This window comes from Sphingobacteriales bacterium (assembly GCA_016706405.1).
GTDB lineage: Bacteria > Bacteroidota > Bacteroidia > Chitinophagales > UBA2359 > BJ6.
The window spans coordinates 461,373-692,058 of sequence record JADJJT010000002.1 but is presented as its reverse complement, the minus strand read 5'-3'; the positions used below and the strand labels follow the sequence as shown (position 1 = coordinate 692,058).

172 protein-coding genes, 1 tRNA gene and 5 pseudogenes (2 of these 178 only partly in view) are annotated in these 230,686 nt (G+C 40.3%); 99 read left to right on the top strand and 79 right to left on the bottom strand.

All coding sequences use genetic code 11. The features are described from left to right. The 5 genes from IPI59_09040 to IPI59_09020 form a co-directional block, all read right to left on the bottom strand. Positions 1–126, bottom strand: the 5' portion of a protein-coding gene (locus tag IPI59_09040; protein ID MBK7527678.1) for a DUF5011 domain-containing protein. The gene continues 516 nt to the left of window position 1, outside the view; only the first 126 of its 642 coding nucleotides appear in the window; the start codon lies at positions 124–126; its stop codon lies beyond the left edge, outside the window. A 48-nt stretch (positions 127–174) separates the two neighbouring features. Continuing rightward, positions 175–1,662: a SusD/RagB family nutrient-binding outer membrane lipoprotein gene (locus IPI59_09035; GenBank protein MBK7527677.1), complete on the bottom strand. Its 1,488-nt coding sequence runs from the start codon at positions 1,660–1,662 to the stop codon at positions 175–177. 11 nt (positions 1,663–1,673) lie between these two features. Then, positions 1,674–4,841 carry a SusC/RagA family TonB-linked outer membrane protein gene (locus IPI59_09030; protein MBK7527676.1) on the bottom strand — a complete coding sequence of 1,056 codons (3,168 nt, stop codon included), beginning with the start codon at positions 4,839–4,841 and terminating at the stop codon, positions 1,674–1,676. Positions 4,842–5,067: 226 nt separating this feature from the next. Next, complete coding sequence (locus IPI59_09025; protein MBK7527675.1) at positions 5,068–5,784, bottom strand: pyridoxine 5'-phosphate synthase; 717 nt, start codon at positions 5,782–5,784, stop codon at positions 5,068–5,070. Positions 5,785–5,915: 131 nt separating this feature from the next. Continuing rightward, the gene (locus tag IPI59_09020; GenBank protein ID MBK7527674.1) at positions 5,916–6,944 is read right to left on the bottom strand and encodes a hypothetical protein; all 1,029 of its coding nucleotides are present in this window, start codon (positions 6,942–6,944) and stop codon (positions 5,916–5,918) included. 468 nt (positions 6,945–7,412) lie between these two features. Here IPI59_09020 and IPI59_09015 point away from each other — a divergent pair, with 468 nt between their 5' ends. Next, positions 7,413–7,781: a hypothetical protein gene (locus tag IPI59_09015; GenBank protein ID MBK7527673.1), complete on the top strand. Its 369-nt coding sequence runs from the start codon at positions 7,413–7,415 to the stop codon at positions 7,779–7,781. 237 nt (positions 7,782–8,018) lie between these two features. On the opposite strand, the gene IPI59_09010 is transcribed toward IPI59_09015, so the two are convergent. Continuing rightward, positions 8,019–9,245 carry an aspartate aminotransferase family protein gene (locus IPI59_09010; GenBank protein ID MBK7527672.1) on the bottom strand — a complete coding sequence of 409 codons (1,227 nt, stop codon included), beginning with the start codon at positions 9,243–9,245 and terminating at the stop codon, positions 8,019–8,021. A gap of 326 nt (positions 9,246–9,571) precedes the next feature. Between IPI59_09010 and IPI59_09005 the strand changes: the two genes are divergently transcribed. From IPI59_09005 to IPI59_08970, 8 genes are all read left to right on the top strand, one after another. Beyond that, positions 9,572–12,499 carry a glycoside hydrolase family 9 protein gene (locus IPI59_09005; GenBank protein MBK7527671.1) on the top strand — a complete coding sequence of 976 codons (2,928 nt, stop codon included), beginning with the start codon at positions 9,572–9,574 and terminating at the stop codon, positions 12,497–12,499. A gap of 670 nt (positions 12,500–13,169) precedes the next feature. Then, a complete protein-coding gene (locus tag IPI59_09000; protein ID MBK7527670.1) occupies positions 13,170–13,379 on the top strand; it encodes a hypothetical protein in 210 nt (69 codons plus the stop codon). Positions 13,380–13,381: 2 nt separating this feature from the next. Continuing rightward, complete coding sequence (locus IPI59_08995; GenBank protein ID MBK7527669.1) at positions 13,382–14,065, top strand: hypothetical protein; 684 nt, start codon at positions 13,382–13,384, stop codon at positions 14,063–14,065. 1,111 nt (positions 14,066–15,176) lie between these two features. Then, positions 15,177–17,807, top strand: coding sequence for a T9SS type A sorting domain-containing protein (locus tag IPI59_08990; GenBank protein ID MBK7527668.1), 2,631 nt, complete (start codon positions 15,177–15,179; stop codon positions 17,805–17,807). Between the two features lie 59 nt (positions 17,808–17,866). Continuing rightward, complete coding sequence (locus tag IPI59_08985; protein MBK7527667.1) at positions 17,867–19,099, top strand: gliding motility-associated C-terminal domain-containing protein; 1,233 nt, start codon at positions 17,867–17,869, stop codon at positions 19,097–19,099. A gap of 99 nt (positions 19,100–19,198) precedes the next feature. Beyond that, complete coding sequence (locus IPI59_08980; protein MBK7527666.1) at positions 19,199–19,444, top strand: hypothetical protein; 246 nt, start codon at positions 19,199–19,201, stop codon at positions 19,442–19,444. A gap of 2 nt (positions 19,445–19,446) precedes the next feature. Next, positions 19,447–19,791, top strand: coding sequence for an IS66 family transposase zinc-finger binding domain-containing protein (locus IPI59_08975; protein MBK7527665.1), 345 nt, complete (start codon positions 19,447–19,449; stop codon positions 19,789–19,791). Continuing rightward, a complete protein-coding gene (locus tag IPI59_08970) occupies positions 19,683–20,561 on the top strand; it encodes an IS66 family transposase (protein ID MBK7527664.1) in 879 nt (292 codons plus the stop codon). The genes IPI59_08975 and IPI59_08970 overlap by 109 nt, the downstream gene beginning before the upstream one ends. Before the next feature lie 12 nt (positions 20,562–20,573). Here IPI59_08970 and IPI59_08965 read toward each other — a convergent pair whose 3' ends face one another. Further along, positions 20,574–22,655, bottom strand: a complete 2,082-nt coding sequence (locus IPI59_08965; GenBank protein MBK7527663.1) for a transglycosylase SLT domain-containing protein — start codon at positions 22,653–22,655, stop codon at positions 20,574–20,576. A 426-nt stretch (positions 22,656–23,081) separates the two neighbouring features. Here IPI59_08965 and IPI59_08960 point away from each other — a divergent pair, with 426 nt between their 5' ends. Then, entirely contained in the window at positions 23,082–23,849 is a 768-nt protein-coding gene (locus IPI59_08960; GenBank protein MBK7527662.1) for a rhomboid family intramembrane serine protease, read from the top strand. 88 nt (positions 23,850–23,937) lie between these two features. Here IPI59_08960 and IPI59_08955 read toward each other — a convergent pair whose 3' ends face one another. Then, positions 23,938–27,156, bottom strand: coding sequence for a PD-(D/E)XK nuclease family protein (locus IPI59_08955; GenBank protein MBK7527661.1), 3,219 nt, complete (start codon positions 27,154–27,156; stop codon positions 23,938–23,940). Positions 27,157–27,275: 119 nt separating this feature from the next. Further along, complete coding sequence (locus IPI59_08950; GenBank protein MBK7527660.1) at positions 27,276–27,467, bottom strand: hypothetical protein; 192 nt, start codon at positions 27,465–27,467, stop codon at positions 27,276–27,278. 258 nt (positions 27,468–27,725) lie between these two features. On the opposite strand from IPI59_08950, the gene IPI59_08945 reads away from it, so the two are divergent. The 8 genes from IPI59_08945 (at position 27,726) to IPI59_08910 (ending at position 43,983) form a co-directional block, all read left to right on the top strand. Beyond that, complete coding sequence (locus IPI59_08945; protein ID MBK7527659.1) at positions 27,726–28,637, top strand: bifunctional hydroxymethylpyrimidine kinase/phosphomethylpyrimidine kinase; 912 nt, start codon at positions 27,726–27,728, stop codon at positions 28,635–28,637. A 153-nt stretch (positions 28,638–28,790) separates the two neighbouring features. Beyond that, positions 28,791–29,282 carry a sigma-70 family RNA polymerase sigma factor gene (locus IPI59_08940; GenBank protein ID MBK7527658.1) on the top strand — a complete coding sequence of 164 codons (492 nt, stop codon included), beginning with the start codon at positions 28,791–28,793 and terminating at the stop codon, positions 29,280–29,282. 238 nt (positions 29,283–29,520) lie between these two features. Beyond that, positions 29,521–30,804 carry a hypothetical protein gene (locus IPI59_08935; GenBank protein MBK7527657.1) on the top strand — a complete coding sequence of 428 codons (1,284 nt, stop codon included), beginning with the start codon at positions 29,521–29,523 and terminating at the stop codon, positions 30,802–30,804. A gap of 76 nt (positions 30,805–30,880) precedes the next feature. Beyond that, on the top strand, positions 30,881–31,984 hold the full coding sequence (locus IPI59_08930) for a PorT family protein (protein ID MBK7527656.1): 1,104 nt from the start codon (positions 30,881–30,883) through the stop codon (positions 31,982–31,984). A 370-nt stretch (positions 31,985–32,354) separates the two neighbouring features. Then, on the top strand, positions 32,355–32,897 hold the full coding sequence (locus IPI59_08925; GenBank protein ID MBK7527655.1) for a hypothetical protein: 543 nt from the start codon (positions 32,355–32,357) through the stop codon (positions 32,895–32,897). Between the two features lie 109 nt (positions 32,898–33,006). Then, complete coding sequence (locus tag IPI59_08920) at positions 33,007–36,498, top strand: hypothetical protein (protein ID MBK7527654.1); 3,492 nt, start codon at positions 33,007–33,009, stop codon at positions 36,496–36,498. Between the two features lie 99 nt (positions 36,499–36,597). Next, on the top strand, positions 36,598–37,365 hold the full coding sequence (locus IPI59_08915; protein ID MBK7527653.1) for an IS5 family transposase: 768 nt from the start codon (positions 36,598–36,600) through the stop codon (positions 37,363–37,365). A 192-nt stretch (positions 37,366–37,557) separates the two neighbouring features. Next, complete coding sequence (locus IPI59_08910) at positions 37,558–43,983, top strand: gliding motility-associated C-terminal domain-containing protein (protein ID MBK7527652.1); 6,426 nt, start codon at positions 37,558–37,560, stop codon at positions 43,981–43,983. Positions 43,984–44,101: 118 nt separating this feature from the next. On the opposite strand, the gene IPI59_08905 is transcribed toward IPI59_08910, so the two are convergent. Further along, positions 44,102–47,041 (bottom strand): TonB-dependent receptor, encoded by a 2,940-nt coding sequence (locus IPI59_08905; protein ID MBK7527651.1) that lies wholly within the window; start codon positions 47,039–47,041, stop codon positions 44,102–44,104. 250 nt (positions 47,042–47,291) lie between these two features. Then, positions 47,292–48,569, bottom strand: a complete 1,278-nt coding sequence (locus IPI59_08900; protein MBK7527650.1) for a chitinase — start codon at positions 48,567–48,569, stop codon at positions 47,292–47,294. Positions 48,570–48,936: 367 nt separating this feature from the next. Here IPI59_08900 and IPI59_08895 point away from each other — a divergent pair, with 367 nt between their 5' ends. Both IPI59_08895 and IPI59_08890 read left to right on the top strand, forming a co-directional pair. Then, a complete protein-coding gene (locus tag IPI59_08895) occupies positions 48,937–49,773 on the top strand; it encodes a hypothetical protein (protein ID MBK7527649.1) in 837 nt (278 codons plus the stop codon). A gap of 21 nt (positions 49,774–49,794) precedes the next feature. After that, positions 49,795–50,481, top strand: a complete 687-nt coding sequence (locus IPI59_08890) for a PQQ-like beta-propeller repeat protein (GenBank protein MBK7527648.1) — start codon at positions 49,795–49,797, stop codon at positions 50,479–50,481. Positions 50,482–50,672: 191 nt separating this feature from the next. Here the strand turns inward: IPI59_08890 and IPI59_08885 are convergent, their stop codons facing one another. Next, positions 50,673–52,199: a hypothetical protein gene (locus tag IPI59_08885; GenBank protein ID MBK7527647.1), complete on the bottom strand. Its 1,527-nt coding sequence runs from the start codon at positions 52,197–52,199 to the stop codon at positions 50,673–50,675. Between the two features lie 390 nt (positions 52,200–52,589). Between IPI59_08885 and IPI59_08880 the strand changes: the two genes are divergently transcribed. Continuing rightward, positions 52,590–54,059, top strand: coding sequence for a right-handed parallel beta-helix repeat-containing protein (locus tag IPI59_08880; GenBank protein ID MBK7527646.1), 1,470 nt, complete (start codon positions 52,590–52,592; stop codon positions 54,057–54,059). Between the two features lie 211 nt (positions 54,060–54,270). On the opposite strand, the gene ftcD is transcribed toward IPI59_08880, so the two are convergent. Then, on the bottom strand, positions 54,271–55,974 hold the full coding sequence (gene ftcD / locus IPI59_08875; GenBank protein ID MBK7527645.1) for a glutamate formimidoyltransferase: 1,704 nt from the start codon (positions 55,972–55,974) through the stop codon (positions 54,271–54,273). A gap of 227 nt (positions 55,975–56,201) precedes the next feature. On the opposite strand from ftcD, the pseudogene IPI59_08870 reads away from it, so the two are divergent. Then, a pseudogene (locus tag IPI59_08870) lies at positions 56,202–57,481 on the top strand (asparagine synthetase B). 268 nt (positions 57,482–57,749) lie between these two features. Here IPI59_08870 and IPI59_08865 read toward each other — a convergent pair. The 4 genes from IPI59_08865 to IPI59_08850 all read right to left on the bottom strand — a co-directional run bounded on the left by IPI59_08865 (position 57,750) and on the right by IPI59_08850 (position 62,015). Beyond that, positions 57,750–58,409, bottom strand: coding sequence for a DUF4340 domain-containing protein (locus tag IPI59_08865; protein ID MBK7527644.1), 660 nt, complete (start codon positions 58,407–58,409; stop codon positions 57,750–57,752). A gap of 226 nt (positions 58,410–58,635) precedes the next feature. Beyond that, the gene (locus tag IPI59_08860) at positions 58,636–60,180 is read right to left on the bottom strand and encodes a GldG family protein (protein ID MBK7527643.1); all 1,545 of its coding nucleotides are present in this window, start codon (positions 60,178–60,180) and stop codon (positions 58,636–58,638) included. Positions 60,181–60,256: 76 nt separating this feature from the next. After that, positions 60,257–60,985, bottom strand: coding sequence for an ABC transporter permease subunit (locus IPI59_08855; GenBank protein ID MBK7527642.1), 729 nt, complete (start codon positions 60,983–60,985; stop codon positions 60,257–60,259). A gap of 103 nt (positions 60,986–61,088) precedes the next feature. After that, positions 61,089–62,015, bottom strand: coding sequence for an ATP-binding cassette domain-containing protein (locus IPI59_08850; GenBank protein ID MBK7527641.1), 927 nt, complete (start codon positions 62,013–62,015; stop codon positions 61,089–61,091). Between the two features lie 1,125 nt (positions 62,016–63,140). On the opposite strand from IPI59_08850, the gene IPI59_08845 reads away from it, so the two are divergent. From IPI59_08845 to IPI59_08810, 8 genes are all read left to right on the top strand, one after another. After that, positions 63,141–66,302, top strand: a complete 3,162-nt coding sequence (locus IPI59_08845; GenBank protein MBK7527640.1) for an N-6 DNA methylase — start codon at positions 63,141–63,143, stop codon at positions 66,300–66,302. A 489-nt stretch (positions 66,303–66,791) separates the two neighbouring features. Next, the gene (locus IPI59_08840; GenBank protein ID MBK7527639.1) at positions 66,792–67,184 is read left to right on the top strand and encodes a nuclear transport factor 2 family protein; all 393 of its coding nucleotides are present in this window, start codon (positions 66,792–66,794) and stop codon (positions 67,182–67,184) included. A gap of 154 nt (positions 67,185–67,338) precedes the next feature. After that, positions 67,339–67,512: a hypothetical protein gene (locus IPI59_08835; protein MBK7527638.1), complete on the top strand. Its 174-nt coding sequence runs from the start codon at positions 67,339–67,341 to the stop codon at positions 67,510–67,512. 90 nt (positions 67,513–67,602) lie between these two features. Continuing rightward, the gene (locus IPI59_08830; GenBank protein ID MBK7527637.1) at positions 67,603–68,733 is read left to right on the top strand and encodes a proline iminopeptidase-family hydrolase; all 1,131 of its coding nucleotides are present in this window, start codon (positions 67,603–67,605) and stop codon (positions 68,731–68,733) included. Between the two features lie 289 nt (positions 68,734–69,022). Further along, positions 69,023–69,568 carry an ester cyclase gene (locus IPI59_08825; protein ID MBK7527636.1) on the top strand — a complete coding sequence of 182 codons (546 nt, stop codon included), beginning with the start codon at positions 69,023–69,025 and terminating at the stop codon, positions 69,566–69,568. A 406-nt stretch (positions 69,569–69,974) separates the two neighbouring features. Beyond that, complete coding sequence (locus IPI59_08820) at positions 69,975–70,370, top strand: hypothetical protein (protein MBK7527635.1); 396 nt, start codon at positions 69,975–69,977, stop codon at positions 70,368–70,370. Between the two features lie 4 nt (positions 70,371–70,374). Beyond that, on the top strand, positions 70,375–70,569 hold the full coding sequence (locus IPI59_08815; GenBank protein ID MBK7527634.1) for a hypothetical protein: 195 nt from the start codon (positions 70,375–70,377) through the stop codon (positions 70,567–70,569). 215 nt (positions 70,570–70,784) lie between these two features. Next, positions 70,785–71,543 (top strand): NADAR family protein, encoded by a 759-nt coding sequence (locus IPI59_08810; protein ID MBK7527633.1) that lies wholly within the window; start codon positions 70,785–70,787, stop codon positions 71,541–71,543. A 41-nt stretch (positions 71,544–71,584) separates the two neighbouring features. Here the strand turns inward: IPI59_08810 and IPI59_08805 are convergent, their stop codons facing one another. Further along, on the bottom strand, positions 71,585–71,782 hold the full coding sequence (locus IPI59_08805; GenBank protein MBK7527632.1) for a hypothetical protein: 198 nt from the start codon (positions 71,780–71,782) through the stop codon (positions 71,585–71,587). A 127-nt stretch (positions 71,783–71,909) separates the two neighbouring features. Between IPI59_08805 and IPI59_08800 the strand changes: the two genes are divergently transcribed. From IPI59_08800 to IPI59_08785, 4 genes are all read left to right on the top strand, one after another. Then, positions 71,910–72,725 (top strand): GIY-YIG nuclease family protein, encoded by an 816-nt coding sequence (locus IPI59_08800; protein MBK7527631.1) that lies wholly within the window; start codon positions 71,910–71,912, stop codon positions 72,723–72,725. 250 nt (positions 72,726–72,975) lie between these two features. Beyond that, the gene (locus IPI59_08795; protein MBK7527630.1) at positions 72,976–74,619 is read left to right on the top strand and encodes a hypothetical protein; all 1,644 of its coding nucleotides are present in this window, start codon (positions 72,976–72,978) and stop codon (positions 74,617–74,619) included. A 145-nt stretch (positions 74,620–74,764) separates the two neighbouring features. Continuing rightward, positions 74,765–75,058, top strand: a complete 294-nt coding sequence (locus IPI59_08790; GenBank protein ID MBK7527629.1) for a type II toxin-antitoxin system HigB family toxin — start codon at positions 74,765–74,767, stop codon at positions 75,056–75,058. A 6-nt stretch (positions 75,059–75,064) separates the two neighbouring features. After that, positions 75,065–75,421, top strand: a complete 357-nt coding sequence (locus tag IPI59_08785) for a helix-turn-helix domain-containing protein (protein ID MBK7527628.1) — start codon at positions 75,065–75,067, stop codon at positions 75,419–75,421. Between the two features lie 92 nt (positions 75,422–75,513). Here IPI59_08785 and IPI59_08780 read toward each other — a convergent pair whose 3' ends face one another. Continuing rightward, the gene (locus IPI59_08780; GenBank protein ID MBK7527627.1) at positions 75,514–75,657 is read right to left on the bottom strand and encodes a hypothetical protein; all 144 of its coding nucleotides are present in this window, start codon (positions 75,655–75,657) and stop codon (positions 75,514–75,516) included. 184 nt (positions 75,658–75,841) lie between these two features. Between IPI59_08780 and IPI59_08775 the strand changes: the two genes are divergently transcribed. The 4 genes from IPI59_08775 (at position 75,842) to IPI59_08760 (ending at position 80,437) form a co-directional block, all read left to right on the top strand. After that, positions 75,842–76,048, top strand: a complete 207-nt coding sequence (locus tag IPI59_08775) for a hypothetical protein (GenBank protein ID MBK7527626.1) — start codon at positions 75,842–75,844, stop codon at positions 76,046–76,048. Positions 76,049–76,197: 149 nt separating this feature from the next. Continuing rightward, complete coding sequence (locus IPI59_08770) at positions 76,198–76,590, top strand: DUF4296 domain-containing protein (protein MBK7527625.1); 393 nt, start codon at positions 76,198–76,200, stop codon at positions 76,588–76,590. A gap of 137 nt (positions 76,591–76,727) precedes the next feature. Beyond that, complete coding sequence (locus tag IPI59_08765) at positions 76,728–77,867, top strand: glycosyltransferase (GenBank protein ID MBK7527624.1); 1,140 nt, start codon at positions 76,728–76,730, stop codon at positions 77,865–77,867. Between the two features lie 275 nt (positions 77,868–78,142). Continuing rightward, complete coding sequence (locus IPI59_08760) at positions 78,143–80,437, top strand: sodium-translocating pyrophosphatase (protein ID MBK7527623.1); 2,295 nt, start codon at positions 78,143–78,145, stop codon at positions 80,435–80,437. Positions 80,438–80,574: 137 nt separating this feature from the next. On the opposite strand, the gene IPI59_08755 is transcribed toward IPI59_08760, so the two are convergent. From IPI59_08755 to IPI59_08740, 4 genes are all read right to left on the bottom strand, one after another. Continuing rightward, a complete protein-coding gene (locus tag IPI59_08755) occupies positions 80,575–82,074 on the bottom strand; it encodes a hypothetical protein (GenBank protein ID MBK7527622.1) in 1,500 nt (499 codons plus the stop codon). Continuing rightward, complete coding sequence (locus tag IPI59_08750) at positions 82,064–84,151, bottom strand: AAA family ATPase (GenBank protein ID MBK7527621.1); 2,088 nt, start codon at positions 84,149–84,151, stop codon at positions 82,064–82,066. Before IPI59_08750 ends, IPI59_08755 begins: the two co-directional genes overlap by 11 nt. A gap of 386 nt (positions 84,152–84,537) precedes the next feature. Beyond that, the gene (locus tag IPI59_08745) at positions 84,538–86,337 is read right to left on the bottom strand and encodes a response regulator (protein ID MBK7527620.1); all 1,800 of its coding nucleotides are present in this window, start codon (positions 86,335–86,337) and stop codon (positions 84,538–84,540) included. Next, complete coding sequence (locus IPI59_08740; protein MBK7527619.1) at positions 86,334–86,699, bottom strand: hypothetical protein; 366 nt, start codon at positions 86,697–86,699, stop codon at positions 86,334–86,336. The genes IPI59_08745 and IPI59_08740 overlap by 4 nt, the downstream gene beginning before the upstream one ends. Before the next feature lie 183 nt (positions 86,700–86,882). On the opposite strand from IPI59_08740, the pseudogene IPI59_08735 reads away from it, so the two are divergent. Next, positions 86,883–87,658, top strand: a pseudogene (locus tag IPI59_08735) (hypothetical protein). Between the two features lie 229 nt (positions 87,659–87,887). On the opposite strand, the gene IPI59_08730 reads toward IPI59_08735, so the two are convergent. Continuing rightward, positions 87,888–88,085 carry a hypothetical protein gene (locus IPI59_08730; protein ID MBK7527618.1) on the bottom strand — a complete coding sequence of 66 codons (198 nt, stop codon included), beginning with the start codon at positions 88,083–88,085 and terminating at the stop codon, positions 87,888–87,890. Positions 88,086–88,088: 3 nt separating this feature from the next. Continuing rightward, complete coding sequence (locus IPI59_08725; protein ID MBK7527617.1) at positions 88,089–90,623, bottom strand: RNA-directed DNA polymerase; 2,535 nt, start codon at positions 90,621–90,623, stop codon at positions 88,089–88,091. A gap of 336 nt (positions 90,624–90,959) precedes the next feature. On the opposite strand from IPI59_08725, the gene IPI59_08720 reads away from it, so the two are divergent. The 8 genes from IPI59_08720 to IPI59_08685 all read left to right on the top strand — a co-directional run bounded on the left by IPI59_08720 (position 90,960) and on the right by IPI59_08685 (position 101,170). Continuing rightward, positions 90,960–91,106, top strand: coding sequence for a hypothetical protein (locus IPI59_08720; protein MBK7527616.1), 147 nt, complete (start codon positions 90,960–90,962; stop codon positions 91,104–91,106). Between the two features lie 14 nt (positions 91,107–91,120). Next, entirely contained in the window at positions 91,121–92,131 is a 1,011-nt protein-coding gene (locus tag IPI59_08715; protein ID MBK7527615.1) for a WYL domain-containing protein, read from the top strand. A 248-nt stretch (positions 92,132–92,379) separates the two neighbouring features. Beyond that, complete coding sequence (locus IPI59_08710) at positions 92,380–94,371, top strand: S9 family peptidase (protein ID MBK7527614.1); 1,992 nt, start codon at positions 92,380–92,382, stop codon at positions 94,369–94,371. A gap of 107 nt (positions 94,372–94,478) precedes the next feature. Then, positions 94,479–95,702 (top strand): phosphoglycerate kinase, encoded by a 1,224-nt coding sequence (locus IPI59_08705; GenBank protein MBK7527613.1) that lies wholly within the window; start codon positions 94,479–94,481, stop codon positions 95,700–95,702. An 84-nt stretch (positions 95,703–95,786) separates the two neighbouring features. Continuing rightward, the gene (locus IPI59_08700) at positions 95,787–97,076 is read left to right on the top strand and encodes an aminopeptidase P N-terminal domain-containing protein (GenBank protein MBK7527612.1); all 1,290 of its coding nucleotides are present in this window, start codon (positions 95,787–95,789) and stop codon (positions 97,074–97,076) included. A gap of 37 nt (positions 97,077–97,113) precedes the next feature. Beyond that, positions 97,114–97,824 (top strand): CDP-alcohol phosphatidyltransferase family protein, encoded by a 711-nt coding sequence (locus IPI59_08695; GenBank protein MBK7527611.1) that lies wholly within the window; start codon positions 97,114–97,116, stop codon positions 97,822–97,824. Positions 97,825–98,020: 196 nt separating this feature from the next. Continuing rightward, positions 98,021–100,198, top strand: a complete 2,178-nt coding sequence (locus IPI59_08690) for a choice-of-anchor J domain-containing protein (GenBank protein ID MBK7527610.1) — start codon at positions 98,021–98,023, stop codon at positions 100,196–100,198. A 279-nt stretch (positions 100,199–100,477) separates the two neighbouring features. Continuing rightward, positions 100,478–101,170: a (d)CMP kinase gene (locus IPI59_08685; protein MBK7527609.1), complete on the top strand. Its 693-nt coding sequence runs from the start codon at positions 100,478–100,480 to the stop codon at positions 101,168–101,170. 35 nt (positions 101,171–101,205) lie between these two features. Here the strand turns inward: IPI59_08685 and IPI59_08680 are convergent, their stop codons facing one another. Both IPI59_08680 and IPI59_08675 read right to left on the bottom strand, forming a co-directional pair. After that, on the bottom strand, positions 101,206–101,565 hold the full coding sequence (locus IPI59_08680; protein MBK7527608.1) for a cupin domain-containing protein: 360 nt from the start codon (positions 101,563–101,565) through the stop codon (positions 101,206–101,208). 43 nt (positions 101,566–101,608) lie between these two features. Next, positions 101,609–102,292: a transglycosylase SLT domain-containing protein gene (locus tag IPI59_08675; GenBank protein MBK7527607.1), complete on the bottom strand. Its 684-nt coding sequence runs from the start codon at positions 102,290–102,292 to the stop codon at positions 101,609–101,611. 513 nt (positions 102,293–102,805) lie between these two features. Between IPI59_08675 and lepB the strand changes: the two genes are divergently transcribed. The 9 genes from lepB (at position 102,806) to IPI59_08630 (ending at position 112,089) form a co-directional block, all read left to right on the top strand. After that, positions 102,806–103,978, top strand: a complete 1,173-nt coding sequence (lepB, locus tag IPI59_08670; GenBank protein ID MBK7527606.1) for a signal peptidase I — start codon at positions 102,806–102,808, stop codon at positions 103,976–103,978. A gap of 84 nt (positions 103,979–104,062) precedes the next feature. Beyond that, on the top strand, positions 104,063–105,130 hold the full coding sequence (gene rfbB, locus IPI59_08665; GenBank protein MBK7527605.1) for a dTDP-glucose 4,6-dehydratase: 1,068 nt from the start codon (positions 104,063–104,065) through the stop codon (positions 105,128–105,130). Between the two features lie 142 nt (positions 105,131–105,272). Beyond that, positions 105,273–106,394 (top strand): tetratricopeptide repeat protein, encoded by a 1,122-nt coding sequence (locus IPI59_08660; GenBank protein MBK7527604.1) that lies wholly within the window; start codon positions 105,273–105,275, stop codon positions 106,392–106,394. An 85-nt stretch (positions 106,395–106,479) separates the two neighbouring features. Continuing rightward, the gene (locus IPI59_08655; protein ID MBK7527603.1) at positions 106,480–106,935 is read left to right on the top strand and encodes a hypothetical protein; all 456 of its coding nucleotides are present in this window, start codon (positions 106,480–106,482) and stop codon (positions 106,933–106,935) included. Positions 106,936–106,977: 42 nt separating this feature from the next. Continuing rightward, on the top strand, positions 106,978–107,538 hold the full coding sequence (locus IPI59_08650; protein MBK7527602.1) for a hypoxanthine phosphoribosyltransferase: 561 nt from the start codon (positions 106,978–106,980) through the stop codon (positions 107,536–107,538). 299 nt (positions 107,539–107,837) lie between these two features. Beyond that, complete coding sequence (locus IPI59_08645) at positions 107,838–108,233, top strand: hypothetical protein (protein ID MBK7527601.1); 396 nt, start codon at positions 107,838–107,840, stop codon at positions 108,231–108,233. 29 nt (positions 108,234–108,262) lie between these two features. Continuing rightward, positions 108,263–110,587 carry a CotH kinase family protein gene (locus IPI59_08640; protein ID MBK7527600.1) on the top strand — a complete coding sequence of 775 codons (2,325 nt, stop codon included), beginning with the start codon at positions 108,263–108,265 and terminating at the stop codon, positions 110,585–110,587. Positions 110,588–110,660: 73 nt separating this feature from the next. After that, positions 110,661–111,494: a polyphosphate polymerase domain-containing protein gene (locus IPI59_08635; GenBank protein MBK7527599.1), complete on the top strand. Its 834-nt coding sequence runs from the start codon at positions 110,661–110,663 to the stop codon at positions 111,492–111,494. Continuing rightward, positions 111,466–112,089: a DUF4956 domain-containing protein gene (locus IPI59_08630; GenBank protein MBK7527598.1), complete on the top strand. Its 624-nt coding sequence runs from the start codon at positions 111,466–111,468 to the stop codon at positions 112,087–112,089. The genes IPI59_08635 and IPI59_08630 overlap by 29 nt, the downstream gene beginning before the upstream one ends. 13 nt (positions 112,090–112,102) lie before the next feature. On the opposite strand, the gene IPI59_08625 is transcribed toward IPI59_08630, so the two are convergent. The 4 genes from IPI59_08625 to IPI59_08610 all read right to left on the bottom strand — a co-directional run bounded on the left by IPI59_08625 (position 112,103) and on the right by IPI59_08610 (position 115,743). Next, positions 112,103–112,537: a hypothetical protein gene (locus IPI59_08625; protein ID MBK7527597.1), complete on the bottom strand. Its 435-nt coding sequence runs from the start codon at positions 112,535–112,537 to the stop codon at positions 112,103–112,105. A gap of 57 nt (positions 112,538–112,594) precedes the next feature. Continuing rightward, positions 112,595–113,545, bottom strand: a complete 951-nt coding sequence (locus tag IPI59_08620) for a class I SAM-dependent methyltransferase (GenBank protein MBK7527596.1) — start codon at positions 113,543–113,545, stop codon at positions 112,595–112,597. Positions 113,546–113,589: 44 nt separating this feature from the next. Further along, complete coding sequence (locus IPI59_08615) at positions 113,590–114,243, bottom strand: VTT domain-containing protein (GenBank protein MBK7527595.1); 654 nt, start codon at positions 114,241–114,243, stop codon at positions 113,590–113,592. Positions 114,244–114,483: 240 nt separating this feature from the next. Next, positions 114,484–115,743 (bottom strand): aspartyl protease family protein, encoded by a 1,260-nt coding sequence (locus IPI59_08610; GenBank protein ID MBK7527594.1) that lies wholly within the window; start codon positions 115,741–115,743, stop codon positions 114,484–114,486. Positions 115,744–115,959: 216 nt separating this feature from the next. Here IPI59_08610 and IPI59_08605 point away from each other — a divergent pair, with 216 nt between their 5' ends. Then, complete coding sequence (locus tag IPI59_08605) at positions 115,960–116,148, top strand: CcmD family protein (GenBank protein ID MBK7527593.1); 189 nt, start codon at positions 115,960–115,962, stop codon at positions 116,146–116,148. Positions 116,149–116,294: 146 nt separating this feature from the next. Beyond that, positions 116,295–117,725, top strand: coding sequence for a Glu/Leu/Phe/Val dehydrogenase (locus IPI59_08600; protein ID MBK7527592.1), 1,431 nt, complete (start codon positions 116,295–116,297; stop codon positions 117,723–117,725). Positions 117,726–117,843: 118 nt separating this feature from the next. Here the strand turns inward: IPI59_08600 and IPI59_08595 are convergent, their stop codons facing one another. The 4 genes from IPI59_08595 to IPI59_08580 all read right to left on the bottom strand — a co-directional run bounded on the left by IPI59_08595 (position 117,844) and on the right by IPI59_08580 (position 118,924). After that, the gene (locus IPI59_08595; GenBank protein MBK7527591.1) at positions 117,844–118,059 is read right to left on the bottom strand and encodes a transposase; all 216 of its coding nucleotides are present in this window, start codon (positions 118,057–118,059) and stop codon (positions 117,844–117,846) included. A 22-nt stretch (positions 118,060–118,081) separates the two neighbouring features. After that, the gene (locus tag IPI59_08590; GenBank protein MBK7527590.1) at positions 118,082–118,336 is read right to left on the bottom strand and encodes a hypothetical protein; all 255 of its coding nucleotides are present in this window, start codon (positions 118,334–118,336) and stop codon (positions 118,082–118,084) included. 211 nt (positions 118,337–118,547) lie between these two features. Beyond that, positions 118,548–118,751 (bottom strand): transposase family protein, encoded by a 204-nt coding sequence (locus IPI59_08585; GenBank protein ID MBK7527589.1) that lies wholly within the window; start codon positions 118,749–118,751, stop codon positions 118,548–118,550. An 8-nt stretch (positions 118,752–118,759) separates the two neighbouring features. Further along, positions 118,760–118,924, bottom strand: coding sequence for a transposase family protein (locus tag IPI59_08580; protein MBK7527588.1), 165 nt, complete (start codon positions 118,922–118,924; stop codon positions 118,760–118,762). A gap of 288 nt (positions 118,925–119,212) precedes the next feature. Between IPI59_08580 and IPI59_08575 the strand changes: the two are divergent. Beyond that, a pseudogene (locus IPI59_08575) lies at positions 119,213–119,957 on the top strand (hypothetical protein). 467 nt (positions 119,958–120,424) lie between these two features. On the opposite strand, the gene IPI59_08570 reads toward IPI59_08575, so the two are convergent. The 7 genes from IPI59_08570 to IPI59_08540 all read right to left on the bottom strand — a co-directional run bounded on the left by IPI59_08570 (position 120,425) and on the right by IPI59_08540 (position 126,232). After that, positions 120,425–121,303 carry a nucleoside phosphorylase gene (locus IPI59_08570; GenBank protein MBK7527587.1) on the bottom strand — a complete coding sequence of 293 codons (879 nt, stop codon included), beginning with the start codon at positions 121,301–121,303 and terminating at the stop codon, positions 120,425–120,427. Positions 121,304–121,333: 30 nt separating this feature from the next. Further along, positions 121,334–122,377 (bottom strand): TonB family protein, encoded by a 1,044-nt coding sequence (locus IPI59_08565; GenBank protein ID MBK7527586.1) that lies wholly within the window; start codon positions 122,375–122,377, stop codon positions 121,334–121,336. 224 nt (positions 122,378–122,601) lie between these two features. Further along, positions 122,602–122,982, bottom strand: a complete 381-nt coding sequence (gcvH, locus tag IPI59_08560; GenBank protein MBK7527585.1) for a glycine cleavage system protein GcvH — start codon at positions 122,980–122,982, stop codon at positions 122,602–122,604. A 215-nt stretch (positions 122,983–123,197) separates the two neighbouring features. Continuing rightward, positions 123,198–124,400, bottom strand: a complete 1,203-nt coding sequence (locus IPI59_08555; GenBank protein ID MBK7527584.1) for an amidohydrolase — start codon at positions 124,398–124,400, stop codon at positions 123,198–123,200. A 36-nt stretch (positions 124,401–124,436) separates the two neighbouring features. Continuing rightward, positions 124,437–124,793 carry an SPOR domain-containing protein gene (locus tag IPI59_08550; GenBank protein ID MBK7527583.1) on the bottom strand — a complete coding sequence of 119 codons (357 nt, stop codon included), beginning with the start codon at positions 124,791–124,793 and terminating at the stop codon, positions 124,437–124,439. Between the two features lie 177 nt (positions 124,794–124,970). Continuing rightward, the gene (locus IPI59_08545; GenBank protein MBK7527582.1) at positions 124,971–125,276 is read right to left on the bottom strand and encodes a hypothetical protein; all 306 of its coding nucleotides are present in this window, start codon (positions 125,274–125,276) and stop codon (positions 124,971–124,973) included. Positions 125,277–125,389: 113 nt separating this feature from the next. Continuing rightward, positions 125,390–126,232 carry a hypothetical protein gene (locus IPI59_08540; GenBank protein MBK7527581.1) on the bottom strand — a complete coding sequence of 281 codons (843 nt, stop codon included), beginning with the start codon at positions 126,230–126,232 and terminating at the stop codon, positions 125,390–125,392. Between the two features lie 178 nt (positions 126,233–126,410). Between IPI59_08540 and IPI59_08535 the strand changes: the two genes are divergently transcribed. Then, on the top strand, positions 126,411–127,796 hold the full coding sequence (locus IPI59_08535) for a rod shape-determining protein RodA (GenBank protein ID MBK7527580.1): 1,386 nt from the start codon (positions 126,411–126,413) through the stop codon (positions 127,794–127,796). Between the two features lie 32 nt (positions 127,797–127,828). On the opposite strand, the gene IPI59_08530 is transcribed toward IPI59_08535, so the two are convergent. Then, on the bottom strand, positions 127,829–128,869 hold the full coding sequence (locus IPI59_08530) for a hypothetical protein (protein MBK7527579.1): 1,041 nt from the start codon (positions 128,867–128,869) through the stop codon (positions 127,829–127,831). A gap of 188 nt (positions 128,870–129,057) precedes the next feature. Here IPI59_08530 and IPI59_08525 point away from each other — a divergent pair, with 188 nt between their 5' ends. Beyond that, complete coding sequence (locus tag IPI59_08525) at positions 129,058–129,567, top strand: 6,7-dimethyl-8-ribityllumazine synthase (GenBank protein MBK7527578.1); 510 nt, start codon at positions 129,058–129,060, stop codon at positions 129,565–129,567. 86 nt (positions 129,568–129,653) lie between these two features. After that, positions 129,654–131,084 carry a hypothetical protein gene (locus tag IPI59_08520; protein ID MBK7527577.1) on the top strand — a complete coding sequence of 477 codons (1,431 nt, stop codon included), beginning with the start codon at positions 129,654–129,656 and terminating at the stop codon, positions 131,082–131,084. Between the two features lie 20 nt (positions 131,085–131,104). On the opposite strand, the gene rffA is transcribed toward IPI59_08520, so the two are convergent. From rffA to IPI59_08505, 3 genes are all read right to left on the bottom strand, one after another. Then, positions 131,105–132,247: a dTDP-4-amino-4,6-dideoxygalactose transaminase gene (gene rffA, locus IPI59_08515; GenBank protein ID MBK7527576.1), complete on the bottom strand. Its 1,143-nt coding sequence runs from the start codon at positions 132,245–132,247 to the stop codon at positions 131,105–131,107. Positions 132,248–132,343: 96 nt separating this feature from the next. Beyond that, positions 132,344–133,111 carry a hypothetical protein gene (locus IPI59_08510; GenBank protein ID MBK7527575.1) on the bottom strand — a complete coding sequence of 256 codons (768 nt, stop codon included), beginning with the start codon at positions 133,109–133,111 and terminating at the stop codon, positions 132,344–132,346. A 220-nt stretch (positions 133,112–133,331) separates the two neighbouring features. Continuing rightward, positions 133,332–135,971, bottom strand: coding sequence for a zinc-dependent metalloprotease (locus IPI59_08505; protein ID MBK7527574.1), 2,640 nt, complete (start codon positions 135,969–135,971; stop codon positions 133,332–133,334). 211 nt (positions 135,972–136,182) lie between these two features. On the opposite strand from IPI59_08505, the gene IPI59_08500 reads away from it, so the two are divergent. The 4 genes from IPI59_08500 (at position 136,183) to IPI59_08485 (ending at position 143,288) form a co-directional block, all read left to right on the top strand. Next, positions 136,183–136,782 (top strand): hypothetical protein, encoded by a 600-nt coding sequence (locus IPI59_08500; GenBank protein ID MBK7527573.1) that lies wholly within the window; start codon positions 136,183–136,185, stop codon positions 136,780–136,782. Then, complete coding sequence (locus IPI59_08495; GenBank protein ID MBK7527572.1) at positions 136,752–137,846, top strand: peptidoglycan DD-metalloendopeptidase family protein; 1,095 nt, start codon at positions 136,752–136,754, stop codon at positions 137,844–137,846. The genes IPI59_08500 and IPI59_08495 overlap by 31 nt, the downstream gene beginning before the upstream one ends. Positions 137,847–137,910: 64 nt before the next feature. After that, entirely contained in the window at positions 137,911–138,900 is a 990-nt protein-coding gene (locus IPI59_08490) for a hypothetical protein (protein MBK7527571.1), read from the top strand. A 245-nt stretch (positions 138,901–139,145) separates the two neighbouring features. After that, a complete protein-coding gene (locus IPI59_08485) occupies positions 139,146–143,288 on the top strand; it encodes a PKD domain-containing protein (GenBank protein ID MBK7527570.1) in 4,143 nt (1,380 codons plus the stop codon). An 8-nt stretch (positions 143,289–143,296) separates the two neighbouring features. Here IPI59_08485 and IPI59_08480 read toward each other — a convergent pair whose 3' ends face one another. Continuing rightward, positions 143,297–143,584, bottom strand: coding sequence for a hypothetical protein (locus tag IPI59_08480; GenBank protein ID MBK7527569.1), 288 nt, complete (start codon positions 143,582–143,584; stop codon positions 143,297–143,299). Positions 143,585–143,661: 77 nt separating this feature from the next. On the opposite strand from IPI59_08480, the gene radC reads away from it, so the two are divergent. Then, positions 143,662–144,375 (top strand): DNA repair protein RadC, encoded by a 714-nt coding sequence (gene radC / locus IPI59_08475; protein ID MBK7527568.1) that lies wholly within the window; start codon positions 143,662–143,664, stop codon positions 144,373–144,375. 274 nt (positions 144,376–144,649) lie between these two features. On the opposite strand, the gene IPI59_08470 is transcribed toward radC, so the two are convergent. After that, entirely contained in the window at positions 144,650–146,338 is a 1,689-nt protein-coding gene (locus IPI59_08470) for a cadherin-like domain-containing protein (protein ID MBK7527567.1), read from the bottom strand. Between the two features lie 140 nt (positions 146,339–146,478). Further along, positions 146,479–158,511, bottom strand: a complete 12,033-nt coding sequence (locus IPI59_08465) for a DUF11 domain-containing protein (protein MBK7527566.1) — start codon at positions 158,509–158,511, stop codon at positions 146,479–146,481. A 28-nt stretch (positions 158,512–158,539) separates the two neighbouring features. On the opposite strand from IPI59_08465, the gene IPI59_08460 reads away from it, so the two are divergent. Next, on the top strand, positions 158,540–158,782 hold the full coding sequence (locus IPI59_08460) for a hypothetical protein (GenBank protein ID MBK7527565.1): 243 nt from the start codon (positions 158,540–158,542) through the stop codon (positions 158,780–158,782). A 28-nt stretch (positions 158,783–158,810) separates the two neighbouring features. Here IPI59_08460 and IPI59_08455 read toward each other — a convergent pair whose 3' ends face one another. The 3 genes from IPI59_08455 to IPI59_08445 form a co-directional block, all read right to left on the bottom strand. After that, a complete protein-coding gene (locus IPI59_08455; protein ID MBK7527564.1) occupies positions 158,811–159,698 on the bottom strand; it encodes a DUF11 domain-containing protein in 888 nt (295 codons plus the stop codon). 16 nt (positions 159,699–159,714) lie between these two features. Further along, complete coding sequence (locus IPI59_08450) at positions 159,715–159,903, bottom strand: DUF11 domain-containing protein (GenBank protein ID MBK7527563.1); 189 nt, start codon at positions 159,901–159,903, stop codon at positions 159,715–159,717. A gap of 138 nt (positions 159,904–160,041) precedes the next feature. After that, on the bottom strand, positions 160,042–160,386 hold the full coding sequence (locus IPI59_08445) for a DUF11 domain-containing protein (GenBank protein ID MBK7527562.1): 345 nt from the start codon (positions 160,384–160,386) through the stop codon (positions 160,042–160,044). Positions 160,387–160,461: 75 nt separating this feature from the next. Between IPI59_08445 and IPI59_08440 the strand changes: the two genes are divergently transcribed. Then, the gene (locus IPI59_08440) at positions 160,462–160,602 is read left to right on the top strand and encodes a hypothetical protein (protein ID MBK7527561.1); all 141 of its coding nucleotides are present in this window, start codon (positions 160,462–160,464) and stop codon (positions 160,600–160,602) included. On the opposite strand, the pseudogene IPI59_08435 reads toward IPI59_08440, so the two are convergent. The 5 genes and pseudogenes from IPI59_08435 to IPI59_08415 all read right to left on the bottom strand — a co-directional run bounded on the left by IPI59_08435 (position 160,585) and on the right by IPI59_08415 (position 167,219). Next, positions 160,585–160,734: pseudogene (locus IPI59_08435) on the bottom strand (hypothetical protein). The gene IPI59_08440 and the pseudogene IPI59_08435 sit on opposite strands and share 18 nt — an antisense overlap. Continuing rightward, a complete protein-coding gene (locus IPI59_08430; protein ID MBK7527560.1) occupies positions 160,734–161,141 on the bottom strand; it encodes a hypothetical protein in 408 nt (135 codons plus the stop codon). The pseudogene IPI59_08435 and the gene IPI59_08430 overlap by 1 nt, the downstream one beginning before the upstream one ends. Beyond that, positions 161,048–161,428, bottom strand: coding sequence for a DUF11 domain-containing protein (locus IPI59_08425; protein MBK7527559.1), 381 nt, complete (start codon positions 161,426–161,428; stop codon positions 161,048–161,050). The genes IPI59_08430 and IPI59_08425 overlap by 94 nt, the downstream gene beginning before the upstream one ends. Next, on the bottom strand, positions 161,382–162,968 hold the full coding sequence (locus tag IPI59_08420) for a DUF11 domain-containing protein (protein MBK7527558.1): 1,587 nt from the start codon (positions 162,966–162,968) through the stop codon (positions 161,382–161,384). The genes IPI59_08425 and IPI59_08420 overlap by 47 nt, the downstream gene beginning before the upstream one ends. 492 nt (positions 162,969–163,460) lie before the next feature. Continuing rightward, entirely contained in the window at positions 163,461–167,219 is a 3,759-nt protein-coding gene (locus tag IPI59_08415; GenBank protein MBK7527557.1) for a tandem-95 repeat protein, read from the bottom strand. 428 nt (positions 167,220–167,647) lie between these two features. On the opposite strand from IPI59_08415, the gene IPI59_08410 reads away from it, so the two are divergent. Both IPI59_08410 and IPI59_08405 read left to right on the top strand, forming a co-directional pair. Further along, on the top strand, positions 167,648–169,078 hold the full coding sequence (locus tag IPI59_08410) for a TolC family protein (GenBank protein ID MBK7527556.1): 1,431 nt from the start codon (positions 167,648–167,650) through the stop codon (positions 169,076–169,078). 108 nt (positions 169,079–169,186) lie between these two features. Continuing rightward, positions 169,187–169,904 (top strand): annotated as a pseudogene (locus IPI59_08405) (YebC/PmpR family DNA-binding transcriptional regulator). 272 nt (positions 169,905–170,176) lie between these two features. On the opposite strand, the gene secDF reads toward IPI59_08405, so the two are convergent. From secDF to IPI59_08375, 6 genes are all read right to left on the bottom strand, one after another. After that, positions 170,177–173,272: a protein translocase subunit SecDF gene (secDF, locus tag IPI59_08400; GenBank protein ID MBK7527555.1), complete on the bottom strand. Its 3,096-nt coding sequence runs from the start codon at positions 173,270–173,272 to the stop codon at positions 170,177–170,179. A 251-nt stretch (positions 173,273–173,523) separates the two neighbouring features. Then, positions 173,524–174,144 carry a methyltransferase domain-containing protein gene (locus IPI59_08395; protein ID MBK7527554.1) on the bottom strand — a complete coding sequence of 207 codons (621 nt, stop codon included), beginning with the start codon at positions 174,142–174,144 and terminating at the stop codon, positions 173,524–173,526. Between the two features lie 41 nt (positions 174,145–174,185). Next, on the bottom strand, positions 174,186–174,515 hold the full coding sequence (locus IPI59_08390) for a rhodanese-like domain-containing protein (protein ID MBK7527553.1): 330 nt from the start codon (positions 174,513–174,515) through the stop codon (positions 174,186–174,188). Between the two features lie 374 nt (positions 174,516–174,889). Further along, positions 174,890–174,963 (bottom strand) — tRNA-Asn (locus IPI59_08385). Positions 174,964–175,066: 103 nt separating this feature from the next. After that, positions 175,067–176,080 carry a zinc-binding dehydrogenase gene (locus IPI59_08380; GenBank protein ID MBK7527552.1) on the bottom strand — a complete coding sequence of 338 codons (1,014 nt, stop codon included), beginning with the start codon at positions 176,078–176,080 and terminating at the stop codon, positions 175,067–175,069. A 7-nt stretch (positions 176,081–176,087) separates the two neighbouring features. Beyond that, entirely contained in the window at positions 176,088–178,367 is a 2,280-nt protein-coding gene (locus IPI59_08375; GenBank protein MBK7527551.1) for a hypothetical protein, read from the bottom strand. A 388-nt stretch (positions 178,368–178,755) separates the two neighbouring features. On the opposite strand from IPI59_08375, the gene IPI59_08370 reads away from it, so the two are divergent. Beyond that, positions 178,756–179,193 (top strand): HIT family protein, encoded by a 438-nt coding sequence (locus tag IPI59_08370; protein MBK7527550.1) that lies wholly within the window; start codon positions 178,756–178,758, stop codon positions 179,191–179,193. Here IPI59_08370 and ruvC read toward each other — a convergent pair. Then, positions 179,159–179,812, bottom strand: coding sequence for a crossover junction endodeoxyribonuclease RuvC (gene ruvC, locus IPI59_08365; GenBank protein ID MBK7527549.1), 654 nt, complete (start codon positions 179,810–179,812; stop codon positions 179,159–179,161). The two genes, IPI59_08370 and ruvC, sit on opposite strands and share 35 nt — an antisense overlap. Positions 179,813–180,187: 375 nt before the next feature. On the opposite strand from ruvC, the gene IPI59_08360 reads away from it, so the two are divergent. Beyond that, positions 180,188–180,811, top strand: a complete 624-nt coding sequence (locus IPI59_08360; GenBank protein ID MBK7527548.1) for a hypothetical protein — start codon at positions 180,188–180,190, stop codon at positions 180,809–180,811. Positions 180,812–180,977: 166 nt separating this feature from the next. On the opposite strand, the gene IPI59_08355 is transcribed toward IPI59_08360, so the two are convergent. From IPI59_08355 to IPI59_08330, 6 genes are all read right to left on the bottom strand, one after another. After that, positions 180,978–181,787 (bottom strand): T9SS type A sorting domain-containing protein, encoded by an 810-nt coding sequence (locus IPI59_08355; GenBank protein ID MBK7527547.1) that lies wholly within the window; start codon positions 181,785–181,787, stop codon positions 180,978–180,980. Between the two features lie 913 nt (positions 181,788–182,700). Then, a complete protein-coding gene (locus IPI59_08350; protein MBK7527546.1) occupies positions 182,701–184,188 on the bottom strand; it encodes a polysaccharide biosynthesis C-terminal domain-containing protein in 1,488 nt (495 codons plus the stop codon). Positions 184,189–184,228: 40 nt separating this feature from the next. Further along, positions 184,229–184,531 carry a diacylglycerol kinase family protein gene (locus tag IPI59_08345; protein ID MBK7527545.1) on the bottom strand — a complete coding sequence of 101 codons (303 nt, stop codon included), beginning with the start codon at positions 184,529–184,531 and terminating at the stop codon, positions 184,229–184,231. A 144-nt stretch (positions 184,532–184,675) separates the two neighbouring features. Continuing rightward, positions 184,676–185,002 (bottom strand): transcriptional regulator, encoded by a 327-nt coding sequence (locus tag IPI59_08340; GenBank protein ID MBK7527544.1) that lies wholly within the window; start codon positions 185,000–185,002, stop codon positions 184,676–184,678. A 91-nt stretch (positions 185,003–185,093) separates the two neighbouring features. Continuing rightward, entirely contained in the window at positions 185,094–185,453 is a 360-nt protein-coding gene (gene vanZ / locus IPI59_08335) for a VanZ family protein (GenBank protein MBK7527543.1), read from the bottom strand. A gap of 59 nt (positions 185,454–185,512) precedes the next feature. Then, positions 185,513–185,800: an antibiotic biosynthesis monooxygenase gene (locus IPI59_08330; protein MBK7527542.1), complete on the bottom strand. Its 288-nt coding sequence runs from the start codon at positions 185,798–185,800 to the stop codon at positions 185,513–185,515. A gap of 250 nt (positions 185,801–186,050) precedes the next feature. Here IPI59_08330 and IPI59_08325 point away from each other — a divergent pair, with 250 nt between their 5' ends. The 4 genes from IPI59_08325 (at position 186,051) to IPI59_08310 (ending at position 191,397) form a co-directional block, all read left to right on the top strand. After that, positions 186,051–187,544 carry an SLC13/DASS family transporter gene (locus IPI59_08325; GenBank protein MBK7527541.1) on the top strand — a complete coding sequence of 498 codons (1,494 nt, stop codon included), beginning with the start codon at positions 186,051–186,053 and terminating at the stop codon, positions 187,542–187,544. 1,226 nt (positions 187,545–188,770) lie between these two features. After that, positions 188,771–190,225, top strand: a complete 1,455-nt coding sequence (locus tag IPI59_08320) for an AAA family ATPase (GenBank protein ID MBK7527540.1) — start codon at positions 188,771–188,773, stop codon at positions 190,223–190,225. 38 nt (positions 190,226–190,263) lie between these two features. Then, complete coding sequence (locus IPI59_08315; GenBank protein ID MBK7527539.1) at positions 190,264–190,701, top strand: DUF423 domain-containing protein; 438 nt, start codon at positions 190,264–190,266, stop codon at positions 190,699–190,701. A 15-nt stretch (positions 190,702–190,716) separates the two neighbouring features. Then, entirely contained in the window at positions 190,717–191,397 is a 681-nt protein-coding gene (locus IPI59_08310) for a fused MFS/spermidine synthase (GenBank protein ID MBK7527538.1), read from the top strand. 100 nt (positions 191,398–191,497) lie between these two features. Here IPI59_08310 and IPI59_08305 read toward each other — a convergent pair whose 3' ends face one another. Continuing rightward, entirely contained in the window at positions 191,498–192,475 is a 978-nt protein-coding gene (locus IPI59_08305; protein ID MBK7527537.1) for a hypothetical protein, read from the bottom strand. Positions 192,476–192,636: 161 nt separating this feature from the next. After that, entirely contained in the window at positions 192,637–193,218 is a 582-nt protein-coding gene (locus tag IPI59_08300) for a radical SAM protein (protein ID MBK7527536.1), read from the bottom strand. Positions 193,219–193,623: 405 nt separating this feature from the next. Here IPI59_08300 and IPI59_08295 point away from each other — a divergent pair, with 405 nt between their 5' ends. Further along, positions 193,624–196,260 (top strand): AAA family ATPase, encoded by a 2,637-nt coding sequence (locus IPI59_08295; protein ID MBK7527535.1) that lies wholly within the window; start codon positions 193,624–193,626, stop codon positions 196,258–196,260. Between the two features lie 23 nt (positions 196,261–196,283). Here the strand turns inward: IPI59_08295 and IPI59_08290 are convergent, their stop codons facing one another. After that, positions 196,284–197,687 (bottom strand): hypothetical protein, encoded by a 1,404-nt coding sequence (locus IPI59_08290; GenBank protein MBK7527534.1) that lies wholly within the window; start codon positions 197,685–197,687, stop codon positions 196,284–196,286. Positions 197,688–197,908: 221 nt separating this feature from the next. On the opposite strand from IPI59_08290, the gene IPI59_08285 reads away from it, so the two are divergent. From IPI59_08285 to xseB, 8 genes are all read left to right on the top strand, one after another. Next, entirely contained in the window at positions 197,909–199,273 is a 1,365-nt protein-coding gene (locus tag IPI59_08285; protein ID MBK7527533.1) for an NAD-dependent succinate-semialdehyde dehydrogenase, read from the top strand. A 287-nt stretch (positions 199,274–199,560) separates the two neighbouring features. Next, positions 199,561–200,223: an NUDIX domain-containing protein gene (locus IPI59_08280; GenBank protein MBK7527532.1), complete on the top strand. Its 663-nt coding sequence runs from the start codon at positions 199,561–199,563 to the stop codon at positions 200,221–200,223. Between the two features lie 93 nt (positions 200,224–200,316). After that, a complete protein-coding gene (locus tag IPI59_08275; GenBank protein ID MBK7527531.1) occupies positions 200,317–200,673 on the top strand; it encodes a hypothetical protein in 357 nt (118 codons plus the stop codon). Between the two features lie 48 nt (positions 200,674–200,721). Continuing rightward, positions 200,722–201,396: a metal-dependent transcriptional regulator gene (locus tag IPI59_08270; protein ID MBK7527530.1), complete on the top strand. Its 675-nt coding sequence runs from the start codon at positions 200,722–200,724 to the stop codon at positions 201,394–201,396. A 78-nt stretch (positions 201,397–201,474) separates the two neighbouring features. Continuing rightward, the gene (locus IPI59_08265) at positions 201,475–202,119 is read left to right on the top strand and encodes a deoxynucleoside kinase (GenBank protein ID MBK7527529.1); all 645 of its coding nucleotides are present in this window, start codon (positions 201,475–201,477) and stop codon (positions 202,117–202,119) included. 186 nt (positions 202,120–202,305) lie between these two features. Further along, positions 202,306–203,475, top strand: a complete 1,170-nt coding sequence (bshA, locus tag IPI59_08260) for an N-acetyl-alpha-D-glucosaminyl L-malate synthase BshA (GenBank protein ID MBK7527528.1) — start codon at positions 202,306–202,308, stop codon at positions 203,473–203,475. A gap of 3 nt (positions 203,476–203,478) precedes the next feature. Continuing rightward, positions 203,479–204,201 (top strand): ComF family protein, encoded by a 723-nt coding sequence (locus IPI59_08255; protein ID MBK7527527.1) that lies wholly within the window; start codon positions 203,479–203,481, stop codon positions 204,199–204,201. A 61-nt stretch (positions 204,202–204,262) separates the two neighbouring features. After that, complete coding sequence (gene xseB, locus IPI59_08250) at positions 204,263–204,469, top strand: exodeoxyribonuclease VII small subunit (protein MBK7527526.1); 207 nt, start codon at positions 204,263–204,265, stop codon at positions 204,467–204,469. Positions 204,470–204,506: 37 nt separating this feature from the next. On the opposite strand, the gene IPI59_08245 is transcribed toward xseB, so the two are convergent. Beyond that, the gene (locus IPI59_08245) at positions 204,507–205,622 is read right to left on the bottom strand and encodes an isoaspartyl peptidase/L-asparaginase (protein MBK7527525.1); all 1,116 of its coding nucleotides are present in this window, start codon (positions 205,620–205,622) and stop codon (positions 204,507–204,509) included. Between the two features lie 461 nt (positions 205,623–206,083). Here IPI59_08245 and IPI59_08240 point away from each other — a divergent pair, with 461 nt between their 5' ends. The 3 genes from IPI59_08240 to IPI59_08230 all read left to right on the top strand — a co-directional run bounded on the left by IPI59_08240 (position 206,084) and on the right by IPI59_08230 (position 210,970). Next, positions 206,084–208,759, top strand: coding sequence for an outer membrane protein assembly factor BamA (locus IPI59_08240; GenBank protein MBK7527524.1), 2,676 nt, complete (start codon positions 206,084–206,086; stop codon positions 208,757–208,759). Between the two features lie 346 nt (positions 208,760–209,105). Continuing rightward, positions 209,106–210,179, top strand: coding sequence for a T9SS type A sorting domain-containing protein (locus IPI59_08235; GenBank protein MBK7527523.1), 1,074 nt, complete (start codon positions 209,106–209,108; stop codon positions 210,177–210,179). A gap of 140 nt (positions 210,180–210,319) precedes the next feature. Next, a complete protein-coding gene (locus IPI59_08230; protein ID MBK7527522.1) occupies positions 210,320–210,970 on the top strand; it encodes a TetR/AcrR family transcriptional regulator in 651 nt (216 codons plus the stop codon). A gap of 341 nt (positions 210,971–211,311) precedes the next feature. Here the strand turns inward: IPI59_08230 and IPI59_08225 are convergent, their stop codons facing one another. Next, the gene (locus IPI59_08225) at positions 211,312–211,731 is read right to left on the bottom strand and encodes a hypothetical protein (GenBank protein MBK7527521.1); all 420 of its coding nucleotides are present in this window, start codon (positions 211,729–211,731) and stop codon (positions 211,312–211,314) included. A gap of 512 nt (positions 211,732–212,243) precedes the next feature. Here IPI59_08225 and IPI59_08220 point away from each other — a divergent pair. Continuing rightward, positions 212,244–212,909, top strand: a complete 666-nt coding sequence (locus IPI59_08220; protein MBK7527520.1) for an aminopeptidase P family protein — start codon at positions 212,244–212,246, stop codon at positions 212,907–212,909. Positions 212,910–213,086: 177 nt separating this feature from the next. Then, a complete protein-coding gene (gene porQ, locus IPI59_08215; protein MBK7527519.1) occupies positions 213,087–214,217 on the top strand; it encodes a type IX secretion system protein PorQ in 1,131 nt (376 codons plus the stop codon). Positions 214,218–214,229: 12 nt separating this feature from the next. Here the strand turns inward: porQ and IPI59_08210 are convergent, their stop codons facing one another. Continuing rightward, positions 214,230–215,189, bottom strand: a complete 960-nt coding sequence (locus IPI59_08210; protein ID MBK7527518.1) for a nitronate monooxygenase — start codon at positions 215,187–215,189, stop codon at positions 214,230–214,232. A 223-nt stretch (positions 215,190–215,412) separates the two neighbouring features. Between IPI59_08210 and IPI59_08205 the strand changes: the two genes are divergently transcribed. From IPI59_08205 to IPI59_08190, 4 genes are all read left to right on the top strand, one after another. After that, positions 215,413–215,760, top strand: coding sequence for a translation initiation factor (locus tag IPI59_08205; GenBank protein MBK7527517.1), 348 nt, complete (start codon positions 215,413–215,415; stop codon positions 215,758–215,760). 31 nt (positions 215,761–215,791) lie between these two features. Beyond that, positions 215,792–216,466, top strand: coding sequence for an SRPBCC family protein (locus IPI59_08200; GenBank protein ID MBK7527516.1), 675 nt, complete (start codon positions 215,792–215,794; stop codon positions 216,464–216,466). Between the two features lie 32 nt (positions 216,467–216,498). Next, complete coding sequence (locus tag IPI59_08195) at positions 216,499–217,131, top strand: hypothetical protein (protein MBK7527515.1); 633 nt, start codon at positions 216,499–216,501, stop codon at positions 217,129–217,131. Between the two features lie 331 nt (positions 217,132–217,462). After that, on the top strand, positions 217,463–220,612 hold the full coding sequence (locus tag IPI59_08190) for a T9SS type A sorting domain-containing protein (GenBank protein ID MBK7527514.1): 3,150 nt from the start codon (positions 217,463–217,465) through the stop codon (positions 220,610–220,612). Between the two features lie 115 nt (positions 220,613–220,727). Here IPI59_08190 and IPI59_08185 read toward each other — a convergent pair whose 3' ends face one another. Then, complete coding sequence (locus tag IPI59_08185) at positions 220,728–221,423, bottom strand: outer membrane lipoprotein carrier protein LolA (protein MBK7527513.1); 696 nt, start codon at positions 221,421–221,423, stop codon at positions 220,728–220,730. A gap of 185 nt (positions 221,424–221,608) precedes the next feature. After that, positions 221,609–224,239, bottom strand: a complete 2,631-nt coding sequence (locus IPI59_08180; GenBank protein MBK7527512.1) for a DNA translocase FtsK — start codon at positions 224,237–224,239, stop codon at positions 221,609–221,611. Between the two features lie 660 nt (positions 224,240–224,899). Here IPI59_08180 and pcaF point away from each other — a divergent pair. Then, positions 224,900–226,108: a 3-oxoadipyl-CoA thiolase gene (pcaF, locus tag IPI59_08175; GenBank protein MBK7527511.1), complete on the top strand. Its 1,209-nt coding sequence runs from the start codon at positions 224,900–224,902 to the stop codon at positions 226,106–226,108. On the opposite strand, the gene IPI59_08170 is transcribed toward pcaF, so the two are convergent. Further along, complete coding sequence (locus IPI59_08170) at positions 226,101–226,895, bottom strand: M48 family metalloprotease (protein MBK7527510.1); 795 nt, start codon at positions 226,893–226,895, stop codon at positions 226,101–226,103. The two genes, pcaF and IPI59_08170, sit on opposite strands and share 8 nt — an antisense overlap. Positions 226,896–227,177: 282 nt before the next feature. On the opposite strand from IPI59_08170, the gene IPI59_08165 reads away from it, so the two are divergent. From IPI59_08165 to IPI59_08155, 3 genes are all read left to right on the top strand, one after another. Further along, entirely contained in the window at positions 227,178–228,893 is a 1,716-nt protein-coding gene (locus IPI59_08165) for a T9SS type A sorting domain-containing protein (GenBank protein MBK7527509.1), read from the top strand. A 672-nt stretch (positions 228,894–229,565) separates the two neighbouring features. Next, a complete protein-coding gene (locus tag IPI59_08160; protein ID MBK7527508.1) occupies positions 229,566–230,273 on the top strand; it encodes a lipoprotein signal peptidase in 708 nt (235 codons plus the stop codon). Positions 230,274–230,657: 384 nt separating this feature from the next. Further along, on the top strand, positions 230,658–230,686 hold the beginning of the coding sequence (locus tag IPI59_08155; protein ID MBK7527507.1) for a DUF1343 domain-containing protein. Its footprint extends 1,288 nt past the window's final position; only the first 29 of its 1,317 coding nucleotides appear in the window; its start codon is at positions 230,658–230,660; its stop codon lies beyond the right edge, outside the window.

Here is a 230,686-nt window from a genome sequence, read left to right as displayed (position 1 = left end):
AAGGGTAATTACCGGATAATAAGTAATGGTTGAAAGATTGGCCGTAGTTTTTTCCTTTTCGCAGCTCGATAAAAAAACGAGTGCAAATGCCAAAACCACGCCAAAACTAAATTTGATATTTTTCATTATGTTAAATTTAATTTAGTTTAGTTTAATTAATAAAACAAAAATTGGTTAAGGCATCCACCATACTTTATCAGTAATAGTTTCGCCGGTGGGTGTATTGGTATTAACATCACTTGAAGCCGATGGATACAACAAACGTTTAGGGAATTTACCACCTGTTACGCCATTTTTAGCATATACAAGTTCGCCAGGAACATAAGCGGGGTCGGTTGCTGATACAGGCGAGATTTTGGGGTAGCCTGTGCGTGCTTGGTCGAAGAAAGCTTCCCAGCCTTGTTTAAACATACCCACCCATTTTTGGGTCATAAGGGCTTTTAGCTTATCAGCATCCGAGCCACCCGAAGGGTAAGCATAAGCGCCACCTGCATCTAAGATGCCAGCTGGAGGAGCAATACCAAATTTAGCATAGGCCGCAGTAACAGCCTCATTATAAAGTGAGCTAATATCTTGGCCCATACGCAAACGGGCTTCGGCTTGTAAAAATAACGACTCGTCGTAGCTAATAAAATAAAAAGCATCGGTTGGGCTTAAAATAACGGTGCTTACCCTAGCGCCGGGTGTTGTAGTTGTTGGGGCTTCGTAATCGCCTTGCTCTAAACCATATTGTCCGGCATTACCAGGCGCAAAGTAAGCATCCATTCGGCCAAAATCACCGTTTGCACTTAAAAACGACTCAATAGTACGGCTCATTCTAAGATTAGTTGCAACGTTAAGTTGGCGTATATTGTTTTCGTACAAAAAATTACTGCGGCTTGCCTCGTCAATAAATTGAGTTATGGCAGCGTGGGTATCTAAAAATTGTGTTCCATTGGTCATCATTGCCGAGATGGCACTCATGGCAGCAGCTTTATTAGCACTTTCTGCTTGACGCAAGTACATTTTAAGTTTTAAGGTATTGGCAAACTTTTTCCAGTTGTCAATTTGCGAGCCAAGGTCGCCAGTTCCAAACACTAAATCGGTTTTAACATAGGCGTTGCTTGTTGCATCAAAATCTTTGCCTAATGCTTCGTCAATTGCGGCAATTAAACCAGCATAGACGTTTTGGCCGTCGTCAAATTTTGGTTGTATATTGTCAAGGCCTTTAAGGGCTTCGCTATAAGGAATTTTATCGAAAAAGTCAGCCAGTATTTGAAAGCCGTAGGTTTGTACTACAACAGCTTGCAGGTAAAGATTCCAGTTGCCTTTTTCGGCAGCACCTTTTTTTACTAATTCAAGGTCATTAAGACCTCCGGCATATAGTTCGTTCCAAGCAGAGTTATAGTCGGCAGGCACTAAACTATAGGCATCTAATGTTTTGTATTGCGAGCTAACATTCGATTGTGTCCAGTGCTGCGACCATAAGCCGGCAACAATAGCAAAATCGGCCCCTATAGTACCTCCAACAGATGTTTGTGCTACGGGCAAAATATTTTCGGGCTCCATAGTGGCGGGGTTATTGGGGTCGGTATTAACATCCAACCATTCCGAGCACGATGTAGCCGTAAAGATAAATAGTAATGCTATTAGGTATTTATTAAATAAAAATAGTTTTTTCATCGTTTTTTGGTTTAGAATGTTACGTTAAGTTGTATACCATAAGTGTAAGAAGATGGGCCAGTAGAGAATTCGCCGTACATGCTACTTAGGTCGGTACCAAATGTATTCGATTCCGGATCAACAAAGTGATTGCCAGATGGGGTCCACAAAATAAGGTTACGTCCAAAAACACCTATAGTAGCTTTTTCAATATTTGCTTTGCGCACAAAGGCGGTAGGTAGTTGGTAGTTTAAATACAAGTTACGCAATTTAAAGAAAGTTTTGGGTAAAACGTGTTTATTTTGCCACGAGTCGGTTGCACCGTAGTAAGTAAATACGTCAGCTCTTGAAACTGGTGTAGTATTTTCAACAAAGGTACCATCTCCTGCATCAACTACCGAGTTAGGAATTATCCATGGTTCGCGGTCGTTGTACTGTGTTTCCCATGCGTTACCTACAAAATAATTTAAGCGTGCAGTATAAGAATAAAATACACCACCCTGGCGATAGTCGCCATCGGCACCAAGGGTAAGGCCAAAAGCGCTAAGTGCAGTGCCAAAGCCCATAGTAAAGTCGGGGTTAATGCTTCCCATATATTCTTTATCGTCAGCAAGCTGGGGCAATCCGGTTACGGGATTTACAATAACGTTGCCATTGGGGTCAGTAGCTTCTTGAGGTGCATAGATTGCGCCAAGGGGTTTACCTACTTCAGCGCGCAAATCAATATCGTAGCTTGAGTTCAGTAGAATCGAGGTTTTATCGCTATGACCTAATTCTAACACTTCGTTGTCAATTTTGGTATAGTTCCAGTTTAAATCCCATGTAAAATTACGGGTACGAACCGGAGTTCCTGAAAGAGCGATTTCCCATCCTTTGTTTTGTACTTTACCCAAATTAGTTGTCTGGTTGGTGTATCCGGATGCAGCCTCAACTAACAAATTGATGATTTGGTCAGAAGTGTTGCGGTTGAAATAGGTTAGGTCTAAGCCTAAACGGTTCATAAACAGTTTAGTTTCCACACCAAATTCAACTTCCGAGGTCAATTCGGGGCGCAAATTTTTGTTGCCTGCATTGTTTGACAATTCGTAGGCATTAACACCACCAAATGGGAATAAAACACTACCAAAGCCCCCAGCGCGCGATTGACCTGCTATAAATACAGGTAGTACTTGATAGGGGTCGGCATCGTTACCAGTACGGGCATAGCCCGCGCGTAGTTTGAGGTAATTAATTTTACTTGGCATTGTAAACGCGTCAGATAAAACAGCACTTACACTTGCACTTGGGTAAAAATACGAGTTGTTTTCGATAGGCAATGTACTTGAACGGTCGTTACGGCCACCAAGCGATAGGTATAACCAACGGTCAAAACCAAGTGATACCGAGCCATAAACACCTACTAACCGGCGTTGCGATATAACCCTTCTTGTTACCGGTGTTACCGTAGTATTACTTAGACTAAAATAGTCCGGAATTACTAAATTAGTTACTTGTGACACAAAGAGATTGGCGTTTCGAGCATTGATATTATGCCCAACTGTGGCGCTTAAATCAAGTTTGTCGCTAAGTTGGCGTTTCCAAGTTAAAAATAAATCGCTGTTAAACTGTTGGTTTTTACGGCTTATTTCGGCAACAGCACCTACAACATCATTAGCTGATGAGTTTGGTGTACCATCGTTAATAATACCTAAATTACCCCAATCTTTTTGGAAAGCATTTGATACGTCTGCACCGCCGCGCCACATCAATTTTAAGTCAGTTAAAATATCGTAGCCTAATTCAATGTTTCCGTAAACGCGGTCTTCGTCATATTGGTTACCTTGGTTGTATAGTGTCCAATATGGGTTTTGCGCATAAGGGGTAAAAAAGTTATCTAAGTTATAAAAATCACGTGCGGGGTCTGTTGGGTCGTTGTATTTTTCGTAGTCCACAATTGAGTGGTCGCGTGGCATTTGAATAATTTCTTGCCAAACTACATTGCCAGCACCTGAATCATCTCCTTGTCCGGTAGCTACGGCACTTTGGTTTTTGTTTACGTAGTTAATAGACGAGCCTATAGACAGTTTATTGTAACGGGTTCCGCCGTTAAAACCAAAGGTATGACGTTTATAGGTGTCGCCATCTGAAGGCACTACACCATCGGCATTTGCAAACGAGTAAGAGAAGCGATAATTGCTGTTTTCGTTTCCGCTACCTAATGACAAACCAGTATTAAAACCGCGCCCAATTTCAAAAAATTCGCGCAAATTGTCTTCCTGTATAACAAAAGGTTTTAATTGTTGCGAGTTGTTAACAACATTACCCCAAAGGCGAACTTTGCCGTCTGCTTTAGGGCCCCAGCTTCCATTTTCTTCGTAGGCAGATAAGCCGCTCCATCCTTGTCCGTAGGTATTTTGTAAGAATGGCACACGCAAAACCTCCGATTGAGTGTAAGAGGTGTTAAAATCAACTTTTATACGGTTGGCATTGCCTTTTTTGGTGGTAATAAGCACAACGCCGTTGGCAGCACGGCTACCGTATAAAGCCGAGGCAGCACTACCTTTTAATACGTCTATGCTTTCGATGTCGGCGGGGTTAATATCGTTCATTTGGTTACCAAAATCGGTTGAACGATTAAAATCATCGCTTGAGTTTAAGGCCGAGGTAGAACCACCGTTGCCGCGGTTGTTAAGCGGCACGCCATCAACAATAAACAAGGGTTGGTTGTTGCCTGTAACTGAGTTAAAACCGCGAATGTTTAAAACGGTCGAGGCACCGGGTGCCCCTGATGCGGTTGAAACTACAAGTCCGGGAACTTTAGCATTTAGCGCATCTAATGCACTATTGTTTTTGGTGGCATTAATAGCATCGCCATCAACTTTGGCAGTGCTATAACCCAAGGTTTTCGAGTCGCGGCTAATACCTAAGGCAGTAACAACAACTTCGCCCATTAACGTGCGGTCTTCGTTCATTTGCACGTCAATGGTATTCGATGTACCAAGGTCAATTACTTGTCGGCTGTAGCCAACATAGGTAAATTGCAAGGCACTACCACTTGAAGGAACATTAATTAAGTACTTACCATCTAAATCGGTAACTGTACCAACGCCTGTTGACCCAACTACTACAATGTTTACGCCTACTAAGGCCTCGTCAGTTGTAGCATCTGTAACTGTACCAGTAACCACTCGTACAGTAGCTCCTTTTGCTTGGCCATACATTGCCTGATAAGGCAGTAGTAAGGCAAACAGTAACGCCATAATAGCGTATAGCTTCTTCATAAGTTACTTAGTTTTATTGTTTAAAAAATAAGAAATTTCAACGCGCAATTTTACGAAGTTTAAACGAGTTATTAAAATTTTATTTAGAAAAATGTATGTGAATAGATAAAAACTTGTAAAAAATAGCCAAAACATTTTAGTTTTAAGATAGTTTACCAACTCAAAATCAATCCAGCGCACGTTTATATAATTGTATCGTATTTTGTAAACCATAATATAAAGCGTCGCAAATGAGTGCATGGCCAATTGATACTTCTAATAACTTTGTCACCATTTTGGCAAATTGGGGTAAGTTTTGCAAGTTAAGGTCATGGCCAGCATTTAGGCCTAAGCCGCACCTTTGTGCCCATTTAGCTGCTTGTATATAGGGGGTTAGGGCTTTTTCGGGATGGAGTAAAAATTGTTCGGCATACGGGCCTGTGTATAGTTCAACTCTGTCGGCACCTGTTTGGGCGGCAGCCACAATTTGCCTTTCATCGGTTTCTATAAACAAACTAACTCTAATACCATGTGTTTTTAATTTGGCGATAATATCGCACAGAAACTGCTGATGTTTAAGCACGTCCCATCCGGCATTCGAAGTTAATACGCCCGGAGGATCCGGAACCAAGGTGCACTGGGTTGGCTTAACATCGCATACCATTTGCATAAATCGCGTATCCGGATATCCTTCAATATTAAATTCGGTGGTTATTACTTCTTTTAAGGCATATACATCGGTGTATTTTATATGGCGTTCATCATGTCGGGGGTGAACTGTAATTCCATCTGCGCCAAATTGTTCAATATCAAGGGCTACTTGCACCACATTGGGTATATTGCCTCCACGTGCGTTTCGCAAAGTGGCAATTTTATTTACATTTACACTTAAGCAGGTACTCATGATTTAATTGTATTAGCCTTAAACAAAGAGGCAAAATTACACAATTAGGTTGTTAAACAAACAAGCGATGTTGGGCGGTACCAAACATCGCTTGTTAATAAGAGCTAAATTCCGGAATCCGGATAAAAATATTAAAAGTCAAATAAATCTGAATATTGATTTTTGCGCCCTTCTTTTGTTGGTGCTTGCACTGGTGCATCTAAATCAATGGGGGTGCCTGAATCACTGCTGTTCGACGAGTTAATGATACTTTGTTTTTCGGCGCCCAATAAAAACGAAGAGCCTTCTTTCTCCCATTTTTCTAACATTTTAAGGCCTTCTTCTTCAAAAACGCCATTTTGCAGGTCTATGCTTTCCATAAAATTCGATGATATTTCCATGAAACGCTCCATTTCACCCACTTTATTACCTATATCATCGGCTATGGCCTCCATTGCTTGATCAAACATAGCGCGGCGGTCTTTATCTCCTGAAATAATATTCATTGCCGACTGCATTGCCGAGTGGCTTGCACGGATAGCCTCGCGTTCGCGTTTTCGTACTGACACTTCGTCTTGTATGTCTTCGAGTAGCACTTCTGAATTTTCATACATTTTGCAGAGCACTTTATAAAGCACCTCCATTTTTTTATAAAGGTCGGTTAATTTTAAATTCGACTCTTGAAGGCGGCCTGCTTTACGAGCTTTTAGCACCATAATATTGTCTTTGCCCTTTTCTTTGGCTTTACTTGCTAAAGCCATATCGCTTTGCATTTGGCGCTCGTTTTTGGTAATTTCGTCGCTAAGGCGGCGCATTTGTCCGCGCAACATCGAAATTTGTTCACCCATTTTTTTAAGGTTATTGCGCAAGTCGTCCACATAACTTTCAATGATACCTATTGGATCAATTTTTACAAATAATCCGGTTATAAATCGCATAATGCTTTTATAAATATACCAAATTAAATTGCGGAATTTAGGGTCGAGGACAACATAAACAACTGCTGCCAACACCGATAGCATAATTACTAAGTAAAGCGTATTTGCTGCTAAAGCAATTAAGGCAGGTAAAAAAGTATAAAGTAAAAAAGCACCGCCGCCTAATAATAAAAGGCCAAAAAAGGCACCTGTTTTACCTTCGGGGCGTTTCCAAAATGTTTTGGTAGGAGTTATTTCTTGCATAACTTAAGAACGTCAAATAAATTTATGTGCTGTAATTAAGGGCTAATTAATGGCGCAAAATTAACAAAACGAATTGAAATGAAATAATTTATTGCGCCCCGATATCGGTAATTATTTATTTGACCGACAAAAATCCGGAAGATTAAGGCATTAAATCTCTATTTTAGCTTACAAAATTACTTATGCGTGACAGGTAAATGCCGGTTTGTTTTATCAAATCAGGCTATTTATTCTATCAAAGTAAGCACTAACTATTTTTATCCTTATGATTTTAGTACCTACTTAGCATGTAAAAACTTACGTTACAAGAGGTAATAAAACCATAAATTAAGTTCTATTTATGTTTTTTTTTAGAAAAATTTAACAACTGGAGTTTGGTATTATAAATTGCCTTAACTTTGTAGCTTGGATTTTACATCCATTAAAAATTTTAATTTCTATTTTCACTATTTCCTTATTTTTAACACAATGAAAAAAGTACTATTAATTGCTTTAGTTGCTACTATGGCTTTAGTTGCATGCGGCGGCGAGAAAAAAGAACCCGCTAAACAGCCTGAAACTACAACCCAAACTACTCCCCCCGCTACCACCACTAACCCTGCTGATGCTGCTGCAAATGCTGCTACTAACGCTGCTACTGCTGCTGGTGATGCTGCTAGCAATGCCGCTGCTGCTGCTGGTGACGCTGCTAAAAATGCCGCTACTGCTACTGGCGACGCTGCTAAAAATGCTGCTACTGCCGCTGGCGACGCTGCCCAAAAAGCCGGCGATGCCGCTAAAAAAGCTGGTGATGCCGCTAAAAATGCTGCCAAAGATGCTGCTGGCGCTAAAAAATAAGCACCACCAAGTTTTGATGGCGTAATTAATTTACTTTAATTACAAAGTAATGTAAATTAATTTTAATTTAAACACAACTACCCCCGAGCGAAGAAAAAGGTTTCGGGGGTTTTTATTTGTACCTAATTAGTTCGTTTGCTTTTTACCGAGCAAATTTGAACTGTTTATCGTCAAATATTGGGGGTATAAAAATAAAACATAGATACACCGTAACTAATTTGTTGATTTGTAAGGTGCCTAAAACTCAGCATTGATGCTTTCGATAATAAGTTGGCAAATTGCCCGAATTTGCTCAGTAGTAATAGTTAATGGTGGGGCTAAACGCAGGCAATTAGGAGCAAATAAAAACCAATCGGTTAAAAGGCCGCGCTGTAAACAATGGGTAATAACCTGTTGATTAAATTGTTCGGATTCAAATTCTATGGCCATTAATAGGCCAGCACGGCGTAAATTTATTATTTTAGGGTGTTTTAATAGCTGGCCAAACAAGGCCGACTTTTGTTCTACCTCATTTATATAATTTGTACTTAACAAGACTTGTAATCCGGCCAAACCTGCCGCACAGCAAACAGGATGTCCGCCAAATGTGGTAATATGCCCAAGTACCGGATTAGTTTTTAAAACCTCCATAATTTGCTGCGATGTAATAAATGCGCCTATAGGCATTCCGGCACCAAGGGCTTTGGCTAATAATAAGATATCCGGAATTACGCTAAACTGCTCAAAGGCAAACAAAGTTCCGGTGCGCCCTAAACCGGTTTGTATTTCGTCAAAAATAAGTAATGCCCCAACTTCGTTACAACGCTGCCGAACAGCAGTTAAAAACTTGGGGTTTGGCAATATTACCCCTGCTTCGGCTTGAACTACCTCCATCAAAACAGCTGCTGTTTGCTGTGTTATTTGTTGCAAGGCTACTTCATTATTAAAAGGTAGGTGTTTAACATCGGGCAATAATGGCCGGTAAGCTTGTTTAAAATACTCGTTTCCCATAAGGCTAAGGGCTGCATGGGTGCTGCCATGATACGCATTATTAAAGCCCACAAGCTGGGTGCGCCCGGTATAACGTTTGGCTAATTTTAAAGCGCCATCTACCGCCTCGGCACCTGAATTGACAAAATAAACACTATTTAATTGTTGTTGAGGCAAATTTTGGCATAACAAATGGGCAAATTGCACTTGCGGCGCATGTACTACCTCGCCATAAACCATTAGATGCATAAAATTGGCTGCTTGCTGTTGGACGGCAGCAACGACTGCGGGGTTGCCATGCCCTAAATTACTAACACTTATGCCCGAAATAGCATCGTAATAGGCTTTCCCCAAAGCATCATATAAGAAAATGCCCTCGGCATGGGTAATTTCTAATAATAAAGGCTGTGGACTTGTTTGCGCAACATGTTGCAAAAATAATTGCCGGAGTGGAGGGGATAAGTTATGGGGTGCTAAAGACGACTTGGGTGGCATTCTTTAAGGATGTGATGTTTAAAATTCATCACTTTATAGTTTTATCGGTGTAAAATTTGGTTGTAAAATTAAGTTATTTAGCAATTTACAACTATTTTTTAAAAACAAGGCTAACAAATTTTAGTTTTTGACTGCATAGAAAGAAGCATTTCAGTTGGTGATACAAGCCCGATTATATTGTCTTTTCCGGATTAGCTCAGCTAGTCCGGAAAATCAAAATAAAAAAAATTACAATTTAGTTTCTTTTCCGCGGTGCAAGTGCGCAAATATAAATTTAACTTTGGTGCTTAGTTTAATCGTTCACTCTGTTCTTATCAGTTCTTCCTATGCAAATTAAGTTGTGTTTTACTTACGTAATCGTTTTTATTGCAGTTTTTTTGCCCTGCGCACCTGTTTTTGCCCAAGTTGATGGCACAGACAGTTTTGTTTCGGGCGGTATTACCCGAACCTTTAATTACCACCTGCCTACTAATGCGCCCGGCAAAGATTTACCTTTGGTAATTGTGCTGCATGGCGCGGGGGGTACCGGTGCCGGCATAAAAGCTACAACTGGATTTGACGCCATTGCAAATACCGAAAATTTTATTGTTGTTTACCCTAACAGCACCAATATTGGCGGCACTTTACAATGGAATGCTTATGCCGATGGCACACCCGGCCACCCCAGCGATGCCAACGCAACAGATGATGTTAATTTTACCTCCGATCTTATAGACTATTTTTACGAAGATTATCAAATAAACCGCAACAAAGTATATGTTACCGGCTTCTCGAACGGCGGGTTTATGGCATACTACTTAGCTTTAGCATTGCCCGGACAAATTACCGCCATTGCCCCTGTAGCTGCCAGCCTTTGGGGCGACTGGGCAAATTATATTCCGGCCAATTTAAACGAAAAACCTATTTTTCATATCCATGGTACTGCCGATGGTGTTGTAATTCCTCCGGCGGTTAATGCCAACTGGATAGATATTTTATCGAACTATGCGCAAGGCACAGCCGGAGGTTGCGACGGCACTGCCTATTACACCGAAACTCCTTATCCCGGATTAACCGAATACATTATCAATTCGTGCGGAAACGATGAAATTAAGTTGCATTTAATATCCGGATTAGGGCACGCATGGCCCTCAAACGCCTATACGCCTTTAAGTCCGGCAAGGGTAATTTGGGCATTTTTCAACACTTTTTCCTTGAGTAACTACAAAACCTCATCACTAAACAATATACCAACCCCACCATATTGTCATCAAATTAAAGTTGACCAATTTGGATACTTACCCACCGCCCAAAAAATTGCTAATATTAGTTGGGCAAGCGATGGCTATAATAACGATAACGATTTTTATCCCAGTTTAACTACTTACGAGTTACGGCGTAAAGCTGACAATCAAACTGTTTTTTCGGGCAACAATACGATGTGGAAGGGTGGGATAAAACACGACCAATCGGGCGATTATATTTGGCAATTCGATTTTAGTGCCTTTACCACTCCCGGAACCTATTATGTTTACGAGCCTATAAGTGAAACTCGTTCAGATTATTTTAATATTAGCGATTACGCCTACCGCATTACCCAACGCGAGGCATTGCACGCCTTTTATTACCAGCGTTGCGGTGTGGCAAAAAATGCTGCCTATACTACCCCCGGACACGACGATGCAATTTGCCATAACCACGCCAACCAAGACCTCGATTGCCAATTAGTAACCAACCCACTACCTGCCAACAGCAAAAACCTTTCGGGCGGCTGGCATGATGCCGGCGACTTTAACAAATATACCAATTTTACGCTAACGCCCGTACAAGCATTTTTATACGCCTACGAAGAAAACTCAATTGCATGGACAGATAATTTTGGAATTCCGGAATCGGGTAATAATATTCCGGATATTTTAGACGAATTAAAAATTGAGCTCGATTGGTTACTTAAAATGCAAAATGCCAACGGCTCGGTGCTAAACAAAGTATCGGTAGCCAATTTTGCGGCAAGCTCGCCCCCAAGTACCGATTTGGCTGCCCGTTTTTACGGCGAGGCCGGCACAACAGCCACCCTTACTGCCGCCGCCAATTTTGCCCATGCCGCCATTGTTTACAAGTCCTTGGGTATATCAAGCATGACAACCTACGGAAACACACTTCAAACAGCCGCTATTAATGCCTACACATGGGCAAATGCAAACCCCAATATTCAATATTTTAATACCGGATTTTCGAGCATGAACCCCGAATACGGCGACTTTGCCTATAACCGCGATGCCCTTAAAGTAAGTGCTGCCGCTTATTTGTACGCACTTACAGGAAACGCTACTTACCGCACCGATGTGGACAATAATTACGGAAACGTCCATCTATTGCAATGGGGATTTGCCTACCCTTTTGAAGGTAATTACCAAGATGCGCTGCTTTACTACGCCAAAACATCCGGAGCCACGGCTTTAGTAGCTAACAATATCAAAACCACCTACAAAAACTCAATTACCGGCACCACCGAAAATCTGCCCGCCTTTACCAGCAATGAGGATGCTTACAGAGCTTACTTAAAAGATGCCGACTATACTTGGGGAAGCAATACCACTAAAAGCATAAAAGGCAATATGTTTAGCAATATGTACGAGTTTGGCGTTGATGTGGTTGATAGCGTAAATTACCGAAATGCCTGTGCAGGTTTTTTGCATTATTTCCATGGCTTTAACCCTAATGGCCTTGCATTTTTTACCAATATGAACAAACAGGGGGCTATTTACTCGGTTGATGAGATTTACCATGCCTGGTTTCATGATGGTTCTACAAACTGGGATAGGGTTGGTGAAAGTTTGTACGGCCCGCCATCCGGATTTATTCCCGGAGGCGTTAATCCAACCTATGTTCCCGATGGTGCTTGTAACTGTACTATAAATCCGCCACAAAATCAACCTATTCAAAAAAGTTACCACTCGTGGAATACAAGTTGGCCTCAAAACTCGTGGGAAATTACCGAAATAGGTATTTACACGCAGGCAGCTTATTTGCGTTTGGTAAGCCAGTTTGTTTCGCCGCCTTGTATAACCAACCCCCAAATAAACGGGCCTGTTGTAGGCGATTGTTTGCCCGGCGCTGTTGCCATTTACAGCGTTGCCGAAATACCCAACTCGACCTACACTTGGACGGTTACGGGCGGCACAATTTTAAGCGGGCAAGGCACCCCCTTTATTACCGTGCAATGGACAACCGGCTCAGTCGGCACCGTTGATATAACACAAGGGTATGAATAGAACAAGACAAAATGCTTATTCATAAAGAAAAAGCATAATAAAAAGCCTATTTTATAGGGCAGCAAAACAAAGTGAGGTATTGGGCTAATACAGTTGCCATTTTTGTCTTAAAACTTCTGGAAGCTCCCAGTTTCGAGCTAAAAAACCGCAAAAAAATCATCCGGATAAAAGTGGTGCGGAGCGGCTTACCCCTCAAATCCTGCCGGTAATAGTTCGAATGAACTTTTTTATTTAAACGCATACAACTTAATATAAATGCCGTAAATTTAACGCAATATTTATACCTTCAATTTATCTCACCTGCTTGTGATTAGCACGCAAGCGCAAATAAACCATATTTTACCACGAATACGGGCATGCAGCGCATTTTAACACACTTAATAACGGCAATTATTGGTTAGGCAACATCAATCATATTGTTAACAATAACGGGTATGGAGACGGCACCGCCGATGGTGCCGAACGCTGCGCTATCATTGAAGGCTGGGGCTATCATACAGGCGATATTTATACCGACAGAACCTACGGACTAAACCATAGCCGGACAGGTTCTTCAGACCCAATAGAACAAAATCGAAGACGTCATATATACCATTTAGAAGAGGACCTGCCAAACAACGTAGGTGCCGACCCTTTTGGTTGGATACCCGAGAGGTTGTTATTAGATTGTATGGATAATAACGCCAACAACCCCGCTTTAGTAAACGACCCTATTGTAAACGAAAATTTGCAAGGCTATACCATGCAAGCCTGCTTAAATGCCATTAGTGATGGCTGCCCTACTACAATGGAGGAATTTAGGGCAAATATGGAGGCGAGCCTACCCGCTGGGCAAAATACAACTGATTTAGACAATATTTTTAACCAATACGCCTGGTAACCATGAAAAAGATACTAACTTTAATTACAACAGCATGCATGGCTATGGTATTGATATATGGTTGTTGTTTATTTGACGACGGCTTAGAAAACTGTTTTACACAATATCATATAACCATACCCCTAAATATAAGCCCTGCTGATACGGTTTATAAAATTGGCGATACGATATGGTTGAGTTCTACCATAGATTCGTTATTGTACGATACCGTTTCAAAATCAATGGTTGATTTCCATCAATACGATTTAAGAATTTACCCCATGTTAGATAAAATAGACTCTACGGCAGAATACGGGTCTATTCAAGCCGAACATCTATTTGACTACTATACCCCTATTGGCGAGTATAAAATTTGGCAAGGCAGCAATATTTATGGGTTATTTATTTATGAACAAGTAGGCAGCCAAAAAGTGGTAAAAACCGCCTTAATACCTAAACAGATGGGCTCTTATATTGTTAAGTTTGGTTTTGAATCTTCTGATGTAGAAGATGCCGATTTACCCAACAGAGGCTGCGCGAGCGTAGCAACCTACCCCTATTTGGTGATGAATGGTAATATTACCGATAATAATTATTATTTTCTGTTGAATAATGGCTTAAAGCATATAAAAACTAGTACTAAGCAAATACTTAGTTTTGAAAACTACAGAATGAGCGCATCTTTTGGTTTCAAAGTAATTGAATAACCAACTACGAAAAAGCCGTTTATAGTATTTTATACCATAAACGGCTTTTTTACCTACTAGATATATTACTGTTTTATGATTATATTTTTAAACTGCCCTACTCCTCAATAGAACCCCTCAGCAAATCTTTGGCTTCTCCTCCGGCTAATTCATAAAGCTTCGCGCCCATAGACCTTAGCTGCTCCGGCGTATAATCCTCTACCTTCCCAAGAGAATACAAAATCCTATGGGTTGACCTCCCATTGCTATCTCTATATGACTCAAGTATACGTATATATGTCCCTGATGGCTTCTTTTCTATTCTTAAAAATGGCATACCACAAAAGTAATGCTTATTCCTAACTTCGCAAATACCTAACCAAAAAATCGGCTCAGTACAAAATTTTTAAAACAACCACCTAAAACCCCTATTTACCGCTTTCTTCAGCATTTTTTTGAATTTTGCTGTCAAACTCAAGAGATTTTAGGATGAGCAGGATTTTTCCGGAATGAAGGAAAAACCAAGGTAATCATAGGCAACAAGATTTAGGCAGATGTGGGCAACTATTTCTAAATATCAAGCATCGTGCGCAAGCCTAACGACCTTCAAGAAATGCAGCCGAAACAAGGCAAAAGTCGTGCCGCAGGCAAAAAACAGCTAATTAAAAATCTGTTCGAGCGAAGCGAGTTTTTTTTAATAGCTGTTTTTTAGACTTTTGCCACCGTGCAGGCGTTGCATTTATTGAAGGTCTTGATTTTTTGGTTCTTTTGCATCAAGGCAAAAGAATATAAATAAATAAAATAGCAGAAACCGATGAAAGGTTTTAGTTAGCAGGATTTTTCCGGAAGAAGAAAAAACCAAGGTAATCATAGGCAACAAGGTTTAGGCAGATGTGGGCAACGCCTTAAACATCTAATAAAAAAAATAGTAAAAAAACCAAATCAAATCCGGAAATATAAAAATTAGGGTAACTTTGTTTGGTATAAATATTTTAGGTGCTACAAGGGGTAAATCAACCTGACTGACCATCGAAATAAAAAAACTCAATTTTCATCTCAAATATATAAACAATGAAAAACGTTAATTCTTTTTTTTAATTTCGGGGGGGGGGTAATATGTTCCCTTATCGTTATGATTAGCCTCCAAGTGTTGTTTTCGTTTAAATTAAGTGCTCAACAGCCTTGCACCTGCGACACGCCATTTACTCCCGATTTTATATGGACAAACGAGAGCAGCAGCAATGTGGGTACTAATTTTACAGGTGTAAATATACTAATTAGTGGCACCTTTTTAGTTGATGCAAACACCACTTTTTCTAACTGCCAAATACGGTTATGCGCCGATGCCGATATTTCGGTGAGCGAAGGCATAACACTTAATGTTATAAGCTCGCATTTATGGGCATGTACTAATACGATGTGGTTAGGTATTATCTCGTTAAATACGCAACCAATAATTAATACAGGCACGGCAATAAACATTTTTAATTCGCATATACAAGACGCGGAAATAGCTGTAATGAGTTTTGGAAACACGAAAATAAATATTACAGCAAGTTTGTTTGAAAACAATCTTTACGGCATACAAGTACAATTGAACGACTCGCCGCAACCTAATTTTGTTGTACTTGCCAATACTTTTGCCTCTACGCTGGTTGTGGCAACGCATCCGGGCTTTCCAACCGGCGCGCAACTAATTAATCCTTGGACCAATAATCCCACCATCAATCAAAGAAGCTATATGGGCATATATTTTAAAAATAATTTAGCAAATTTACAAGTTGGTATATCAAGTCCTAATACCTTTAATGCCTTAGAAATAGGCATTGGCATATTAGCCTCTAACGTTTCGGTTGGGAATAATGTGTTTAAAGATATTGACTTAACATCTGGCGCAAACCCCCTCAACGAAACAGCTGCTGTACTGTTTGATGGTTGGGGCTTTACACCAACTACATCGGTAGTAAATGAAAACAATTTTACCGACTGTAATAGAGCGGTGCTTTCGAAGACTAATAATTTAAACTTAAATGTTTCGACTAATACCATTAACGCCAGCAATTTATATCTAAATAATGCTTCCCTTGATGTATGGGGTATCTATGTCGAAAACAATAGCAACGCCACCATTAATATATGCAATAATACCATCGAAAATGTAGGCTTGGCAGTAGGGTTAATTTTGTGTTCGTTATCGGATGTTGATGTTTGCTCGAACCGAATATCTAACAACTCACAAGCGAACAATACATTTTGGGGCGTTTTAGACATTAACGGCATTACGGGAACCGGATTTCACGAAATACAAAATAACTCGCTTGACAACGTGCAAATTGGCATTTATGCAGCAAGCCTTAATAACCCACGCATACACAACAACGAGGTTTTTTTACACCCCTTGTTGGTTAATAACAACCCCGAATATGGTATGCGTACCGATGCCACTTTAATACCCCATATTTTTAATAATATGGTTAGCTACACGGGTACAAACCAACTACTATACGCAGACGACCGAATAACGGGTATATACAACGAAGGCAACGACAATGCCTTAGTATTTTGTAACATAAACAATAATTGCTTATGGTCGTTTTGCGGTAGTATGGACAACCAAACGACCCCCTTGTTGGGCAATGCCTTAAATAACCACCGCGTTGGCGTAGCCCTGCGCAATGGTGGCGTTATTGGTGGGCAAGGCTCGGCAAACTTTACCAACGACAATACTTGGGTGCCCTACTGCCCCAACGATACCCGCACCTACGGCAATAGCCCTATTGGAGGACCCGTTTTAACGTATGGTAATTTATCGCCTTTTATGGTGCGCAATATAGCCCCCTATAATCCAATAAACCATACAAACGAATTGGCTTGTTTTCCAATCACATTTAGCCCAACTATTCCTGCCAACCCACCCCTAAACGAAAATTGTACCGATATAGGGGTGCAGTTAAACATAGGGCATGGGCTTGTTTTAATTGCCAATGGCGAAAAAACCTACCCCGAAGGTTGGGAGGCAGAACACCGCCACTGGGACGAAGTTTATGCCTACTCGTATTTATACGATAACCTCGATACTTTAGAAAAATATGCCGAATTAGACAGTTTTTATGCCGAAATTGCCAAAACCCCTCACGGGCAACTTGTTGCAATAGAGCGACAATTAGCTACCGCCCTAATTAATAACGAACAAGAAAAAGATAGCCTGCCCAACCTCGATGGTGCTTGGCTTAGTTTATTAGGCGATTTAGCAACTATTACCCCCAAAACGCTACAAGACGAATACCAAAAAACCGTTTTAACCCTATTGGTAAATGCCAATTTGGGCTTTAAATACAGTTATACGAAACAAGATGCAGACGATATAACAAAAATAGCCAATACCTGCCCCATACGCGGTGGCAGAACTGTTTACAAAGCGCGGGCGGTTTACAATACCCTTTTTAATTTACAACTAATTTTTGACGAAAACTGCGATGCCGAAATTAGCGAAGCATACCAAACAGGTAAACATCAAAATCAAACACCACAAACCCCTGCATTAACACCTCCGTTTTTTGTTAAAAACGATAGAGTTTTTTTACTTGGTGATGGCAATGGCATAACGTTTGAATTATACGACCTAACCGGAAAAAGCATAAACACCCAACAAAATGGCAGTACCATTAGTTTGCAACACCTATTAAATGGCTTGTATTTGTATAAAATACTACGCAATAATAGTGTAATTTATACTGGCAAACTACTAATTAACAACCATTAAGATTTTTTTTAACCCGCCTGCCCATTGCATTGTAATAGGCAGGCGCATTTTTGTGCCTTATGTTTGTTTATATATGGTTGCTTTTTTGGCAATTACCCACTAATTACATACCCATAAAAAATCCTTCGTTAGAAGGAATACCATTTACAGGCGACCCAAACTACATGGCAGACGATTGGCATATATGCGCTTTGACACCCGATATTTTTGATACTATATTTTGGTTTTTAGGCCCTTCGCATGGCGAGACCTTTGTTGGTATAATAGATTGGGAAGCTATAGGGCAGCGTTTAGAATGTCCTATGTTACCCAATAAAAAACACTTTTTTTATGTGGATATATGCGATTTAGCCCCTGCTTTAAATTATATTGAAGCAGTGTATGAGGTTTGGGCGGGTACCGACTCGTGTTTACACGACCAACTGCTGCATACCGCCCAAACCCACGGAGACGAACTGCCTTGGTTTTGGTACCGCGATACCATTAGCTTTGTACCCAAGCAAACATACACGCATTTGCGTATTGAGGTTATACCCGATTCCATCATTAATCAAGCTAATGGCTTATTGCTCGATAATTTGTCGCCAATATATATTGAGGATGCCAACCAAATACAAGCCTATACCACCAACAATACCACTAAATTATGTGTAGATAGTTTGTATTGTGTAAACCTACAAGTGTGGGTGCGCGATACCCTGCCCAATACCCAAATACTGTGGTATAGCAATCCGCCTGGCTTTGCCGATACCACCGCCAATCCGCCGCCTGCCTGCCCCACCCAAACCACAACCTATTATGTGCAGGTGGGTAATAATTGCTCGTGGTCGTACCTCGATTCTATTACCATTAAAGTAATAGATTGCAGCACCCAATTTAGCCCCTCTCCCTACAACCCCCAAGCAGCAGCCATAGATAGCTCGCTTTGGTTTTACCTGCCCCCCAAAGATACCAGCAGTTACACACCGGGGCAGTACCTGCCTTCTAAGGGCGCAACCAAACCCAAACAAAGCGCAAAAATAGACCTGCCCACCGCTTTTAGCCCCAACAACGATGGCATAAACGATATATTTGCCTTAGTAGCATCGAACAAAGAAACCATGCAAGCCCACCTATCTATCTACAACCGATTAGGGCAGGTGGTGTATAGCGGCGCGGCGCAATCGGGCTGGGATGGAACGCACAACAACGCCCCCGCCCCCGTAGGCGTATATGCCTATGTACTTACCTATACTAACCCCCTATCCGGAAATACCGAATTGCTAAAGGGTAATTGTACGCTGTTAAGGTAATTTTTTTGTCTAAAACGGATTAAAAGATTTGTAACTACTCAGGTAGGTGTTAAAAAACAATATTTTATTGACTAAAGAAAAAAGGTTACCTTAGCGGCTATGACAGAGCAAGAAGCAAAATGGTTACGGGCCGAGAATGCGCAACTTCGCCAGGAGGTAGTTTCCTTGACGGCAAAGGTAAAACTATTGCTTGAACAGTTATCAAAACCTGTTATCAAAAAAGATTCGCATAATTCATCCCTGCCACCATCGAGTGATATATACAGACCTGCAAAAACAAAAAGCCTTCGGCTTAAAAGCGACAAAAAGGCGGTGGTCAGCCTGGTTATGAAGGTACGACCTTAGCAATGCAGGCTGTACCTGACAAAATTATAGACTTAAAAAGTGAATATTGCCAAAATTGCGGTGCGTCGTTAAGCGGTTCGACCTATACTTTGAGGGCTAAGCGCCAAGTTGTAGAAATTCCTCCGATATTGCCCATTTATGAAGAATATCGTCAATATAGCTGCACTTGTCGGGAATGCCAAGCAGGTAGCCGATTTTCCACTTGGGTGTTAATAGCCCTATTCAATATGGCAGTACGGTGGAGTCGTTTGTATCTTATCTTTCTGTGTATCAACATATTCCATTTGTGCGTCTTCAAAACCTGTTTGCTCAAGTATTTTCTTTGCTCATTTCGCAGGGAACAATAGGCAATATTTTGGAAAGATGCAGCAAAAAGAGTGAGGGCGTTTATCAGATAATAAAAACCCAAATCGCTGCAAGTAAAGTTGTTGGCTCTGATGAAACGGGTGCTAAAGTCAATGGACAAAAATGGTGGATATGGGTTTGGCAAAACCTAAAAAACACCTTTATTGCCGCCTCTAAAAATCGAGGTGCAGAAACCATCGAGAAGATTTGGGGCAATAAATTAGCCCACACCGTTTTAGTAACCGACCGCTGGGCAGCTCAATTAAATGCCTTTACCAAAGGGTATCAGATGTGTTTGGCACACTTACAAAGAAATATTATCTTCTTACAAGAAACTGAAAACCACCCTTTTGCCCTGCAATTTAGGCAACTCTTGACCGCTATTTTTGATACCCGAAAAACCTTGGTTAAAAATGACAAACCCTGTTACGAACAAGACAAAGAAGCCAAAGAAATTGAACAAAAACTTAACGACTTGCTATTGATAACAATACATAAAGAACAATACCCTAATACCCTCACTTTTCAAACATCTATGATTAAATACAGAAATTTTTTAACGCCCTGTCTTTATAATTTAGACATACCCCCCGATAATAATGCCTCTGAAAGAGCCATTAGAAACATTAAGGTTAAGCAAAAAATATCCGGACAATTTAAATCGGGGCAAGACGCCTTTTGTATCATCCGCTCTGTTATTGATACCCTTCGTAAAAGAAACTTAGAGGTATTATCTTACCTAAACTTAATCTTCAAACTACAACCTGTGTAGTTACCCTAATTTTTATTTTGCCAGCAGTTTTAATTTCATGCCCACATCTAAGGCATTGCCTTTTAGTTTATTATTCTTTTTAATAACGCTAACACTATTTAAGGGGTATTTATTGGCTATGTCCCATAAACTATCGCCGTTTTTTACGGTATAGGTAATAGTTTTAAGTTGTTGTTTTTTTGTAGTTACCGAGGGCTTTTGGGAATTTTTAGCGCTTATTTTTTTAGTCGGTTTTTCGCTTATGGCAATTTCATCGTCATAATCTTTGGGGTCTAAAAATTTTTCGTCTTCGTTGTTGCCATCAAGGAGGGTTTGCATGGATTGATTATTGCCAGACGTATTAACAATTGTATTAGTATTAGTGTTAGTGGTTTCACCAACGGGTATCCAAGCTATATTGCCGTTTTCGTCGTAAAAATAGGTGTCATTGTTTTCGCCGTTGTTTTCAGTTTCGGGGGTATTGTTGTTGGCATTAATATCTTCGTCAGGGGGCAACAAGGTAGTTTTTTCTATTTCTGTTACAATTGTCTCTTTGGCGGCGGGTATTGGGTCTTTGGTAGTTATTGATTTGGGCTTTGAAGTGGCTGTTTTTTTAGAAGTACCAGCTTTTTTCGTAACCTTTTCTTTTGTGCTTAATTTTGTAGCCGGTTCATCGGCATCCGGTTTAGATATTTTTGTAACAGGTTCCCATGCAATATAGCCATTTTCGTCAATATAGTAATCGTCAGTAGCAGGCTCCGGAATAATCTCCTCGGCGGCAATATTAGTATTCTCAATCGTTTCTTGAACTATTTTGACTGTTGGTTTTGCATTTTTTGCCGATACTTTATTTCTTTTCGCAGGTTTATCCGGATTTTTTTTAGCCATAGCAGTCGTTTTTCCGGCAATAGGTGTAATTAATTTCCAAGCAATATTTCCATCGGCATCAATATAATAAGTTTTATCGTCATCTATCGGTGGTATAGCCGAATCATCAGTGGGCATATTATACGTTGACGGGTAACTGACGGTAAATCCATCGTTTTCTTCTTTGGCTTTAGCCTCTTTTGTTTCCTCGCTGTTGGCTTCCCACGCTATATAATTTGGTGTCGGTGTAGGGTCTGCGTCAACGGGTTCGGGTATATTGCCATCGTAAATAGCCTTTATATTTTGACTGAGTTCATATTTTTCTATAAACGGAACCCTAAGCGGATAATGCTTGTTATCGGCTGGAATTTCTGATTTAACTAATGCCGGATTTAAGGCTTGAAATTTTGAGAGTGGCATTTTAAGGTAATTGGCCACTGTTTCTAACTTAATTCGACCGCGCAATAACAAGGTGTCAGAGCTATTAAAATTTGGCGGGTCGAGAGGCATGGTATATTGCAAATCGTGGTCAAAATAGTAGTTAATCCAATACATAGTTGCAATAAAAGCCGGAACAAAATTTCGTGTTTCGCGGGGCAAATAAGGTTGTATGTCCCAGTACGATACATTGCCGCCCAATTGTTTTACGATGCGTTTTACTTTTGCATCGCCACAATTATAAGCCGCCAGTACTAAAAACCAGTCGCCAAACTCGTCATAAAGGCGGCTCAAATATTTAGCGGCAGCCTCAGTACTGCGGTGAGGGTCGCGGCGTTCGTCTAAATAATTATTAATTTTGAGCCCATAACTCCGAGCGGTTCCGGGCATAAACTGCCACAATCCACGCGCACCCATAGGCGAACCTGCGTTTGGATTTAAAGCCGACTCGATGATGGTAAGATATTTAAAATCTATTGGCACGCCATTGGCTACTAATATTTGCTCAAAAACCGGAAAATAAACAGTGGTTAAGCCTAAAACTTTTTGCGATAATTCTTTGTTTCTTCCGGTGTACGATTCGATTTGACGCACAACCTGGTTGTTACAAATAAGGGGCAATTCCGATTTTATTAGAGAGATTTTACGACTATATTCTTCTGAAGAAAACAGTGCCAAAGTAGCCGGAGGCAGATTAATTGTTTCGGGGTTAGGTTCTAAAAACAAAGCGGCTTGTGTATTTGCCGCCGGAAACAGAAACCAACAAAAAAAAATTAAAAACGCACAGCAAATGTGTTTACATCGCTCCATAAGGCAAAGGTGGATTTTTGTAGCTGGGCGGAGATAAAAGAAATCAAATAGTTTTTAAAGAAAATCCCAGCAAAAATTGAATATAAAAATTATTATTATGTTATATAGATAGCAGCAAATGCACAAACAATGAAAAATCCGGATGCCTATTAACTAACTAAGCTAATAAGGGTGGTTTGGCATTTTTTTAAGTATAATTAAACAGTTTTTTTTAAAAATGGACGATAAAAATTAATAAGCCTTTTCTTATTTCTTCCTCTTAAGAAGCGACAAAGGTAATAGTTTCGCTCAAATTGTGCAAGTATTAACATAAAAAAAACTCAATGAAGTAAATTTTACTATATGGAAATAACTGAAAAACAACACTTTAAAGAAAGCCTCTTTATACCGTTATTTTTTGTTAGTTTTTTGTGGCTGATTAAAATAATGGAACGTTTTGGCTATTATAATTTTGAAAACTGGGGCCTTTGGCCGCGCCACCTCGAAGGGCTGCCTGGCATATTAACCATGCCTTTGGTGCATGGCAACGCCAGGCCTTTTGAAGCCCTTGGCGATTATGCCCATTTAGCATCAAACTCAGCGCCTTTATTGTTTTTAGGCTTTTTGCTATTGCAATTATACCGCCCTATTGCCTGGCGCGTTGTGTGGCAAATTTGGTTAATAGCCGGTACAATTACCTGGCTAATTGCCCGCAGCGAAACCCTTAGCGGCGACCCCGTAAGACATATTGGGGCAAGTGGTATTGTTTATGGATTTGCCTTTTTTTTATTTGCATCCGGAATTTTGCGCGGCGACAGGCGCTCAATGGCTTTATCGCTAATGATGGTTTTTGTATATGGTAGTATGGTTTGGGGGTTATTACCCTTAATGAAAGGTGTTTCTTTCGAGGGGCATATAGCCGGAGCTGTGGCAGGTATATCTGTAGCTTTTTTACATAAAAACTATTTACAGGCAACTGCACCCAAAAAAATAATATTACCGCCTTCCCCCCAAGAAGACCCTTTAAATGCCCACGAAAACCCATGGTGGGTACCCCCACCCCCACCCAAAGACCTTATTGACTTTATTAACCAGTTGCATCAGCAACAAAACCCTACAAACCCGGCTATTACGCCTAATGAAAATCAACAACAAAACCCACCAACACCCCTTGAAATCAAATACATTATTATAAAAGATAAAGACAAAGAATAGAATTGAGCAGTTATTTTCTTTCTCCGGATGCCTTACTCGCCCCACTCCCTCAACGAGGAATACCCTCTCCGCTGTCCTCGCAGTGTTATTATTCGCAGGTGTTCACCATGCCCCTAAACGGTGAATATTGGTATGCCTTAGGGCTTGTATTTTGGATAAACGGCTTCGATGGGTCGAAAATTTCGATTAAAAGGGCTTGCAATTTTTCTTCAAAAAGGGTAAAAAACTCGTTTCCAAGCCCCTGCCCCCCCTGCAAGCGAAGGTAGGGGTTATTGGCTTTTTTAAGGCTATAAATGCAGGGTAAAATTGTGGCGTCGGGGTTTAGTTTATGGTATAAATAACTGTAAAAATAAACTTGAAATCCGGCTTTATACTGTGTGTCGGTAAAATATTTGTCTAAATAATCTGTTAAAGGTGTACCTTTTTTAGGCGATGCAATAGTTGCCTCGCCGGTTTTATAGTCAATCACCCGGGTTAAAGTGGTTTGGTTTGGCGCAATTATTTTATCTAAACGGTCAATACCACTTTGCAGGCGAATTTCTAATTTTAATCCGGTTTGTGCTGGCAGCGGTAAAACCACTTGAAATTCTTTTGTTTCAAGGTCAATTATTTCAAAAGGGGCATTATCGGCATCTATTTCTAAAACTTTTTTTACCATATTAAACATAATTTCCTTCATAATTCTATTTTGTCCGGTGCGCCAGTGGTCAAAATCATTGTCTTTAAATGCTTTAAGCAAGTTTTTTTCAATAAGTTTATCGTTATAGTATAGTTTTTCTACCTCGTTTTTGGTTAGTGTTTGCTGTTTTGTTTTTTCGTACAACAATTCAACTGCCCGGTGAACAATATTGCCAAATGTATTAGCTTGCATTTCTTCTTCTAAGTCTATGGATTCTTTGAGGCCGGCAACATATTTTAAATAAAACTGCATGGGGCAAGTTAAATAGGTAATTATTGCCGATGCCGACAACCACCCCTTTTCTTCTTGGTTTGGCGAGGCATGGTTATAGCGGTGTAACTTAGCCATAATTTCGGGTGTTTTAACTACCTGCACGGGCGGCAAATTGGGTAAAGGGGGACTAAGTTTAATTTGCGGCAGTATGGTTTGTAGCTTTACTTGGCTGTTGCCGGCTGTTACGGCGACCTGTGGCAGTTCGTTTTCGAGTTGCAATAAAAACCTGCTTCGCTCGGCTGCACCTGTTTTGCCAACCTCGGTATTGTATATTAAACAAGCCTCGTCGCAGCGCTGTAGTAACCTGTAAAAATTGTAGGCAAAAATGCTGTCGAGTTCGCTAAAGGTGCGCATATTAAAAGCACGGCGCAGCCCATAAGGTATAAAAGTTATTTGCGGCCTCGACGTAGGGATGTTTCCTTCGTTTAAGCCCATAATTATTATTTTTTTAAAATCCAAAGCGCGGGTATCTAATAAGCCCATTATTTGAAGCCCCATTAACGGCTCGCCTTCAAAGGGAACTTTAGTGTTAAAAACAGCTTCGCGCAATAAACGCCAAAACAGGTCTGGGTCAATCATTCGGCCATAGCGTTGCAAAGCATCGGCTAATTGTTGTACAATTCGGTATAAATGAAACGCCAACTCAACCTCAATTTTGTTGGTGTTGGGAGTGGTTAGGGCCTCGTTTTTATTTGGCGTAGTATCGTTATTTAACAGGTTTTGCTCCGTAGGTTTTTGGTTTAGTACATCGTCATCATCTTCTTCTTCTCCGGTAGTGGTTTGGGCGACAGGGGGTGCGTGCAAAGCCTCAAAAACAGCCAGTATAATTTTTTGAAAGCAGTTAATATAATCAACAAATGTATGCAGGGGGGTAAAAACAAGCTCAAAAACAGGGTGCGGCAAGTTTAATTTAATATTTTCGGCATACCAATACAATCGGTTTGTTTTAACTATTTTTTTAGATAGCTCTTCGACCTCGTTAGGGGCAAAAATTTTTAGAAACGGATGATTAATAATTTGCAAAACAAGGCGGGCATAAAAAACTGTTCTTCCGGATGTTGGGCTTGCTATCTCCGGATGCTGTTGTTGTTGTTGCCGGTTCTTACCATCAGCCATCGCATCTTCATTACTATCATGTACATCATCATCATCATCATCATCATCATCATCATTAGGGTCGTTATAGTAGATGCGGCGCAGTTTTTGTAGTTGCGCAATATCTTCGAGCAGTAGAAACAGGGGGCTGTGGCGCAGCGGGTAACTTGCCGTAATATTAAGTGCGCCTATTTGAGCGGGCAAGGCGTGCAATACAGGCAGCAGCAAACTATCGTCGCCGGGTATAATGCACACCTCGTTGGGTTGTAAATTTTGGTTATTATTTGCCGTTAGCCATTGCCCAACCTGTGCCCCTGCATATTGTGCCTGCGCTATTTTTAGAGGCACGCCCACCATATTTATATTGATTGGCTGTTGGGTAAAATTAGTTAATCCGCCCCACTTGTGCTGTTCGTGATTTTTATAAGTTTGGTAATATTCTCTGATAAATTTTCCGGCCTCGTGGTTTTCGTTTTCTAAATAAAAATAGTCGGCATCCCAATAAACAAGGGCATTTTGTTCTTTTACAGCGTAGTCAATCAAACCTTTTTCTACAGGTGTTAGCGCATTAAATCCGGCAAAAACAATATGGGTAAAAGGCAGGCGCATTTTTTTATTCGATAGTTGTTCTAACAATAAACGTTGCGCCATACCCTCGTAAGCCAGGCCATTATTGAACAAGCGTTGCCTAAACCCAATATAAACCTGACCTAAACACTGCCATATACGCATAAACTCGTTCACCATTTCGTTGTTGCTTGCTGTTGCATCGCTGGCGTTAGCATCCGGATAATGTTGCAGCACAATATTCCAAAAATGGCGTAAAAAGGCAAATTGTTCTTCCGGAAGTTCAAAAGCTTCGTCTAATTGCTTTCTGGTTTTAAGGTTAGCAAATAAAGCCTCGGCAGCCACTAATGATTTATCCACCTCGTCAAAATCTTGTAATATAATGGCAGCCCAGCTATAAAAAGTATCAAGTTGTATAGAAGGCTCAAACTGGCTGTACACTTCAAACAGCTCAAAAGTTAAGGTTATTTGGTCGGCTATCACCAAACCCGATATTTGGTTGGTAAACTCGGCGATACTAAGTATATGAGGTTTCCAAAATGGTTGAGAGCCAAATTTTTTGGCTAAAATACGGGTAAAGTAGGTGCCTGCCCGCTTTGATGGGAAAACAAAACAATAATCTTTGAGCGCCTTTAAGTTTTGAGGATCAAATGGGGTGTCGTTGGCAACGTATTGTAAAAAACTTTGGTTCATAGGCTAATTGAGTGCTTAGTGGTTATATATAAAAAATAAAAGCCCATCCAAACCACATTGTTTTTATTTAGATGGTGTTTGGAGAGGCAAAAAAAATACCGTTGCAATATAAAATACCCCTATTTGGAGCGGAAAATGCCGATAATAGTAATAATAAGGAATAAAAAGTAAAAAAAGTACATAAAATTGGCCCTAAAACCAAATAAAACGCCCACAATAACATGCAATGCAGTGGTAAGGGCAAAACCCAGTAAACCAATTCCGAGTAGGCGGTCAACGCCCACATCGGTAGGGTGCTCGTGATGACTCATTAAAAAAACGAAATAAGTATAAGTTATAAAATCGATTATTGCACTAATAGCAGGGGCAAAGATAGTATTTTTTTGGTTTTAAGATGATATGCCCGCCGCCATAAACTATTCCTTTACTAATAAATTACCACTAATTTGTTTGTATATTTGCCGGATAATAAAACAAACCCATGAAATTAGTAAAAAAACAAATCAATTAAACAATACAAAATGTTTACTAATTTTATTTATATAAACTAATTTACAAGCTATATTTACATGTATAAATTAATGGTTGTTGGCTCAATGGCCTTCGATGCGATAGAAACACCATTTGGCAAAACCGATAAAATTGTTGGCGGGGCCGCCACCTATATTTGTTATGCTGCCACCTATTTTAATACCCCTTGCCGGCTGATTGCGGTTGTTGGTGGCGATTTTCCGGATTCGGTAATAGCCGACCTTCAACAACGAGGTGTTGAAACCGATGGCCTGCAAATTAAACCCAACGAAAAAAGTTTTTTTTGGTCAGGGCGATATTATAACGACCTCAACTCGCGCGATACGCTTGCAACCGAGTTAAACGTATTAGGTAGTTTTGAACCACACGTGCCGCCTACCTATCAAGGCTCGGACATGCTTATGTTGGGCAATTTACAACCCCAAGTACAGTTGCGGGTAATTGAGCAGCTTGCCCAACGCCCTAAATTAATTGCTATGGACACCATGAATTTTTGGATGGATAATACCCCAAACGAGCTTCAGGCTGTTTTAAAAAAGGTCGATTTATTGATGGTAAACGACGAAGAAGCCCGGCAGCTTTCGGGTGAATATACTTTAGTTAAGGCTGCAAAAAAAATATTTACCATGGGGCCTAAATATTTGATTATTAAAAAAGGCGAACACGGCGCTTTACTTTTTTATGAAAACGAAGTGTTTTTTGCCCCCGCCCTGCCATTAGAAGAAGTATTTGACCCCACTGGCGCAGGCGACACTTTTGCCGGAGGCTTTATGGGCTATTTAGCCAGCACCGCCGATTTAAGTTTTGAAAACATGAAACGCGCCATCATTCACGGGTCGGCATTGGCATCGTTTTGCGTTGAAAGGTTTGGCCTTGAGCGCCTGCAAAGCATAACCCAACAACAATTAGCCGACCGGGTTGGGCAGTTTGTGCGCCTAACAGCCTTTTAAGTTGATTTGAGGTAAAAATATATCCGGATGGATAAAAAGCAACTCCTGAACTATTGAAATAATTTTGCGGGCTGCACCTCAATACAGGGGCTAATTTGAAGTATTTTTTACTAAGACTGTAACTTTTTTGTCGAATTTTACATTGTACGGTATATGACTACTGCCGAATACAACCAATGCGTAAACTTATATGCCGATAGGGTTTACAGGTTTGCCGTTAAAACACTTCAAAACCAGTACGATGCCAACGATATTACCCAAACGGCATTTGAAATTTTATGGAAAAATGTGCAAAATGTACCCCCCGAAAAAGCAAAATCGTATTTGTTTTCGGTGGCGTATAAAAGTATGGGCGAGTGGTTTAGAAAGTCAAACCGGATGCATTATACCAGCGAATTGCCCGAGTATGGCGAATACCAAGAAAATAGCTATAGGCAAGCCGATTTGCAAACCCTTTTGCATAATGCTTTAAACACCCTCAACGAACTACAAAAAAGTGCTATTTTATTGTGCGACTACGAAGGTTATTCGTATAAAGAAATAGGCGATATTTTAAGCCTTTCCGAGTCGCAAGTGAAAATATATATTTTTAGAGGACGGCAAAAATTGCAACGCTATTTGGTAAGTATTCAAAAAGTAATTTGACCACCTAAAAAACCCATAAAATAAATAGAAAAAAACAATTACACGACGTTTACATTTTTTTTACCTCCGGATATTTAAACTTGGCTAAAATTTAAAGCAGCAACTAAAAACCAAAAGCCGGTTTTATTTTTTATTCGACTAAATTAACCTCCTACCCTACCCTATCCACTACCCATTGGTTAGCAACCATAAACAGCAGCAGCAACAACACAGCACAGCATAGAATTTTAAACAAAAAATGAAAAAGCAACCGCATAAACTAAGGCAACATGGCGCAGCCATACCTAAAATTACACCAACCAACTACGAAGCATGGCTGTTAGATTGGTACGACAATAAATTAACACAGCCCGAACTAAAAGCCTTAGAAAGTTTTTTCAGTGCGCAGCCGCAATACAAACCTAATTTAGGCTTAACACCTTTACCCAAACTTGACCCACAGGCCAGCGCAGCACAAGTATCCGGATTTAAAGGGATAAACCACCTACTTAAAAACGACAGCGATATTGCAAATTCCGCTACCGCTACCGCTATCTCTATAACCCCCGATAATTACGAATCTTATTTGCTTGATTATTTAGAAGGCAATTTACCCGCCCATTTACAATTAGAAATGGAAGCCTTTTTAAAACAACATCCTCATTTAAACGAGTCGCCAAGTATAACCCAACTTAAACTTGTTGCCCCCGCCCAGACTAACTATCCTTACACCCAACTGTTAATAAAACCTCAAAGCGCGCAACAAGCGAAAACTGATGGTTTAGGTGCGTATTTTAATCGGTTTGGTAAATATTTGGCAGCAGCCTCGGTAGTTTTGCTTTTATTAGCCTCTGGATTGATGTTTTATAAGCCCAACACCAACAAGCCTGCTTTAGTTGCCAACAAACAGGCAAAAACCGAAATGCCCACCTCTGCCAACAACAAAAATTTAGCAGCAGAAAACAACACCGAAGCCAAAACAGCAAACATGGTGTCAATAATTCCGGATGATAAGCAGTTGGCAACGAAAGAGCCTCAAAATTTACCTATATATACTGCAAAAAAATCTGAAAAACTAAACAATAGCAGCACAAATCCTATAAATTTAACTCCCAACACAACAACAATTGCCGCCACTGCCCCCGCAGCAAATTTAGCCAGCCCAAAACAATACAGTTTAAACGAATTACCCAGCCGTAAATCGCCTCAAACATTGCTTGCCACCCCAACTACAACAAACGGCAATTTGGTAAGCCCTTTGAACGAGTTTATGGCCGCTAATTATGGCAACACACTAATAAAAGATAACAACACAAGCGAAGCATCTTACCAAGAAGACGACCAAACGTTTACCATTGCACCCATAGAACAAATATATAATCTTTTAGGAAAAAAGAAAGAGGGATTTAGAATACCCAAATCATTACTTCCGGAAGAAATTATTGATTTACCCGAATTTGCACAACGTACCCAAAATTTAAAATTTGAAATCACAGTTTCGCCCAAAGCACATAAAATTATGCGTTATTTATTCAGCAAATAAAAAAACTCAGAAGCATAATTTTATTTTTCAGCTATTTTAAAAACATAAAATCAAAACAACAACAACAACAACAACCATGCGTAAACTTATTAATTTTAGCTTAGTAGTAATAAAAACTACATTTTTATGGGCGTTAGTAGCCGGTATTGGTTTAATTAGCTATGCCCAAACAACCCCACCAAATAAACCCAAAATTGAGGTAAAAAACGATACCACCCGGGTAAAAATTGGCGAACTTGAAATTATTATCCGCGAAAGCGAAAATGGCAGCGTATCAATAATAGCCGGAACCAAAGATGGAGAAGAACGTGTTATAACCATTAAGCCAAACAAAGAACCTATGCCCAAAGAAGACCAAAAAACCGACAATAAGGGCAAATCTAATCCGGAAGGTGATGCACCTATTAGTCCGGATGGTAAAGAAGAAATTGAAAAAGCCGAAAAAGGTGCGAATAAAATAGAAGAAGAAAGCGAAGTATATACCGATGCGCCAAATATGGGCAAGCATAATCATAACGATAATGATAATGATAAGAACAAAGCAAAAAAAGCGAAAAAAAAGGATGTTCGCACCCGTTGGGTTTTATTGGGCTTGGGAATCAACAACTATTTACAAAATGGAAGCTTGAACCTAACAAACGAGGCTGCCAACTTAGATTTGAACCAAGGCAAATCGTTGAATTGGGAGTTAGGGGCATTTAGGCAACGAATAAACTTAGTAAAGCACTACCTCAATATTGATTGGGGGCTAAATTTTGACTTTAACCATTATAATTTTGACAAAAATATTACCCTTAACCCCGATACTGACGTGGTTGCCATCACTCAATTAAATGAGTCACTCAAAAAAACCACATTTAATACTTCGTTTGTTAAAATTCCACTTATGTTGCGCCTTAACACCAACCCAAATTACAAAAACAAATCGCTGCGCATTGGTGCGGGTGGTTATGCCAGCTATTTATTAGGCTCGCGCACTAAAGTAGTTACCTCAAGCAAAAAAACAACGACAACCCGCGACGATTTTAACCTAAACAAATTGCGCTATGGCATTAATGCCGAACTTGGATTAGGCCCTATCACGCTTTATGGAAACTACGCACTAAACGGCATGTTTGAAGCAGGCAAAGGCCCTGAACTTAACCCGTTAAGCATTGGTATTATGATAATAGGTTTTTAAGTTTAGGGTAATTATAATTAAGCTCCTTTACAAAATAAAGGCTCGTTTCAATATTGAAACGAGCCTTTATTTGTTTTGATGCCTAAAGATAGAGGTTGGGATAGCAATAACAAAAGCAGTTCCGGAAAAAACTCTAAACTCCGGAAAAAGGGCAAGCAACTATAAGGTTGTTAAGCTTACAAATAAGTATTTGGGCTTTGAATTTGCAATTAAAATACAAACTATACTTTTTTTAGGACTAAAATTTGTTAATACAAATTTTTAGCATTACATTTCGGCGCTCTAAAATTACTTAGAGGTCATTTAGCAATTGAAACAAAAAAATACAAACATACTCAATTTAATCTCACACATAATTAAACATTTTGCCATGCGCTATTCCATTATAATTTTTGTTTTGCTTATTATGGCTTTTACCACCTATAGCTGCCGAAAAGAACCTATTTGGCAATACGAGGTAAACCCACAAACAGAAGGCGCACCTACCGCCGGGAAAGACAAACTAAAAACTCCTGAACAATACGCGGCTATACTGCATGTAAACCTTTACAACAAACCCATGACGGCAGACGACTTGTACGACCTTAGCCGGATTTATTTGTCAATAGGCGATAAAGAAATTGCCCGCGAGGTAATTGTAGCCAATTTTATGAACGACAACTATGCCGGCTCGTATGCCTATTTAATGGGCTACCCCGTTATTAAACCTACGGACGCCGAATGGGCTAATTTGCGCAAAAACGAAACCGAACTCACCAAATTTATCACACAAACCTACGAACGCTTTTTTTTACGCCAACCCACGCAAGCCGAATTAACCTTTCAACGCGAATGGATAGGCACACACCCTAACCTTACCCCCGATAAATATTATTTTTCGTTTGCAATTGCCAACGAATACCAGTTCTATTAAGGTTAGAAAACCCAAGGCAGGCAGAACAAACCTGCTACAATAAAAACAATTCATTACCTCGGCCCATACTAACGCTATATTTTTACCAAACAGTTGCCTTTTATTTTATTTGTTTTATGGCCAAAACGCTACAATTTTTTTTTTCTTAACGCTAATTGTTGTAATACAAACACAAAAATCTTATGCTAGCCATATTATAGGTGGCGAAATAACCTACACATGTGTTGGCGGCAATAACTTTGATTTACATCTTGACTTGTACCGCGACTGTAATAGTGGTACCGGATTTGACAACCCCCTTTATATAACTGTTTTTAATGACGCGGGTATGGTGCTTAAAACAGAAAATATGGGAGGACCAAGCATTACCACCTTAGATTGGACAGAAGGCGTTGAAGGTATTTGCCTGATAAACGGGGTAACTGTGTGCGTACAACAAGGTGCATACAATAAAAGTAATGTAGCACTTACTGGGTCGGCAGGAAAATATACGATTAGCTACCAGCGGTGTTGCCGTAACAGTGGTGTCGTAAATATTGTAAATCCAGGCTCAACCGGCAGCACTTATACCATAGAAATACCAACTTTTAGCCCCGGAGCTTGCGATAACAGCTCGCCGGTATTTAATAATTACCCACCTATGGTGCTTTGCGCCGGCAGCCCATATATTTTTGACCACTCGGCAACCGATATTGATGGCGACTCATTAGTTTATGATTTTTGCACCCCCTTTATTGGCGCAAGTCTTGGTATGCCCGCACCCATGACTGCCTCGGCACCACCATATACCCCCGTTACTTGGGCAACCGGCTACAGTCAATCCTATCAATTAGCCAGCACCCCCCCAATGACTATTGATGGCGCTACTGGCAGCCTCGTGGCCTACCCTAATGCTATAGGCCGTTTTTTAGTAGGTATTTGCGTAACCGAATACCGAAACGGCATACCCTTAAGTTCAAATATACGTGAATTTCAGTTTAATGTAGGCGACTGCGTAATTGTGGCAGCCTCTATATCCGATACCTCCGGAACCGTTATTCTTCCTTCAGACACCACTATTTGTTTAGGCGAGAGTTTTCAGCTAAACGCCATCGCCCAATCCGGATATGACTATGAATGGTCGCCTCCGGATGGCCTGTCTGATCCTTACATTGTCAACCCAATAGCCACACCTACCACAACCACTACTTATGTGTTTACCTCAACCGACCCGTCGGGCACTTGCGACAACAGCGATACCATTACCATAAACGTTGTAAGTTTACCACCAGGCATAAACGGCACCCAATCCATTTGCCAAAACGACCCCTTGCCGCCGCTAATTACCACCCCTTCTGACCCACTAAATACTATTTCTTGGTACAATAGCAACCCTAATAACGGCTCGCCCACCCTATTAGCAATAGGCGACACTATTTTTGGCTTCGAATATGCGGCTGTTGCCGACAGTAGTATGCCGGGCAATTATGCTATTTGGTTTGAAGAAACCAATTATATAAACTGCCAAGCCACTCCAGCAACTATAACACTTACCGTAAATCCAAACCCTAACGCACCAAGTGCAAACAACCCACCCCCTATTTGCCAAAATGATGCCTTACCAACCCTTACAGCATCCGGATCCGGCGGCACCCTAAACTGGTACGATGCCGACCCCACTGCCGGCTCGGCCAACCTATTAGGTACGGGTACAAATTTATCTGGCAGTCAATATAGTTCTATAGCCGATAATACTACGCCGGGCACCTATACTGTTTGGGTGCACGAAGAATCTGTTTTCGGATGTTTTGGTTTTGCTGCTAAAGCTGTTGATATTGTTGTGTTACCACGCCCTAATGCGCCCATAGCCAGCAACCCTGCCCCAATTTGCCAAAACGACCCATTGCCAAGTCTTAACGCTTCATCGTTGACAAATGGCACCTTAAATTGGTATGGAAATGTCAGTTTAACTAATTTATTGGGATCGGGGAATAGCCTGCCTGGTAATTTATACGCATCAGTAGCCGACAGCACCACAGCAGGAACCTATACCATTTGGGTACAAGAAAATTTAAACGGTTGTACCGGATTGGCTACCGCCGTTTATATAATTGTTAACCCTAATCCACCCGCCCCCACTTCGCCACCGCAAACTATTTGTTTTGCCCAACCCCTGCCCGATTTTACTGCTACAGGTAACGGCGGAACAATTACTTGGTTTGATGCCGACCCCGGACAAGGTACCGCCAATAGTTTAGGTACAGGCAACGTCATATCCGGAAGCCAATACAATATGGTGGCAAATAATAATATAGCCGGAACATATACTCTCTACTTCCAAGAAGCCTCTGGATTAGGATGCTTAAGCTCAGTTAGCTCAACTACGCTTACTGTAAACCCCGTTCCACCGGCCCCAACAGGCAATAATGCCAATATTTGCCAAGGGCAACCCCTGCCCGATTTAACAGGTACCGGCAATTATGGCAATTTATTAACATGGTACGATGTCGATCCAAATTTTGGAACAGGTTTAATTTTAGGAATGGGTACTACCTTGCCCGGTAGCGCTTACACCTCGGTAGCCGATAATAATACACCCGGAATTTATACCGTTTGGTTACAAGAATCATATAATAATTGCCCAAGCTACTCGACACCCGTACAAATAGAAGTCAAACCTTTACCAGCAGCGCCATTGGGCAATAATATTGCCATTTGTTTAAACGATACCCTTCCAGATTTAACTGCTTCGGGAACATCGGGCATATTAACCTGGTATGATGCCGACCCTAATTTAACCACTCCTACGGTATTGGGTATAGGCGATACTCTGCCCGCAGCTAATTACGCAACTATTGCCAACCCGGCTATTGCTGGCACTTATACAGTTTGGGTGCAAGAAGAAATTAATAGCTGCAAAGGCATCTCTACCCCCGTAATTCTAACCGTCAAAGCACAAACTCCCGCCCCTACCGTTGCCAATGTTACCCTTTGTGCTAACAGCCTTTTACCCGACTTAAGCGCAACAGGCAGCGGTGGCTCGTTTACATGGTACAATGCCGACCCCAATTTTGGAACACCTACAATTTTAGGCTCAGGGGCTGTGTTAACCGGCGCAGCCTATAGCTCGGTAGCCAATAACACCTTGCCCGGAGTATATTGGGTATATGTGCAAGAAACAGTAAATGGTTGTAATAGTTTGGTAGCAAGCGTTTCGATTACCGTTGAGGTGCTGCCACCCGCACCAACAGCAAGCCCTGTATTTTTATGTGCTGGTGCTGCAATTCCGGATATAACCCCTGCAAACACAGGCGGCATTTTAACTTATTATAATGATGACCCTATTTTGCCAACCGCTACCATTATTGGCTCTGGAAACGTGTTAACTAATGCCATTAGTAGTTTGGTGGTAGCTAATAATTTGCCCGGATCTTATACAATATGGATAACCGAACAAATAGGTAATTGTATAAGCTTGCCCGGAAGTATTACCTTTACCGTTGAACCACAACCGCAAATTGACCCCATTGCACCCATAATATTATGTGGTGCCAATTTTGATTTAAATGGCCTAAGAGACTGTCTAAAAATTAAAAATTGGCATGCCAGTCCTAAAAATTGATAGGAAAAAAGTTATTAAAAGAGATGTGAATAAAAGACTATCAGTTTGACGTTTAAATAATAATTCATAGCTTTATGAAAATCAAACACATAAAGTAAAATGAAAACCTACCCAAGCAGTCTCACCGATAGTCAATGGAGTGCAATATTAGGCATTTTAGACGACAAACGGAAACGAAAACACAGTTTAAGAGAAATTTTTAATGCGCTGTTCTATTTGCTTAAAACTGGCTGTCAATGGCGCATGCTGCCGTTCCATTTTCCGTCATGGAAGCTTGTTTACTACTATTTTACCAAGTGGAAGAAGGATGGGACGATAGAACTCATCCATGAAATACTCAGGGATAAGACTCGAAAGCAAGCAGGCAGGGCTTCATCGCCAAGTGTTGGTATAATTGATAGCCAGAGCGTAAAGACAACAAGCGTCGGAGGCTTGTGCAGAGGGATTGACGGGGGTAAAAAAGTTAAAGGCAGAAAGCGGCATATTATTGTAGATACAATGGGACTACTTTTAGCGGTTGTGGTTCATGCGGCAAATGAGCATGACAGTAAATCAGCCCCAATGGTTATAGCTGACCTCAGAGGCAGGTTTTGCAGATTGGTAAAGATAGTAGCTGATGGCGGGTATAGAGGCGAGTTAATTGAAAATACCCGCAAAACGTTTGGGTGGGTGGTTGAGGTTGTAAGTAGATCGAATACAGCCTCGAAATTCGAAGTATTGCCAAAAAGATGGATTGTTGAAAGAACTTTTGCATGGCTCGAAAGCTATCGAAGATTGAGTAAAGACTTTGAGTTCCAAACCGAAACGAGCCAGACAATGATCCAACTTGCCATGATAAAATTGATGCTTAATAGAATTAGAAAATAAAATTTAGACAGGCTCTAAATATATCCGGACAAAATTTAGGTACTATTAGTTTTGCAGCCGACAATGCCGGCCAACCCGGCACACCTTTGGGCAGTACAAATATCACCACGTCGGGTATATACTGGGTAGTAACAAGTTTAGGCAACTGTACAGACGCAGAACCCTTTTCGGTAACACTTAACCCCTTAGAAGATGCCTTTTTTACCATCATCCCCAATACGTATTGTACCAGTGCTAACCCCATGGCCCCAAAGTTTAGGCTCGGGCAGTACGCCCGGAGGCAGTTGGTCAGTTTTACCTGTTGGATTAAACATAAACTCAAGTACAGGTAATATTGATTTTAATACCAGCACTCCCGGAGTTTATACCATAACTTATACTACGCCCGGCGCCTGTACTGATACGCACACCGAAACAATTACCGTTGTGCAACAAGAGTCGGCAGCTTTTACCTTGCCTGTTTCTATTTGTTTTGATGCCAACACCCCCAATCCGCAGGCTATTTTATCCGGAACACCCGGTGGCAACTGGTCAATATCTGGCGGAGCAACCATATCAACATCGGGCGAAATTGATTTAAGCACCCTTCCTAACGAAGGCATATACACTGTTACCTATACCACGCCCAACTCTATTTGCGGTGCTATACAAACTGAAGCCATAACCCTAAGCTTACAACCAAATAGCGGCACCGCTACCCCTGCAATAGCATGTAGCGATGGCACAACAGCTCCAATAGATTTATTTGCCCAACTTGCTAATGCCGATGCTACCGGCTTTTGGACAGAAACCTCGTCAAATATTAGCACCGGATTAGCTTTTAATGCTGGTGCCGGAACCTTTAACCCAAATGGTCAAGCTAGCGGCATTTACACCTTTGATTATACCGTTAATGGCAACTCACCCTGTACTAATGCCACCACCCAAGTAACGGTAACGGTAACGGCAGCCCCTTATACCTACGTTCAGCCCAATGCGACGGTTTGCCACAGCAATGACGGCAATACAATATTAAACTTTAACGATTTTGTAGTTGGCGATACCGGCGACTGGACAGATGCCGACAATAGCGGTGCTACGGGTACATGGGATGCAATGGATTTTACAGGGGTAATTCCCAACCAAACTTATATTTTTACTTTTACTACAAATACCGCTGTTGCGCCTTGCAGCAACCAAACCTATTCAATCGCAATTTTTGTTCAAGATTGCTCGTGCCCGTCTATTGCCTTGGTTACGCCCAAAAATTTATGCAACGATGCTGGCATTTTAGACCTTACTACGTTATTGGATATTAGTGTTACCGAGCCCGGAACATGGGCAATAGTAAATACCCCCGGAGGCAGTAACCCGGCTAAAATATTGCCGGATGGCGTTAGTTTTGATGCCTCAAATGCCGATGCAGGTAATTATGAAGTTCAATATACCTTAGATGCACCCAAACCCGGCTGCCCCGATTATAATTCCACAATTATTACTGTGCATCCGGCACCTGATGCCGGAGAAGACGGCAATATGGCTTATTGCAATGACGACCTTCCGGTAGATTTGTTTGCCCTTTTAGGAGGCTCGCCAATGAATGGTGGGTCTTGGCAATTAGACCCGAGTAGCCCTAACAAACCTGATCCGGGAAAAATAGATTATTCAAAGGGAACCTTTAACATAACTGGCCATAGTCCCGGATTCTATTTTTTCAACTACGAAGTAGCCGCTAATGCTCCCTGCATAGACGATGTTTCGACTGTTGAAGTGGCAATTGATGCCCTACCCACCTTACAATTTGTAGCTGGAGTACCTGCTTTATGTAATACTATTGCCGGAGGTGCAACTTTAAACTTAAATACCCTTATTCAAAGTCAAACGGGGTTAAATGGCGTTTGGAGTGATACCGACAATGCTTCGGCTAATGGCGCTACCATAAATTTTCCGGATATAAATGTTAACGGTTGCCAACCTGGTGTTTACACCTTTACCTATACGCTGCAAAGTTTGTTAGGGTTTTGTGCCGCTCAAAATTTTACTATTGATATAACTGTAAACGACTGTACTTGCCCCGATTTAAGCTTGGCTATACCACCCGTTGTATGTAATAGTTTAACAACCGACCTCGATGCACTTAAAATAACCACCCAGCCCGGAACTTGGACGCTAACCTCAGTACCAGCAGGCGGCACGCCCGGCTTTTTAGCCCCCGATGGCCATACTTTTGATGCCATAGACGCGCAAGTAGGTAACTATGTGTTTACTTTTACCTTGCTAAATACACCCCCACCGGGCTGCCCCAACTTTACCACAATTACCATCAACGTAGTTGATTTTACCATATCAAAATGGGCAAATACGGGGGCAATATGTGCTAACGCCGCCCCTATTGACCTAAACAACTATCTAATGCCAGGCAGCACCCCCGGCGGCACATGGACAATAAATGGAAACCCTTTACCGCTCGGCATATTAAACCCTGCTGCTTTAGGTGCAGGAACATTTACTACCACTTATGCAGTAGGCTCGGCACCTTGTGGCACATCGTTTAGCAATGATTTAATCATTATTCCGGCTGCTTCTGCGGCATGGACACCTCCGGCACTGGTTTGTGCTGCGGCACCTGCTTTTAATCTTAACACCTTGTTAGATGCAAACGCAACTCCGGGCGGCAGTTGGCTAATCAACGGCATTCCTGCTAATATTTTAGACCCTGCAGCCTATCTACCCGGAACAATAATTGTTAGTTATACCGTAGGCACATCACCTTGCATTGCCGTTAATACCCAAAACATAACCATTATTGCCCAGCCCTTAGCCAATATTATTGCTCCTTCGGCACTTTGTATTGGCGATATTGCTGCTATTAATTATGGCTCGACAGCTAATGCCGGAGCAATTTTTACTTGGAATTTTAACGGTGGATTGCCTGCTAACGTAAGCGGACCCGGCCCACACAATATTACCTGGGCAAGCGGTGGCCAAAAAACTATCACTTTAACTGTCGAAGACCAAGGTTGTATTTCAAAAATTGGCACAGCAATAGTACAAGTAGATACCCCATTGCCAACACCTGTTATTAATTGCCAAACTAATATTACCGATATTTTATTTAGCTGGAATGCCATTCCTAATGCCTCCGGATATTTAGTGAGCATAGACGGCGGGGCAGCACAAAACAATGGCCTTGCTACTTCTTACACCGCTTCCGGATTATCTGCCGGGCAAAATGTAAGCATTAGTGTAGAAGCCATAAGCAATAACACTTGCCCTAATAGTATAGCCACAACCAACTGCATTGCCCAAGATTGCCCGCCGGTAACTATTAACATTGACCCTGTAGCCGATATTTGTTTGAACGCTTCTACCCCCGCATTTGCTGTAAACGCAATAGTAAGCGGGGCAAATGGAGGTGGTGTTTTAACATGGTCGGGGGTGGGTATTATAGATGCCACAATTGGCCAATTTGACCCCGTTTTAGCCGGAGTTGGCAGCCACACCCTTGTTTGCACTTATACTGAAAACACTTGCATCTTCAACAAAAGCATTACAATTAATATTTATGCTACCCCTACAAGCGAATTTACCGTATCAAGCAACGATTTTTGTGCCGACGGCTCAACTACCGTGCAAGTAGTTTATACAGGATCAGCCTCAGTAGGGGCAAATTACACGTGGGGTTTTGATGGTGCAACTGTAATTAGCGGCAATGGGCAAGGCCCCTACGAATTAGATTTTGACTTGGGTAGCGGTATTTATACAATCAGTTTAATAGTTACCGAAAATGGATGTAGCTCGGCCTTAACAACTAGCGATATAAACGTAAGTATCCCGTTGGCTACCCCTGTTGTTAATTGTAACGCTGTAACAACAAATAGCGTTGAATTTATTTGGAGTTCGATTGCCGGCGCATCGGGCTATATTATTACCTACACCATTAATGGTGGTGCAACAATAACAGACAACACCAGTAATATAACGTACTTAGTGTCGGGATTAGCCGTAAATGATGTAGTTGATCTGAGCGTAATTGCCGTTGGCGCTGCACCTTGTGGCAATAGCGCCGCCGGATTTGGTCAATGTTCCGCACAAGATTGCCCACCCATTACTCCAAATATAAGCATTGCTCAAACAGTATTCTGCTCTACCGATGCCCCAGCAACCTTAAACGCAACCCCCGTTGGTGGAAGTTTTGCTGGCACTGGCGTAGTGGGCAATATTTTTAACCCCAAACTTGCCGCAGCAGGTACGCATACTATTACTTACACCTATACCGACGCCGGTACCGGCTGCCCCTATTCGACCACTATCGACTTAACGGTAAATCAAACTCCTAATGCTAATTTTTTACTAAGCACCTCAAACCTTTGTGCCGATGGTATTAGTTTGTTAACAATTGATTTTATTGGTACTGCCGGCGCAAATGCCATATTTACTTGGGATTTTGGCGGTGGAACTTCAATAAGCCCCCCAAATGGCGACCAAATAGTTACCTACAACCAACCCGAAGGTACTACCACTATTAGTTTGAGTATTACCGATAATGGTTGCACCTCTACCACCATAACGGCAGACCTTAATTTAGACGCACCAGTTGCAACACCTGTTGTTAATTGTGGCACTGCAACCACTGATGCTGTTACTTTTAATTGGAATAATATATCTGGAAGCGAAGGTTATGCTGTAAGTTATACAGTTAATAATAATCCTATTGTTAATGACAACACAATATCTAATAGTTATACTATATCCGGATTGAGTGTTAGCGACACCATAATTATAAACGTAATTGCTTTAAATACAGGTGTTTGTGGCAATAGTGCATCGGCCACCGCTACTTGTTATACCTTAGATTGCCCATTAATTAACCCCACTATCACCGGATTATTGCTCGATTACTGCGTTGATGCCGGTATAATTACCCCAACTTTAAATCCGAGTGGCGGTAGCTTAACCGGTAATGGCGTGGTAACTAACCAGTTTAATTGCAATTTGGCAGGCGTAGGCTTACATACACTTACCTATACCTACATTGACCCCTCAACTCAATGTGTTTATACAACAAACTTTGACGTAACCGTTTTACCACTACCCCAAACAAGTTTTGATCTATCAGCTAACGAAATTTGCACCACCCAAACTACTACCGTTACTTATACCGGAACGCCTTTACCCACCGCCGTTTATACCTGGAATTTTGACGGTGCAACTATAATATCGGGTAGTGGATTTGGCCCTTATGAATTACAATGGAGTAGTGCCGGAATTAAAAATATTAGTCTGTCGGTTACGGCTTCGGGTTGCAGTAATACGCCAAGCAATGCTACCGTAAATGTTCAAACGCCTTTGGCTACCCCAGTGGTAAACTGCGGAACAGCCACAACCGGCAGTGTAGAATTTATTTGGATTGGCGACCCCCAAGCCGAAGGCTATCAAATTACCCTAAGCGGAGATGTTGCTACACAAACTTTAACAATTCCGGATTTAAACTATACCGTATCCGGTTTAATTCCCGGAAATAGTGTAAGCATAACTGTTATAGCATTAAGCAGTGGCCCTTGCGGCAATAGTTTGCCTGGAACCGCCACCTGTGTACCTTTAGATTGCCCTCCATTTACCCCCACCATTACTTTATTACAAAACGAGTTTTGTACCACCGAAGCACCTACAATAGTAGAATTGAGCCCGGTTGGTGGCTTGTTAACGGGTAACGGCATTGCAAACGGCAACCAGTTTGACACGGCAATGGCTGGCCCCGGAAACCATACTTTAAACTACCAATACACCGACCCCGTAACTCAATGTAACTATTCGACCTCCACAACCGTTACGGTTTGGGAGCAACCAAATGCAACATTAAACTGGCAAGACGAAACAATATGTTTGGGCGACGAAGCACTGCTAACTTTAGCTGGCAATATGCCCGCTACAAGTATATTTACATGGAACGCCGGCGCGTTAGGAAATTTATCCGGTAATGAGCCGCAAACAATTACTCCGGAGGCTACTGGCGAATTCCCAATATCAGTCGAAATAACTAACGGAACTTGCAAACAAAGTATCAATACGCTATTAACTGTGTCGGCTGTAACAGTGCAAACCATTGAAGACCAAAAATTATTGGCTAAAACGCCACTTGAGCTAACAACTACCGGCGCAAGTGCTTTAAATGGCACCTTGACCTGGTTATGGGACGATGATTTTTCGGAATGGATAGATGCGACACAGTTACAAAATCAAAGCCCAACCATTACCCCCACCGATACCAATACCGTTACCTTAACTGTAACTTTAACCGATGCCTTTGGCTGTAGTGCTACCGATGAAGTTACAATTCAAGTATTTAAGAATAATGCAGTAATTATACCAAATGCGTTTAGCCCAAATAACGATGGCATAAATGATATTTTTGCCCCCGTTGGTTTTAATATCGACAAATTTGACCTTGAAATTTACCAGCGTTGGGGTCAATTAATACATGCCCAAACCGGAGCTGCTTATGGCCATGGCTGGGATGGCAAACTACCCGATGGCAACCGTTTTGCCGATATTGGCGTGTATGTTTACTATTTAAAAGTATATTATAGCAATGGTAAAACCGCTACCCGTAGTGGCAACGTTACTTTAGTTAAATAAATTAAAGGATAAGAGATACTTGCTAACGTCTATTTAGTAAAAAAATCATCCGGAAATAATTGGTTTAGTACCGCTTTATTTCCGGATGATTTTTATCGTTTTCTTTTCGTCTCAATTATCAATCAACACCAATTTGATGCGACAATTGCAGCATGGTAAACATGCCCATTTTAGGCGCACCTACAAAGGCCGATGCTTGGTTGTTTAACAAATTATTAATACATAAACCTACCCGGGTAGCTTTGTTTTTGCCAAATCCGTAGCCAAGGTCAAGGTCAACCCAGTTGCCAGCACTAACCTGACCTACATATACGCCCGAGTTTACAACAAATGCATCTTGCCAACGGTGGCGAATTGCGACGTCAATGCCTTTGTCCGGATTTGTGTATGCCACACTTAAATTTACTTTGTGGCCGGGGGCATTAAGTGCAAGTTGAACCCCTTCGGTTTCAAACTCCTCTTTATTTACCCAAGCGTAATTAAAGCCTAAGGTAATATTTTTATTTAAATAGTATTTCGCTCCAAGTTCGGCACCAAATACCGAAACCGAGCCAAAATTGCGGTAGGTAAGCAAAATATCGGTTCCATAGGCTAAATCGCTGGTTGTAACGGTGCCGTATGGAATTGTTGAGCCTACGGCAGCTAAATCGTCGGCAATATGGCCATCGAGTACGCCGCCGGTATAAAGACCATCTAAACTTGGGCGCAAAATTTTAAAACCCGATAAATTGGTGTCAATTGCATTTAGCAAATATTCGTAAAGCGATTCCCGGTCGAGGAATACGCTGGGAGTACGAACCAATAAAGCACTAACAAAGTCATCAATTTGAGTGCGGTAAACATCAACGGTTAAGGCCAATTTATTTTTAATAATACCTTTGTAGCCAAGCTCAATTGTTTGTGTAACCGAATTTTTTATCGGGCCAAAATCTTCTACGTTATCGAGTGCTTTTGCTTGGTCGAATGGCACACCAACGCCCGAAGTGTTTAAAATAATCATATTATTTTCGGCTTCAACTTGTTTGGGCAAGGCGGTGGTAATAAATGCCAAAGCTTGGTCTTTATTGCCGCCAAATTTTTTGGCTAAATTATCGGCTAAAACGCCGAGTAATACATTCCATCCGGCGGTTGCGCCAGCAGGGTCGCCTAAAGCAATTGGTATTAAATTGCCATTTGCATCTTTATAGAATGGGCTTACGTATTTAAGGGTGCCTTCGGCATTGCGGTCGTAGGTAAAGCCATTGCGGTTGCCCACGGCGCGTACACCTATACCGGTTGGGAGGCGGCCACTTAAAATATCGAGCGAAGTATTTAACGCCGAAGGCGAGCTAAAGGCGCGGTTATATGTAGCTCGAAGCGTATTGTTTGTATTGGGTTTAAAAACTACAGCAGCTCTCGGAGATAAAAATACATCTTCAACAAAATTGTGTTTATCAACCCGCAGAGCAGCAATTAGGTTTAGTTTGCTTGTAACAGCGTAGTCGGCTTGGGCATACGCACCAATTTCGGTTATATCGTCGTCATCTTCGTTGCGGCCATGTATAGTGCCGTCTGTATTGGGGCGGGTTAGCAGGGCATCAATTCCGTAAACTAAATTTAATTTTTCTTTGGCCAAAGTGGTTCCGTGTTGAATTTGGCCGCTTATAAATTTTGAGCGGTCTATAATATCGTCGCCAGAGCGGAAAAGATAAGTTTCTCCCGAATTGCTGGCGTTCATATAAACTTGGGCAAATAGGCGTTTATAACTTACCCGAGCTTGACCGTAGGTGTAGGTCCACCCTTTAGCCTGACCGCTGCCAATACCGGTCATTTCAATTCCGGAAAAATTATTGTGGCCGGCTGCCAACACCAAATCTACTTTTTTATTAAATCTAAAATCTAAACGTCCTTCAAAATTATAGTTTTGGATTTCGAAATTACGCGAATTATCAACGGTATCTATTTTAAAGTCGTTTGTTGGGTCTGCATCGGCTGCATTTTTTTTAATAAGCGCATCTAAGGTTGCCCTTAAAACCAAACTGTCGCCGTGATAAACATAGCGGCCATCTTTTGATTGCCGTCCGCGAATAATATAGCTGGGTTCAAAGGGGTCGTCGTAATGCCAGTCATTTCCGGCAAAATATTTTCCGGATATTTTATAGGCAACTTGTACTTTGGCATCTTTGTCGGTAGTAATACGGCCAGCATTGCGCATAATAGCACTATAAGCCAATCTTTTCGAAAATTCTTTCTCGTCATTTAAAACAACTTGTGGGGGGGTGTTCTCTATATTATCAACACTATCTACCTTGGCTCTAACTCCAAACCCAAGGCTAATATTTGATTTGTTGCGCTCTTTCATATCGAGGGGCGATTCGGTAATTATATGCACCACGCCGTTTGTAGAGTTGGGGCCGTACATGGCGGCGGCGGGGCCTTTTAGCACTTCGATACGTTGAATATCGTAGGGCGTAGCCGGAATCATTTGCTGGGTGTTTACCCGCAACGATGGCACGGAGGCAATGCGGTAGTCAACCAAATTAAGTACTGCACCCGAAAAAATATTATTAAAGCCGCGCACCGTAACATTTGCGCTCATCATGCCGGTTTTAACAATGTCTATGCCGTTGGCATTTTTTAAATAATCGCTTGGAGTAGCTACAACGGTATTGCGAATTTCGCGGGCTTCGATGGTATTAATTGCGGCGGGGGCATCTAAGGCGCGCTCTTTGCGGCGGCCTGCCGATATGGTTACTTTTTGTAATTCTACCGAGGCTTGTTTAAGGCTTACATTTACTGGCCCGGCTGCATTAACGGCAATTTCTTGCATTTCGTAACCAACACACGAAAAAACTAAGGTGGCTGAATTGCCCGGAATATTGAGGCTATAATTACCGCTAAAATCGGTTTGAACTCCAATTATTGGGCTTGAATTTTTAACCACTACGTTTACAAATGGCACGGGGTCGTTTGTACTAGCATCGGTTACGGTACCGCTTACCTGGCGTTGGGCTAAAGTGCTTAGGCTGGCACCGATTAAGACCAGAACAAAGCACATAAAAGTAAATAATTTGCGCATAAAAGAGTGTTTAAGTATTAAAAGTTGTTAATTACTAAATCAATTTATCCGGATAAAAATTTAAAACTACCTCATAACGATTGAAAACACTTTTCAGCGCTACGTTATGGCTCAAACAATGTCTGTTACTACTATCTTTAAACAATAAGCTTAGCTGGCTTCTATTTTTTGTTTACAATATTTTATTAGTGCAAAGATTATAAAAATTTTCGGACTTTAGCGTTCATGGAAAAAAAATATCAATACCGTGTTATGGAGTTTGTACAATTACACTTAATTCACCTGCGGTACCACTTTGCCACAAAACGGTACAGGTTGCATCTGTAGTTCCGCATCCTGTTACGATAGTGCCATTAGTTATGACCCAATTAAAGATGGTTCCGGCTGGATAAGATCCGGCATTATAGGTTTCGGGGGTATTGGCACAAACGGTATTATTTCCGGATAAGGCAACTTCAAAAGTACATTCCGGAAATAGTGCTTCGTAGTTTTGGGCATACTCATAGTTTGTGGCATTACAGGTTGCAATGGCATCCCAGTTAATACTCCAAGTCATAAGGCCGCGCAAATTTGGGTAACCGTTGGTATTCTCCAAGGTATAAGTGCCGGGTTTAGGGCCTTCGTTTTTTAGGTAATTTATAGCGCTTGCCACTGTTGTTGTATTGGTAAAACCACCTCCGGCGGCATTAGGGCAGGCGGGCAAACCTACTGCTACTTTGGTTGGAGGCAATCCGGTAAAAAAACCTCCGGAGGTATTAAAGCCCTGAATAACTGCTTCGGTCATGGCTATAATAAAATCGGCGGTGCCTTGGTTGTAAATATTTCCATCAATACCAAACATAGATCCCGAGTTGTAAAGCTGAACATGCAAAACGTCTAACGAGTCGCGAAGGGCATGTATAATTGGCAAATAAGCCCCCCAAATGCCGCCAAATGCCGACATACCACCTTGAACAAAAGCTGTTTCGGGTGCCATTGACAAATACATTTTTTTATTGTTATTATTAACCCTAAAATTAAGCATAATTTGTTTAGTGGCCTCAATAAGGTTAATTATTTTGGCATCAACAGGGGTAGAAATAGTTCCTCCGGTAATGCTAACCGAGCTGCCTTCGAGGTCAATATCCATACCATCGAAGCCGTAGGTATTTATAATGTCGGTCATGGTGTTAATAAAGGCATCTCGCTCGGTGGTATTGTCTAAGGCAACAATTGCATTAGCACCGCCAACACTTATATTTACAATTTTTCCTTGGCTTTGCAAAGTTTGTATTTGTGCAATTAAGGTAGCTTGTGTTACTTGGTCGGGTGCAAACTCCATTTGGTAATCGGTGCCAGTTTGCGGTGTGGCAAAAGAAACATTAATAATATTGTAGCGGTCGTCCACATCTGTTAAATCAATATAGGGTGCGCTCCAGTCGCTCCAATTATGCCAATACCCAACCAAAGCTGGATTTGGAAACTGTGCCCAAGAATATATTGTGGCTAAACCAAACAGAAAGACAAATGAGTAGAAATTTTTTTTCAATTTAAAAGGTAAATTTATTGAATGGCAAGATGAAGGCAAATATAGACAATTTATTAACTCGTGCTTCGTAATATGGTAGTGTAAAAAATACAAATTTACCGTTTTCCGGAGGAAAGGTGTTTGTTTTCAACTTTCAATTTATAGGTCCAAGAAAGTCAAACATCAACAAAATATTATCTTCCTATTTCCGGATAAAATATTTTTAAATAACCCGCAACAATTTAGAAATAATATTTTGAAAATTCTAAATCTCATGTTAATTTAGCACCGTTATTTGAAACAAATATTTTCTAACCAATTTAAATTGAATCAAAAAAGGAAAAGACTCCCCCCCCCCGCGCGTGAGCAAATAGGTTTTAACCCTTTTATGGTTTTGCTTTGCTTTTTAGTGGTTGCCACCTTGGGATGCTTACGTCGCGATGATGCTTTATTAAACCCCACACCTAACAACAAAACCAATGGCATTGCCGCAGCAGCTACTAATTTACATGCCGGATTGTGGCCCCAAACTACTGCCAATAATATTGTAGTGGCGCATAGCTTGGGCGGCTTGGTAACAAGACAAGTTGACCGCAATATTGCGACAGGCATTTTAGACCAACGATTTGGTGGTTACATAACCGTCGGAAGCTCACATAACGGTGCATTTTTGGCAAATTCCTTTTTAAATGGCAATATGGAACTCTTTTTTGAAGATGGTTACCATAAATTAACCAAAGCAGCTATTTCTATTATGAATTGTAGCGATTTATTTTCGGCAATTGATTTTATTGTGCTAAATAATTTAGCTGACGACTTATGCGACAACTTGTTTGAAGCGGTAGAGCAAAGTATGGGCGAGTTTTTAAACGATTGTGTTACAGACCTTGCTACTAACAGCCAATTTTTAAATGGCCCAACCGGACTTAAAGCATTTAATAAACATACCGGCAAATTACTTTGGTTATGGGAAGGTGAATTACAAGAAAAAGAAATTTATCGACATGTGTTAGAAAGTCGTTACCAGTATAATAATGTATTGGTTATATCCTCCGGACCTCGGGTATATGGCATAGACCTAAATACTGGCACTACAATCTGGAGCAAATGGGAAACTTTTTCTGGTGAAAACAAATTTACAGGTATTGGGGATTTGTTTATTTATGTTGCGAGCGATAACGGAGATGACCTTTTAAAAATGGGCAATGTATATACCGGGGTTTAGGAAACCATTTTTACCAACGATTTGCCGCCAACCGATTTTATACCAATTTTAAACCCACCCACCCCTACCATATTACCCAATAACGATACTTTGTTGGTATTTATTTATGGCAGTTATCAGTTTAGTACTATGCTTACAATCCATAAATTAGCGGGTTACAACCTTAGTACCCGCACCATAGTTTATGAGGTATTAACAGACCCCGACCCTGATCTTGAAAATAATTACGGAACCGGGCAGTTGCCTATTATACACCAAAACCGGGTTTATTGCGCCGTAGGGTTAGATATTATTTGCCACGACCTGCTTACAGGCAAACAAATATGGAGCAAACGCTACCCGTCTATTTTTTCGTTTTCGGGTTTATTATTCCTACCCGAATTAAACAGACTATATGCCAACTGCGAAAACCAAACCCTGTATTGTTTAGACCCCCTGCACGGCAACCATGTATGGACCGAGCCCAGCAGCGGCACCAGCAGCCAGCTAACCCACCACAACGGCGTAATTTATTTTACCGGCGGTGGCGACGGCTTGCTACATGCCGTTGATGCCCAAACCGGCACCCACATTTGGAAAGCCGAAGCACCCTTCCGCAAAAAAGACGACGACGCTTTTTTTGAAGACGGTATAACCATTGACCCCCAAACCAACCGCATTTACGCCTACGACTGGGTGCGCGCCCTGTGTTTTAATACGGCAAGGTAAAGTAGCAAACTTCGACATTTGTTTTTTAACAAATCAATTAATCCCGAAGGGATTTTATGTTTATAGATAAACACAATACAACCCGTTCTATAAATATTTGAACCCTTCGGGTTCTTAGCTTAGCTGTTGCAACTACATAAAATTACAATTGATGCCCAGTAATTTAGCGCTGTAGTGCAATAGATACAAATTTACCGTTTTCCGGATGAAAGGTGTTTGCTCGCATCGTCTAATTTTAAATTTACCCACCCCAAAAAATCAAAATAAGCAGTTAGAACTCTGTTTTGTAAAGGGTTTTGCAGCCAGTCGTTCAATTGTCCGTATAGTAGTTGTAAATTATTTTGAGTATCAGCAGGGGTAATACTTTTAAGTTCACGTTTAAAGAATTGCAATAAAGTACGCTCTAAATCGTACAAGCGGTGGTTGTTTTTAAGCTGGTTGTGGGTATTGCGTATTGCGTAAGCTAAATGCTCGGTATTATGTAACTCGTAATGGCAAAGCAAATAATAAAGCTTCATAAAAGCGGTCATATCCGGCGTTAAATTCGTGTCTAACTCATTTTCATAACGGGCTATCCAGTCTAAGGCAAAATTGAATTGTTTTGTTTTAAGATAAAAGGCTACAATTGTACCGTAGGTGGTTATGCGGCGGCGCATATTTAAGTGGGGATGTTGTATGTTTAACTCGGCCTGATATTGGTTAATTAAGGTTTGTCCTTGCATTTTATCGCCAATGTGGTAAGCATACCGGATGGCCATGCCGTAATAGCGTTCAAACTTCATGGCTATTGCGGTTGGGGTGTTGACAGGTATTGCTTGAAGGCAATCTAAATAATGATTAAAATATTCAAAATTATTAAGTTGAAAACAAAAGGTTAAATAATTTACCAACACAGGCATATAAACTGCGGGGGCTTTTATATTGCCATAGGGCAATTTTTCCATCATGGTTAGCAAGGCCGTTAATTGGGTCATGGCTGCTTCGGTATTTCCTAACCAATAATGCAGCATAAACAAAGTGTTGTAATAATGAGCTTTTGCGCTGTACGATGCCGCTTGGTTTTCTGACATAAGTAAAGGGTGTTGCAGCAAATCCTCGAGATGGGCAATTTCGGCCTCGCTGCGCAGCGCACGGTTTTGCCCTTGCTGTTGGGTTGCCGTAATATTAAGGTCAATCATGTCGGCAATATTTTGATGTTGGTGCAGCATTTTGCAAGTTTCGGCGTATAGTTGTTGCCAAAATATTTGCCTTTCTTCTCCCACATAAAACTCAACTTGCCTGTAACGCAGGTAGGCAATGTCGGCCACTTTTAAAAACAGTTCTTCTTGCAAGGCAATTTGCCGCGCTTTGTCTAAAAATTTATTGCCCAAACTCATTAACTGTTTGTCGAAGCAAATTTGTGCGTTTTCTATCAGTTCGTTTATTTCGGTTAAGGCGTTTTGGCTGCCCTCGCGGTAGCTGCGCAAAGCTTTAAGTAAAGCATTGAGCAAATACTTTTTGGTTGTTGATAAATGTTTGATGAATTTTTTGCCATTATGTTTTTTAATCATTTTTGCTTCATCATACTCACCACCGGCGGGTTGCTCGTCTATGGCATCAAGAAGCGCTAAATATTGATTGTCGTCTTTTTCGGTCGAGTACCGCTGGGCAAATTTTTTAAAATAGCCTTTTTCGGCTTTGGTAAGTGATTTAACCAATAAATAAAGCTCTTGACTCATAACAGATTAGAATTAATAGGGCAATTTAAAATGGCAGCATAGTTATTTTCTTCGTTTTATCCGGAAAAATTGCTTGGCTTAAAGTTTGAGCAAATTTTTTTCTAAAAACAACAAAATTAATCACAAACTATTTACTATCAATTACTTATAAATAAATTAAATTTATCAACTACAGGTTCGAGTTTTTAAAATTTGCTATTTTTTTGTTTGGCAAACGCCCATTTGAAAGTGCATTTTTGCAGTACGCTTAAAGAAGTTGTTTTGTTTAACTTGCATCCGGATATAAAATTAAAAAAAAATGTCTCATCAAGGCTAAAATTATTAACGGCAAACAAGAAAGCAACGCTTATTAACTTAAAATTTTATAAACTAAATAAACATCAATCAAACATGTTCTTTCAAAAATTAATTAAAACCATTCTTTTTATTTGTTTAACCGTTTTAATAACAACAAACAGTTTCGCCCAATTTAGTAGCTTAATGAAAGAAGCCGAAAAGGTAAAAAAAGAAACCAATAAAATAAACAACGAGGCAAAAAAAGTTAATACTAATTCATCCGGAAATAGCCGTAGCACTGGCAACGCCAATTCAAATTCAACCTCAAGCACTGCTTCTAATGCTTCCTCAACCGCTAATGGTCAAAACAACTGGTATATTAGTATTCAAACAGGTGCTGGCAAAGAGGGCACTAAAGAACAACCGGCCAAAGAAATTGCCGCCATTGCCGCCAAACTTAAACCAGGAGACGTTATTCACATTGCCGAAGGCGTTTACAAAGGTAAAACCGACATGAGCAGCGATATAATTACAGTTCCGGTAAGTATTATTGGCGGGTATAGCACCGATTTTAGCAAACGCGACCCATGGGGGGCACACAAAACCATTTTAAGTGGGGTAAACGGCTATATGAAAAGCGAAACTACTTCGCGCTTGGCCATTAATGCCAGCAAAACTTTTAAAAATCATGCAGACGAGGTATTAATTGATGGGCTTATAATTGACAACGGCGACCGCAATTTCTATCTGACTAAAACCAAAGATAAATACATTAAACGCAAAGCATCGCCAACCGAGGGCTTTAACCCAACCCCCGACACGCCAGGCATAGAAATAGATATGGGCACCGATGCCAATGTGGTAGTGCGCAACTGTGTGTTTACCAATATAGCTGCCTCGCAAGGTGTGCTCGATGTGCAAGTTGGTAAAAATAGCCGCGTAACCATTGAAAATAACCTTTTTGTAAACAATACCGGAGAGGCTGTTTATGCTAAAACTGCCTGGCAAGCCGCCGATGGGCATCCGCAATACTTTATAAAAAACAACACGATGCTATTTAACAGTAAATACGACGAAGCCAGCACCAACCACGGCGGCAATGCTATTAAAGTTGATGAGCGCATTATATTAACCGCCGAAAACAATATTTTTGCCTTTAATGACAACGGCGGCGTTGATAATATAAAAAAATGTAAAGCCATAACACTACAAAACAATTTATTTACCGCCAATAAATTATATGATTACCGGGAATATAATACAGCCATGACCGTAACCGATATGGCCGATTATGCCGATTTAGCCCAAGCTAAAAACAATAACAGTAGCACCATAAAAATACCCGTAAGCACCGAGTGGGCTAATGTTTATATGAGCCGTGTTTTACCCGACCGCGCTAGTATTGACGCTGGCAGCACAACGCCTAATTCAGGCATAAACGCCTTGCGCAGCATGTTGGGTTTACCCCAACAAGGAACATCTGTGGGTGCTATGAGTGAGGTTTGGTTAAACCGAATTGATTTAAAAGACGCACTAAAAGCCGGACTCCAAACATACGACGGACGAGGTTGCAGTAAACCGTAAAAAATGAAACAACCTAAGTAAAAATAATTGATAGTAATAGTGCGTGTGGTAAAACAAATACTACACGCACTATATTTTGGGCCTTTTAATTAAGCCATATCATTGCAATTTTTAAAGAAATTTTAAGTACAAACGGTTGCTATTTAGTAGCAGGTTGTTCTACAAAAACTTTGATTAAAAAATAATAAATTTTGGCCTAATGCAAACCAGCCTACCCTTGCATTTTGGCCATTACTTTATTAAATATTTCGGTTTCGGTATGGGTGGCAGTATGAAACAAGTTTTGGGCTTTTTGCATTAAGTTTTGCCGAACTTCCATATTGGTAAGCCCTTGCGCATTGGTACAAACATTTAAATAAGCACCCGTAGCGGCAGCTCTTGCGCAAGCTGCTCCGGTAGCTGCATCAGATATACTGCTGCTCATGCCTTGCTCTACCATGGCGGCAATTATTTCCATTGAGTTGGTAGCTAACTCAAGCGTGCGCATAGGCACGTCAATAGCGCCCAAGGTGGCATTTTGAATAGCGGCGGCGCGGGCAGCCTTTTCTTCGGGTGTGTTTTTTGGCATGCGCATAGCCTCGAGCAATACATTAAACGAGGCCGTATCATCGTCAACTAATTTAAGCAATTCGGTTTTAATAGCTTGCCCTTTTTCTGCCCAATCCGAAAAATATTCCCAACGCTCGTCCCAGCCGCGTTTATGGCTCGACAAATTGGCCACCATAGTAGCCAAAGCCACGCCTAAAGCCCCAGCTAAGGCAGCCACCGAGCCACCGCCCGGGGCGGGGCTGTCGCTGGCCGTTTCGTTGGTAAACTGTTGTAAGGTTAAATTTACTAACGGGCGTTTTTCATTTTTGGCTAAAACGTATTCAACTATACGCTCATCAGGGTTAAAAGGTGCCAACTCGGCCAGCCCCAACGATTTAATGGCAATGCGCACTAATTCGGCATCATCAACTCCAACTGAGCGTTGCTGTTTGCGCAAAAAATATTTGCCGGCAGCTAACATAGCTTGTAGCGGCACTAAGCCTACAATCTCCGAGCCGGTTACACGTAAACCACGCCGGTCGGCACTTTCGCACACCTCGTCAAAAGCAAGATGCAAGGGGCTTGTTTCTATATCTGTTAAGTTCATCGAAATTTGGGCAATGCCATACTCTTCAATAAACCAGCCAATGGCTTTAACACCTTTTAGTGCGCCGGGCTGCCTAATAGGGTTTCCTTCGGAATCGGTTATAATTTTGCCCGTTATAGGATTTCCTTCGCGCAGTACCCGGCCGGCCTCGCGCACATCAAAAGCTACCGAGTTAGCTCGGCGCGTGCTGGTGGTATTTAAATTAATATTATATGCAATTAAAAACGGGCGTGCCCCAATTACCGTTGCACCCGATTTTGCTATGGATTCATTCCAGATTTTAGGACCAAAATCCGGAGCCCAATCCGGATGAATTAGTTTTTCGGGCAAACCTTCGTATTCGCCGGCGCGTATATTGGCTAAGTTTTTTCTATCCGGATGTTTAGCTGCTGCTTCGTACAAATAAATCGGAATTTGTAGTTCATTGGCCACTTTTTGGGCTAAAGCATTGGCACAGGCAACACAGTCGGCTAAGGTAGCATTGCTAATTGGTACAAAAGGGCATACATCGGTAGCACCCATACGCGGATGCTCGCCTTTATGCTGGCGCATATCAATTAATGTCTGGGCTGTTTTTATGCCCCTAAACGCTGCCTCAACAACGGCCTGAGGTGTGCCTGCAAAAGTAACAACAGTTCGGTTAGTGGCTTTTCCGGGGTCAACATTTAGCAGTTCAACGCCCTCAACGCTGGCAATAGCGGCTGCAATTTGGTCAATAATAGCTTGGTCGCGCCCTTCCGAAAAATTAGGTACGCACTCGATAATTGGCAGATTTGACATAAGATTGATAAACAAATTAGATGAGATTATGTTTTTTATCCGGCAAAGATAGTATCCGGGAACCAAAAACACTTTCCGGATATAAGTTTAACATTATTTTACCGTCAATTAATACCATAAAACGCTGTTTATCGTTTCAAACTGGTGTAACTTTGTAGCTATATCTCAACATTAGTACAAAATTAACCGCCTGCGTTATAAAAAATTTTATTATTAAAAAAAGAATCATGCTTCGAGCTTTTGTATTTGTTTTTATTTGTTTTTTTGTCAGCAAACAAAGTTTTGCCTCGTATCTTTTAATTCCTATGGACGAGAAGCAAAAAAATCACTTAAAAGGATATGGCGTTGCCTACCGTGCCCTAACCAAAGAAGTTAAGGTAGATTGGTTGTTAAATTACAGGGGGGGTAGTTTTGGACTGCCTTACGACAAAGATGTGGATTTGGAATGTAGGGTAAAAGGGGTAAGTTTTGAGGTGCTTACCGATGGGCAATACGGGCAAATTGTAACCGAAATTTTACAACCCGATGTTAATATGGATGTGGTAAAATTAGAAAAAGTACCCAAAGTGGCGGTTTACTCGCCCAAATCAAAACCACATCACCCCGACCTGCCTTGGGATGATGCGGTAACAATGGTGCTTAAATTTGCCGAAATTCCGTTTGACTTGATTTACGACGACGAAATTTTAAACGAAGTACTAACCCTAAAAGAATACGATTGGCTGCACTTGCATCACGAAGATTTTACGGACAGTATGGCCGCTTTTACCGCAACTATAAAAATGCCGATTGGTATATAGACCAAGTTAAATACGAAGAGTCGAAAGCCCGGCAATTTGGTTTTAAAAAAGTATCGGAAATGAAATTGGCGGTAGCTAAAAAAATCCAACAATATGTTGCCGGAGGTGGATTTATGTTTGCCATGTGTTCAGCCACAGACTCGTATGATATTGCCTTAGCTGCCGATGGCGTTGATATTTGCGAATCTATGTTCGATGGCGACCCGGCTGACCCACAAGCCCAATCGAAACTAAATTATAATAATTGCCTTGCTTTTGAAAACTTTAAATTAGAACGCGACCCCTACAAATACGAATTTTCAGATATTGACGTTTCAGAGTCGCGCTCGGTACAGCAAAACAGCGATTATTTCACCTTGTTTAGGTTTTCGGCCAAATGGGACCCCGTTCCAACCATGCTCTGCCAAAACCATACCGATATTATTAAAGGGTTTATGGGGCAAAGTACTGCCTTTAGAAAAGACCGCATTAAAAAAGATGTAATGATTTTAGGCGAATTAGCTTCGTCAACAGAGGCTCGTTATATACATAGCGAGTTTGGCAAAGGATTTTGGACTTTCTATGGCGGCCACGATCCCGAAGATTACCGGCATATGGTTGGCGAACCCGAAACAGTTTTAGACCTTCACCCAAATTCGCCCGGATATCGCTTAATTTTAAATAATGTGCTTTTTCCGGCAGCCAAAAAGAAAAAACAAAAAACCTAAGTGGTTTTGAATTCCAACTTTCGTTGCTTTGCAATAATATGCCTTTTAATCAATAAAAAATTTATTGAAGCAAATAGGGAGAGGTTTATTTTATTTACTTAGTGATTTGCTAAAATTAGTTTATACTACTATATTTGTTGTAAGTGTTTGATAATGAACCATTTATTGCATTATTCATTGTTAATTATTAATTGGCAATTACTTAGCGGCTTGTTATAAAGCAAATTAACGTCTGAATAAGATAATAAAACAACAAGGCAATACATAGTTATTTTACCACAACGCTATCGGCAGGGGCGGTGGGTATGGCCGTTGGAGGTTGCGATTGGGGTAAAAAGCTTTCGGCTTTGCGGTTAAAAAACATACCCACCATTCCATTTACTACAAAAGTAGTGTTTTGGTCTGCCAAGCGGCAGTAGGTTTTAAGGTTTGGTTTGCGCATTGGCTCTCCGGGTATCCGGGGAGGTTGCTGCGCCATAGATGGGTCATCGCCTGGCTGTGCCATTTCAGCTTTACCCAAATAGATGTCAAATACGGTTTTAGCGTTATCAAATACGGTAACGTGGGTAGCTTTGGGGCCTTCCACTTCGTATTGAGCAAACTTGTCGGGTGAGTTGGCAGCTAATCTTTCAGGTTTAATCAAAGATAACTGTTGCAACATCATTTGCATAGTTTTTGCATCGGCGGGCGCGCCACTTCCATCGGCCTGGTTTAGGGTCCACTCTCCGCCTGCTTCCTTGCGGGTAAACGTTATATCTTGGTTGCCGCTTGCTTGCGAATTTACAACAATTTTAGTAATGGCAGCCGTATCAAGTTTAGGCATAGTGGCATTAAAAGTGGGCTTTGTTTTGCCCAAATCAAGGAAATATACCAACGCACCCACACCTAATAATCCCAAAAAAAGCAGCACTAAAGTTTTATTTGACATACAAAAAGAAAAGTATTATTTAGATTTAATTTTATTTAATTACTATTTGAACTATTTTAATTTATCCTTCATTATCCGGATGATTAAATTAAAACGTATGTGGTTGGGCGTTTAATTTTGCAAGATAATTCGCTTTGTTTTCTTCCCGAATCTTTATTTCAATAATTTATTCCCTTCAAAAAGGTATTTATCTTATTTGGTTTTATTTTACTTTCAGCGACCAAAATTAGGTATAACGCTCGGTTGCCCATTTGGTTTTTTGGCGGTTACGGCGCAGCGACCGGTAAAAGCCATAGCCAATAACCAAACCTAAGGGCAATAAAAAGTTAATCCATTTAATAAAATCTTTTTTAGCATCGGTCAAGCCTTCGGCGGTAATTGGGTTGCCTGTAATACCTTTGGTGCGCAGTTCGGCAAGCCCCGAGTTATCGGTTAGCCAGTCTAAGGCGTTTACAAATAAAATTACGTTATTGGGGTCAATTTCCTGAGGTTGAGCTTGCGGATTAGTGCCGTCGCTGTTGAGGCAAAAGTCGGCATCGCCAAACACAACCATTCGGGCGGGGGTATTTCCGGATAAATTACCTTCGACTACGCCGGCCAAAGCCAATCCGGAGGTAATATACAAGCCTTCATTTACTTCGTTTTCTAACTGAGTGGGCAATTCAACAATACCTGACTTTGCAGAGGAGAACGCCAAAGGGGTAAATTGCCCTGTGCCGCCTGTTGCTGCAGCCAGCGAACTGACAAACGGAAAGCTAACGCCTTCGATACCATTTGTAATAGGGTGCTCGGCAAATTTTTTCACTAACGGAATATAGGGCAAGCGCACTTGTTGCATGGCCATTACTGTGCCAAAGGAGCCAAATTGCTGCGGCACCATTAGGTTCATGCTGCCAAATTGTTTGTCAACCACCATATTATTGCCAACTGTTACCCCTTTTTGGGTAAGCCATGCCGATAGTCCGGTGGCATTGGGCTGCACCATTGGCGACTGTGGCAAGGCGGTTTCGGCTTGGTTTAGGGCTACTAAAATGCCTTTGCCCGAGGCCAAAAATTTATCTAAGGCGGCAAAATCGCCGGGTGCAAACGAGTCGCGGGGGGCAATAATGGCTAAGGTTTGGTATTTACTAACTAAAGCCGAGTCAGAAAGGGTAGCGGGCACAACATCATAAAGCACAGTTAGCTCTTGAGCCGCTTGGGGTATGGCCTGAAGGGTTGCCTCGCCGTGGCCTTGCACCAAGCCAATTTTGGGTTTGCTGCCGGCGGCCATCTTTTTAATTAAAGAAGATAAGTCGTACTCAACAGACTGCCCAGGTTGAATTACGGGTATAATTTCGGTTTTATCTTTGTATTGCAGTTTTGCCCCAAGGTAAGCGCGTTGCTGTTTGGCTTCGTTGCGCTCGCGCACTTGTATGCCTACGGGCTGAATGCCGGCTTGCTGCACCTCTTTTTCTTTTTCAGGGGTTTCGCTGGGGTTTACAAAATCGAATACCAAATTGCCGCCCGAGGCGTTGGCATACTCGACCAACATTTCTTCAAAATCGGTGCGAGCTTTATTTACAGCTGGGGGTAAATTGTCCGAGAAATATCCGGTTACAGTAATAGGCTCTTCTAATCCGGATAAGATATTGCGCGTGGCGTTGCTCAAAGTATAGCGTTTATCGGCGGTAAAATCGAGCCTAAAATACAAGCGACTAAACAACCAGTTGGCTACAATTAAAACGCCAATAATTAGCAAAATACGGTTGCGTAATGCGGTTTTTGTTAACATATCTACTTAAAAATATAATAGTCGGAGGAGGGGTTAGTTTATTCCGGATAAAAAAAATAGCCAGTTTTAATAAAACTTATTCAGCCACACGGCGGCGCGCTAACATAACTTCGGCCAAGCTTAATCCTAAAAAGCAAATACTTAGTAAATAAAAAATATCTTTTGTATCTAAAACGCCGCGCATAATGGAATCGTAATGATTTTCGAGGCTTAAATAGTTAAAAACATAGGCTAAAAATCCGGAACTGGTGCCGGCCAAGACGCCAAAAATAAATAAAAACACTACGCCAATCAGTAACGCCAATAAAAAGGCAACAATTTGATTATCGGTAATACTACTGGCAAACAAGCCTATGCCGGCGTAGGCGGCAGCTAATAACATAATGCCAATATAACCAGTAATGATACTGCCGTGGTCAACTTTGCCCAAAGTGGTAATAGTGTAATACCAGGGCAGGGTAAACAATACGGCCAACCCCACTAAAGCCATACACGCTAAAAATTTGCCTAAAATAACTTGCCTGTCGGTTACGGCTTTTGTTAGCAATAGTTCAATGGTACCGGTTTTCTTTTCTTCGGCCAACATACGCATAGTTAGGGCTGGAATAAAGAAGAAGAGCGTCCAAAAAGCGATGGTAAAAAACGGCCTTATAGAGGCTTCTCCGGTAAAAAACACGTCACCGTTGCCGGTTATCCAGGTAAAAAATCCGGATAAACCTAAAAATACAATCAATAAAATATAGGCAATTAACGAGTCGAAAAATACGCCTAATTCGCGGCGCGCTATTATTAGTATTTTTTTCATATAAGTATATTGGTGTGGGTGGTCTAAAGTAAATCAAGCAATGCCGTTAAAGCAGCTATGATTGGATTATAATATCCCTCCGGATATAATTTATTAATTGGTTTTATTTCAGGGTAAGGTTTCTAAATATTTCTTCGAGGTCGCGCTCTACGGGGGTAAGTTCGGTTATAACCCAGTTATTGGCAACGGCAAGGCTAAATATATTGCGTCTTGAGCTTAGCTCGGGTTTGCTTTCGACCTGAAAAAAGTTGCTTTTCCCGTCCCAGTCCACTAACGAAACAGTTTCTAAATTGCGCAGGGTATTAAACACTTCGTTAGGTTGGGCGTCTTCAATCCGGACTTTGGTAATTTCGCGGCCACTTGCCTGCCTTCGAAGTTCGGTAGGGTTGCCGTCTGCTACAATTTTCCCGTCGTTGATAATTAAAATGCGGTTGCAGGTTGCCTCTACTTCGGGCAAGATATGGGTACTAAAAATAAGGGTTTTTTCGCGGCCTAATTCGCGTATAAGTTCGCGTATTTCTACAATTTGGTTGGGGTCTAATCCGGTGGTAGGCTCATCTAAAATTAGTACGGCGGGGTCGTGAATCATAGCTTGAGCCAGCCCAACCCGTTGTCGGTATCCTTTTGACAGTTCGCCAATTTTTTTGTGTTTTTCGCGGTCTAAGCCGCAAAGGCGCACCATTTCTTTAATGCGTGCGGGTATATTTTGTTGTGCTACGCCTTGTATGGCTGCCGAAAAATGCAGGTATTCCATTACGGGCATATCTAAATACAGGGGGTTGTTTTCGGGCAAATACCCAACTTGGCGTTTAATTAAGTCGGCATCTTTATTAATAGTGTAGTCGCCTATGGTTACTTCGCCTTCGGTAGGGGCCATATAGCAAGTTAAAATTTTCATAGTTGTAGTTTTTCCTGCCCCGTTAGGTCCTAAAAATCCTACAATTTCGCCACTTTTTACCTCAAACGAAATACCATCGACTGCACGTTGTGTATCGTACTTTTTTACGAGGTTGCTTACTTTAATATTCATAAATTGCTATTTAATGAAATTTGAGGCGCAAAATTACAAAAACGTTCCTGAAAATGTTAAAACAATTTTGTTACACTTTGTTAAGAGTGCGCTAAAGGCCGTTTCGTTTTGCCGGATTCATTCGGCGACATTGCAAAGCAAAAGATTTTAAAATGGGCATGATAAGCCGGAGTTTTTGCCCGCTTATTGCGTTTGGTTTATTACAAGTAGCCATAATTTTTTTTAGGGGCCATGGCCAACGGGATAAAATATAGACATAGGCACAAACAATTATTGCTTGTTAATATGTTAATAAAAAGTATTTAACATTATTTCACAATTTACTTCACCTTATTAAAACAAGCGTGTATATTTGCCGGTAATTATTGTATCTTATAAAATAGGATATTTACTTTGAGTTTTTTGACCACCTAAAACAACAATTTTCAACTTTTCCGGATAATAGAAAATAGCAACGCCCCCCTTCAGACTGAGCCTTTGGGTAATCATACTGATATAGCAAGCACCCTTGGATGAAAAAAAAGAAGACCAAGCGGCCAACCCATACTTGCGTATAGTTGCCTACCAAAACCGAGTATAGTTAGTAAATTGTACCTATAGTGCAGCAGAAACTAGTGGCAGTATCCATATTATATTATTTGTAAACTTTAAAAAAAATCTATTATTTAACGGGTACAAAGCCCATTGGATAGTTTATTTAATAACAAAAACGCGAAGTAAATTGCGTATAAGTAGTAGTTATATAAAATTATCAAAAAAATTTATAGGAAAACACAGTAAAACTTTGCAACTTTGTAGGTCGCTTGAAAACTTAGTAGTTTTCCGAAACTATTAACTCGGCCAGCACGGTTAGTCGTTTGCCGACTGTCGTGCTAAAGTATCTGGAAAGTGTAAACTTGCAGGCAGATAAAATAACATTTATATAACAATGGCTTTACGGTTAGGCAGGCGGAAGTGTTATTTCAAGGGAAGAATTTTCTAATAAAAGTTAAAAATGTATTGTAAATTTGTACTTCGTAAACCGCCCAACGCAAAGCCTTTTCCGTTATGCCCAATGCTAAAACGACAATACCAAAACATCAGACCGACAGAAAAAACTAATTTAGGACTGAAATAAATTGACAAGTGAACAGATCTTTAGAACAGTACATAGACAACATAAATAAACGCTTTAAACTTGGTAACGCAACCGAGCATACTTTTCGGGGCGACTTACAACAACTGTTAGAAAGTTTGGTGCCGACAATCAGAGCAACCAACGAACCCAAAAGACAAAGTTGCGGAGCACCTGACTACATCTTGACAAAAAAAGATATTCCTGTTGGTTTTATAGAAGCTAAAGACATTGGTGATAAAGACCTTGAAGGAGCAAAGAAAACAGGAAACAAAGAACAGTTTGACCGTTACAAAGCATCACTAAATAACATCATATTTACAGACTATCTCGACTTTCATTTATACCGTGACGGACAGTTTGTAATGAAAATTACCATTGGAGAAATCAGCGAAAAAGGCATAAAACCGTTGACCGAGAATTTTTCAAGTTTTGAAAACTTCATCAAAGACTTTTGCACCCACATCGGGCAGACAATAAAAAGTTCAAAAAGACTTGCAGAAATGATGGCGGGCAAAGCCCGCCTTCTTTCTGAAGTTATTGAAAAGGCTTTGACAAGTGATGAAACCAATCACGAAGACAGCACACTGAAAGACCAAATGAAGGCTTTCAAACAAATTCTAATTCACGACATTACGCCAAAAGGATTTGCTGATGTTTATGCACAAACCATTTCATACGGAATGTTTGCGGCTCGTTTGCACGACCCAACTTTACCAACTTTCAGCAGACAAGAAGCAGCCGAACTTATTCCGAAATCAAATCCATTTTTGCGAAAACTATTTGGCTACATAGCTGGACCTGATATTGACGACCGCATAAAATGGATAGTTGACAGCTTGGTAGAAATTTTTCTGCATTGCAACGTGGAAGAAATTTTAAAGAATTACGGAAAGTCAACAAAAATGGAAGACCCAATCATCCATTTTTACGAAACTTTCCTAAGCGAGTACGACCCGAAACTCCGCAAAGCAAGGGGCGTTTGGTACACACCGCAACCCGTTGTAAATTTTATAGTTCGTGCTGTTGACGATATTCTAAAAACTGAATTTGACTTACCGCAAGGACTTGCAGACAATAGCAAAACGAGAATTAAAATTGAACAACAAGGCAAGAAAGTTGAGCAAGACGTTCACAAAGTTCAGATACTTGACCCAGCAACAGGAACAGGTACTTTCCTTGCCGAAGTGGTAAAACACATTCACAAAAAGTTTGAAGGACAACAAGGCATTTGGAGCAATTATGTTGAAACACATTTGTTACCTCGCCTCAACGGTTTTGAGTTGCTAATGGCAAGTTATGCAATGGCACACTTGAAATTAGATTTGCTTTTAACCGAAACAGGCTACAAGCCAACCACCAACCAACGTTTTAGAGTTTATCTTACAAACAGCCTTGAAGAAAGTCACCCCGACACAGGAACTTTATTTGCCAATTGGTTAAGCACCGAAGCAAACGAAGCAAATCACATCAAGCGTGATACGCCTGTTATGTGTGTAATTGGTAATCCACCGTATAGCGGAGAAAGTGCCAACAAAGGCGAATGGATTATGAAATTGATGGAAGATTTCAAAAAAGAACCGGGCGGAAAAGAAAAGCTGAAAGAACAAAATTCAAAATTCATCAATGACGATTATGTAAAGTTTTTGCGATACGGTCAGCATTTTATAGAAAAAAACGGAAGTGGAGTTTTAGCATACATCAACCCACACGGATTTTTAGACAACCCAACTTTTCGTGGTATGCGATGGCACTTGCTTAAAACTTATGACAAAATTTATACGATTGATTTACACGGAAACGCCAAGAAAAAAGAAACTGCACCAGACGGTTCACAAGACGTGAACGTCTTTGATATTGAACAAGGCGTTTCAATCAATATTTTTGTAAAAACAGGCAAAAAGAAACCAAACGAACTCGGACAAGTTTTTCATTATGACCTATATGGAAAACGGGATTTCAAATATGATTTTCTCTCCGAAAATTCGCTAAAATCAATTCAGTACAATTGTTTTACACCTTTCAAAAACAGTTTTTTGTTCAAAAGCATTGATGAAGCAATGCTTAAAAAATACAATGAATGGATAAATCCGATTAATCTTTTCAAAGTCAATGTAATGGGTTTTCAAACCCATAGAGATGATTTTGCAATAGATTTTGAAATGAAAAATATAAAATCAAGAGCCTTAGACCTTATCAACAAGGAAAATACAAACGAAGAACTTTTTAAAAAATATTCAATATCCGATAATCGAGATTGGAAACTAGAAAAAGCAAGAAATGAAATTCAAAATGATAAAAATTGGGAAAGTAAAGCAGTAAAATGTGGTTATAGACCTTTTGATGATAGACCTTGCTATTTCAGTTATGTAATGATGGATTATCCACGAAAGGAATTAATTCAAAATGTGCTGAATAAAGAAAACCTATTATTAGGAATTGGTAGACAAGGATTAGCGGTAGGTGATATTGATTGGTGCTTAACAACCGTTTCAAAACATCCTGTTGACGCAAATATTTTTAGACGTGGTGGAGTAAATCTTTTTCCGCTTTATTTATATCCTGACAATTCAGGTCAGCAAACAATTGAGCAAACAACAGAAAGACAGCCAAACTTAAATCTTGAAATTGTTAATCAACTCGCTTCCAAAATTGACCTGACTTTCACGAATGAAAAGCAATATACAGAAAATACTTTTGCTCCAATTGATATTGTAGATTACGTCTATGCGGTTTTGCATTCGCCAACTTACCGAGAGAAATACAAAGAGTTTTTGAAAATTGATTTTCCTAGAGTACCATATCCAAAAGACAAAGAAACATTTTGGCAATTGGTAATCTTTGGCTCGCAAATCAGACAAATTCATTTATTGGAAAGCTCAACCGTTGAGAAATACATCACGCAATATCCAATAGACGGAGACAACATTGTAACCAAACCAAAATATCAAGACGGTAAAGTTTACATAAACGACACGCAGTTTTTCAACAACGTTCCGCAGGTGGCTTGGGAGTTTTATATCGGTGGTTATCAACCCGCCCAAAAATGGCTCAAAGACCGAAAAGACCGCAAATTGGAGTTTGACGACATATTACATTATCAAAAAATCATCGTAGCCTTGACAGAAACGGACAGACTAATGAAAGAGATAAACAAAATAGACATCGAATGACAGAAGCACTGGGCATAACACGGGTAACCGTTGCACAACCTCCCTTTTCCTAAGCGACTTTTTGGGCTAAAACACCCGCCGCAGCTACATTTGCCGCGTTCTGGGCAAGTCTCAATTTTGAATTTTGAAAGCCTTAGTTTGAGCCTATTACTTCCGGATAAAATTGCATCAGCGCATTTTCCGGATAAATTTGCGCCCTCGTTTTTTTATTCGGATAAAATTAAGGCAGCCCGCCTCAAAATATATTTCATCCGGATTTATTAACGCAAAAAAACAAGCCCTCAAATCGCCTCTATTTAAAACTTATAATGTAAATTTGCCAAAAACTAACGGTTTTTAGACAAACCGCTGTTAGGTGCAACGCCTGGCGACATCTGAACAGGTATTGACCTAACAATTCGACAAATAACGAAAATATTTTTTAAACTGACACTTTATTTTGCAGGACCATTTATTTTTGGACAAACTATTCATTCATATAACAAGATTATGGAGAAACAGACTCTTGAAAACTTCGTTAAAGCTATAAACGAGCATGACGTTGACAGAATTTATTCACTTATGACAGACGACCACAAATTTATTGACGCACATGGTAATGAAGTAATTGGCAAGGAGAAAATGAAAGCAGGCTGGACAGGTTATTTTCAATGGTTTCCTGACTACAAAATTGAAATAACAGACGTATTTGCCAACGACGACACTCTTGCCGTTTTTGGTTTTGCAAGCGGGACTTTCAAAAGTATAAAAGCAGACAAAAACGTAAACCATTGGAAACTTCCTGCATCATGGAAAGTAGTTGTAACCGACAATAAAGTTAGAGTATGGCAGGTATATACCGATACAAAAATTCCGTTTGACATCATTGGCAAAAACAAATGACACTAATTGAACGACAAAAAGCGCACGTTGCTAACATCGGTAACCGTTGCACAACTCAAATTTTATTTAGGTAGTTTTTGGGCTAAAATGCCCGCCGTAGCTGCATTTGCCGCGTTCTGGGCAAGTCTCCATTTTGAATTTTGAAAGCCTTAGTTTGAGCCTATTACTTCCGGATAAAATTGCATCAGCGCATTTTCCGGATAAATTTACGCCCTCGTTTTTTTATCCGGATAAAATTAAGGCAGCCCGCCTCAAAATATATTTCATCCGATTTATTAACGCAAAAAATAAGCCCTCAAATCGCCTCTGTTTGAAATTTATTATGTAAATTAATTTGCCGAAATTATGAGTTTTAGACGGACTGCCGTTGGCAGCTATTTAGCAGGACAACTTTAAACTTAAACCATAACAATAAAAAATGAAGAATTTAATCATTACAACTCTTATTTTGACCAGCTTATGCTCTTGCAATCAATCATCTGAAACAAGCGACACGGTTTCAACCCAAGATACAATTTCCACGAATTACGAAATAAAAACAGGTGGGAGTAAAATGATACAGGTTGACGGTAAGTATAATGTTTGGACAAAAAAAGTAGGTGACGGAAAAATCAAAGTTCTACTTCTGCACGGTGGACCAGGATTTACTCACGACTATTTTGAGTGCTTTGAAGATTTTTTGCCCAAAGAAGGAATTGAGTTTTATTATTACGACCAATTAGGTGTCGGAAACTCTGATATTCCAACAGACACTTCGCTATGGAATATTCCACGCTATGTAGAAGAAGTAGAACAAGTTAGGAAAGGACTTGGCTTAGATAATTTTTACTTGCTTGGACATTCTTGGGGCGGAATGTTGGCAATGGAATACCTGCAAAAATATCAAAGCCATGTGAAAGCTGCTGTTCTTTCTAATATGACTGCTGGTATGAAAAGTTATACATCATACACTGAACAGTTAAAGCAAAAACTATTCACTCAACAGGAATTGAAAACTTATGATTCTCTTGACAAACTCAAACTGTATGACTCACCTCAATACCAAGACCTCTTAATGAATAAGCTTTATACACAAGTTGCTTATCGAAAGCCAGTTGAAGAATGGGCAGAGCCATTAATGAGAGCATTTAAGAAAGCCAATCACACTATTTATATTCATATGCAGGGTGTGGACGAGTTTCACGTAACTGGTAATTTTAAAGATTGGGAAATGTGGGACAGGTTGTCTAATATTAAAGTTCCGACACTTGTGATTGGTGGTATGAAAGATGAAATGAACCCTGACGATATAAAAAAAGAAGGTCAACTCATATTGAATAGCAGAACGTATTTGTGCCCTAACGGAAGCCATATGAGTATGTATGACGACCAACAAAATTATTTTAAAAAATCTTATTGCATTTTTGAAAGACGTGGAAGAAAACAAGTTTACGCCAGACAAAAAGCAATAAAACAGCAGCCAACAAGGGTAACCGTTGCACAACTCAAATTTTATAAAGCGGGTTTTTGGGCTAAACCGCCCGCCGTAGCTGCATTTGCCGCGTTTTAGGCAATTTTGAATTTTGAAAGCCTTGGTTTGAGCCTATTACTTCCGGATAAAATTGCATCAGCACATTTTCCGGATAAATTTACGCCCTCGTTTTTTTATCCGGATAAAATTAAGGCAGCCCACTTCAAAACATATTTCATCCGGATTTATTAACGCAAAAAAAAGCCCTCAAATCGCCTCTATTTAAAACTTATAATGTAAATTTGCCGAAACTTATGAGTTTTTAGACGGACTGGCGTTAGCGGTCAGGCTGTGACGACCGTGCAAACTTGAAACGACAGTGACAAATATGAAACGACAAATCAAATATCTGACGCCTGCTTTTTTTGCGAGTTGCATCTTTCTGACGGCTTGCAACAATTCAAACCCGACAGACAACTCAACAACTAACATTCAGACAACAATGGACAGCGTAACACAAAAAATTGAAGCCAACAAACAACTCGTCCGACTTTGGATTTTGGATGGGTGGAACAATAACCGAAACAAAGAAGTGGTTGACCAGGTATTCGCTCAGGACTGGGTGGACGGTAATCCGACTTTTGCTGACCAGCCAAAAGGGATTGAAGGTGCAATGTATTTTGTAGAGCAATACCGTAATGCACTTCCAGACATTCAATTCAACATTACGCACCTGGTTGCCGACACTGACTATGTGACATTTCGCTTTGAAGCGACCGCCACTCATAAGGGAACTTTAATGGGTATTCCAGCGACAGGGAAAAAAGTTGCCATTACAGGAATTGTAATCCATAAAGTTGAGAACGGACGATTTGCAAAATCTTGGAACGAGGTGGACTTGCTTGGACTGAAAATGCAACTTGAGCAGAAATAACAATTACAGACTACAAACAAAAAGCACGAACCGCTAACAGTGGCAACCGTTGCACAACTCAAATTTTATTTAGGTGATTTTTGGGCTAAACCGCCCGCCGTAGCTGCCTTTGCCGCGTTCTGGGCAAACCTCAATTTTGAATTTTGAAAGCCTTGGTTTGAGCCTATTACTTCCGGATAAAATTGCATCAGCACATTTTCCGGATAAATTTACGCCCTCGTTTTTTTATCCGGATAAAATTAAGGCAGCCCGCCTCAAAACATATTTCATACGGATTTATTAACGCAAAAAAACAAGCCCTCAAATCGCCTCTATTTAAAACTTATAATGTAAATTTGCCGAAACTTATGAGTTTTTAGACCGACTGACGTTTCCGGCAAACTGAATAAAAACGCGAATAAACATCATGACAAAGACAAAAATTCCGATAGAAATCCAAGAGAAGGCTGACACAATAATTGATATCTTTAATGCCACGGTATATAAAAAGAAATCAGGAGTAGAATTTTATTCCACTTATAAGGGAGACTTTTTATATTTAAACAGAAAAGAAGGTAAAAGAGATAGTCCAATTGCGAGACTAAAATACAATGGGAAAATTGATAATTGGGATTTTGCGATTTTCAGATGGAGCAATGAACGCTATGATCCAGAGGAAATTTTCTTTCCTGGAGTAAAGCATCTAAATGGATCAATCGAAGGAGCTCTTAAAGCTGGCAACGAAGCATATCCTCCAAGTTGGGAACCTTTACGGAAAGACATGTTAAATTTTTTTAAGCAGTTTTTTGATAAAAAGACATAGACAAATGATTGAAGGTAAATATTATTATGATGATGGAACTGAATATAATCCAGATTTATATCCCAAGCCGGGTATTTGTCTGGTATGTAAAAAAGATAAAGATCCAAATGAAGAAATACTTTGTAATTTAAATCGAATGGATCAACACGATCATATTGGTTTTCGATGCTTTGCATTTGAAGAGGATAAAGAAAAATAAAATCAGTCTGCCGTCAACAGTGTTGCAAATAAAAGCGGCGTGAAAATTGTAAATTGAAGTTCAGAAAGCCTTGCAAAATTGTTGGCAGGGAAAGTGTGAACTGCCCACTCGCCCCGCCCTTTCTTAATCGGTTTATAGGCTAAAATGCAGTAAGACAACCGTTAATCGAATGATACCAAACCAGCAGCCGATTTAACTTTTTAAGCTATTTAACAATGAGACACAAACTTGACCCAAACGAAATAAGAGTTTACCATAGAGAAAACTCCTGTATTTTCAAAAAAAACAAGGAAGAGTTTGGCGCACTGTCTAATATGGCATCGGGTTTTCCTTTGCGCATCAATGGTGTTGACATCCGGACATCTGAAGCACTTTTTCAAGTATGTAGGTTTCCGCATTTACCTGAATTACAAGAAAAAATTCTTGCACAAAATAGTCCGATGTTTGTAAAAATGATTAGTGACAAAAATAAAAAGGAAGACAGAGAAGATTGGCACCACCTGAGCTTGAAAGTTATGAAATGGTGTATCAATGTAAAACTTGCACAAAACTTTATTTTATTTGGGACGGCCCTACATGAAACTGGTTTGAAGAATATCGTTGAGAATTCAGCTAAAGATAATTTTTGGGGAGCAATTCCAAATGAAGACAACACAATTTTTACCGGAAAGAACGCACTTGGCAGATTACTAATGGACTTGCGACAGACGTTTTACAGCAAAGACATTTATTCGCTGCTCTTAATTGAGCCACCACAAATTAGTAATTTTCTACTTTTAAACGAACCAATAGGCATTATTGACGAAAGGCAAAACTTTATTACTGCATTGCAAAACTATTGGCAAAGCTCCTACAGCAATATTGAAGAGCTAACATATGAACATGAACCTTCAACCAAGACAAAAACCACGATGCAACGAAAAAAGAAAAAAGCAGATACAGCTTCATCTCCAAATCTGTTCAGTAATTTCTAACGACATATCTTTGTGGGCGAAAAAATCCCCGGTCGCCAACGCTAACAACCCTTTTTTGGATGCCTTAAAATGAACCTAATTAAGCCTAATGAAGTGAATTTTGAAAAAACCAATACCTGCTGCCCAATTTGACAGGTATTGGGCATTTCGGCGGCAATTTTGGGCATTATCCGGATAAATTTACTTCCCGCTTCATTTTCCACCTCAAAATATATTTCCTCCGGATTTATTAGACACAAAAAAACAAGCCCTCAAATCGCCTCTGTTTGAAATTTATAATGTAAATTTGCCGAAATTATGAGTTTTTAGACGGGCTGCCGTTGACGTAATGGTAAGAAAACAAATAAAACAAAAGGGCTTCAGAAAATGGACAGCATTAAACTAAACGACATATTACGACTTGACAATCTTAGCAACGTGAAAATTCGCTTCAATTTGATGTTCGCTCAAAATTGGAATCCAATAGAACTTTTTAAAAATGGCGACATATCTACAATGTTAGCCGGGCAATATTGGAACTACAACAAAAACAAATCATACAAAGCAGGGCAAATCACAGTTGGACTCGTTAAGATAAAACCGAATGAAGATTTATGGTTACTTTTTCATATTGGACAAGTGACTAAGGACTTGAATCTGCTAAATGGTGTTGGTTACGAATATCAAGGGCTACCCGAATACGAAAAATATGTGGGACGCTTAATCGTAAAATTTAAGAACAAAGCGCAGACAATGATTCGTAATGCCAAGTCAGTGATTGACGACTGTTATGTTTCTCAAATTTTACCCAACACTTTTGACAATGACTTATTTCCTGGTTACGAAAAGGTAAATATTTCTTGGGATGAGATGAAGCGATTATTGGGAAAAGAGAATTGGAAAACAGCACTTGAAAACCAAAAAGGTGTTTATCTTCTGACCGCTGTATCAACCGGTAGAATGTATGTTGGTTCTGCTTACGGAGAAAACATGATTTTGGGACGATGGCAAACATATGTAAATACAGGACACGGTGGTAACGAAGGACTCAAACGACTGTCTTTTGACTATATTAAACAGAATTTCAAATATTCAATCCTCGACATTTACAAATCAACTACTGACGACCAAATTATTATCGACAGAGAAAATTGGTGGAAAGAAGTTTTAAGAACCAGACAATTTGGATACAATAAAAATTAACAACACCTTCAGCAAAGGCATGTAACCTAAGTTTTGCCTAAATTGTTTTTTTCCGGAAAAATTATCTTCAAAAACTAATTGGACTCCCCAGGGTAGCCATCTCCAAAACGTTGGCACCTGCTATTCCGGATTAAAATACGTCATTTCCAAATATTAAAAATAGAAACAAAAAAAGCATTTTTTTAAAGTTTAGCCTTATTTTTGCTTCTCGAAAAATTAACCGCCTTACAAACTTAAAAGTAACGCATTTATGAGCAAGCAGCTACTTTTTATTGCCTGTCTTTTTTTGTCGGTATCAGTATGTTTTGCCGCCAACTACTATGTATCGCCCACGGCAACCGGCTCGGGCGATGGCAGTTTTAACAACCCCTGGAAATTACAACAAGCGTTTAATGCTCCGGCAGCAATTAATAACCCAACCGACACCGTTTGGATTTGGCTTAGAGAGGGCATTTATACTAACTCTTTTAACAGTGAAACTTCGTTTAGCTGTTTTACCAATGGCAAAGTAAATGCACCCATCATTTTCAGAAACTACAATAATGAACGGGCAACAATTGATGGACAACAAACATATACGCTGGCTTTTAGTCTTGGAAATTGCAGTTACACTTGGCTTTGGGGTATTGAAGTAGTTAATTCTGATACCGCTGACCGCGACCATCCAACAACAGACCGGAGGGGCGATATCTATTGTACTGCCCCAAACATAAAACTTATAAATCTTATTGTTCATGATATGGGTAGCGGCTTAGATTTGTGGAAAACAGCAACCAATTCAGAAGCTTATGGTTGTCTCATTTACCATATCGGCAATAATCAACTCAATGGAACAAACTGGGAGGGTCATGGGCATGGCATGTATTTACAAAACGATACAGTTGGCATAAAAAACATTCATAACAATATTGTTTTTAGCACTTTTGGATATGGTATTAAGGTTTGGCAAACAACTACCACCAGCGCACTTGGAAACTTTGACATCCAAAGAAATATTGTATTTAACGGAGGTGCCGCCTCTGAAAATTTGGGCGGAGTGGGTAATAATTACAGGACACATAATTTTTTTGTAGTCTCAAATGGGGCCAACAACCCTATCCGCAATACTGTTATTAAACACAATATGACGTTTGCCGGCACAAATACGCCCCGACCCCCTGTTAATGCTTTTGGGCTAAATTATGGGGTCGAAAATATGGTTTTAGACAGCAATTACCTGACGTGCCAAACAAGATTAGGTTTTAATAATACCCCTATTTTTGATGCCTCAGTTGCGGGCAATCATATTATTGGCGGCATACCTGCTCAATATGGATACTACCTTTGGGGATTTACTACCACCGATTACCCCCAAAACACCTACTTGCCCGAACTGCCCACCACAGGTTTAGCGTATTTTGTAACACCCAATAAATACGAAGAAAAACGAGCGCATCTTGTAATTTACAATTGGGAAAGCGCCGACTCCGTTCAAATAAACATCGCAGACTCCGGACTTCAACCCGGCGATGCTTATGAATTAGTTAATGCGATGGATTATTACAACGATATTACAGTAGGTGTTTTAGGTTCAAACAGCATAATTACAGTCCCAATGACCGGACATACTTTTGCCCCCGTTATAGGATCTTCAAAGGACCCAGTATCGCAATTTCCTGTTTTTGGAGTGTTTGTCCTCCGAAAAGCTTGTTCATTTACTCCGGATATAATAGGTGATAAAACCGTTTGCGCCAACGAGCCACAAACCTATTCTGTAGCCGAAACTCCGGGCAGTACCTATACCTGGACGGTAACAGGAGGCAATATCATTACAGGGCAAGGAACCAACAAAGTATCGGTAATTTGGAATAATGGGATTATGGGAACTATTAACGTGGTGCAGATAACACCTTAGGCAAAATTTGATTTATCTGTTTTCTTTTCCGGATTTTTTGCCTCATACCCTATTCCTCCGGATGCAGAAACTCCAGAAAATTCAACGTTAAAAAATAAATTTCCCATTTTGGGAATTTTTATTTAACTTTGTTAAAAATTAAAAATTGAGAGTAATTGCAAAGAAAATATTACGTGAATTTTGGAAAGCTCATTCTGATTGCGAACAACAATTAAAAGCGTGGTATCAAGAAGCAAGTAATACAACCTGGCAAAACATAAATGAATTGAAGGCAGATTTTCCGAGTGCAAGTATTTTGAACGATAACAAAGTTTGTTTTAACATAAAAGGGAATAATTATAGACTGATTGTCAGAATTAATTTTTCTTATCAGATGATGTGGATTCGATTTATTGGAACACACGCTGAATATGACAAAATAGATATAAATAAAATGTAAAAAAAGATGAAACTAAAGCTAATAAAAAACGAAAACGATTACAATCAAGCACTTGAAAGACTTGAAAAAATTTTTGATGTAAAACCCGGAACAGAAGAAGGCGATGAATTGGAAATTTTGGGAATTTTAATTGACAATTACGAAAAGGAACACTTCCCTATTGAACTTCCTGACCCGATTGAAGCCATTAAATTTCGGATGGAACAATTAAATTACTCACAAAATGATTTGGCAGAAATAATTGGACTAAAAAGCAGAGTGAGTGAAATTCTAAACAGAAAAAGAAAATTGTCGCTCGGAATGATTAGAAAACTAAGCGAAAAACTACATATTCCATCTGAAGTCCTGATTCAGGCGTATTAAAAAGGATTCTATAAAATAGGTAACAACTACCTCAACACCTTTGGGCAAAGTGCCCAGCCCGAGTTTTGTTCAAGCAATTCTTGGCTATAGTTTTAGGCATTATCCGGATAAATTTCCGTTCTGTATTTTATCCGGATAAAATTAAAACAACCCGCCTCATACCCCATTCCTCCGGATTTAGTAAACACAAAAAACAAGCTTGTTAGGGTGTAACCTATGATTAAAATATCAAACAAAATTAAATCAATAATTTTAATTGTTTGTTTCGGATTATCATGCTATGGCTTCTTAATAAAACTTCCTGCCCCCTTCAGAAAAATTGATTCTGAATTACATGCGCTTTTTTTCTTTGTAGCTGCCGCATTTTTAAATATTTTATTCAGAATCAAGAAAACTTATAATCACTTTTTTATATTTGGGATGCTATTTTTATTTGGTGCTTTTATTGAGTTTGCCCAAGATTATTCGAATAAAATATGGCATGAAAAAATTCATGGAAATTTTGACCCACAAGATTTGAAATACAACTTGTTTGGTTTGTTGGTATTTTCTTTGTTTTGGTTTACCTATTATTTGTGGGTGCAAATTTATAAACCAAAACCGAAATCAATTGACAATCAATTTTAAACAAACATAGTTTCACGTAATAAACGCCGCCTTATTTCATTAATCTTGTTGACGACAGTAATTTTTCTGCCCACCTGCACTAATTTCACCTCGTTTTGTAGTATTTGTTGTAATATTGCCCTACAAACGAAATATTTTTGATGCATCAATTGAAATTAAAAAAGCTTTTATCTATATTATTGTTGTGGTTGCTGCTAATAACGGGCTTCGTTTCGTGCACTGCCAATACTGACGATGATGACGGCCATAACAAACAAACAGCCCTAAGCGAAACAAGCCGCAATAATGTTCCAAGCCAAAAAATGGCAGTAATTTTAGCCGATATTCATTTGGCAGAGGCAGCACACGAATTGCGCACAAAATTAGGACCCGACAGCACTTGTTTGCAACCAATTCCTGATTATTACGGACAAATTTTTGCCCTGCATGGGGTAACTGCGCAACAATTTAAACAAACCTATTATTGGTACTTAAATAATCCCGCCGAATTAGAAACCCTTTACGACGAAGTAATTGCCAAATGCCTCGAACGCGAAAAATAACCGAAACAAATCCATTATTTGACCACTTTCAACAGGTATGGCAATTAAATAGCATCCGGATATAAAAAGAGCATAATACATTCCTAAGATTTACTAAAAATATAATCAAACAAACATTAACTAAGCCCACAAATAAATTGCCGACCTCCATCGTTTTTACCGTCATCAACGACCTGAATTTCGACCAGCGAATGCAGCGAATTTGCACCGCACTGGCAGATGCAGGCTATAAAATTACATTGGTAGGCCGGATATTGCCCCACTCTAAACCATTGCCCACCATGCCTTTTGAGCAGGTACGGCTTAAAAATTGGTTTAACAAGGGTAAACTGTTTTACATAGAATATAATTTGCGTTTGGCTTGGTGGCTGCTTCGCCACAAATTTGATGTTTACAGCGCAACCGATTTAGATACCGCTTTGCCCCAGTATTTTGCTGCCCATTTTTGGCACAAAAAACCCTTTGTTTACGATGCCCACGAGTATTTTCCGCACCTGCCCGAAATTATTAACAGACCTTTAGTAAAACGTTTTTGGCTTTGGGTCGAGCGCACCATTGCACCCGCCGCCAACGCTGCTTACACAGTTAGCGACTCGTATGCGCAAATTTTTAAGCAAAAATATGGTAAAACTTTTGGTGTAGTGCGCAATGCCACCGTTTTACAGCCTCAGCACCAGTTGCCTAACCTGCCCAATAATGCCGAAATTTTTAATAAAACCTATATCTTATACCAAGGAGCCGTAAATATTGGGCGCGGAATTGAGCAGGTAATTGAAGCAATGCCGCTAATAAATGAAAATTGTTTCTTGTATATTTGTGGCGATGGTGATGTGTTGGCCAATTGTAAAGCATTGGTAAATAAGCTAAATTTACAAAATAGCGTGCATTTTTTTGGCCGGATACCCCCCGAACAACTCCGGATGTTTACCCAACACGCCACTTTGGGATTTACTTTTTTTAGCAACCAAGGACTAAGCTACGAGCTTTCGCTGGCCAACCGATTTTTCGATTATATGCACGCAGGTGTGCCACAGTTATGCAGCAATTTTACCGAGTACGCCGCTATTAACGCCAAGTATCAAATTGCACTTTTATTGCCTAATTTGCAGCCCGCGCAAATTGCACAGGCGGCCAACCAACTGCTCAACGACCCAAAATTATACCAAAGTTTACGTCAAAATTGTTTAGCTGCCCGCGAAGTGTATAATTGGCAAAACGAAGCAAAAACCTTACTGACCATCTACCAAAATATAGCGCCCGCCCCTCAAATGAGCTAATTTTGTTGTGATTTTTTTGACTTTAACTCCGGAAAAGCAAAATAGCAATATCATAAGGCAAATTGCATCCGGATAATTTAAACTCCGGAATAATTCCCTAAATTCCGGAGGAATAAACTATATTGCTTCGCAAAAAACTCCTCAAAAAAACCATAATATTTCTATTATTACACGTATCTTTGCGGGTCAATCTGTTAAAATTAACATTTTATCTCATATTGCAAATCTATTATTTACCAATAACCCGCAAAATCTATTAAGCAGAAAATTAAATTATGGAGTTTTTAGTGTACCTACTACCAATTTTTGGCGTTTTAGGCCTTATATATATGTACGTCCAGTTTAACTGGGTGAGCAAACAAGATGCCGGCGAAGAACAAATGCGCACTATTTCAAAACATATAGCCGATGGCGCTATGGCCTTTTTAAAAGCCGAGTATCGAGTGTTAGCTATTTTTGTGCTTATTGCCAGTGTATTGCTTGGTATTATGTCGCAAATAGTGGCTACCTCACATTGGCTAATAATAGCGGCTTTTATTGTTGGTGCATGCTTTTCGGCCATAGCTGGTTTTATTGGAATGAAAATAGCTACTCGTGCCAATGTGCGCACTACACAAGCCGCCCGTACAAGTTTGGCACAGGCCTTAAAAGTTTCGTTTACTGGCGGAGCTGTTATGGGCTTAGGCGTTGCGGGTTTGGCTGTTTTAGGCTTAAGCCTGTTGTTTGCCTTATTTTACTCGTTTTTTATGGGCGGAAACATGGCTGGTGGCGGCTACCAAAAAATGACCCTTGTTTTAGAAGTATTGGCAGGTTTTTCTTTAGGTGCCGAAAGCATTGCCTTGTTTGCCCGCGTTGGAGGCGGTATATACACCAAAGCTGCCGATGTAGGTGCCGACTTGGTAGGTAAAGTAGAAGCCGGCATTCCCGAAGACGACCCCCGCAACCCCGCTACCATTGCCGACAACGTAGGCGATAACGTAGGCGACGTAGCCGGCATGGGTGCCGACTTGTTTGGCTCGTATGTGGCTACCGTTTTAGCCACTATGGTATTGGGTAATTATGTAATACGCGACAATCCACAACTAACCGATAGTTTTGGCGGTATTGGGCCTATTTTATTGCCTATTGCCATTGCCGGACTGGGCATTATTTTTTCAATCATTGGAACCTGGTTTGTAAATGTTAAAGACGACGGCACAGCAAACTCCGACAAAGTTCAAGGTGCTTTAAACCGCGGCAACTGGTTTTCGATAATTTTAACAGGTATTGCCTGCTATGGCCTAATTGCTTGGATGCTGCCCAAAGAAATTACTTTGTCGTTTTTTGGTGAAGGAACTCGCACTATTAGCTCGTTAAATGTATTTGGCGCTGTTGCGGTAGGTTTAGTTGTTGGCGCATTAATATCGTTAATTACCGAACATTATACCGGATTAGGAAAAGGCCCCGTAAATGCCATTGTGCAACGTTCGGCAACAGGCGCAGCAACTAATATTATTGCCGGATTGGGGCAAGGTATGCTTTCAACAGCATTGCCAATTATTATATTTTCAGGAGCAATTATTATTACCTACTGGTTGGCCGGATTTTATGGCGTTGCAATATCGGCATCGGCCATGATGGCAACCACAGCCATGCAATTAGCTATTGACGCTTTTGGCCCTATTGCCGACAACGCCGGCGGTATTGCCGAAATGAGCCACCTGCCCAAAGAAGTGCGCGAGCGCACCGACATTTTAGACTCGGTGGGCAATACCACTGCCGCCATAGGTAAAGGCTTTGCTATTGCATCGGCGGCACTTACAGCACTTGGTTTGTTTGCCGCTTATGTTACCTTTACGGGTATTGACGGTATTAATATTTTTAAAGCACCGGTTTTGGCAGCCCTGTTTTTAGGCGGCATGATTCCGGTTGTATTTTCGGCTTTGGCTATGAACTCGGTAGGTAAAGCTGCAATGGCTATGGTAAACGAAGTGCGCCGGCAGTTCCGCGAAATTAAAGGGATTATGGAAGGCACCGGCAAACCCGAGTATGGCCGTTGTGTAGAAATATCAACCCAAGCAGCCATACGCGAAATGATGCTGCCCGGATTAATTACCATTATTTCGCCCATTATAATAGGTTTTGTGTTAGGTGCCGAAGCGTTGGGTGGCTATATGGCCGGCGTAACTGTTTCGGGGGTTATGTGGGCAATTTTTCAAAGCAATGCCGGCGGCGCTTGGGATAATGCCAAAAAATCGTTCGAGAAAGGCGTTACCATTGATGGCCAGGTTTATTATAAAGGCAGCGAGCCTCATAAAGCCGCCGTTATTGGCGATACCGTAGGCGACCCCTTTAAAGATACCAGCGGCCCTTCGATGAATATTTTAATTAAATTAACTTGTTTGGTGGGCTTAATTATAGCACCAATTTTAGGAGGGCACACCTCAGCCGGTAGCGGGGGACATGGCAATTTACAACAACAAAAACAGCATCCGGATAAAATAAACAGCCAACAAAAAATTGCCCAAACTGCATTAAATCCCCAACTTAATGACAGTAAAACAATATCATATCCTCCAGCACAAAAATAAATTTGAACATTTATAATATAAGTAGGATGAAATAAATATTGATGTTATTTATTCCTTACTAATTCTAAAACATCCGGATAGAGGCTTTAAAATGCTTTCTATCCGGATTTTTTATTTTGGGTTCAATGCGTTTAGGTTTATATTAATTTCCAGCCCCACTCCTTTTTTTCTTCTTTGTAAGACCTTATTGCTCTCCCTGTGAATGGCATACCATCTTTAAGTTTATATTTCGTTAAAATTGATGGGTGAATAAAAACATCATCAATAAACCCGAAGGGTTTGCCAACAGGTATTTTTACAACTGCTGATACTTCTTTCGTAAATTGTTTTTTGAGTTCTTCGTCGTTAAACTTGGTCGCTGTATATACTTGATGAATTCCTCCATTAACATCACTTTTTTCAAGTCGAACTTTTAAGGTTTCGCCAATTTTTACCTCCGAGACGAATCTGTCGTATTTAAAAAAACCAAATTTAGTTTCAGATGCTATGAAATTGAGTATTTTTCTCTCTGAGTTTACAAACTCAACAATTACCGATACTTCGGGCACATCGCTAAACAGCAATGCCTCGGCAGCAGGTGCATATTTTTTATAGAAATTGAGGTTAGATTTAGCAATTTCGGCGGTTTTATACCAATTTGTAGTTTGCCAGTTTGCAATTTCGGCTGGAATTTTAAAGTTATGTTCTGTTCTTGCCTGAACTAACAAATCTATCTCTGTTCTTGCTTCGTTATACAGATTTTTTGAAATTAAAATTTTTGCCATTTTTTGCCTTAGATTTATCAGCATTTCTTCCGGACTTTTGCACATTAAGGCTCGGCAATAGCAGGCAAACACTTTTTCCGGATCATTTGAATACGCTTCTGCCAACAGTTCCCAAACCCAAAAATCGTTGCGTTTTTTTTGGGCAAAAGGCAATAAAGCCTCCAGCATACTATCCTTATCGCCTAATGCCAACAATAGTTTTGCCTTGAAATAAGACAGGTATTGAAACGTAGGCTCGGTTATCATATAGGTTAAATCCGGAAGAAAAGCCTCTGCCTTCGCTTTATCAAAAATTGTTTCTCCGTTTTGGGTTTGTTTTGGCAAGAGATGCTTTGCATAATTTATGTAGGCTTGCTCAACAATAGCCATAACTTCTCTGCCATTCGGCATTTTTTCCTTTTTAAAATCATCAGCTATAAAATTTCTTAAACCCCACCAATCGGCAAATTCGATATAACGGTTTGTATCTTTTAGCAATTTGTGTAATGCTCTAAAAAGCGCACTATATTCTTTTCGTAGTTTAGGAAAATGGAAGGTTTTGATGGCTTCAAACAGTTGTATGCCTCTGTTATGGTCTTGCGGATTATTTTTTAACAAAATAAAAGCCATTTTACCCACCTGCCAGCACAGTTGCTCAAACAGCATGGTTTCTTCTGGCGGCAACTCAAGGTTTTTTAGTTCGTTCAGCCATAAAATAAACGCATCGAACTGTTCAAGAGAACTATTTTGTTTCAAATAATCGTAATACACCCAGCTTATATTGCGTTTGGGCCAAATATTACCCGGATCTGCCTGCAATTCGGCTTTTGCAAGAGTTAAGGCTTGCGCTAATTCGCCCGATTCACGAAGTTTTTTTATATCTCTAGCTGGCATATTCTTCTTGTTTAAAAGTTTGCAATGCGGTTTTAATATTGGAGAGCAAGGATGGGCTATTGGTTAAATTTTGAATGGGCACTATTCTGCCAAAAAAACCATTCTTGTTGTATTCAAAATCTAAAACAGCTTTTTCGCTGTTTCGTTTAAAGGTATAGCGTTCTTTATACTGCAAATGTTCAATGTCGTCAATTGCAATTTCGGTATCTTTAAACAAAAATACCAAGTCGTCAAACAAACTCTTGGTAAAGGGGAATTTTTCCTCTAATTCAAGGTCAAATTCTATTTGGGTTATAATTGTTTCGGCAGTATTTCTCTTAACGGTAATATTTGGCAAATGGTTTACCAATTCGGCTATTGCCTTGTTAAACTCGTTGTTTGGAGATTGGTTGGGCATTACTGTTATTGCATTTTTAAACACGTTTTGCCCGTTTATATAAGTTCTGAAAACTGCTTTGTCTTGTTCTCTCGAAAAAGTGTACCTAATTTCAAAACCTATTTTATTCCATGCTACTATATCTATATTTTGTTTTTTTACGGCATGGCGGATTTTTATAAAATGATCCTGTATTGGAATTGCCTGCGCCAACAGGTGTAAACTTGATAGTTGTTGCAGCAACGTGTTATCGAGCCATATTTCTTCTGTCTGAGCCTGTGTTCCGGTTAATTCGTTTAAGGCATCTTGTACAGGTAAATCAACAAAAGCCAAAGCCGAATAAGAATTAAAAAAAGGTGGATTTAATGCGTACAATGTTTTTGCCGCACGGGTAATAGCCGTGTATGCCCAGCGATAAAAATGCTGATTTGTTTTGCCGGATTTCTGTTGTTTATCGTTAAAACAGTTGAAGCCTTCTGTATTATCGTTATCCCAAATGGTAAAAACATTATCCCATTCTCCGCCCTGTGCTTTATGGCAGGTTACGGCATACCCAAATTTCATCAACAAGCAATTAAAAAATTCGTCTTGCATGATGGCTTCTTTAAACTCCTCTGTTTTTGGCTTTAACGCTTGGTGGCGGTTTCTAAAATCAACAAATAATGCCTGGGTTTCTTCGGGTTTTAGGGCGTTATCGCCATAAAGGAAATTTTCGAGCATCTTGCCGGTTACAATTTTACTATTGTTTTCTGCATCCGGAAAAATCAATTCTACCTCACGCCAGCAAAGTTCAACCTGATTTTTACCCCTTAATGCTATGGTTCGCCTTGTAACGGTATCACTTACCTCATTAACTACGGCAAACTCACCGTTGAAAACACCTTTTTTGTAATTGTTGCCGCCCATAATTACAATATCTGTTTTTTGAAGCGGCAGAGCAGCACTGCCAAACCTCCGTTCTCTTATTTGTAAATTAAGGTTGTGGCAGGTTTTGTTTTTGCTGGCTATAATAATTTTTGGATTTGCCGCCTCTTGCCAGGTCTTCAGGAAAGTTTCGTAAGAAGGGTTTAGAATATTTTTACCGTTTGAACGCAGATTAAAATTGTTAAAATATCCGGATGAAATGCACTTGCGAATTTTTGCCGCAGTTTTCAAGATACCGCTATCGCCGCCCTGCCTTTGCACTTCTTTCATTTCAGTTTCTTCTGAGGCAAGATTAAATTTCTCTTCAAGATAGCTGGCATCAAAGGCTTTTGAGCTGTTATCGCCTACGGGTGGCAACTGGCAGGGGTCGCCAACAAAAATAATTTTAGAATTTACATTTGGCTGGGCAACTCTGGTGTAACTAATCAAATCGGATAATAAATGCCCGGTGCCAAAACGGAAAAACTCGCCCTCGCTTTTAACATCAGACAACATAGAAGCTTCGTCCACAATAAAAATTTTTCCAGCCACCGCTACATTATTCCTGATTTTGTAGGAGTAAAAAAAAGAATCGCCTTCTTCAACGGGCATCATATTATCATAGCTGTAAATAGATTTGTGGATAGTAAAAGCCTCCTGCCCGGTTTTTTCCCTTATTACTTTGGCTGCTCTTCCGGTAGGTGCCATCAGGGCAAAATCTTTTTCAATAGAAGCGAGGTACTCGACCAAACCTGCTAAAATGGTTGTTTTACCGCTACCTGCATACCCTTTTAGCATAAAAACCTGTACCGGACCTTTCCAAGAACGCCGCTAATTTGGTTAGCGCCTCCTCTTGACCGGGACTAAGATTTAAATGTTTAAAATGGTTGAATATGCTCATAGGATTTTTTTAATCAAATGCAAAGTTAGGATTGTTCTGTGAATTGATACTGCACAACAAATAATATTTATATGATAAAAATATACCAATATAGCCTAATCAACCCCGAAGGGATTTTATTATTATAGAAAAATTCCAATGAACAAAGGGCTCGACCCCAACGGGGGCGTATAAAAAACCCAATGCAATTTGGTACTATAAATAAATATTTGAACACTTCGGGTTTATATCCTTATGTGCAATCTTCAATCTTTTGAGGGTTGCAGTTATATTTAAACCAGTTTTATTGTATTCCCGGCTTTTTTTCTATTGCGGTATCTTTGGTTTGAATGGATTTAAATATTTCGCCTATACATTCAAACAGACTAATCGTTCCGTTGGGTGTAAATATGTCGTGATTCAAATAGTTACCTCTATTGTCTTGATAATCCAAAATTTTCTTATCATTATGAATAAAACCATTCCTTTTTTTGATTAAATGATATGCCGTTCTAATTAAACCATGATCTTCGCCGTTCCAAATTTGAAAATACAAGCCTGCCAATTTTTGCCATTCTGGCGGTTGAGTGCCAGTAACCGGGGTATTGGTATTGGTATAAATTTGATTTTCCTCCTTGTAACCCCAATCCAAAAGGTCTAAATCATTACCGCCATTATTAAAAATCCATTTGTAATTTGACGATTTTATAACAAACTCTTTATTAATTGACTCGATTATCATGTATAACGCAACAAAAGCATAGGCAAACTCCTCCTCTTTTCCAGCACGGGATAAAAGAAAATAAGAAAGTTCAAGCTGTTTTTTAATAGTGGTTTTTAACTCATCAGGAATATTTTTGTTTTCTAAAATTTCGTTCGATTCGTTCAAAAAATTAAAAGCGTGCTTTAAATATTTAGCTCGCGTTAGCCCCTTTTCAATAGATTTGTAGATTTTATCGATAGCTTTTCTGCTATAATTTTCATCAACACTTAGTTCGGGCGATTCTTTTATGATAAAATCATCTGCGCCTGCTGCATGCAACTCCATAAAATTCCAGATTTTATTTGTTGCCGATAAAACAATAACCTGAATACCAGGATTATACGCCTTAATCTGTACTAAAATTTTATATCCAGTAACATCTTCGGGTCTTGCAGGTTCAAAGGATTTTGCATCTTCAAAATCATCATCATGAAGCCTGAAATCTAAAATAACAATATCGGGATTGAAATCGCCCTTGACCATACCTAACGAATTTTCGATAATCTCCTCCTTGCTTAAATTCTTAAAATCACCCCCAATAGATTCAAATTGAGATTTAAAGAGCCTGTCAGAACAGATTTTTGTAAAAATACTATGCCATCCTTTGTTCACCTCGTCATCTATATATAAAACATTACCTCTTTTCGGAACAACCCGATTTGCTGGCTCAGTAGTTTCTGCAACTGGAGAAAGCTCTGCAATTGGGTACTTAAATTGTAAATATTTAAAATACAGATTGCTGCCTATTGTTTTTTCAATGGTTCGAATCTGGTCGTCATTTATTTGTAAAGCAGTAGCCCAACGATAAATAGCCCACTCGTTGGCAATAGAATGATGGGATTTGTAGTTGGAAGGTGGGTGTATTAAAATGGAATTTATAAAAGAATCATAACCATCTAATGGTTTTATACTTCCATTTGCATACCTGTTTTTTATATCTTCTAAATCTTCCAGCGTCTCCTTTATTAAATAAATACCCTTTGTAAATAATATTGATGGCTCGTGGCAGGTTGAGCCTAAAAATTGAAAACTTTCTTCGGCAATAAAAACAATTGGTATTTTTGATTTTTCTCCTAAATTTTTAGCTAACCTTATATGATAGGCTAATCTCAAACCAAAATATTCTAAATAGTTTTGGGTTAAGGCAATTTTAATGAAAACAATATCGCTTTTTTCTATTCTCTTTTTTAATCCTTCTGTAATCTCCATTTCCAAAATTTCATTTATATACAAATCAACATCTTTATCTATGTCAATATCGAAGACAAACTGCTCTGTTCCTGTAAAAAAATCGTACCTGTTAAACGATGTGTTATTGCCATGTACTAAAAGTTTATTCATGCTATTTCGTTTATTTTTTGGTCAATAACCGATTTTAAAGACAAAATTTGTTCTAAAGAAATTGAAGCGTACTCGCCACCTGAAAAAATAGACGCCGTTTTTTCATTTTCTAAATCTGGCTTTATAGCCGTATTTATTTTTAAGTAGCTTACCCTTTTTATTAGTTCTTCCCCGCTAAACTCAATAGCTGGGTATTTTTCTTTTATAGCATGTTTATTTAATTCCTCTGCAATACGGTTTCGCAGGTTAAGGAGCAAACTCAATTTCCAGTTTTCGCCAAATTGAAGTACCAATAAATTAACCGCTTCCTGCTTTTCACATGCTTCAATAAACAATTTTAGATTTTTAGGCTTAATGGACATTTTTTAGGCTAAAAACCTTCGAAAGCATTACTATTGTTAGCTTTGAGGACAATCAAAGGTTATGAATAAAAAAATGCTTTTACTGTGGTAAAAGGTTTGTAAAGAAAAACGGACTTGTAAAAGGAGTTCAATTGTATAAGTGTGCTCATTGTGGGAAACAATTTTTAGGTGGGCAACGCATCAATAACGAGACAAATATGGGAAGAATACAAAAGTGGTAAACAGACCTATTTGCAGTTAGCTCACAAGTATAATTGTTCTGTTAAAACGATTCAAAGGCGGTTAGACAAGATTAAAATAGTGGCTACAAAAAACAGGTAGAGTAGTCGTTGTATTAATGGACACCACCTATTGGGGCGGGGTTTTGGCGTAATGCTTTTTAAAGATGCCTACACCAAAGAAAACCTTTTGAAATATTATGTAAAGACAGAGACCAATGCGCTGTATATAGAAGGAATTAAGGAGTTAAAAAGGCGAGGTTTTACTATTTCGGCTATTGTTTGTGACGGAAGAAAAGGCTTATGCGTCGTTTAAGGGTATTCCTGTTCAAATGTCGTTCATCAAGCAGCAATAATTCGAAGATATTTGACCCGTAAGCCAGCTAAAAGCTGCACAAGAGCTGATGGATGTTGTAGATTTGATGAAGCAAACAGACAAAGAAGCTTTGTCGGAGCATTGGGCTATGGCTGAAAAATGGAAAGTGTTTCTAAACGAGAGAACTGTAAATCCGACTACAAACAAATCGTTTTATACGCATAAAAGGCTTAGAAGTGCTTATCGTAGTTTGAAGAATAATTTACCTCGTTTTTACTTGGCACGATAACAGGGAACTTCAAATACCTAACACAACCAATGCTATTGATGGACATTTCGCAGATTTAAAAAACAAATTAAGAAACCATAATGGCCTATCAATGAAACGGAAAATGAAATTTATAGATGGGTTTTTAAAGGTATAAGGGCTTTCTGAAAATATCAAAGGCTTACAATATACAGTAAACTTGAACCAAGCGTCTAAAAAATAGCCTAATTTTTGTCCATTACTCCGATTTTTAGAATAAAAATCCTTTGAATTAATAAGCAGAAAAGGAAACTCATTATCTTTGAGAACACTCGCCGTAATTCCTCCGGAAAAAAAAACCAATGGCTAATTTTTGTTTTTAAGGGGGGCCCCCAGGGGCCCCCTTTTTAATTAGACATGGGGCGCCGGGGGGCGGCAATACAGTCAAACTCCGCTAAACTATTTGTATCTCTTTGTTCTAAACTGTTTAAAAAATGGTCAAAACCTCCGCCGGTAATTATTTTTACCGATTGGTAAGCCGCTAATTCAAAATTAGTGCACTTTTCAAGACGATTTGTTTTATCTTCAATAATGGCAATTTTCATGGTTTATTTATAAAAGGTTAATATGTGTTTAAACCCCTCGGCTGCTTCAATTTTCTCATGTGTCGGTATACTCCTAAAAGGTTCGCCTAGTCTTATTTCGTCAGATATACCGTTTGAGAAAACCATAAGTGAACTGAGGTAATTAATTCGGTATGCCCCTTCTGCAAATTCAGATTCTATACTCCAGTCGCAAAGGTTTATCAAACAATTCTTTATGGAGCTAAAATCGCCTCCCTTAAGGTTAAGTTTATTATCATGAATTGACCTGCCTTTCTGAAATGAATTTCGGTGCAGAATGGTAAGTACTAATTTTTTATTAGTTTCTTCAGTTACAGCATATTCCACTTCCGGATGCTGAGGGCGTTTTTGTATTCCTTCAAAAATTAAATCAAGCCCTTCGCTGAGCCATTGTACGTCTGTATAAAAATTTTTGTTTACGAGATTGGAAATCTTTGGTGCTGAAAAACCGTTTAAATATTTGTCGTGCTTGTTAAGAATAAGGTTTAGCAAGCCGTCATTTTCATCTCTGATTTCAATTTCATTTTTAAAAACATCAATTATATGCTTAAATTTTTGAAGGGTTTTCCCACCCCGTTGAATCTGATATTGTTCGGGCAAAATAAAATCTTCGGGGTGTAGCGATGGGTTTTTATTACACGCCTCTAATAATTCTGGCGAACTCCAGCCAAAATAAATCCGTTTTTTAGGGTCTCCATGGCCCCATCCGTCTTTAGACACCTCTTTATTAAATAAGAAAGCCCATATTTTTGCATTTAGAGTATTATTCAAGTAAAATGAATAAGAAGTGAGCTTACGATACTGTTCGTTTGCTACACCTAAAAATTCGGACAAATCTTTAAATATTCCCAAATCGCGTTCGTTACCCCAGCTATGGGTTGTGTATTTTAGGACACTGTCATTTGAAGATAATTCCTTTAACAGGGCAACCAAGCTCTTAGGTTCATGCCAAACGGGGAGTTTTTCATATCTGTTACCTTGATTAGGATTATTCATCCGTTCGTGCTCTTCTAAATAAAGTGCCGTTTCACTTGGGGGGAGTCCTCGTTCTATAATTTTTTCTTTAGTAGGGGGGGTACTGCTTCCCATAAGTAAACGAAAAATCCCTAATCTCCTTAGTTTTGACCTTGGCGGCTCTTCGTTTGATTTATCACTTTTCCCCGTTAAACAATCAAATCGCAATTGCAGTTTTTTATACAGTTCATTGTCTTCCCCTTTCACCATTTTTAAAAAATCCAATTTTCCGGAGATAACGTTTTTCATTTCGGGTTTGCCTTTTAAACCCGTTGTTTTATCGGCGGTGTATTGCTGTAAAAAAAATATACTTGCTTTTTCATAACCATATCTTTCCCAGTAATACAGCCACATGCGCAATTGTTTTATATAGCGTTTTTGCACATTTACTTTATCGTTCACCAATAAGCCCGTAACCTCTTTGCGGTGTCCGTCTTTCTGCAAACGGGTTTTGGTTTCGTTAATACGAAAACCCTGCTCGGCTAAAATCCGGTGTAATTCTATTATAAATTCGCTACCCGGTTTGTAAACATTGTGTTTAGAGCTAAAACTAATATCGTCGGCATAACGGCTGTATTTTAGCCTGAAACGTTTGGCTACTCCTGTAAGAAGGTAATCGAGTTTTTGGCATACTATATTTGTTATAACTGGCGAAGTAGGCGCGCCCTGTGGCAATACATTTCGTTTAACTTTTTCCCATTCGCCTGCTTCGTTTTTTCGCTCCACTTCCATTTCGGTGCAGCACAGCGAGGCGATAATATTGGCTATTCCCAACCGGCTTGTATCCGGTATTTTATTTACCAACCAAAGGGTGTTTTTTAAAGATTTACCTTTTTGGGTTCTTAATGAACTGCCAGCCTGCAATACATAAGCATCTTTTTCAGCGTTAAAATTGTTTGACATATGAATGGGACGACCCAAAGGTGTTTTGACGAATACCCTTCCCTTGCCCTTATAAAACTTTACAGGCTTTTTTGTTTTCAGATAATTTTTTTGAAAATCCCCCCACCCCATAGAAAAAGGTTTTTCCGTAGCAGTCTCATTCAAATTGAAGGGTTTTAGTTGCAGGGTTTTCCATACCCTTGCCTGGTCTATACTCTGAAAAAAATCTTTCAGGTCTATATTATACACATAATTACTGCCAACATGCAGTTTAGCATTGTCCACAATTGACCTTTCCCAAACAAAACCCGTTGCCGCATTATGCGGTTCAAAAACAGCCTGAAGTATAAGCGCCAGCGTTTTTTGCAATGCTTTTAACCCTTTTACCGGCGCGTGTATGCTTCGGTCTGCCCCAGATTTTTTTTTGATGTGAAAGGCTTCATACCTTTTGCCACCCAATTTAGGGTTGGCGTGCCAGGTCAGTTGTTTCAAAGCAAACGGAACCGTTTTTTTTCCATAAATAAGGGGTTTTACCTCGTTTAACAAACGAAGTAAATCTTCTTTCGACTGCATTTTTTCAAAGGCAGTTTTAATACGGTCTATATGTTCTTGCGCTGGTTTCACTTTTTTAAATAGGTTCAATGAAGCCTGCTGCTGTATTCTTTGTGTATGTATAGAAATAATAATTAATATATTATCGTATCATTTAATCTGTCAGACGAGAGCTAACAAATTACCGATAAAACATTCATACTCCGATGAAACGGAGAACACCAACCGATTCATTCCAGTTGGCACAATTCAATATCGTGTAGCAGGCTTTCAAAGAACAGAGTGCAAAGTAATCATCTAACTATGCAGTAGAGCTGCACAAAAGTAATTATTTTAAATTAATTTTGCGCCAACTGCTGCACTATTTAATTAAAACAAAACCAATCAAACCAACCCCGAAGGGGTTTTATGTTTATAGAAAAACCCTACAGAATAAAAGGTTCGACCCCGACAGGGTCGTATAAAACCCCCCTACAACCTGTTCTACAAACGTTTGAACCCTTGGGGTTCTTCTCTGCCCATATTTACAAAAATTACCCCCCCGCCGCACCATAAAAAACAAGAACACTATGGCTACAAATAAAAATGCACTTATACGCTACAAAGTATTGGATAACTGCTTCAGAAATCCGGGAAGAAGGTATTTTATTGATGATTTGATTGCCGAATGTGAAAATATCTTGCTTGAAATAGATCCGGAATCGAACGGCATCAGCCGAAGGCAGCTATTTGAAGATATTGCCTTCATGGAAAGTAAAGAAGGCTGGAGCATTGATTTGGCAAGGCACAGGTTTGGCAAAAAAGTGTACTATCGCTACGCCGACATGTCGTTTTATATTAATAATATGCCTTTGAACGAAGTAGAAATTAACCAGTTAAAGGCTGCGGTGGGCATACTTTCGCAGTTTAAGGGTATGCCACAATTTGAATGGGTAAATGAGCTGGTGCCTAAACTGCAACAAGGAATGGCTATTGATGAAATGCCCACTACTATTATGGAGTTCGACAGCAACCAGTACCTAAAAGGTATTGAGCACCTTGGGCAATTGTATAATGCCATTTTCTATAAAAAAGTACTTGCCATTAGTTATCAGCCCTTTGAAAATGATATTCCTTTTGAGGTTCGGCTACACCCCTATTTTTTAAAACAATATAATAGTCGCTGGTTTTTATTTGGCTATAATCCGGAAAAGAAAAAACACGACTGGAATTTGGCTATAGACCGCATTGTATCTGTTGAGGAAACAAAAGGGGCGTATCAAAAAAACAATAAAATAGACTGGCAGGAGTATTTTGAAGACATAATCGGCGTTACCAAACCCGACAATGCCGAACCCGAACAAGTAGTGTTGCACTTTAAAGGCAGAACAGGAAAATACATGGAGACCAAGCCCTTGCATGGTTCGCAAAAATCGAAATGGATAGACGAAAATACCTTAAAAATAAGCCTGCACGTAATTATCAACTACGAGTTAGAAAGGTTAATACTTTCGTATGCCGATATGGTTGCGGTTATAGCACCATTAAGGCTTGCCGATACCGTTAAATCGAGGTTAGAAATGGCAATAAAGCAGTACTAAAAAAATGCAAGATAATTTTAAATACATATTGAGTTGCAATTAACAGTTCTTTTGACTTTGGGAAGGTATGGCTTAAATAAATTTCATTTTTACTAAAACTAAACATCCGGATAGAGGCTTTAAAATGCTTTCTATCCGGATTTTTTATTTTGGGCGGGTTTTTAAAAATTACACGGAAGTCAAAATTTGTTTTTATCATAACTAATTCCTAATTTTAGGCGATAGAAAAAAACAACCAACTACCAAAAATGAAACTAAAAGATTTATACAAATTGCAAACCATATCGGGTTGCCATTTTTCGGCATCAGGGAAAAAAGTAGTATATGCTTTGAACCGTATTGACAAAAAAACCGAAAAAAAATATTGTAATTTGCAACTCATCGAGGTTAAAACTGGTAAAACCCAATCGCTCACCAAAGGCGATTTTATTGATGTAGCCGCCCGGTTTTCGCCCGACTGCAAATGGGTTGCATTTTTAAGCAACCGCACCGAAAATAAAACCACTCAACTATTCCGGATAAATATTAAATCCGGAAAAATTAGTCAATTAACGCATTCAGATGCCGATATTCAACAATTTTCATGGTCGCCATCTGGCCGGCAAATAGTGCTTCAAACGCAGGCGCACACCAAATCCGAAATAAAACGCCGCAACAACGAAGCGCAAAAAGCATTGGGTGTGGTTGAAATGCACTATAAAAAACGCCCATTTTTTAAAAGCGATGGCATGGGCTACAACCGCGAAGAAGCCAACCAAATTAGTGTGCTTGAAATTAAAAATAAAAAAATTAAAAATTTAACTCTCGATAAAGATTTTACCAACAATGGCCCAATATGGTCGCCGTGTGGCAATTTTATTGCTTGGGTGGGTAGTAAATTTCCGGATTGTGATTTGCACCCTGGAGAGGATGAAATATATTGCCACAACCTCGAAGAGCAATCGGTGCGCAAATTGCCCGGCAGCCCCTCGCCCAAATGGTCGCTAACTTTTTCGCCCGATGGAAAACAATTAGCATGGATAGGCAACAAAAATGCAGCCCAATGGTGGAGCAACTGCCATTTATACCTTCAGCCATTTGACGGCAGCAGCGAACCCGAAATATTAACCGAAAACTTGGGCATGTGCTGTTCAAACTTATCGTTAGGCGATGTTAAAAGCGGCGTAACTGATTCGGCGCCCATTTTTACTGCCGATGGGCGCGGGTTAATTTTTCAATACTCAAGCGAAGGGCATACCTATATTGGCACCCTCGATATAGCTACCAAAACCTTATGGCCTACCGCAAACGAGCCCGGCGTATGCTGTGAATTTTACACCGATGCGAGCCGCCAACAACTATTATATGTGCACGGCAGCTTTTACGACCCCATGCAAATAAAACTGCTTGCTGCCAATGGTCAAACTCAAAATTTGACCCAATTAAACAAAAATCTGCTGCAAAACTACAATTTTGGCGATTTAGAAGAGCTGCGCATTACCTTACCCGACGGCGAAACCCAAATTCATGGATGGGTATTAAAACCACCCCAGTTTGACCCCGAAAAACAATATCCTTCGGTGCTGCAAATACATGGCGGCCCCTGGCTGCAGTTTGCCCACGCTTTTATGCACGAGTTTTTATGGTTGGCGGCGCAAGGTTATGTTGTTCATTTTTGCAACCCGTTAGGCAGTAAGGGCTACGGCGAAGCCTTTGCCAAAGCCATTCAAAATAACTGGGGACAACCTGCCTACGAGTCGCTAATGGCCTGGACCGATGAAATTGCTAACTTGCCCTATATAAACCCAAATCAAATGGGAGTTTGCGGCGGCAGCTATGGCGGCTATATGGTAAACTGGATTATTGGGCACACCCACCGCTTTAAAGCTGCCGTAACACAACGCTGTGTTAGTAATTTGGTGAGTTTTTGGGGCAGCAGCGACGTAAACTGGGCATTTCAGCAGGCATTCAGCAACAAACCTCCTTTTAAAGATTTTACCAATTACTGGCGTTTATCGCCCATAAAATACATTGCCAACGCCAAAACCCCTACCCTGGTTATGCACAGTCTTAACGATTACAGATGCCCCATTGAACAAGGCGAGCAGGTATTTGTAGCCCTTAAATATTTAGGAGTTGAAACCGAATTGGTGCTGCATCCGGAAGAATCGCATGGACTATCGCGCAATGGTCGCACCGACAGGCGTATATCGCGCTTAAAACATATAAAAAGATGGCTGAACAAGCATCTGACTGAGTAAATATAACCAAATAAATAAATAGGTGCACCTAATTAAGGACTTAAATAACACTAAACGCTGTTAGGGTAACAAAAACTATTGTAACTTTGCCGTCAATAGTAAAAAATATGAACTTAGCATCTGATTTTAATTTTAACGGCCTAAAAGCCTTAGTACGGGTTGATTTTAATGTGCCTTTAAATGCCGAACGTCAAATAACCGATAATACCCGGATAGTTGAGGCATTGCCCACTATCAACAAAATATTGTCAGATGGTGGCGCTATGGTATTAATGTCGCATTTAGGTCGCCCTAAAGGTATTGCCGACGAAAAATACTCGTTACAGCCCGTTGTGGCTGAATTACAGAAATTAATAAATCGTAAAATTTATTTTGCCCCCAATTGCATTGGTGAGGCTACTCAACAAGCCGTAGCTAATTTAAAATCCGGAGAAATTTTATTGCTCGAAAATGTGCGTTTTCATGCCGAAGAAGAAACGGGCGATGCAAATTTTGCCAAGCAGTTAGCCGATTTAGGCTGCCAGGTTTACGTAAATGATGCCTTTGGCACTGCCCACCGTGCCCACGCAAGTACTTGTACCATAGCCCAGTTTTTTAAACCGCAACACCGGCTTATGGGCATGTTGTTAGCCGAAGAAGTGCAAAATGCCAAACGTTTTACCGAACAAGCACAAAGCCCCGTAGTAGCCATTTTAGGCGGGGCAAAAGTTAGCGACAAAATTTTACTCATCGAAAACCTGCTTAATAAGGTGGACACCATTTTAATAGGTGGTGGCATGGTTTATACTTTTGTAAAAGCAATGGGATTAAATATTGGCAAATCGTTATGCGAAAACGACCGTTTAGAGGTGGCACAAAATATTTGGAACATGGCAAAACAAGCCAAAGCTACACTTGCCCTACCTATTGACAGCCTTTGTGCTGCCGAATTTAACAACGATGCCCCTATAACGGTACACTATAATAACGAACTTCCGGATGATAAAATGGGTTTAGACATTGGCCCCGAATCTATACCTGCATTTACAGACATCATACTTAAAGCAAAAACCATATTTTGGAACGGCCCCATGGGCGTTTTTGAAATGCCAAATTTTGCCAAAGGTACAAAAGCCATTGCCCACGCAGTTGCTAAAGCTACCCAGCAAAACGGCGCTTTTTCGCTGGTAGGTGGCGGCGACAGTGTGGCAGCCTTAAAACAACTTGGTTTGGACAGTCAAATAAGTTATGTTAGCACGGGCGGCGGCGCCATGTTAGAGTTGTTAGAAGGCAAAGAACTGCCAGGCGTTAAAGCATTAATGCCCGACCTCAAAGCTCAAACAGAGCAATAAACCCTGTTTAAGCCTTTTAATTAGGCTAAATTTTAAAAACCAATACTATACTAAACCCAAAAATACAAACCTATTTTATTTATAATGAAAAAGTATCACGCTATTGCCGCCGAATTGTTCGTTGAAAACCGCAAACGTTTAGCCGCACAATTAGCACCCAACTCAGTAGCTATTTTTAATTCGAATGACGAGTGGCCACGCAGTGCTGACGGATTTCATTTATTTAGGCAAAACGCTGATTTGTTTTATTTATCCGGAATTGACCAAGAGCAAACTACGCTTCTCCTTTTCCCCGACCATCCGGATGAAAACCTGCGCGAAGTACTTTTTATCCGCGACACAAACGAACATATTGCCGTTTGGGAGGGTCATAAATATACAATTGAAGAAGCCCAGGCACAGTCGGGCATTAAAACCATATTTTGGGCAAGTCAGTTAGATGCTCATTTGCCGAGTTTTATGTATGTAGCGCAAAACTGTTACCTTAATACCAACGAGCACTTGCGCATGCGCACCCCCATTGCCGACAAAGATTTGCGCTTTGCCCAACAGCTATGCCAACAATACCCTTTACACAATTTTAAACGTTTGGCCCCAATAATGCACCATTTGCGCAGCATAAAAACCGATGCCGAACTTGCCTGCATGCGCGAGGCTATCAATATTACACGCAGTGCTTTTTTACGGGTGCTTAAATTTGTAAAACCGGGCGTAACCGAATACGAAATTGAAGCCGAAATTATGCACGAGTATCTTAAAAACAGGGCTACCGGCCCAGCGTATAGTAGCATCATTGCATCGGGCGGTAATAGCTGCGTACTTCATTATGTGGCTAATAATCAGGTTTGCAAAGATGGCGATATTTTACTAATGGATTTTGGCGCCGAATATGCCAATTATGCCGCCGACTTAACCCGGACAATTCCAGTTAATGGCCGGTTCACCGCAAGGCAAAGGGCTGTTTACGAAGCTGTTTTGCGCGTAATGGAGCAAGCCAAATCAATGTTAGTACCGGGCAATTACCTGAGCGACTACGAGAAGGATGTAGGTAAAATTATGGAAAGTGAACTAATTGGCTTAGGCTTATTAAGCAAAGATGAGGTTGCCAAACAAAATCCGGATAGGCCATTATATAAAAAGTATTATATGCACGGAACATCGCATTTTTTGGGCTTAGACGTGCACGATGTAGGCCACAAATATAACCCCATACAAGCAGGCATGGTGTTTACCTGCGAGCCGGGCATATATATTAGAGAAGAAGGCATTGGCATACGTTTAGAAAACGACATATTAGTAACTGACCACGGCCCTGTTGATATGATGCAGTTTGTACCTTTGCATCCGGATGAAATTGAAGACTTGATGAATTAGCACTAATCTATATTTTTTACTATCTGCTGTTATTAATATGCGTAAAAATATACCCAATTTATTTACGCTTTGTAATTTACTACTTGGCTGCATCGCTGTTGTTTTTTTATTTAATGGCTACGAACAATGGGTGCCATGGTTGGTATTTTTTGCCCTTGTTGCCGATTTTGCCGATGGATTTTTTGCCCGGCTGCTAAATGCCCACTCGCCCATCGGCGGCCAGCTCGACTCGTTGGCCGACATGGTTACGTTTGGCTTTTTACCAGGCGCTATTTTATTTTTTTTGTTGCAACGTCATTTTGGCTATGGCACCATTATTTGGGTCAGTTTGCCGGGCTTTTTACTCACTTTGCTTTCGGCGGTGCGCTTAGCCAATTTTAATATTGACGAGCGGCAAACTATGGGTTTTATTGGCTTGCCTACGCCTTCGGCTTGTGCTTTTGTTATAGGCTTGTTGGCCTTGTATAATGCCCCACAAAAAGGATATTTGGCCTATTACTTTTTACATCCGGCAGCTATTTATGCCTCAACTGTAATTTTATCAATTTTATTGGTGGCCGAGTTGCCCATGTTCTCGAACAAATTTACCCATTTTAACTGGCAGGGCAACGAGTTGCGTTATAGTTTTGGATTTATAAGCTTAGCGGCTGTTATTGTGTTGGGTTTTGCAGCTACTTTGGCCATAATTCCTATATATATTATTTTGTCCATGTACATGCATTGGCAGAACACCATAAAAAAAACATAGACCAGCAAAACGATTGCAACTAAAGTCCAACAATATACTTGTAGCACTTTGCTTAAAACTTTAGGCTGCTATAACCGAGCAATTTTGGTTTTTTTCTTTTTTAGAGTTTTGCTTATAAGCTAATTTTGTGTAAATTTGAGCCAAATTAAGCAATAATTCAAGTTAACTACAATATTTTATTTTACAAAACTACAATATGAATCTTTCCCGTATCTCTTTCTTATTTTTAACCTTATTTGTGTTGGGGCATTTTTTTAATACCCCCATACAAGCCCAACATCGGTGCGGCTCAATGCTGCAATTAAAACATGCCATGGCAGAAGACCCTTCAATAATAGAACGCATTGCCGAGTTGAACGAACAAGCAGCCAACTATAAACCCAAAGATGGACAAGAAGAAATTATTACTATTCCGGTTGTATTTCATATCTTGGAAACTAACGGAATCCCACAAACAAAAGTAAGTGACGATAAAATTTATACCCAACTTGATGTTTTAAACGAAGCGTTTAGGCTTAAAAACAAAGATTTTGATAATGTACGTGAAATTTTTAAACCTTTTGCCGCCGATATTGAAATAGAATTTTGCCTTGCTGCCCAAACTCCCGATGGTTTGGCTACAACCGGAATTACCCGCACTGCTACTAATGTTAAAAAATTTGATATTGGCAGTAATGTAGCAAAATATACCGCCGACGGCGGTAAAGATGCCTGGGATACAAAAAAATATCTTAATATATGGGTTTGCGCCGATATATGGGATGAAAATAGCGGCAATGATGATATTTTAGGCTATGCGCAGTTTCCGGGGGGAGGAAAAAAAGAAACAGATGGCGTAGTGTTGGCCTACAATGCTTTTGGCACCATTGAACCCGTTTTAGACGATTACAATGAAGGTGGGTCAGCAGTTCACGAGGTTGGCCACTGGTTGGGATTATGGCATATATGGGGAGACGGCTTGGGTGAAGAACTGTCGTGTTTTCATGATGATGAAGTTAGCGACACGCCTGAGTCAATAGAGGCCAATTACAAATGTGATTATAAAATTGACCAATGTACCAACGATGCCTTTCCGGATATGATTGAAAACTATATGGACTATACATCCGACAAGTGCACAAGTATGTTCACATCTGGCCAAAAAAACCGGATGCGAAGCGTGTTTAATTTTAATGCCTTTCGTTATGCCCTTGCCTCGTCAAATGGTTGTGTTTCGGTAGCTACTGCCGAAAATGGCGCTAAACTTGAAAAAGTTATTAGCCCAACCGGTGCTCAAAACTGTACTTGTGTAGCGCCCGAAATTGAATTTTCAAACTCAGGTACAGGCATGTTGTATTATGTTAAATTTAGATACAATGTAGATGGCGGCCCGTTTAGCTCGCTATTTTGGACGGGCGAACTTAACTCGTTAGGCAAGGCAAGTTTTACCTTAGATACCATTTGCGCATCGGGAGATGGCACAATTCATGAGCTAAAAATTATATGTTTAGACCCTAACGGGCTGCCCGATTTTGATAAAAATGGCGACACCATAGTAAAAGCTTTTGCAACCGTTAAGCCTGCCATTACTACTAAAATTGTTGAAAGCTTTGAGGGGTCTTTTCCGCCCGCAAGCTGGTCGGTTGGCGGTACAACCGGATTTTCGGCGGGTAACTCAGGAAATAATAGTGCCGCGTCGGCATCAATGCCCAATTTTAGTTATGCGGCAGCGGCTGGCACACAAGATGAGTTAATTTTACCCGAAATAGACCTAAATAGTTTCCCCGAAGCCTCGTTTCAGTTTGATGTTGCTTATGCACAGAAAAATGCCGGAGAAACACCCGATATTTTAGAAGTGTGGGTTTCGCGCTGCTCAAAATATTCATTTGAAAAAGTATGGTCAAAAAGCGGTGCCGATTTGGCTACCGCCCCACCTACAACAAATAATTTTGCACCATCGGGTTTGCAATGGCGAAAAGAAGTGATAGACCTTAATAATTACGTAGGCTCGCGCAATTTGGTAATTAAATTTAGGCAAACCCGCGGCCAAGGCAACAACTTATTTATTGACAATGTTAACCTGCAGCACACGGTAGGTTTTGAGACGCCGCAAATTATCAACAAACCTAATATCTACAGCAAATTATTCCCCAATCCGGCACAAAATAGCGCGGTTTTACAAATACAAAACGGGCATCAAAATGGCAGCTATCAAGTAGTAATGTACAATGTATCGGGCAAACAGCTAACAAGCTGGCAGATCCCCTCAAGTGGCGGCTCGCCAACTATTGAGCAAACAATTTCGTTACAAGACTATTACGAGGGGGTTTACTTTGTTGTAATTACCAACCCTAAAGGAGAGCAAGCTATACACAAATTAGTAAAACTAAAATAGCAAACTATCCTCGCGCCTTCTGGTTAGCTGAAATATCTACTAAAGTGGAGTTTAAAAGCAAACCTACAAATAAAACCCTTATCCGGAAAAGGCTATATTCCGGATAAGGGTTTTAATCATAAGATAACACATATAAAATGATATAAATGCCATACATTGAAACAAGTAAAACATTGCCAATATCCGGAATAAATAGTACTTAGCATTATCTCGCCCCTTAACGAACATAACACTTCTAAAAAAATACCATAATCAACAAATTAATATTAAGCATACAATATGAAACGTATTATAATAGCCATTGACGGCCACTCGTCTTGTGGAAAAAGCACTTTAGCACGTGCGTTGGCTAATCATTTTCATTATTTATATATAGATTCGGGGGCAATGTATCGTTGTGTTACCTTATATATTTTGCAAAACAATATTTCACCTGACAACGATGCCGCAATTATAGCCACCTTGCCCAATATAAATATACATTTCACGCATATAAACGGCCAAATAGAAACTTATTTGAACGGCCAAAACGTAGAAAAACAAATCAGAGAAGACAAACAAATTGCCAACCACGTCAGCACTGTTGCCGCCATACCTGCTGTGAGGCAATTTTTGGTGAAACAGCAACAACAGTTAGGCATTAACAAAGGTATTATAATGGATGGGCGCGATATTGGCACTGTTGTTTTTCCGGATGCCGAATTAAAAATATTTTTAACTGCGAAACCTGAAATCAGGGCACAACGCCGCTATAACGAGTTAATGGCCAAAGGAGTAGCTAATATTACCTACCAAGAAGTTTTGGCAAACCTAATTCACCGCGACAATATTGACTCGACACGTGAAACTACACCGCTTAGATGTGCGCCCGGTGCCCAATTGATTGACAACTCAAATTTAAACAAAGAAGAGCAACTGGCTATTGCCATTGATTTGGCTATGTCTGCCATAAGTAAATTGCCGGATGAATAAAGCAAAAACCAACCTAAGTTTTATTTAGTCCTCAATTAATCATCCGGATAATGTATAGCCAACCAAATACAAGGCGGAGTAGCAGTTGTTGCAACAACTTTATGCTTTGTCTCTTTTGGAATAAACAAATAATCGCCAGCAGCTAACTGGCAAACCGAGCCATCATCAAAAGCAATACTTGCCTGCCCTTGCACTAACAGAACCCACTCGTGGCGGGCTTGTTGGTACCAACCTGTTTGTGGCGATGTTTGCCCCGCCGAAACAATACGCTCAATAGTTATTTGCGAGGTAGTGCCGGGCAATTCCTCAAAAGTTTCGGGCAGGGGAGGTAATGATATTTGGTCTTTGTTAAGTAAAAACAAATTGTTTTTAACAGGCTTGATTGGCGTAGGCATGGGCATAATTGGTTTACTTAACAGCAGCAGTAGCTAAGCTAAATTAAGCAGATTTTATCTTTTTAGCTATTGCTTCGCGGTAAATTGCCGAAGTAGTTCGGGCAAAGCCCTCTTGTGGTGGCAAGCCCCAAAGTTCGGGATACTTTTTTTGTAAACTGCGTTCAATATCCAAAACAGTTACCATCCCATCTTTGTTGGCATCTAAGCCCCGGTTTTGATGATAACCCGCACTGCGCTTTTTCCAAAGTACATGACTATTTGGCTTATTTAAAGCTTTAGGGTATAAAATGGCTATTTTTAAATCGGCAACAGAGTTAATTTTGCCATACTTTTCTGTTACTTCAAATAAATAAGCCTTTACTAAATCAAGCTGGTTTATTGGGTTAGTTGGTAATTTTTTGTAGCCCAATTCGCGCAAGGTAAAATCCATAAACTGAATTAAGCCTTTTGCACCCGAATTGTTTCGATTTGATATGGTTGGATGAAATTCCGACTCAGAATCAATAACAGCCATAATCCAATCAGGCTCAATGGTTAAGTCGGCAGCTACTTTGTAAACTTTATTCGAAAAGGCAGTTATATCATCTATGTGTTCTTCTGCCAACTCCGTCAAATAAAGGGGTTGATTGATGTTTTTATCTTTAAGATATGCCTCGGCATGAGTAGGGTTATTTACACCCGCAGCCGGAAGTATTGCTCCTAAAAAAACAAGCATCATTTTCTTCATATAAAATGTAGGTTGATAAAAAAAAATTGCTACACAGGTAGCAAGGAATTATATAATGTGTAAAACGCTATAAATCAAGGATATAATTAAGTGTTGAATAAAAATTAATAATAGTATTTAACAAAGATATGAAGTATAAACGAGAAATTTACCAATTTGTTGCGGCAAAACCCGTTAGTAGCTCATGGTATTTAGCGTTATGAATGGCATTACTTTTTTTACAATATATAAAAAACTATACCGGATAAGCAATTAAAGGGCTTAAAATCAAATACAATTTAATAGCATTATTAAAAAAAAAATGTAAAGTAAAATAAAATTTTAGAATAATATATAAACCACGGCCCCAAATAATATTTGTTATTTTTATTTTTGTTTTATACTGAACAACAGTCATTAATAAATATTAACTTTTAACAACAATATTTAATAGTATATTTAACATTTAATATTTTGTTGCTAACTTAATTTATTATAATTTTGTGCCAAATTTTCATCACAGATAGCTAATATATGGGACTATTTAATAAAAATACATCCGGAGAAAAAACACCAAACAAGCCTTCGCCCAAGAAAGCAAAAAGTTTAAAACGCGAACTCATTGAGTTAGGCGTAATAGCCTTTATAATTGTTCCGCTTATTAATATGTTTGTACTACAATCGTACGCAATACCTACCAGTTCGATGGAAGGGGAATTGCTTACAGGCGACAAGTTATTTGTGAGTAAATTAAATTTTGGTCCACGCATCCCCAATACGCCTTTGGCGTTTCCGTACGTACATGATAGTCTTTTTGGTAGGAGGTCGTACTCTAAAGTGCCGTTATTGCCTTATATGCGCCTACCCGGATTTAGGGATTTGCAAGCCGGCGATATTGTTGTATTCAATCTTCCGGCCGATGCCGACCGCAAAATACCCGTTGACCGCCGTACCAATTACGTAAAACGCTGTGTTGCTGCCCCCGGAGATACTTTTCAGGTCGTTAACCGCGATGTATATTTAAATGGGCAAAAACAACCGCTGCCTCCAAATCACCAATTTCAATATGTAATTACGCTAAAAACCCCCGATGCATACTCAAGCACGGTAAAAGCATTAACAAAAAAAGGTATTTACGAACGGAATGACAGACATCGCAGCCCAATAAGTATTTCGCTTTGGCTTACTGATGAAAATGTAGCCTGGGCAAAAACATTGCCCAATGTTGAAAGCGTAGAATTAGACGAAGCCGCCGTACTGCCTCCCGGATTAGCCGAAAAATATTATTTCCCGCAAAACCCTGCTTACAATTGGAATGTGGACAATTTTGGGCCGCTTTACCTACCCAAAAAAGGCGACGTAATACAACTAACCGCCCAAAATTACCCCCTTTACGAACGCGCCATTAAAGTATATGAAAACAACCTCACCCTATCGTGGGCAAATGGCAGTGCTACGCTAAATGGCCAGCCTATTACCGAATACACCTTTAAAATGAACTACTTTTTTATGATGGGCGACAACAGACATAATAGTTTGGATTCGCGATTTTGGGGTTATGTTCCCGAAGACCATATTGTAGGTAAACCCGTATTTGTATGGCTTTCAACGCAAGATACCCCTAACAGCAGACACGGTTTTTTGAAACGGATGTTTAATGGCGAATGGAAAATCCGATGGAACAAAAGTTTCCGGATGGTACCCTAATTGATCCGGAAAAATAAAAATTACAGGAATTTAGCAACCTATATCAGCCGATAAATAGGCAATATCTGAAATAAAATAAAATAAATGAATTATCTATTTATAACCGGGGGAGCTGGTTTTATTGGCTCGCACGTGGTAAGGCGCTTTGTAAATTTACATGCCAACAAATACCATATTGTAAACATTGACTTGCTTACCTACGCCGGTAATTTGGCAAACTTAACCGATATTGCTACCCAGCCGAACTATACTTTTGAAAAAGCCGATATTGCCGACCTAAATCATATTGAGGCATTATTCCGGAAATACCCGTGCCAAGGCGTTATTCATTTAGCAGCCGAATCACATGTTGACCGTTCTATAACCGACCCCTTGGCTTTCGTCAAAACAAATATTTTGGGCACAGCTACCTTGCTAAGTACGGCTAAAAAAATATGGGCCGAACAAGGCATCAAAGGCCGTTTTTACCAAGTTTCGACAGACGAGGTATATGGCTCGCTTGGAGATTCCGGATTTTTTACTGAAACAACCCCCTACGACCCACGCTCGCCCTACTCGGCCAGTAAAGCCGCCGCCGACCATTTGGTTCGTGCTTATGGGCATACTTATGGCTTTGATGTGGTGTTGTCAAACTGTTCGAACAATTATGGGCCATATCAGTTTCCGGAAAAATTGATACCGCTGCTTATTAATAATATGGTACAAAACAAGCCTCTGCCAGTATATGGCGACGGCTTAAATGTGCGCGACTGGCTTTGGGTTGAAGACCATGCAGCCGCTATTGATACTATTTTTCATAAAGGCCAAACCTTAGAAACCTACAACGTAGGCGGTGGTAACGAATGGTCAAATATTAATTTAGTGCGTTTGCTTTGCCAATTAATGGATAAAGCCCTGCAACAACCGGCCGGAACTAACGAAAAACTAATATCGTTTGTTAAAGACCGCCCCGGCCACGACCAGCGCTATGCTATTGATGCCACAAAAATAACAAGCCAATTAGGTTGGCAGCCAAAAATGCCCTTCGAAGAGGGTTTAAAACAAACCATAAAATGGTATTTAACCAATAAAAATTGGTTGAACGCTATAACATCGGGGCAATACCGCCACTATTACGAGACACAGTACGGCAAACAATTGGAAAATGGATAATTGAAAATGGAAAATTTATAATAACAACCTACAACTCATTATTAAACCAAACTAAAACAAGATGCTCTTAATTAAAAATACCGGTAATTAATGCTGGTTCTTCCTTACTTTGTTTATACCCCAATCTTTTTAATAGGGCAATATGTTGCAACGTTTTTCTATATTATTTTTCGTTGGTTTGCTGGCTACAAACTTTTTTTTATTTAGTACCTTTTTAATAGCCCAAAATATTGACAATGTTGCCAACTACGCCGAAAAGGGCAAACAAGCGCTTGAGCAAAACCAATTTGAGCAAGCCCTTGCCAATTATGCAATGGCCTTGCAAACCGAACCTGCCAATACCGACTATATGTATGGCGCGGCAATGGCCAATTACAGACTAAAAAACTATACAGAAGCCAGCCAAATTTGCGAGAAAATTATTGCTAATTACCATTTTGACAGCAAATACTACCGCCTTTTAGCTAACTCTTACGATTTGTTGGGGCAATATCCTAAAGCCTTAGAGACCTTAGCACAAGGCATGAAAATGAACAAATACGATGGCGCGCTGCATTTCGATTTGGGTATTATTGAATTAGAGCGCGGCAATATGCAAGCCGCTATCGCTGCCTTTGAAAATGGCATTGCCGCCCAACCTGTATGGGCCGATAACTATTATATGGCCGCCAAACTTTACGCCGACTCGAACGAACCTTTTTGGGCACTTGCTTATGCCGAAATTTTTATAAACTTAGAGCGCAGCACCGAGCGATGGGAAGAAATGACAAATTTGTTGTTTAACACCTATATTAAATGCTTTAATCCGGATGCTGAAAACCAACAAAAACAGGCAAGTATTCAACTTCAAAACAGGCCGCCCAACAGTTTTGCCAATCTGTACCAATCTATATGGAAAATTATGCAAAAAAATGGTTTACTCAATCTACAAATAGCAACTCTCAACAATACCGATACCGCAACAATAGCTAAAAACTTAACTAATATAATCGAAATTCGAAAAACTTTTTTCGACCTTTGGAAGCAAATTGCCCCAATTGAGTTGGCAAACCCTTTGTTTGATTACCACAAAACCTTAAACGATTACTCCTATTTTGAAGCCTATACTCATTGGATATTTAGCAAAACAGCTACAGGGCCATTTTTTAGTTTTCAAAGCAAAAACTACGAAAAATATATGCGCTATATTGAATGGTACATTGGCAACCCCATAAAAATTAACTTCACTAATTATTTCGTTAGAATGAATTTTGAAGCAAAATAATCCGGATAATACTAATTAAAAAACTTAAACACGATAAAACACCTATCTTTGTGGTATCAATTTTATCCGGAACTCAATATCTATTATGCGCAAAGTTAGTATATTAAATCCCGCCAAATATAGTTTTGCTGTAAGCAGCGACCCACATGGTTTTATTGCCGCGTTTTTAACCTTTGCCGCAACCGACAACGATACTACCCTTGACGAAATAATTGACTCGCTACAAGATGAAGAGATAGGCTTTTATATGATTGATAGTTTTTTTGTGTACCGTATTGAAGACCAAGACGACTGGGACCTGTTAGAACCAGACGAGGAGCAACAAGCAAAACTTTTAAATAACCCCTGTATGCTGCAATACGAAACTGAGGGTAAATTTGGAGATACAAACTCGGTAGTACTTGACTTAGACGAGTTAGTTGATATTTTAAAGCAAACAGCGCAATTAGCATTACAAATAGAAGATGATTTTAATGAGAAAATAGACGATAATGATGATGAAGTAAATGTTTTGAGTGGTGGCAAACCCGATAAAGTTTAAAATAAACCATTATTTATATACCAATTTAAATAGTTTGTTAAAATGAACCCAATCAACCCAAAAGCAGAAACCATTTGGATTCATAACAAGCCGTTTGAGCCTTATATTAACGCCGCGCAAATTGCCCAAGTTACCGCCTTGTTAGCTGCCGAATTGCAACATAGGTTTGCCAACCAACAAGTAGTTTTTTTGCCCATTTTAAACGGTGCTTTCATATTTGCATCAGATTTAATAAGGCAATATACCCAACCCTGCGAAGTTAGTTTTGTAAAATATCAAACATATAGCGGCACAGCCAGCACCGGAAATCTAAACCGATTAATTGGCTTAGATACACAACTTGCCGGCAAAACCATTATTATTATTGAAGATATAATTGACACTGGTTTTACCATCAACCAACTCATGAATGACTTGGAAGCAATACCCAATGTAACTGCTTTTATTGTAAGTTTATTGTTTAAGCCAGCCGCACTGCAACACCCAAAAGCCGAGCCGCATTTAACGGGTTTTCGCATTCCAAATAAATTTGTTGTTGGCTATGGCCTTGATTATGATGGGCTGGGCCGAAATTTGCCCGATATCTATCAAATTATAACTTAGAAAAACCGCTACTTGTTGTTTCCGGAGAAAACCAGATTTCCCATTCTTTTTTGAGGGATGGTTTTGAATCGCGAGGTTTTACCTTGTTTTTAATTCGGAGCTGAAAAACGCCGGCAGACTCAAATATTGCTTGCTTAATAAAATCGAAACTGTAGTAAAGATGCTATTAGCCAACATTTTATAAGCAATTAACAAACTAATTGCCGTTTTATTTCTTTTTTTGGCATAAATTTACAAAATTTGCACCCGGTTAAATTTTGCCAATATTGGCTTAATAATAGTGTAATATTTTTTAATTTATGTTTGCAAAGTCCATTTTTTTTATTAGCTGCTTTTTTATTATTGTTACCCTATTTAGTTGCTCAAAAGAGGCAGGCGAAGGTGGCACCTCTACTATATATGGTACTGTTTGGGTTATAGACTACGACAAAGATGGCAATTTAAAAGGCGAATATTTTGGCTTTGATGAAGACGTTTTTATTGTCTATGGCGATAACGACGTAATTGATGAAAAAACAAGTACCAATTATAATGGCAAATACGAGTTTAATTACCTCCGGAAAGGAACTTATACTATTTATGCCTACTCAAATTGCGACACTTGTATCTCTGAGATGAAACCTGTCATACAAACCGTTGAAATAACTGACAACAATTCGGCTGTTGAAGCACCTCAATTAGTGGTAATCCGGTAAATTTGAATATTGCCTTTTTCTTGCTGTTCATGCACAAAATTTTACTTTTACTTGCTTTTTCTGCATTTTTTATGGTGGGCGGTGTTTTGTTTACACAAGCCCAAACTACGTTTTACAATGTAAATGCCATTCAAAAAATTGAGCTTACCTTTAAGCAGTCTAACTGGGACTATCAAATGGATACGGCCAAGCAAAAATTTGGTTCGAACATTATAGCTGCCACCTGTGTGATTAATGGCACTGTTTTTGACAGTGTAGGTGTGCGATACAAAGGCAATAGCTCATACGATAGTAAATCAGACAAAAACCCATTACACATTGAATTGGACGATGTAAAAAAACAAGATTACCAAGGATTTACAAATATTAAACTATCGAATGGCGTTTTTGACCCGGCAGTTATTCGCGAGGTATTTGCCTATCAAATTGCAAACAAATACATGCACAGCGCACGTGCTAATTTTGCCGAAGTTTATATTAATGGCAAACTAATTGGCTTATATACCAACGTAGAGTCTATTAACAAAGAATTTTTAAGCGACCATTTCTATAGCTCGGGCAATACTTTTTTTAAATGCAATCCCGAAAAAGTAGGAGAAGAGCCCTCGGCAGTCAGCAGTTTAGAATATATAAGCAAAGATAGCAGTAAATATTACCAAAATTACGAACTAAAGTCGGATTATGGCTGGACAGACCTAGTTAATTTTTGCGACACCCTTAAAAATCATCCGGATAAATTAGAAAGTATCTTAGACATAGACCGCGCCCTGTGGATGCTTGCTTTTAACAATGTTTGTATCAATTTAGACAGCTACTCGGGTAGTTTTAGGCAAAATTTTTATCTTTATAAAGATGATAATGGAAGATTGACCCCCATTATTTGGGATTTAAATATGTCGTTTGGCGGTTTTTCCCTTGCCAATTCCGGATGGGGCGGCGGTTTAAGTTTAACGCAAATGCAAAAACTTAGCCCCGACCTCCACAAAAACGATACCGGATGGCCTATGATTATGCAATTATTAGCAAACAAATCGTGGTATAAACGATATATTGCCCACATGCGCACTATTGTTGCCGAAAATTTTACAAATCAAGATTATTTAACCACCACCAATGCCTTGCGCACCCTTATTGACGATGAAGTTAAGAACGACCCCAACGGTATGTACTCGTACAACGACTTTTTAAATGGCATGGATAAAAGCAAAAATATTGGCTTTTTTAATGTGCCCGGCATCTCGCAATTAATGGATAAACGCGCAACTAATTTAGCTGAAACCGAGCAGTTTAAAGCACAACCACCCACTATTGGCAACTTAACTAATACACCCCTGCAGCCTAAACTAAACGAATTAATTTGGATTACCGCCCAAGTAGAAAATGCTAATGACAACCAAGTTTGGCTGTATTACCGTGCCCAAACCCCTACTATATTTTTACCTCTGCCAATGTTCGATGACGGCTTAAACAACGACGGTGCCGCCAATGATGGCATTTTTGGGACTTCGCTAACCATGCCCAATACCAAAATTGAATATTATATTTATGCCGAAAATGATAACGCCGCCGCTTTACTGCCCCCACGTGCCGAATACGAATTTTTAACCTTAGAAGCAGCAATTACGCCAATTCCGGATAATATGTTGGTGATTAACGAAATTTTAGCCGTCAACCAAACCACCAATACCGATGCCGCAGGCCAATACGAAGACTGGTTAGAACTATACAACAACGGCACCGAGCCGCTAAACTTATCGGGGGTGTACTTAACCGACAACCAGGCAAAACCCACCAAATGGGAGTTTCCGCTAAACACAGTTATTAATCCCCAAACGTATTTAATAGTTTGGCTCGATGAAGATGAAAATCAACCCGGATTACATGCTAATTTTAAACTGTCGGGCAATGGCGAAGAACTTAGAGTAGGCTATGCAAATGGCATTTTAATTGACAGCATAATTTTTGGTGCGCAAAAGCCCGATGTTTCAATGTCGCGTTGTGCTAATGGCCAGGGCGATTTTATGCAAACGACCCCAAGTTTTGAATTGCCTAATAATTGTAACACCTCCGGATGGAACGACGAACTGCCCGCCCAAATTGGCCAAAACATTCAAATTTGGCCAAATCCGGCATCAAAAGCTAACAGCGATCTGCTTCATATAGAAATGCCCAACCAAATACCCATTAAAAATGTAAGCATTTCAAATTTATATGGGCAAGTTTTATCCCAGCAAAACTATTTAAGCAACCAACACCAAACCGGTATTACCTTACCTATAGCGTATTTAAACGCCGGGATGTATATTGTTACAATTAACCATGCTTTTAATACTAAACTAATTATCAGTAAATAAATAAAACAAAAACAGCCGAAATACTATTGGTTAATTTAGAACCCAGTTTATAAACCCCTTTATTAATTAGCAAATGTCAGCAAATACGCCCATAGCAGCAGCATTAGAAACTATTACCCCCGAGTATATAAAATCATTACAAACAGCACTTAACGCATTTGCCCCTATAGACCTAACTGAAATAAGTGAGGCCGCTTTACAAGACCGCAAAGACACTAAATTAACAATTCCGGCATTAGCCTTACCGCAGTTGTTAAACCAACTAACCCCCTACTACCGTGTTTTAGAGGTAAACCAGCATCGCCTTTGCGCTTACGAATCGTTGTATTTTGATACCCCAAATTTAGATCTTTACTACCACCACCTAAATGGCCACCTAAACCGCCATAAAGTTCGTTTTAGACGCTATACAGCCAACGGAGTCGTTTTTTTTGAACTTAAATTTAAAAATAATAAAAAGCGAACCATTAAAATTCGCGAGCCGTTTTCGCAAATTGATACCCAAATTACAGCCGACCACCTGCCCTTTTTAGATGATATTGCCAGCATTAACCCCGCCGAGTTGCAAGCGCAAATGTGGGTGTATTTTTACCGCATTAGCTTAGTTAGCTTAGATGCAAACGAACGGGCAACCATAGACGTTGGCTTAAAATTTAATGCGTTTGACAGCAAAAACGCTGTGGGTTTGCCAAATATTTGTATTATAGAGGTTAAACGCCCCTCGGTGGGTGTAAGGTCGCCTTTATTACAATTGGTGTACGATACCCTACCCCACTCAAAAAGTATAAGTAAATATGTATTGGGTATGTGCAAATTACACCCAACACTTAAACAAAACCGTTTGAAACCCTATTTTTTAGCCATCAACAAATTATTTAATGAGCATGCTGCAAACTATACTACTTAATTTAAGCGAGTCTTTAGGAAATTTTCAAGATTTGAGCCCTTTACTGCTTCGCTTTTCACTTGACCTTATTATTACCTTTTTAATTGTAAAAGTAGTTTATAGGCCCACCAAAAACTCGGCAAGCTATCAATTTACATTTTACACCTTTAACATTCTCATATTTTTTGTATGCTACTTAATGACCAGCGTTAAACTCGATATAGGTTTTGCCTTTGGTCTGTTTGCCCTCTTTAGCATAATAAGGTACCGCACCGACTCGATAGAAATTACCGAAATGACTTACCTATTTGCTATAATTTGTATAGCGGTAGTTAACTCAATAAGTAACAATAATATGTCGGTTGTTGAACTTGTACTTATTAATATAATTATTTTAATTAGTATGTTGGTTATTGACAGGGCATTTTTTGGCGAAAAATTGATGATGCAACGCATTCAATACGAAAAAATTGACCTTATTAAACCCGAAGTGCGCGACAAAATGTTAGAAGATTTGCGCAACCGCACCGGCTACGACGTTGTAAAAGTGGATGTTATAAATATTAATTTTTTGAACGATACTGCCGAAGTAAAAATTTATTACCGGATGCCATAGCCAAATAACAGCGTTACGTCATTCTTTTATAACTACGGCCATTTATTACTAAGTGGTCGTTTTTTTTATCTATACCAAGTTCTAATATTTGAGGGTTTAGGTTACCGTCGCCATCCAAACTGCTTACCTCAACCATTACGGCGTTTTCAACTTCGTGTAAAATTTTGTATTGCCCTGTTTGTTTGAACTCTGGATGTGCTTGGATTGAAAAAACACCATTTTTAAATACATACATAATTTGCCAGGTCGTCCCTTCAAAATCGTGGCCTTTGCGAAGCCATTGCCCTTCAATAAAAGGTGCAAGGCGCATAGGCTTTAACCCGCGCACCGGAAACTTCCAAGTTACAAGAATGGCAGCTGCTAAAATAAGCACCATGGCAAAAGCATAGGCTTCAATATCGTTAGAGCCAAGCCATGCTAAAATGTAGTTTTGTAAATATAAAAACATAATATGTACAGTAAAACACAGTATATTATAACGCGAAACAGCGTGTTATTGTGGCATCTATTTTTTGAACACTAATAGTTTATAACAAATTATATTTTGTTTAATTAGCTGCGCCGCCAAGGCTCCGGCCATTAAATGGCGCATTGTTAAACCCATATAACCACCTAATTTATAAGATAAGCCCGCCAAAAAAGGATAGGGACTTATCCATTTTTGCCAACCACGCTCAAAAGCAGTTAATCCGGGCAAAACTGCCCCCGAAAAATTGGAATTTTTTACCAATTCAAAACCATTTTTTTTAGCGGCCTCAATCCACTCAGCTTCATGTTTAAAAGTAGGTGCGGCAAATGCTACCGATAACAGTTTAACGGCTGTTAGCTCGTTGTTGGTTATTTGTTGGTGCGATTTTGTGGTATAGCCATCAAAAACTACCAAACAGCAATTTTTATTTAAAACCCGATGTGCTTCGGCTAAAACTTTTTCCGGATGAAAAGCATGGCACAATGCCTCAACAGCCAATAAACCCGTAAAAGATTGATTTTCGAAGGGCAGCGCCTCAAAATTTCCGGATACAAATTTTATATTTTGTAATTTACGCTGCACTGCATTATTCTGGGCAATTTCTATGTTCTTAGGTGTAATGTCTAAGCCGGTAAACTTTGCCCGAGGGTTTTGTTTTGCTAACCAAATACAGTTATAACCCTGCCCGCAACCTAATTCTAAAATAGAGTTTTGATTGTTATAGTCGGCAAAACTGTTGGTATTAAAATAAGTATTGGCCAAATAGGCTTGGGCTTGTAACGCCTGATGATGCCCTTTAAAATTGCCTATATTGTAAAGCGGAAAATGCATTGCGCCCTGCGGCGAGTGCAATTTTCGGTATAAGGGTATTAATTTTTGATAATAATTTTGTGTATCTGAAAGAGCAGTTTGAGGCCTCAACAGATTGTTTATGCCCATAGTTTTATCTATAAAAGCTAAACTATTAACTAATTGGCTGTTGGGCATTTTTTAAAGAAACAAAATAAAATTAGCAGATTTAACAGCGCAACCTACTTTTGTACTGCACTTGTTTTTGCCCGTCTGGCAGCAATAAATTTATTGATAATGGCATACAAAAAGGGCAAGTAACTTATTATAATAATAGCTAAAATAACAATCGAAAAATTATTTTTTACGATAGGAATTTGGCCAAATAAATAACCCATTAGCACTAATGATACTACCCAAGCAATAGCACTAATAATATTGTAAAAAGTATATTTAGCTTTATCCATCAGGCTAATGCCCGCTACAAAAGGCACAAACGTTCTGAACAAGGGCAAATATCGGCCAATAATTATAGCTTTTGAGCCATGTTTTTTGTAAAACTCTTGTGCACTTGTTAAATGTTCTTTTTTAATAAATCGGTTACCTTGCTTAAAAATTTTTGGCCCCACATAACTGCCAATCATATAATTTACTTGGTTACCCAAAAAGGCTGCTCCTATTAATAATGGCACTACAAACCACAAATTAATAGAACCAAGTGCGGCAAGCGCACCCACGGGAAACAACAACGAATCTCCGGGTAAAAATGGGGCTACTACTAATCCGGTTTCACAAAAAATTATTAAAAATAAAATTAGGTATATCCAAACGCCGTAATTTGCAATCAGAAACTCCAAATGCGTATCAACAGACATCAAAAAATCAAATGCATTAATAATATATTCCATAATTTAAACTGAGGTAGAAGCCAATTTTAGTTTTTTTGTGCGAAAGGCTTTTATATAACCATTTTATTGCCATTTAGTTGTGTAATCATTAAAAATAGTTGAAAATGGTTTAGTTATTTTGAGGTTATGCTATAAAAGTAAATTCGGTTTTATTTTTTTTCCCTTTATCCGGAATACTAAATTGGAATTGAGCTACAAATTTAAGACTTTAATCAAACGAATAGTTGGTTATAGCTCATCGGACAAAACGAAGCAAATGCGTTTTTGTTGTTGTGTTTGGTGTTGTTTAATAGTTAGGCAACATTTTTTACCTACTCGTTTGTCTAAAATATAATAAAGCTCGCCTATTGATGTTAAAGGGGTGCCATTTATACTTAATATTTGGTCGTTTTGTTGTAAGCCCGCCTTTGCCGCTGCCGAGTTTGGCCTGATATATTGGATAATAAACTGATTAAAATTAACACCTTGGGCAACTACCTCTAAACCGCTGAGGTTATTCGAAAAAGGCCGTTTTACTTGTGCGTTAGGTTTTAAAGCCAATATGCCCTCGTTGTAGTTAAAAATTAAAGTAAACCTGCGCAACACCTCACCTCCTACAATGCCGTTCCAGGTATTTGACGTATCAAAGCTTGGTTTAAGCGCACTCGTATCGGGGTAAGTTGTAATTACTTGCGAAAAGGAGTAATTTGGCAAATTTAAAGCTTTCACCCGGCCTAAATACCCATAAATATCTCCGCCCATACCAGTTCCTAAAAAGGTATGCTGCGCGTGTTGTGGCACGCTAACCAAGCGGGGGTCAAGCGAAAGGGCATGGCTCGAACCGGTATCTATCAATATCTCATGGATAGTTGTATCGGCGTTGCTATGTACCACCTCAATGGGCGTGTATGGCTTGCCATTGGCAATTTTTAGTGGTAATTGCCGGTATTTTTTAAGGCTTTTTTTAAATTTTTTAGGATTAATAAGCACCAGTTTTTTCTGGCCATAATCTATTTTAACAATAAAATCTCTAAAAAAATCATGGCCAATAATACCATATACTGTTTGCCCTACCACCCCCGAGAAATCAATTAGCCCCTGTGGTAAAATAAGCAACTGCAAATATTTGCCCTCAATCATATTGCCAATATCAATACGGTTGTTAATTGAAATACCAGCCTCAATAAAAGATTCCTCGCCCACTCCCGTCAAAGCAACTTTTCGCCCCTCTACCTTGCGCACATTAATTAAAGGCAAAATAGCAGGCTCGGTTATTACGGTATTTTCAACCCCGGTATCTAAAATGAAACGCAATTCGGGCGAGCCATTAATCCGAAGTTTTATGATTAACAAATTATGAATAACCTCAATAGGAATAGTAATATGCTTATAATAGCCAGTAACCCTAAATCCCGGATAAGTGCTGTTTTGCCCGTGAACTTTATTGTTAGAAGGGGCAAAGAAGATGAAAACAAGTAAAAATAAAAACGGCAAACTAAAAATGCGCATCACAAAAAAATAAAACTAATAACTATCCGTCTCGAAAGCACGAAATTACCAACTTCTTTTTTAAAACCTATACTTTTAACAGCTAAATGAACGAAAATATAATTACCTTTGTGGTCAATTTAAAACCTATTAAGTATGAGGCTTTTCGGCACGTATTTTAATAAGATTTGGCTTAAAATTTTGTTCCTTTTATCCGGATCCGGATATTTGCTACCCATGTCGGGCAAAGCACAAAATACAGCCAATCCAAACTCGCAGGTTGAAATGGCCGACTTTTTCTATTCTTCCGGAAAAATTTATGTAGTTATTGGTGTTATTGCCATTATTTTTATAGGAATCGTGTTATTTTTAATATGGTTAGAACGCCGAATTGCAAAACTCGAAAAAGAACAATCGAACCATTAATTCCATTAAAAAAAACAACAACAAAACGACCGAAATTAAAATAATATTCAAATAAAAGTTTTGTGCAATCAAATATAGTTTGCTCTTTTTTTATCCGGAAAAACTCCCAATAATTCATAACTAACAATTCATAATTCATAATTAATATGTCTGTTATTAAACCCGGCGAAATGAGTTTTTATCAAGGTGTTGAACACTATTTTGATAAAGCTGCTGCCCACACCTCGTACCACAAAGGTTTACTCGACCAAATTAAAGCTTGTAACAGCATTTTGCAAGTTCGTTTTCCAGTACGTGTTGATGACGGTTATCAGGTAATTGAAGCCTACCGCGTTCAGCATAGCCACCACAAACAGCCCTGTAAAGGTGGTATTCGGTATAGTGAAGAAGTAAACCAAGATGAAGTAATGGCCTTAGCTGCACTAATGACCTACAAATGTGCCATCGTTGATGTGCCTTTTGGAGGTGCGAAAGGAGGTATAAAAATAAACCCACGCAAATACAGCGAAGAAACCCTGCAACGTATTACCCGCCGCTACACCACCGAACTTATTAAAAAGAACTTTATAGGCCCCGGCATTGACGTGCCCGCCCCCGACATGGGCACAGGTGCCCGCGAAATGGCATGGATTTTAGACACTTACTTAACCTTTAACCCCAATAATATTGACGGTTACGGCTGTGTAACAGGTAAACCTATCTCGCAAGGAGGCGTGCGTGGCCGTGTTGAAGCTACCGGCTTAGGTGTATTTTATGGCCTTAATGCCCTTTGTAGCAATGCCGAAGATATGAAACAGTTAGGCTTAACTCCCGGCATTGAAGGCAAACGAGTAGTTGTACAAGGCTTGGGCAATGTAGGCTCTAACGCTGCCGAAATTTTTGAAAAGCATGGTGCTATTATAGTTGGCCTTGGAGAGTACGAAGGCTCTATATACAACCCTAAAGGCTTAGATGTTAAAGCAGTTTTGGCACACCGCAAAGCTACCGGCAAAATTACAGATTTTGAGGGCGCAAAAAATATAGGCGATAGCGCTGCCTGTTTAGAATTAGAATGTGATATTTTAATTCCGGCAGCGATAGAACGTGTTATCCATGCCGGAAATGCCGACAGAATTAAAGCCAAAATTATCGGCGAAGCAGCCAACGGGCCCGTTACCCCCGAAGCCGAACCCGTTTTGGTAAAAAAAGGTATTTGGGTAGTACCCGATATATTTTTAAACGCCGGAGGTGTTACCGTTTCGTATTTCGAATGGCTTAAAAACCTTTCACACGTTAGGTTTGGTCGTATGGACAAACGTTTCCAAGAACATAGCCATTCTAATATGCTAAAAACTATAGAAAATCTTACAGGCCGCAGCGTATCTCCCTTTGAACGCGAAATGATAACCAAAGGTGCCAGCGAAGCTGATTTGGTTTATTCGGGCTTAGAAGAAACAATGGTAAACTCATACCTCCAAATTCGCGAAACCTTTAAAAGCAATGCCGCCATTGAAGCCGAAGGTTTGCGAACCGCCGCCTTTATTGTAGCTTTAGAAAAGGTAGCAACCTCGTACATGGAATTAGGTATTTTCCCGTAATTAGCTAATAATTTGGCGAATTAAAACAGAAAAATAGTCCATAGAATATTTATTTATGGGCTATTTTGGCTTAATGGACAAAAATGATCAGGTTAAACGCATTAAAATAGTGGTTGGATTAATTTGAGGAGATACATATCGTTCCAAGCGGCGATGTGTCTTCGTTTTTTAATACTGTTTTGTCGTCATTTTGGGTTAAGATTTGTAGGGCTATTTTTCTGAGAGTAGCAAAGTTTTCAGCAGCATATTTGGTTCTGCTACGATTATGGTCTTCATTAAAGACAACATCGAGCATCCAGTGTAGGTTGTTTTCAATACCCAGTGGTTTCGGCAAATTGTCAAAGCGTTTTGTGGACTTATATCGAGACTGGGTGAGGTAATAGCGAACTTCCTGAGTAGTTTTTTTCGGGTTGGTTTTTCAAAGTTCGCTCGGCAATAATACGAATAATTGATTGGCAATCCTTGAATTTTGCAGCCGAATCGACAAAAAACAATTGATTTAGCACCGTACAGGTGCGTTTTTCGATGCGTCCGCCGTTGTACTCCACTTTTTCGAAACTTGGCAGTTGAGCAGCTAATGATGAAAATCGGCTGACGGTTTCTTCAAACAAAACACCTTGCTCTTTTTCAGTGCCACATAATCTGCCTTTTTATTACGGATTTGCTCGGCTATATGGGGCTGACAAGCAATGGCATCTATACTAACTATGCTGCCCTGCCAGTTCGAGAGCATCCAAAAGTTCGGGGATTGCCGTCTTTTCGTTGCTCTTTGCTGCCACCTTTGCTGCCCCAACACCAAACGCTGCTCACACGCCCAAGCAGTTACAATGCATATACCGCTTTTTTTGACCCTGAACGGTCGGTTCCGCATAAAACCTTGCCATCAATACAGACCTGTTTGTCGGCTAAAAAACCTAAAAGTTCCTTCGACCAACGATATAAACTTGACGAAAACGCATCTTTGTCTAAGTGCTGAAATACTCGGTTGAAAGTGTCGTGAGAGGGAATGCCGTTGGGTAATTCCATAAATGTCTTTAAAAAGACAATTTTTGACGACCATACTCGGCTATTTCCTCAAAATCCTCCGCACCACTTACCACTGCACATAAACTAATAAGCAATATCTCAGGCAGGCTATACAACTTCTTGCGGTTTATACGAAAATCCTTTACTTCGGCGAAAAATTTAATTGTTTCCATGCCGCAAAAATAATTCCTATCTGGCTTTCTTTTATTTTTAATGCGTTTAACCTGAAAAATGATGCTAAAATCGTCTAGAAAGCTTAATATTATTAGCTTTGAGGACAATCAAAGGTTATGAATAAAAAAAGTGCTTTTACTGCGGTAGTTCTGTTACCAAGAAAAATGGGTTAGTAAAAGGTAAACAGCGATATAAATGTGCCTGCTGTAATAAACAATTTTTAGGTGGGCAACGCATCAATAACGAGCAAATATGGGAAGAATACAAAAAGTGGTAAACAGACCTATTTGCAGTTAGCTCACAAGTATAATTGTTCTGTTAAAACGATTCAAAGGCGGTTAGACAAGATTAAAATAGTGGCTACGGAAAAAACAGGTAGAGTAGTCGTTGTATTAATGGACACCACCTATTGGGAGCGGGGTTTTGGCGTAATGCTTTTTAAAGATGCCTACACCAAAGAAAACCTTTTGAAATATTATGTGAAGACAGAGACAAATGCGCTGTATATAGAAGGAATTAAGGAGTTAAAAAGGCGAGGTTTTACTATTTCGGCTATTGTTTGTGACGGAAGAAAAGGCTTAATTGCGTCGTTTAAGGGGTATTCCTGTTCAAATGTGCCAGTTTCATCAAGCAGCAATAATTCGAAGATATTTGACCCGTAAGCCAAAGCTAAAAGCTGCACAAGAGCTGATGGATGTTGTAGATTTGATGAAGCAAACAGACAAAGAAAGCTTTGTCGGAACATTAGGGCTATGGCTTGAAAAATGGAAAGTGTTTCTAAACGAGAGAACTGTAAATCCGACTACAAACAAATCGTTTTATACGCATAAAAGGCTTAGAAGTGCTTATCGTAGTTTGAAGAATAATTTACCTTGGTTGTTTACTTGGCACGATAACAGGGAACTTCAAATACCTAACACAACCAATGCTATTGATGGACATTTCGCAGATTTAAAAAACAAATTAAGAAACCATAATGGCCTATCAATGAAACGGAAAATGAAATTTATAGATGGGTTTTTAAAGGTATAAGGGCTTTCTGAAAATATCAAAGGCTTACAATATACAGTAAGCCTTTGATAAGACATTTTCGTCAAGCATCTGTTTTATCCCTGACAAGTTGCTCCCCAGCAGAGCTTGTTTCCGTTTTTACAGACATGCAAAGAAATAAAATATTCAAGAATAATGTAAAAAAGTGAATAAAAAAACAGCATTAAAAATGTCCACTTGAACCAAGCGTCTAAAAAATAGCATTAAAAATGTCCATTACTCCGCTATTTTTATTTTAAACTACATAGATGCAAAATTAATTATAGTACCAAACTTATAATTGTGGGCTATGTGTGCAGGCCAAATCCGGTTTCAGATAAATGAGCGATATTCCCCTCAAATCTTACCAATCAAAACACAGGCAATATGGCTCGAATAAGTTTATCCGGAGGAAAAAGACGATCGGTACCGTAAATTGTAATAATACTTGCTCTAAATAAATTGGAGGTTTATAAATTATTTGCAATAATAGGCAGTGCTTGCTCTATAAGCGCTTTCACAGCTTTTTTTGGGTTTGCACTAAATTGCCGAGACGAGCGGTTGGCCAAAATAACGTTTACTGAAGCAGCACTATGCCCCAACAGTTGTGCCAGGCCATAAATAGCTGCTGTTTCCATTTCAAAATTAGCAAGCTGGTAAGATGTTGGCAGTTTTATGCTTCGCAAGTCGTCTAAAAAGTGGGGAAGCAACGCGCCGGCGCGCAAAGCCCGGCCTTGTGGGGCATAAAACCCCGAGCAAGTAATGGTAACTCCGCTAAACCACTGGGGGTGTTGAAAATCAAACAAATTAACCAATTCAGGGCTTGCCATGGCCACATAAGGCGTTATATTATTGCCCAAATTAGGCAGTGCATTATAAATTTCTTGCGCTTGCGGGGTAGGTTGATAGGGGTAAAAATGCATCAACCCGTCATAACCAATTGCTCCCTGCGAAACTACAAAGGATTCAACCGGTATATCCGGAATCAATGCCCCCGAAGTGCCAATTCTAATAATTTTAAGTGAGGTTAACTGGGGTTTCACCATCCGGGTTTCAAAATCAATATTTACCAACGCATCTAACTCGTTAAGCACAATATCAATATTGTCGCAGCCAATACCCGTCGAAATTACGGTTATTAATTTACCATTAAAACTGCCGGTATGCGTAATAAACTCGCGATGTTGTTTTTTGTACAAAATAGTATCAAAATGTTGGCTCACCATTTCTACCCGGTCGGGGTCGCCAACGGTAATAACAATAGGTGCAACCTCGTGAGGCAACAAGTTTAAATGGTAAACGCTGCCATTGGGGTTAAGAACTAGTTCGGAAGCAGGATAAAAAGCCATTATATAATTTAAACAATTTAAGTTTAGTCGCTATTTAAATACAACCGGAACCCTATACATTACAGGCCAATTTTTATTACCTTTTTTGCCCGGAACCCACTTAGGTAAACTTTTAATTACCCGCAGCGCTTCTTCGTTGCAGCCAGCGCCTTGCATATTTTTTATTGGTGTTTCAATGCTTACACTATCTACCTTGCCATCGGGCATTACTAAAAAAGTAGTCATTACGGTACCCGTTACTTTGTTTTTTTTAGCAAGGCTTGGGTAAATTAGCCCCTCTTTAATAAAGGCTTCTAATTTAGCGGCGCTACAGTTTTGGCGTTCGTTGGCATCGGTTAGGTTTTCGCAGCCAACAAAACAAGGCAATTGGTCTATGGCAACGGCGGGCGGATATTTTGAGGCTGGGTCGGGGTTGGGGGTGTTTGACGAAGTGGAGGTTTGGGTATCTTTTCCGGAGGAATTAGGATTTTCGGCAATAGGCTCATCGGGCAAAATATCCGGAATATCCGGATTAGGGTCTTGTTTGTCTTTTATTGGTTGAATTGCAGGCTTTTCCTTTTTAAGTTCTTTTTGTTCGGCAATTTCTAATTTTGCTATATTTACTTTGCTTGGTTTTGGCTTTGGCGCTTCAAGGGTGTTTGTTGTAGTATTTGGCGGGGGCAGTGCTTTAATATTAATATTTTCTACGGCCAGCGCAATAGGTATTGGGCGAGGTTTTTCTTGAAAAACGGCAGTCGAAGTGGTTTTTTTTTGCCAATTCAAGGCAGCTAAAATGGTAGCTAAAGTAATAACCAAAGCAGCATTAAAAAACACAGCTCGCATTTTAAACACATCTGCTTCGGGGTATTTGCGCAGGTAGTGCGGCTCATTTGTCTTAGGTTTCTGCTGGTTCAACGCTATAATTTGCAATGGATTATAACGTTTGAATAGCCACCAAAAGGCAAACCACACCAATAATATACCACCAAAAAAAACTACCAGAAACCAATAACCATACAGCAAACCAGCAACAGTACCCAAACTTAGTACAGCAACCAAACTTATATCGCCCTTGCTAAATTGTGGTGATGCCATTTTAAGTTGATTATTGTATGTTGGGAGATAAAATTAAAATGCCTGTTAGCCATCCGGAAAAAATTGCAATCGCAGCATTGAACAATATCTCACTTTTAAATTAAAAGTAAATGTTTAGATGCCGCAATTTGCCTTATAGGTTCTTCATCATATCAAAACCAATAAACACTTAATAATGCCTGTTTATTGCATTTTTAACTATTAACTATTAACTATGTGTTTGTCTAAAAACCCAGTAAGTTTTTATAGGCATCAACAGTCAGAAGACTGTCAATATCACTCAAATTGGCGGGCTTAATTTTTATCATCCAGCCTTCTCCGTAAGGGTCGTTGTTTACCAAATCGGGTTGGTTATTAAGGGCAGGATTTACGGCAACTACCTCACCTTCGATGGGCATAAACAAATCCGAAACAGTTTTAACAGCCTCAACGGTGCCAAAAAGTTCGGCAGCGGCCAAGCACTGACCTTCCGAGTTTATGTCCACATAAACAATATCGCCAAGTTCGCTTTGGGCAAAATCGGTAATACCTACGTAGGCGTTATCGCCATCAATTCGTACCCATTCGTGTTCGTGGGTATAGCGTAAATTTTCAGGAAACTGCATATTATTGCAACTTATAATTAATTAAGGTTGATTAACAAAAAAGATGCTCAAAAATAGGCAATGTATGCCTAAGTTTTATGCTTTGCTTAAAAATAGGTCTATTTTTTTATTCCGGATGCTATTTTATTGATAAAAGCTCGTATTTAAATCAATTTGTTGGATTATTTTGTTTGCTTTATTTAATATAGATATGGTTTTTTGTTCCGGATATCGAATCATTTTAACTCATTTAAAGCCAGCCAAGCCATTAATCCGGCACCAATTTCTAAGGCTTTTTCGTCAATATCAAACTGTGGGGTATGAATAGAAGCTGTTATACCGCGTTGGGTATTGCCTGTACCGATGCGGTAAAAACATCCGGGCATTATTTGCGAGTAATAGGCAAAGTCTTCGGCGGTCATTCGCATAGGTAAATCTACTATATTTTCGGGGCCTAAATAGGCTTCGGCTGCCGCTCGTGTGCGGGCGGTTAGGTCTTCGTCGTTTATTAAAAACGGGTAGCCAACGTCAATTTCAACCTCGCAATGGCCGCCAAAGCTTTCGGCAATTCCAGATGCAATTTTGCGAATTTGCTTATGTGTTTCAAAGCGGCTTTCCTCGTTCATCATGCGCAAGGTGCCCAAAATTACCACCGATTCGGGTATTACATTATGCGCGCCGCCTACCGAGTTTATTTTGCCAAACGTTAAAACGCGGGGCAAGGTGGGGTCAATAAACCGGCTTACTATTTGTTGCAGCCCTACTAAAACCTGAGCGGCAATTAAAATAGGGTCAACGCAAAATTGAGGTGTAGCGCCATGCCCGCCTTTGCCGTGTATGGTTAAAATAATTTCATCGCACGAGGCCATCATTAAACCCGGCCTAAAACCAACTTTACCTGTTTCGAGTTGCGGCAAAACGTGCTGCCCAATAATAGTTAAAGCCGGCGGCTGAGCCAACGCTCCTTGCTGCAACATTAACAAAGCGCCGCCTGGACTTTTTTCTTCGGCTGGCTGAAAAATCAATTTGACTGTTCCGTTCCATTCTTTGCGGGTAGTCTGTAAAATATATGCCGCACCCAGCAAACAAGTTGTATGTGCATCATGCCCGCAGGCGTGCATTACTCCTTCGTTTAACGAGCGGTAGGGGCGGTTATCGTGTTTGGTTTCGGTAATTGGCAGCGCGTCCATATCGGCGCGTAAGGCTACTACTTTGCTTTGTGGGTTTTTGCCTTCAATATGTGCAACAATACCTGTTTTAACCCATCCGGCGGTAAAGGGTATACCCCATTCGGTTAGTTTTTTTTGTATATATGCCGATGTTTGATGCTCGTCAAAAGACAATTCGGGGTGTTGATGTAAATGCCGTCTGATTGCTACCAAATCCGGATGAATTTGTACCGATAGGGTTTTTATTTCGTTCAATAAAACATCGTTCATAAATGGTTCATTAGCAGGTAAATAAAAAAATAGCTGTTAAAATCCATCATCGGGGGCATTAACCTTGTCGGGCACAATAAATGCCGATTTAAATTGTTTTTTTATAGCGTCAAATTGGGCTTGGGCTTGCAAATGGTTTGAATAATCGCCTACCCGCAGCCTAAAATAAGGTGCTTCGTAACTTTCGTAAATAGGCATATCCGGATAAAATTTTGTAAACCGCGCTTTTTCAGTTTTAATCGCTTCGCGTTTGGTTTCTTGCAGTAATTGAATTCTAAACCCCTGAACATTTGATGCATTGCGTTTTTTTTGCTGTTTGTAAGCTTCAATTAAAGCAGCAATTCGTGGGTCGGCATTAACAGTTACCTGTGCTGCAAGTTGTTTTGAAATCAAACAAAAAGCAGTACTCGTAATAATTAAAAAAAACAAAATACGTTTAATCATTAAACTAAAGCAATTTACTTGTGCCAATACAGGGGCAAAATACAACAAACTTAGCCTACCTATATAAAGTTGTACAAAAGGCGGCTACAGCTAAATATAACAATATTGGCCTAAAACAAGGGGCAATTAATAACTAACTAAATAGGTTTCAATAAGTTGCCGTTGTGCATCGTTAATTTTTGCTTTTGGCTGCATTTTATCTAATATTCGGCTCCAATTTGACTGGTCGTACTGGCTGGGTTTATACAAGTTGTGGCAGCGCCCACAGTTAGCAACATATAATTCGCGGCCTTGTTTTAGCTCCTCTACGGTGGTGCGATATTCGTGTTCTTTTGCTTTTTCTACGTTGCGGTCTGTTGGCAAGTAATATTTTGATTTACAAGCGGTAAAAATTGCCGCTATAAGAAGGCAGATTAAAGTTATTTTTTTCATACGAGAGATGTTATTCTTTGAGGCAAAATTAAGCAAAATTCTCCGGATTGCTGTTTTTAATTTCAACCAATTCTAAATTGAATGGCTTAGATTTATCAAGTAGTTCTTTCAATTTACCTAAAACCCAAGGCTCGCAAGGTGTCTTCATCTATCGAACCAAGTGGTAAATTGTTAGCTACCTGAAACTTAAAAAGTGCATTTTTATAAGGTTTGCTTCCTTCGCTGTCGTCAATAGGGCCGGGGTCGTAGCCGTGTACCAGCAAGGCCATTTTTACCGATTTTAAACTGACATTGCTCAACAACAAACTGTCGGTTAGTGTTATGCTTGCATTTGGGGGCGCGTTGTTGTACAAGGCATCTGCATTGAAGTTGGTATAAAGCGAGTCGCGGCTAAACAGGGCTTGTTTAATTTGTGGACTAAATCCAAGCGCGTAATTAAATCCAAACCGGCGGCAAAACTGGTGGTAAGCGGTGCGGGTACTACCACCAACAATATTGTCTAAGGGGCCAGGGTCAAAATTTTTATCTAACAAAACCTGCTGGAGGTCCGATATCTCTAATGTGTCCCAGTTTGGTAAACCCAATTTTCGCAAAGCAGGTTGTAAAGTATCGGTGGTTTGTGTTAAACGTGTTACCTTTTTATAGGTTGCCAAGGCATCTTTAGTTTGTTCTTTTAGAATGCCATCGGCATTGCCCGGCTCGTAGCCCGATAAATACAAAAGTATTTGTGTTGTTAAAATAATATTTGGTTCAGAAATATTATACGTTGGCAATAGTTTTGCATTGCTTACTGTATCGGTAGGCGCAGTTTTTGTTTTGACTTTAGCTTTATTATTTCCGGATGATTTTTGAGCTAATTTTGAGCTTTTTTTACCTTGATTGGGATGGTGTTTTACATGGCATCCGGATAAAAAAAAGCCGGAGAAAACAATTGAGCAGCAAAAAATTATAGGCATAAAATAATTACAAGGCTTGAGCATCTTTTTCGGATATTAGATTAATAATCATTATGCTTCAAAACAAAAAAACAAAATTTTGACGTGGTTTTCGTTAATTTTGCGTTTTAAACGGCAAATAATTTATTTGCGGGCTTGTTTTGAAGGACAAAATTACAACCTTTTTTAAAGGTAACACATGCGGAAAATAAATTACGATTGGATTACTATTGGACTTTTTATTTTATTAACAGTTATTGGCTGGCTGGCAGTTTATACAACCGACTATAACGGTTCGGCGACTGGCAATGTGCTCAATTTTTCGAGGGCTGCAGGCAGGCAATTTATATGGCTGCTTGTTGCTTATATGGTTGCTTTTTTTATTCAATTAATAGATAGCCGTATCTATACCAAGTTTGCACAGGTTTTTTATGCTTTTGCTATTCTTTTATTACTAATAACTTTGGGTTTAGGCTCGGTTATTTCGGGGTCGAAATCGTGGATTAAGCTTGGCGGTTCTTTGGGTTTTCAGCCTTCAGAGTTTGCAAAAGTAGCCACTTGCTTAGCATTGGCGGCCTATATTGGCATACAACGAACCAAGCGATTAGATATTGAACAACAATTATCGGCGGGTTTTATTATTATGGTTCCAGCTGTTTTAACCCTTTTGCAAGGCGATGCCGGATCGGCTTTGGTATTTGCTTCGTTGTCGCTGGCCTTATACCGCGAAGGGATGGCGTTGCAAGTATTATTACTGGGTTTATTAGCTATCACCTTATTTGTTTTTAGCTTAAAACTGCCGTTTTATTTTGGTATTTTATTAATTCTTTTTGTTGGTATTTTATTTTTATTAATAACAAAACAAGCTAATTGGCGCAATATTGCCCTTTGCTTAGTAACCATGTTGGTGGTTTTTGCCATACAATCGGGGGCACCAGAGATGGTTGCCATTATTGCTTTTGGTATTGCCGCCACAAGTTTAACTTTATGGTCGTTTATGCGGCGGCAGGCAATTTGGGGACTAATGGCATTTATGCTTACTTGTAGTTTATATACTCAATCAGTAAATTATGTTTTTACTAACATATTAAAACCCCATCAACAAAACCGTATTGCCGTTGTACTGGGCATCGTTGAAGACAACAGAGGGGTTGGCTACAATGTAAACCAATCGAAAATTGCCATTGGTTCAGGAGGGCTTTGGGGAAAGGGTTATTTACAAGGCACACAAAACAAAGGCAATTTTGTGCCCGAAATGCACACCGATTTTATTTTTTGTAGTATTGGCGAAGAGTTTGGCTTAGTAGGCAGTGTAGGCTTAATTACTTTGTTTGTATTTTTATTTCTGCGGTTAATTGTTATTGGCGAGCGGCAAACATCGGCTTTTTCAAGGGTATATGCCTATAGTGTTACGGCTATATTATTTTTCCATTTTTTGGTAAATATAGGTATGACAATAGGGCTAATGCCCGTAATTGGTATTCCCTTGCCCTATATTAGCTATGGAGGGTCGGGGTTACTTGGTTTTACGATTTTGCTGTTTATATTAGTAAAATTAGACAGCGAAAGAAATGCACACATTTAAACAGATTACTTAATTATTCCTTAATTAGCCTATCAGTAAAATAAGCCTCTATTATCGCTAAAACCTTTGGCATAACCAAACTCATGCCTTAACCCAAGGCCAATTATAAAGTTTGAAACCGCTTGGTTATACTTAATTTGATTGCTACTGTTAAAAAACTTACTTTGAGTTGTGTGGGTAAAAGCAATTTCCGGATGGCTGCCTAAATAATCGGCTTTCATAAAAACGCGATATTTACGCCCCGGCAAAGGGTACGACAGCGAAGCCCCAATATTGTAGGCAAAACCAATACCTGTTGCACCTTCCTTCGTATCGGTAAGGAGTTGGCCGTTAATACTACCATTGTAAGTAACAGTTGGCGCTTGGGTAGCTAACACACCAAATAAAACACGCAGGTCAAAACTCAGGTAATCTTCGGGCAACGAAACAGTAGGCCCCAGCAAAAAAGCATAATTTTGCCAACTTTTATGGGTAATACTTCCTACCGCCTTGCCACCCAGGCGCTCTTGAACTCCCGCAATATACGCCCCTTTGTCAATAGCGTTTTGGTTATATAATAAACTAAATCCCAAGCCAGCATTGCGCAACAGCAGCCACGCGCCTTCAATATTTACACTAAATCCGGTGGCAGCAAACCCGGCATTATCATCAAATCGACTACTAGCATACCGACCTTCAGGCAGGGCAACGCTGCCGCTTACGCCAATATAATTGCGTGCTATACCCACTAATTTAGCGTTAATTTCTTTTTCCGACTCTTCGTATATCGTCATGGGTGCTTCGCCCTTTTTAAACAAATCTTCTTCACTGTCAATCATTTGATTTTCTTTTTCCGGGGGTTCGTTATTTGGCCGCAGTGCCGAAGTATCAACCGGTAAAGGTCGAAGAGTATCGCTCTGAGCCGATAAATTAGGAGCAGAGAACAAATATAAAATACCTATTAAGATAAGAATTAAAAAAATATTTTTCATGGGTTTAATTGTTGCTTCAAATGAACGCTGTACCATAATTTTCAGCCTTAATTCCGGATGTAATATAAAAAATGGCAAACTTAAATTTTTGTTTGTTTTCATATACTTCTTTAGCCTTCCTTACCTGTTTGCAAAAACCATACCTAAATAAAGGCAAAACGCGGTGTAATTGCTTAACTTTGCTTTTTCAATCTACATTATGGTTAGCAACGTTAAGTTTCTTTGCCTTCCGGATAATTTTATGAAAAAACAACCACAATAACATTAATATCGTTTATTATAAAATAGCTATGGCCTCGTTACTCAAAAATTTATCTGAACATAATATTGCCAACTCAAATATTGCCGAACAAGCCAAAAATTGGCAAATTGGCATTATTGTAGCCGATTATAACGAAAAAATCACCTACGCCTTATTTGATGCCTGCTGCCAAACCCTCAAAAATGCCGGTGTTTTACCCCAAAACTTACACATAGCCCATGCGCCAGGTGCTTACGAATTACCCCTTACTGCCCTTTGGTTATTGCAGCAGTTCCCCTCATGCCATGCTGTTATTTGTTTGGGCTGTGTTATTAAAGGCGATACCGACCACGACATTTACATAAATAATGCCATTTCGCAGGGAATTATGCAGTTAAATTTAACCCATGCAAAGCCTGTAATTTTTGGCGTTCTAACCACTAATAACTTGCAACAAGCCCTTGACCGCGCAGGTGGCAAACACGGCAATAAAGGCGTTGAAGCCGCTTTTGCCGCTCTCAAAATGCTTGAAACAAAAACAAATATGACAAACAAATAAAAAAAAATACTACCCCGGAGATTTTTTCCGGATTATTGCTGTAACTTAGCAGTAAATTTTAAAAATATTGTCTTAAATAGAACACAATGAACAGGCGACATTTTATAAGAAATACCTCTTTAGCAGCCGCCGCAGCCGTAGTTGCACCCTATATTTTGCCGTCGGGGCGTTTATTTGCCCAAACGGGGTCGCAAAAAGCTAAATATACTGTACTTATGATGTTTGGCGGAGGAGTTCGGCACCAAGAGAGTGCCGGGCAATTGTATTTACAACACGCCCAGTTTCCATACACCAAAGACCCAGATTTAAAAGATTTGGTAGGCAATATTATGCCCAATTTATTAGTTGGCGAAGCCCCTACCGACAAAATAGCTTACGGCTCAGGGGCTAACGGAGAAAACCCCATTGCACCCATTTTAAGCACTCCACTGCAAAAACAAGGTGTGTTTTTTAAAGAAATGCACGTAGGCACCGCCGGCCATTACCACGGATTTAATGCCTTAGTTAGCGGAAACTACAACGCCAAACAAGGCTTGCGCTCAAAACCCCTAAGCCCTACAATTTTTGAATATGTGCGGCGCTTTATGAACCCACAGGCCGAAGGCACCGCCTCAAAAGTGTGGTTAGTTGGCAACACTATTGGCAATTCAATCCCCTATTTAAACTACAGTGCTGCTGCCAATTATGGGGCTAAATTTGGGGCTAATTTTTTTGCTCCGCCCGTTACCTTCGGCAGTAATGGCCGCCGGTTTTTAGCCGCTGCCAAAAACTACCACCCCGAAGAAGATTTTCCGATGATGTACGATATGAAAGACTTTTTAGACAATAGTTTTAAAACCACTGGCGGGGTTTTAGAAAGTTTGGGCAATACCCCCGACGAGAAATACAAAATTAAAGAATTCATGAAAAAAATGTTTGGAACAGATGAAGAAACACTAATGCAATACATTCCGGAAGACCCAAAAGCAGGCACAGATCCCGAAATTATACCCGTAATTAATAAAGACGTAAGCACCTTGGTAGTCGCCTGCGAAATAATGAACTACTTTGAGCCTACCGTTATTGCCGTGCATTTAGATGGTGCCGACACCTGCCATGCCGATTTTACCTCGTACCTGCGCAATTTACACCGCCAAGATTTAGCCGTTGGCTATATGTGGAACTTTATTCAAAACCATCCGGTATTAAAAGACAATACCCTTATGGTTGTTGCCCCCGAAACAGGCCGAAACGCCACGCCTAACCCCATCCGCGATAAAAATAACTGGTATGCTTACGACCACAGCGACTGGAACGCTTACCGCAGTTGGGCGCTAATGGTTGGCCCAGGTGTACCTCAAAATGTAGTGATAGAAGGTGGCACAACCATTACTAACCCCGATGGCTCGGTAACCCCTACCCCGGCTGGCGATACAGCCCAAATAGTATTGACCGTTGCCGAAACATTAGGTATTAAAAACGAAGTTGCCAGCGAAGGGATGGTTGTAAATAGCCAAAGTTTTTACGATTTATTATAACGTAAACAGAAAAGAACTGTTTAACTCGCAAAAAAGGCTTCAATTTGGGCTACAATATAGGCTACCTCCTCAATACTTAGTTCGTAATATAGCGGCAAGCGCAGCAGGCAAGCCTCAAACCGGTCGGCATTGGGTAAGGCGCGGCTATTATTAGGCTGTTGTTGCTGTTGGCGATAATAGGGCGATTGATGTAGGGCTAAATAATGAAAAACAGCATATACACCCTTAGATTGAAGATGGTTTAGCAACTTATTCCGGATTGTTAAATTAGGGCAAACTACATAAAAAATATGCCCATTACAAGTAGCATAATCCGGAATAAAAGGTAATTGCAAATATCCGGAAGTTTGTAATGGTTGTAAATATTGGTTGTAGGCGTTCCAAAGTGCTAACCGCTTTTGCTGTATGGTTTCTAAATTTTCGAGCTGGGCATATAAAAAAGCAGCTACTATTTCGCTGGGTAAAAATGACGAGCCAATATCAACCCACTCGTAGCGGGTAATATCGCCCCTAAAAAAAGCAGTGCGGTTAGTACCTTTTTCGCGTATTATCTCGGCTCTATTACAAAATTGTGGGTCATTTAGGGCCAAAAGCCCTCCTTCGCCTGCAATGACGTTTTTTGTTTCGTGAAACGAAAAAGCTGCCATTTGCCCTATACTTCCCAAAGGCTGCCCTTTGTAGTACGAGGCTATTGCCTGGGCGGCATCTTCAAGTAAAAATAATTTGTATTGCTTGGATATATCGCATAAAACATTCATATTGCATGCTACACCTGCATAGTGCATGGCAACAACAGCGCGGGTTTTAGGCGTTATAAGGGCTTCAATTTGCCCGGCATCTATATTTGGGTTATTAGCTTCGCTATCGGCAAAAACAATTTGAGCACCGCGCAACACAAAGGCGTTGGCCGTTGATGAAAATGTATAAGATGGCATAATTACCTCGTCGCCGGGCACTATATTTAGCAATAGTGCCATCATATCTAAGGCTGTTGAGCACGAGGTGGTTAAAAATGCCTTAGTTTGGGTGCCTAAATATTGTTCAAAAAAAGCATGGCATTTTTGAGTAAACACCCCATCGCCCGATATTTTGCCCGAAGCTACTGCTTGCTCAATATAGGCTATTTCGTTTCCGGTAAAAAATGGTTTGTTAAAAGGTATCATATCCTGGTTCCGGCAAAGAAAAATAGGGCAATATCATCCGGAAAGTAGTAGCACAACAAATAAAAAACAAATAAAAACAATATTATTTAACAGGTTTTACTGAGGCTCGGGTATAGCGTCAAATCCCCATTGTGTATGCGCTTTTTGGCTGGTGGCAATTTCAACGCCTTTGATGCAGTCGCCCACATCGGGCATCGGAAACGGCTCAAACTGTTGTTTGATGGTGTCACTTTTTGCAGTATCGTAAATAAGTTGCAACTCGTCTTTGCGCAACTCTAAAATATCAAACGTAATTTCGTTGCGATAAACAATAGGCTTGCCAATAATGGCAATGCTGCCGACTGATATATCGGGAAAATTATTAAAAGTAACTCCCCATTTGCTTAATTTACTGTCTTGCCAGTACCAGGTATTGATATCGGTGGTAAAATTACCCAATACGGCGGCCTTGATACCTGTGTCGTAAAAACTGTACGAGCCACTACAAGTATAAGTTCCGTCCTCTTTAATTGTTAAAAAATAAACAATACTTATGTCGTAGGCCAAGTTGCCATTAGTAGTAGTGCTGATGAGGCTATTAATAATACCGTTGTTATAATTATCTTCGGCCAAAACTTTACTTAGGGTTGTGCCGGCCACATTGGCTGTATCACAAAAGCTACTATTAAACGTTATAGTCTTTTGTACCGACTCGCTGCTTTTATTAATATAACGTGTTAAAATCCATTCGCCGCACAAGCGTTCGTTGCGTGTTCTAAAACTTATCCAAGGGTCATCGTCGCCGCGTTTGCAACTATTAAACATGGTTAAATTTGTGCCTAAAATAACTACTAAAAATACCAGCAGTACAAATCGGTTTTTCATTACGTTTAAATAAAATAATTAAGGCTATACCAAACTGAAATTGCATTACGGACGCAAAAATACAACAAAAGGTTGTATTTTGTATTTAGGATAGATAAGCTATGGGTACAACCCTAAAACTCCGCCCTGCAAATTATCTGCAAGCAAAACATTGCCGCTGATTAATGTTGCAGGGCGAAGTGGTTATTTACGTTGAGATTAAAATCAATATGGCGTTGAATTATTTATTTTCCAAGGCTTGTTTAATCCGGAAAATAATATTTTGCCGATGTGCTTTTGTTGCAATATCATTTCCGGAGTTTGCTTTTACCATCCGGTCAATTTGGGTTAGTTGGTATAAAATTAACGATTGAGATGCTTTGTCGTAAGCAGGATTTTTCCATCCGGATATTAGTTGTTCTACGTAGGTTAGTTGTAGATTTTGCCGGTACAGGTTTACTTTTCCGGATAAATCGGCTTTAAAAATGGCATTGGTCAAATCGTCTAAAACATTTGTTAAAGGGTAGGTATTGCCGTACATTTCTGTTTGGTTAATGCGTTGCATTACTTCGGGGTGAAGCAGGTGAGCTAACACATTTCGTTGAAAAGACAACACTCTGTCGGCAATCTTAGGGTCTTCTGTATTGCCAAAATAGTCGAAACTGCGGCGTTGGGGCTGCAAATAGTTCAACAAATCGTTGGGCAACATAAAGGCATCGGGGGCAAAAAGGTATTGCTCGAGGGCTGCCATGGCACGTTTTTGGTCGGCGGCTGCTACGGGTGTAAAGGGCTGCCGGGCTTTGGGCTGCCCCGGAAAATCGCGCTCCACATAAACGCCGCCTATATACCTCGATATTACGCTGGCCATACCGCCAATTTGTCCGGTTGTAACATAATAGTTAGTTAGCAAACCTTGGTACGACTCGCCATTTTTAATAAATCTTTCTTTTAATTTAGGCAATAAACTGTTGGCAAATTTAATGCGGTCAATTCCATAGCCAATGGCATCGTTGCTAAGGTCAAAAATATTTACGCGGGGGTCAATGCCGCCGCCGGGCGCACGCATATCGTCGGCATCGTTGCCAAAGGTAAGTTGTGGGTCGGTGCTGCGGTTTAAAACGGTTTGCAAGCGTTCTTTTTGGCTGGCTTCGTTTTTGTTGTTCGTTGAGTAGCCGTACTCAACAGCCCACCTGTCGTAAGGACCGGGAACGGTAATATAATATTCGCCTTGTTTAGCAGGGTCGCTTGAGAAATTTACCGCCGGATAATCCATTACCGAGCCATACAAGCCAATTTTGGCTGTTAGCGGTTTGTTATGCACATCGGCAGGGCTATGTATTTGCGTAGCTTTCATGTTGTGGTTTAAACCCAAGGTGTGCCCAACTTCGTGTAAAACTAAATAATGAAGTGCCTCGCGAATCAACTCTTTCTCTTTTTCGTCTTTGTCTTCGTTGGTAGTATTAAGCGCAGCTAAGGCGGTTGCACCAAATAAATTATTTGCTTGTAACATTTGGGCTGCCATGCAGTAGTTATGGTTGTGGTTGCTATTAACAGTGTGTTGCAACTTCATTTCATCGGCCTGTGCCATAGCTTCTTCCCAGTCAAATGCACCTGCTTTTCCAAAATTCTGATACCCACGCAAGGCGCCTCTAATAAACACCAGTTCTAACATTACGTCTGCACCCAAAATTTGGCCGGTGCGCGGGTTTACAAAGCTGGGGCCATAGCCACCAAAAGGCGGAGTTGGCGAAGATGTCCAACGAAGTACGTTATAGCGTATGTCGCCCGCATCCCAAGTGGCATCATCCGGTTGCATTTTGCATTGAACTGCATTTTTAAATCCGGCTTGCTCAAAGGCTACGTTCCAAGCTAAAACGGCGTCCATAATATCTTTTCTAAATTCAAGGGGCGTAGTATTTTCAATCCACCAAACAATTGGCTCAACCGGTTCAGACAAGGAGGCGTTGGGGTCTTTTTTCTCTAAATACCACCTGTTAATAAGGTCGCGCCAAGGGGTGTAGCTTAACGAGGTTTGGTCGTTTACCCGTTGGCTAAAATAGCCCAGCCGGGGGTCATCGGCACGGCCTTCAAAATTGTTTTTAGGCATTTCGATGAGGCTGTGTTGTATGGTTACAGTAACATAGCGGGCATCGGTGGTTTCAAGTCGTCCATAATTGGTGGGATTTACGTTTTCAAATACGTAATCAACTACTAAATCGGTATTGGCAGGGTAATTTTTAATTTGACTATATTTGGTTTTTGTTTTACTTAAACTGCCCAAATTAAACATATTAAATCCGGGCGGCATATTAGTAGGTGGCGAGGGTTTTATTTGGTCAAATGCTTCGGACAAAAATATGTCGTCTAATTTTATAACAACGTGGTCTTTATCGGCTTTAGCTGTTTTTTGTATTTTTTCGGAGGCTAAAATAGGCTGGTTTATATTGGCTTTTGCAGCTTTAGCCAAGGCATTATTTGGGTCGAAATAATAATTGGTGTTTTCGCCCACAAACTCAATACGGTCGAAATGTTTTTTGATGGTAAAAATTTGATTAGCTCTAAAGGCGCCTCTAAAATTAAAGGCATCTAAAGTGCTATTTTCTGTATAACTAAAATGGATATACTCTTTGCCAATTTGGTCGGGGGCAATGCTCATAAATAGCGAGCCATTAACGGTATCGCGCCAAAGGGTAAATAATCCGGAATTTAATTTTGTAGCGGCCTTTAAAGCATCTTCATCGGGTTTAACGTCGGTTGCCGATGCCTCTGCTTTGTCCTTTTTACTTTTTTTAGCCTTTTGCGCATAAGCCACATTTGGGCTTAGATTTGTTAGCACCAAACTGAGGGCAAACAAAATTAGAAATTGAGTAAAGTGTTTCATTTATTAAATGGGTTTGTTTATGTTTAAAAAAAGCAGTGCAAAAGTACAAATTTGGTTATATTTTATATTGACCTAATATCAATTTAACATTTTTTAGTGGTATTGTGCCATTTTTTTTTAAATTTGGTAAATTTACAAGCTAAAATTTAGCTAAATAACCTTGATATTGCCCTTATTTAGTGGCATTAGAAATGATAACTTAGTTTTACGCATGAATATAATTTTTTTAATTTTTCATGACTTGTTCTACTACAAAAGGCTTAGTTTTTTGAACCATTGTTCAAATTTTGCTGCTAATTGCTGTATTTTTAGTAATTTCGCACCGCATTACGACAACAAAGTACTTATTAAAATTGTATTTGCCTTGACTTCGCGATTAGCCCTCTTTGCCTTTATTGCTGGACTTTTTATTGGCAGTTTGTTTACCGTTTTTTTTATTTCGAGTACCGATAAAATAAAGGTAAGCACAAGCAACTTAGCTGCGGCGCAAACTTTGTCAAATTTAAATCAAGCGGCTGAGCTTTCAGATAAAACCGCTTTAGCTGCTAAAAATCTGGAAGAACAACTACCTGCTGGTGATACAATTGGTCTAGAGGAAAATGAACCAGACAACGAAGAAACTTTGCCCATAGCTGAAGAGCCGCTAACAGAAAATGAGCTTTTAGACGAAACACAAGTTGAAGCCGCCGAACGATTTGGTGTAAATCCAACGATTTACCAGATACAAAAATATAAAATTGGCAAAAACGAATTATTACCTACCTTACTTAAAAAAATGCTTTGCCCGCCCCTTGGCTTGAGGCAACAATAGCAGCAATTAAAAATATATTTGACGCTCGCAATTTAAAATCCGGACATGATTACTGGACATTAAAAAATCCGGATACAGGCAATTTACAAACACTAATATACGAAGAGTCGCCGGCTAAATACCTCTCTCTTACATTTTATCCGGATACAACCGTAGGTGTTAGCTATTGCGAATATCCTTCGGAAACAAAAACTATTGCCGGGGCAGGTATTATTAAAGGTTCGTTGTACGAGTCGTTAGAAAAAGCAGGTTTAGACGCAGAGGTTGCGGTATATTTAGGAAAAATCTTTCAATGGCAAATTGATTTTTTTCATATACAAGAGAATGACGAGTTTAAAATTATTTACGATGCTGTTTACGCCAACGACAACTTAATGGCTATTGCCAAAATTCATGCTGCTTATATAAAACATAAAGGCGAGGATTTTTATGCCTTCCCGTTTAACACCACGCCTAACGAAGACAATTCTGATTATTACGATGAAAAAGGCAAATCGTTAAAACAAGCTTTTTTAAAATCGCCGTTAAAATACAGCCGTATTTCGTCTCGTTACTCGCACCGCCGGTTGCACCCCGTTACTGGCCGCTTCAAGGGGCATTTTGGCACCGATTATGCCGCGCCCAAAGGCACCCCAATTCGAACCATTGGCGATGGGGTGGTGCTACAAGCCAGCCGCACACGTGGTAATGGCAATTTTGTTAAAATAAAACACAACAACACTTATACGACCCAATATTTGCATCTCTCGAAATTTGCCAAAGGTATGCGCCGAGGCAAACGCCTAAAACAAGGCGAAATTATTGGCTATGTAGGTAGTACCGGCTTAGCAACAGGCCCTCATTTGTGCTTCAGATTTTGGAAAAACGGGCGGCAAGTTGACCACCTCCGCGAACGATTGCCGATGGCTAATCCTGTACCAAAAAAACAAAAAGAAAGCTACCTGAATTACGTAACCAATTTTCAACAGGCTTTAGATACTATCGGCAATACCAATTATAACTCCGTAGCTATCCAACAAACAAAACAAGCTGCCCCAAATCCTTTAAAAGCAAGCACTCTCTAAATGTAAACAAAGGCAAACAGCCTCGCAATATAAAAGCAAAAATTTTAATCAGGCAGACCAAATCATGCAAGTTGACAACGCGAAAATAGTATTCCGCAAAATCCGCAACCTAAGCGAAGTAGTTGGCGTTTCGACAGAGTTTATGCGCCGAAACTACAAAATAATAATCAAAGCCTTGTTGGCAATTGCCTTTCCGTTAATATTTTTGGGCCTGTTAGGCAACAGTATTTTTACCATGATGATGCTGACAGGTATGAAAGACGTATTTGGTGGCATGGCCAACCAAGATGACCTTTCATTAGATGCGTTTAGCCGATATGCGGGCTTGTCGTGGTTATTTATGTTAATATCGTACCTTGGAACTATAATGGTTACCGCCGTTATTTATGAGTTTGCCCGCCTTTACGCCGAATACGACAACCCAAACTTGATTACAGTTAACGAAATTTGGACGAGGGTAAAAGCAAATGTTGGTATGTATATTTTAACAACATTAGGCGTTGCAGGCCTAATTTTACTTAGTATTTTTCCTTTTTACATAGTACTGGCAGCTGGTGTTTTTTTAGTCGTAACAATACACTGGGTGATAGCAATTCCTATTTTTTTTATCCTAATTGCTTTATATGTCTATTTTTTAGTGCCTTTTTCGCTTACATACGTGGTGCGTTTAGTAGAGGGCAAAGGCGTTATAGCCGCCTATTCGCGTACGGCAAAACTGATGGCCAACAAACGCTGGAAAATATTGTGGCTATTTGTTTTAGCCTTTTTAATTTGTTATTCGGTAGTAGGAATACCCTCGTTGTTAGTATCGGGATTTGTTTATGGCCTAACTTTTATTGCTTTAAAAGGCTGGGAGCCGCTTATTGTTGTATTACAAATTGTGCAGGGTGTAGTTAGCATGTTTACCATTGTGTTTATTGCCATTGTTAGTGTATTCTTGTATTTCTCGCTGGTAGAACAACATGAAAATATAGGCACTTTGAGCATAATACCAACTATTGCTCAACACCTCGAAACAGAAGATGATACGGTAAATAATAGCTTTGAAAGCTAAACATAAAACGAGATACAGTTTCGCTTCAAAGAAAACATCCGGATGAAATACAAGCAAAGATTGCTATTCAATTCAAGCAAAAAATGGGCGAGGTTTGCACATTTTCTAATTTAACGCCACCAAAGCTTAAAATTTTACCAAAACAAAAGATGTCGTACAACTTCTGTGCGCAAACTACCGTTATATAATTTAGTTTTACCATTCACATTTATTACACTAATTGAATTGGCAAAAAGGCTATTATTATGAAAAAAATAAATACATCTTGCCCTTTATTAGCCAGCTGCAGTGCTTTTATTTTTCTGTTAATAAACTATTGTAGCCCGGTGTTAAGTTTCAGCGCTTTGGCGCAATGTCAACACCCGTATCAACAACTGCCCAGTCCGTCAGAAACCAGCAACCCACATATTCAATTTGCCAAAAACAAAGGGCAATGGCCGGCGCAAGTGCATTACAGCCTTAAAATGGCTAACACTCGCCTATTTTTCGAGGGCAACACCATCACCTATTTATTGGCTAATAGTGCCGATATGGACAGTTTGCACCAACGCCACCATAGTGCTAAACCTTACAAAGGCCAACAATTTGTTCGCTACCACGCTTATAAACTACAACTGTTAAACACCACGCCAAGCACAAAAACCAATATTGAAGGCAGTTGCCTACACCCATTTTGGCAAAATTTTTATTTAGGCAACAATCCTAAAAACTGGGCAGCTAAGGTGCCACTTTTTGCCGAACTAAACTACACAAACATATACCAAAACATAGATATGCGATGGTATGCCAGCAACGACGAAGACCAACTTAAATATGATTTTATTGTGCACCCAGGCGGTAATACTGATGTCATCCAACTGCAATTTTCCGGATTAAACAACATCCGGATAAACCAGCAAGGACATTTAGAGCTTCAAACTTCGTTAGGTAAAATTACCGAAACAGCCCCTTATGTTTATCAATATTGTAACGGCAAAATGAACCAAGTGGCTTGCCAATACGCCTTAACCAACAACAAGGTAGTGCAGTTTGTTTTTCCGGATGGTTATGACAAAACCCAAACTTTGTTTATAGACCCCACCATTATTTTTTCGACCTATACCGGCTCGTATGCCGACAACTGGGGCTTTACCGCCACCTACGACAGCGAAGGCCATTTATACGCCGGCGGCACCGTTTTTGACGATGGCTACCCCACAACAATAGGTGCTTTTCAAAAAGATTATGGCGGTGGCGAAGGCACACTTGGCACCGATATGGGCATTACCAAATTCAGCCCCGATGGTAAAACCTTAATTTACTCGACTTATTTAGGCGGCAAACGAAACGAATTACCTCACAGCCTAATTGTTGATAGCCAAAACAATTTAGTACTATTTGGTACTACGGGCTCAAATAATTTTCCAGCAACAAACGGCGCTTACGACAAAACCTTTAACGGCGGTAACGATGTGGGCGACATCAGCAATATTCCGTTTTATGAAGGCAGCGATATTGTGGTGGCTAAATTTGCACCCGAAGGCGACCTTTTAGCTGCAACTTATATTGGCGGTAGCGATAACGACGGCCTTAATATTGACAAAGACCTAACTTATAATTACGCCGACGAAGCGCGCGGCGAAGTATTTTTAGATGCAAACGACCAAATTATTATCGCTTCGTGCACATGGTCTAACGATTTTCCGGTAACATCGGGGGCCTACCAAACCAAACACGGAGGCTCGCAAGATGGCGTCTTAATCAAAATAAAACCCGATTTATCGGCACTCGTTTTTGCCACCTACCTTGGCGGCAGCAGTGCCGATGCAGCCTACGGTTTAAAATTAGACCTCGAAGGCAATATTTTAACCGCCGGAGGCACCCGAAGCAGTAATTTTCCGACTACGGCAGGCGTAATAAATAGCAGCTATGGCGGCAAAATTGATGGCTTTTTATCGAAAATCAGTGCCGACGGCAAAAAATTAATGGCCAGCACTTATTTAGGCACAAACGACTACGACCAAGCCTATTTTGTTGAAATTGACGATGCGCATGAATTTGTTTATACAGTAGGTCAAACATCCGGAAATTACCCTGTAACATCTGGCGTGTACAGCAACTCTGGAAGCGGGCAATTTATCCATAAATTAACCCTCGACTTAACAAAAACCGAATTTAGTACCGTATTTGGCAACGGCAACGGCGAGCCTAACATTTCGCCCACAGCATTTTTAATTGATATATGCAACCGCATTTATGTGTCGGGCTGGGGGGCCGACTCACCCAATTTTGGTATGCCAAGTTCATTTGGAACAAACGGCCTTGTTACAACCTCCGATGCTTATAAAAAAACAACCGATGGCAACGATTTTTACTTTTTTGTGCTAACCGAAGATGCCAAAGCTTTAGAATATGCCAGCTTTTTTGGCGGCAATGGCAGTGGCTTTGATGGGGCAGATGAACATGTAGATGGCGGAACCAGTAGGTTCGACAAGGCAGGCATTGTTTACCAAGCTGTTTGTGCCGGATGCGGTGGAACAAATTTATTCCCTACTACTTCGGGCGTGTGGTCAAAAACAAACAACGCCGACAACTGCAATTTAGGCGCTATAAAATTCGATTTTCAGCCACCTATTGTTTTGGCCGATGCCTTAGCCGATCCAAGCATTACCGGATGCGTGCCTTTAAACGTAAAATTTACAAATAAAAGTAAAAACGCAACCAATTATTTTTGGGACTTTGATGACAATAACAATACCTCAACCCTAACCAATCCTAATTTTACCTATACCAAAACCGGCGTCTATAACGTAATGCTGGTGGCATGGGACCCTAACGCTTGTAACGAAGCCGATACCGCCTATACCACTATTACCGTGCTTGACCCCGCTACGCTAACCGCCAATTTTACCTACGAGCTTGATTGTGAGACAAAAACCGTTATTGTTACGCCAATAGCCGATTTTAACGGAGCCGTTTCGTTTAGTTGGCAATTTGGAGACGGGCAAACCAGTACCGACACCATAGCCACCCACACTTACACTATTGATGGCAACTACGAAATTACTTTAATTGCCCAAAGTGCAGTGCCCGGATGCCCCGGCACCGATACCGTAAAACAAACTATTACCATTGCGCCTAATGTTGAGGCAAAAATTTCCGGAAAAAATGGCTGTCGTCCTTTAAAACAAGTATTCGGCAATACCAGCAAAAACGGAACTACTTTTCATTGGGATTTTGGCATTGGCTCGGCAACTAATGATACCAGCAATATTACCAAACCCCAATTTGAATACACAAAAGCAGGCACTTATACCGTTACTTTAATAGCCTACAACCCCCTTAGCTGCAATGGCAGCGATACTGCAACTATTAAAATTGTAGTTAAAGACACCCTTATCAATGGCAATTTTGATATAATACTGCCCGACCCCTGTGACGAAAAACTATTAGTTAAGTTTGACTCCAAAGGGGCACCCCTAACCGATAGCTTTATGTGGCAATTTGGAGACGGGCAAACCAGCACCTCCCCCGACCCAAATCATATATACACTCAACCCGGTACCTATACCACAACTATGATTGTTGATAACGAATGTGCGCCACCCGATACAACCATCAAAACATTTACTTTATTGCCGCCAAATTTTGTAGAAGTTAATATGACACCCCCGCAAGATGGTTGTGAACCGGTAACCGTCCAATTATCCGGAGGCGGAAACGGCATTAGCTATTTATGGCTTTGGGGCGACGGCAGTTCTACTACCGAAATGCCACCTCCTGCGCACGAATACTCAAATCCGGGCGTTTATCAAATACAATTGATTGCTTTTGACAGCACAACCTGCAACAAAACCGACACTATAACAGCCATCTTAAATGTTTACAGCTACGCTACTGCCGATTTTGAAGCCAGCACCTATACCAGCGAACCCGGATTGCCCATTTTATTTACTAATTTAAGTACTGGTGCTACTAATTATCTATGGACCTTTGGAGACGGCAATACCAGTAACGAAATAAATCCTACTTATAGCTACCAAACGCCCGGTGAATATCTTGTTTGTTTAACCGCACTTAGTCCACAATCTTGTAACGACTCCATTTGTAAAACCATTATTGTAGTACCACCAATAACTTTAGGCACACCAAACGCTTTTACCCCCGACGGCGACAAATTAAATGACACATTTTTTGTCTTGGGCCGAGAACACATTACACAACTTGAACTGCGCATATACAACCGATGGGGGCAGCTAGTTTACCAAACCAACGACCCAATGTCCGGATGGGATGGTACTTTTAAAAACGAGCCTCAAGAAATGGAGGTCTATGTTTATACCGTACAAGCCGTTGTTAAATCGGGGCGAGTTATCAATTTCTCCGGAAATTTAACTTTGCTTCGTTAAAAAAGAGATTAATTTAAAACAAATTTATCTCTGTTTTTATTAAACTCGGCTTTACATTCGGCAGCACAAAACGGATAAATTTTGCCGTTTACCACAGCCGTATCGCTAATGGGCAAATTGCGCATAGTCATGCCGCAAACGACGTCTTTCCATGTGGCAAGCTGTGTTTCATCGGCTATTTTTATACTGGGTTTTGAAGTGTCGGCACCCATTTTTTGATTATTACCTCCACAGGCAACTAACAAAACCAGCAAAAATGAAGTTAAAAAGAGAGCTAAAACAGGTATTTTTTTCATTGGTAAGTATTAAAAGATGATTTTTTAATTAGTTTGTTAGAAATTTAGGCCAAAATTACAAAACAAATTTGAAATTTATGAACCCGTCAGATAATAATCCCAAGCCGAAAAGTTTTGTCATTAAAGATTGGGCTGAGGATGACCGCCCCCGCGAAAAGCTAATGGCAAAAGGCCGTGAGGCCTTATCTAACGCCGAGCTATTGGCTATTCTCATCGGCTCGGGGTCGGCTACTCAATCGGCGGTTGATCTTTGTAAAGATATACTTACCAAAGCTAACAACAACCTAAATATGCTGGCAAAGTATAACCTTAGCGACTTAATGCAATTCAAAGGCATTGGCGAGGCCAAAGCTATTTCAATTATGGCTGCTCTTGAATTAGGCCGGCGCCGGCAGTTGGCTACTGCCCTCGAAAAAGTACAGATAAAATCGAGCCATACTGTTTACGAGATTTTACAACCCAAATTAGCCGACTTGCCCCATGAAGAATTTTGGATGATTTCACTAAACAGGGCAAACAAAGTTATAGATTACTTGCGAATTAGTGTAGGTGGCATTTCCGGAACCGTTGCAGATGTAAGGCTCATACTGAAAACAGCCATTGAAAAGTTAGCATCCGGAATTATTGTAGCGCACAACCACCCATCGGGAAATTTGCAACCCAGCCAAGCCGATAAAGATTTGACTAATCGCCTTAAAGAGGCTTGCAAACTCGTTGAAATTCAATTATTTGATCACTTAATTATAACTGAAAGCAGCTATTTTAGCTTTGCCGATGAAGGTTTATTGTAAACCTATATATTTGCCAGCGGTATGAGTTTAGTCTGTTTTGATGTTGTTTTATCTTTTTACCCGGATATACATATCAAATAGTTGCGCCTACCAATCCTTTGATGTCATTTATTAATGCACAGCAGGCAACCTGTTGACCAGGGTTTGCTTGCTGCTACAGTTTGTCTTTGTTTGTACTGTATATAGCCCTAATAAAAAAGCCCCCACACCTTGCGGTGCGGGGACATTTCATCTATCAAGATTGTAAAGCCCTTACAGGTTAGTCATCGAACGCCTATTGCTTAACGAACTTGCTTACAAGCTCTTTGTTTTGGCCGTGTATTGTAACAATATACAAGCCAGCGGCATAGTGTTCGGTATTTAGGCGGTGCAGGTTCATTCCAGCAGTTGTTTGGTAATTGCTGTTGTAAACTAAGCCGCCGTTTACGTTGCGTACTTCCAAGCGAACATTTTCTTCGGCAAGGGTAGTAAAGCTTATCATAGCGTGGGTAATAGCCGGAACTGGGAAGATGCTCATACGTGCTTCGTCGTAGTTGGTATTATCATCAAGTTTCTCGCTATAATATTCTTTATTTATACCGTTATTGTTGCCGTTGTTGTTGCCATTAAAACCTTGGTTGTCGTCATCGCAGTCGGAGGTAACATTAACAACTACATCAATCGTTTTACATTCGCCAAACTCGTTACATCCGGTAATAGTTATCGTTTCTTGTCCGGCAAACAGTGGTAAAGCTGTGTATTTTATACAAGCGCCGTCAAGGTACTTAATGCTACAGTTGTAAGTGGTTTGGGCATCGGTAATTGTGATGTCGTTACCACCTAAGCCGCAGAAGTTCGGGCAAATAATTATTGGCGTTACAGGTTCGGCACAAATGAAGGTAATTTCTTCGCAAGCATTGTCAACCACATTGATTGTAACGGTTGCCTGGTCGCATAAACCTTTGTTGTCGCAGATGGTGTAAGTAAACACATCAATTCCTTCGTAACCTTCGTCGGGGGTATATTGGAAGGTATTGCCAACTTGAGTTAAAGTACCATGTAGCGGTTCGGTATGGTTGGTAATGGTTATGGGGTCGCCATCGGGGTCGCTGTCGTTGGTAAGTACATTAATAGAAACGGTTTCGCCGCCGCTTGAGGTTGCACTGTCATCAACAGCCACTGGTGGGTTATTAATCGGTTCGTTACAATCACCTGTTGAGGTAATTTTAACGGTTATCGTAATGGTTTCGCATTCGCCTTTGTTATTGCATGCTTTAACAGTAATCACTTCTTCGCCAAGGTTGCCAGGCAATGCTTTAAACTTCAAGCAGTTGCCAATTTGGGTTACTTCGCAGTTAAATGGTGCGTTAAAGTCGGTTATTTCAGCATCGGCCAAACAAAACTCGGGGCAAATATTTTCGACTTTACCAGGTTTGGTACACACGGTAATATCCTCGGGTTCGCAGCCACTGCCGTCGCAATCTCCAACAGTTACAACTACATACTTGGTTTCGCAGTTTACACCTAAGCAAGCTTTTACTACAATGGTATCTTTACCAGTAAATAGCGGCAAGGGTTTGTAAGTTACGCACTCGGTTGTCCAGGTAAGTGAGCAGTTATAAGTTGTTTGCGCATCAACAATGGTGTAGCCATCGGCCAAGCAAAACTCAGGACAAACTGTTATTGATTGCATCGGTTCGGTGCAAACTTCGTACCAGTTAGGCGTATTACATGGTTGTTCAACGGTAATAGTAACAGTAGCATTATCGCATTTACCGCAATCGTTGCAAACCTGGTAAACATACGAGTCAGTTCCGCTAAATCCGGTATTAGGTGTATAAACTACTTCGCCATTTACTACGGTAGCTGTACCGTTGGCAGGTGGCGTTACAATAGTTTTCACGTCTAAATCATTGTCGCAGAAGTCAGAGTCGTTTAAGGTTACTGGGTTGTCTGTGCCATCGTATCCGTTGGCGTCGGGCATTGTAGTACCGTTAAATATTACTTGTCCGGGTTTAATAACTACGTTATCGTTTACAGCGTCGGGGGTTGAGCATCCAACATAAACAACTACCGAAACAACATGACAATCAGTTAGGTCCTTGTCCTTACAAATGGTAATGTTTATAATTTTAATGCCTTCAAATCCGGTAATGGCGTAAACTTAATGCAATCTTCACCCTCGGGCTTAATAGAACATTTACAACCAGATGCTTCAAAGTCAATATGTTCGTTGGGGCCAATAGGTGGGCAAATTACCAATGGGGTGCCAGGTTGTACACAGTATTCTGAAGATTCACCATCAAATCCAAAGTCGTTGTCTAAATCGTCTTCGCCAGTTGCCAAGTACAAAGTGTACGAAGTTGGGGTTGTTGGCGTAAATCCGGAAGGAACTGTGGTAATATCCACAACTACCTCGTAATTTCCGGCAGGCAAGTTGGTAAACAAGTAGTTACCTTTAGCATCCGTCTGTTGAATACCAATTACGTTGTTACTGCCATCGTATAGGGTTACAGTAACACCACCTATACCTGCTTCGCCAGCGTCTTGTACGCCGTCGCCGTCGCTATCGAACCATACAAAGTCGCCAATTGAGCCAAGCTGTGCAGGTGGTTGGAAGCCAAAGTCGTTGGTTAAATCAATTTCACCTTCGCTTAGGCTAACGTTGTAGCTTCCTACGGTAGTTAAGGCGTAGCCACTTGGGCCGCTGCCTACAATTACTTGGTAGTTGCCAGCAGGTAAATCGGTAAACAAGTACAAACCGCCGCCCGAAGTAGTAGTAGTTTCTATTGTACCATCGGGGTGAACCAAGGTAACAATTACACCGTCAATTCCGGGTTCGCCAAAGTCGTGAACACCATCGCCGTCAATATCATTCCATACAAAGTCGCCAATTTGACCTGTAGGGGTTTTGGGTTGGAAGCCAAAGTCATTGTCGTTGTCGTCGTTGCAACCGCTTAGTGTTACATTAAACGAGGTAGGCGTGGTGGCATTTGAATTAGCTGGGCCGTTGATAACAGCAACCACGTAGTTGCCTGGTAACAAGTTATTGAACGAGTAAGTACCGTTGTTATTGGTAGTTGCCATTGTAGTCGAGCCGTTGGGCAAGGTTAAATAAACCTTAATATTTGGCACGCCAGGTTCGCCAACATCTTGAACTCCATTACCGTTGGTATCCATAAACACAGTGTTACCAATTTTGCTGTGGCAGATATAGCCAAAGTCAAGGGTATTATCGGTTTCGCCAGGTTCAAGGGTAGTGGTATAGTACGAAGTAGTTGTTAGCTGTTCGCCGTTGGGGCCTAAAATTGGAACTTTAACGGTATAAGTTCCCGGATTTAGGTTAGTGAAGCTATAGTAACCACTTGCGTTAGTAGTAGTAGTACCAATAATGTTATTCGCGTCGTCATATAGGGTAACAACAACACCTGCAATACCGGGTTCGCCTGCGTCTTGGTTGCCGTCTCCGTCAAGGTCAAGCCATACAAAGTCGCCAAGGGCAGCTTTAGTAGCACAAGCACCAGGTGCGCAATATTCGTTGGTGTCGCCACATAGTTTAGTAGTCGAGAATTGTGCTACTAAATTATGAACTTTGCCATCGGCATTAAGCGTTACGGTAAAGGTGGCCGGAGAAGTAGTAATAGCTGGGTCAATGGTTTTGTTTTGACCATCAACTGTTACTTTAATAGTTTCGCCGGCAGGTGCATTCGACCAACTAACAGTATAGGTTAGGTTGTACTTGCCCATGCCTAATTCAGTATCGTAGAAGCAATCGCCTACATTTACATTCGTTAGCTCAAGGTTACACTCGGGCGTGCAAGGTTTGGGCGACATACATTCGTTGGTATCATCACACATCTTGGTTTTCGAGAAGTAAGCCTCAATATAGTGTTTAGCACCATTTGCGGGTAAGGTAACGCTCATGTGTTTGGGCGAGGTAGTAATGCTTGGGTCAATTGTAAAGTTCATACCATTAACCGTAACAATAATTGTTTCGCCAGCAGGAGCATTTTCCCAGTACACGTCAAACTCAAGGGTAAACATACTGCTGTTAGTTCCCGAATCCCAGTAGCACGAGCCAGCCATGATGTTCATAACTTCAAGGTTGCAATCGCCGGGTTTACAGTTATCCGGAGCTTTAATAGTTTCGCTATCGGCACAGTTAGCATTGCCACTAAAGGCAGCACTTAATACATCGGCCAAGCCATCGGCAGTTAGGGTAAAGCTAACCGAAGCGGGCGAAGTAGTTAAGGCAGGGTTAATGGTTTGGGTTTTACCACCAGCCAAAATATTAATTACCTGACCAGCGGGAGCGTTTGCCCAGTTCACATTAAAGGTAACATTGTACTTGCTTTGAGTGCCATCCCAGTAACAGTTGCCAACATTTACTTTCGATAAGTAAAGGTCGCATGCTGGTTCGCAGCCTTCAGGTGCCCAACATTCATTGGTATCGTCACAAAGTTTAGTTTTATTAAACGTTGCATCAATTTCGTGCATTTTGCCATCGGCAGCTAAGGTAAAGGATAGTGTAGTTGGCGAGCTAGTAACTTTGGGGTCAATGGTTTTAGTTTGGCCATCAACGGTTACAATTATTAATTCGCCGGCGGGTGCTCCTGTCCAACTAACGCTAAAGGTAAGTTTGTACTTACTTTGTTGGTTGGCAGCATCCCAGTAACATTCACCTTCAACAACATTTTCCACCTCAAGATTACAATCGGGGGTACATGAAGCCGGGGCTTTGTATGTTTTCATATCGTCGCAATCTTTAGTTAGCGAGAAGTGTGCGCTAATATTATGGTTCAAACCATCGGCATTAGCTGCAAACGACATCAGTACAGGTGAGGTAGTAATATCCGGATTAATGCTTTGGGTATTACCATCAACAGTTACTAATATGGTTTCAGCATCGGGGGCATTAACCCAGCTTACCATAAACGACACCAAGTGTTTGCTGGTGCCACTTTGGGCATCGTAGTAGCAATTGCCTACTTTTACGTCGGCAAGGTCTAAATCACAAGGTTCGGGTTGGCAAGGTTCGGGCGACATACATTCGTTGGTATCATCGCAAAGTTTATTGCCTTCAAAATAAGCCTCAACATAGTGCATAGCGCCATTAGCATCGAGGGTAAAGCTCACTGACTTGGTTCCATCTTTAGTAGCAGGTGTAAACGATTGCGTTTGACCACCAACTGTTACAATAATTTTACCAGCAGGGGCATTTTGCCAACTTACATCAAAAGATAGTGCAAATTTGCTTGCCGAGCCATCCCAATAGCAAGGTCCTTGTGCCATATTGGTAACTTCGAGATTGCATTCGCCGGGTTTGCAGCTATCATCCGGAGCTTTATAGCCTTCGCTATCTGAGCAACCAGTGCCTAATTGGGCTGTTACATTTTCGGCTAATCCGTCTGCTTGTAATCCGGTGAAGGTTACGAAGGTGGGGCTCGAAATATCGGCAATATTTAAGGTTTGGGTTTTACCGCCTACACTTACAACTAAGGTACTGCTTGCAGGGTATTGCCAGCTTACTTTAACTGTAACATCGTATAAACTTTCTGTGCCATTCCAATAGCAGTCGCCTTTATTTATGTTGTCAATATTAACAACACAGTCGGGTTTACAAGGTTCGGGAGACCAGCACTCGTTGCTATCATCGCAAATTTTGGTGTATTCAAAGTAAGCATCTATATTGTGCTTTTTACCATCGGCAGTTAGGGTAAAGCTAACTGTTTGTGAGCCGTTAGCACTTGCAGGCGTGATGGTTTTACTTTGAGAGCCAATTTTAACAATAATATCTTCGCCTTCGGGAGCGTTTGTCCAGTGTACCACAAAGCTAAGGTCAAATTGGCTGGTGGTGCCGTTCCATTTGCAATCAGTCATGCTAACATCGGTAATTTCGAGGTTGCACTCGCCGGGTTTACAATTTTCGGGGGCATCAAATTGTGCCTTTTCTTCGCATTTACCTGCGGCATCAAACGATGCGATAATGGTTTTAAGACCACCAAGAGCAGGTAGCGTCATTTTAACCAATTTAGGACTGGTTTCAAATGCAGGGTCAATAAATACATGGTCGCCGCCAATGGTTACTTGTAGCAACTGACCTACTGGGGCATTTTGCCAGCTAACATAAAACTCGGCTTCGTAATAGCTATACAAGTCGCCCTTATCGTATTGGCATGGGCCAATATTGATGCCATAGATATCTATGTTGCAAGGCGGTTCACAAGCGTTGGGTGCCCAAAACTCGTTGGTATCATCACAAATAGTTTGGCCTTTAAACGTAGCGTTAATATTGTGTTTAAAGCCATCGGCAATAAGTCCGGTAAAGGTTAATGTTTGTGGCGAGGTAACCAAAGCAGGGTCAATTGTTTGAACATTGCCGTCAACGGTTACTTCAATTTTATCGCCAGCAGGTGCATTAGCCCAAGTAAGTACAAAGCTTATATTGTAAATACTTTCGCTCAACTCAGCATCCCAGTTGCAATAGCCAACAATTACGTCATCAACTTCAAGGTTACAATCGGCAGGTTTACAATCATCTGGACTGTTATAACAATAGGTATCACCGCAATTATAGTTGCCCGTAAACATGGCCGAAATAGTTTCATACTCGCCATCGGCTGCTAAGGTAAAGTTTATAATAGCAGGGCTGGTAGTTACACTTGGGTCTATGGTGTATGTTTGTCCACCAACTACCACTTTTAGTAACTCGCCGCTTGGTGCACCCGACCAAATTACTTTCAGGCTTAAGTTGTACTCGCTGGTTTCGCCATTCCATTCACATGGGCCAACTGTTACATCGCAAATACTAATTTCGCACTCAGGAGCGCAAGGCTCGGGTGCCCAAAACTCGTTGGTGTCATCGCACAAAGTAGTTGTTGCGAAGGTAGCGTTGATATTTTCAACAACACCAGTTGCGGGCAAGGTAAAGGTTAAGGTTGTAGGCGAGGTAGTAATAGCCGGATCAATGCTTTGCGTTTGGCCGCCAACCGAAACATAAATCAGTTCGCCAACAGGGGCATTTTCCCAAGCGACGGTAAAGCTTACATCGTATATGCTTTCACCTGTTCCTTCTTTAAAGTAGCAGTCGCCTACGTCAACATTGTCCACTTCAAGGTTACATTCGGGTGTGCAAGGCTTGGGCGACATACATTCGTTAGTATCGCCGCAGGTTTTGGTCCAAATAAAGTAAGCCTCAATTTCGTGTTCAGTGCCGTCGGCAGGTATGGTAAATAACATGCTAACAGGCGAAGGCTGGGTGGCTGGGTCAATATGTTGTTCCTGGCCGTCTAAGGTAACAATAATGATTTCGTCTTTTGGTGGGTTTGTATAGAAAATCATAAATGTTATATCGGCTACGCTTTTGCCAGTTATGGGGTCAACGTAACACGGTGTTCCCGAAACCTGAGTAATCAACAAGTCGCATAATCCGGGGGCACATGGGTTAGGAGCATCAAAGTAATCAGCATCAGCACAGTTCGGGTTGTTTAGGAACTGGGCGGTAATCTGGTTATTATCGCTGCCGTCGGCATCAATAGTTACACTCATGGTATGAGGCGAAGTAGTATTATTAGTAAATACCAAGTAGCCATTACCATCAATATTAACAGTTATAATATCGTTAGGTTTAGCATTTGACCACACCAAATCAAAGGTTAAGGTTGCTTTGCTCTTATCACCTTTATATTCACAATCCGATACTTCTATATTAGCTATTTCAATATCGCATGGTGGTTTAATGGTAACAGGTTCTTTGTCATGGTCGTCCTCGTCGCCGCCACTGTTATTAATTACATCATCTACATAGGTATCGTTGCCAGGGTTGGTATCAGGTGTGCTGTCCACATCATCAACCGGGTTGCCATTTTCATCTTTGGCATCACTAATTTCAGCGCCATTTTCAATGGTTCCGCTGGCATTTGCACCTACGGTAAAGGTAATATCAACTGAGGTTGAAGCGCCGGGGGCTAATGGACCCTCAATAGTATAGGTGGCGGTATTATTACCATTATTAGTCCAGTCGTTGTCGTTTAATATCAATCCGGTTGGCATATAATCGGTAATTTCTATATCGGTAGCAGCTACGCCGCCTTGGTTGTAAACCGTAATAGTAAAGGTTACATTATCGCCTACATTTACTTCGGCTGGTTGACCACCTGCTAATTTTTTAACTAAGGCTAGGTCAAACTCAACTACATCAATCACCGATGGGTCGTGGTCGTCTTCGTCGCCATTGCTGTTGTCGGTGGTATCATCTCCGCCAATGGTATCATTCTCTGGATTATTGTCAGGATTGCTATCTTCATCTTCCGGATGATTGCCGTCTTCGTCTTCAGCATCGGTAATTTCTGAAAGGTTAACAATTTGTCCAGGGTTATAGCCTACGGTAAACGTAATGTCAACACTTGCGCTTTGGCCAGGTGCAATGGGGCCTGCAAGGGTATAGCTGGCAGTACCATCGCCGTTGTTTGTCCAATCGCTGTCGTTCAAGGTTAAGCCATTCGGTATGTAGTCAATTACATCAACGTTATAGGCAGCAACTTCGCCTTGGTTAAATACGGTAATAGTAAAGGTTACCGAGCTGCCAACCAATACTTTAGACGATTGGCCTGCTTTTAGCTTTTTAATTAAAGCCAAGTCAAAGGTGCCCGGTTCAGGAACAGTAATTGTTTCTGGGTCATGGTCATCTTCGTCATTATTACTATTATCGGTAATATCGTTTCCGCCAACAGTATCGTTATCTGGATTATCGTCAGGATTGCTGTCAATATCTTCCGGATGGTTGCCGTCAGCATCTTCGGCATCGGTTATCTCGGCCAGGTTAGTAAAGTTACCCGATACGCCGCTGTTTACAGTCAAGGTAATATCAACACTTGCGCTTTGACCAGGTACAATTGGGCCTGCTATTGTGTAGCTTGCAGTACCATCGCCGTTGTTTGTCCAATCGTTGTCGTTAAGGCTTAATCCGGATGGGATATAGTCTATCACATCAATATTGTAAGCGGTTAATTCGCCTTGGTTGTAAACAGTAATGGTAAAGGTTACGTTGTCGCCAGGTTGAACGGTAGCTGATTGGCCAAGTTTTAGTTTTTTAACTAAGGCAAGGTCAAAGTCTTTGGGTTGTTCAACGTTAATGGTTGCGGGGTCGTGGTCGTCTTCGTCGCCATTGCTATTGTCGGTAATATCGTCTCCGCCAATGGTGTCGTTACCACTATTGGTATCGGGTGTGCTGTCCACATCATCTGGGTGGTTGCCGCTGGTATCTTCAGCATCCGATATTTCGGTAAGGTTCACAATTGAGCCTGAAGCGTTTGCACTCACAGTAAAAGTAATATCTACTGTAGCCGAACCGCCCGGATTAATTGGGCCTGCTATGGTATAGCTGGCAGTGCCATTGCCGTTGTTCGTCCAGTCGTTGTCGTTTAAAATTAAGCCCGAAGGAATATAATCAACGATATCAATGTTTTTGGCAGCTACGTTGCCTTGATTATAAACAGTAATGGTAAAGGTTACCAAGTCGTTAGGACCTACTGTTGATGCTTGGCCATTAGCTAATTTTTTAACTAAGGCAAGGTCAAACTCTGATACTGGGAAAGTATGCGGGTCGCTGTCGTCTTCGTCACCGTTGCTGTTGTCGGTAATATCGTCTCCACCAAATGGGTCATCATCCGGATTATCGTTTGGTGTTGAGTCGTTATCGTCTTGTGGATTTCCATTATCATCGGTGGCGTTGCTAATTTCGGCTAAGTTTTTAACTTCACCCGTAACGCCCGGATTAATAGTAAAAGTAATATCTACAAAAGTTTGCGCGCCGGGGGCCAACACGTCTGTTAGCACTATTGAGGCGGTACCGTTGCCATTATTTGTCCAATCGTTGTCATTAAGTGTCAATTGGGTAGGGATGTAGTCGGTAATTTCAATATTATCGGCTGGAATGGTGCCTTGGTTAAACACTTTTATCCGGAAGGTAATATTGCCACCTGCATACCATGGGCCAGTTTGGCCAGGTGCTAAGGTTTTAATAAGAGCCAAATCAAATACTTCAAGCGTAATAGTAGCGGGGTCGTGGTCGTCTTCGTCTCCGCCATTATTATTAATTTCGTCATCAACAGTTGGGTCATTATTGGGGTTGGTATCGGGTGTGCTGTCCACATCGTCAATTGGGTTGCCGTTTTCATCTTTAGCGCCAAATATTTCGGCCATGTTTACTAAAGCACCCAACGGAGCATTATTATTTACTGTTAAAGTAATATCTACGGTTACACTTTGGCCTGGTTGTAATACGCCCGGCAATAAAATACTAGCCGTACCATTTCCATTGTCTGTCCAGTCGGCATCATTAAGTGTCAGACCAGCAGGGATATAGTCAACTACTTCAATGTCAAGTACATCTTTATTGCCTTGGTTAAACACTTCAATGGTAAAGGTTACGTTGTCGCCATATTTAACCACTGCCGATTGGCCGTTTGCTAAGGTTTTGCGCAAGGCAAGGTCGTAAACAGCTTCTTGGGCAACGTTAATGTAGGCAGGGTCGTGGTCGTCTTCGTCGCCGTTGCTATTATCGGTAACGTCGTCGCCGCCAATAGTATCGTTATCCGGTTCATTGTCTGGATTACTATCTATATCTTCCATTACATCACCATCCGTATCTGTAGCACTGGTAATCTCGGCTAAATTCATAATTTGGCCTTCAATATTACCTGCAACAAAGGCTATATCAACAGTTGTGCTGCTGCCAGCTGCTATTGGGCCAGCTAACATATAGCTTGCTGTTCCATCTCCATTATTTGTCCAGTCGCCATCATTTAGAGTTAAACCGTTAGGAATATAATCCGTTAACTCGATGTTTTGGGCTGTAACTGTGCCTTGGTTATAAACAGTAATGGTAAATATTACAGGGTCGCCGGGGGCAACTGTTGCCGATTGGCCAGCACTTAGCTTTTTAACCAAGGCTAAGTCAAATATTTGGCCGGTGATAGTAGCAGGGTCGTGGTCGTCTTCATCGCCGTTGCTATTATCGGTAACGTCGTCTCCGCCAATAATATCGTTATCCGGTTCATTGTCTGGATTACTGTCTATATCATCCGGATGATTACCATCAATATCTTCAGCATCGGTAATCTCAGCTAAATTGGTTATTTCGCTGGTAACAGAACCATCGTAAGTGAAGGTGATATCTACCGTTGTGCTTTGGCCTTGTAATAGCGAGGCTATGGGTGTGTTTAAAGTGGCAAGACCAGCATTGTTTGTCCAATCGGAATCGTTTAGTATTAATCCGGCTGGTATATAGTCGGTTATGGCTATATTATACGCATCAATATCGCCTTGGTTGAAAACAGTAATGGTAAAGGTTACTGACTCGCCAGGTAATACTGCAGATGGTTGACCCACACCTAATTGTTTAATTAAGGCTAAGTCAAATGTACAGCCTTTCATGGTGGGTTCTAGGGTTACATTTACTACTTTATCGCAGGTTTCGCCGTTTACGCCTGTATAGCTTACACTTACTGTATAGGTGCCGGCGCTTAATCCGGTGGTAACGGCTGTAGTGCCTACCTCAATATTATTTGCATCTTTAACGCTAATAACTGGATTATTTGTTCCGGTAATTTCAACGATACTAATTACACCATCGTTGTTATAGCAACCCGGATGGGTATATTCTACATAGTAATCCAATGGTTCTGGAGCTTCTATGGTTAACTCTTCAATATTTACACAGCCATTTGCATCGGTGTAGGTAACTACATAAGTGCCGGCAGAGGCGGTAAGTGATTGCGACACATTAGCACTAAACGAGGCTAATACCCCATTTGAGCCTTTAGGACTAACCACTACGCTAACGCTGGCATCACCGTTTGCTGCATCGTATATTAATGCGCCCATATCGCCCGAACAGTTGGCATTTTCTACTGTCCACACACCAAATACCATGTCTGATGGGTTAGTTAGGGTTACTTCTGCTTCGCCATAGCAGCCATTTTTATCTACTACTTTAACTAAGTAGCTGCCGCCTGGTATATTGCTTGCGGTATAGTTATTGCTTGCTTGTGTAGCTAGTAAAACATTATTTATAAAGTATTGGTAATTGGCTGAACCACCGCTAACACTAATAGCTATTGACCCGTCGGACTCGCCGCAGGAAGCGTTAGTTGGCGTGGCGCTAACTGTTAAGCCGTTGCTTGGTTTGATTTCAACAATTGCTATATCAGAACAGTCGTTCGCATCTTTAACCTCAATGCGATAAACACCCGCAACCAAGCCATTAATAACATAATTCATAGCCATGGTATTATCGTTGCCGTTTTCGGGGCCTGTCCAGCTAATAGCATAGCCGGCCACACCGTTTGTCCAGCTTAGAGCAATACTTCCCTCGCCACTAATACAGTTGGCATCGGTTGGGGTAGCTATTACTATTGGGCCACCGATTTCGCCTACGCCTACCTCTTTTACGGTCGAACATTCAGGACGGGCTATAGACGTAACAGTAACTTGGTACAAACCACCACTTAAACCACTAATGGCTTGCGTAGTTGCCCCAGTGCTCCACGCATAGGTATAGGCTGCTGCGTCATCGGCAACGGTAACATAAGCAGTACCATTCATTTTGCCACATTCGGCATCAACAACTGCTACCTCGGCTACAATCTCAGGACATGGAGGACCGGTTACCGTAATACTTGCAGGGTCGTGGTCGTCTTCGTCGCCGTTGCTGTTATTAATTTCATTGTCGGTAACAGGGCCATCGTTATTAGGGTTGCGGTCGGGGGTTGAGTCAACATCCGGAAGATTTATGCCATTTGCATTTTCAGCAGATTCTATCTCGGACAAGTTTACTACTTCTCCCGATACACTAACACCTACAGCAAAGGTAATATCTACTGTTGTGCTACCTCCGGCAGGAACTGGACCAGCAATTATGTAGTTGGCTGTACCATTATTATTGTCAATCCAGTCGTTGTCATTAAGTGTTAATTCTGTTGGAATGTAGTCAACAACCTCAACATTGTACGCGTCAACGTCTCCTTGATTGAAAACGGTAATTGTAAATGTTACAAGACTACCCGGAGCTACTACTGCAGGTTGCCCGGCCGCTAATGTTTTGATTAATGCCAAGTCGAATTGGCCAACATTAACCGGAGCTACGTCATGGTCATCTTCGTCTCCGCCTGCATTATTAATTTCATCATCAACAACCGGGCCATCGTTATCGGGGTTGCGGTCGGGGTTAGAGTCAAAATCTATAGGTTGATTGTTATCAGGGTTATTATCATTATCTGCGCTTTCAATTTCGGCAAAATTATAAATGGTGCCACTCACGCCATCATTAATAGTAAAGGTAATATCTACGGTTGCGCTTCCTCCGGGAGGAATTGGTCCGGCAATTACATAATTAGCTGTTCCATTATTATTATCAACCCAGTCGTTGTCGTTAAGTGTTAATTCTGTTGGAATGTAATCAACAACTTCAATATTATACGCATCAACTGCACCTTGATTGAATACTGTGATAGTAAAGGTAATATCTGAGCCTTCAGAAACAGGTAATTGTTGGTTTGGTGAAATCACTTTTCGCAAGGCAAGGTCAAAGGTTCCGGGTGGGGTAACCAAAATAAACGCCAAGTCTTGGTCATCTTCGTCAATGGGTGGTTTTTCATTGATTTCGTCATCAACGTAAGGGCCATCATTGAAAGGATCATCGTCAGGATTGGAATCAACGTCACCAGGATGTTCATTGTGAGCGTCGTCGTCATTGTCGGCACTTTCAATTTCGGCATAGTTATATATTGCGCCAGTTGCAATGCCAGGCACTGTAAAAGTAATATCTATAGAAGTACTTTGACCAGCAGGCAACAAAGCAATCGGCGTATTATAACTGATAATTCCAGCATTATCTGTCCAATCAGCATCGTTTAGCACTAATCCCTCAAGCATATAGTCAACAACTTCAATGTTATACGCATCAACCGATCCCTGATTATAAACAGTTATAGTAAAGGTAACATCGTCACCGGGAAACACTGAGGCGGGTTGACCATTAGCTAATTTCTTATCTAAGGCTAAGTCAAATATATCAATGATAATTTCGGCGGGGTCGTGGTCGTCTTCATCGCCTCCGTTTTTGCCATCTTGGTCGGTTACGTTATCATCGGCCAAATCGTCTGTTTCTCCGGGTTCGCTGAAATTGTCATCGTTTGGTGTCGAGTCAATATCTGCTACCGCGTTGCCTTCGCTGTCGTCTGCCGAGCTAATCTCTGCCCAGTTGCGAATTGGGCCAGCAACTACCGCAGTTACAGTAAAGGTAATATCAACCGCAGTGCTTTGCTGGCTGCTAACGAAGCAATTGGCGTGTTTAATGTGGCAAGACCAGCATTATCTGTCCAATCAACATCGTTTAGCGCTAATCCGGATGGAATATAATCGGTGATTTGAATATTTTGTGCATCAGCAGTTCCTTAGTTGTAAACGTTTAAAGTAAAGGTTACATTATCGCCAGGATAAATGTTTCCTAAGGGCGAGCTAAGTACTTTGCTTAAGGCTAAGTCAAATATATCAATGGTAATTTCGGCAGGGTCGTGGTCGTCCTCATCGCCTCCGTTTTTGCCATCTTGGTCGGTTACATTATCATCGGCTAAATCGTCTGTTTCTCCGGGTTCGCTGAAATTGTCATCGTTTGGTGTCGAGTCAATATCTGCTACCGCGTTGCCTTCGCTGTCGTCTGCCGAGCTAATCTCTGCCCAGTTGCGAATTGGGCCAGCAACTACCGCAGTTACAGTAAAGGTAATATCAACCGCAGTGCTTTGACCGGCTGCTAACGAAGCAATTGGCGTGTTTAATGTGGCAAGACCAGCATTGTCTGTCCAATCAACATCGTTTAGCGCTAATCCGGATGGAATATAATCGGTGATTTGAATATTTTGTGCATCAGCAGTTCCTTGGTTGTAAACGTTTAAAGTAAAGGTTACATTATCGCCAGGATAAATGTTTCCTAAGGGCGAGCTAAGTACTTTGCTTAAGGCTAAGTCAAATATATCAATGGTAATTTCGGCAGGGTCGTGGTCGTCCTCATCGCCTCCGTTTTTGCCATCTTGGTCGGTTACGTTATCATCGGCTAAATCGTCTGTTTCTCCGGGTTCGCTGAAATTGTCATCGTTTGGTGTCGAGTCAATATCTGCTACCGCGTTGCCTTCGCTGTCGTCTGCCGAGCTAATCTCTGCCCAGTTGCGAATTGGGCCAGCAACTACCGCAGTTACAGTAAAGGTAATATCAACCGCAGTGCTTTGGCGGCTGCTAACGAAGCAATTGGCGTGTTTAATGTGGCAAGACCAGCATTGTCTGTCCAATCAACATCGTTTAGCGCTAATCCGATGGAATATAATCGGTGATTTGAATATTTTGTGCATCAGCAGTTCCTTGGTTGTAAACGTTTAAAGTAAAGGTTACATTATCGCCAGGATAAATGTTTCCTAAGGGCGAGCTAAGTACTTTGCTTAAGGCTAAGTCAAATATATCAATGGTAATTTCGGCAGGGTCAGTGGTCGTCCTCATCGCCTCCGTTTTTGCCATCTTGGTCGGTTACATTATCATCGGCTAAATCGTCTGTTTCTCCGGGGTTCGCTGAAATTGTCATCGTTTGGTGTCGAGTCAATATCTGCTACCGCGTTGCCTTCGCTGTCGTCTGCCGAGCTAATCTCTGCCCCGGTTGCGAATTGGGCCAGCAACTACCGCAGTTACAGTAAAGGTAATATCAACCGCAGTGCTTTGACCGGCTGCTAACGAAGCAATTGGCGTGTTTAATGTGGCAAGGCCAGCATTGTCTGTCCAATCAACATCGTTTAGCGCTAATCCGGATGGAATATAATCGGTGATTTGAATATTTTGTGCATCAGCAGTTCCTTGGTTGTAAACGTTTAAAGTAAAGGTTACATTATCGCCAGGATAAATGTTTCCTAAGGGCGAGCTAAGTACTTTGCTTAAGGCTAAGTCAAATATATCAATGGTAATTTCGGCAGGGTCAGTGGTCGTCCTCATCGCCTCCGTTTTTGCCATCTTGGTCGGTTACATTATCATCGGCTAAATCGTCTGTTTCTCCGGGGTTCGCTGAAATTGTCATCGTTTGGTGTCGAGTCAATATCTGCTACCGCGTTGCCTTCGCTGTCGTCTGCCGAGCTAATCTCTGCCCAGTTGCGAATTGGGCCAGCAACTACCGCAGTTACAGTAAAGGTAATATCAACCGCAGTGCTTTGACCGGGCTGCTAACGAAGCAATTGGCGTGTTTAATGTGGCAAGACCAGCATTATCTGTCCAATCAACATCGTTTAGCGCTAATCCGGATGGAATATAATCGGTGATTTGAATATTTTGTGCATCAGCAGTTCCTAGTTGTAAACGTTTAAAGTAAAGGTTACATTATCGCCAGGATAAATGTTTCCTAAGGGCGAGCTAAGTACTTTGCTTAAGGCTAAGTCAAATATATCAATGGTAATTTCGGCAGGGTCGTGGTCGTCCTCATCGCCTCCGTTTTTGCCATCTTGGTCGGTTACATTATCATCGGCTAAATCGTCTGTTTCTCCGGGTTCGCTGAAATTGTCATCGTTTGGTGTCGAGTCAATATCTGCTACCGCGTTGCCTTCGCTGTCGTCTGCCGAGCTAATCTCTGCCCAGTTGCGAATTGGGCCAGCAACTACCGCAGTTACAATAAAGGTAATATCAACCGCAGTGCTTTGACCGGGCCTAACGAAGCAATTGGCGTGTTTAATGTGGCAAGACCAGCATTGTCTGTCCAATCAACATCGTTTAGCGCTAATCCGGATGGAATATAATCGGTGATTTGAATATTTTGTGCATCAGCAGTTCCTTGGTTGTAAACGTTTAAAGTAAAGGTTACATTATCGCCAGGATAAATGTTTCCTAAGGGCGAGCTAAGTACTTTGCTTAAGGCTAAGTCAAATATATCAATGGTAATTTCGGCAGGGTCGTGGTCGTCCTCATCGCCTCCGTTTTTGCCATCTTGGTCGGTTACGTTATCATCGGCTAAATCGTCTGTTTCTCCGGGGTTCGCTGAAATTGTCATCGTTTGGTGTCGAGTCAATATCTGCTACCGCGTTGCCTTCGCTGTCGTCTGCCGAGCTAATCTCTGCCCAGTTGCGAATTGGGCCAGCAACTACCGCAGTTACAGTAAAGGTAATATCAACCGCAGTGCTTTGGCCGGCTGCTAACGAAGCAATTGGCGTGTTTAATGTGGCAAGACCAGCATTATCTGTCCAATCAACATCGTTTAGCGCTAATCCGGATGGAATATAATCGGTGATTTGAATATTTTGTGCATCAGCAGTTCCTTGGTTGTAAACGTTTAAAGTAAAGGTTACATTATCGCCAGGATAAATGTTTCCTAAGGGCGAGCTAAGTACTTTGCTTAAGGCTAAGTCAAATATATCAATGGTAATTTCGGCAGGGTCGTGGTCGTCCTCATCAATAGGTGGTTTTTCATTAATTTCATCATCAACGTAAGGGCCGTCATTGTTGGGGTCATCGTCTAAGTCAGAGTCCACGTCGTCAATCACGTGGCCAAGTGAATCAACTGCGCCTGATACTTCGGCAAAGTTTGTAATAATGGTTTGAGCTGAAATACTTGAACTAACTGTAAAGGTAATATCCACAGTTGTTTGGTCTGCACCACTTCCGGCATAACCTAAAGTATTTGGCAGAACATACGAAGCAGTGCCATCTCCATTATTAGTCCAATCCGGATCGTTTAGAGTTAATCCGGTTGGGATATAGTCAGTAATTTCCAAATTACTCATGGAAACATCGCCTTGATTAGTAACTGTTATGGTAAACGTTACATTTTGTCCGGGGTAAATATTTCCGGAGGTTGCCAATACTTTTTTCAAAGCAACATCTGGGCAATAAGGAATTATCTTAACTGGGCAGCATAGTTCCCAATCGCAACCATTTGCGTCTTTGGCGGTAACAGTGTACTCGCCTGGAGCATTTGCCACATACGTACCCTGCATTGCACCGTTAATTGGGGCGCCATCTAAAAACCATTGAAAGTTGTTTAATCCAACTGGCGCAGCCAACTGATATGAATCTCCTTGGCACCATGGCAGTGGGGCGCTAACACAGGCTGTTGCATAATCGTCTTCAGCCGAGTTGTTGTTGTTCGGGTTTGAGTCAGTGTCATCATCGGGTGTGTGTGCGGTAACTTCGGCTATGGTTTGCCAAGAGCCCCCAGCTGTAACCGTAACGGGAAGATCAATGGTGTATGAACCGCCCGCGGGTACAGTACCAATATTCCAAACACCAGTACCTGTATTAAAGGTGGTGGTGCCCGGAGGTGTTACTGTTTCGTAAACCAAACCAACGGGTAAAAAATTGGTTACTTCAACATTTGAAGCGTCCGTATCGCCTCCATTGTTAATGGTTAACGAGAATGTAAAAGATTCGCCAGGCCATGGTACAGATTGCGGTGGGGCAGGGCTAAAAGACAGCGACAAATCAGATTTTGCTGTTGCCCACCCTGTGCTTAATACCATAGACACAAGCAAAACAAATACGCAGTTATAAAACTGCCTTGCTTTTGTGTACTTTGTGGTCATCGAATCACTCATATAGTTAAATAATAATTAAATATATTATTAAAAGAACACCAACCGATAAGTTTGGTGCTTATGTTAAAACAATTAATCTTTAAAACTGGGAATTGTCCAAACACTATATTACAAATACCAAGCCAAAAACAGAACAAACAAAAACTTGCATATATACCAATTTAAAAAACAAGAAAGCATTTAGCACCAATTTATATACTTCTTTGAAATAGCTCTTGCCAAGGCTTTGTTTATCAATAGTTACATTGAATAAAATTGCCATTTACATGAATTTAATACTATAAAAAAGATAAAAATAAAGCTTAAAAAGTATATTGCTTTCGCTATAATAGCGAAACGACCTATATGACCGTCAATATATAATGATAAAACAATTTTAAAGAATAGAAAAAGAAAAAGAAAAAGCCTTTGCCCCAAAACTATTCACCATTTTAGTGAAAATTTATGGGCAAAGGCTTAAACAAGATTGGTTTATTAATAGAACAATTACAATTAGAACGCTATAAATTTAGCTGAAACCTTATTGGCTCGGTCATTGTCTTGGGTAATTGTAACCAAATAAACACCTTTAGACAGATGCTGGGTAGGTAGGTTCATTTGTGGCTGCCATCCGGATACAGAGGCATCAACGGTGGTGTTATAAACTAAACGACCCGACATGTCTGTAACCGCAAGTCTATATACGGTTTCAGTTGGAACAAAATAAGCTATGGAAACATGGCCATTGATATAGTTTGAAACATTTATTTGCATTTTAGGCGTTCCGGATTGGCCTTTATTGCTGGTTTCACTTCCTATTTCGTCTTTATGCTCCGGAATTAAACCGAAGCCTTCGCCATCGCAATCTTCGCTAACCTCTATAATATACGTTACTGTTTCGCAATTGCCATTTGTATCACAGCCTGTAATAGTTACAGTTTCCTGCCCTGCAAATAAAGGCAACGAAGTATATTTAACACAGCCATCGGGTAAAATTTTAATACTACAATTATAAGTAGTTTCAGCATCTATAATTTGAACTTCGCCATTTAGGGTACAAAACGCAGGACAAATAATAATTGGGGTTAGCGGTTTCGTACAAAGGAATAAATCCTCTTCGCAATCTGTTGTTACAACTATGGTAATTGTAGCTGATGTACAGGCACCTTTATTATCGCAAACTTGGTAGGTAAAAATTTCAACACCCGAAAAACCTAAACCTGGTGTATAACAGAATTCGCCGGTTTCATCGTCATAAATTATAAATCCGTTGGCTGGTGGCGATATTGCCTCAATGGTAATCGGGTCTCCGTCAGGGTCAAAATCGTTATTCATTGGATAAAGGCAACCCTCTTGATTTTGTGGTGTTGTAACATCGTCATTTTGGGCAAAAGGCGGTTGATTTCCTCCACAACCGATAATAACATAGACAATAGTTGTTTCACAATTTCCAAAATCATCACAAGCTTTTACTATCAACTCATCCGAGCCAAACTGTCCGGGCAATGCAGTATAAATAAAACATTTTTCTTTAAGTTTTATACCACATTTAAATAATGCTTCAACTTCTACAATTGTCCAGTCTTCTAAGCAAAACTGAGGGCAAACAGTTACCGGAATTAACGGGTCAGCGCAAATCTCTAAAACCTCAGGCTCACAAGGAATATCAACCGTAACCGTTACAGTGGCTTGGTCGCAAAGACCACAATCATCGCATACGGTATAGGTAAACGAATCGCTGCCTTCAAATCCGGCATTGGGCGTGTAGCATAACTGGCTGCCCGCTTTAATAACTACTCCGTTTGAACCTTGTCCGTACATGCTGATGCTCAATACATCGCCATCGGCATCGCTGTCGTTGCTGAGTACGTTTTTACATACTTGACTGCCATCACTTTCGAGGGCATCGTTTTTGGCATCCGGAGCAATATTGTCGTTGATAACTGTTATCGTTACCACCGCATCATCACATAGTTTGGGGCTACCGTTGTCGCATATCGTATAGCTAAATGTTACTACCCCTTCGTAACAGTCGTCTTTGGGGTCGTAACACAACTCTTTGGTTAGCGGGTTGTACGTTACCGTACCTTGTGAGGGCTGGCCGTAATTGGTTACCGCAATGGGGTCGCCATCGGGGTCGTAGTCGTTAGTCATTACTTTGATACACACGGGGTCACCTTCGGTGGTGCCCTCGTCGTTATTAGCTACAGGGGGATTGTTGGGTAAAACTACCATCACCGTTACAGTGGCTTGGTCGCAAAGACCACAATCATCGCATACGGTATAGGTAAACGAATCGCTGCCTTCAAATCCGGCATTGGGCGTGTAGCATAACTGGCTACCAGCTTTAATAACTACTCCGTTTGAACCTTGTCCGTACATGCTGATGCTCAATACATCGCCATCGGCATCGCTGTCGTTGCTGAGTACGTTTTTACATACTTGACTGCCATCACTTTCGAGGGCATCGTTTTTGGCATCCGGAGCAATATTGTCGTTGATAACTGTTATCGTTACCACCGCATCATCACATAGTTTGGGGCTACCGTTGTCGCATATCGTATAGCTAAATGTTACTACCCCTTCGTAACAGTCATCTTTGGGGTCGTAACACAACTCTTTGGTTAGCGGGTTGTACGTTACCGTACCTTGTGAGGGCTGGCCGTAATTGGTTACCGCAATGGGGTCGCCATCGGGGTCGTAATCGTTAGTCATTACTTTGATACACACGGGGTCACCTTCGGTGGTGCCCTCGTCGTTATTAGCTACAGGGGGATTGTTGGGTAATTCAACAATTATTGTAACAGTAGCACATGACGTTTCGCCACATGGGTCGCACGAACAATATTGAAAAGAATCAGTTCCTTCAAATCCGGAATTGGGGGTATAACATAGTTTTTTTGTACCCGGATCAATTACTACCGATCCATTGGCGGGCTGAGTATAATTGCTAATATGTAATACATCGCCGTCTGGGTCGTTGTCGTTTGCTAATACATTAATACAAACGGTGCTTCCGTCGCTGGTGGCATTATCGTTTTTAAGCACCGGAGGTTGGTTGTCGCCGTTAACGGTAATGGTAACTGTCGCTTCGTCGCAAAGTTTGGGTGAGCCATCATCGCAAATAGTGTATTTAAAGGTTGTTACATAGTCAAAACAATTATTTGTGGGCGTAAAACAAAACTCTTTAGTCGAGGGGTTGTAATTAACAGATCCTTTAATGGGTTGGGTATATGTTGTTACCGCAATGGGGTCGCCATCGGGGTCGTAGTCGTTAGTCATTACTTTGATACACACGGGGTCACCTTCGGTGGTGCCTTCATCGTTATTAGCTACTGGGGGTTGATTTAGTTTTTCGACTGTGATGGCAACGGTTGCCTGGTCGCAAAGATTACATGGATCACAAATTTTATAAGTAAAAACGTCAGTACCGCTAAATCCGGAGTTAGGTGTATAACATAGTTTATTTCCGGATTTTACCACCACACCATTAGTACCTTGGCCAAACGTATTTATAGTCATAGCATCACCATCGGCATCAAAATCATTATTTAATACTGAAACACAAACTTGATTGCCGTCGGTTGAAGTTCCGGTGTCGTTTTTGGCATCCGGAGCCACATTATTTGCCGAAACAGTTAGGTTTACAGTTGCAACGTCTTTTTTTCCGCAACTATTTATCAGCTCATAAATAATTTTGTCTGTACCATTGTAGCATTCATCGGGGGTATATATAATGTTAAGCCCCGAAACAACGGCTGTACCATGCGTAGGATTAGTTTTTATTTTTATGCCGCTAATATCAGCACATTTTACCCAATCATTAGCAGTTACATCAATGGTAGTAGTACCATTTGCGTTGGCTGCATCATTTACAGCATCAGGCTGGATGCAGCCAACATATACGATGTAAGTTAAGAAATAGCAGTCGTCTGGATCTGCAATTTTACATATTTGTATTAAAACAGTATCAGGCCCTTCAAACAAGGGTAGCGGTGTATATTTAACACAAAAATCGCCGCTTGGCGACAGGCTACAATCGAAAACGCTTGTAGAGCCATCGGGGTCTAAAAACTCACCTGGTTCTAAATCAACGCATATCTCGATCTTGTCAGGGAATTTATCAATGCAAAACTCCTGCTCAATTTGGGCATAGAGTGGGAAGCCAATGCCAGTTAGTAGTAATCCAAATACTAACGTTAAGCATCGTACTTTTTGCAAACTGCCTATACCATTAAGTAGTAGGCTTGCAATATGAGTAAAAACGAACATAGATTAAAAATTTTATTAAACATGATAATTTATATAGTAGTAATTTCAAACACAAAACTAACACGAAACAGTATATAATTTGCCCACATTTTAGCACCTTGACTAAAGGACAGGATTTTTAGGCAAACACAAATCTGATCAACTGGTTTTTCCAAAAATCAAGCCAAGTTTTTTTATAATATCAAAGATTGCATGCCACAACAGCCAAATCATGACTTTTCATTGAGACGGGCATGTTTTTTTTATACCATTAAAACGAAACATTGCTGCTTTGCATTAAGGCAAAATGTGTTTACTTTTAATTTATCCGGAATTTTTTTCGTTAAAAAATGGTTTGCCTCTTGTATGCAAATTTCGATGCGTAATTTTGCCCCATATTCTTAATCAATCTCGCACAATTTATTGTCAGTAAATTTAAAAAACAAAATATGCAAGCTACCATCCGCACAATATTTACACAACTATTATTATTTATTTTATTTGTTTGTGCAAGTATAACCACACAAGCGCAAAACACACTCAGCATAGTGCAATGTATAACCTATGCCGAACAAAACAATCTGCAAATTAAACAATTAGGCTTAAATGAGCAAACTGCCAACGAAAACCTCCGGCAAGCTAAAGCTAACCAATATCCAAACCTAAGTGCAAACGCATCGCATTCGCTTAGTTTTGGCCGCAATATTGACCCCACAACCAACTCATTTAATACAGCATCTATACAGTCGCAGCAGTGGGGTATTAGCGGTGGGATTTTGTTGTATCAAGGTGGTTTGTTAAAGCGCAGCATAGCCCAACGCAATATGCAGGTAACATTGGCCCAGCTTGAAAGTGAGAGTGCACGTACCAACCTGAAGCTAAATGTGCTAACGGCATACTTAAATATACTGTTAGCACAAAGCCAGTTAAAAGTGCTACAGCAACAAACTAAGCTTACTGCCGAGCAATACACCAATACTCAAAAATTAGTTAACGCCGGCCTCATCCCCGAAGGCAATTTGCTTGACCTGCAAGCCCAACAGCAAAACGAAGCTCTAAACATTACAACCGCACAAAATGCCGTTGATGCTGCTTATTTGGGGATGGGACAGCTAATGAACTATACCGATAATTATAAAATTGTTGAGCCAACGGTTAGTTTACCATCAGCCATAAATGTATCCGGATATAACGTTGAACAGGCCTACCAAACCTCATTAACTACACAGCCCAGCATTAAAACGGCAAGTTTGCGCACTAAAATTGCCCAACAAGGTTTATCTATAGCCCAAAGCGGGCGTATGCCCTCAATAGCATTGTCGGGCGGGCTAAATACACGCTGGTCAAGTTTAGGGAAACGTTTAAACGAAGACGGCGAATTTGGCATTGCGCAAACTCCCTATTTCACTTCTAAATTCGACTCGGTTTATACCATCAGTTTTCCGTTTGAAGACGACCCCTATTTTTCGCAAATAAGCAATAATTTTGGTAATTTTTTAGGACTTAATGTTTCAATACCTATTTACAACCGCCGCGAAGTAAAAACCAGTAGTGCATTAGCGCAAATTGGTATTGCCAACGCTCAAATTGCCGAGCAAATACAACAACAAGAACTGCGGCAAACCATTGAACGCGCTTTGTTAGACGCACGTGCTGCCGCTCAAAAATACGAAGCAGTGGCGGCTACCATTACAGCCCAACAAAAGGCCTTTGATTTTGCTCAAAAAAAGTACAATTTAGGTACTGCTACCGCGCTTGAACTTTTTGCAGCACAAAACGCCTTAACCTTAAGTCAATTAAATGCCGAAGCCGCTAAATACGACTATATTTTTAAACTCAAACTGCTAGATTATTACGCTGGCCAACCTATTACGTTTTAATTAAACATCCGGATAAAATGCGCCGAAATTCGCTAAAAATCGTATCTTTGCACCCCATCTTGTAAATAATAAAATTAACAAATATCACTCAAAAAATATCGTTTTTATATGGGACGCGCATTTGAATTTCGCAAAGAACGCAAAATGAAACGCTGGGATAAAATGGCTAAAGCATTTACCCGTATTGGCAAAGAAATAGCCATAGCTGTTAAAACCGGCGGTGTTAACCCCGAAACCAACTCTCGCCTACGTTTGGCCATACAAAACGCAAAAGGCGCTAATATGCCTAAGGCGAATGTAGAGGCAGCAATTAAAAAAGCGTCCTCAAAAGATGAAAAAGCATTTGAAGAAGTAGTTTACGAAGGCTATGGCCCCCATGCTGTAGCTATTTTGGTTGAAACAGCTACCGATAACCCTACCCGGACCGTTGCCAACGTTCGCTTAGTTTTTCAACCGGGGTGGTGGCTCGTTGGGCACAAGTGGTTCGTTGAGCTTCGTCTTTGAACGCAAAGGTGTGTTTACCATTGGTGCGCCCGGCCTTGACCGAGATACATTAGAACTTGAACTGATTGATTACGGCTTAGAAGAGATTGATGGCGACGAAAACGAGCTGGTAATTACAACTGCTTTTTCAGATTTTGGGGCTATGCAAAAAGCCCTTGAAGAGCGCAATATCGAAATTATCAATGCCGAATTGCAACGAATGCCTAATAATACTGCTAAACTTAACGAAACTCAATATGCCGAAATTGAAACCCTTATTGAGAAGTTAGAAGACGACGACGATGTGCAAAATGTTTATCACAACGCCGAATTAGTAGAGTAATAAATTTTGTAGTAAGGAGATATCCTTTTACCTCTGTTTGTGAAAAGTGATTACGTGACTGCTATTTGCTTTTTTTGATTTCGCAATCAAACAACCAAGCATTAATGATTTATTTTCCGGATTGTTTTTGTTAAAAAAGTATATCCACCTACTGGCACAAATTAAGATAAAAAGCCCCTGAAAAAATATTTTCAAGGGCTTTTTTATTTTTGTGCAAGCAATAAATACAAGACTATTACTTGTTTGTTAATGCTACGCCTTTGTTAGTTTAATCAAGTAGTAGCAATTTCTTTTGCCTCGGTGTTTTTAGCAGCCAAGCCTTCGGGGTTAAACCTGCCTTTTGCAAACTCGTAAACAACAGATGAGGCAATAAAAATAGACGAGTAAGTACCAACAATAATACCTACAATCATGGCAAAGGCAAATCCGCGTATAACGTCTCCGCCAAATATAAACAAACACAACACCACTAACAACATGGATAGAGATACGTTTATAGTACGGCTTAATGTACTGGCAATGGCATCGTTCATAGTTTCTTTAAGGTCGCGCTTAGGGTTATTCCGTATATATTCCCTTACCCGGTCAAAAATTACTACGGTATCATTCACCGAATAACCAATAATGGTTAAGAAGGCGGCAATAAATGTTTGGTCAATTTCGAGCGAGAAAGGTAAAATTCCAGCAAATATTGAGAACAGCGCCAATATAACTACGCCATCGTGGGAAGTAGCCAAAACAGCCCCCAGTCCATATCGCCAGTTAGGGAATCGCATAGTAATGTAAGCAAATATAGACAACAGTGCCAACATGGTAGCCCAAACTGCACCGCGTTTGATGTCATCGGCAATATTAGCCCCTACTTTTTGTGAACTTTGAAGATTTTCTTTTGAGAAGGCATTAAAATCGGGTTTAGCGCCAAATTTTACTAATACTTCATGGATATCGGAAATTACTTTTTTATCAACTTCGGGGTCGTTATTATCAATAAGGTGGCTGGTAGTTATTTTCACTTGATTACTGCTGCCAAATGTTTGCACAATAGGGGTCGATCCAAGTTTAGCGGCAATTGCATCGCGTATATCTGAGGCGTTTGCTGTTTGATCAAATTTAACGACATAAGTGCGACCACCTTTAAGGTCAACACCCATTTCGAAGCCTTTGGTAAAGAACGAAACTAAGCCGATAATAACAGCCACAAAGGACAAGGCAAAAGGTATGCGACGAATGCCAATAAAATCGTATTTAATATTTTTAAACATGCCCAAACTCCAGCTACTGGCATAGCTAATTTTTACGCCTTTTTTCATTAACCACTCAATCATTAGGCGGGTAATAAAAATGGCAGTAAATAACGAGGAGAACAAACCGATAATTAACACTGTAGCAAAACCTCTAATTGGGCCTAAACCAAAATAAACCAATATAGTAGCGGTTATAAGGGTTGTAATATTTGCGTCAATAATTGCCGAGTAGGACTTAGAGTAGCCATGTGCAACAGCTTGAGCCAAACTTAAGCCTCTGGCAAGTTCTTCACGTATGCGCTCAAATATAAGAATATTGGCATCTACGGCAATACCCATAGTTAATATAATACCGGCCATACCTGGCAGCGTTAAACTTGAACCCAACGAGGCTAAGACGCCAATAATTATAAACAAATTTATTAGTAGGGCAAGGTTGGCAATTAAACCACCAGTACGGTAGTATAAAACCATAAACAATAAGATAGCAGCAAAACCTAACACCAACGACAAAATACCGGCGGTAATAGATTTTTCGCCAAGTGATGGGCCTATTACCTCTTCTTGAATAATTTTAGCTGGAGCGGGCAATTTACCTGCTTTTAGTATGCTGGCCAAGTCTTGCGCCTCACGCACGGTAAAATTTCCGGATATTTCGGTGTTACCGCCTGCAATTTCGTTTTGTACAGTTGGGGCTGAATAGACTAAATCGTCTAATACTACAGCTACACTTTGACCTATATTTTCTCCGGTAATTTTGCGCCACATTTTTGCACCTTCGCTGTTCATAGCCATTGTTACAACGGTTTGTTGTTTTTGGTTTACGTCTTGGCGCGCATCTGTAACAACATCTCCTTCCATTGCAGCGCGTTGCTCTGCACCAAACCGGCTTTGCACAGCATATACCTCATGTATAGCAGCATCCTTTGAGGCTTCAGAGGGTTTTGCCGATATTACTAATTTTATATTAGCGGGGAAAGCTTGTTTAACTTCCGGCATATTAAAATAGGCTCTCAAAGTGTCAATATCAAGGGCGCTTACGTACCCAATCATCGGCGCACCGGCCTGTTGTATCGGGCTAAAAATGCCTAAAAGTGGATTTTCGCGTTTAAATTTTTCAATGTCTAACGAGTCGGCATTGGTTTTGCTAGTGTCTTTGTCAGCCAATAAATCTACTTCTCCTTCTTTTTTAGCTTTTGTGGTATCGGCACCTGCATTAGCGGTTTCGGTGTTATTGGCATCAGGTGTTTTTATTGTATCTTGTTGTGCCGAGGCATTATCTTCAGTTTTGATTTTATACTTGGCAGCCAAAGCTTTATTTGCTGCCTGTATCATTTTAGCTATTTCGTTACTATTTTCGTAAACTTCCCAAAACTCTAATTTAGCACTTGCTTGTAATAGTTTACGAACCCGTTCGCGGTCATCTACGCCAGGCAATTCAATGTATATACGGCCAGTCGATTTTTGTAAATTAATATTAGCCGACGATACTCCAAATTGGTCAACGCGGGTACGCATAATTTGAAAAGTGCGGTCAACGGCAGCATTGCCCTCATCTCTGATAACAGCCAAAATTTGGTCGTTAGTTGAGTTGGCACTAATATTTTTGTCGCGCAGTTTAGCGTTGTTAAATATGTTTGCCATTGGCACGTCTGGTGCTACTTCTTTCCATGCGGCGCCAAATAGGGTAACAAAATCGGCCTCCTGCCCTTTTTCAAGCTCTTTGGCGCGAGCGATGGCTTTGGCAAAAGTTGGGTCTTTGCTATTATTAGCCAACGAGGTAATAAGGTCTTCGAGGCGTACTTCCAATACCACGCTCATACCGCCTTGCAAGTCTAAGCCCAAACTAAGTTGGCGCTCTTGCACTTCGTTATAGGTGTAGTTGGCAATACCTAAGTTGATAACTTTTTTGTTGGCCACCGAGTCCAAATAGCGTTTTGATTCTTTGCGAATTTCGTCTTCTTTGGCAAACTCGTTAGCAAATGTTTTGTTGGCAATTTTTTCTTCGGCGTATTCTTTTGCCCTGCCTTCAACAATATTAGTAAACCAAGTAAACGATAAATAATAAAGGCATACCAATAAAATGGCAGCAAAGAAAAACTTAATTAATCCTTTTGCCTGCATAATTAGTGTATAGTTGCTAAGTTAGATGTAATTTTTTTAATGCAATTATAATGAGGGCGCAAATATACGCAAACTTTGCCAAAATTTGCTTTTTTTTTATCCGGATCCCAAATTGAACTATTTTTACTTCTTCATCCGGATATTTTTAAGTCGTACTATCAGCCACCTCTTGAATTACAGCAGCTATTTCGCCTACTCACTTAATCATATTACAGTATTTTCAGGCAGGGTAGTTAGTAAGGTTTATAATATTATCTTTTATAGGCAATCATAAACAACTCGGTATTAGCACGGGGAGCAATACTGTTGTAGCAAGGCGCTAAAGTTTTGAAGTCAAAATAGGGTGCAAAAATTGACAGGTAGTCTGTAATTGTACCGCCAAAGGGTGGGCCACGTTTTTCGAACTGAACAGCAAACAACAAACCAACTAATTTGCCCTCGGGCTTTAATAGCGAGGCCATTTTTTGCACGTAATTCGGCCTTAAATCCGGATGCAAAGCACAAAAAAAGGTTTGTTCTAAAATTAGGTCGTAATTAGTATGGGGCTGGTGTTCAAAAAAATTTGCACAAACAACCTTAACTTCCGGAAATGGCGCGAATTTTTCTTTTACCTGTTCAACTGCAAGCGGAGCAATATCTAATAAAGTAATATTGGTAAAACCCTGTTGTATTAAAAAATGGGCTTCGTGGGCATTGCCACATCCTGGAATTAAAATAGCTGCTTGTTTATTGGGGTATTGTGCTATATAATTACAAATAGCTGGTGCGGCATGGCCAATATCCCATCCGGTTTGTTGGGTTTGCCAACGCTCATTCCAAAAAGTTTGGTCAAGAGAAGGCTGGTTAGCTTCGTTTTGTTCTATTTTTGACATTTGGAGTGGGGCAATTTTTGCTATTTTACCTACTTAATTATTTATTTATTGCTGTTTTGCTGTACTATTTGATTGACGCTTTGCCAGCCACCGCCGTTGGTTACATTAACGATGCCGTTTTGTGTTAATATACTTTTTGCTTGACTGCTTCGCATACCACTTTGGCAAAATACAATGATGTGTTTTTTGTTTTGAAATTTGTTTAGTTGTGCGCCAACTGTATTAAGCGGAATATTTACCGAGCCTTGTACATGACCTTGGGCAAACTCGCCGGGCGTTCGCACATCTACTAAAAAAGCGCCATCGGCTATTAATTGTCGCAAATTGGCTGAAGAGCCAAAACCCAATAGTTTTTTTATAAAATTGAACATGTTTATTTGATTTTATTAAGGGTAAGAATATTGGCTTAAATTATTGTCATGGCAATTAATAATTTCTGCCATTAGTAAAATTGTTTGCTAACTGAAGAAAACAGATGAAACTTCAGATGAAATTTCCGAAGCTATACTTGCTGTTTGCAGCTATCAAACTGTAGTGTAGCCCTCTTGTGTAACGAAAGCACATGACGTCTGTTAAAATAGCATTGCGCCAAGCACCTGGCTGATATTAACTTGTTTGTTGATTCATTTAGTGTTGTATTAACGCTGATGTATTTTCTAAGCTAAAATAATACTTTTTACTTTGTAAAAGACATAAAAAAAAGCTGGCAGTTTTTACACCACCAGCTGAAAACCACATATTGTTGCGCCCCCTCTAGGACTTGAACCTAGGACCTGCGGATTAACAGTCCGACGCTCTAACCAACTGAGCTAAGGAGGCATTCCTGTTAAAAGCAGCGCAAAGGTACAGTATTTTTTATTTACCACCAAATGCCGCTCGTTTTTTTTGAAAAATTATTTTTGTTGCAAACAGGCGGGTAGTATCACCAACTAATAGCTAATTTGCCCGTAGTTTGGCGTTTTTCGAGGGCTGTGTGCGCTTGGGCTAATTCTTGTATTGGGTAAACACCCCCCGATTGCGGGTTTACAATTCCTTGTTGGTAGGCAGCCATTGTTTGTTGCAGGCAGGTTTGCAGTAAGTCGGGGCGTTGGTCGGCAATGCGCAACATATTAACACCTATAAAAGATATGGAGGCCGATAAAAATTGTACCGGATGAAAAAAGCCAAACTGGGCTACGTGTTTTACCATGTTTAATTTATTTTTTCCGGAAAAATTAGCTACCCCGTAACTTACCATTCGCCCTCCGGCCTGTAGCAAGCCCATTCCCTTTCGCACCGAGGCTCCGCCTAAGGCATCAAAAATAATATCTATCTTTCCGTTTGGTGCTAAGCGTTTAATTTCAGTTGCAAAATTGTTTTTTTGGTAATCTATTGGGTAGTTTACTCCTATTTTTTCTAAATAAGGTAATTTACCCCCCGATGCTGTGCCGTAAATCACACAGCCCTTGTGTTTTGCCAACTGCACCAAGGCGGTTCCTACGCCGCCCGCCGCCGATTGTACCAAAACATGGTCGTTGGGTTGTAAAGTGGTTGCCATTTGACTGGCATACCAAGCAGTGCTGTATTGGGTAGCTAAAGCAGTAGCCGTAGCCAAAGGCAAGTCATCGCCAATAGGTAGTATGGCATGAGGTTGAGCTATTAATTTTGAAGCGTACCCATTAAAGCGGGTAAAGGCCAACACACGTTGCCCAATATTAAACCCTTGAACTTTTTCGCCCAAGGCTTCAATGCGGCCTACTGCTTCGTAACCCAACACAGTGGGCAGGGGCGGGCAATCGTTGTATAAGCCTTGCCGGGCTAATACATCGGCAAAATTTAGGCCAAAGCCTTCAACAGCTATCAACACCTCGTTTGGCTGCGGGCTGGGGTCGGGCTGGTTAACAATTGAAAAAGCGCGGTCAGCGGGGCCAAACCGTACTAATTGTACCGTTTTCATGTGGCTGCTATTTTAAAACAACTAATTTAGTAGTTTGCTCGAAGATGCCATTTGAAAGGTGTAAAAAATACAATCCGGAAGTTAAATTATTTGGCAGCGCAATTTGAAATTCTTGCGCCGTATTATTATCCGGATAAATGTTTGACGCAATTAATGGCATCTTATATCCGGCAACACTTTGTAAATAGGCTGCAAATTGATGCTTATTGCCGTTTTTGTTATTACTTAATATAACGGTAAGGTTTTGCGTATTTGCCTCAATAAGTGTGGGGGTAACTACCCAGTTTTGCTGGGCGGTTGTATTGCTAAAATCAGTTCCGGTAAAAGGTTTGACGTTAAATAATATCGAGCCGCTACAATTATCGGCATCAAATACAACTAATTTTTGGTCGCCTAAGGGCAATTTAAGTGCGGTTGGCACCTCGGTTTGGCCGTTAGCCCATTGATATAAATAAGGTGGATTTCCACCGGTTACGGTTGCAAAGGCAGTAGTTCCGGCGGTTTCAACTTGTATTTCAATTTCTGACGGCTGGCTAATATTGTAAGGCAGTATTACTTTTAAATTATTGTTATCGGTAATGGTAACGGTGTAGTTGCCGGCTTCAACTCCGGATAAATTTTGGGTGGTAGCACCGTTGCTCCACTCAAATTCATAAGGTTTTAAGCCCCCTGCTATGGTTAAGTTAAGTTTTCCGTTGTTATAGCCATAGCAAGCTGGTTGGGTAATACTTGCGCTTACATTTAGTAAAACAGTTTGTGCGGTTGCGGTACAGCCATTTGCATCGGTAATAGTTAGGTCGTAATTGCCTTCGATTAGGTTGGCAATACTTTGCCCTGTGCTGCCATTCGACCAGGCATAACTGAACGGCGGCGTGCCCCCTTGGGGTTGGCCGGTTAATTCGTTGCCGGCGGTTTGTTGAATTACGGCGGTTAAGACGGTTGGGGCGGGCACCCAAACAGTTAATACAGATGTTGTTTGGTTGGCATCGGTAACGGTAACGGTATATTTGCCTAATTTTAGTCCCGAAATTTTTGCTTCTGTTGCGCCATTACTCCACATATAGGTATAGGGTGGGGCACCTCCGGCAATTTCAAGATGTGTAACGCTTCCATTTTGGCTATCATGGCATAGTGGTGGTTCAATGCCAATGCTTTTAACATATAAATCGGTAGTAGCGCCGGTTGTAAAAAAACCTTTGACTGGCGGAGCGCAAACATTGGCACTGCTAAAGGGCATAATTGCATAAAAATATTTAACGCCGGCATCTAATTTTAGCCAAACACTGGTATCGGTAACGTATTTATAGGTATTTGTAGCATTGGGAAGCATGGGTTGAATTTGTATGAAATAAGATTCGGCACCCAGCGATTTTTTCCATGCTAACAATACTTTATTCGGATTAATATTTTTAGCCCCATCTGCCGGATAATAGAGTACGGTTTTGTCTACTTCAACGGGTTTGGGTGCGTCGGGTTTAATTAGGTTTTTGCGTTCTTCCTCTAAATAGGTTTGCACATACGCAATTTGCTCTGGACTAAACCGGTCGCTACATTCGTCGTAGGCATACGACATATACAGTGTTTCATCCGGATGAATAATATTTCCTTTAGGGTCTTTTAAAGTGCCTTTGTACGGGCAAGGCCAGCGGTCCCATAAATAGTCGGCGGGGGTATCGCAAAAATAATCTCCGGTAATACTGCAGTTACTGCCATCTACCAACTCTTGCTCCCATGTTTTTGGTATTTCGCCGCCTTCCCATCCTAAAAAAGTGTGTGGAAGCCCAAAATAATGCCCCAACTCGTGGGCAAGGGTAGTGCTTCCGTCATCCGAGCACGATTTGGCAACGGCAATCGCATCGCCCCATCCCGAAAAATAACCGCAGTTGTCGGCAGGATTTTCAACAATGAATATATTTATAGTGCCCTTTACTTTGGCATTTTTCATCATTTTTTCGCCATCGTCATAGTCGTGGTCGTACCAGTCAGTATTATTCCAAAACTTAATATCGTCGGCTAAATAAAATTGGATATTTGTTTGCTGCCATTGTTCGTTTGTTTCGCACAGCAACCTAAAAACCTCAAGTGCCGCAAAATAGCCCTTGCCGTCGTCATCGCCAACAATATGAAAAATCATGGGCAAATAAACAGTTTCGGTTTGCTCTTTGGCCAACGGTTTAGCGTTTAGGGCGTAATTTTTAAGTTTTTCAATGCTATACTGAGGCATGGTGGTGCCACATGTATGATTTTGTGCGGCTGTATTTTGCCTACTCAAAAAAAGTAATACCACACCAAATAAGAATAAAAAACCAGTGAAACAGTTTGTAAAAAAGGGTTTGAAATGCGCAGCAAAGGCAAATTTCATGTTACGATATTATGATTTTAATTAAAATAAAAAAAGCGGGCAAATTTACGATTTTTTTCTTCAAAATCATATATTTGTTAGATAAAACCAAGGCAAATGTTCCGGATCTAACGAACTATTCACTAACCACAAATCACTAACCACTAATCTAAAATTTAAAAAAAACAGTGTAATTTTGTGGCGGTTAGTTAATCAAATAATTAAATGGCGGCAAGTAAGCGTTTCATAAATTCGGGTGCAATATTTCTTCGCTACTTGCTTAAAACGCATGCACTTGGCTTGCCGCTTTTTCACTTTTAATAATTCATAAAAAATGTCAACTATTTTTTCGCGTATTATCGCCGGGCAAATACCCTCGTATAAAATTGCCGAAAATGACCGTTATTTTGCCTTTTTAGATATTAATCCCATTGCAGAAGGGCATACTTTGGTGGTACCTAAGCACGAAATCGACTATTTTTTTGATTTAGACAATGCTGATTTATCCGGAATAATGCTATTTTCAAAAAAAATTGCAACTGCACTGCGTTTGGCCGTTCCTTGTCAGCGCATAGGCATTGCTGTTGTAGGCCTCGAGGTGCCGCATGCTCATGTGCATTTGGTGCCGCTACAAACCATCCACGATCTCGATTTTACAAAGCCTCGTTTGCAATTTACGCCACAGCAGTACCAATCGCTAACTGAAGGCATACGGAGCAAACTACCGCACAACACGGCTACTTTTTTACCCGATGCGGATTTTCTGCAATAAAACTATCCCAGTTGGCAGGCTTTTTTTTGCGGGCTGGCTTGTTCGCACCCAAACTATTACCAGTATTACCTGCACCTAACGCCGAAAACACCTGAAAAGAGTGGCAAACAGCTACCCCCAAAGCATCGGTGGCATCTAAAAAACTTGGGGCTTTATTTAGCTGTAACATTTTAAGCAATAACGCTGCTACCTGCTCTTTCGAGGCATTGCCGTTGCCCGTTATAGCTTGTTTTATTTTGCGCGGCGCGTACTCAAAAACCGGCATCTTGTGGAGCATAGCTGCCGTAATAGCCACCCCTTGAGCGCGCCCTAATTTTAACATACTTTGCACATTACTACCGTAAAAAGGAGCTTCTATGGCTAATACATTTGGGTTGAAATATTCAAAAATGCCATGAAGTCGTTCAAATATTTTTTCGAGCTTTACGTAAGCATCCGGATATTTATGGAGTTGAATGACACCCATGCTCAACAATATGTGTTCGTTTTTAGCCGCGTCAATAATAGCGTAACCCATTGCAGTTGTGCCAGGGTCAACGCCGGCAATGCGTATAAAACCTGGAGGGGGTGGGGTAATTACAGGTTGTGTTTGTGTTGTTGTTTTTGCTGTTGTGGGCATAAAGATTAGTAAATATACTTTTATTAGCTGAATATGATGTGGTGTTAAGTGCTTATTCTAGTAGTAAAAAAATAATTTTGTATTTAGTTTACAACAATTTTAGTTAGCTTTGTATATAAGTTTTACTAAAAGGCAATCTTTTCGCATTTTTTTATATATTTATATATGAGTTCTTAAAAATTTACAATCAATATTTGGTAAAGCTAACAAATATACGCTTGTCTTAAGCGAAAAATGTTTAGGGTTAAAGCAAACTATCTGCCCGAATAGATAATGCAAGCTATCTGCCTAATTTAAAATAACAATTCGTTAACCTTCATATCGTTAATCTTCATAATCATATTTTTATCTCTCACTCCTTAAACATCTTATTGTATGTTAAAACTCAAACAACAATTTCTACTTGTTTTCTTCGCACTTACTCTTTTTTTAAGTGCGTTAAGTGTAAAAGCCTGTCCACCGCCGGTTGTAATTGATATTGATTGCCCCGAAGGCAAAGATTGTAACCCCACCATAATTATTGGAGACGATAATGAGGTGGACATTGAAAAGGGCAAAAGCCCTTTAGGCGAAATTATTGATGATATACTCGATTTTTTGGGTGGTATAATTAAGAAAAAACCGGATACTGGTGGTGATGGTGATGACGGCGGTGACAGTAGTGGCGGCAGTGATGGCGGTGGTGATGCTAGTGGCGGCACAGACGGTGGTGATGATTCTAGTGGTGGCGAGGCTGAAGCACACTCATTTGAAGAGCATCTGTCGCAAGTTAGTGATTACTTTTTGTTTGGAAAAATCACTAAAGAAGGCATAATACTACAATACCCTCCTAGTACCAAAAGTTGCCAAACCAGTTTTGCTCTGAACTTCAATTTCGATATTCCACTCCCTCCGAAATGGTTAAAAAAATACAAAATACAAGGGAAGCGCAAATTAAAAGCAGGTAGGTATAGTACTAACAAAAAAGGAACCTTGTTATTGCCGTTCCAAAACATGTAGATACTCAAATGTTAAAAACACCCGATTTTAGTTGAGTTAAAACTAAAATCGGGTATGTTTTTTAAGGCGAATCATAGCGCGTTTCATTGAACAAAAAAGCGCAATGGTTATACATTTACAACCAATGCGCTTTTGTACTAGTTTGTTAAATTAATTATTGGGTTTGCTAATGTGTTAACAGTACTTTGTGGCTAACTTTGTTATTGCCCTGGTGTATATCAATCAGGTAGTAGCCATTAGTAAAGCCGGCAAGGTCAATTTCGTAACTTTGTTTGCCTACAACGGCATCTTTTTCGAGGTAGCTAACTACGCGGCCTGTCATGTCGTAAATATTAATAACGGCTTTGGCAGTGTTTTGGGCTTTTAGGTCAATATAAACTTTGCTTTGGGTAAAGTTAGGGTAAACGCTAATATTGGCGTTGTATTTTACCAAAACGGGCGATTCGGTAGCAGTACCTTCAACGCCGCCAACTTCGCCTAAATCGTGCATTTGGCCATTGTTTGCTACAGTGTTAAACGCAGTGTATTTGGTGTTAATTTTAAGGCCAACTTCTAAATTTGGATTTAACACTTCGAAGCAAAATTCGGCAACATCAACCCAAGCAGTGGTAACAGACGGGCAGCCCGAATTTGGTGCATTTAATAAAATAGCGTAGTTACCTTCGCCTGCTTTATCAAGCTCTAAAAAAGTAAAACTGTTGGTGTAGCTTGTAGTACCGCCTGGTCCACAATTATTTTTATCGTTAAAATTTAACGATTTAACGCTGGGTTTTCCGATAGCATCCATATTATAATCGAAGAAAATGGTGGCACTACCCAATTCAAAACTAATGTCTTGGGCTTTTACTTGTACTTTAACACAGTACGAGTTGCCGCTATATTGTGGGTCGGCAAAGCGAACGTCAACAATACCTGCATAGGTGTTTGCGCTCAATAAAAAAGCGCATAGAACAAATAATAATAAGAGTTTTTTCATGTGTATAAGTTTAAGCGATAATTTTTTTTGTATTTTGTTAAGATTGATTTAAAGGAGTTAGGTAATAAAAAATGGTTTGATTGGAAAAATTGAGTGAAGATAAGGTGTTTTTTACTTTGTACCAAAAAAGTTGAAAAATTTTTTTTTTTATTTTTTCCGGATGGGTATTTTTTGCCCTCAAACATCTTGGCAATAGGTTAAAATCCGGATAAATTTATTCGGATAAATTTATTCTTTCTTGTTTCATTGTGCAACAACGTGTTAGGGCATTTTTTCTTGTGCGCTTAAAAATTATATAGGTAAGACTTTCGTTTATGGGCAAACGTTAAAATCTTGTTAATAATTGAAGCGAAAAAATTCTAATTCAGACGATACACTTTGAAAAAAATTATCCGGAGGCAATTAATATTCAAATCCTTATAGTTGAGCCTGGTTTCCCAGCCATAACCCATCTCTACGCCCAAATCACATGAATCACAATTCAAGACGCTTTTTTTGCCCCCATCTCTTGCAACTAAATAAAAAATGCGTTAAATTTGCCGTTGACTAATATAATTTTCATTTTAAAAACTTTAAATCTTATGCGTTGCAAAAACAAAAAGCTGTTGCAATACAGCCAGGCGTTAGTTGGGCAGTTGGCTTTGTACAATACCTTAGGGCAGTTGGTTTGGTCGGTTGCCGCTATCCCATTGGGTTACAATGCTTACCAATAATTTAGCCCAAGGCATGTATTATTACCATTTCACGCCCAATCATCCGGAAGAAAAAAACCCTGCCCTTATAGGTAAAATTTTGTTGGTGGGTGGAGGTGGGTAAGGCATAAATGCAACTTACCTCCTCCGGATAAAAAAAATTTTCTTTAGCCTAAGTGTTTTATAAACGCAACAACCGAAGTACTGCTAAAAGTAATACGCTAACGCTGTTTTATTTTACTCATTAAGCTAATTAGAAACATATTAATATCTGGAGAAATATTCCATTTCCAAATTAAAGTGCTATAAATTCCTACTAAAAATATAGTTTTTAAAGTGCTGTCGAGTAAATAATGGCCTAATTGAGGTATCAAAAAAGCGGGTATTGCACTTATTAAGGCTGCACCCAACACTTTGACTGTTTGCTTGCTAAATGGCTGTATTTTGTATTTGTAATATATAAACCACAATTTTAAAAAATTAAACAATGTAATAGTTGCCAAGGTGGCAATGGCGGCCCCGGTTATGCCGCATAACGGTATTAAAACTAAGTTAGAAATAATAGTAACGGCTACCGTTGAAAGCATAATGAGTAAACTAATACGGTAAAAATCAGAGTAAACAATGATTTCGTTGTTTACACTGGTTAAACTGTCAATAACTTTTGCCGCACCAATTATTAAAACCACATACCACCCGGCAGCATATATTTGCCCATTTGGCATTAGTTTAAACAATGTATTTAAGTTTAAGGCAATTAACAGTAGCAACAACAAACCTACTATAAACTGGTTAATAGATACTTTTTTATATACCTCGTCTAAGGCTGTAATATTTTTATTGCTTAAATAACTTGCCACTAAGGGCGAGGCAATTTGGGTAAACACCCTATAAGGTATTTCTATTATAGTACCAATAAAGAAGGCTATCCGGTAAACACCAGCACTATGTAAACCGCTCATCGAAGTAATCATTAGTGCATCAATGGTGCGCATACCAATTACGCCCAATCCGGCTAAAATAATATACCCCGAGTAGGTAGCCATTTGGCGGACTAAAGGTTTATTAAGCTGAGCAAAGTTTATTCTCCAATAAAATTTTTTAAGTCCTATTACATATAAAACAAAACAAAGGCAAACTATTGCATAGCAACCAATATAGGCAATTACAAATCCGTGCTGGTTAACAAAACCATAAAAGTACAAAACACAGGCAGCTATTACTAATAATCGCCATAAAGTTTCGCGCAGTAAACTGGGTATGGCAACTAAAAATAGCGATTTGAGCCAACTTTCTAAGGCCCATTGCAAAGCAAACAAAAAAAGCAGCGGCAATAAATAAACTATATATTGACTAAATAACGGCGATTGTTTTATAAATAAACTTTGCAGCAAAGGCTTTATTGCCGGAAAAATCAAGGCAAACACCGCAAAACCAAACAGAGGTATTAACAGTAGTAAACCTAAAAATCCGTTGTGCTTTTTATTTGTATTATTAAAGTTAGGAAAAAACTTAACGCCCATGTACGTACTGCCTAATAACACAGTAGGTAGTAACAACATAGCCGAGTCGGTTAGCGCGCCCGACAAACCAATTAGTTCGGGGGTTAAACACGCCGGATATACTGCTAATACATTGATTGCGCCCAGAACAACACCAATATAGGCCATTAACATACTTTTAAGGCCTTGCCTGCGCATTACACCCATAACCTAACAAATAAGACAATAAAAATTACAGTAATATTGTTTAACTAAAATACAAAACCAAATATTTAGACCATATTTTAGGCGCAAAAATACCGATTGCTACGGCTACCGCACTTATTGCTACTAAAGTTACAGCTCCGGCTGCAAGGTCTTTTACTAAGCCGGCCTTGGGATTAAAATCAGGACTTACCATATCGGTCAGTTGTTCAATAGCGCTATTAAAAGCCTCGGCGGCCATTACACTGCCAATAGTTAGGCACAAAACTGCCCACTCAATACCCGAAACCCGCAGCCAAATACCAAACAAAACAGCTAATAAAGCAGCTACGGCATGTAATTGCATATTGCGCTCGTGGGTAAACACCCAAAATAGGCCGTTAAAAGCATTTTGTAGGCTTTTTGCGAAGCGGGTAATTGAAAACGCCGGTTTGTTTTTTGTTTCAGTTTGCAAGTGATTGCGTAGATGTATAGATTAGTTTTCAGATTGTTATTTGTTAGCATCGGTGGTTTGAGGTAAAGATTGCGCCGGAAGTAATTGCCTTAGGCAAGCGACATAGTTAAAAAAGGCAATTTTGCCCAGCTCGGTAGCTTTATACGAAGTATTGGGGCGTTTGCCTACAAATTTTTTAGTAACTTCAATATAACGTTTTCGCTCTAACGAGGTGGTATGGCTGGCCAAATTTCCATCGGTAATTCCAAGTGTTTCTTTGATTGAGTTAAAATCAACCCATTCGTTGGCCAATAATAACGACATTATAGCTATACGAACCCGGCTGTCAAAAGCCTTGTTCATGTTTTTTAACACATCTTTCATAGGTGTGTACGTGTAATTTGAGTGGAGGGAAAAGGGCATTATACTTTGAAAACAAAAGCAAAGATAATAGTTTTTCCATCAAACTTGTGAATTAGTTTTTTTGTGCCCTAAATTTATAACCTAAAACAAGCAAAGTTAAGGCTGCGCCAGCAGCATCGGCAATTAAATCGGCCAGTTCAAAGTAACGGTTGGTAAAGCTAACCTGAAAAATTTCCATTAGTAACCCAAACAAAACCACACCTATAAAGGTAATCATGTAATGCAGTTTAAAGCCCTTATGCACTAAATAAGTTAAAATGCCATAAAAAACCAAATGCCCAATTTTATCGGGGTGTAAAAGCGTAAATGGCATCCGGGGCAGTTTTTCGGCGGGCAATAACGATATAATAACGATGATAAACGCCCACGCAAAAGCCATTTTCCGGAAAAAAGCGGCACTTAATTTGTTCATAATAAAAAAGTAAAAGTATAAATCAATCAATCAGCCAAGAGAAAAATAAAATAAATACACTACGCCAATTTTTCAACCGACCAGGCTTGCGCCGGAGCGGCAAACAAAGGTTTTACCTGCCGCCATGTTTGCAAAAAAAGTGCCGATGCCCGGTATTGAGCCAAATCTTGAGGGCTTTGCCAAAGGCTGTAAGTAAAATACGTGTTAGGGTCAAGCGTGTCGCGCCAAAGTTCAACGCTAAGGCAACCTTCTTGTTGTAAAATTTGAGGTTTTACCTGCAAAAAGATTGGTTCAAAAAGATTAGCTCCGTTTGATGTAAATTGCATTTTAACTATCCGGATGAGCATAAGTAAAGTAAAAACTAAGGAAAGAGCACAAATTGTAAAAATAATATATTTATTAAACATTTTTCAAAACTACCTCGAAACAGGTATAGCAAGAAAAAGAATAAACATGCAAACTGCTTATTAAATTACTGATAACCTAAAAATATTATCCGGATTTTTTTTCAAGGCCAAACAAAACAAAGCCCAAAATTAAGAACAAATTTGCCTATCATTGTGCACTTAAATAAAAACTATCGCACTCCCCATTAAAATGTCTTCCAAACAGCATAAAAGCAAGCGCCGAACTTTATTTTTATCTTCAAAGCAACTTAAACTAATAGCTGGCCCCTTACTGGCTTGCCTGTTTTTTTTTGTAATTGACCTTGACCCTGCCAAGCCGCAGGTTTCAATAATGGCGGGTATTATTGTTTGGGTGGCAACCTGGTGGATGCTCGAGGCCACTCATATTGCCGTTACAGCCTTTGTGCCCTTTTTGTTGATGCCTTTGCTGGGGGTGCTCGATGCAAAAACCACTGCCATTCAATACATGGATCATATAATATTTATGTTTGTTGGCGGTTTTATTTTGGCCTTTAGTATTGAGCATTGGGGGCTGCATATACGGTTATCGCTAAAAATTTTGTCGGTATTAGGGCGCAATCCTTTAACGGTTTTAATGGGTGCCATGCTTTGCAGTTGGTTTATTTCGATGTGGATTTCGAACACGGCAACCACCATGATGCTGCTGGCAGCCGTATTAGCCATAGTAAACCGCGTTGAAACCGACAGCGAGCAAACTGACCCCCGTGCGGTTACAAAATTTAATGCCGCTTTAATGTTGGGTTTGGCCTATAGCGCTACCATTGGAGGCATGGCAACCATAATAGGCACACCTACTAATTTAATTTTTTCGGGCTTTTACGAAAAAAACTACCCTAACGAGCCGGGTATTTCTTTTGCCGGATGGCTAACTGCCGGCCTGCCTTTATCGATATGTTTATTGGCATCTATTTTTGCCATTTTATATTGGTTTTGCCTGCGCAAACAAGCTGCATTGCCCTTTGATATTGGTCATTTTAAACAGCAATACGCACAGTTAGGCGCGTGGCGCTACGAAGAAAAAATGTTGGCGGGCGTTTTAACAATAGCGGCATTGCTTTGGTTTTTTCGGGATGATTTGGTTTTGGGCAATTTTACAATATCCGGATGGGCTAATTTACTGCCACAACCCAACTATGTACAAGACAGCACGGTGGCTATTTTAATGGCTTTTGCTTTGTTTTTTATTCCCTCAAAAAGTAAGCCTGCCCGCGCTCTTTGCACATGGAAAGAAGCCCAAAAATTGCCCTACGATATAATTTTACTGTTTGGCAGCGGCTTTGCCATAGCCAAAGGCTTTGAGGTCAGCGGCCTTAGCACTTGGTTGGCCAGCCAACTAACGGTATTAAGCCAGGTGCCACCCTTTTTAATGATTTTGGGTATATGTGCCTTAGTTACGCTAATGAGCGAGTTTGCCTCGAACGTGGCTACCATACAATTACTATTGCCCGTACTTGCCGCTTTGTCGCAATCGTTAAATATTGACCCGCTTTTGCTTATGCTGCCAGCCACTTTTGCTGCCTCCTTAGGTTTTATGTTGCCCGTTGCAACTGCCCCTAATACTATTGTTTTTGGCACCGGCAAAATTCCGCTACCCTTAATGTTGCGCATAGGTTTATTGCTCGATGTGGTTGGTATTATACTTATTACCCTGTTTTACAGTTGATTTTTTACCGCGTATTTTCTGAATTAGGGTTAGCTGAATTTAAGAATTGGAATGATTTTTAGGAAAAACCCACCCCTGCTGTTCTAAGTAGGGGAAACCACACCCAACTCAAAAAGAGTTGAATATTAATTATATCCGGATAAATTTCTTGGCGATATATTGTCTTACATGCTATATATTCTATTTGCTTTGCTTAGTTTAACCCGTTCTCATAACGCTGTTAGCCATGTTGCTAAATAAAAATTACCACCACCTACTACTTGCAAAATTTGCGTAATTTTGGGCCTTATTTTGCATGTACTAAATTTTGAACGCAATTTTTTATGCCTAAAATACCTGTTGACCAGTTAGAGCGGCTAATTAAAAAAACCTTTACCGAAGCCGAATTGAAAGAAAATAAGTTTTATGTTACCCAAGCGGTGCCGCCTTTAGCTATTTTGCGCATTTCAACGCAATTTGGGTCGTTAAATTTGGCCAAAGAAGATATGGTTTTATTGCTTGACCACCATGTTAGCGGCAGCCTCAACAAGGGCTTTTTAATAACTAATTGTAATGTTCATTTTTCTAAAGGCTACTTGCCCCTCGAAAAAATTGGCCAATTACTTGACGAGCAAGGCAATTTACGACCTCCGCTTGAGCTGCCCGATGCGATTAAAACTAAATTGGCTCGCCTCATTGCCGCCATAGCCCAGTACAACCCCAATAAAGATACAAATTTAGAACGCTACGGCAAAGATAGCACTAAAGAGATGTTCAACGGCAATCATCCGGATAAAGATAAAAACAAAGACCCCGAAAATAATGTGCCCATTCTAATTGAACAATCGGGTGATGATTCAAATAAAAATACTTCCGGAAAAAATACACCGGACGTAAACATCGTCAACGAAAAAATAGATGTAAGTGGAGTGCCTCCACAAATTATTACCGAAGAAGCACTAAAACACATGGGTAGCCCTACCGATGCCCTTGCCAGCGATTTAATAGACGAGGCCCTGCTAAACTTGCTTAAAGTTGAAGGCGACCAAATTATAGATGCTTGTAAATTATTGGATGCCGACGAAGATTTTAAAAAAATGGTGCGCGCCATGACCAATGATACCGATATTGTGGTAAACGACCCCAGCGACCGCGAATTATTAGCACAAGACTTTATTAAAATTTTTAACATAGTTATTAAAGACGAAACCTCAATATCGCGGCGCGAACAATTTGTATTAGTTTATATGTTTGAACGCTTGGTAGGCGATGGCGATATGGCAGAAAGTATAAAACTTAGCCGAATTAACGACCTTTTGCAAAACGAACGCTTTAACGAAAACTTTGAAAGAATGCGCAATTTGTCGTTTTTTAACGTTAAAAGCCAATTTCCGGATGAATTGCTACTGCCCGTAGTTTTATCAAAAATTAACCACCCGCAATTCCCACAGTTAGGGTCGCATTTATACCGTTTTGGCTCCATCGTAGTAAAAGCCGATGGTGTTGTTAGCGAAAAAGAAACCGAAATATTGCAAAAACTGCTCGAACAAATTAATGCGCCCAAAAAGGCAATTCCAAACGTAAAACACACCGAAGCTAAAAAAGACGAAACCTTAGACGACGTAATTGCCGAGCTCAACGAATTGGTTGGCTTAAAAAACATTAAAGAAGATATTAAAACGCTCATTAACTTCTTAAAAATACAAAAAGCCCGCGAAGCCGAAGGCCTCTCAACCTTGTCGAGGGCGCTACACTCGGTATTTATGGGCCCTCCCGGAACGGGCAAAACCACCGTAGCAAGGCTTATGGGGCGCATATTTAAACAAATTGGTATTTTAAAAAGTGGTCATTTAGTTGAAGCCGACCGCGCAGGTTTGGTGGCCGGATACATTGGTCAAACTGCCTTAAAAGTGGACGAAATTGTAAAACAGGCCTTAGATGGGGTGTTGTTTATAGACGAGGCTTACGCCTTGGCGCGCGGCGGCGATAGCGATAAACGCGATTTTGGCAACGAAGCCATAGAAATTTTATTAAAACGGATGGAAGACAACCGCGAGCGTTTAGTGATTATTGTAGCAGGCTATCCGGATGAAATGGAGGATTTTATCAAATCAAATCCCGGATTACAGTCGAGGTTTAACCGCTATTTTAAATTTGCCCACTACACCGGCGCCGAAATGCTCGATATTTTTAAGCTCAACTGCCGCAAATCGGACTTTACACTCACCGAAGATGCCGAAGAAAAATTGGGTTTTATATTTGACGAATTGTACAAAAACAGAAACCGAAGCTTTGGCAACGCGCGGGTAGTGCGCACCTTGTTCGAAGAAATTGTAGAGGCGCAAGCTAATCGCTTAGTACATGTTGCCGAACTCACAAAAGAAGTGTTAATGGCAATTACCGAAGCCGATGTTCCGGAAGTTAAAAGCACCGTGCGCGACTTATTGGTTTTTGACCCCGAAAAAGACCGCAAACAGCAACAGCAACAAGAGCAGGCTCAAAATATGGGTAATATGAACGTAAAAGATATGATGGAAATGATGAAAAATATGATGCCGCCGCCGGCAACACCCGTATCAAATCCGGATGAAAACCCACAAACGCCACCTTCTACAACAGAAACACCACCACCCCCTCCCCCACCCTCCACATCTGAAACGCCGCCTCCTGCAACCGAAACGCCACCTCCAACAGACAAATAAGCAGGTTGCGTTTAATTAAAGTACTACAATTGATAATTATGACTAAAATAAAAAACGCATCGCTGTTTTATGGTTGCCTATTTGCCATGCTGGCCGTTTGCTTAGGCGCATTTGGCGCACATGGATTAAAAAACCTAATTAGTGCCGACTATATTATTATTTACCAAAAAGGGGTTGATTATCAGTTTTACCACGCCTTTGCCTTAATTGGTTTGGGTTTGTGGAGCGCCAACAATCCATTTAGCCAAAAATGGGTTAAATTTGCCCACAGGTGTTTTATTGCGGGAATTCTTTGTTTTTCGGGGTCGTTGTACTTGTTGGCCTGCCGCGAGGTGTTGGGTATTGCTAATTTCACCTCGTTTATTGGCCCAGTTACTCCCATTGGAGGTTTGTTGTTTATTGCCGGATGGTTTTGTTGGTTGCTATCTGTTAGGTATGAGGCAAAAACCAATACTGCTAAGGGCGAAAACCAGTAGTTTTTTTACTAAAACATGAAAACCCATTTATTTACGACCTTAAAACGTTGGCTAAGTTATATTGTAGCTGTTCCGATAGAAAAAACGGCAAGTGCATATAATTCAACTTTAGCCGTTTCTATGTACAGAGGGCGTATTTTTTTAAGTAGCAGCCATGCCATATACTCGTGCGAAGATTTGTACGATGCCTTTTACCATCCGTTTACTAAACTGTTAATGCAAAATACACCCTTAAACAAGGTATTAGTATTGGGTTTGGGCTTGGGTGCCGTGCCTTATATGCTCGAGGTGCATTTTGCCCAAAATGCCCATTATACCGCTGTTGAAATAGACCCTAAAGTAATTGCTTTAGCCCAAAAATATTTGCCACAATGGCTAACCAACAAAATAAATTTTATTGAGGCCGATGCTGCTAATTTTATTGCCCAAGTACCAAATAACTATTTTGATTTAATAGCGGTAGATATTTTTAACGATACCACCACGCCAACGCATTTTTTTACCGAAACTTTTTTGAATCAACTAAAGCCGTGGTTAGCTGCATCCGGATACCTTTTTTACAATTGCCTTGCCGATACCTCCGAACACATAACTGCTACTGATAATTTTTATAACAATGTGTTTAAAAAAGTTTTTCCTGATGCCTTTGTTATACCCCTTGCCGATACAAACAAATGTTTAGTAGTTCAGCAATAGCAACAACAAGCGCAATTTAGTCTAATAAAAAACAGCTTACTGCATATATAATTTTGCAGCAAGCTGTTTGTTTTTTTTTAATGAGGGCAATCAATACTTGTTATTTCATAACATATTTACTGCTTCCAATACGGTAACCATCTTGGTATAGCTCTACCTCGTAGGTGCCTTCGTCAAAATCGTTGTCGGGCTGCCAGTACATACAATAATTTTCAACGGAGCGTTGATAGTTAATGGCTGCTTTGGCGGTGTACTGTACCGTTTCGCCCGTATCAGAGAGTTTTATGGTACCCGAACCCATTGACTCAATAGACATAACCTCGCCTTTTGGAGTTACAATGCGCAGGTAAATGGTTTTTTGACCAGGGTCGGCAATAGCATTTTCAGGCACATCAAAGCAAACTTTCATTTTTTCGGCGCGTTGGTTGCGACTGGTTGCAACTTCTTTGCCGCTGCGCTTTACTTTTACACCCGATACCGAAATATTACCAGCCGATAAAACTTTACCTCTGTTGACTGTTTTAGTCAGGCTTTCTTTGGCTTGGGTTAGGTTTTCGGTTTTGGAGGTCAAATCGGTATTTTTTTGTTGCAACTGTTGGTTTTGGGTCAGTTGGCTGTCTAAGTTAGTTTTAAGGCTAACGTTTTGCTCGGTAAGTGTCGTTTTTTCGGTAGTAAGCTGTTGGTTAGCGTACTGTAATTCGGCAATTTGGCGTTTAAAAGTTTCTACCTCGCCGCGTAAACTTTCAATCATTTGGCGGGCTTTCGCTAATTCGCTGCGCGAAGCATTACCTTTCGACAGTAATTTTTTAATTTCGGCGGCTTTGGCTTCAATTTCAGAACGAGCGGTGCCTAATGACGAATCTAATTGCGAGTTGTCTAAGCGTAGTTGTTCAATATCGGCTAAAGCCTTGTCAACTTCACTTTGTAGGCCGGCTTTTTCGTCGGCTAAGGTGGCAACAGCTTGCTCGTGTTGCGCTTTCATTTGGCGGTTATTGTAAAACAAAAAGGCGTTAATAATTAACAACAGCACAATGAGCGCAATAAATAAGGGCTTAAGAACTTTATTCTCTTCGGCCATAATGGTTTGTTTATGGTTTAAAAAAAAGTATAATTAATATAATAAATAATAATTTTGAACGATTATGGGCAAACCTATTCTTTCAATTCGTCTGCTAAGTTTTCAAATTTTGATGATTTTTAAGCCTTTTTTAGACAAGGGCCCATGAATTTACTTGTTTGCTATGGAATATTAATATATTTATGTGTTTGCAATGATAATGTCCACTTAGGGTTTTGTTGTATATATTGAACAATTTGTGGGGTTATAGCGGCAGCTTTACTCCATTCGGGTTGTAAATAGAGGTTGCAATTTTTATTTACTTGTTCAGCGTAAAGTTCGGCCCAGTCAAAATCGTGTTTGTTGTAAATTACCACTTTAAGTTCATTTGCCTGAGCTATAACACTGGCAGTTGGCGGTTTAAATTTTTTAGGCGACAGGCAAATCCAATCCCACTCGCCACTTAGCCGCTGGCTGCCCGATGTTTCAAGATGGGTTTTGTAGCCTAAATTTTGTAATGCCAAGCAGAGAGGATTTAAGTGATAGAGCAAAGGTTCGCCGCCGGTAATAACAACCATTTTGGCAGGGAATTGCTGTACCTGCAATAAAATATCCGGAATAGAATAAGCCAAATATTTATCGGCATCCCACGACTCTTTTACATCGCACCAATGGCAACCAACATTGCAACCAGCCAGCCGTATAAAAATAGCGGCATGGCCGGTAAAACACCCTTCGCCCTGTAATGTATAAAACAGCTCCATTACCGGATACATTACAGTAGTCATTGCAGTATCGGTAGTTAATAAAGAGGAATCGGTGTTTTGCAAAGTAAACATTTGTTTTCCGGCCAACTTATACTTAAAATATATACAAACCAATTAAGCCACAAAGATACGGCTTTTATGCTTAAAAACGTTAAACAAGCTTAAATTGATACATTTCTTGCCACATCCGGATAAAAATTTGGCATTTTCAATCGTTTATCCTAATTTTGTGATTTTATTTTCTTGCGTACATAAGCTCTATATTTACCTGCCAATTTACTGAACTTAACCTAAATTTTGTACCTGATTCAATTTAAATTCAGGTCGTGTTTTGTCTTCTAAAAACAAGACTGCGCTTAAACAATCCAAGCACACCTAATTTGTTCATTATATTATTTTATTATGCCTCCTCAACACCCAAGTGATTTTGTCCCTTACAAAGTTCGCGATTTAAAAGTGTACGGCTCTGCCGAATGGTTGGCCAACGAGCAAAAAAAATACCGGAGGGTTTACGACCGTTCTGAGACTACCTATATCTATGCCGAACTTTCGTTTTACAACAAATTGTTTGACGAAGAAGACTGGACCTTAGATGTAACCCTAAAATGCTTCTCTATTAAAGATGGTAAACGCACCGAGCTTTGCAATTTAACCTCGCAAAAAACAATTACCAAAGACGCAAATATAGTTTATGTTCGCGAAGGCTGGGGGCATAAAAAACATGGCCTTTACTGGCGCGCCGGCGCTTATGAGTGGGAAGCCTTTTTAAATACAAAATCGGTTGCTACCCAAGCATTTTATATTGAAGATATTGGCATGGTAACCGATGACCACAACCCATTTTTTAATGTAGCCGCCGTAAAAATTTTTGAAGGCCCAAGCAACGGCGTAAACTTTGAAGACCGTACTTATTATAAAAACTTCGATGCCGCTAATACACGTTATGTTTTTGCCGAACTTTCGTTTGACAACCTTATTGAGGCGCAGCCATGGAACTGTGAAGTTAATTTTAAATTTTACAACGATGCCCGCCAGTTAAAAGGCGAAACCATTGAACTGTTTGCCGTAAAACCAGAAGACAAAAGTTTTACCATTACCTCCGGATGGGGGTCGAACGATGTAGGCTCGTGGTATCAAGACAGATATACTTTAGAGGTTGTTTTTATGGACAAACTCATAGCCGTACTACCCTTTGAAGTGGGCGAATCCTTTGAAGAAGGTATGAACGATGCCCTCTTGGCTGCCGAAGGCGTAAGTTTTACACCTATGATAGAAACGGAAGCTACGTCTTTAGAAGAGGTAATGCAGCAATTAAATGAACTAGTAGGGTTGAAAGCCATAAAAAAACGTATAACTGATTATACCTCCTACCTCCAATTTTTAAAAATCCGGACGGACAAGGGCTTTGAAGACCAGCAACGCATCAGCCTCCACTCGGTATTTACCGGAAATCCCGGAACGGGTAAAACCACCGTAGCACGCATGTTGGGGCAAATTTATAAACACATGGGCCTGCTTAGCAAAGGCCACGTACACGATGTTGACCGCGCCGACTTGGTAGGTGAGTATATTGGCCAAACAGCTCCAAAAGTAAAAGAAGCCATAAAACAAGCTCGCGGTGGCGTTTTGTTTATTGATGAAGCCTACAGTTTGTCGAGGGTTAAAGATGATGCAAAAGATTTTGGCCGCGAGGTTATTGAAATCATCATTAAAGAAATGAGCGACGGCAAAGGCGATTTAGCTATTATTGTAGCCGGATACCCTGCCGAAATGCGCACTTTTATAGACACTAACCCCGGCTTACGCTCGCGATTTAGCCAGTGGTTCGAATTTCCGGATTATTTGCCCCAAGAATTATCTGATATTGCCGAATATGCAGCTAAACATAGCAACGTAATTTTGCACCCACAAGCCAAAAGCTATTTATACACCAAAATTGTAGATGCTTACCGCACCCGCAACCAATATTTTGGCAACGCACGCTTTGTATTTAGCCTCATTGACCAAGCCAAAATTAATTTAGGCCTACGGGTTATGCAAACCGAAAACCCCAAAAATCTTACCGGCGAAGAACTTTCGACCATTTTTGTTGAAGATGTTGAAAAGATTTTCAAAGAGCAAGAACGCCGCATTCCGGATATACCTATTGACGAAACTATTTTGCAAGAAACTTTGCTTGAACTTGACCAAATGATTGGTCTTGAATCAGTAAAAACCGAAATTGCTGAACTAGTGCGCTTGGTAAAGTTCTACCGCGACCAAAACAAAGAAGTATTAAACCGTTTCTCGTTACACTCGGTATTTGTAGGAAACCCCGGAACCGGTAAAACTACCGTAGCGCGTATTTTAGCCAAAATATTTAAAGCATTGGGTATTTTAGAGCGCGGCCACTTAGTAGAGTGCGACAGACAAAGCCTTGTTGCTGGCTATGTTGGGCAAACAGCCATTAAAACTTCCGAAATGATAGACCAAGCAATTGGCGGCGTACTTTTTATTGACGAGGCATACTCGCTTACCCAAGTAGGTAGCAATAGCCACGATTTTGGTCGCGAAGTGATTGAAACGCTTATTAAACGCATGGAAGACCAAAAAGGACTGTTTGCCGTTGTTGTTGCCGGATATACTGACAATATGAAAACCTTTATTGAAAGTAATCCGGGCCTAAAATCGCGTTTTGACAGGGTGTTAAAATTTGAAGACCTTAGCGCAGAAAACCTTATGACGGTTGCTTTGGCCGAGCTACACAAAGAAGAATATGTTTTAGACGAAGCTGCCAACGCCGCATTAACCAATTATATGTCGCTAATATACAAGGCCCGCGATAAATACTTTGGCAATGGACGTACTGCCATTAAAATTATTCGCGAAATAATACGCCGGCAAAACCTGCGTATTGCCCAACTTGATAAAGCAGAACGCACCCCCGACGTGCTCAATACCATTACCCTTGACGATGTTAAAGCCCTTGACCCCAATATGATGGCTTTTGGCGAACGCAAACTTTTAGGATTTCAAACGGTAAATTCGGTTGGAGAGTAATTTTTTAGGTTACACTGAATTTATTAAGGCAAATTTCGCCTGTATTGTGCGCTTTTAATGGCCTCCTCATTATTTGGCGGGCTAAGTGCTGCATCGCGTTGCTGCATCATTGAAGCAGTAATTTGGCTTTTATTGCAAAATGCAATGGTTTTATAGGCTTGGTAGGTCATGGCATCCCAATGTATAATGCCTTTAGCGTATTGATGATAATGAATACCGTTTATAAGACAGGTAATTACTACAAAAACTACCACTAATATCCGGATAAAAAAACGCTTACCCACCCATACCCAGTTAAAAAACGCGGCCATGGCAAAGGCCCATAAGGCATAGTAATCAACCATCATTCGCTGTCCATAGCCCACATACCACCAACACCACCAGCTAGCCATAAAATAACAAGTCCATGTTAAAGCAATAAAAACAAAGTTCAATTGTTGCCGGTGCCTCATCCACAAAGGTATTAAGCCCATCAATGCCAATAAAACTATCGGATTGTAAATAACCCATCCATTGCGAAAACTAAAAAACGTTTTGTTTAACAATGGTTCGAACCAAAAAAAACGCTCGTTATAATAGGTGTTCACCCAAATTTGCCCGGTTGTTTGGTAAAAGTACACTATTTGTGGAATTAGCGGTAAACAAAAGAGCAAAACGCCAATTGCTAAAGGCATTTTGTATTGGGTGAAAATAAATTTTATCCGGATGAAAAAACTTTGTAAACTGCCAATATCTACCAAAAATGGCAATATCATCCAAACAATATGGGTGATTCGCATGGCTGTTAATAAACCCAAGAGCAAACTTATAATCAGTATCCAGTAGGCACGGTTTGTCAAGAGAAACTTTTTTATACCATACAACAGCATACTAAAAAGGGCAAAACAATAGGCGTGTGTCATGCCATAATCTTTGGTACAATAATACAGTAAATTAGTGCCAAGTATTAACGAAGTTAAGGTAAATGCTACAGCTACATCGGTAAAATATTGCCGCAGTACCCAGCGCAAACAATACAAGCCAATAAATGTTAGCACAACACAGTTAATTAGCAAAAACCACCGGTAAGGTAAGGAGTAGCCATTTGCTTCGTAACCAAATTTTTTAGCGCAAACATGTGCTATTAAAAAAGCAGGAGTTTGTAAAACAGCTAAACCCGAACTATATTTGTTAATTTGTAACTGCGGTTTGTATTGATAGGGTCGGGCAAATGTATTGCTTTTGTAATAAATACTGCTGCTAGTATCAATAAAGGTAAAATCGGTAGTTTTGTATATAAACCACTGCGGCAAATACGCATGATATCCGCCGGCATCCCATCCTGAAATTTTGACTTCTTCCTTCCAAGTGCTTTCGCTGCGAATAACCAATGCGGCTGTAACCAAAAACGCTACCAACACATAAGCCGACCAGCTTTTTTTCTTCATGGGTAATTAATAATTAATAAAATAAGGTGCTTTAATTTTAGGTGGTATTAATTTTAATATTTGGCCAAAGATACATAAAGCAGATGTGAATACAACAAATTATTGCCTTTGCCACTAAAATACTGATTTACAAACTAAATGCCGTAATTTTGCCGTCATTAATTTAATACCAGTTTTTTCTATTAATTTGGTTACTTACTCAATCAACTTTTTTACTATATATGCGCTACGCCACTTTGTCGCCGTATAACGACGAACTTTTAGCACGTTTTCCGCTACACAGCGAGCGGGCGTTGCGTACCATTTTGCGTAAGGCTACACAAGGCGCACAATTAAATAGCAGTGCCAATTTTAGCCAGCGTGCGGCTAAACTTCAACAGGTTGCGATTTTATTACAACAAAACAAGCCAGCATTAGCCAATTTAATTACCCTCGAAATGGGTAAACCCATCAACCAATCTCATGCCGAAATTGACAAATGTATTTGGGTGTGTAATTATTATGCCGAAAATACCCGCCATTTTTTAGGCGACGAAATTATATCAACCAACCACCAGCTTAGCATGGTTTGCCACGAGCCGCTAGGTGTAATTTTGGCCATTATGCCTTGGAATTTTCCATTTTGGCAGGTATTTAGGTTTGGAGCCGCTGCCCTTATGGCCGGCAATGCCTTAATTGTAAAACATGCCCCTAATGTGCCTCAATGTGCCTTGGCTATTGAAGATTTGTTTAAAAAAGCTCATTTTTTAGATGGTGTTTACCAAAACGTGTTTGCCAACGAGGTGCAAATTAAAAATTTAATTGAAAACGCCCAAGTAAAAGCCGTAACCTTTACCGGAAGTTTTGCCGCAGGTAGCCAGGTAGCCGCAATAGCCGGAAAAAATGTAAAAAAAATAGTATTAGAACTTGGCGGCAGCGACTCGTTTATTGTACTGCCCGATGCCAATGTTAAACAAGCTATTGACACGGCTATTCAGTCGCGCATGAATAATAGCGGGCAAAGTTGCCTTGCCGCAAAACGTTTTATTGTTACACCACAGGTTTACCCCGATTTTTTATCCGGCATGATTGAAGGGGTGCGACAATTAAAAATGGGCAACCCATTTGATGAAACAACTCAAATAGGCCCAATAGCCCGTCTTGATTTATTAGTAACCCTTGAAAAACAATTGAAAAACTCACTTAAAATGGGTGCCGAAGTGGCTATTGGCGGCATTCGCGCCCCTAAAAAAGGCTTTTTTTACCAGCCAACTATACTTACAAATGTAAAACCGGGTATGCCCTGTTTTGACGAAGAAGTTTTTGGCCCCGTTGCCTCTATTACCTTAGCACACAACGAAATAGATGCCTTGCAATTAGCTAACCAAACCAAATATGGCTTGGGCGCATCAATTTGGAGTACAAACGTTGAACGCGCTAAACGATTTGCCAAACTTTTACAGGTAGGTAATGTTTATATTAACACTTTACCGCAAAGCGACCCACGGCTTCCGTTTGGAGGCACTAAGGCCTCGGGCTATGGCCGCGAATTGTCGCAATACGGTTTGCAAGAATTTGTAAACATTAAAACAGTGGTGGTTAATTAAATATATATTACTACTATTATGATTCGATTTTGAGACGCAAAGAGCACATGACGGTTGGTTTTATAAATTTGCACAAACAGATATATTCTAATTTGGTACTATCCGGAAGAAACCAATAAGATAGAAATTTTCATAAATTTGCTGCCTCGACAATAAAAATTGAACTAACTTGCAAGCAAAGATGAGCAGCCTTGGAATTGAATATCTGCCAGCATGGATAATTTTTTCCTTATCCGGATTTTTATTAAAAAACAATACAAACTTGCCGTTAAATCTGTCTTAAACAAATGAACAAATTTTATATTGACCATATTCCGGTATTTTTGGCCACCAATCCACTCTCAACGGGGGCTGGCCTTAGTAAAACCCATTTAGAACTTACTTACCATAGCCTTGAAGAATTGGGTGAAATTATTAAATACATAAGGGCAGAAATAAAAAATTTGCAAGCGGTAACAATATGGCATCCGGATTTTAACAAATTGCAAGGCGATATACTTACCTACTACAAATTTGTTGAGGCAGCAGGTGGAGCAGTATTTAACGCATCAAACGAATTGTTAATGATACACCGGCTTGATAAGTGGGATTTGCCCAAAGGAAAACTTGACCCCGGAGAAACTACCCAACAGGCAGCCCTGCGCGAAGTTACCGAAGAAACTGCCATAACAAACCTTACCATTGTAGAACCTGTAAACCTGCCTCATACAGGTGCATACACCTACCATACTTTTGTTGACCACAATGGAAAACGTATGCTAAAACGCACAGCTTGGTATGTTATGCGTTGCCCCGGCCACCCCATTGGAAAACCACAAACCTCCGAAGGCATCTCGGAAATTAAATGGATACCTCAATCCGAAATTCAAACTACCACTACAAATAGTTATCCTACTATTATAGATGTGGTGCAATCGGCGGTATTGCTAAATATGGCAAAAATTGCCTAATTTTGAGCATCCGTTTTTCAATTACTTTATTTTTTTCAATATAATCAATTGCAATATTAAATAATTTACCTATTTATAATAAAAGATTAAAAGATGACACCTTATTTAGCTAATTTAATAAACGGCGCTGTTTGTGTAGTTATGGGCCTTTGGGGCTATACAACTACCCACGCAACTACTGCCTTAATTGCTCCTATTCTTGGCTTAGTATTTTTGGCCTGCACCAAAGGATTTCGTACCAACAATAAAATTATAGTGCACGTAGTAGTAGTATTAACTTTATTATTGCTTATTGCCTTAATTAAACCACTTACGGGTGCCTTAAACGATAACGATACGTCAGGGTTAATTCGTATTGGTGTTATGCTTTTAACGAATGCCGTAGCCTTAGTTGTTTTCATCAAAAGCTTTATTGACGTAAGACGCAACCGCAACACAACAGGGCAATAAAACAACTCCAGTGCGCTAATAGGCCAACCAATTAATTATTTAATTAACATGCTAACCGTAGCCGAAGAAAATTACCTTAAAACTATCTTTAAACTGGCTTCACCACAAGGCAGCAAACAAACGTTTGTAAACACAAATGCCATTGCTGCCAATTTAGCTACCAAAGCTGCCTCGGTTACTGATATGTTAAAAAAATTGGCCGACAAAAACCTTATCATCTACCAGCGTTACAAAGGAGTACAATTAACACAATATGGAAATATATTGGCTAAAAACCTGCTTCGCAAACACCGGCTTTGGGAACTGTTTTTAGTCGAAAAATTAGCTTTCTCTTGGGATACTGTGCACGAAATTGCCGAGCAATTAGAGCATATTCAGTCAGAAGAGTTGGTAAAACGCTTAGATGTATTTTTAGGCCATCCTAAATTTGACCCCCACGGCGACCCAATTCCGGATGAGGCCGGTAATTTTTCACCCGAACACCCTCCGCGCATACTGCTTTCGCAATTACAAGTGGGGCAAGTAGCCACTGTAGTTGGCGTTATTGAACATCATCCCGATTTTTTGCGCTACTTAACCGAACATGCTTTAATATTGGGCGCTACAGTAGCTGTAACCGAAACGCACCCGTTTGACCAATCATTAGATATTATTATAAATCAATATCAACAACTTACTATTTCGCAACTGACCAGCCAAGCCATATATGTTTGTTTAACCTAAAAAAACTACGTTTTTTACTTAATCGAATTATTTGGCTGCGTTTTATTGCAGTTTTACAAAACAAATAACCTTTTACTTATGATAGAGCCAACCAATAATAAGAAGATACAACATATAGCAGTAGCAGGTAATATTGGCGCCGGAAAAACAACGTTGGTAGAACTTTTAAGCAAAAGCTTTAATTGGGAAATTATGTACGAAGACGTTGAAAACAACCCTTACCTGCAAGATTTTTACGAAAATATGCCCCGGTGGTCGTTTAACCTGCAAATTTATTTTTTAAATAGCCGGTTCAACCAAATAAGAAAAATAAGGCAGGCTACAAGACCGGTTATTCAAGACAGGACTATTTATGAAGATGCCAATATTTTTGCCCCCAACCTCCACGAAATGGGCTTAATGACCCAGCGCGATTTTTCAACTTATCTAACATTATATGATACCTTGCTCTCGCAATACGAGCACCCCGATTTAATGATTTATTTGCGCGCATCGGTACCAAAATTAGTTGAACAAATACGTACGCGCGGGCGCGATTACGAAGAAAATATCCGAATTGATTATTTAGGCCGCTTAAACGATTATTACGAACGTTGGATTGAGCAGTACAGCCATAGCCCTAAACTTATTGTCAATATTGACGAGTGCAATTTTAAAGACAACCCCGAACAATTAGGTGAGGTTATAAACCGAGTTCACTCGCAATTGTATGGGCTTTTTTAATTGTCTTGAACTAGCAAAAAACCTATTTAAAAGCGCAAATAATTAATTAAATTACAAACTAAATGCTACGATGAACGTTTGATAGAATAGCACTATCCGGAAAAATAAAATCCGGAAAAGTTGCCGCGTTTTCTTCGCACTTAAACTCCAACGTTATTTCAGATATATTCACCACTCGACCTATTTATGAAAATTGGCATTGTTTGTTACCCAACTTACGGCGGTAGCGGTGTAGTTGCTACCGAGTTGGGCAAAGCATTAGCGCATAAAGGCCACTACGTGCATTTTATTACCTATAGGCAGCCCCCCCGCTTAAGTGCATTAGCCTTCGAAACCCGTACATTTTACCATGAGGTTTCGTTTTACGAGTACCCCTTGTTTGAGTATGCCCCCTATAGTTCGGCCTTAACCAGCAAAATTGTAGATGTGGTGCGCCACGAAAAATTAGACCTCGTGCATGTGCATTATGCTATACCTCACGCATCGGCGGCGTATATGGCGCAGCAAATTTTAAAAACACATGGCATTTATATGCCATTTATAACCACTTTGCACGGCACCGATATTACCTTAGTGGGTAAAGATGCTACTTTTGAACCCATTGTTACGTTTAGCATTAACGCCAGCGACGGTATAACTGCCGTTTCGGAAAGTTTAAAAAAACAAACTTACCAATATTTTAACATACCAAAAGATATTGCCGTTATACCCAATTTTATTGACCTTAGCGCGTTTAAAAAACATAACAAAGAGCATTTCAAAAAGGCAATCGCACCAAACGGCGAGCGCATTATTATGCACACCTCGACCTTTAGACCTGTAAAACGGATTGACGATGTAATGCAGGTTTTTTACCAAATATACCAACAAATTCCAAGCAAATTACTGCTGGTTGGCGATGGCCCCGAACGTGCCAAAGCCGAACAGTTTTGCCGCGATAAAAACCTTTGCAACGATGTGTTATTTTTAGGCAAACAAGATGCTATTGGCGAACTGTTGGCAGTTACCGATTTGTTTTTGCTGCCCTCAGAAAGTGAAAGTTTTGGTTTGGTAGCCTTAGAAGCAATGGCTTGCGAGGTTCCGGTAATTTCATCAAATACAGGGGGTATTCCGGAAATTAATATTCATGGCCAAACCGGATTTTTAAGCGATGTTGGCAATATTAATGAAATGGCACAAAATGCCATCATGTTATTACAAAACAACGACTTGCTGCAAGAATTCCGGAAAAATGCCTTGCAACGTGCCACTCAATTTGACCTTCATAAAATACTGCCTCTTTACGAAAACTACTATCTAACTGTTATTGAGCGAGCAAAAAAGGCAAATTACCACTTAAATAACTACGCTGTTTGAGGTATGCTTAAACGTTTGATGAACGATATTGTTAACTGGGTTTTTCCGGAGAATTGCGCTGCTTGTGGGCTTCGCCTGCTTCAACACGAGCGGGTAATTTGCCTGTTTTGCCAAAATAATTTACCGCAAACCTATTTGCATACATCGCCCACCGAAAACTGGTTAAGCCGCGAGTTTTACGGCCGTTTAAACTTACAGGCAGCCGTAGCCATGTATTTGTATGGAAAAGGCGCCCGGGTACAGCGTTTAATACACCAACTAAAATATAATAACCAACCTGAAATTGGCGAATTTATAGGCCAGCGTTACGGCCAAATTTTACAACAAACACCTGCTTTTATGCAGCTAAATATAGAGGCCGTAGCCATGGTTCCGTTGCACAAAACAAAACAAAAGCAACGCGGTTACAACCAGTGCGAAGCATTGGCAAACGCAGTAGCACAGCAATTAAATATACCGTTTTACCCCAACGCCTTGCAGCGAAATCGCTTTACCGAAACCCAAACCCAAAAAGGCCGGATAAACAGATTTGCCAATGTGCAAAACTTGTTTTATGTAGCACAGCCCCAACAACTTGAAAACAAACACATACTACTTATTGACGATGTAATTACCACCGGAGCCACCATTGAAGCTTGTGGCAGCCCCATTTTAAACTTAAACGGCACCACCAAACTTAGTATTTTAAGCATTGCCTGCGCACCTAAATCGGTTATGGCCCATTAATGGTTTTATTTAATTTATCATCTATCTATCGTATTTTATACATTTCCTCGTTTTATTAAACATGAAAAAAACCGAATCAAACACTAATTTGCCTTCTAATTACCAAGCCGCCTTAAACGAACTTACCGACTTGGTTGCCGACATGGAAAACCAAACTATAACTGTTGATGATTTGGCCGAAAAAGTACAACGGGCATTGGCTTTAATTGCTTTTTGCGAAACCAAACTAAGGCAAACCACCGAAGCAGTACAAAATACTTTAACTTAGCAGTACAGGTTTGACAGTAGCAATAAGAACAAAAGAATTATTCATCTTTGTAAATTGCCACATAAACAGGTTTGTCTTTTGTTTTGTAGGCACGGCACATGCTTTCGGTGCTAAACGGCATGGATATATTGCCCTCGGCATCAATAGCAATTATGCCTCCAAGCCCTCCCTTAGGTTCGAGCACATCAAAAATCACGGTTCGGGCGGCCTCATCTACCGGCGATTTGCCATAGGCCATGCGGGCAGCCACATCAAAGGCGGCAGCATTGCGTATAAAATACTCGCCATGCCCTGTACACGATACAGCCACTACCTCATTTGAAGCGTAGGTTCCGGCGCCAATAATAGGCGAGTCGCCAACCCTGCCCCAGCGCTTGTTCATCATTCCCCCTGTAGAAGTGCCGGCTGCTAAATTACCTTCATAATCTAAGGCAACAGCTCCAACAGTGCCAAATTTACCATCTGGGTTTATGGGCGGCCAATTATTTGAATCGCTCGGAAGTTTATTTGGTGTGTTTTTGCTGCCGCCGCTACCGCCGCTATGCGATTTTTTCCAGGCACTCACTTGTTCTTCGGTAAAAAAGTACGAGGTATCAACTAAGGTAAAGCCATTTTCGGTAGCAAAACGTTCGGCACCTTCGCCAATCAGCAAAACATGTGGCGACGAGTTCATAACTTGCCGTGCCACTTGTATAGGGTTTTTAATGTGTTTTACGCCTGCCACTGCACCCGCCTTTCCGGTTTTGCCACTCATAATAGAGGCATCGAGGGTAATACCGCCTTCGTAGGTTAATACTGCCCCGCATCCGGCGTTAAATAAAGGACAGTCTTCTAAATAACTAATAGCCATTTCAACGGCATACTCGCTGGGGGCGCCGCGCTCTAAATAGGCATATCCAATTTCGGCAGCTTTTTTTAAATGGGCACGGTAGGCATGGTCAAGCGAGTCGGATATTTTGCCGCGCTGTAGTGAGCCGGCTCCTCCATGCACCACTATAGAAATAGGTGGACGTGGTTTTGGCGTTGTTTCAACCGCTGTGGCTTCCATAGAAATTTGAGTATTTGGAGTGTCGGTTTGCAAAATATTTTGTTTGGGTTTACAGGTGGCAAAAGATAGTATAAACAAGAGTATCGGGAACCGAAAATTAAGCATCCGGATGAAAAAGTTGAACTGTGCCATATTGCAATTATTGTTGTTGTTGAATAAATAACAATCGAAGAACTTATTTAGCTCCCAATATCGGTCTATTTTTGAGTAAGACAAAAAATAATTCGATTTTTTCCCTTGTTTTTTCCGGATATGTTTAGAATTACAATATCTGGTCTTCTTATTTTGAGCTTGTAGCGCTTTATTAGCAGCGTGCCCCAAGAGGTTTGCAACCAAAATTGTGAAGTATTCATCATCAAAATTAGGTAATATTTGGCTTTACGCGTTTTTATCCGGAATTTTGCGGTTTTTTTGGGCGTATTTGCTCTCCAGTTTGTGCTGCCTCAAAAATTTAACAGGGTATAGACAATGTTTTTCTGGTCTTTCAATCTTTATGAACAGTTTATTTGTAATTGTTTACCCTTGTAAGTATTTTAATTTTCATTTTACAGGACTAATTTATTGATATGATGCAATTTGTTTTTTCGCGGTTTTATTGGATTTGCCTTTTGTTAATGATTTGTAGTGCGCTGGGCAATGGCTACCTGCACCCCTTGTACGCGCAGGCAGTAGCGGGCGAAGCCGGCAGTCCGCGAGAGTACCAAATTGGGGCTATTGATATTGTTGGGGTACAGTATGCCGATGAAACTACGCTTATTCATATATCGGGGTTAAAAGTGGGCAAAAAAATAAGGATTCCGGGCGATGAGTTGGGCAATGCCATTGAAAATATTTGGAAACAAGGTTTGTTTAGCGATGTTCAAATTTATGCTACAAATATAGTAGGTGATGCTGTAAACCTCGAAATTAAACTAACCGAACGCCCGCGCTTGTCAAAATACACATTTGAAGGACTGCGCAAAGCCGAAGAAGAAGACCTTACCGACAAAATATCGTTAATTCGCGGGCGTATTGTAAACGACGACTTGCTCGCGCAAACCCGCACTATTATAAGCCGCCATTTTAGAGATAAGGGGTTTTTAAACACTACCGTAAAATTTAAACAAGAGTCTGACCCTCAGTTTACCAATAGCGTAATCTTAACCATAGACGTACAGCGCAATCAACGGGTGCGCATAGCCAATATACAATTTGCCGGAAACGACAACGCAACATCCCGCAAACTAAAAAAACAAATGTCAGACACCAAAGAGCAAACCCGCATTAACCCGCGTGGGCCACGCAATTTGGTGCGCGATGCCATACATGCCAATATTCCTAAGACATTGGGCAATTTGTCGTGGGTACAAACGCTGCAATATATTGACGAGAATTTTTTTAGGTTTAAACTGTTCTCCTCTTCAAAATTTATTCCCGAAAAATACGAGGCCGACAAAGATAAAGTTATAGCTTATTATAATTCGTTGGGTTACCGCGATGCCCGTATTGCCTACGATACTGTACTCTTTGAAACCGCAAAGCACGTAAACGTAAACATTACCGTAAACGAAGGCCCGCGCTATTATTTCAGAGATATTGAATGGAAAGGGAACACCAAATACCCCGACGAGGCCTTAGGCAAACTGCTGGGCATTGAAAAAGGCGATGTTTACAACAAAGAGCTTTTAGACCGGCGTTTACATATTGACCCCAACGGCAACGATATTAGCTCGTTGTATATGGACGATGGCTACTTGTTTTTTAACGTTCGGGCTGAAGAAAAATCGGTTGAAAACGATAGTATTGACCTAGTTATTAATATTTACGAGGGTGCACAAGCTACTATTAACAAAATTATTATTAAAGGAAACGACAAAACAAACGAGCACGTTATCCGGAGGGAGTTGCGCTCAATACCCGGCTCCAAATTTAGTCGCTCGGACATTATACGCTCGCAGCGCGAAATTGCCAACCTCGGCCATTTTGACCCCGAAAAGATACAAATTAACCCCAAACCTAACCCCTCTGATGGTACGGTAGATATTGAATACATTGTAGAAGAGCGCAGCGGCGACCAAATTGAACTGCAAGCCGGATGGGGCGGTAACACTATTATTGGTACAGTGGGTTTAAAACTCAACAATTTTTCGGCGCGCAATATTTTTAAACCTTCGGCATGGCGGCCATTGCCAAGCGGCGACGGGCAGCAGTTGGCATTTAGGGTACAATCGACCGGCAAAGCCTACCAAGCATTAACGGTATCGTTTGCCGAACCCTGGTTGGGTGGCAAACGACCAAATTTGTTTGCTGTTTCGTTGTTTGGTACGCGCAGCTTTTTAAATTCATTAACAACCGATATTAACTCGAAAGATGCGCAAACCTTATTTATTTTGGGTGCCGATGTATCGTTAAGCCGCCGCCTGCGCTGGCCCGACGATAATTTTGTGCTTAAAAACGGGGCTGTTTACCAGCGCTATATTTTGCAAAACTGGCAACGCGACTTCATATTAGTTAATGGCGCGGCTAATAACCTTAACTTTAGTACAACCATAGGCCGCTATTCTGTTGACCAGCCTATTTTTCCGCGTACAGGTTCAAATATTGAGCTGACGGTTTCGGTTACACCACCTTACTCGTTGCTGAACAATAAAAATTATGCCCAACTTAGCATAGAAGAAAAATATAAATGGGTTGAATACCATAAATGGAAATTTAAAGCCGAATGGTTTATTCCGGTTGGCAATAAATTAGTGCTTAAAACTACCGCTAAAATGGGTGCCATGGGCTATTTTAACCGAGATATTGGCTACTCGCCCTTCGAGCGCTTTGAAATTGGCGGCGATGGCATGACCAATTACAGTATTTATGGCAAAGACGTAATATCGTTGCGCGGCTACGAAACCCTAACTAGTAACTCGGTAAAGCGAAGCGATGGCGGCAATGTTTTTGTGGGCGACCCATTTTTTGCCAAATATAACTTAGAACTGCGTTTCCCCATTTCGTTAAACCCAAGCACAACTATTTATGCCCTTAGTTTTTTAGAGGCGGGTAATTCGTGGAGCAATTTTACCGAGTATAACCCATTTAATTTATACCGCTCGGGGGGCTTGGGCGTGCGGTTCTTTTTACCCATGTTTGGTTTGTTGGGCTTCGATTATGGCGTTGGTTTCGATAAGATTGAAACACAAAAAAGTACAAGTTTTGGCAAATACTTATCCAACCATGGCAAGTTTAGCTTTATGTTGGGGGTAGAGGTAGAATAGCAAAGCAACAAGCAAAAAAGCACCGGCATGGGCAGTTTATTGGCTCCGGAACTCCGGAAATAGTGCAATAGAAACTTGAATCCATTATTCATGCTCTTACTGTTAGTGCTTCTATTGGATAGATTTTATTTGTTTGTCCCAAAAATGAGCTATTTTTGTAAAGACTGGCATTGCATTTGTTGTTATAAGTAGAGGCAGGTGTAATATTTGCCCTACTTGTTTGAGTTTGCCTGTTTTATCTGGATTATTTTTGTATATCCGGATTACTGCCAGCAAAAATTATTCGGCTTGTTTTTTATATCTATCTATCAATTTTTCTTGCCCAAATTAGCTTTTTATTTATTTTATGAAATTAAGTGTAATTGCCCTTTTTTTAACCATTTTAGGTACTTTATTTTATGCGCCTTATGACTTGCAAGCGCAACCTAAATTAACCGCCGCCGGCTTACCCCCTGAAGGTAATTTTTACAATTTATATACAGCCGAACCAGCAGGTATTAACCAAGGCTCGCAAGGCGCGTTGGTAACTTGGGATTTTGACGACCTTAAAAAAATTAACGAACAAACCGTTGCCTTTGTTAAAGCTTCGTCAACCAGTTACGATTCGATATTTGCAGCGCTACCCGATGTATATGCAGCAGTTTATTCGAAAGGTTACGAAACCCCATCGGGCAATATAAGTTACCATTTTTACAACCCTACTACAGCAGCCTTAAATTTGTTGGCCGTGGCCAACGACCAAAAAGTATTCTTAAATTATTCGGATGCTATTAAATTGGCTAATTTTCCGATGAAATATAACGACAGTTATAACGATAATTTTAAAGCCAATTTTATGGTTGGTTTGCAAAAAGTTGTGCGCACAGGCTCAATAAGTGTTACCGCCGATGCTTATGGCGATGTGGTTTTGCCTAAAATAAACAACGCCGAAGTAGTGTATAAAAATGTGCTTAGATTGCATGTTCAAATGAACTATACAGACGATATTGAGAACTTTGGCACTATAAGTTACGCCGTTGACAGCTATTTTTGGTACGACCCTAAATTAAATTACCCAATTTTAAGTATTGAAACCGAAGCCGTTGATGGCAACCAACCCAAAACTAAAGTGCATTATATACCCCAAATGCTTACAAATACTACAAACGATTTAGTACGGCAATTTAATTTTAATGCAAACTACAACGCCAGTTCGGGTAGGGCAAACATACAGTTCGAGTTGCCGCAGCCCGAGTTTCTAAGCGTTTATGTGCTAAACCTAAATGGGCAAATAGTAAGTACACCGGCCAATAACGAGTTGTTTGGCGAAGGGTTAAATCAAATAAATACCTACGAATTTAGTCATTTACCTGCCGGCGTATATTTAGTTAGTTTATATTACCAAGGTAAAACGGCAACTGCCCGAATGTTAATATATTAACTTATACAAAGTTTTTTATTTTGAATAAATTTAAACGGTTAAACATAGTTTAGCCGTTTTTTTGTTTCTATTAGAACAAATAGAGCAAATTTTTCTCAACTTTGTACTCTTTTTTAATTAATGACCTTATTTATACCTCCATGTCTGCAAACAAAACAAGTACCACACGTGCTAAACTAATTACGGCGGCTAAAATTGTATTTGCCCGTTTGGGCTACGAAAATACTTTAATGCGCGATATAATTGTTGAGAGCAATTTATCGCCCGGAACATTTTACAACTATTTTACCGATAAACACGCCGTAATGCACATAGTTGTCAATAATTTGGCCGAAGAGGTAGCCACTTATTTAAGTAAAGCTATTGCCGGAGATTTGGATGTCAAAACACTATTTACAAAATTTTTAAAATCTTTTTTTGAAGCGTTTACACTTAACGAAGTAAATTTGCAATTTTTGGCTAAAAATCAGGCGTATTTTCGAGCTGTTTACTTTGAAAACCACCATATCATAACTGCTTTAAAAGCAAGTAAGGCATATTTGAATAATTTTTACGGCTCGGGCTATTTAAATGATAATATTAAATGGCTTACTTATGCTATGTTGGGGTCGTGTACCGAATTTTTAATTCAAATTGCAAACAAGCAAACCAAGTACGATATAGACTATTTGGTCGGTTTTTTAGTAAATATATATATTGACGGCCTGCAAAATACCATTGATAAAAATTATTATAGTAATGCCGATAATAATTCAGACCTAATAATTGAAGAAGCAACTCTAATGTTATAGGCAAGTTTTAAGGCAATGCAATGGCGCTGTGCGCAAAGACAACTGAAAACCAAACTGCGAGTTTAGTTTAATTCATGTATAGTTGCCACAAAACGTAAAGGTTAGGCCGGAGGCTAATCCGGGCTAATTTCTTTAGAATTCCGGAAAAAGCTTGGTCTATTTTTTAATTTTCCGGATAGGAAAGAGAGCCCATTTTACCAATAATCACCTTTTCCGTCCATCATGGCAAACAAAACAACACTACGAACAAAAAAATTTTGTTTTTTTGTTCGTAGTAATCAAATAAACTAACTATTTATAAAGCCAATTAGGCTAAGCTTTTGTAGGTATGCTATCAATAATTATTGTTTTTTGCCATAACCCAAAACAAAGGCAACTATAGCACCAGTTAAAGCCGCCATAATAGCGCAAACTACTATGTCTATGAATACACCTTTTAAGGTCATTACATTTGAGGTGCCATAAAAAAGAAGATCGAAAAACATACCCATAAGCAGCCCAATTATTGCACCTGCTTGCGCGCCGGTCATCCAGTTTGTTATACCAGCCCAGCGACCAAATATGTAGGCGTACAACATTCCGTAAGATAGGTTAGCTAATATCATAGCCCAAAAAATCATTTCGTTTTCGGGGCGTGCAATATTGTTGGTAGATTCGGCTTCCATAACGCCGCTTAACAGCATTCCATATATAATCCATCCTAAGAAAAAGGATACAATACCTCCAACGAGGCCGGCGAGTAAAATTTTGTTTAAGTTCATAATTGATTGTAGAATTTTATGGTGAAGAGAGAATTGATATTTGGAAGAATTGTTAGCACAAATTACAGAAAAGGGCAAAACACATTATAAACTTACTTTCTAAAAAAATAATTTTATATGTGGCAACAAATGTAACGATATCTCTTCTATTCACAAAACTTTTTTTGTATTTTTTTTTAAGATAACAAAAAAAAGTAAATAAACTGGTTTTTTAATTAAAAATTTTTGTTTTTTTAATCAAATTGGAAGCTATCAAACAAAACAAAAACAAAAAATACAATAAGTTAGTATTGATAATTTTCAATAAAACAAAGGGGCAAATTGTAAAATATCCGGAAATTGGCCGACTATTATGGTTGCGCAATAAAATGTGAGCATCAAATTAGCTGAAAAGTTTGGTTCAATGCTTAATTTTGTGCCCTGCTTAGTAGCCTTAAACTGAATAGTTTTACCACATACTATTAGCATGTATTTTTTCTCTCACTACAAAACTTTGTTTTAGCATTTACATAATGATTGACCGTTTACTTTGGGCGCAGCAACAAGCTTTGCTTTTATTTGAAGAAGCAGAAAAACGCCAACTTGTTGCTCCGGGAAAAACTGAAAGCGTTCTTAACAACGAAATATACGAATTAGCCTTTGAGATGTTTGGCATAAGAAAATACTGGCATAAACGCATTGTGCGCGCTGGGGCAAACACCCTGCTTCCGTACCGCGAAAATCCACCCGATTTAACTTTGCAAGACGACGACATTTTGTTTTTTGATTTTGGACCCGTATTTGAAGAGTGGGAAGCCGACTTAGGCCGCACGTATGTAATTGGCAATAATCCACGCAAATTAAAACTGCAAAGCGACATTGCCACTGCTTGGCAAAAAGGTTCAAATTTTTATCAAGCCCATTCAAATATTACAGGCGCACAACTTTATCAGTACATTTGCCAGCTCGCTAACGATGATGGCTGGCAATTTGGCGCAGCTATGGCAGGGCATTTAATAGGCCATTTTCCGCACGAAAACTTAGAAAACGAAAAACCCGATAATTACATTCACCCGCACAACCACAAACCTATGCGTGCAAACTACGCAAGTGGTAAGCCCCGTTATTGGATTTTAGAAATTCATTTTATAGATCCGGAGTTAAAAATTGGTGGATTTTACGAACAGGTTTTGCATTAAAATTTTTTATATCCGGATAATTTACACCTTATTATTACTTAGCGTCTTGCCAGTTACTAAACCTTATATTATCATCAGCCTTACAACCATTTTTCACTTACTTTCATCTGCTACAAACAAAACTTTAAATTAAGCAATACAATTTACACCCCCTAAGCGATTTGCATTTTTTTGATTATGTTTCATATTGATACACGCACGTATATTTATATTTTCCGGATAATTGTGGCAGCTGTTTTTTTTGTCGTATTTTTTTTAAGTGAAAATTTACCCGTTAAAGCACAACCTCAAATTGGCGGGCAATATAGCTTTGCTTTTCTAAACCTTCCTAACTCGGCACGAGCTGCCGCTTTAGGCACCTACCAACCTGCATCTTTGCCCAACGACCCCGATATTGCCTTAGGCTGGCTTAATCCGGCCTTGTTGAACCCACAAATGCACCGGCAAATTTCGGCTCAATACGCTTGGTTACCTGCAAACATTGGACACGCCAATTTTATGGCCGCCCATAATTACGACTCGACCACCACCTTAGCACTTGGGTTTCAATCGGTTAATTACGGCGATATACCCCTAACTGATGATGCTGGCAACACATTAGGCAATTTTAAAGCCGGAGACCACGCTATTTATTTTGGTGGCGGGCATAGCTTGGGGCCATTTTCAATAGGTGTTATGACCAAATTTGCCTTCGGCAATATTGAATCGTATAAAGCAAATGCCTTTGCCTTTGACTTAGGCGGTGTTTGGCAAGGTAAAGATAACTGGGTAGTAGGCTTAGTAGCCAAGAACATGGGCGCACAATTAAAAAATTATTACGACAGCAACGAACCGCTGCCATTTGATTTGCAATTAGGAGTAAGTAAAAAATTAACCTATTTGCCTTTGCGTATATCGGGCATAGCCCACCATTTACACCGCTGGAACTTGCGCTACAACGACCCCGCTTTAAAACCTGTAAATATATTTGATACTGACACAAACCAAACTGAAAAAGCCTATTTTTTTGATAAACTTACCCGCCATTTGGCTTTTAGTGCCGAGCTTACCATTGCCAAAGTGCTTAGGTTGCAAGCAAGTTACAACCACCTTAAACGCCGCGAGATGCGCATTAATAATATTGGCAGCATGGCTGGTTTTTCGTTAGGTGGAGGCATTTATACAAAAAAGTTTTGTGTTCAGTATGCCTACACCCCGTATAGCGTAGCCCAAACTGCTAATACTATTGGTTTGCAGGTAAACCTAAATAATTGGCTTATAAAAAAGACACCAACACCAAAAGATATAAATAATACACCTGCTCATTAGTTAGTTAGTTAGTTAATAATGGCTGCTTGTGCTAAAATGTAATTGTTCGATGGTTGTTAAAAACTCGCTCCAAACCTGATTTACAATTTGGGCAGCAGGCAAAATAGTTGGTATAGTAGCAGCAATTTGGCCAATTTCTAACTCGCCTTGCTGCATATCGCCCTCGAACATACCTTTTTTTGCCCGTCCACGCCCTAATAGCTGCGCTAATACCTCGGTATTGGCACCGCTTGCCTCGGCTTGTGCTACTTGTTCAAAAAATTCGTTTTTTATTAGGCGTACCGGCACTAATTTTTTTAAACAAAGTTGTGTTTCGCCCTCGCGTAAGGCAATAACGCGCTGCTTAAAATGAATATGAGCCGAGCTTTCTTCAGAGGCTACAAATCGTGTGCCCATTTGCACCCCTTGTGCGCCCAAGGCAAACATAGCCGCCATTGCTTGGCCGCTTGCAATGCCTCCGGCAGCGATTACCGGAATTTTTACCGCCTTAACAACCGCAGGTATTAAACATAGGGTTGTTGTTTCTTCGCGACCGTTATGCCCGCCAGCTTCAAAACCTTCGGCAACAACGGCATCAACGCCGGCAGCTTCGGCTTTTTGGGCAAAGGCAGCGCTGGCTACAACATGTACCACCGTTATACCTTGTTGTTTTAACCTTGCAGTATAGGTTTTGGGGTTTCCGGCCGAGGTAAATACAATGGGCACATTGTGCTTGGTAATTAAGGACAAATGTTGTTCAATATCAGGATATAATAAAGGCAAATTAACGGCAAAAGGCTTATTGCTTGCCTGCTTGTATTTTGTTAATTGTTCCTCTAAAATATCCGGATACATTGAACCCGCACCAATAATGCCTAAACCACCGGCATTACTGACAGCAGCGGCCAACTGCCAATTCGAACACCAAATCATACCCGCCTGAATAATAGGATATTGAACATTAAAAAGCTGGGTAATATTATTTGTAAACATCATTTGTAAGTAAAACGAGCTGTCCTTATATAATTTTAATTAAAAATTGCTTTGCAAAGGTAAGGCTTTAAGCACAAATTATGGACGTAGATTTATGACAACTTAAAATCAGAACTTAATACCGATGTGAAATATTATATTAGAAAAACAAAATAGTTTAAATTTTTTTCCGGATATTTGCCTAAGTATCCGGATATTTGTAGTTCAGAATTGCACATCTTGTATTATGTCGAAAAAATTTAGCAACCGCATAGGTGTTGTTTACTCTACCAACCCCGATTATCATTACCAAACCGACGACGAGTTGATAGAAAAAACCACCGCCCCCGCCGACAAACAACCCCTAAAACTGCGTTTAGACAACAAAAAACGCAAAGGCAAAACCGTTACCCTAATTGAAGGATTTACAGGCACTACAACCGACCTTGAAACATTAGCAAAACAATTAAAAACAAAACTGGGGGTGGGTGGCAGCGCCGAAGCTGGCGAAATTTTATTACAAGGCGACTTGCGCGACAAAGCGCTGACTATTTTGCAACAATTAGGTTATACCAAAACCAAAAAAATATAAATAAATAATAAATTATTAAATTAATTTTATTGTGAAAGTTCTCAAACGCATTTTAACCATTTTATCAGTTGTAATTTTGCTGTTTATAGTAGTCAGTTTGGTGTTTTTTCCGGGCTCGGCACATGTATCGCGGCACACCGAAATGAATGCACTGCCTAGCACCGTCTTTAAATTAGTTAACAATTTAGAAGCATGGGATGCTTGGATGCCCTGGAACAAGATTGACCCCAAAATGCAAAAAACCTACGGCCCTACAAAAGAAGGCGTAGGCGCTTGGTATAGCTGGAAGAGCAATCATAGAAACGTAGGAACGGGCAAAATGGAGCTTACAAAATCGGAAACCGATAAACTGGTGCAAACTAAATTGTATTTTATGGAAGAAACAACTCCATCGGATATTAGCTTTACCTTTGAGCCGACCGCCAACAACGGAACTAAATGTACCTGGACGATGGATACTCCCTACTCGTACAACCCCATTAACCGAACTTTTAATTTTTTAATGCAAGTAGGCTTGGGCAAAACATTTGACCAAGGTTTGGCCGACCTTAAAACAGAAAGCGAAAAACGCGCTATTATTGAACTACAACGCAATACCGCCAACGTAACCAATTTGCCCAATACAGGGGGGCAAAGCGCAACTTCGGCCAATAATGCACCGCCAAACACAACCAATGTAGCCACTTCGCAAGGAAACAAACCTTAATTATTTAAGAAACATATACTTACACTACCCTTATGAGGAATGGTTTATTAATTGGTATTTTAATTTTGATTGCCACTAATTTGGCCTTTGCCCAAAAAAAAGAAATTAAAAAAATTAAAAAATCTTATAACACTTACAAAGACGCTATTTTAAACGACAAGTCTGAACTGGCCATCCAATGCATTGATAAACGCACTATTGCCTATTATGACAGTTTGTTGGTATGGGTAAAAACTGCCGACTCGGCAAAACTCGAAACCTACTCGTTTTTTGATAAATTTATGGTCTTAATTGTTCGCGGACGTATTGAACCCGAAAAAATTAAAACTTTTACCGGAACAACTTTGCTGGCCGAAGCCATAGAAAGGGGTATGGTGGGTAAAACAAGCGTAGCTAATACCGAAATTGGAAGTATAATAGTTGAAAAAGATTTTGCCAAAACAAGGTTTATTGCCGACGGTGTAGAAGCACCCGTGGATGTACATTTTTATAAAACAAACAAAGTTTGGAAAATAGACCTTACCTCCATGTTTCCGCTAACCCAGTTGGTGCTAACAGAAATGGCAAAAGAGAATGGGCAAACTGAAAACGAATTTATACTTACAATTCTTGAATATCTTGCCGGCCAAAAACCTAATGCATCAATTTGGCAACCTACAAAATAGATGTTTTTATATACAGTATTTTTTATAAATATACTTTGATTTTTGGCCTAAAAACCGGCTTATATTTGCCCAACTTATAACATCTGTATGTTATTGAATGGTTCTTTTGGAAGAAATAAAATGAAACAATAACTTAATAAGTCCGGATTTATTTTAGCAGTAGTAATTTTTCAGACAAACTAAACAAATATAATTGTCTGTTACCCAACAAAGGCAAATATTAGGTCATTTATTTACATGCTTTCCTTCTTAAATTTGTAGCAAACTTTACAATATACTAACTATTAAATTGCGCTTAAAATTGTTCATACAAAACCAATATCACCTATAAATGAGAAATTTATTTTTTTTCTTTAACTGTTTCGTTTGGTGCCTTATTGCAACGACAAGTTCTGTTGTATTATTTAGCCAAACAACGCCAAACAGCCCACCGAAATCTGAACAACATAGGGTAAAGCCCGTTAAAACAGTTACCAAACTATTGGGAACAATTCCGGCTTTAACTACAATTCCGGAAATTGCCCCCCAACACCAAACCCTCAACAAGAAAAAACTCATGCAGTTTCATAACAACAAACTGCGAAATTACCGCAACAATCCTAACCCCCTACCTATCGGCGAAGATCCCGTAAGACAAAAAGGCCAATGGCGCGACGGGGAAAACGAAATTGACACCGTTCTATACGTTGAAGGCCTAGCATATATTGATATTCATCCACCCGACCCCAGCGGAGACGTAGGCCCAAACCATTATATTCAAATGGTAAACTCGGCAAGTGGCTCGGTTATTCAAATTTGGGATAAAGAAATGAACCTTTTATATGGCCCTTCCACTTTAAATAATATTTGGCAACAAATAGGCGCGCCAGTTGGTATTGGCGACCCAATAGTAAGTTACGACCAGGCAGCCGACCGTTGGGTTTTACTTGAAATGACCTGGGAGGGTAAGCTAAATATAGCCGTATCAAAAACTGCCGACCCGCTTGGCGAATGGTATGCCTACGTAATGCAAGGCGATGGCTCACTTCCGGATTATCCAAAACTTAGTATCTGGAATAATTTTTACTATATAACTACAAACGAGTTCAATAACTACTCGCCTATATATGTACTAAACCGGCAAGAAATGATTGATGGCGTGTCAACGGCACAAACCTTGCTGTTTAAAATTCCAAAATTTATACCTGGTCCTCCTGTTGAAAGTTTTCAGCCCGGCATACCCGTTGACTGGGACGGAAAAAACACACCGCCAGCAAATATGCCCGGTATGGTAATGCGTATGTATGACGATGCATGGAACGGCGATGTAGATAAATTGGAAATTTGGGATGTAATAGTTGATTGGAGCGATGTTGATAAAGCCGAGGTTGTAGGCCCCTTTGATTTGCCTACCGAACCTTTTGAAGCCCAGGTTTGCGAAGGCTGGTTTACCTGCATTGACCAACCTGACGGTGGCCCGGCATTTGAAGCCTTAGACCAGATTATCCATATGCGGGCGCAATACCGCAATTTTGGCTCGTACCAAAGTATTGTGCTTAACCACGTGGTAGATGCAACCGGCACCGAAATTGCCGGAAAACGCTGGTACGAACTGCGAAAACTAACCTCGGCGGGCGGCGAGTGGTACATCTACCAACAAGGTACTTATGCCCCCGACGACGAAAGCCGTTTTATGGGCAGTATTGCCATGGACGGAACAGGAAATATAGCCCTTGGTTATGCTGTGGCAGGATTTAACACATACCCCTCGTTGCGTTTAACAGGCCGGATGGCGGGCGACCCCCTAGGACAAATGACCGTAAAAGAAGTAACAGTGGGCGAGGGCAAAGTAGTGAACCTTGGCCAACGGTGGGGCGATTATAGCCACATGACCGTTGACCCCGTTGACGAGCAAACTTTTTGGTTTACCGGCGAATATCTTCCGGAAGGATCAAATGGAACAACGTGGGCAACCAAAATTATAGCCTTTACCTTGCGCCGCGATACAAACGACTTAGCGATGCAGGCCATTGTAAACCCATACTCAAAAGGTCAGCTAACAACTACTGAATCTGTTACCGTAAATCTCCGGAACGCTGGGATTAATGCCCAATCAAATTTTGAAGTTTCGTACAGTGTAAATAATAGTCCGGCCATAACCGAAATTTATTCCGGAACCATTGAACCAAATCAAGAGGCAAACTATACCTTTAAAAAAACAGGCGACTTCTCAACACCCGGAGCTTATTATCATATAAAAGCATGGGTAACATTAAATACCGATACCAACCCAAATAACAACGAAGTTTCAACAACAATAAAACATATTGCCCCAATTGATGTGGAAGCCTATGCCATTTTAGGATTGGGCAACTCAAAATGTTCGGCAAACAGCTCTGTTGGTTTGGTGCTGCGCAATGCCGGATGGGATAATTTAACCTCGGCAACATTAGTAGGCAAGCTAAAGGGGCAACCTGCCGTTGTTACCGAATGGACTGGTAGCTTGGCCTATAACGCCAAAGATACTATTTGGTTAGAGGTGGAAGGGCTAAAAACGGGCTTAAATGAATACTTTTTTAACGTTGACAACCCCAATAACAAAACCGATTTAGATGGCACAAACAACTCGAAAAACTTAAAATTTTCGTTGGATGTGTCCCAGTCTCAAATCCACGTCAATATATTAACAGATGACCAGCCCAGTGAGGTTTATTTAAATATCACCTCTGAGGATGGGCTTACTCAAATTACAAGCATACAAAACCTTCAAAATCCACAATTTTTATACAAAATACCTATATGCTTAAAGTATGGTGCCTGTTATCAAATAAATTATAACGATTTAGGCTGGAATGGAATGAACGCAGGTGCCACAGGCGCTATAACCGTTACAACTGAAACTAACGACACTATTTTTGAACTACCCGAACCAGCTACCACAAGCTCCTATTATCAGCCTATTTGTATTGAAGCTCCTTGTAATTTAAATATAATCACCAAAATTACGAATGAAACCGCCGTGAACGCTAAAGACGGCACTATTTTAGTAGAAGCAAAAAATGGCACTTCGCCTTACGAATACAGTAAAGATAATATTGGCTGGCAATCATCGCCCTTGTTTCAGGGTTTAAAAGCGGGGCAATACACCATTTGGGTGCGCGATGCAAAAACCTGTAAAGAAAGTATTACCGCAATTGTTGAAACAAATGCAGTAGGCGTTACCAACCCTACCGACAACGCTTTTGCCAACGTAATAATTAGCCCCAACCCAACCCAAGCTCTGGCAACTATAAAAATACCAGACTGGCCTAATGCAAACGATAATTTTGTTGGCTACAAAATACTAAATTCTAAAGGGCAAACAATTCGCAAAGGCGAGCTAACCCGTTTTGGTGCTGACATGCACACTAATTTTTCGTTAGGGCCTTTTCCACAAGGAGTGTATTATATTGCCATTGAACACGAAAAAATACAGCAATTAACAAAACTTGTTAAACTGTAAGTAACTAATTTCAAACCAATTTGATTTGGTATCCTTTTAAAATCAATAGCCCTCTATCTTTTATTGAAGGTAAGATAGAGGGCTATTTTGTGGTGATTTATAGTTTGTTTTACTGCTACCGAAGGTCTATTACTTCTACATCCGGATAGGCGTTAGTATCGAACATAAATGTAGTTTCGCCTACAGCCGTATTAGTTTGAATATTTTTAAGCTCGTAGGTAATATGGGTGCCATTTTTATTAAAAATTATTGCCTTCTGTAATACGTTCGTCGTGCTGTTTACAAACAACCGTACCTTAAAAAAAGGCAAATCTTTATTATCGGGTGTTAAGTCAATGGTAGTATAGGTTTTACCATCTTTGCCTTTTTCGGTGCCGTTTATTGCGTATTTGTAACCTTTTTTGTAAGCAGTAAAAAGTTGTGCCGGCGATAAATCGCCACTATTGGCATTGTAGCGGTTAATTTGCACTTCGGCTTGGTCTTTAAAATGCGTCCAAACAATTTTGCCATCGCAAATACGGTTAAAATCCGGACTTTCTAAATTGTATTTTTCGCCTTTCATTATTAAACTGCCGGTTTCTCTGGTGTTTACACCTTGGTCTTTGTTTACAATAGTTAGGGTATAACTGGCTTTTAACGACTTATAAGCCCGATATTTTTCGCTCATTTTATCGAGTAAGCGTTTGGCATCGGCACTTCCTTGCGCATTGGCAATAGTAGTGTTTGTGGTAATAGCCATGCCTAAAATATAAAACAAAGCCATCCATAAAACAGGGCGGTAAAAATTTAAAGAAAAATTGATGCCTTTCATAATTTGCTTTTATATAATATTTTCGATTGTTTGATTGACGGATTTGTCAATTAATTAGATGATTGACTATTTATTAAACACAAGGTTTAGAGGGGGCAAGAGAAGATAATTATCCGGATAAAAAAGGGCAGGGGTTTAGCTCAAACATCCGGATATATTTATTGACGCAAAAAACTGTCTTAGGTTTAGCTTTTTAGTTTCAGTTGGCGCAAATATTTATCTAACTCGTATTCGTCGGGTATTAAAACCTCGCGCGGTTTATTGCCTTGATTTTGCCCAACAATACCTGCCGTTTCTAATTGGTCCATTAGGCGGCCTGCTCTGTTATAACCTAATTTAAGGCGGCGTTGTAGCAACGACGTAGAGCCTTGCTGATGCTGGACAATAATACGGGCGGCCTCTTCAAACAAGTCGTCTAAGCTACCATCATCAAAATAGTCGTTCTCGCTCATAAAATCACCATCTTCGCGCAGTTCGGGCAGTAAAAATGGGGCAGCAAAGCCCCGTTGGGCGGCAATAAATTCGGCAATTTTTTCAACTTCATGGGTGTCAACAAAGGCCCCTTGTAGGCGAACAATATTACCTCCTTGCGACAGAAGCATGTCGCCGCTACCTACTAATTGCTCGGCACCCCCGCCGTCTAAAATGGTTCGGCTATCTATTTTTGATGTTACCCTAAAGGCAATGCGCACCGGAAAATTAGCTTTTATAGTTCCGGTAATAATATTTACAGTTGGGCGTTGGGTAGCAATTACCAAATGAATACCTATGGCGCGAGCTAATTGCGCCAAGCGCGCTAAAGGCATTTCAACCTCTTTTCCGGCGGTCATTATTAAGTCGGCAAACTCATCAATAACCAAAACAATATAGGGCAAATACCGGTGCCCCTTTTCGGGATTTAAACTTCGTTGTTTAAATTTAATATTATACTCTTTAATGTTTCGGACATGTGCTTTTTTTAGTAAGTCGTAGCGCGTATCCATTTCAAGGCAAAGCGCATTTAGGGTGTTAATTACCTTTTTAATATCGGTTACTATTGCCTCTTCGTCGTTGGGTAATTTGGCTAAAAAGTGGTTTTCAATCATATTATACAGCGAAAGTTCCACTTTTTTAGGGTCAATCATTACAAATTTTAGTTCGGCGGGGTGTTTCATATACAACAACGAAACCAATACGCTGTTTAAACATACCGATTTACCCTGCCCAGTAGCGCCGGCCATTAGTAAGTGTGGCATTTTGGTTAGGTCGCCCACAAATGCCTCGTCCGAAATGGTTTTGCCTAAGCCAACAGGTAAAGCCATTTTGCTGTTTAGAAACCGTTGCGACGAAATGATGCTGTATAACGATACAATTTCTTTGTTTTGATTTGGCACTTCAATACCTACGGTTCCTTTTCCCGGAATGGGGGCAATAATACGAATACCAAGCGCTGCCAAACTAAGGGCAATATCGTCTTCTAAATTTTTAATGCGCGATATGCGCACCCCCGGGGCGGGTACAATTTCGTAAAGGGTAATGGTAGGGCCGGGTGTTGCCGATATAGAAGCTATTTCGATATTATAATTTCTTAGTGTTTCTATAATCTGTTTTTTATTGTTCTCCAATTCTTCGCGGTTAATTTTTACGGTATGTTCTTCGTACAAGTCGCGGCCATACTTTTCAAGCAGGTTTAGGGGCGGTTTGCGGTAGTCGCTTAGTTCAAGGGTGGGGTCGTACTCGTCTTCAAGGGGAATGGTTCGGTTAAAAAGTTCTGTTTGACGGCCTACTGCGGTATTACTGTTATTAGGATTGGGGTTGTCGTCGTTGTCGTGGTCAACTTGGTCATCGGGCAGGTAATTTTCCCTTGGATTTTGAACAATTTCGAGCAAAATATCATCATTGCCGGCGTTATTTTTGCTGTTTTCTGTTGAAAGTGCTGTAACAAAGGGGCTTCCGGATTTTGGTTGTGTTGTTTGAGGGGTTTCTAACGCATTTTTAGGTGCATTCGGCTCAATAATTAACGAATCGCGGATTTTGCCTTTATCTGTTTCGTTAATGGTGGGTTCGATGACTGAGGTTGTTGTGCCGTTACTATTTTTTTTATTATTTCCGGATGGATTGTTTGCGGCTGTGGTATTAGTTTTAGCGTTAAAATTGGGCATCCGGGGTTTTAAGCCTTTTAGCAGCTCCTCCGGATTTTTGTTCGCTAATTCACTATAATTTATCTGCCAGTTAAAAATCCAGGTTAGGGTAAAAAACAAGGCTATCAGCAGTAAAATAATTGCCCCAATATTACCCACCAAGGCGCTAAGCTGGTCGGCTAATTGTTTGCCCACGGCGCCACCCCACGGAAACGCCGAGCCATAAAAAAACATGCCCAATACCGCCGAAATTACCAGCAAGGCAACAATTCCTTTTAAGTAAACCTCGCGCAAATTAATGACAGCCCGCTTAAAAATTAACTTGGCAGCGGTAATTAATAAAATAAATGGTATAATAAATGCGGTTAAACCAAAACCCTTATAAATAAACAAGTGGGCAAGGTAAGTACCTAAGCGGCCAATCCAGTTATTGGTGTGCAAATTAGTTTGGGTTAATAGGCCTGGGCCTCCCCCTAAAACCTCACTTTGGTCGGCTTCGCCCGTAAATAAATACGAGATAAAGGCAATAATCATAAAAATAGCTAAAATGCCACCTACCAAACCTACTGCGTACGGCGCGTTGGCATGTTTAGGCAGCGAAAATAACCATTTGAATAAACCAACAATACTATTGCTGTTTGTAGATTTTTTTCGGGTATTAGTAGTTGTGGTTGTTTGCTTTTTTGTGCTCGACATGAATTGCTTAAGATTACGATACCACAAATTTAATGGCAATAATATAAATAGCCAAACAAAACTCGAAAATTGTTAGTAAATATCACGTCTATTGTGATTTTTGAGGTTACCAGCCTTCCGGATTTAAAATAAGTACTTGGGTTAATTATGTTAATTATTAAATTCGTTAAGTCAGTCGTTCAGATATTACGCGGCTTACTCCTTAAAATACTATACAAATACGTTAAATCTGCATTCAGGCGTTTTTTTTATCCTAAACATATACAAGTTAAATAAAATGCCGTAAATTGCCACTAAATTAAACTATATAACCGCCGTTTGCCTGCTATGATTTTTAACACTACCCCCCGCACCGACCCCAGCCCCGCTTTAAGCAAGGGCTGGGGTAAATACTAAGCCAAGTTCGCTTTGCATTTGCTCCCTCTCTTTGGAAGATTAACCCACCCCTGCACCCCTCCGAGGAGGGGATTATGTCGGAATCCTGCCGATCCGTTAATCATGTAACCGCTGAATTGAGCCTGCCAAAATTTTACAATTCCTGCCTTAGTCAAAAAATTACATCCAGCAGTAAATAAAACAAGCCGAACATTATTTTGGCGCGAAGTGTTTGTATATTTGCCACCAAATAAAATAAACACATAATACAAACCTTGTTTTGTTATGCCCAATGCTTACATAATTGACGGAATAAGAACCCCAATAGGCAGTTTCGCCGGAAGTTTAGCCCCAATACGCGCCGACGACTTGGCAGCACACGTTTTACACCATTTAATGACACGCAATACTTGGTTGCCCCCATCGAGTATTGCAGACGTAATTATGGGCTGTGCCAACCAAGCCGGCGAAGACAACCGCAACGTAGCGCGCATGGCTTTATTATTGGCAAAATTACCCTACACCGTTCCGGGCGAAACCGTAAACAGGCTTTGCGCATCGGGCATGGCAGCCGTAGTACAGGCAGCACGGGGAATTATAGCCCAAGATGGCGATTTTTTTATTGCCGGAGGAGTGGAGCAAATGACCCGCGGCCCTTGGGTAATATCAAAAACAAGTACCCCTTTTGGCCGCGACTCCGAAATGCACGACAGCAGTTTTGGTTGGCGTTTCATTAACCCCGCCATGAAAAGCCTTTACGGTGTAGATAGCATGGGGCAAACTGCCGAAAACCTGCAAGCTCAAACCCAAATTAGCCGCACCGACCAAGACAGTTTTGCCCTTTGGAGCCAACAAAAAGCAAACATAGCGCAAAAAAATGGCCGGTTAGCCCTCGAAATTACACCTATACCCATACCACAGCGCAAAGGCGAACCTATACTTTTTAGCACAGACGAATTTGTAAAACCCGAAACAACCCTTGAAGGTTTGGCGAAATTGCGCCCGGCCTTTAATCCACAGGGCAGCGTAACGGCTGGCAATGCTTCGGGGTTAAACGATGGGGCGGCGGCTTTGTTGTTAGCCTCTGATGAGGGCGTAGCAAAATATGGCCTTAAACCATTGGCAAAGGTTAGGGCCATGGGCGTTGCCGGCGTTGAGCCGCGCATTATGGGCATTGGACCGGTGTATGCCTCGCAAATAGCTTTAGCAAAGGCTGGCCTAAGTTTGGCCGATATGGATATTATTGAACTGAACGAGGCTTTTGCTGTACAAGCCCTGGCCTGCACAAGGCAATGGGGTATTGCCGATAACGACCCGCGCCTAAATCCAAATGGTGGCGCCATAGCATTAGGGCATCCGCTGGGCATGTCGGGGGCAAGGTTAGTATTAACTGCGGCCTTGTCGTTGCAACAAGGGCAAGGAAAATTTGCCCTTTGCACCATGTGTATAGGCGTAGGGCAAGGCTATGCTGTTATTTTAGAGCGGATTACTTAAACGTGCCGTTTTTTATTGCTTCAATATGGTGGCGTATTTGCTCCATGCGGTTGTCGGGACTTGGGTGCGAGCTCATAAACTCGTCGCGCTGGCCGCCGCCCGATGCTTGTTTTAATATTTCCATTACCTTAATTAGTGCTTCGGGGTTATAGCTTGCTTGGTACATGTATTTTACGCCAAATTTATCCGATTCTAATTCATCTTCGCGGCCATATTTCATATTAATCATTTGGCCTACATATTGGGCAATTTGTGCCGAACCCATTGGGTTGTTAGGGTCGTAGGTGGCTACTTGTGTGGCTTGTACTAAGCCTTGCATTAACTCGCTTTGTGCCATGTGTTCGGCTGAGTGGCGGCCAATAACGTGGCCAATTTCGTGGCCTAAAACGCCGGCCAATTCATCTTCGCTGGTAAGGCGGCTTAGTAAGGCTACGGTAATAAATATTTGTCCTCCGGGTAAAGCAAAGGCGTTAACTGTTTGGTCGTCGGCCAATAAATGAAAATCGAATTTGTATGGCGAGCGGGCAGCATCGGTACTTTGCACTAATTTTTGTCCCACTTGTTTTACGTAGTTTTGGGCAGCCTGGTCGGGGTATAAGCCGCCAAACTGCTGGGCCATTTCGGGCGCACTTTGTAAGCCCATTGCCATTTCTTGTTCGGGTGTAATGCTTACACGTTGCACCTCGCCGGTAATGGGATTTACTGAGCTTTTGCTGTAATATGATAGGATGGCTACTGCTGCCATTATTAAAGCGGCAACGATACGTGCCTTACCACTAAAACGCATTTTTAAAATATTAAATTAATAATTTGAATGGTGAAAAGTACGGCTTTTATCCGGATTTTTTATGACTTTTTTGTTTTGACAGTCTATTTAGCTTCCGGTTACTTATTTAATTTAGAGCGAGCGTTTCTAAAAATATTATTCTTTTAACCCTAAATATCAGATATCCGGAATAAAAATAGGAGCAAAATTGTCAATACCTTGTAACTTTGTATTTACAACAAACAAACTAAAAACAAGATATTATCATTTAACATGTATTTTTCCTTACTTTATCGCTATTTTTTGGGCCGTTTTTTTATTGGCCTAATCTTAATAACTGCAAGCAGTACCCTGCTATTAAACACTGCAAAGGCAAACAGCACTTTCGAGGCTATTTATAAAAATGTATTTGTTGCGCAATGTGGCAGTTGCCATGCGCCTGGCAATATGCAGGCAAATTTAGACTTGGTTGGCGAAGGCAGCAATGCTATGGCCAATGTGCGCGCCAATTTATACATGAAGCCTGTAAAAAATACAACGGCAAAAGCCAAAAATAATTTATTGGTTTATAGCGGCGACCCCTACCGAAGTTTATTATTCAGGTTGGTAAACAATGGTTTGGCTGCCGATGTGGTAGTTGAGCCAAGCGAAGATGTGGACAATATACATGCCAATATTAAATTAAAAGACACAGATAAAGAACTTATCCGGCAGTGGATTTTATTTGATGCCCCTGCAACGGGTTATGTAATTGACCACAGCATGATTGAATCTTTTTACTCGGGAAATGGTATTTGGGGTATCGATGCCAGCGAAATTCCGGAACCACCTGCACCCGGAGAAGGTTTTCAAATACACTACGGTCCTTTCTTTTTACCGCCTTGGGAAGATGCCGACCAACCTAACGCCGAATACCGCCTTAAGTACGATACCAAACTGCCAACTGATATTGAAATTAACCGGATAGAAGCAGCCATTGGAAGCAGCCACCATTTTATAATGTACCGATTTACCGAAGATGCAAAAGATGTACCTTACGGCTTGCGAAATAACGACATGGACACGCAGTCTGAATATGTTGCCGGATGGCAGTTTTCGAACAATTTATTGCTTCCGGAAGGAACTGCTTATAAGTGGGCTAAAAATAGCCAATTAGACCTTAATGCCCATGTAATTAATTACTCGCAAACGGCAATTGTGGCCAACGATATGTATATTAATGTTTATACCCAGCCCAAAGGCACCGCCAAACAAGAGATGTTTAGTGCCCTAATACCGAATATTACCTTGTACCTACCTAATACCGGCCAAGAAGAAGAAATTGAAACCTTTTTTAACCTCAATCAAAATGCAACTATACATATTTGGCGGATGAGTTCGCACACACATAAATTAGCTACCGACTTTGATGTATGGTTACGAAATGCTGACGGCACTAAAAATGAACATATTTTTGATGCCACTAAATATAATGGCGTACCAACTTGTGAGGAGATTGGTTATGATTACCAGCATCCGCCAACCAGAAGTTTTGCTCCATTTTTACCGTTAAATATAAAAAATGGTATTATTCACCGGGCAAAATACCTTAATAACAGCAATAAGCCTGTGTTTTGGGGGCCAACATCGAACGATGAAATGATGATTACCGCTATTTTTTATACCCTTTCGACCGATGGCATTGAAATGACTGAAAATTCGGATTGTGCCGAAGTGGGCATAAACGAGCAAAATTTTACCTCGGATAGCGCAAATACTAATTTAAATTTACAGGTTTTAAACTCGGCAGCCACAGCACAAACAACCCTTAACCTTAGCGCCAAACAAGCTGGTAGAGCCAACTTGCAAGTATTTGATGTAAATGGCCGGCAAATTTGGGAAACAAGTATTTCGCTGTTAGGTGGCAATACCCAGCAACAAATTACATTGCCAACCCATAATTTAGGGAAAGGTGTTTACTGGTGCCGCGCTGCTAACGAACAAGGACAAGCTGTAAACCAAAAGTTCATTGTTTATTAATTAATTAGTTGATTAATTGAGCTAATTTTGCTTATCATACCTTGGATTTTGATTGACAGCTAATCCAAACTTTGGTTCACTTAGTGAATTATATTTTTCAAGAGCATAAATTTTATTACCGGAAATGGTATTAATTTTTATGCTCATTTTTTTCTTTTTTGCTTTCGGTTGTTAAATTTTATCAAAATAGGGGATTTTTAACCTTAAAACACAACCAAAACAAGGTGGTATTTGTCTTAAGCACACAAAAACAAAGTTTATTTTATAGATTTAAACATTTTTGACACTATTTAGATACTAAAATATATTGTTTAGAAGTTATTAGCCCTTAATATTTGAACGTAAAGTACAAATAAATTTATTTTAGCTTCCGGTTGGCTTGGTTTTTGAACATCATATTCTATCTAACTAATACAAATAATAGCGACTATTGAACCATCTTTACTTTAAGTTTTATAAAGTTGTCTTTGGTTAAACAATTAAACCACTTGTAGCGTTATGATAAAAATTATGCTCGTTTCGTTGCTATTAGCAATACTACATTTAGCTCGTCAAACAAATACCACCAAAAACAAAAGCGATGCCTGATATAGCCAATAATGTACTATTTGTTGTATTTTGTGGCTTGTTGCCATAGGCAAATTTATTTTTGATAAAACCTAACCCCACCCAGTGCGATTTAGTAAAGCAACCTTAGCACTAATTATTATTATTGGTGTATTATTGATTGACCAAATATCGAAGTTTTACATTAAAACTACCATGTCTATTGGAGACGAAATAGTAGTTTTTGATTGGTTTAGAATTCATTTTGTTGAAAACGAAGGTATGGCCTTTGGCCTTAGCTTTGGAGGCGAATATGGCAAATTAGCACTTACCTTGTTTAGAATGATTGCTGTAGCTGGTTTGGGTTATTTTATAGTGCAACTTTGCCGCAAACCCGAAACCACACGCGGATTAGTAATTTGTATGGCCTTAATTTTAGCCGGTGCGCTGGGTAATATTATCGACAGTATTTTTTATGGCGTAATTTTTAACCATAGCTACCATCAAATTGCCAGTTTTTTGCCACCACAAGGTGGTTATGGCACGCTGCTGCACGGACGTGTAGTAGATATGTTATATTTTCCGCTAATAAACTGGCAGGGCACTTTGCCAACTTGGATACCTGTATGGGGTGGAACGTTTAGCAGTATTGAGTTTTTTCAGCCTGTTTTTAATATTGCCGACACCGCCATTTCAACAGGCGTGTTTGCTATTATTTTGTTTCAGCGCAAAATTTTATTACACGGCCTCGAGGCAAAACCAACCGCTAATAACAACAACAATAATAACTCAACAACTGCATCGGTTACAAGCACCGGCACTGATAATTTGTAAAACTCAAAACAAAGGCGGTATTTTACATCCGGATTTAGATTAAAATTTAGATTGCCATACAGCATATTTACTACCAAGGTACAAATAGTGGGGGTAGTTTTTTTATCCGGAAATTATTCCGGAAATTGCCGTTTTAAACACCTCACTCAATTTTTAATCGCTACACCTCTTGCTACTTGAATTGCCTTAGTAATTTTAGTTTAGTTAAGTTGCAAGAATAAAATTTTATTTGGTCTTTTTAAGGAAAAACAGATGTATTTTGAAAACCAACTACCTTGTTTCTCGTCTTATACTATGCTATTAACCCGTAGTTATTTAGGTTAAATCAATAGCTTTGCAGTATATTTCTTACCTCTCTTTTCCTATCATCAGTTAGTTAAAACCATGCCAGTCTTTTTAAAAACGACCACTAT

Bases quoted from the DNA above. Each gene is read 5' to 3' on its own strand.
- IPI59_09035 (MBK7527677.1), bottom strand. From the start codon at position 1,662: ATGAAAAAACTATTTTTATTTAATAAATACCTAATAGCATTACTATTT.
- IPI59_09030 (MBK7527676.1), bottom strand. From the start codon at position 4,841: ATGTATGGCCAAGCAAAAGGAGCTACTGTACGAGTGGTTACTGGTACA.
- IPI59_09025 (MBK7527675.1), bottom strand. From the start codon at position 5,784: ATGAGTACCTGCTTAAGTGTAAATGTAAATAAAATTGCCACTTTGCGA.
- IPI59_09020 (MBK7527674.1), bottom strand. From the start codon at position 6,944: ATGCAAGAAATAACTCCTACCAAAACATTTTGGAAACGCCCCGAAGGT.
- IPI59_09015 (MBK7527673.1), top strand. From the start codon at position 7,413: ATGAAAAAAGTACTATTAATTGCTTTAGTTGCTACTATGGCTTTAGTT.
- IPI59_09010 (MBK7527672.1), bottom strand. From the start codon at position 9,245: ATGCCACCCAAGTCGTCTTTAGCACCCCATAACTTATCCCCTCCACTC.
- IPI59_09005 (MBK7527671.1), top strand. From the start codon at position 9,572: ATGCAAATTAAGTTGTGTTTTACTTACGTAATCGTTTTTATTGCAGTT.
- IPI59_09000 (MBK7527670.1), top strand. From the start codon at position 13,170: ATGGATAATAACGCCAACAACCCCGCTTTAGTAAACGACCCTATTGTA.
- IPI59_08995 (MBK7527669.1), top strand. From the start codon at position 13,382: ATGAAAAAGATACTAACTTTAATTACAACAGCATGCATGGCTATGGTA.
- IPI59_08990 (MBK7527668.1), top strand. From the start codon at position 15,177: ATGATTAGCCTCCAAGTGTTGTTTTCGTTTAAATTAAGTGCTCAACAG.
- IPI59_08985 (MBK7527667.1), top strand. From the start codon at position 17,867: ATGTTTGTTTATATATGGTTGCTTTTTTGGCAATTACCCACTAATTAC.
- IPI59_08980 (MBK7527666.1), top strand. From the start codon at position 19,199: ATGACAGAGCAAGAAGCAAAATGGTTACGGGCCGAGAATGCGCAACTT.
- IPI59_08975 (MBK7527665.1), top strand. From the start codon at position 19,447: ATGCAGGCTGTACCTGACAAAATTATAGACTTAAAAAGTGAATATTGC.
- IPI59_08965 (MBK7527663.1), bottom strand. From the start codon at position 22,655: ATGGAGCGATGTAAACACATTTGCTGTGCGTTTTTAATTTTTTTTTGT.
- IPI59_08960 (MBK7527662.1), top strand. From the start codon at position 23,082: ATGGAACGTTTTGGCTATTATAATTTTGAAAACTGGGGCCTTTGGCCG.
- IPI59_08955 (MBK7527661.1), bottom strand. From the start codon at position 27,156: ATGAACCAAAGTTTTTTACAATACGTTGCCAACGACACCCCATTTGAT.
- IPI59_08950 (MBK7527660.1), bottom strand. From the start codon at position 27,467: ATGAGTCATCACGAGCACCCTACCGATGTGGGCGTTGACCGCCTACTC.
- IPI59_08945 (MBK7527659.1), top strand. From the start codon at position 27,726: ATGTATAAATTAATGGTTGTTGGCTCAATGGCCTTCGATGCGATAGAA.
- IPI59_08940 (MBK7527658.1), top strand. From the start codon at position 28,791: ATGACTACTGCCGAATACAACCAATGCGTAAACTTATATGCCGATAGG.
- IPI59_08935 (MBK7527657.1), top strand. From the start codon at position 29,521: ATGAAAAAGCAACCGCATAAACTAAGGCAACATGGCGCAGCCATACCT.
- IPI59_08930 (MBK7527656.1), top strand. From the start codon at position 30,881: ATGCGTAAACTTATTAATTTTAGCTTAGTAGTAATAAAAACTACATTT.
- IPI59_08925 (MBK7527655.1), top strand. From the start codon at position 32,355: ATGCGCTATTCCATTATAATTTTTGTTTTGCTTATTATGGCTTTTACC.
- IPI59_08915 (MBK7527653.1), top strand. From the start codon at position 36,598: ATGAAAACCTACCCAAGCAGTCTCACCGATAGTCAATGGAGTGCAATA.
- IPI59_08910 (MBK7527652.1), top strand. From the start codon at position 37,558: ATGCCTTTTTTACCATCATCCCCAATACGTATTGTACCAGTGCTAACC.
- IPI59_08905 (MBK7527651.1), bottom strand. From the start codon at position 47,041: ATGCGCAAATTATTTACTTTTATGTGCTTTGTTCTGGTCTTAATCGGT.
- IPI59_08895 (MBK7527649.1), top strand. From the start codon at position 48,937: ATGGTTTTGCTTTGCTTTTTAGTGGTTGCCACCTTGGGATGCTTACGT.
- IPI59_08885 (MBK7527647.1), bottom strand. From the start codon at position 52,199: ATGAGTCAAGAGCTTTATTTATTGGTTAAATCACTTACCAAAGCCGAA.
- IPI59_08880 (MBK7527646.1), top strand. From the start codon at position 52,590: ATGTTCTTTCAAAAATTAATTAAAACCATTCTTTTTATTTGTTTAACC.
- ftcD (MBK7527645.1), bottom strand. From the start codon at position 55,974: ATGTCAAATCTGCCAATTATCGAGTGCGTACCTAATTTTTCGGAAGGG.
- IPI59_08865 (MBK7527644.1), bottom strand. From the start codon at position 58,409: ATGTCAAATAAAACTTTAGTGCTGCTTTTTTTGGGATTATTAGGTGTG.
- IPI59_08860 (MBK7527643.1), bottom strand. From the start codon at position 60,180: ATGTTAACAAAAACCGCATTACGCAACCGTATTTTGCTAATTATTGGC.
- IPI59_08855 (MBK7527642.1), bottom strand. From the start codon at position 60,985: ATGAAAAAAATACTAATAATAGCGCGCCGCGAATTAGGCGTATTTTTC.
- IPI59_08850 (MBK7527641.1), bottom strand. From the start codon at position 62,015: ATGAATATTAAAGTAAGCAACCTCGTAAAAAAGTACGATACACAACGT.
- IPI59_08840 (MBK7527639.1), top strand. From the start codon at position 66,792: ATGGAGAAACAGACTCTTGAAAACTTCGTTAAAGCTATAAACGAGCAT.
- IPI59_08830 (MBK7527637.1), top strand. From the start codon at position 67,603: ATGAAGAATTTAATCATTACAACTCTTATTTTGACCAGCTTATGCTCT.
- IPI59_08825 (MBK7527636.1), top strand. From the start codon at position 69,023: ATGAAACGACAAATCAAATATCTGACGCCTGCTTTTTTTGCGAGTTGC.
- IPI59_08820 (MBK7527635.1), top strand. From the start codon at position 69,975: ATGACAAAGACAAAAATTCCGATAGAAATCCAAGAGAAGGCTGACACA.
- IPI59_08815 (MBK7527634.1), top strand. From the start codon at position 70,375: ATGATTGAAGGTAAATATTATTATGATGATGGAACTGAATATAATCCA.
- IPI59_08810 (MBK7527633.1), top strand. From the start codon at position 70,785: ATGAGACACAAACTTGACCCAAACGAAATAAGAGTTTACCATAGAGAA.
- IPI59_08800 (MBK7527631.1), top strand. From the start codon at position 71,910: ATGGACAGCATTAAACTAAACGACATATTACGACTTGACAATCTTAGC.
- IPI59_08795 (MBK7527630.1), top strand. From the start codon at position 72,976: ATGAGCAAGCAGCTACTTTTTATTGCCTGTCTTTTTTTGTCGGTATCA.
- IPI59_08785 (MBK7527628.1), top strand. From the start codon at position 75,065: ATGAAACTAAAGCTAATAAAAAACGAAAACGATTACAATCAAGCACTT.
- IPI59_08775 (MBK7527626.1), top strand. From the start codon at position 75,842: ATGCTATTTTTATTTGGTGCTTTTATTGAGTTTGCCCAAGATTATTCG.
- IPI59_08760 (MBK7527623.1), top strand. From the start codon at position 78,143: ATGGAGTTTTTAGTGTACCTACTACCAATTTTTGGCGTTTTAGGCCTT.
- IPI59_08755 (MBK7527622.1), bottom strand. From the start codon at position 82,074: ATGCCAGCTAGAGATATAAAAAAACTTCGTGAATCGGGCGAATTAGCG.
- IPI59_08750 (MBK7527621.1), bottom strand. From the start codon at position 84,151: ATGCTAAAAGGGTATGCAGGTAGCGGTAAAACAACCATTTTAGCAGGT.
- IPI59_08745 (MBK7527620.1), bottom strand. From the start codon at position 86,337: ATGAATAAACTTTTAGTACATGGCAATAACACATCGTTTAACAGGTAC.
- IPI59_08740 (MBK7527619.1), bottom strand. From the start codon at position 86,699: ATGTCCATTAAGCCTAAAAATCTAAAATTGTTTATTGAAGCATGTGAA.
- IPI59_08730 (MBK7527618.1), bottom strand. From the start codon at position 88,085: ATGAAAATTGCCATTATTGAAGATAAAACAAATCGTCTTGAAAAGTGC.
- IPI59_08720 (MBK7527616.1), top strand. From the start codon at position 90,960: ATGTTTATAGAAAAACCCTACAGAATAAAAGGTTCGACCCCGACAGGG.
- IPI59_08715 (MBK7527615.1), top strand. From the start codon at position 91,121: ATGGCTACAAATAAAAATGCACTTATACGCTACAAAGTATTGGATAAC.
- IPI59_08710 (MBK7527614.1), top strand. From the start codon at position 92,380: ATGAAACTAAAAGATTTATACAAATTGCAAACCATATCGGGTTGCCAT.
- IPI59_08705 (MBK7527613.1), top strand. From the start codon at position 94,479: ATGAACTTAGCATCTGATTTTAATTTTAACGGCCTAAAAGCCTTAGTA.
- IPI59_08700 (MBK7527612.1), top strand. From the start codon at position 95,787: ATGAAAAAGTATCACGCTATTGCCGCCGAATTGTTCGTTGAAAACCGC.
- IPI59_08695 (MBK7527611.1), top strand. From the start codon at position 97,114: ATGCGTAAAAATATACCCAATTTATTTACGCTTTGTAATTTACTACTT.
- IPI59_08690 (MBK7527610.1), top strand. From the start codon at position 98,021: ATGAATCTTTCCCGTATCTCTTTCTTATTTTTAACCTTATTTGTGTTG.
- IPI59_08685 (MBK7527609.1), top strand. From the start codon at position 100,478: ATGAAACGTATTATAATAGCCATTGACGGCCACTCGTCTTGTGGAAAA.
- IPI59_08680 (MBK7527608.1), bottom strand. From the start codon at position 101,565: ATGCCTACGCCAATCAAGCCTGTTAAAAACAATTTGTTTTTACTTAAC.
- IPI59_08675 (MBK7527607.1), bottom strand. From the start codon at position 102,292: ATGAAGAAAATGATGCTTGTTTTTTTAGGAGCAATACTTCCGGCTGCG.
- lepB (MBK7527606.1), top strand. From the start codon at position 102,806: ATGGGACTATTTAATAAAAATACATCCGGAGAAAAAACACCAAACAAG.
- rfbB (MBK7527605.1), top strand. From the start codon at position 104,063: ATGAATTATCTATTTATAACCGGGGGAGCTGGTTTTATTGGCTCGCAC.
- IPI59_08660 (MBK7527604.1), top strand. From the start codon at position 105,273: ATGTTGCAACGTTTTTCTATATTATTTTTCGTTGGTTTGCTGGCTACA.
- IPI59_08655 (MBK7527603.1), top strand. From the start codon at position 106,480: ATGCGCAAAGTTAGTATATTAAATCCCGCCAAATATAGTTTTGCTGTA.
- IPI59_08650 (MBK7527602.1), top strand. From the start codon at position 106,978: ATGAACCCAATCAACCCAAAAGCAGAAACCATTTGGATTCATAACAAG.
- IPI59_08645 (MBK7527601.1), top strand. From the start codon at position 107,838: ATGTTTGCAAAGTCCATTTTTTTTATTAGCTGCTTTTTTATTATTGTT.
- IPI59_08640 (MBK7527600.1), top strand. From the start codon at position 108,263: ATGCACAAAATTTTACTTTTACTTGCTTTTTCTGCATTTTTTATGGTG.
- IPI59_08635 (MBK7527599.1), top strand. From the start codon at position 110,661: ATGTCAGCAAATACGCCCATAGCAGCAGCATTAGAAACTATTACCCCC.
- IPI59_08630 (MBK7527598.1), top strand. From the start codon at position 111,466: ATGAGCATGCTGCAAACTATACTACTTAATTTAAGCGAGTCTTTAGGA.
- IPI59_08625 (MBK7527597.1), bottom strand. From the start codon at position 112,537: ATGTTTTTATATTTACAAAACTACATTTTAGCATGGCTTGGCTCTAAC.
- IPI59_08620 (MBK7527596.1), bottom strand. From the start codon at position 113,545: ATGCCCAACAGCCAATTAGTTAATAGTTTAGCTTTTATAGATAAAACT.
- IPI59_08610 (MBK7527594.1), bottom strand. From the start codon at position 115,743: ATGCGCATTTTTAGTTTGCCGTTTTTATTTTTACTTGTTTTCATCTTC.
- IPI59_08605 (MBK7527593.1), top strand. From the start codon at position 115,960: ATGTCGGGCAAAGCACAAAATACAGCCAATCCAAACTCGCAGGTTGAA.
- IPI59_08600 (MBK7527592.1), top strand. From the start codon at position 116,295: ATGTCTGTTATTAAACCCGGCGAAATGAGTTTTTATCAAGGTGTTGAA.
- IPI59_08585 (MBK7527589.1), bottom strand. From the start codon at position 118,751: ATGGAATTACCCAACGGCATTCCCTCTCACGACACTTTCAACCGAGTA.
- IPI59_08580 (MBK7527588.1), bottom strand. From the start codon at position 118,924: ATGGAAACAATTAAATTTTTCGCCGAAGTAAAGGATTTTCGTATAAAC.
- IPI59_08570 (MBK7527587.1), bottom strand. From the start codon at position 121,303: ATGGCTTTTTATCCTGCTTCCGAACTAGTTCTTAACCCCAATGGCAGC.
- IPI59_08565 (MBK7527586.1), bottom strand. From the start codon at position 122,377: ATGGCATCACCACAATTTAGCAAGGGCGATATAAGTTTGGTTGCTGTA.
- gcvH (MBK7527585.1), bottom strand. From the start codon at position 122,982: ATGCAGTTTCCTGAAAATTTACGCTATACCCACGAACACGAATGGGTA.
- IPI59_08555 (MBK7527584.1), bottom strand. From the start codon at position 124,400: ATGAACGATGTTTTATTGAACGAAATAAAAACCCTATCGGTACAAATT.
- IPI59_08545 (MBK7527582.1), bottom strand. From the start codon at position 125,276: ATGAAAAAAATAACTTTAATCTGCCTTCTTATAGCGGCAATTTTTACC.
- IPI59_08540 (MBK7527581.1), bottom strand. From the start codon at position 126,232: ATGCCTATAATTTTTTGCTGCTCAATTGTTTTCTCCGGCTTTTTTTTA.
- IPI59_08535 (MBK7527580.1), top strand. From the start codon at position 126,411: ATGCGGAAAATAAATTACGATTGGATTACTATTGGACTTTTTATTTTA.
- IPI59_08530 (MBK7527579.1), bottom strand. From the start codon at position 128,869: ATGAAAACAAACAAAAATTTAAGTTTGCCATTTTTTATATTACATCCG.
- IPI59_08525 (MBK7527578.1), top strand. From the start codon at position 129,058: ATGGCCTCGTTACTCAAAAATTTATCTGAACATAATATTGCCAACTCA.
- IPI59_08520 (MBK7527577.1), top strand. From the start codon at position 129,654: ATGAACAGGCGACATTTTATAAGAAATACCTCTTTAGCAGCCGCCGCA.
- rffA (MBK7527576.1), bottom strand. From the start codon at position 132,247: ATGATACCTTTTAACAAACCATTTTTTACCGGAAACGAAATAGCCTAT.
- IPI59_08510 (MBK7527575.1), bottom strand. From the start codon at position 133,111: ATGAAAAACCGATTTGTACTGCTGGTATTTTTAGTAGTTATTTTAGGC.
- IPI59_08505 (MBK7527574.1), bottom strand. From the start codon at position 135,971: ATGAAACACTTTACTCAATTTCTAATTTTGTTTGCCCTCAGTTTGGTG.
- IPI59_08500 (MBK7527573.1), top strand. From the start codon at position 136,183: ATGAATATAATTTTTTTAATTTTTCATGACTTGTTCTACTACAAAAGG.
- IPI59_08490 (MBK7527571.1), top strand. From the start codon at position 137,911: ATGCAAGTTGACAACGCGAAAATAGTATTCCGCAAAATCCGCAACCTA.
- IPI59_08485 (MBK7527570.1), top strand. From the start codon at position 139,146: ATGAAAAAAATAAATACATCTTGCCCTTTATTAGCCAGCTGCAGTGCT.
- IPI59_08480 (MBK7527569.1), bottom strand. From the start codon at position 143,584: ATGAAAAAAATACCTGTTTTAGCTCTCTTTTTAACTTCATTTTTGCTG.
- radC (MBK7527568.1), top strand. From the start codon at position 143,662: ATGAACCCGTCAGATAATAATCCCAAGCCGAAAAGTTTTGTCATTAAA.
- IPI59_08470 (MBK7527567.1), bottom strand. From the start codon at position 146,338: ATGCCCGACGCCAACGGATACGATGGCACAGACAACCCAGTAACCTTA.
- IPI59_08450 (MBK7527563.1), bottom strand. From the start codon at position 159,903: ATGAGGACGACCACTGACCCTGCCGAAATTACCATTGATATATTTGAC.
- IPI59_08445 (MBK7527562.1), bottom strand. From the start codon at position 160,386: ATGAGGACGACCACTGACCCTGCCGAAATTACCATTGATATATTTGAC.
- IPI59_08425 (MBK7527559.1), bottom strand. From the start codon at position 161,428: ATGACAATTTCAGCGAACCCCGGAGAAACAGACGATTTAGCCGATGAT.
- IPI59_08420 (MBK7527558.1), bottom strand. From the start codon at position 162,968: ATGAGTGATTCGATGACCACAAAGTACACAAAAGCAAGGCAGTTTTAT.
- IPI59_08415 (MBK7527557.1), bottom strand. From the start codon at position 167,219: ATGTTCGTTTTTACTCATATTGCAAGCCTACTACTTAATGGTATAGGC.
- IPI59_08410 (MBK7527556.1), top strand. From the start codon at position 167,648: ATGCAAGCTACCATCCGCACAATATTTACACAACTATTATTATTTATT.
- secDF (MBK7527555.1), bottom strand. From the start codon at position 173,272: ATGCAGGCAAAAGGATTAATTAAGTTTTTCTTTGCTGCCATTTTATTG.
- IPI59_08395 (MBK7527554.1), bottom strand. From the start codon at position 174,144: ATGTCAAAAATAGAACAAAACGAAGCTAACCAGCCTTCTCTTGACCAA.
- IPI59_08390 (MBK7527553.1), bottom strand. From the start codon at position 174,515: ATGTTCAATTTTATAAAAAAACTATTGGGTTTTGGCTCTTCAGCCAAT.
- IPI59_08380 (MBK7527552.1), bottom strand. From the start codon at position 176,080: ATGAAAACGGTACAATTAGTACGGTTTGGCCCCGCTGACCGCGCTTTT.
- IPI59_08370 (MBK7527550.1), top strand. From the start codon at position 178,756: ATGTCAACTATTTTTTCGCGTATTATCGCCGGGCAAATACCCTCGTAT.
- ruvC (MBK7527549.1), bottom strand. From the start codon at position 179,812: ATGCCCACAACAGCAAAAACAACAACACAAACACAACCTGTAATTACC.
- IPI59_08360 (MBK7527548.1), top strand. From the start codon at position 180,188: ATGTTAAAACTCAAACAACAATTTCTACTTGTTTTCTTCGCACTTACT.
- IPI59_08355 (MBK7527547.1), bottom strand. From the start codon at position 181,787: ATGAAAAAACTCTTATTATTATTTGTTCTATGCGCTTTTTTATTGAGC.
- IPI59_08350 (MBK7527546.1), bottom strand. From the start codon at position 184,188: ATGGGTGTAATGCGCAGGCAAGGCCTTAAAAGTATGTTAATGGCCTAT.
- IPI59_08345 (MBK7527545.1), bottom strand. From the start codon at position 184,531: ATGCAATTACATGCCGTAGCTGCTTTATTAGCTGTTTTGTTTGGTATT.
- IPI59_08340 (MBK7527544.1), bottom strand. From the start codon at position 185,002: ATGAAAGATGTGTTAAAAAACATGAACAAGGCTTTTGACAGCCGGGTT.
- vanZ (MBK7527543.1), bottom strand. From the start codon at position 185,453: ATGAACAAATTAAGTGCCGCTTTTTTCCGGAAAATGGCTTTTGCGTGG.
- IPI59_08330 (MBK7527542.1), bottom strand. From the start codon at position 185,800: ATGCTCATCCGGATAGTTAAAATGCAATTTACATCAAACGGAGCTAAT.
- IPI59_08325 (MBK7527541.1), top strand. From the start codon at position 186,051: ATGTCTTCCAAACAGCATAAAAGCAAGCGCCGAACTTTATTTTTATCT.
- IPI59_08320 (MBK7527540.1), top strand. From the start codon at position 188,771: ATGTTTGAACGCTTGGTAGGCGATGGCGATATGGCAGAAAGTATAAAA.
- IPI59_08315 (MBK7527539.1), top strand. From the start codon at position 190,264: ATGACTAAAATAAAAAACGCATCGCTGTTTTATGGTTGCCTATTTGCC.
- IPI59_08310 (MBK7527538.1), top strand. From the start codon at position 190,717: ATGAAAACCCATTTATTTACGACCTTAAAACGTTGGCTAAGTTATATT.
- IPI59_08305 (MBK7527537.1), bottom strand. From the start codon at position 192,475: ATGGCCGAAGAGAATAAAGTTCTTAAGCCCTTATTTATTGCGCTCATT.
- IPI59_08300 (MBK7527536.1), bottom strand. From the start codon at position 193,218: ATGGAGCTGTTTTATACATTACAGGGCGAAGGGTGTTTTACCGGCCAT.
- IPI59_08295 (MBK7527535.1), top strand. From the start codon at position 193,624: ATGCCTCCTCAACACCCAAGTGATTTTGTCCCTTACAAAGTTCGCGAT.
- IPI59_08290 (MBK7527534.1), bottom strand. From the start codon at position 197,687: ATGAAGAAAAAAAGCTGGTCGGCTTATGTGTTGGTAGCGTTTTTGGTT.
- IPI59_08285 (MBK7527533.1), top strand. From the start codon at position 197,909: ATGCGCTACGCCACTTTGTCGCCGTATAACGACGAACTTTTAGCACGT.
- IPI59_08280 (MBK7527532.1), top strand. From the start codon at position 199,561: ATGAACAAATTTTATATTGACCATATTCCGGTATTTTTGGCCACCAAT.
- IPI59_08275 (MBK7527531.1), top strand. From the start codon at position 200,317: ATGACACCTTATTTAGCTAATTTAATAAACGGCGCTGTTTGTGTAGTT.
- IPI59_08270 (MBK7527530.1), top strand. From the start codon at position 200,722: ATGCTAACCGTAGCCGAAGAAAATTACCTTAAAACTATCTTTAAACTG.
- IPI59_08265 (MBK7527529.1), top strand. From the start codon at position 201,475: ATGATAGAGCCAACCAATAATAAGAAGATACAACATATAGCAGTAGCA.
- bshA (MBK7527528.1), top strand. From the start codon at position 202,306: ATGAAAATTGGCATTGTTTGTTACCCAACTTACGGCGGTAGCGGTGTA.
- IPI59_08255 (MBK7527527.1), top strand. From the start codon at position 203,479: ATGCTTAAACGTTTGATGAACGATATTGTTAACTGGGTTTTTCCGGAG.
- xseB (MBK7527526.1), top strand. From the start codon at position 204,263: ATGAAAAAAACCGAATCAAACACTAATTTGCCTTCTAATTACCAAGCC.
- IPI59_08245 (MBK7527525.1), bottom strand. From the start codon at position 205,622: ATGCTTAATTTTCGGTTCCCGATACTCTTGTTTATACTATCTTTTGCC.
- IPI59_08240 (MBK7527524.1), top strand. From the start codon at position 206,084: ATGATGCAATTTGTTTTTTCGCGGTTTTATTGGATTTGCCTTTTGTTA.
- IPI59_08235 (MBK7527523.1), top strand. From the start codon at position 209,106: ATGAAATTAAGTGTAATTGCCCTTTTTTTAACCATTTTAGGTACTTTA.
- IPI59_08230 (MBK7527522.1), top strand. From the start codon at position 210,320: ATGTCTGCAAACAAAACAAGTACCACACGTGCTAAACTAATTACGGCG.
- IPI59_08225 (MBK7527521.1), bottom strand. From the start codon at position 211,731: ATGAACTTAAACAAAATTTTACTCGCCGGCCTCGTTGGAGGTATTGTA.
- IPI59_08220 (MBK7527520.1), top strand. From the start codon at position 212,244: ATGATTGACCGTTTACTTTGGGCGCAGCAACAAGCTTTGCTTTTATTT.
- porQ (MBK7527519.1), top strand. From the start codon at position 213,087: ATGTTTCATATTGATACACGCACGTATATTTATATTTTCCGGATAATT.
- IPI59_08210 (MBK7527518.1), bottom strand. From the start codon at position 215,189: ATGTTTACAAATAATATTACCCAGCTTTTTAATGTTCAATATCCTATT.
- IPI59_08195 (MBK7527515.1), top strand. From the start codon at position 216,499: ATGAGGAATGGTTTATTAATTGGTATTTTAATTTTGATTGCCACTAAT.
- IPI59_08190 (MBK7527514.1), top strand. From the start codon at position 217,463: ATGAGAAATTTATTTTTTTTCTTTAACTGTTTCGTTTGGTGCCTTATT.
- IPI59_08185 (MBK7527513.1), bottom strand. From the start codon at position 221,423: ATGAAAGGCATCAATTTTTCTTTAAATTTTTACCGCCCTGTTTTATGG.
- IPI59_08180 (MBK7527512.1), bottom strand. From the start codon at position 224,239: ATGTCGAGCACAAAAAAGCAAACAACCACAACTACTAATACCCGAAAA.
- pcaF (MBK7527511.1), top strand. From the start codon at position 224,900: ATGCCCAATGCTTACATAATTGACGGAATAAGAACCCCAATAGGCAGT.
- IPI59_08170 (MBK7527510.1), bottom strand. From the start codon at position 226,895: ATGCGTTTTAGTGGTAAGGCACGTATCGTTGCCGCTTTAATAATGGCA.